185 protein-coding genes and 26 pseudogenes (2 of these 211 only partly in view) are annotated in these 230,686 nt (G+C 44.8%); 88 read left to right on the top strand and 123 right to left on the bottom strand.

Features of this window, described 5'->3' with window-relative positions:
* Both KW548_11160 and KW548_11155 read right to left on the bottom strand, forming a co-directional pair.
* Positions 1 to 744 carry the 5' portion of an L-cystine transporter gene (locus tag KW548_11160; protein QXX05749.1) on the bottom strand. 630 nt of this gene lie to the left of the window's left edge, so only the first 744 of its 1,374 coding nucleotides appear in the window; the start codon lies at positions 742 to 744; its stop codon lies off the left edge, out of view.
* A 191-nt stretch (positions 745 to 935) separates the two neighbouring features.
* Complete coding sequence (locus KW548_11155; protein QXX08042.1) at positions 936 to 1,595, bottom strand: NAD(P)H-binding protein; 660 nt, start codon at positions 1,593 to 1,595, stop codon at positions 936 to 938.
* 550 nt (positions 1,596 to 2,145) lie between these two features.
* Between KW548_11155 and KW548_11150 the strand changes: the two genes are divergently transcribed.
* From KW548_11150 to btuD, 5 genes and pseudogenes are all read left to right on the top strand, one after another.
* Complete coding sequence (locus KW548_11150; GenBank protein QXX05748.1) at positions 2,146 to 2,757, top strand: flavin reductase family protein; 612 nt, start codon at positions 2,146 to 2,148, stop codon at positions 2,755 to 2,757.
* Positions 2,758 to 3,013: 256 nt separating this feature from the next.
* Positions 3,014 to 4,804: a M3 family oligoendopeptidase gene (locus KW548_11145; GenBank protein QXX05747.1), complete on the top strand. Its 1,791-nt coding sequence runs from the start codon at positions 3,014 to 3,016 to the stop codon at positions 4,802 to 4,804.
* Between the two features lie 225 nt (positions 4,805 to 5,029).
* Entirely contained in the window at positions 5,030 to 6,058 is a 1,029-nt protein-coding gene (locus KW548_11140; GenBank protein QXX05746.1) for a succinylglutamate desuccinylase, read from the top strand.
* Between the two features lie 117 nt (positions 6,059 to 6,175).
* Positions 6,176 to 7,170: pseudogene (btuC, locus tag KW548_11135) on the top strand (vitamin B12 ABC transporter permease BtuC).
* Positions 7,157 to 7,912 (top strand): vitamin B12 ABC transporter ATP-binding protein BtuD, encoded by a 756-nt coding sequence (btuD, locus tag KW548_11130; protein ID QXX05745.1) that lies wholly within the window; start codon positions 7,157 to 7,159, stop codon positions 7,910 to 7,912. Before btuC ends, btuD begins: the two are co-directional and overlap by 14 nt.
* Positions 7,913 to 8,208: 296 nt before the next feature.
* Here btuD and KW548_11125 read toward each other — a convergent pair whose 3' ends face one another.
* Positions 8,209 to 8,784 (bottom strand): nucleoside triphosphate pyrophosphohydrolase family protein, encoded by a 576-nt coding sequence (locus tag KW548_11125; protein QXX05744.1) that lies wholly within the window; start codon positions 8,782 to 8,784, stop codon positions 8,209 to 8,211.
* A 184-nt stretch (positions 8,785 to 8,968) separates the two neighbouring features.
* On the opposite strand from KW548_11125, the gene KW548_11120 reads away from it, so the two are divergent.
* Complete coding sequence (locus tag KW548_11120) at positions 8,969 to 10,036, top strand: sensor domain-containing diguanylate cyclase (protein ID QXX05743.1); 1,068 nt, start codon at positions 8,969 to 8,971, stop codon at positions 10,034 to 10,036.
* 36 nt (positions 10,037 to 10,072) lie between these two features.
* Here the strand turns inward: KW548_11120 and KW548_11115 are convergent, their stop codons facing one another.
* A complete protein-coding gene (locus KW548_11115) occupies positions 10,073 to 10,636 on the bottom strand; it encodes a DUF1415 domain-containing protein (protein QXX05742.1) in 564 nt (187 codons plus the stop codon).
* A 71-nt stretch (positions 10,637 to 10,707) separates the two neighbouring features.
* Positions 10,708 to 11,955: an MFS transporter gene (locus KW548_11110; protein QXX05741.1), complete on the bottom strand. Its 1,248-nt coding sequence runs from the start codon at positions 11,953 to 11,955 to the stop codon at positions 10,708 to 10,710.
* Positions 11,956 to 12,071: 116 nt separating this feature from the next.
* On the opposite strand from KW548_11110, the gene KW548_11105 reads away from it, so the two are divergent.
* From KW548_11105 to KW548_11095, 3 genes are all read left to right on the top strand, one after another.
* Positions 12,072 to 12,941, top strand: coding sequence for a LysR family transcriptional regulator (locus KW548_11105; GenBank protein QXX05740.1), 870 nt, complete (start codon positions 12,072 to 12,074; stop codon positions 12,939 to 12,941).
* 186 nt (positions 12,942 to 13,127) lie between these two features.
* The gene (locus tag KW548_11100; protein QXX05739.1) at positions 13,128 to 14,342 is read left to right on the top strand and encodes an ABC transporter substrate-binding protein; all 1,215 of its coding nucleotides are present in this window, start codon (positions 13,128 to 13,130) and stop codon (positions 14,340 to 14,342) included.
* Between the two features lie 22 nt (positions 14,343 to 14,364).
* Positions 14,365 to 16,803 (top strand): PAS domain S-box protein, encoded by a 2,439-nt coding sequence (locus tag KW548_11095; GenBank protein QXX05738.1) that lies wholly within the window; start codon positions 14,365 to 14,367, stop codon positions 16,801 to 16,803.
* Here KW548_11095 and KW548_11090 read toward each other — a convergent pair whose 3' ends face one another.
* Entirely contained in the window at positions 16,804 to 17,034 is a 231-nt protein-coding gene (locus KW548_11090) for a glutaredoxin family protein (GenBank protein ID QXX05737.1), read from the bottom strand. It lies immediately after the preceding gene.
* A 113-nt stretch (positions 17,035 to 17,147) separates the two neighbouring features.
* Between KW548_11090 and KW548_11085 the strand changes: the two genes are divergently transcribed.
* The 3 genes from KW548_11085 (at position 17,148) to rlmF (ending at position 20,563) form a co-directional block, all read left to right on the top strand.
* Positions 17,148 to 17,645: a M48 family metallopeptidase gene (locus KW548_11085; GenBank protein QXX05736.1), complete on the top strand. Its 498-nt coding sequence runs from the start codon at positions 17,148 to 17,150 to the stop codon at positions 17,643 to 17,645.
* Between the two features lie 590 nt (positions 17,646 to 18,235).
* Positions 18,236 to 19,393, top strand: coding sequence for an MFS transporter (locus KW548_11080; protein ID QXX05735.1), 1,158 nt, complete (start codon positions 18,236 to 18,238; stop codon positions 19,391 to 19,393).
* 117 nt (positions 19,394 to 19,510) lie between these two features.
* Positions 19,511 to 20,563 (top strand): 23S rRNA (adenine(1618)-N(6))-methyltransferase RlmF, encoded by a 1,053-nt coding sequence (gene rlmF / locus KW548_11075; GenBank protein ID QXX05734.1) that lies wholly within the window; start codon positions 19,511 to 19,513, stop codon positions 20,561 to 20,563.
* A gap of 236 nt (positions 20,564 to 20,799) precedes the next feature.
* Here the strand turns inward: rlmF and pilW are convergent, their stop codons facing one another.
* Positions 20,800 to 21,477, bottom strand: coding sequence for a type IV pilus biogenesis/stability protein PilW (pilW, locus tag KW548_11070; GenBank protein QXX08041.1), 678 nt, complete (start codon positions 21,475 to 21,477; stop codon positions 20,800 to 20,802).
* 122 nt (positions 21,478 to 21,599) lie between these two features.
* Here pilW and KW548_11065 point away from each other — a divergent pair, with 122 nt between their 5' ends.
* Positions 21,600 to 22,412 carry an alpha/beta hydrolase gene (locus tag KW548_11065; protein ID QXX05733.1) on the top strand — a complete coding sequence of 271 codons (813 nt, stop codon included), beginning with the start codon at positions 21,600 to 21,602 and terminating at the stop codon, positions 22,410 to 22,412.
* Here KW548_11065 and metA read toward each other — a convergent pair.
* Positions 22,399 to 23,340, bottom strand: coding sequence for a homoserine O-succinyltransferase (gene metA, locus KW548_11060; GenBank protein ID QXX05732.1), 942 nt, complete (start codon positions 23,338 to 23,340; stop codon positions 22,399 to 22,401). The genes KW548_11065 and metA overlap by 14 nt on opposite strands.
* Positions 23,341 to 23,417: 77 nt before the next feature.
* Between metA and KW548_11055 the strand changes: the two genes are divergently transcribed.
* Positions 23,418 to 23,861 carry an ATP-binding protein gene (locus KW548_11055; protein QXX05731.1) on the top strand — a complete coding sequence of 148 codons (444 nt, stop codon included), beginning with the start codon at positions 23,418 to 23,420 and terminating at the stop codon, positions 23,859 to 23,861.
* Positions 23,840 to 24,276 (top strand): annotated as a pseudogene (locus KW548_11050) (DUF3859 domain-containing protein). Before KW548_11055 ends, KW548_11050 begins: the two are co-directional and overlap by 22 nt.
* Positions 24,277 to 24,381: 105 nt before the next feature.
* Here KW548_11050 and KW548_11045 read toward each other — a convergent pair.
* From KW548_11045 to KW548_10900, 30 genes and pseudogenes are all read right to left on the bottom strand, one after another.
* A complete protein-coding gene (locus tag KW548_11045; protein QXX05730.1) occupies positions 24,382 to 24,549 on the bottom strand; it encodes a hypothetical protein in 168 nt (55 codons plus the stop codon).
* 194 nt (positions 24,550 to 24,743) lie between these two features.
* Positions 24,744 to 25,847 (bottom strand): ABC transporter permease, encoded by a 1,104-nt coding sequence (locus tag KW548_11040; protein ID QXX05729.1) that lies wholly within the window; start codon positions 25,845 to 25,847, stop codon positions 24,744 to 24,746.
* A complete protein-coding gene (locus KW548_11035) occupies positions 25,844 to 27,004 on the bottom strand; it encodes an ABC transporter permease (protein ID QXX05728.1) in 1,161 nt (386 codons plus the stop codon). Before KW548_11035 ends, KW548_11040 begins: the two co-directional genes overlap by 4 nt.
* Position 27,005: 1 nt before the next feature.
* Positions 27,006 to 27,979, bottom strand: a pseudogene (locus KW548_11030) (efflux RND transporter periplasmic adaptor subunit).
* A gap of 9 nt (positions 27,980 to 27,988) precedes the next feature.
* Positions 27,989 to 29,415: pseudogene (locus KW548_11025) on the bottom strand (TolC family protein).
* 102 nt (positions 29,416 to 29,517) lie between these two features.
* Positions 29,518 to 31,044, bottom strand: a complete 1,527-nt coding sequence (locus tag KW548_11020; GenBank protein ID QXX05727.1) for a tripartite tricarboxylate transporter permease — start codon at positions 31,042 to 31,044, stop codon at positions 29,518 to 29,520.
* Positions 31,045 to 31,061: 17 nt separating this feature from the next.
* Complete coding sequence (locus tag KW548_11015; protein QXX05726.1) at positions 31,062 to 31,580, bottom strand: tripartite tricarboxylate transporter TctB family protein; 519 nt, start codon at positions 31,578 to 31,580, stop codon at positions 31,062 to 31,064.
* A 200-nt stretch (positions 31,581 to 31,780) separates the two neighbouring features.
* Positions 31,781 to 32,752 (bottom strand): tripartite tricarboxylate transporter substrate binding protein, encoded by a 972-nt coding sequence (locus KW548_11010; GenBank protein QXX05725.1) that lies wholly within the window; start codon positions 32,750 to 32,752, stop codon positions 31,781 to 31,783.
* A gap of 243 nt (positions 32,753 to 32,995) precedes the next feature.
* Positions 32,996 to 33,736, bottom strand: a complete 741-nt coding sequence (locus KW548_11005) for a hypothetical protein (GenBank protein ID QXX05724.1) — start codon at positions 33,734 to 33,736, stop codon at positions 32,996 to 32,998.
* Positions 33,737 to 33,744: 8 nt separating this feature from the next.
* Entirely contained in the window at positions 33,745 to 37,128 is a 3,384-nt protein-coding gene (tssM, locus tag KW548_11000) for a type VI secretion system membrane subunit TssM (protein ID QXX05723.1), read from the bottom strand.
* Positions 37,129 to 37,130: 2 nt separating this feature from the next.
* On the bottom strand, positions 37,131 to 38,336 hold the full coding sequence (gene icmH / locus KW548_10995; GenBank protein ID QXX05722.1) for a type IVB secretion system protein IcmH/DotU: 1,206 nt from the start codon (positions 38,334 to 38,336) through the stop codon (positions 37,131 to 37,133).
* 5 nt (positions 38,337 to 38,341) lie between these two features.
* Positions 38,342 to 39,637: a type VI secretion system baseplate subunit TssK gene (gene tssK, locus KW548_10990; protein ID QXX05721.1), complete on the bottom strand. Its 1,296-nt coding sequence runs from the start codon at positions 39,635 to 39,637 to the stop codon at positions 38,342 to 38,344.
* Positions 39,638 to 39,694: 57 nt separating this feature from the next.
* Positions 39,695 to 40,177 carry a type VI secretion system lipoprotein TssJ gene (gene tssJ, locus KW548_10985; GenBank protein ID QXX05720.1) on the bottom strand — a complete coding sequence of 161 codons (483 nt, stop codon included), beginning with the start codon at positions 40,175 to 40,177 and terminating at the stop codon, positions 39,695 to 39,697.
* A pseudogene (locus KW548_10980) lies at positions 40,177 to 41,116 on the bottom strand (FHA domain-containing protein). The gene tssJ and the pseudogene KW548_10980 overlap by 1 nt, the downstream one beginning before the upstream one ends.
* A 3-nt stretch (positions 41,117 to 41,119) precedes the next feature.
* Entirely contained in the window at positions 41,120 to 41,842 is a 723-nt protein-coding gene (locus KW548_10975) for a transporter substrate-binding domain-containing protein (GenBank protein QXX05719.1), read from the bottom strand.
* Positions 41,830 to 42,830: pseudogene (locus KW548_10970) on the bottom strand (ABC transporter substrate-binding protein). The gene KW548_10975 and the pseudogene KW548_10970 overlap by 13 nt, the downstream one beginning before the upstream one ends.
* A pseudogene (locus tag KW548_10965) lies at positions 42,827 to 45,375 on the bottom strand (MFS transporter). Before KW548_10965 ends, KW548_10970 begins: the two co-directional pseudogenes overlap by 4 nt.
* A 21-nt stretch (positions 45,376 to 45,396) precedes the next feature.
* A complete protein-coding gene (gene tssH, locus KW548_10960) occupies positions 45,397 to 48,006 on the bottom strand; it encodes a type VI secretion system ATPase TssH (protein QXX05718.1) in 2,610 nt (869 codons plus the stop codon).
* A 71-nt stretch (positions 48,007 to 48,077) separates the two neighbouring features.
* Entirely contained in the window at positions 48,078 to 49,007 is a 930-nt protein-coding gene (locus tag KW548_10955) for a type VI secretion system baseplate subunit TssG (protein ID QXX05717.1), read from the bottom strand.
* 20 nt (positions 49,008 to 49,027) lie between these two features.
* Positions 49,028 to 50,779, bottom strand: coding sequence for a type VI secretion system baseplate subunit TssF (gene tssF, locus KW548_10950; protein QXX05716.1), 1,752 nt, complete (start codon positions 50,777 to 50,779; stop codon positions 49,028 to 49,030).
* Positions 50,772 to 51,194, bottom strand: coding sequence for a type VI secretion system baseplate subunit TssE (gene tssE / locus KW548_10945; GenBank protein QXX05715.1), 423 nt, complete (start codon positions 51,192 to 51,194; stop codon positions 50,772 to 50,774). Before tssE ends, tssF begins: the two co-directional genes overlap by 8 nt.
* A pseudogene (locus tag KW548_10940) lies at positions 51,194 to 52,587 on the bottom strand (type VI secretion system contractile sheath large subunit). Before KW548_10940 ends, tssE begins: the two are co-directional and overlap by 1 nt.
* Before the next feature lie 61 nt (positions 52,588 to 52,648).
* Entirely contained in the window at positions 52,649 to 54,127 is a 1,479-nt protein-coding gene (tssC, locus tag KW548_10935; GenBank protein ID QXX05714.1) for a type VI secretion system contractile sheath large subunit, read from the bottom strand.
* Positions 54,127 to 54,633, bottom strand: coding sequence for a type VI secretion system contractile sheath small subunit (gene tssB / locus KW548_10930; GenBank protein QXX05713.1), 507 nt, complete (start codon positions 54,631 to 54,633; stop codon positions 54,127 to 54,129). The genes tssC and tssB overlap by 1 nt, the downstream gene beginning before the upstream one ends.
* A gap of 19 nt (positions 54,634 to 54,652) precedes the next feature.
* On the bottom strand, positions 54,653 to 55,174 hold the full coding sequence (locus tag KW548_10925) for a type VI secretion system tube protein Hcp (protein ID QXX05712.1): 522 nt from the start codon (positions 55,172 to 55,174) through the stop codon (positions 54,653 to 54,655).
* Between the two features lie 34 nt (positions 55,175 to 55,208).
* On the bottom strand, positions 55,209 to 56,585 hold the full coding sequence (locus KW548_10920; protein ID QXX05711.1) for a type VI secretion system ImpA family N-terminal domain-containing protein: 1,377 nt from the start codon (positions 56,583 to 56,585) through the stop codon (positions 55,209 to 55,211).
* A 397-nt stretch (positions 56,586 to 56,982) separates the two neighbouring features.
* Entirely contained in the window at positions 56,983 to 57,285 is a 303-nt protein-coding gene (locus KW548_10915) for a PAAR domain-containing protein (GenBank protein ID QXX05710.1), read from the bottom strand.
* Entirely contained in the window at positions 57,282 to 57,851 is a 570-nt protein-coding gene (locus KW548_10910; GenBank protein ID QXX05709.1) for a hypothetical protein, read from the bottom strand. Before KW548_10910 ends, KW548_10915 begins: the two co-directional genes overlap by 4 nt.
* 4 nt (positions 57,852 to 57,855) lie before the next feature.
* Complete coding sequence (vgrG, locus tag KW548_10905) at positions 57,856 to 59,838, bottom strand: type VI secretion system tip protein VgrG (protein QXX05708.1); 1,983 nt, start codon at positions 59,836 to 59,838, stop codon at positions 57,856 to 57,858.
* A gap of 193 nt (positions 59,839 to 60,031) precedes the next feature.
* Complete coding sequence (locus tag KW548_10900; protein ID QXX05707.1) at positions 60,032 to 60,829, bottom strand: hypothetical protein; 798 nt, start codon at positions 60,827 to 60,829, stop codon at positions 60,032 to 60,034.
* Between the two features lie 280 nt (positions 60,830 to 61,109).
* Between KW548_10900 and KW548_10895 the strand changes: the two genes are divergently transcribed.
* From KW548_10895 to KW548_10860, 8 genes and pseudogenes are all read left to right on the top strand, one after another.
* Positions 61,110 to 61,814, top strand: coding sequence for a GntR family transcriptional regulator (locus KW548_10895; protein QXX05706.1), 705 nt, complete (start codon positions 61,110 to 61,112; stop codon positions 61,812 to 61,814).
* 12 nt (positions 61,815 to 61,826) lie between these two features.
* A complete protein-coding gene (gene prpB, locus KW548_10890) occupies positions 61,827 to 62,723 on the top strand; it encodes a methylisocitrate lyase (protein ID QXX05705.1) in 897 nt (298 codons plus the stop codon).
* Positions 62,724 to 62,846: 123 nt separating this feature from the next.
* Positions 62,847 to 63,976, top strand: a pseudogene (gene prpC, locus KW548_10885) (2-methylcitrate synthase).
* Positions 63,977 to 64,056: 80 nt separating this feature from the next.
* Positions 64,057 to 66,648, top strand: a complete 2,592-nt coding sequence (gene acnD, locus KW548_10880; protein ID QXX05704.1) for a Fe/S-dependent 2-methylisocitrate dehydratase AcnD — start codon at positions 64,057 to 64,059, stop codon at positions 66,646 to 66,648.
* A 9-nt stretch (positions 66,649 to 66,657) separates the two neighbouring features.
* The gene (gene prpF / locus KW548_10875; protein ID QXX05703.1) at positions 66,658 to 67,848 is read left to right on the top strand and encodes a 2-methylaconitate cis-trans isomerase PrpF; all 1,191 of its coding nucleotides are present in this window, start codon (positions 66,658 to 66,660) and stop codon (positions 67,846 to 67,848) included.
* Between the two features lie 57 nt (positions 67,849 to 67,905).
* Positions 67,906 to 69,783, top strand: coding sequence for a propionyl-CoA synthetase (locus KW548_10870; protein QXX05702.1), 1,878 nt, complete (start codon positions 67,906 to 67,908; stop codon positions 69,781 to 69,783).
* A gap of 113 nt (positions 69,784 to 69,896) precedes the next feature.
* Positions 69,897 to 70,374 (top strand): annotated as a pseudogene (locus tag KW548_10865) (GNAT family N-acetyltransferase).
* A gap of 15 nt (positions 70,375 to 70,389) precedes the next feature.
* Positions 70,390 to 71,817, top strand: coding sequence for an NUDIX domain-containing protein (locus KW548_10860; protein ID QXX05701.1), 1,428 nt, complete (start codon positions 70,390 to 70,392; stop codon positions 71,815 to 71,817).
* A 29-nt stretch (positions 71,818 to 71,846) separates the two neighbouring features.
* Here KW548_10860 and KW548_10855 read toward each other — a convergent pair whose 3' ends face one another.
* The gene (locus tag KW548_10855) at positions 71,847 to 72,656 is read right to left on the bottom strand and encodes a Cof-type HAD-IIB family hydrolase (protein ID QXX05700.1); all 810 of its coding nucleotides are present in this window, start codon (positions 72,654 to 72,656) and stop codon (positions 71,847 to 71,849) included.
* A 176-nt stretch (positions 72,657 to 72,832) separates the two neighbouring features.
* Between KW548_10855 and queE the strand changes: the two genes are divergently transcribed.
* On the top strand, positions 72,833 to 73,483 hold the full coding sequence (queE, locus tag KW548_10850; protein ID QXX08040.1) for a 7-carboxy-7-deazaguanine synthase QueE: 651 nt from the start codon (positions 72,833 to 72,835) through the stop codon (positions 73,481 to 73,483).
* Between the two features lie 10 nt (positions 73,484 to 73,493).
* A pseudogene (gene queC, locus KW548_10845) lies at positions 73,494 to 74,188 on the top strand (7-cyano-7-deazaguanine synthase QueC).
* Positions 74,189 to 74,253: 65 nt separating this feature from the next.
* Here queC and KW548_10840 read toward each other — a convergent pair.
* The 3 genes from KW548_10840 to KW548_10830 all read right to left on the bottom strand — a co-directional run bounded on the left by KW548_10840 (position 74,254) and on the right by KW548_10830 (position 76,630).
* On the bottom strand, positions 74,254 to 74,607 hold the full coding sequence (locus KW548_10840) for a DUF2750 domain-containing protein (GenBank protein ID QXX05699.1): 354 nt from the start codon (positions 74,605 to 74,607) through the stop codon (positions 74,254 to 74,256).
* A 105-nt stretch (positions 74,608 to 74,712) separates the two neighbouring features.
* Positions 74,713 to 75,324, bottom strand: a complete 612-nt coding sequence (locus tag KW548_10835) for an OmpA family protein (protein ID QXX05698.1) — start codon at positions 75,322 to 75,324, stop codon at positions 74,713 to 74,715.
* Between the two features lies 1 nt (position 75,325).
* Entirely contained in the window at positions 75,326 to 76,630 is a 1,305-nt protein-coding gene (locus KW548_10830) for a TolC family outer membrane protein (protein QXX05697.1), read from the bottom strand.
* A 411-nt stretch (positions 76,631 to 77,041) separates the two neighbouring features.
* Between KW548_10830 and KW548_10825 the strand changes: the two genes are divergently transcribed.
* Together KW548_10825 and KW548_10820 are read left to right on the top strand one after the other, a co-directional pair.
* Positions 77,042 to 85,909: a cadherin-like domain-containing protein gene (locus KW548_10825; GenBank protein ID QXX05696.1), complete on the top strand. Its 8,868-nt coding sequence runs from the start codon at positions 77,042 to 77,044 to the stop codon at positions 85,907 to 85,909.
* Positions 85,910 to 85,976: 67 nt separating this feature from the next.
* On the top strand, positions 85,977 to 92,840 hold the full coding sequence (locus KW548_10820) for a VWA domain-containing protein (GenBank protein QXX05695.1): 6,864 nt from the start codon (positions 85,977 to 85,979) through the stop codon (positions 92,838 to 92,840).
* A gap of 42 nt (positions 92,841 to 92,882) precedes the next feature.
* Here KW548_10820 and KW548_10815 read toward each other — a convergent pair.
* The 7 genes and pseudogenes from KW548_10815 to KW548_10785 all read right to left on the bottom strand — a co-directional run bounded on the left by KW548_10815 (position 92,883) and on the right by KW548_10785 (position 99,793).
* Positions 92,883 to 94,075, bottom strand: a pseudogene (locus tag KW548_10815) (class I SAM-dependent methyltransferase).
* Between the two features lie 217 nt (positions 94,076 to 94,292).
* Positions 94,293 to 94,622 carry a TusE/DsrC/DsvC family sulfur relay protein gene (locus KW548_10810; protein ID QXX05694.1) on the bottom strand — a complete coding sequence of 110 codons (330 nt, stop codon included), beginning with the start codon at positions 94,620 to 94,622 and terminating at the stop codon, positions 94,293 to 94,295.
* A 131-nt stretch (positions 94,623 to 94,753) separates the two neighbouring features.
* Positions 94,754 to 95,422, bottom strand: coding sequence for a Bax inhibitor-1 family protein (locus tag KW548_10805; GenBank protein QXX05693.1), 669 nt, complete (start codon positions 95,420 to 95,422; stop codon positions 94,754 to 94,756).
* 196 nt (positions 95,423 to 95,618) lie between these two features.
* On the bottom strand, positions 95,619 to 96,368 hold the full coding sequence (locus tag KW548_10800) for an amino acid ABC transporter ATP-binding protein (GenBank protein QXX05692.1): 750 nt from the start codon (positions 96,366 to 96,368) through the stop codon (positions 95,619 to 95,621).
* A 22-nt stretch (positions 96,369 to 96,390) separates the two neighbouring features.
* Positions 96,391 to 97,487: pseudogene (locus KW548_10795) on the bottom strand (amino acid ABC transporter permease).
* A gap of 1 nt (position 97,488) precedes the next feature.
* Entirely contained in the window at positions 97,489 to 98,694 is a 1,206-nt protein-coding gene (locus KW548_10790; GenBank protein ID QXX05691.1) for an amino acid ABC transporter permease, read from the bottom strand.
* A 70-nt stretch (positions 98,695 to 98,764) separates the two neighbouring features.
* Positions 98,765 to 99,793 carry an amino acid ABC transporter substrate-binding protein gene (locus tag KW548_10785; protein QXX05690.1) on the bottom strand — a complete coding sequence of 343 codons (1,029 nt, stop codon included), beginning with the start codon at positions 99,791 to 99,793 and terminating at the stop codon, positions 98,765 to 98,767.
* A gap of 462 nt (positions 99,794 to 100,255) precedes the next feature.
* Between KW548_10785 and KW548_10780 the strand changes: the two genes are divergently transcribed.
* Positions 100,256 to 101,191 carry a siroheme synthase gene (locus KW548_10780; protein ID QXX05689.1) on the top strand — a complete coding sequence of 312 codons (936 nt, stop codon included), beginning with the start codon at positions 100,256 to 100,258 and terminating at the stop codon, positions 101,189 to 101,191.
* A 74-nt stretch (positions 101,192 to 101,265) separates the two neighbouring features.
* Here the strand turns inward: KW548_10780 and KW548_10775 are convergent, their stop codons facing one another.
* On the bottom strand, positions 101,266 to 101,751 hold the full coding sequence (locus KW548_10775; protein QXX05688.1) for a YajQ family cyclic di-GMP-binding protein: 486 nt from the start codon (positions 101,749 to 101,751) through the stop codon (positions 101,266 to 101,268).
* Positions 101,752 to 101,769: 18 nt separating this feature from the next.
* A complete protein-coding gene (locus KW548_10770) occupies positions 101,770 to 102,822 on the bottom strand; it encodes a 3-deoxy-7-phosphoheptulonate synthase (protein ID QXX05687.1) in 1,053 nt (350 codons plus the stop codon).
* Positions 102,823 to 103,031: 209 nt separating this feature from the next.
* On the opposite strand from KW548_10770, the gene KW548_10765 reads away from it, so the two are divergent.
* Together KW548_10765 and KW548_10760 are read left to right on the top strand one after the other, a co-directional pair.
* Positions 103,032 to 103,919, top strand: a complete 888-nt coding sequence (locus KW548_10765) for a phosphoenolpyruvate synthase (protein ID QXX05686.1) — start codon at positions 103,032 to 103,034, stop codon at positions 103,917 to 103,919.
* A 116-nt stretch (positions 103,920 to 104,035) separates the two neighbouring features.
* On the top strand, positions 104,036 to 104,515 hold the full coding sequence (locus KW548_10760; GenBank protein ID QXX05685.1) for a DUF4442 domain-containing protein: 480 nt from the start codon (positions 104,036 to 104,038) through the stop codon (positions 104,513 to 104,515).
* Here the strand turns inward: KW548_10760 and KW548_10755 are convergent.
* Positions 104,484 to 105,869, bottom strand: a complete 1,386-nt coding sequence (locus KW548_10755; protein QXX05684.1) for a hypothetical protein — start codon at positions 105,867 to 105,869, stop codon at positions 104,484 to 104,486. The genes KW548_10760 and KW548_10755 overlap by 32 nt on opposite strands.
* 89 nt (positions 105,870 to 105,958) lie before the next feature.
* Here KW548_10755 and KW548_10750 point away from each other — a divergent pair.
* A pseudogene (locus tag KW548_10750) lies at positions 105,959 to 106,794 on the top strand (GntR family transcriptional regulator).
* 170 nt (positions 106,795 to 106,964) lie between these two features.
* Here the strand turns inward: KW548_10750 and rsmF are convergent.
* From rsmF to KW548_10730, 4 genes are all read right to left on the bottom strand, one after another.
* Positions 106,965 to 108,389: a 16S rRNA (cytosine(1407)-C(5))-methyltransferase RsmF gene (gene rsmF, locus KW548_10745; protein ID QXX05683.1), complete on the bottom strand. Its 1,425-nt coding sequence runs from the start codon at positions 108,387 to 108,389 to the stop codon at positions 106,965 to 106,967.
* 91 nt (positions 108,390 to 108,480) lie between these two features.
* Positions 108,481 to 111,114, bottom strand: a complete 2,634-nt coding sequence (locus tag KW548_10740) for an MCE family protein (GenBank protein ID QXX05682.1) — start codon at positions 111,112 to 111,114, stop codon at positions 108,481 to 108,483.
* Positions 111,115 to 112,377 carry a paraquat-inducible protein A gene (locus KW548_10735; GenBank protein ID QXX05681.1) on the bottom strand — a complete coding sequence of 421 codons (1,263 nt, stop codon included), beginning with the start codon at positions 112,375 to 112,377 and terminating at the stop codon, positions 111,115 to 111,117.
* Positions 112,378 to 112,409: 32 nt separating this feature from the next.
* Positions 112,410 to 114,206: an ABC transporter ATP-binding protein/permease gene (locus KW548_10730; GenBank protein QXX05680.1), complete on the bottom strand. Its 1,797-nt coding sequence runs from the start codon at positions 114,204 to 114,206 to the stop codon at positions 112,410 to 112,412.
* Positions 114,207 to 114,294: 88 nt separating this feature from the next.
* Here KW548_10730 and KW548_10725 point away from each other — a divergent pair, with 88 nt between their 5' ends.
* From KW548_10725 to rmf, 14 genes and pseudogenes are all read left to right on the top strand, one after another.
* Positions 114,295 to 114,768: a GAF domain-containing protein gene (locus KW548_10725; GenBank protein ID QXX05679.1), complete on the top strand. Its 474-nt coding sequence runs from the start codon at positions 114,295 to 114,297 to the stop codon at positions 114,766 to 114,768.
* A 98-nt stretch (positions 114,769 to 114,866) separates the two neighbouring features.
* A complete protein-coding gene (proQ, locus tag KW548_10720; GenBank protein ID QXX05678.1) occupies positions 114,867 to 115,496 on the top strand; it encodes an RNA chaperone ProQ in 630 nt (209 codons plus the stop codon).
* A 17-nt stretch (positions 115,497 to 115,513) separates the two neighbouring features.
* Entirely contained in the window at positions 115,514 to 117,508 is a 1,995-nt protein-coding gene (gene prc, locus KW548_10715) for a carboxy terminal-processing peptidase (GenBank protein QXX05677.1), read from the top strand.
* Between the two features lie 137 nt (positions 117,509 to 117,645).
* Positions 117,646 to 118,308, top strand: coding sequence for a hypothetical protein (locus KW548_10710; GenBank protein ID QXX05676.1), 663 nt, complete (start codon positions 117,646 to 117,648; stop codon positions 118,306 to 118,308).
* A 226-nt stretch (positions 118,309 to 118,534) separates the two neighbouring features.
* Positions 118,535 to 121,141: an aminopeptidase N gene (gene pepN, locus KW548_10705; protein QXX05675.1), complete on the top strand. Its 2,607-nt coding sequence runs from the start codon at positions 118,535 to 118,537 to the stop codon at positions 121,139 to 121,141.
* A 95-nt stretch (positions 121,142 to 121,236) separates the two neighbouring features.
* Positions 121,237 to 121,455 (top strand): DUF2835 domain-containing protein, encoded by a 219-nt coding sequence (locus KW548_10700; protein ID QXX05674.1) that lies wholly within the window; start codon positions 121,237 to 121,239, stop codon positions 121,453 to 121,455.
* A 189-nt stretch (positions 121,456 to 121,644) separates the two neighbouring features.
* A complete protein-coding gene (locus KW548_10695; GenBank protein QXX05673.1) occupies positions 121,645 to 126,486 on the top strand; it encodes an NAD-glutamate dehydrogenase in 4,842 nt (1,613 codons plus the stop codon).
* Positions 126,487 to 126,569: 83 nt separating this feature from the next.
* Positions 126,570 to 127,580 carry a quinone-dependent dihydroorotate dehydrogenase gene (gene pyrD, locus KW548_10690; protein ID QXX05672.1) on the top strand — a complete coding sequence of 337 codons (1,011 nt, stop codon included), beginning with the start codon at positions 126,570 to 126,572 and terminating at the stop codon, positions 127,578 to 127,580.
* A 175-nt stretch (positions 127,581 to 127,755) separates the two neighbouring features.
* A complete protein-coding gene (locus tag KW548_10685; GenBank protein ID QXX08039.1) occupies positions 127,756 to 128,307 on the top strand; it encodes a cell division protein ZapC in 552 nt (183 codons plus the stop codon).
* 460 nt (positions 128,308 to 128,767) lie between these two features.
* A pseudogene (rlmKL, locus tag KW548_10680) lies at positions 128,768 to 130,892 on the top strand (bifunctional 23S rRNA (guanine(2069)-N(7))-methyltransferase RlmK/23S rRNA (guanine(2445)-N(2))-methyltransferase RlmL).
* A gap of 10 nt (positions 130,893 to 130,902) precedes the next feature.
* Positions 130,903 to 131,145 (top strand): glutaredoxin family protein, encoded by a 243-nt coding sequence (locus KW548_10675; GenBank protein QXX05671.1) that lies wholly within the window; start codon positions 130,903 to 130,905, stop codon positions 131,143 to 131,145.
* A complete protein-coding gene (locus tag KW548_10670; GenBank protein QXX05670.1) occupies positions 131,123 to 133,039 on the top strand; it encodes an ABC transporter ATP-binding protein in 1,917 nt (638 codons plus the stop codon). The genes KW548_10675 and KW548_10670 overlap by 23 nt, the downstream gene beginning before the upstream one ends.
* 6 nt (positions 133,040 to 133,045) lie before the next feature.
* A complete protein-coding gene (locus KW548_10665) occupies positions 133,046 to 134,626 on the top strand; it encodes a DUF3466 family protein (protein ID QXX05669.1) in 1,581 nt (526 codons plus the stop codon).
* A 164-nt stretch (positions 134,627 to 134,790) separates the two neighbouring features.
* Positions 134,791 to 134,964, top strand: a complete 174-nt coding sequence (gene rmf / locus KW548_10660) for a ribosome modulation factor (GenBank protein ID QXX05668.1) — start codon at positions 134,791 to 134,793, stop codon at positions 134,962 to 134,964.
* A 135-nt stretch (positions 134,965 to 135,099) separates the two neighbouring features.
* On the opposite strand, the gene fabA is transcribed toward rmf, so the two are convergent.
* Positions 135,100 to 135,618: a bifunctional 3-hydroxydecanoyl-ACP dehydratase/trans-2-decenoyl-ACP isomerase gene (gene fabA / locus KW548_10655; GenBank protein ID QXX05667.1), complete on the bottom strand. Its 519-nt coding sequence runs from the start codon at positions 135,616 to 135,618 to the stop codon at positions 135,100 to 135,102.
* 91 nt (positions 135,619 to 135,709) lie between these two features.
* Positions 135,710 to 137,353, bottom strand: a complete 1,644-nt coding sequence (locus KW548_10650) for a Lon protease family protein (GenBank protein ID QXX05666.1) — start codon at positions 137,351 to 137,353, stop codon at positions 135,710 to 135,712.
* Between the two features lie 168 nt (positions 137,354 to 137,521).
* Here KW548_10650 and matP point away from each other — a divergent pair, with 168 nt between their 5' ends.
* From matP to KW548_10635, 3 genes are all read left to right on the top strand, one after another.
* Complete coding sequence (gene matP / locus KW548_10645) at positions 137,522 to 137,968, top strand: macrodomain Ter protein MatP (protein QXX05665.1); 447 nt, start codon at positions 137,522 to 137,524, stop codon at positions 137,966 to 137,968.
* Positions 137,969 to 137,977: 9 nt separating this feature from the next.
* Positions 137,978 to 138,289 carry a DUF3634 family protein gene (locus KW548_10640; GenBank protein QXX05664.1) on the top strand — a complete coding sequence of 104 codons (312 nt, stop codon included), beginning with the start codon at positions 137,978 to 137,980 and terminating at the stop codon, positions 138,287 to 138,289.
* Between the two features lie 151 nt (positions 138,290 to 138,440).
* Positions 138,441 to 139,658: an HDOD domain-containing protein gene (locus KW548_10635; protein ID QXX05663.1), complete on the top strand. Its 1,218-nt coding sequence runs from the start codon at positions 138,441 to 138,443 to the stop codon at positions 139,656 to 139,658.
* Between the two features lie 244 nt (positions 139,659 to 139,902).
* Here KW548_10635 and KW548_10630 read toward each other — a convergent pair whose 3' ends face one another.
* Positions 139,903 to 140,085, bottom strand: coding sequence for a hypothetical protein (locus KW548_10630; GenBank protein ID QXX05662.1), 183 nt, complete (start codon positions 140,083 to 140,085; stop codon positions 139,903 to 139,905).
* Between the two features lie 1,353 nt (positions 140,086 to 141,438).
* Between KW548_10630 and KW548_10625 the strand changes: the two genes are divergently transcribed.
* Entirely contained in the window at positions 141,439 to 142,215 is a 777-nt protein-coding gene (locus KW548_10625) for a transporter substrate-binding domain-containing protein (protein QXX05661.1), read from the top strand.
* A 630-nt stretch (positions 142,216 to 142,845) separates the two neighbouring features.
* On the opposite strand, the pseudogene KW548_10620 reads toward KW548_10625, so the two are convergent.
* Positions 142,846 to 143,179, bottom strand: a pseudogene (locus KW548_10620) (hypothetical protein).
* A gap of 257 nt (positions 143,180 to 143,436) precedes the next feature.
* On the opposite strand from KW548_10620, the pseudogene KW548_10615 reads away from it, so the two are divergent.
* A pseudogene (locus KW548_10615) lies at positions 143,437 to 144,446 on the top strand (substrate-binding domain-containing protein).
* A 61-nt stretch (positions 144,447 to 144,507) separates the two neighbouring features.
* On the opposite strand, the gene KW548_10610 reads toward KW548_10615, so the two are convergent.
* Positions 144,508 to 145,620, bottom strand: a complete 1,113-nt coding sequence (locus KW548_10610; protein QXX05660.1) for a diguanylate cyclase — start codon at positions 145,618 to 145,620, stop codon at positions 144,508 to 144,510.
* An 811-nt stretch (positions 145,621 to 146,431) separates the two neighbouring features.
* Complete coding sequence (locus tag KW548_10605) at positions 146,432 to 146,770, bottom strand: hypothetical protein (GenBank protein ID QXX05659.1); 339 nt, start codon at positions 146,768 to 146,770, stop codon at positions 146,432 to 146,434.
* Positions 146,771 to 147,123: 353 nt separating this feature from the next.
* Between KW548_10605 and KW548_10600 the strand changes: the two genes are divergently transcribed.
* The 13 genes and pseudogenes from KW548_10600 to KW548_10540 all read left to right on the top strand — a co-directional run bounded on the left by KW548_10600 (position 147,124) and on the right by KW548_10540 (position 153,274).
* Positions 147,124 to 147,945 (top strand): hypothetical protein, encoded by an 822-nt coding sequence (locus tag KW548_10600; protein ID QXX05658.1) that lies wholly within the window; start codon positions 147,124 to 147,126, stop codon positions 147,943 to 147,945.
* Positions 147,946 to 147,954: 9 nt separating this feature from the next.
* Positions 147,955 to 148,231: pseudogene (locus KW548_10595) on the top strand (hypothetical protein).
* Positions 148,232 to 148,240: 9 nt separating this feature from the next.
* Positions 148,241 to 148,381 (top strand): hypothetical protein, encoded by a 141-nt coding sequence (locus tag KW548_10590; protein ID QXX05657.1) that lies wholly within the window; start codon positions 148,241 to 148,243, stop codon positions 148,379 to 148,381.
* A gap of 183 nt (positions 148,382 to 148,564) precedes the next feature.
* Positions 148,565 to 149,554 carry a hypothetical protein gene (locus KW548_10585; GenBank protein QXX05656.1) on the top strand — a complete coding sequence of 330 codons (990 nt, stop codon included), beginning with the start codon at positions 148,565 to 148,567 and terminating at the stop codon, positions 149,552 to 149,554.
* Positions 149,551 to 150,288 (top strand): hypothetical protein, encoded by a 738-nt coding sequence (locus KW548_10580; GenBank protein QXX05655.1) that lies wholly within the window; start codon positions 149,551 to 149,553, stop codon positions 150,286 to 150,288. The genes KW548_10585 and KW548_10580 overlap by 4 nt, the downstream gene beginning before the upstream one ends.
* Complete coding sequence (locus KW548_10575; protein QXX05654.1) at positions 150,288 to 150,701, top strand: hypothetical protein; 414 nt, start codon at positions 150,288 to 150,290, stop codon at positions 150,699 to 150,701. The genes KW548_10580 and KW548_10575 overlap by 1 nt, the downstream gene beginning before the upstream one ends.
* Positions 150,685 to 151,020: a hypothetical protein gene (locus KW548_10570; protein QXX05653.1), complete on the top strand. Its 336-nt coding sequence runs from the start codon at positions 150,685 to 150,687 to the stop codon at positions 151,018 to 151,020. Before KW548_10575 ends, KW548_10570 begins: the two co-directional genes overlap by 17 nt.
* A 56-nt stretch (positions 151,021 to 151,076) precedes the next feature.
* Positions 151,077 to 151,505, top strand: a complete 429-nt coding sequence (locus tag KW548_10565; GenBank protein QXX05652.1) for a M15 family metallopeptidase — start codon at positions 151,077 to 151,079, stop codon at positions 151,503 to 151,505.
* Positions 151,502 to 151,912: a hypothetical protein gene (locus KW548_10560; GenBank protein QXX05651.1), complete on the top strand. Its 411-nt coding sequence runs from the start codon at positions 151,502 to 151,504 to the stop codon at positions 151,910 to 151,912. Before KW548_10565 ends, KW548_10560 begins: the two co-directional genes overlap by 4 nt.
* Positions 151,909 to 152,067, top strand: a complete 159-nt coding sequence (locus tag KW548_10555; protein ID QXX08097.1) for a hypothetical protein — start codon at positions 151,909 to 151,911, stop codon at positions 152,065 to 152,067. The genes KW548_10560 and KW548_10555 overlap by 4 nt, the downstream gene beginning before the upstream one ends.
* Positions 152,060 to 152,236, top strand: a complete 177-nt coding sequence (locus KW548_10550) for a hypothetical protein (protein ID QXX05650.1) — start codon at positions 152,060 to 152,062, stop codon at positions 152,234 to 152,236. Before KW548_10555 ends, KW548_10550 begins: the two co-directional genes overlap by 8 nt.
* 88 nt (positions 152,237 to 152,324) lie before the next feature.
* Positions 152,325 to 152,882 carry a hypothetical protein gene (locus tag KW548_10545; GenBank protein ID QXX05649.1) on the top strand — a complete coding sequence of 186 codons (558 nt, stop codon included), beginning with the start codon at positions 152,325 to 152,327 and terminating at the stop codon, positions 152,880 to 152,882.
* Positions 152,883 to 153,124: 242 nt separating this feature from the next.
* A complete protein-coding gene (locus KW548_10540; GenBank protein ID QXX05648.1) occupies positions 153,125 to 153,274 on the top strand; it encodes a hypothetical protein in 150 nt (49 codons plus the stop codon).
* On the opposite strand, the gene KW548_10535 is transcribed toward KW548_10540, so the two are convergent.
* Positions 153,263 to 153,877 (bottom strand): Fic family protein, encoded by a 615-nt coding sequence (locus KW548_10535; protein ID QXX05647.1) that lies wholly within the window; start codon positions 153,875 to 153,877, stop codon positions 153,263 to 153,265. The genes KW548_10540 and KW548_10535 overlap by 12 nt on opposite strands.
* A 132-nt stretch (positions 153,878 to 154,009) precedes the next feature.
* On the opposite strand from KW548_10535, the gene KW548_10530 reads away from it, so the two are divergent.
* Positions 154,010 to 154,294: a helix-turn-helix domain-containing protein gene (locus tag KW548_10530; protein ID QXX05646.1), complete on the top strand. Its 285-nt coding sequence runs from the start codon at positions 154,010 to 154,012 to the stop codon at positions 154,292 to 154,294.
* A 364-nt stretch (positions 154,295 to 154,658) separates the two neighbouring features.
* On the opposite strand, the gene KW548_10525 is transcribed toward KW548_10530, so the two are convergent.
* A complete protein-coding gene (locus KW548_10525; protein QXX05645.1) occupies positions 154,659 to 155,096 on the bottom strand; it encodes a phage protein in 438 nt (145 codons plus the stop codon).
* Between the two features lie 497 nt (positions 155,097 to 155,593).
* Between KW548_10525 and KW548_10520 the strand changes: the two genes are divergently transcribed.
* The gene (locus KW548_10520) at positions 155,594 to 155,968 is read left to right on the top strand and encodes a phage protein (GenBank protein QXX05644.1); all 375 of its coding nucleotides are present in this window, start codon (positions 155,594 to 155,596) and stop codon (positions 155,966 to 155,968) included.
* An 830-nt stretch (positions 155,969 to 156,798) separates the two neighbouring features.
* Here KW548_10520 and KW548_10515 read toward each other — a convergent pair.
* The 14 genes from KW548_10515 to KW548_10450 all read right to left on the bottom strand — a co-directional run bounded on the left by KW548_10515 (position 156,799) and on the right by KW548_10450 (position 164,151).
* On the bottom strand, positions 156,799 to 157,218 hold the full coding sequence (locus tag KW548_10515) for a hypothetical protein (GenBank protein ID QXX05643.1): 420 nt from the start codon (positions 157,216 to 157,218) through the stop codon (positions 156,799 to 156,801).
* A 94-nt stretch (positions 157,219 to 157,312) separates the two neighbouring features.
* Complete coding sequence (locus KW548_10510) at positions 157,313 to 157,741, bottom strand: M15 family metallopeptidase (protein ID QXX08037.1); 429 nt, start codon at positions 157,739 to 157,741, stop codon at positions 157,313 to 157,315.
* 17 nt (positions 157,742 to 157,758) lie between these two features.
* Positions 157,759 to 157,995 (bottom strand): phage tail assembly chaperone, encoded by a 237-nt coding sequence (locus KW548_10505; GenBank protein QXX08038.1) that lies wholly within the window; start codon positions 157,993 to 157,995, stop codon positions 157,759 to 157,761.
* The gene (locus tag KW548_10500; protein QXX05642.1) at positions 157,995 to 158,741 is read right to left on the bottom strand and encodes a hypothetical protein; all 747 of its coding nucleotides are present in this window, start codon (positions 158,739 to 158,741) and stop codon (positions 157,995 to 157,997) included. The genes KW548_10505 and KW548_10500 overlap by 1 nt, the downstream gene beginning before the upstream one ends.
* Before the next feature lie 204 nt (positions 158,742 to 158,945).
* Positions 158,946 to 159,542, bottom strand: coding sequence for a hypothetical protein (locus KW548_10495; GenBank protein ID QXX05641.1), 597 nt, complete (start codon positions 159,540 to 159,542; stop codon positions 158,946 to 158,948).
* Positions 159,539 to 160,081, bottom strand: a complete 543-nt coding sequence (locus KW548_10490; GenBank protein ID QXX05640.1) for a hypothetical protein — start codon at positions 160,079 to 160,081, stop codon at positions 159,539 to 159,541. The genes KW548_10495 and KW548_10490 overlap by 4 nt, the downstream gene beginning before the upstream one ends.
* The gene (locus tag KW548_10485) at positions 160,074 to 160,502 is read right to left on the bottom strand and encodes a hypothetical protein (GenBank protein ID QXX05639.1); all 429 of its coding nucleotides are present in this window, start codon (positions 160,500 to 160,502) and stop codon (positions 160,074 to 160,076) included. The genes KW548_10490 and KW548_10485 overlap by 8 nt, the downstream gene beginning before the upstream one ends.
* Positions 160,503 to 160,698: 196 nt before the next feature.
* Positions 160,699 to 160,851 carry a hypothetical protein gene (locus tag KW548_10480; GenBank protein QXX05638.1) on the bottom strand — a complete coding sequence of 51 codons (153 nt, stop codon included), beginning with the start codon at positions 160,849 to 160,851 and terminating at the stop codon, positions 160,699 to 160,701.
* 9 nt (positions 160,852 to 160,860) lie between these two features.
* A complete protein-coding gene (locus KW548_10475; GenBank protein QXX05637.1) occupies positions 160,861 to 161,145 on the bottom strand; it encodes a hypothetical protein in 285 nt (94 codons plus the stop codon).
* Between the two features lie 11 nt (positions 161,146 to 161,156).
* Complete coding sequence (locus tag KW548_10470; protein QXX05636.1) at positions 161,157 to 161,966, bottom strand: hypothetical protein; 810 nt, start codon at positions 161,964 to 161,966, stop codon at positions 161,157 to 161,159.
* A gap of 255 nt (positions 161,967 to 162,221) precedes the next feature.
* A complete protein-coding gene (locus tag KW548_10465) occupies positions 162,222 to 162,878 on the bottom strand; it encodes a type IV secretory system conjugative DNA transfer family protein (GenBank protein QXX05635.1) in 657 nt (218 codons plus the stop codon).
* Positions 162,879 to 162,993: 115 nt separating this feature from the next.
* Complete coding sequence (locus tag KW548_10460; GenBank protein ID QXX05634.1) at positions 162,994 to 163,497, bottom strand: hypothetical protein; 504 nt, start codon at positions 163,495 to 163,497, stop codon at positions 162,994 to 162,996.
* A gap of 13 nt (positions 163,498 to 163,510) precedes the next feature.
* Entirely contained in the window at positions 163,511 to 163,909 is a 399-nt protein-coding gene (locus tag KW548_10455) for a hypothetical protein (protein QXX05633.1), read from the bottom strand.
* Positions 163,906 to 164,151: a hypothetical protein gene (locus KW548_10450; protein ID QXX05632.1), complete on the bottom strand. Its 246-nt coding sequence runs from the start codon at positions 164,149 to 164,151 to the stop codon at positions 163,906 to 163,908. Before KW548_10450 ends, KW548_10455 begins: the two co-directional genes overlap by 4 nt.
* A gap of 369 nt (positions 164,152 to 164,520) precedes the next feature.
* Between KW548_10450 and KW548_10445 the strand changes: the two genes are divergently transcribed.
* Positions 164,521 to 165,558 (top strand): hypothetical protein, encoded by a 1,038-nt coding sequence (locus KW548_10445; GenBank protein ID QXX05631.1) that lies wholly within the window; start codon positions 164,521 to 164,523, stop codon positions 165,556 to 165,558.
* A gap of 634 nt (positions 165,559 to 166,192) precedes the next feature.
* On the opposite strand, the gene KW548_10440 is transcribed toward KW548_10445, so the two are convergent.
* Positions 166,193 to 167,026, bottom strand: coding sequence for a hypothetical protein (locus KW548_10440; protein ID QXX05630.1), 834 nt, complete (start codon positions 167,024 to 167,026; stop codon positions 166,193 to 166,195).
* 3 nt (positions 167,027 to 167,029) lie between these two features.
* Positions 167,030 to 167,395 (bottom strand): hypothetical protein, encoded by a 366-nt coding sequence (locus KW548_10435; protein ID QXX05629.1) that lies wholly within the window; start codon positions 167,393 to 167,395, stop codon positions 167,030 to 167,032.
* Positions 167,396 to 167,660: 265 nt separating this feature from the next.
* Here KW548_10435 and KW548_10430 point away from each other — a divergent pair, with 265 nt between their 5' ends.
* Positions 167,661 to 167,933 carry a helix-turn-helix domain-containing protein gene (locus tag KW548_10430; protein QXX05628.1) on the top strand — a complete coding sequence of 91 codons (273 nt, stop codon included), beginning with the start codon at positions 167,661 to 167,663 and terminating at the stop codon, positions 167,931 to 167,933.
* Positions 167,934 to 168,249: 316 nt separating this feature from the next.
* Here the strand turns inward: KW548_10430 and alr are convergent, their stop codons facing one another.
* Both alr and KW548_10420 read right to left on the bottom strand, forming a co-directional pair.
* Entirely contained in the window at positions 168,250 to 169,467 is a 1,218-nt protein-coding gene (gene alr, locus KW548_10425; GenBank protein QXX05627.1) for an alanine racemase, read from the bottom strand.
* Between the two features lie 37 nt (positions 169,468 to 169,504).
* Positions 169,505 to 171,137, bottom strand: a pseudogene (locus KW548_10420) (methyl-accepting chemotaxis protein).
* Between the two features lie 390 nt (positions 171,138 to 171,527).
* Between KW548_10420 and KW548_10415 the strand changes: the two are divergent.
* From KW548_10415 to KW548_10395, 5 genes are all read left to right on the top strand, one after another.
* Positions 171,528 to 173,381: a carotenoid oxygenase family protein gene (locus tag KW548_10415; protein QXX08036.1), complete on the top strand. Its 1,854-nt coding sequence runs from the start codon at positions 171,528 to 171,530 to the stop codon at positions 173,379 to 173,381.
* Between the two features lie 65 nt (positions 173,382 to 173,446).
* On the top strand, positions 173,447 to 175,057 hold the full coding sequence (locus tag KW548_10410; GenBank protein QXX05626.1) for an FAD-binding protein: 1,611 nt from the start codon (positions 173,447 to 173,449) through the stop codon (positions 175,055 to 175,057).
* An 85-nt stretch (positions 175,058 to 175,142) separates the two neighbouring features.
* The gene (locus KW548_10405) at positions 175,143 to 176,195 is read left to right on the top strand and encodes a hypothetical protein (GenBank protein QXX08035.1); all 1,053 of its coding nucleotides are present in this window, start codon (positions 175,143 to 175,145) and stop codon (positions 176,193 to 176,195) included.
* 901 nt (positions 176,196 to 177,096) lie between these two features.
* The gene (locus KW548_10400) at positions 177,097 to 177,603 is read left to right on the top strand and encodes a cytolysin secretion protein (protein QXX05625.1); all 507 of its coding nucleotides are present in this window, start codon (positions 177,097 to 177,099) and stop codon (positions 177,601 to 177,603) included.
* A 1-nt stretch (position 177,604) separates the two neighbouring features.
* Entirely contained in the window at positions 177,605 to 179,020 is a 1,416-nt protein-coding gene (locus tag KW548_10395) for a leukocidin family pore-forming toxin (protein QXX05624.1), read from the top strand.
* Between the two features lie 171 nt (positions 179,021 to 179,191).
* Here the strand turns inward: KW548_10395 and KW548_10390 are convergent, their stop codons facing one another.
* The 18 genes and pseudogenes from KW548_10390 to KW548_10305 form a co-directional block, all read right to left on the bottom strand.
* Complete coding sequence (locus tag KW548_10390; protein ID QXX05623.1) at positions 179,192 to 180,025, bottom strand: hypothetical protein; 834 nt, start codon at positions 180,023 to 180,025, stop codon at positions 179,192 to 179,194.
* Entirely contained in the window at positions 180,018 to 180,464 is a 447-nt protein-coding gene (locus tag KW548_10385) for a hypothetical protein (GenBank protein ID QXX05622.1), read from the bottom strand. The genes KW548_10390 and KW548_10385 overlap by 8 nt, the downstream gene beginning before the upstream one ends.
* Positions 180,457 to 180,849, bottom strand: coding sequence for a hypothetical protein (locus tag KW548_10380; protein ID QXX05621.1), 393 nt, complete (start codon positions 180,847 to 180,849; stop codon positions 180,457 to 180,459). The genes KW548_10385 and KW548_10380 overlap by 8 nt, the downstream gene beginning before the upstream one ends.
* Positions 180,850 to 180,853: 4 nt before the next feature.
* Positions 180,854 to 182,173 carry an EscN/YscN/HrcN family type III secretion system ATPase gene (locus KW548_10375; GenBank protein QXX05620.1) on the bottom strand — a complete coding sequence of 440 codons (1,320 nt, stop codon included), beginning with the start codon at positions 182,171 to 182,173 and terminating at the stop codon, positions 180,854 to 180,856.
* Positions 182,157 to 184,203 (bottom strand): annotated as a pseudogene (locus tag KW548_10370) (EscV/YscV/HrcV family type III secretion system export apparatus protein). Before KW548_10370 ends, KW548_10375 begins: the two are co-directional and overlap by 17 nt.
* Positions 184,179 to 184,562 carry a hypothetical protein gene (locus KW548_10365; GenBank protein ID QXX05619.1) on the bottom strand — a complete coding sequence of 128 codons (384 nt, stop codon included), beginning with the start codon at positions 184,560 to 184,562 and terminating at the stop codon, positions 184,179 to 184,181. Before KW548_10365 ends, KW548_10370 begins: the two are co-directional and overlap by 25 nt.
* 108 nt (positions 184,563 to 184,670) lie before the next feature.
* Positions 184,671 to 185,933 carry a hypothetical protein gene (locus tag KW548_10360; GenBank protein QXX05618.1) on the bottom strand — a complete coding sequence of 421 codons (1,263 nt, stop codon included), beginning with the start codon at positions 185,931 to 185,933 and terminating at the stop codon, positions 184,671 to 184,673.
* Between the two features lie 25 nt (positions 185,934 to 185,958).
* On the bottom strand, positions 185,959 to 188,034 hold the full coding sequence (locus KW548_10355; GenBank protein QXX05617.1) for a hypothetical protein: 2,076 nt from the start codon (positions 188,032 to 188,034) through the stop codon (positions 185,959 to 185,961).
* Positions 188,018 to 188,404, bottom strand: coding sequence for a hypothetical protein (locus KW548_10350; protein ID QXX05616.1), 387 nt, complete (start codon positions 188,402 to 188,404; stop codon positions 188,018 to 188,020). Before KW548_10350 ends, KW548_10355 begins: the two co-directional genes overlap by 17 nt.
* Positions 188,394 to 188,825: a chaperone SicP gene (gene sicP, locus KW548_10345; GenBank protein ID QXX05615.1), complete on the bottom strand. Its 432-nt coding sequence runs from the start codon at positions 188,823 to 188,825 to the stop codon at positions 188,394 to 188,396. Before sicP ends, KW548_10350 begins: the two co-directional genes overlap by 11 nt.
* 26 nt (positions 188,826 to 188,851) lie before the next feature.
* Positions 188,852 to 189,865, bottom strand: coding sequence for a secretion protein (locus KW548_10340; protein QXX05614.1), 1,014 nt, complete (start codon positions 189,863 to 189,865; stop codon positions 188,852 to 188,854).
* A gap of 14 nt (positions 189,866 to 189,879) precedes the next feature.
* Positions 189,880 to 190,534, bottom strand: a pseudogene (locus tag KW548_10335) (type III secretion protein).
* Positions 190,531 to 191,109 (bottom strand): hypothetical protein, encoded by a 579-nt coding sequence (locus KW548_10330; protein ID QXX05613.1) that lies wholly within the window; start codon positions 191,107 to 191,109, stop codon positions 190,531 to 190,533. The pseudogene KW548_10335 and the gene KW548_10330 overlap by 4 nt, the downstream one beginning before the upstream one ends.
* Positions 191,110 to 191,111: 2 nt before the next feature.
* Positions 191,112 to 191,849, bottom strand: coding sequence for a type III secretion inner membrane ring lipoprotein SctJ (sctJ, locus tag KW548_10325; GenBank protein ID QXX05612.1), 738 nt, complete (start codon positions 191,847 to 191,849; stop codon positions 191,112 to 191,114).
* Positions 191,846 to 192,151 carry a type III secretion system inner rod subunit SctI gene (sctI, locus tag KW548_10320; protein ID QXX05611.1) on the bottom strand — a complete coding sequence of 102 codons (306 nt, stop codon included), beginning with the start codon at positions 192,149 to 192,151 and terminating at the stop codon, positions 191,846 to 191,848. Before sctI ends, sctJ begins: the two co-directional genes overlap by 4 nt.
* A complete protein-coding gene (locus KW548_10315) occupies positions 192,129 to 192,446 on the bottom strand; it encodes an EscG/YscG/SsaH family type III secretion system needle protein co-chaperone (protein QXX05610.1) in 318 nt (105 codons plus the stop codon). The genes sctI and KW548_10315 overlap by 23 nt, the downstream gene beginning before the upstream one ends.
* A complete protein-coding gene (ssaG, locus tag KW548_10310) occupies positions 192,443 to 192,658 on the bottom strand; it encodes a type III secretion system needle protein SsaG (GenBank protein QXX05609.1) in 216 nt (71 codons plus the stop codon). The genes KW548_10315 and ssaG overlap by 4 nt, the downstream gene beginning before the upstream one ends.
* A gap of 9 nt (positions 192,659 to 192,667) precedes the next feature.
* Positions 192,668 to 193,369 (bottom strand): AraC family transcriptional regulator, encoded by a 702-nt coding sequence (locus KW548_10305; GenBank protein ID QXX05608.1) that lies wholly within the window; start codon positions 193,367 to 193,369, stop codon positions 192,668 to 192,670.
* A 279-nt stretch (positions 193,370 to 193,648) separates the two neighbouring features.
* Here KW548_10305 and KW548_10300 point away from each other — a divergent pair, with 279 nt between their 5' ends.
* The 3 genes and pseudogenes from KW548_10300 (at position 193,649) to KW548_10290 (ending at position 197,356) form a co-directional block, all read left to right on the top strand.
* Complete coding sequence (locus KW548_10300) at positions 193,649 to 194,671, top strand: hypothetical protein (GenBank protein ID QXX05607.1); 1,023 nt, start codon at positions 193,649 to 193,651, stop codon at positions 194,669 to 194,671.
* Between the two features lie 254 nt (positions 194,672 to 194,925).
* Positions 194,926 to 196,879, top strand: a pseudogene (locus KW548_10295) (MBL fold metallo-hydrolase).
* Between the two features lie 9 nt (positions 196,880 to 196,888).
* Positions 196,889 to 197,356 carry a hypothetical protein gene (locus KW548_10290; protein QXX05606.1) on the top strand — a complete coding sequence of 156 codons (468 nt, stop codon included), beginning with the start codon at positions 196,889 to 196,891 and terminating at the stop codon, positions 197,354 to 197,356.
* A gap of 80 nt (positions 197,357 to 197,436) precedes the next feature.
* Here KW548_10290 and KW548_10285 read toward each other — a convergent pair whose 3' ends face one another.
* The 14 genes and pseudogenes from KW548_10285 to KW548_10220 all read right to left on the bottom strand — a co-directional run bounded on the left by KW548_10285 (position 197,437) and on the right by KW548_10220 (position 209,427).
* Positions 197,437 to 198,447 (bottom strand): metal-dependent hydrolase, encoded by a 1,011-nt coding sequence (locus tag KW548_10285; protein QXX05605.1) that lies wholly within the window; start codon positions 198,445 to 198,447, stop codon positions 197,437 to 197,439.
* A 67-nt stretch (positions 198,448 to 198,514) separates the two neighbouring features.
* Positions 198,515 to 199,367, bottom strand: a pseudogene (locus KW548_10280) (MBL fold metallo-hydrolase).
* Between the two features lie 427 nt (positions 199,368 to 199,794).
* A pseudogene (locus KW548_10275) lies at positions 199,795 to 200,914 on the bottom strand (hypothetical protein).
* Positions 200,915 to 200,934: 20 nt separating this feature from the next.
* Positions 200,935 to 201,414 carry a type III secretion protein gene (locus KW548_10270; protein QXX05604.1) on the bottom strand — a complete coding sequence of 160 codons (480 nt, stop codon included), beginning with the start codon at positions 201,412 to 201,414 and terminating at the stop codon, positions 200,935 to 200,937.
* 67 nt (positions 201,415 to 201,481) lie between these two features.
* On the bottom strand, positions 201,482 to 202,072 hold the full coding sequence (locus KW548_10265; GenBank protein ID QXX05603.1) for a pathogenicity island effector protein: 591 nt from the start codon (positions 202,070 to 202,072) through the stop codon (positions 201,482 to 201,484).
* A 13-nt stretch (positions 202,073 to 202,085) separates the two neighbouring features.
* Positions 202,086 to 203,525, bottom strand: a complete 1,440-nt coding sequence (locus tag KW548_10260; protein QXX05602.1) for a type III secretion system translocon protein — start codon at positions 203,523 to 203,525, stop codon at positions 202,086 to 202,088.
* Positions 203,518 to 203,991 carry a SycD/LcrH family type III secretion system chaperone gene (locus KW548_10255; protein QXX05601.1) on the bottom strand — a complete coding sequence of 158 codons (474 nt, stop codon included), beginning with the start codon at positions 203,989 to 203,991 and terminating at the stop codon, positions 203,518 to 203,520. Before KW548_10255 ends, KW548_10260 begins: the two co-directional genes overlap by 8 nt.
* Positions 203,992 to 204,000: 9 nt before the next feature.
* Positions 204,001 to 204,792 (bottom strand): secretion protein EspA, encoded by a 792-nt coding sequence (locus tag KW548_10250; GenBank protein QXX05600.1) that lies wholly within the window; start codon positions 204,790 to 204,792, stop codon positions 204,001 to 204,003.
* 48 nt (positions 204,793 to 204,840) lie between these two features.
* Complete coding sequence (locus tag KW548_10245) at positions 204,841 to 205,422, bottom strand: secretion protein EspA (protein ID QXX05599.1); 582 nt, start codon at positions 205,420 to 205,422, stop codon at positions 204,841 to 204,843.
* Positions 205,423 to 205,779: 357 nt separating this feature from the next.
* Complete coding sequence (locus KW548_10240; GenBank protein QXX05598.1) at positions 205,780 to 206,121, bottom strand: hypothetical protein; 342 nt, start codon at positions 206,119 to 206,121, stop codon at positions 205,780 to 205,782.
* 50 nt (positions 206,122 to 206,171) lie between these two features.
* The gene (locus KW548_10235) at positions 206,172 to 206,360 is read right to left on the bottom strand and encodes a hypothetical protein (GenBank protein QXX05597.1); all 189 of its coding nucleotides are present in this window, start codon (positions 206,358 to 206,360) and stop codon (positions 206,172 to 206,174) included.
* Positions 206,361 to 206,368: 8 nt separating this feature from the next.
* Positions 206,369 to 207,574: a type III secretion system inner membrane ring subunit SctD gene (gene sctD / locus KW548_10230; GenBank protein ID QXX05596.1), complete on the bottom strand. Its 1,206-nt coding sequence runs from the start codon at positions 207,572 to 207,574 to the stop codon at positions 206,369 to 206,371.
* A 12-nt stretch (positions 207,575 to 207,586) separates the two neighbouring features.
* Positions 207,587 to 209,041, bottom strand: coding sequence for an EscC/YscC/HrcC family type III secretion system outer membrane ring protein (locus KW548_10225; protein QXX05595.1), 1,455 nt, complete (start codon positions 209,039 to 209,041; stop codon positions 207,587 to 207,589).
* Complete coding sequence (locus KW548_10220) at positions 209,038 to 209,427, bottom strand: hypothetical protein (protein QXX05594.1); 390 nt, start codon at positions 209,425 to 209,427, stop codon at positions 209,038 to 209,040. Before KW548_10220 ends, KW548_10225 begins: the two co-directional genes overlap by 4 nt.
* Before the next feature lie 206 nt (positions 209,428 to 209,633).
* Between KW548_10220 and KW548_10215 the strand changes: the two are divergent.
* A pseudogene (locus KW548_10215) lies at positions 209,634 to 212,415 on the top strand (two component system sensor kinase).
* Positions 212,416 to 212,483: 68 nt separating this feature from the next.
* Here KW548_10215 and KW548_10210 read toward each other — a convergent pair.
* The 6 genes from KW548_10210 to KW548_10185 all read right to left on the bottom strand — a co-directional run bounded on the left by KW548_10210 (position 212,484) and on the right by KW548_10185 (position 216,596).
* Positions 212,484 to 213,128: a two component system response regulator gene (locus tag KW548_10210; protein QXX05593.1), complete on the bottom strand. Its 645-nt coding sequence runs from the start codon at positions 213,126 to 213,128 to the stop codon at positions 212,484 to 212,486.
* 160 nt (positions 213,129 to 213,288) lie between these two features.
* Positions 213,289 to 214,341: an EscU/YscU/HrcU family type III secretion system export apparatus switch protein gene (locus KW548_10205; GenBank protein QXX05592.1), complete on the bottom strand. Its 1,053-nt coding sequence runs from the start codon at positions 214,339 to 214,341 to the stop codon at positions 213,289 to 213,291.
* Positions 214,342 to 214,343: 2 nt separating this feature from the next.
* On the bottom strand, positions 214,344 to 215,114 hold the full coding sequence (gene sctT / locus KW548_10200) for a type III secretion system export apparatus subunit SctT (protein QXX08034.1): 771 nt from the start codon (positions 215,112 to 215,114) through the stop codon (positions 214,344 to 214,346).
* 12 nt (positions 215,115 to 215,126) lie between these two features.
* Positions 215,127 to 215,396, bottom strand: a complete 270-nt coding sequence (locus KW548_10195) for an EscS/YscS/HrcS family type III secretion system export apparatus protein (GenBank protein ID QXX05591.1) — start codon at positions 215,394 to 215,396, stop codon at positions 215,127 to 215,129.
* Positions 215,393 to 216,043: a type III secretion system export apparatus subunit SctR gene (gene sctR / locus KW548_10190; GenBank protein QXX05590.1), complete on the bottom strand. Its 651-nt coding sequence runs from the start codon at positions 216,041 to 216,043 to the stop codon at positions 215,393 to 215,395. Before sctR ends, KW548_10195 begins: the two co-directional genes overlap by 4 nt.
* 190 nt (positions 216,044 to 216,233) lie before the next feature.
* Positions 216,234 to 216,596, bottom strand: a complete 363-nt coding sequence (locus KW548_10185; GenBank protein QXX05589.1) for a hypothetical protein — start codon at positions 216,594 to 216,596, stop codon at positions 216,234 to 216,236.
* A gap of 258 nt (positions 216,597 to 216,854) precedes the next feature.
* Between KW548_10185 and ccoN the strand changes: the two are divergent.
* The 11 genes and pseudogenes from ccoN to ttcA all read left to right on the top strand — a co-directional run bounded on the left by ccoN (position 216,855) and on the right by ttcA (position 226,852).
* Positions 216,855 to 218,281, top strand: a pseudogene (ccoN, locus tag KW548_10180) (cytochrome-c oxidase, cbb3-type subunit I).
* Positions 218,282 to 218,294: 13 nt separating this feature from the next.
* Positions 218,295 to 218,915, top strand: a complete 621-nt coding sequence (gene ccoO, locus KW548_10175; protein QXX05588.1) for a cytochrome-c oxidase, cbb3-type subunit II — start codon at positions 218,295 to 218,297, stop codon at positions 218,913 to 218,915.
* Between the two features lie 15 nt (positions 218,916 to 218,930).
* Positions 218,931 to 219,107 carry a cbb3-type cytochrome oxidase subunit 3 gene (locus KW548_10170; protein QXX05587.1) on the top strand — a complete coding sequence of 59 codons (177 nt, stop codon included), beginning with the start codon at positions 218,931 to 218,933 and terminating at the stop codon, positions 219,105 to 219,107.
* Positions 219,104 to 220,084 carry a cytochrome-c oxidase, cbb3-type subunit III gene (gene ccoP, locus KW548_10165; protein QXX05586.1) on the top strand — a complete coding sequence of 327 codons (981 nt, stop codon included), beginning with the start codon at positions 219,104 to 219,106 and terminating at the stop codon, positions 220,082 to 220,084. Before KW548_10170 ends, ccoP begins: the two co-directional genes overlap by 4 nt.
* An 83-nt stretch (positions 220,085 to 220,167) precedes the next feature.
* Positions 220,168 to 220,647 carry a FixH family protein gene (locus tag KW548_10160; GenBank protein ID QXX05585.1) on the top strand — a complete coding sequence of 160 codons (480 nt, stop codon included), beginning with the start codon at positions 220,168 to 220,170 and terminating at the stop codon, positions 220,645 to 220,647.
* 9 nt (positions 220,648 to 220,656) lie between these two features.
* Positions 220,657 to 223,029: a cadmium-translocating P-type ATPase gene (cadA, locus tag KW548_10155; GenBank protein ID QXX05584.1), complete on the top strand. Its 2,373-nt coding sequence runs from the start codon at positions 220,657 to 220,659 to the stop codon at positions 223,027 to 223,029.
* A gap of 1 nt (position 223,030) precedes the next feature.
* On the top strand, positions 223,031 to 223,195 hold the full coding sequence (gene ccoS, locus KW548_10150; GenBank protein ID QXX05583.1) for a cbb3-type cytochrome oxidase assembly protein CcoS: 165 nt from the start codon (positions 223,031 to 223,033) through the stop codon (positions 223,193 to 223,195).
* Positions 223,192 to 223,863, top strand: coding sequence for a sulfite exporter TauE/SafE family protein (locus tag KW548_10145; GenBank protein ID QXX05582.1), 672 nt, complete (start codon positions 223,192 to 223,194; stop codon positions 223,861 to 223,863). The genes ccoS and KW548_10145 overlap by 4 nt, the downstream gene beginning before the upstream one ends.
* 91 nt (positions 223,864 to 223,954) lie before the next feature.
* Positions 223,955 to 224,704, top strand: a complete 750-nt coding sequence (locus KW548_10140) for an FNR family transcription factor (protein ID QXX05581.1) — start codon at positions 223,955 to 223,957, stop codon at positions 224,702 to 224,704.
* A 129-nt stretch (positions 224,705 to 224,833) separates the two neighbouring features.
* A complete protein-coding gene (uspE, locus tag KW548_10135) occupies positions 224,834 to 225,781 on the top strand; it encodes a universal stress protein UspE (GenBank protein QXX05580.1) in 948 nt (315 codons plus the stop codon).
* Positions 225,782 to 225,919: 138 nt separating this feature from the next.
* Entirely contained in the window at positions 225,920 to 226,852 is a 933-nt protein-coding gene (gene ttcA / locus KW548_10130) for a tRNA 2-thiocytidine(32) synthetase TtcA (GenBank protein ID QXX05579.1), read from the top strand.
* Between the two features lie 61 nt (positions 226,853 to 226,913).
* Here ttcA and KW548_10125 read toward each other — a convergent pair whose 3' ends face one another.
* The 3 genes from KW548_10125 to KW548_10115 are packed head-to-tail and all read right to left on the bottom strand — an operon-like array spanning position 226,914 to position 229,224.
* A complete protein-coding gene (locus KW548_10125; protein ID QXX05578.1) occupies positions 226,914 to 227,573 on the bottom strand; it encodes a DUF2987 domain-containing protein in 660 nt (219 codons plus the stop codon).
* A 12-nt stretch (positions 227,574 to 227,585) separates the two neighbouring features.
* Complete coding sequence (locus KW548_10120) at positions 227,586 to 228,428, bottom strand: glucosaminidase domain-containing protein (GenBank protein QXX08033.1); 843 nt, start codon at positions 228,426 to 228,428, stop codon at positions 227,586 to 227,588.
* Positions 228,421 to 229,224 (bottom strand): hypothetical protein, encoded by an 804-nt coding sequence (locus tag KW548_10115; protein QXX05577.1) that lies wholly within the window; start codon positions 229,222 to 229,224, stop codon positions 228,421 to 228,423. The genes KW548_10120 and KW548_10115 overlap by 8 nt, the downstream gene beginning before the upstream one ends.
* Positions 229,225 to 229,590: 366 nt before the next feature.
* On the opposite strand from KW548_10115, the gene potA reads away from it, so the two are divergent.
* Positions 229,591 to 230,686, top strand: the 5' portion of a protein-coding gene (potA, locus tag KW548_10110) for a spermidine/putrescine ABC transporter ATP-binding protein PotA (GenBank protein ID QXX08032.1). The gene runs 38 nt beyond the window's last position; the window shows 1,096 of its 1,134 coding nt (coding positions 1-1,096); the start codon lies at positions 229,591 to 229,593; the stop codon falls past the right edge of the window.

The raw sequence follows: 230,686 nt of genomic DNA, 5'->3' as shown, positions 1-230,686 counted from the left end.
GACAACTTTCGCCATCAACGCTGCGATACCATAGGGTGTGAGGGCCATAATCATCTTCACCAAGCGCATCACAACAGATTGAGTTGCTTCAACAAAAGTACGAATTGGTGCTTCTAACTGTTCTTTTTCAGCCATCACCTTACGTGCAGCAATACCGGTCAAAACACCAAAGATCACCACAGCAATAATCGAAGTAGAGCGAGAACCTGTGAGATCAGCGAATGGGTTAGTAGGGATAAAGCTGACCAGCATTTGTGGAATAGTGAGATCGGCAACAGTATCTACGCGATTTTCAAGCACGGCGATACGAGCAGTTTCACGTGCGCCCTCTGTGAGTCCTTCCGCAGATAGACCAAATGCTTGGGTGATGACAATACCAACAATGGCTGAGATTGCGGTCGTCGCAAGTAGCACTGAAATCGTCAGACCTGAGATCTTGCCCAGTGAACCACCTTTCTCTAATTTCACAACCGCTGCAATCATGGACACTAGGACTAGAGGCATGATGACCATTTTAAGTAGGCCAACATAGCCACGTCCAACCACGTTAACCCATTCTAGGGTTTGCGCGATGACAGGGTTGCCTTCTCCAAATACAAGCTGAAGCACCAGGCCAAATGAGCTACCTAGTACCAAACCGAGTAGTACAAGTCGTGATAGAGTCTTCTCTTTTTGCTGCTGGCCATAGAGGAAGAACATAATGCCGACAAATACCACCAATGAAGCGATAGCCGCTACTGACATAATTAATAGTCCTTGTTGAGAGTTTGTAAGTTATTTATTGATAAAATTGATTACAGGATTAAATTCTGTAACAAACGATAATGATTTGAAATGTAGGATAGAAATGAAAAAAAGATATTTAGTATTCGTTTTAGTTATTAAAAGATGTGAGCTGTGTTGAATTTGCTCAAGTAGCGGAGAAAATAGACGCATTATTTATATTTGTTAATCAAGCTTCGCATTTGAATGCTATCCAATGTTTGAAGTCTTTGTTTAGTATTCGCCATGAGTCCATATTGCATTGCTTTCGCGACTTCATTTGCTTGAATCGGTATCAGTTTTGCGAGTTTTCCAAACATGAGTGGACGCAAAGATTTAAGCACTACTTGTACCACAGCCTCGTCGGTACGCGGTTTGTCTCTTAAGCCCACTAAGGGACCTGGCCTAACTATGGTGATATGTTCAAAACCGAGACGTTCAATCGCCATTTCCATCTTCCCTTTACAGCGAAGATAGTGGGAAAGAGAACGTACGGAGGCACCGTAGCTCGACACAACCGCTAGATGGGTAACACCAAGTACTTTCATCGTCTGGGCGACATCACACACCAGTTCATAATCAATTCGCTCTAGCTCTTGCTTAGAACCGGCTTGCTTGATGGTTGTGCCTAGGCAGATAAATCCATACTTGGGTGTCAGTTTGTTGTCATCCCATTCCTGTACTTGAAGCTGTTTATTTTGAATGACCTCTAATTTAGGATGGAAAAAAGGCAGCTTGCGTCGGCTCAGTACATAGATATGCCTGATAGGGTCTTCTTCTAACATCTGTTTGATGAGCTCAGTGCCTATTAACCCTGTTGCTCCGGCGACCATAACGATCAGCTCTCTAGACTCAGACAAATTGGATCCCTTTCGTAATTCTTGACGAATAGAGCATCTAACAACCAATGCAGAAAGTCTGTGATCAACCTTTTAGGTTGCGAGTAAAATTGGATTACGTTTGGCCCCATTAATTGAGGCCAAATCTGATGGTGGAGTTGTCAAGTAAGAGAGAGAGGGACTCGTTTTTGAGTCTTTGGATTCGACTTGTGTTGCTTCTGTTTCTTTGACTTTTGATTGGCAAACATACAAACCTCCTTGCACTATCAAAGTTGGGTAAACATCATCACGGCTGAAACCATGCAGTCTTTGTGCCGTCTAAAATTCAGGTTGTGGTAATTCAATAAGTTAGCTTTCGATTAGGTTGTACCCACTTAATAAGATAGGTGATAAATGAAAAAAGTTTCATTTTTGGTATCAATTTGATTGCAAAAATGACAAGAGACTAGTGTTTTTCCGTTGATAGTTAAGGGTGTTAACTGACTGATTTCACGTTACACTCTGAGACTCACAGGGGACTCGCGATACCAAAAGGATCAACAAGATGAATATCGACGCTAGCACGCTCGCTCCTACTCAGATGTACCACCTAATGACGCAGGCTGTGATTCCTAGGCCAATCGCCTGGGTTTTGACGGAATCTGGTCAAGCTGATTACAACCTAGCTCCATTTTCCTACTTCACTCCTATCTCTAGCAGTCCGCCTTTGTTGATGTTCTCTGTAGGTAAGAAGCCAACTGGAGAAATAAAAGATACAACCCGCAATGTACTTGAAACAGGCAGAATGGTGGTTCATATCGCGAATGCTGATCTGGCTGAGCAAGTGACTCAGACCTCAGCAAGCTTGCCACACGGTGAATCTGAAGTTGGTTTAGCGGGACTAGAGCTGGTCGATTTTGAAGGGTTCGAATTACCCCGAATCAAAGATTGCCCAATTGCTTTTGGGTGCAAGCTGTTTGAAGTTAAAGAAATTGGCGAAACACCTCAAAGCCTAGTCTTTGCTCAAATTGAAGACATATACATTGCGCCGGAAGTGATCGGAGATAACCAAGAACGTTTAGTTATTGATGCACTAAAAGTGAACCCTCTTTCTCGTTTAGGTGGCAGTCAATACGCCAACCTAGACCAAACCTTTACCGTCGCCAGACCTAAATAAAGTCGTATGCTAGATCAATCTTATTCGGATATTATTTGGCACCGAATCAATAAAAACGAAACCACATAGTGAGCTTGGACTGCTTGAATCACCCACCCATCATTTCGTACTGATTCAGAATAATGTAAAGGTGACGCCGTCACAAGTGTCATCGTTCCCTGCGCTGTACGTAGTTTACAGATAGGCAAGTAGAGCGGACAGTCTGTATCTGCGAGTGTGCTCTATTGGCACGCCGCTTAAAATAAAGGATTAAAACATGACGACACCCAGTTGGAATTTGTCAATTGCTTACCATGGATTAGATGATAGTAAAATCGAGCAAGATGTCGCTTTGGTTCAACAATGCATTCAAATTTTAGGACTGAACGTAGAAAAACGCAGTTCGGTTGCGGTGATGCAAAACGCAATATTGACCAGCGAAGCGGCGGGCAAGCTGCTTGCGACGATCAACACCTTTGCCACTTGTCACGCGTCTGTCGATGCGATGGACAGTGAGGCGAAAGCCATGATTGGCCGAGTTGCGAAATTGAGCTCAGAGTTGTCGCAAGCATTTACTCCTTATGAAGACACTCTAACTAACGCGCCCCAAGCATTTATCTCTGAAGTTTTAAACCATGAGCATGGCGATGTGTCTGGCCAGGCGTTCCAGATCGAATGCACGCGAAAGCTGGCAGAGACGAAGCTCAGTGTCGCTGAAGAGCAGTTATTGTCAGCCATGCAGGTGGATGGCCGTGATGCTTGGGGGCGAATGTACGACAATATCACAGGCTCACTTGAGGTCGAGCTGGCAGAAGGGGAAGAGAACCGTATTGGTTTTTCTCAGGCTGCCAGTATTTTGTATGGCACTGATTTCGACAATCAGGAATCGGCGTGGCGTGGTATTCAAACAGCGATGAGAACTCATCAGCAAAGCTTTGCCGGAATATTAAACGCGTTAGCGGGGTGGCGTCACACAGAAAACCAAAAACGCGCTTACGCAAAAGACGTTCATTTCCTAGATAACAGTCTTCATGACAGCCGCATTCAACCAGAGACACTCACGGCTATGATGCAAGTCGCTAAAGATAATCGTCACATAGGCCAGAAAGCCGGTCTACTTATGGCTCGGGTTCACGGCTTGGATGAAATGAAACCTTGGAACCACTTAGCAGGAATGCCGAGCCTGACAGACAGCGAGCCGAAGGTCTACAGTTTTGATGAAGGCATTGACATCATTACTAAAGCCTTTGCCCAAGTGGATGAGGAGATGGCGGAATTTGTTGCCATGATGGTGGAAAATGGCTGGATTGATGCCGCGCCTTCTGCCAGCAGAAGACTTGGGGCTTATTGTACTAAATTTGCGGCAACGCGCTCTCCATTGGTGTTTATGACCTGGGGTGGGAGTCGTTCGGATCTGCTGACACTTGCTCATGAACTCGGCCACGCTTTCCATAACTGGGTGATGCGAGATATGCCGCTGTGTCAAACACGTTATCCCATGACGCTAGCAGAGACAGCATCGATCTTCGCAGAGAATATTGTGCGTGACTATCTCTTTGAGCAAGTGGAGAGTCGCGAAGATAAACTCGAGATGCTTTGGGAAGAACTTTCGAGTTGCTACGCGTTGATGATTAACATCCCGGTGCGTTTCGAATTTGAAAAAGCGTTCTATGAGAAGCGAATGGCAGGCGAGCTCAGCGCTGAGCAGCTGTGTGACTTAATGAGCCAAACTTGGAAAGAGTGGTACGGCGAATCAATGACGGAAGCGGATCCTTATTTCTGGGCGAGTAAACTGCATTTCTCTATCTCGGAAGTCAGTTTCTACAACTATCCGTATTTGTTTGGCTATCTGTTTAGCAAAGGTGTGTATGCGCAAAGGGAAGCAAAAGGTGAACGTTTCTACTCAGATTACATCAACCTCCTGCGCGATACTGGCTCGATGATGGCTGAAGATGTGGTCGATAAACATTTGGGTATGACATTGAGCAACGAGGTGTTTTGGCAACAAAGTGTCGACATGGTAAAACACAAGATTGATATGTTTGAATCTCTATTGGATTCCGAATAAATTCACCACAAATATGATATGATAGTCAACAAGCCGGGCAGGGAGTCTGCCCGGCTGTTTTATGTACAGCTAAAGCATTCTATCCCGAACGAAAAATGGTATCGGGCGTGGCAATTGAGTTTTTTACAATGAAGTGCCGGTTTTCTCTCGATAAGTGAGATCGTGGCTACATAAATTGCCTGAACAATTCACTAACATACCCGCTGTGCAATAAAGGAGTAGCGCATGACGAAAAACCTCTTTCGCCAATCTTTTCTTTTTGACAGCCTGAACTTAGAACAAGAGATGCCAGTAGGGGAAATCACCGTTGCCAATGGCACTGTGTTCAAGCTGCATCAACGTGGAGTTCTGGAAGTCATCCCATCAACGCTGGATGAGAACAGCAAACACATCATTCTTTCTTGTGGTGTGCATGGCAATGAAACCGCACCTATGGAACTGGTGGATAAAATCATTTCTGATATCCAATCTGGTTTCCAACCGGTAACAGAACGTTTGTTGTTCATCATTGCTCACCCTGAGTCAACCAATGCTCATACCCGTTTTCTTGAAATGAACCTTAACCGTTTGTTTGATGATAAAGAATATGAGCCGACGAAAGAGCTGGCGATAGCGCAGAATCTGAAACGTATTGTTGCTGATTTCTATCAGAACACACCGTCTGATCAACGCTGGCACCTCGATCTGCATTGTGCGATCCGTTTGTCCAAACACTACACCTTTGTCGTGAGCCCGAAAACACGCCACCCAGTGCGCAGTAAGGCGTTGATGGAGTTTGTCGCAAGCGGACATATTGATGCGGTGATGTTTTCTAACGCACCATCGAGCACGTTCAGTTGGTTCAGTGCCGAAAACTTCGCTGCGCAGGCATTGACAGTTGAGCTAGGGCGAGTTGCCCGCATCGGTGAAAATGACCTAGATAAGCTGGTTGCCTTTGATTTGGCGATGCGGGATTTGATCGCTTCCAGCGAGGCGGAGCACTTGCCACGTGCTCCTGTGATGTATCGTGTCAGCCGAACTATTGTGCGTCTGCATGATGACTTTGATTTCATGTTTGATGATGACGTTGAAAACTTTACCTCATTTAAGCACGGCGAAGTGTTTGGTCACGATGGTGACAAACCGCTGATGGCGAAAAATGAGGGAGAAGCGGTTGTATTCCCTAATCGTCATGTCGCAATTGGTCAGCGTGCAGCCCTCATGGTGTGCCCAGTGAAAACGCGTTATGAAGAAGGCCAACTTGTCTACGATTAAGGCGTTTACGGTCTAAACTCAGCACAGACGCTTTCTATTTTAATGGCTTAACGGTATCGTTAAGCCATTATTTTATTATACCGATAACTTTAGCCGTTTAAGGCCAATCTAAGCTGCATGGAACTGAGTCAATTACTAAGCCGTAGGCATCAACGCTGGAAGCGCTACTTTATTGTGATCCTATCTGCGCTAGTTCTGTTCTCCACGACGCATCTGATGGTTGGCGAAGTCTTCATTTCTCCTTTTTCTGAGCTGACAAATCTTCAACAGCAATTGATCACTCAACTTCGTTTACCAAGACTGCTTGCCGCGATTGCCATAGGCGCCTCGTTGGCGGTTTCTGGTGCTGTGCTGCAAGTTTTACTTGGTAATGTTCTGGCAGAACCCGGTGTACTTGGCATTTCTGGTGGCGCCAGTGTCATGATGGTCATTGTATTGTTTTTCCTTCCTGCGCTTGCAACACCCATCGGGTTTATGATCGCCGCTGTCATTGGCGCATTGGTGTTTACACTGTTGCTTGTTTCAATGGCGAAAGTCATGCGTTTAAGTACTACTCGACTCTTGTTGGTTGGGGTGGCGTTAGGCATTTTGACAGGCGCTATTGTCACCTGGGCATTCTATTTCAGTGACGATCTTAGCTTAAGACAGTTAATGTATTGGCTAATGGGTAGCATTGGGGGGCAAGTTGGTATCACCACGTATTGACGCTGACTCTTGTCCCTGTATTTGTTTGGCTATGCATGAAAGGTAAGACACTAGACAAGCTGATGATGGGTGAGTTACATGCTAAGCAGCTTGGTGTTGACGTGGAAGCTGTGCGCTGGAAGTTAATCTTAGCCGTTTCGATTCTGGTTGGCGGCGCAGTTGCACTTGGTGGTGTGATTGGATTTATTGGTTTGATCGTTCCTCATCTTCTCAGGCTTGCATTGGGTAGTGAGAATCGATATTTGCTGCCTATCTCCGCACTGTCTGGTGCGATGCTGTTGGTGTTTGCCGATATCATTGCTCGAGTCGCCCTAGAATCTGCTGAGCTACCCCTTGGAGTAGTCACGACAACCATCGGAGCTCCTGTCTTTATCTGGATGCTGGTGAAACATCATGATTCACGTTAATAGTTTATCGGTTGGCTCACGTTTGTTACCGCTTTCGTTTTCTGTAGACAAAGGTGAAGTGCTTCATGTTGTTGGTCCAAATGGCAGTGGTAAAAGCACCTTGCTGACGGCGGTTGCTGGCTTGTTAGACTTTGAGGGTGACGCTACGATGTTTGATTTAGACGTTAAAAGTAGCTCCATTGAGAGCCTTGCAAGCTATCGCGGATTTTTGAGCCAGAGTGATCGTCCTGCTTTCAACCTTGAGGTTTCACAATATCTTTCACTGTCACTCCCAAGCTCTGTGCTGAACTTGGATGATGCGGTGGAACAAGTCGTCAAAGAGCTGGTGGATGTACTTGAACTGGAGGATAAGCTTCATCGTTCGATTCACCAATTGTCTGGAGGCGAGTGGCAGCGAGTGAGGTTATGTGCGATATGCCTGCAAATCTGGCCGTCTCTAAATCCTTATGCGAAGCTTCTTATATTGGATGAGCCTGCGGCGCCACTGGATATAGGTCAGGAAGCGTTACTCTATAAACTGATTCGTAAAGTTGCTGATATGGGTATCACTGTGTTGATGTCTAATCATGACCTTAATCGAACGCTTAAGCATGCCGATAAGGCTTTATTATTGGATAAAGGCGTTATTCAGAAAGTAGGTTCTGTAGAGCAGGTATTCGAGCCAAGTGAGCTTTCTAAAGTATTCAAAACTCGAGTTCAAAAAACGGATTTTAACGGAGAACCGGTATTAATCTTTGATTAATCAGGCAATCGCCCCATTAGCCAATTCTCAAATATAGTGCGTTACGCACTATGTTTGAGCAAGTCTCAACTCCACATAAATTGCTGGAAATATCATTATTATAAAAATCAACAAGTTATGTTTTGTAAAAACTTGGCATAAGTTTAGCTTTAATAAAAACGATACATTCTCGTTCTTGTTAGGCTTAGTCAATTCGAAGGGAAACCGGACATTTGACAACAATAAGCCATTTTTATGACTATGGCAGCTTCCGCCACCTAAGGATTTCCGAAGGTGGCGGCTTTTTTTCTGGAGACTTATGCCGTTAGCGGCGCCAGATCAGCAGGTCGGTAGTAAACAGACTTCAATACCTTGCCTTGGCGGATAGTTTTCGCTTCAGAAACAAAATCTTCGGCACATTTTGCGATGATGTAATCACCTTTTTGCACCGCCATTAATTGAATGCCTTGTTCAGCGTAATGGGCTTCTGTTTCTGCGTATTCTTTTTCGTTGCGGCAAACCTTACTCATGTTGCTTGAGTGGACTTCGTCCCAACATGGTATAAAGTTGATGCCACGATTAACGGCAACATTAAGCAGTAGGTCAATCAGATAACTGATCGCAAGGTTCGATTCAACCTTGTCATCACCCAAATGAACTAGACGACCCATCAAAACGTAAACACTGTCTATGATAGCATCCGCTTGTTCTGTCTTATTATCAGCTTCTGCCAGTTCGGTAAGCTCTTCTACTGCTAAAGAGGTATGCAGTGTATCCGCTTTTTGGTCTAAGCTTTCTGGAGAGGCAACAGGCAAGTCGAAAGTAGTACGAAACTCAGTAATGTCGCGGTAAAGATGGTCAAAGATTTCTTGAGTAAGTTTGGATAGGTGCATTCACTTAACCTGCATTTGGTAATTATCACGTCATACTAACAAAGCCTCATGAAACGTGCCATTACAGCACGAAAATAAATGCTACGAGGGCCAATTGTTCAGCGTTTTCTGCGTCAGGTTATTGATATCATTATCGGATTAAGGCTATCTTAATTATAACAAATGCCAGCTATCAGGACAGGATATGGTTGTAGCGAGTGAAAGTGAAAAGATCATAAGACGTCTTTATCAGATCACTAATGACTATCAGAAAGGATTTGATATTCAGATCACCCAACTCATCATGATGGGCTTGGAACGTTTTAATCTGGATATTGGTATTTTATCCCGAATTGATGGCGATCTATACACTGTACTGTATTGTGTGACGTCGGAGGGGGTAGAGCTAAAACCCGGGGATACGTTTAGTTATGAATCTACTTATTGCCAAATCACCTGCGGTTCATTTGGTCCAGTATCAATTGAGCATATGGGAGAAAGCAATGAGTATGCAAAACACCCTGCCTACCAAGCGTTTGGATTAGAGTCATACATTGGTATTCCAATTTTTGTTGACGATGAGGTTTTTGGTACGCTGAATTTTTCATCTGCGTCTCCCTACCCAAGGAAGTTCAAAGATATCGACATTGATGCACTCAAGCTAATGGCGTCTTGGGTGGAAGTAGAGTTGATCCGCCGTAAGCAGGAAGAGCGGCTACGAAAGTTGAATAGCCAGCTAGAGTATCAAGCCTATCATGATGCGTTGACCAACATCGCCAACCGACGGTGTATGTTCAAAACCATCCACCTTGATATAGAACGCATGAAGGTCGCTTCTGGCAAAGGTTCACTGGCCGTGATTGATATTGATCACTTTAAGAAGGTCAATGATGTTCACGGTCATCAAATTGGTGATGATGTTTTAAAGAAAACCGCGCAACAACTTCAGTCCTGTTTGTCTGAAAGAGACTTCATTGCTCGGTTTGGGGGAGAAGAGTTTGTCGTTTGGCTGCCCGAGAGAACCGAACTGGAAAGGCGTCAACTGATCGAAAAACTGCATCAATCTGTCAATGAGATTATCCTAGATGGGGTCCCTATAACGGTATCCATTGGTGTGTGTGAATTTGATTTTGGGATCGAGTCAGGGGATGATACGAAGAAGGGAACACTCGATCAGATCATCTTAGTGGCTGACGAAGCGCTTTATCAGGCTAAAAATCGGGGGCGAAACCGAATTGTGGTTCGTGCTCTGGCAAACATACCCGCCTCATAAATGATGAGTGGAGATTGGACTCCACTCATGTCACGGTCACCGTTTAAACAAGTAAGGGAAAAGTTTTACCAACTCCGCCTGACTGAGGGATTCAACGCGAGCTATGTTGGTATCGGGGATAGATTCAGGGTCCGGATAATGTTTGAGCACCTTCTCCATACTTTCTTCTCGAATAAGATGGAACACAGGGTAAGGAGAACGGTTAGTCAGGTTCTCTGCATCATCTGGCTGTGCTCCACCAAAACAATAGTCTGGATGAAATGTCGCTAACTGGTAGGTTCCCTCCCAGCCTTGCTGCCGGATTAATGCTTCAACCCAGTCAATGAACAAATTATAGTCATAAAAATCGTTAAGCATGTTTGGTACAACGACCAATGTGGTTTCTAACTCCTCAGCGGTTTTAGATTCTAATTCCATGAGTTGGCTGAGGATGTCTTCCAGCAATGTCTCTTCTTGCTTAGCTTCACTGACAAATATTTTTATTTGTTTATTGCGTTGTGGCTTAGCAGCGAATGGGCACAAATTTAGACCAATTACCACATTGTTAAGCCATTGATTAACATGCTCTGCGATGGTTTGGGTTGAGCTTGGGGTTGTCATCTTACTTCCAATTTTCAATTTGGAAGCAAGAATACCAGATTCGGTTTGGGGCTGTAAGCGTCGAAATAATTCTAATGAGATGAATGCGTTGTCTTCAACTCAGATGTTGAACCAGTGGTCGCCTCATTCTCCAGCTCTGATGAACTGTGGTGAATCACATTCAGTTTGTAGCACAGCGTAAAAATCATTAGATACAACAGCATTCCGCCTGCGATAACGTACGCCCAACCACCATGTTGCCAGCAGTAAATTAAGAAAAAGCCTCCTAGGCTACCACCAACGTAGTAGTGGACGAGGTATAGAGCTGTTGCAGTGGCTTTCGCTTGGTTTACTTTTTGACTAACCCAGGCGTAGGCCAGCGTATGTGTAAAGAAGGCACCAAAGCTGATAAGTGCTAACCCGATAATCATAAATGGTATCCGATCGACATAGGCAACGACCATACCGATCAGGCTTAAGATTGTGCCGCAAACCATACCTGAAATGGGCTGATGATATCGGTTCCATACTGACGTGAGTTTTGAACTCAAGGTTCCGGGTAAGTAGCAGAGAAAAATCAATGAGGTTAGGCCAATAGGGAGCGAGTGTGGTGCTTCAACGAGGCGAAAGCCCATTACTGAGTATAAGTTAACGAACAAAGCAAAATTTACCCCCCCAATTAGCATGGCAAACCAAACGGTTTTATTTTTAAGGTGCTTAACCAATGCACGGTTGTGGTAGCGAAGCATCCCTTTTTGGGGAGAAAAGTGCTTCTGCTTTGGCAGTAAAGCACATACGCTGATTGCACCAATCAAGGTAAACACCGCCATAGCAATGACGGCTTGTTGCCAACCGAAGGCATCTGTGAGAGTACCGCCGACAATACGCCCTACAATGCCGCCGAGTGAGTTGGCCGCTATATAGCCACCAATTGCTTGGCCGAAAGCGTTAGGCGACAGCTCTTCCACCATGTAAGCGACTGCTACAGAAGCGAAAGCAGCTAAAGCGACGCCCATGAGTGCACGCATGACAACCAAGCTAAGAAGTGAAGGAGACAGGAGCATTCCGATACCAATGACAGGCATGGCGAGCAGGCCTGTAAGCATTATCCTCTTTCGACCCACAGCCTCAGATGCCACTGCCCATGGTACCAGACTTAAAGAAAGCGCCAACGTACTCGCAGCAAACAGCCAGTTAATCTTAGTCTCTGAGACGGCAAAGTGCTGAGCCATATAAGGCAGCATAGGTTGAAACAAATATAGGTTGCAAAACACGATGAATGAGCCGAGGGCAAGGCTCAGTGTTACCCGTCGGTAATCTTGGCTTCCGAGTTCGATCATTATTGTTGACTACTCTAGTGATTCAGTGAGTTATTGTGATCAAAATATCAGTGATAACTGGATTAATAAAATATATTAAAAATATAGAGTTGATATATTTTTGATATGGGTATCTGATGGACTCCCGACACTTAAAACACTTTGTTGCCGTCGCTGAGCATGGCCATTTCACTATGGCAGCAAAAGCGTTGCATATTGCGCAGCCTGCACTGAGTATTTCAATCAAGAAATTTGAACAACAATTAGGTGTAGAATTATTCCGACGAGAAGAACGGCGTGTCACGCTCACCGATGAAGGTAAGGTGCTCTATGAACACGCGAAGCGAGTCTTGCAACAAATCGATGATGCTAAGTTAGCAATAGATGAACTGAGAGGGCTTGAAAAAGGGGAAGTTCGGCTCGGAGCACCAAGCATGTTAGGTTCTTATTTCTTCCCGCAAGTCCTGATGGCATTTAAGTCGCATTATCCTAACCTGAAACTCACACTAATTGATGCAGGGACACGCTCTATTCGAAGGATGCTTTTGGATGGTGAACTGGATATCGGTGTGATTGACGATGAAAATGTGCCGGAAGATCTGGAAACCGATCATTTGCTGAATGTAGAAATGGTCACCGTTGTGGGGCCAGAACATGCTTTGGCAAAAAACAAAAGCATCAGCTTTGAAGAGTTTTTCAAACATGAACTGGTCATGTTTAAGCCCGGTTATTTTCACCGTGATTTTGTTGAGAGTCAGGCGCGTTTACACGACAAAGAAATGAAGTTTTCATTTGAAACGAATCTATTGCCAATGATACTCAGTATTGTGAAACATGAGTTTGCAATCACTGCACTTTTGAAGTTGGTGACAGAGCATGAAAAAGACGTAGTGGCTATTCCCTTTGATCAACCGGTTAATCTTGCCTTATCCCTAGCATGGCGAAAGAATGCTTACCTCTCAATTGCAGACCGAACCTTTATCGAGTTTGTGAAGCAATATGTGTAGTTCACGTTTCTTTTCAAGGTCATCGTAACAGTATTACCATTGATACAGTTAACGCGGGCTTGCATCTTGAAGAGTGAATAAAATCTGTTTTTTTGTTTATTAAAGTCAACAAATTACTGGAAAAAACGGCATGCTTTCCTAGGCTAACTAGAGAACTAAATGATAACGTCTAGGTTGGTGATATATATGGTTAGGACATTTTTAATTGTAGTCGTCGCGATGTTTGTCGGCGTGGCACAGGCTGCAAAACCCGATGTGCTTAAGATCTATCTTGATGCCGACAGGACAGGGCATCTGGAATCAGCACTCTCTATTGAGCATGGAGTCAAGGTCGCCTTCTCTCAGCAAGGCAACCAAATATCAGGGATTCCAGTAGAGTTTGTGACCACTGACCATAGAGGAAATGTCTTACGCAGCAAGAAAAACATGGAGCGTTTTCTCAAAGACAGCGACGGATTGGTTTACATCGGTGGCCTGCATTCTCCGCCATTGATCAAATACCGAGAGTACATCAATAAATCAAAGATGTTGACCTTGGTTCCTTGGGCTGCAGGGACGCCTATCACTCGATATCCTTCTACCGAGGAAAACTATGTATTCCGTCTTTCGGTAGACGATTCCAAAGTAGGGGAAATACTGGTTAACTACGCGTTAGAGCAGCAGTGTAAACAGCCTCACTTGATGCTAGAAAACACGGGGTGGGGCAAGTCAAACTACAAAGCGATGATGTCTGCTTTACCTGAAGAGTTGGTCGAGCGCGTAAAAACCAGTTGGTTTGATTGGGGAATCAAAGATGTCGATGCGCGAATCTTGATTCGTGAAGCACAATCGAGCGGAGGCGATTGTGTTCTGCTGGTGGCTAACAGCCGTGAAGGCAAGCTTATTGTTGAGAGTGTGGCCAGTGTTGACGTGGAAATGCCGATATATAGCCACTGGGGCATTACTGGCGGTAAGTTTGCACAGGATGTGCCTTTCACTATTCGCGAAAAAGCGAACCTTCATTTCATTCAATCGTGTTTCAATTTCTACAGCTCAGAGCCAAACCGTTTCAATCAGAATGTGTTCAAGGATGCGCAAACCCTATTTCCGGCTTACTTTGAAGATACCAATATTGAAGCGCCTGCCGGTTTTGTTCACGGTTACGATTTGGCCAAGGTATTTCTTCAAGCCGCTAGCACAGTGGAGCTAACTGATGATGCTGAATCAAACCGAATTGCACTAAAGCAAGCATTGGAGTCGATGGATGTGCCAGTTCAGGGGCTGATTAAAGAGTATCGTACTCCGTTCATTCCGTTCACTGAAGACAATTTTGACGCGCATGAGGCCTTGGGTGCAGACGATTTCTGTATGGCGACTTATGACGATAAAAACGCGGTAAAACTGATTCCTAAGTCTATCTAAAACGCAAAGGTAACGCAGGTCTATGTTGAAGTTTGATAAGAAAAATGGAATGCATCTGTTTTCTTTGTTTCTCATCGTTGGGGCCTGCGTTTTTATGCTTGCGAGCTTTGTTTTTGTTCAACATCAAGCCAGAGAAACCGCTCAGATCTTGATAAATGAAAGCTTGAAAGGAAAGTTCGTTGCCATTGAGAGGTATGTATTTGAGTTTCTAAAATTACATGAGCAGAGGCTTGAGCACGTGACCTCTCACCCCGTTACTAAAGGTGCAGTCTTAGAAGGAGTGAATGATCAGAGTGCGTTTAAAGATCAACTTGAGCTGCTCAAGTCTTCTGGTTCGACCGCTTACGTAAACATCTTTGATTTCTCGGGTGGTAACGTTTATCAGGAGATAACATTGCCTGACGTTGTGCATACCTTCATCACGACCGGTATCGAAAACGAGGCTCTAATGGAAAAGCCTTCGTACTCACTCTACCAACATGCTGGCAGGGATTATCTCCTTGTTAGCTCTCCGATTTTTTACAATGGTTATGCTGAAGGGCTAGGCACTTATGTTACGTCACTGAATGAAAGTGAGTTTTTTGAAAGCTTGGGCACTGACAGTATGCACTGGTTTGGCATTGCCCAAAACAGACTTAATTGGAACATGCAAGCTCCTAACCATTGGACGATGGACAGGTTTCCTATTGCTGGGACTGATTTGTCTTTGTTGTATTCTGTCTCGCCACAACTGGTCATTGATGCAGAATCGAATTTAACGGGCAGCCTGTTTGTAGGCATGGTGATCGCTACTAGTTTGACATTGGTCGTTATGTTCATTTTTGGGCGACGAATTTTAGTCTCACCATTTCGCAAGCTAGCGGAATCTGAACAGCAGCTTTATGAGCAATCTGAGTCGCTAAAAATACGTGAGGCGGAATCGGCCCGTTTAGCTCGAGTGGTGAAACATATGCGCGATGCTGTGGTGTTCACCGATCTCGATTCCAAGGTAACGTGGGTCAATGGGGCATTTGAGAAGCTTACAGGTTATTGTCTGTCAGAAATGATCGGTAAAAAGCCTGGTGATGTGCTTCAGGGCGATGATACCGATAAGCGAACCACACGAAAAATACGACAAATGATAGATCGCAGAGAACCTGGATTCTTCGAGCTACTGAACTACAACAAGGAAGGGCGCTCATACTGGATAGAAATTGCACTGACACCTTTATACTCTACGCACGGGCAGATAGAGGGTTTTATGGCGGTGGAGAGGGATATTACCCAGCGCGTAGAATTGGAAGAATCTTTGAAGATTAAGGCGATTGAAGCAGAAGCGGCAAACATCGCAAAATCCCAATTCTTGGCGGCAATGAGTCATGAGCTGCGAACACCGATGAATGGTATTCTTGGCGTTGGTGACCTCCTCAAAAATACGCCACTCAACCAGGAACAACAGGAGTATGTGGAGACATTTCTCGGCTCAGGAAAACACATGTTAAATGTGCTGAATGACATACTTGATTTCTCTAAAATTGAAGCGGGTAAGCTGGAGCTAGAAAAAGTTGAGTTTCTGCTGAAAGATGTGGTTGCAAGGCTGACTCGACTTTATGCCCCATTGTGTGCAGAGAAACAGCTGGAGTTTAAGTGTGAGTACTCTCAATCTTGCGACCGTGCACTAGTGGCAGATGAGACTCGCATACTACAGATCCTGCAGAACCTGCTAAGTAATGCGCTCAAATTTACATCTGAGGGTAGCATTGTGTTGTCTTTAAATGTGGTAGAACAGAGTCAGGGTATTGAACTTCATCTTGATGTTTCCGATACCGGGATAGGCATTAGCCCAGAGAAACAGTCAGTAATTTTTGACCCATTTTCACAGGCTGAGAGTGATACAACCAGAAGGTTCGGTGGCACTGGCTTAGGTCTATCGATAACGAGAGACTTGGTTCAGGCTATGAATGGCACGCTTAACCTCACCAGTGAGGTGGGTAAAGGGAGCAGGTTTACAATTGTGGTTCCTGTCGGTTTGAAAAAGGTGCTTCAGGGCAATAATAAACAAGAACGACTCTCTCCTTTTGCCGGTACTGGACTGAGGGTGTTAATTGCTGAAGATACTCGAGTGAATGCGCTGGTCCTAGGCAAATTTCTTAAAAATAAAGGCTTTGAGTATGAAGTGGTTGAGAATGGTGAACTTGCGGTTGAGAGAGTTCAACAACAACACTTTGATTGTGTCTTAATGGATAATCATATGCCGGTAATGGATGGCATGAAAGCAACAAAGGCCATTATGTCGCTCAATTTAGCCAATCCCCCCGTGATTATTGGCTGTACAGCGGATGCGTTCGAACAGACGAGAGAAAGGATGATTTCTGAGGGCTGCGCGGACGTCATCACCAAGCCTATCAGCTCTGACAAACTGGATGAAGTGTTTCACGCAACGTTAAAACCTATAGAAGCCAATACGATGCGTGAAGCATGATCACTTCGAGTGATACATCTTCTCGAAATTTCTGGGGTTCCAGCCAATCATATAGCGATCGCCAATTTTGAGCACGGGTAATGAACGTGCTCCAATAGCATCTAGCTCTTTTCTGCCCCGTTGCATTTTTGCATTGGTTAATCTGTACGCGTAACCCTTTTCGTCTAGGTACCGCTGTGCATCTTTGCAGTGAGGGCATTTATCCTTTACATACAGCACAAGTCTTTTCATTGTTAATGTCCTACCTCTTTCTTTGCAGCAGAGTGTAATGAAAAGACAGTGAATGGCAAGTGTGATTCAGGTAGACTTACTCGTCTCCAATTTAGCTGACTGAAACTTATCCTATGAACCCAGCGCTTCGTTACATCCAAGGGTATCCTGAACATATTGTGACGCCTGTGACTCAGATGGTAGAGTCCGGCCGCTTAAAAAATTGGTTTGAACAGCGTTATCCAGACAACCATACCATAAAGAGTGAGAAAGCGCTGTTCGACTATACAATGGCGCTGAAAAACCGCTATATGAAGAAGACGGCGCCTTTGAGCAAAGTCATCTACGATAACAAAATTCACCTTATCAACAATGCTCTGGGGCTGCATACCTATGTGGCTAAGGTTCATGGTGGAAAAATAAAATCAAAGAATGAGATTCGTATTGCTAGTGTGTTTAAGAATGCACCGGAGCCATTGCTTCGTATGCTAGTGGTTCACGAGCTTGCCCATCTTAAAGAAAAAGAACACAACAAGGCCTTCTATCAGCTCTGCTGCTATATGGAGCCTGACTATCATCAACTTGAGTTGGATGCTCGCTTATTTATGATTTATCTCACTACGACCAAGTAGCATACCAAATCAGAATTAATTTTACCTTTGTCGTTTAAAAGTTCGCTTTTCTTTATTTATTATTTAATATTAACAGAAGATTTTAATGAATTTATCTCCCCAATACTCACTAAGCTGAATATAATTAATTTAATTAATTTAATTATTTATTTGTTTTTAAATTGTTATAAATTTAAAATTTTTTGGCCGCTAGGATTTAGTGGTATTTTTATAACTAAATGAAAGGAATAGATGATGAATAGTGTAAAACTAAAACAGAGGCTCTCTAAGCTAACAAAACGGTTAGACCACTCAGTACCTGATCCTGACAAGCATTCCCCAGGCAAACCAAACGGATAAAAGATGTCGGTTTTTTATTTAACTGTTATGCCTATATATACCTATCGGCATATAAGTGATAGGTTTAAGTATGAGTTCATAAATTGAAGGTAACTTTTTATTTTTTAAGAGAACGAACAATAGAGAATATATTATCTAACAAATAGTGGCTTTGATTTTATCCAGTCAGCTCAAACCGATGTTATAACAAATATACTCTAGGTATTGCTGTGATATATTTATTTCTTATAATTGAATCTTGTTTGGTTTTGATGAATAATGTCGTAAGCTTCTATTTTAGTATCGCTATTTTTGAAGGCTCAAATAGTTCATCCGTGATGGCTATATCTATCTTCATTGCGATTGCACCAACGATTTATCTCAGTTTTATTGCTGGTCGAATCGTTGATAGAATAGGGCAGAGCCAAGTGATAAGCTCTTGTAGTTTATTGTTGTTATTTGTTTATTTAATTTTGGCAATGTTGTCTTATGAAGAAAGTTTGACTATCACATTAATATTTTTGTTTATATTTATTAGGGCAGTCATTTCCTCTTTTAATGACATTGCTATAATGGCTTGGATTCCGGAGAAATTAGAGGGTGAAAATTTAAGAATTGCTTATGGATTTCAAGGTTTTTTCAATAAAGGAGCGTTGATAATAGGTCCTGTCTTAGCAGGAATTATTTATAATGATATTGATCCTTCATCAGTTTTGGTTGTTTCCGCTATATTGTCTGCTGCTTCACTTTGGATAGCTTTGATATTAGCGGAATGGAATAAAGGCGATCTTGTTACTAAGAATAAAATAGATATTAGATCTTGCCTTAGCTTTCTAGCTGATAAACCGAAGTTGAAAGCATCACTTTTCTTTTTCTGTGCTTTCAACACTGCAAATGGTATTGCGTCGGCCTTTTTGGTTGCTTATGTTTTAATGGTTTTTGGTTCGTACGAGCAAACACTTTCACTCTATAATTTTTTACTCGCTGTAGGGACATTGGCTGGCACTTTATACTCGATAAAAAAGCTAAGTATTGAACCTTTGTTCTTGATAGGGCTAACGACATTGTTTTGTGCTTTATTAGGCAGGTTTGCGATTAGCTTTACGGCTAGTTTAGTAGCCTTCAGCATATTCGTCGCTGTTCGTTCTGCTTTAATTCCAATAGGTAATATGGCGAACCAGATTCTTTGGGTTGAGCAAACTGAAAAGGACTCAAGAGCAAGCTTATTTGGCTTTCGTCGCTTGATTGGGCAGGGAGTATACCCTGTGTCCATTCTTATGTGTGCAATTCTCATTGAGTATTATGAACTTAGCTCTAATGTGGATTTTTTAAAAGGGATGTTTATCGTTAGCGGGATATTTGAAATGTTGTTAGCAAGTATCTTGATAGTGTACTCACGTAAGATAAACACTCTGTGCAATAAGCACTAGTTGCTTACGTTGTGAAACAACTACAAATTTTGCTCACTTTTTGTATTATGTACCTCTGTTGTGTTAGAGCCATGTGGAATGGTAAGTAACACTCTTTTGTCAATAGAAGTACATTTTATGCCCCCTTCAAGTCACCCCCATAACGCAATTAAACCCTCAGGAAAAGGCACGCTGAACGCTAGCGAGATGAAAGTCGTTACGATCAAAGGGCAGAAAGGTCTGCATAAGCGCAATTTGCACCAAGGGCGATATGATTTCGCAAAACTCACAGCGGCACTGCCAGAGCTTAAAAAGCATATCGTGAAGAACCCCAAGGGCGAGTCGAGCATCAATTTCTCAGATCCAATAGCGGTTAAATTGCTTAATAGGGCGTTGCTTACTCACCATTACGGAGTCACCGAGTGGGACATACCACAAGGTTATTTGTGCCCACCTATTCCTGGGCGTGCAGACTACATTCATCGTCTCGCTGAGATATTAACCAAAGAAAGTAAAAGCCTGAAACATAATCAAGTTCGTGCACTAGACATCGGGCTTGGGGCTAACTGTATTTACCCTATTGTTGGTGTGACTCAGTATGGCTGGCACTATGTAGGCTCTGATGTTGATGTTGTTTCAGTTGATAATTCTAATCACATTGCCCAGTCGAATAAGGTACTGAGTGGGCGCGTTGAAGCTCGATTGCAAAAAGATAGCCGTCATTTCTTTAAAGGCATCATCAAACCAAACGAGTTCTATGACGTAACCACCTGTAATCCGCCTTTTCATAAGTCACTAGAAGAAGCACAGCAAGGCACAGAGAGAAAGATCAAAAACTTATCGGCCAGCAAAAGTAAGCGTGGTCAGCCTTCTGAGCAAATGAAAGTTAAGTCGTCACCTATACTTAACTTTGGTGGTCAAAAAGCAGAGCTCTGGTGCCCTGGTGGCGAAGCCGCGTTTGTAAAAAACATGGCGTTTGAAAGCCGTGATTTTGCGCAGCAAGTCCTGTGGTTCTCTACGTTGATCTCGAAGAAAGAGAATGTACGATGGATGCGAAAAAACCTCGAAAAAGCGGGTGCTAAAGAGGTGAAAGTGGTGGAAATGAGCCAAGGGCAAAAAGTGAGCCGATTTATCGCTTGGACATTTAAAACGGAAGCCGAACGCCAAAAGTGGCTGAAACTTAAGAGCTAATCTTGTCGAAGACTAAATGGAGGGTATATGGAGTTTGAAATTTATATGCCCTGTGAACCTGATTGGCTGTGCGACAGTCTACTTGTATTTTTTGCGCTTCTGTTTGCCTCTGGCCTACTCGGGTTTATTTATATTGTTTACAAAGAATATCTCAAAATTCAGCGCGCTTCACGAGTCCGCCATCGCCATAAGATTCCACTCTCCCAACGAAAAAAACGATAAACTTGTCGAGAAATTTATGGCTTGGGTAAAGCGGAACGTCGACGTTTTTTGAGCTCTAACTCGACCATGAGCCGATGTGATAGAGCCTGAACGCCAAACTGCTGATGAAACTGTGTTAGACGGTTTTGCGCGGATTCATATTTTCCTTGATTTATTTCCAATTTCACTAGATTTAAAATGGCCTGCGGCCGGCTCGGATCATGAGCGATCGCCCGTTCAAAGAAACGAGCGGCAGTCTTTGGTTGGCCTGCTTTCAATGCGCAAAATGCGGCATTCTCATAGCTGTCGGCAACATAATAATAATTGGGTTGCAGTACCGCTCTTTCGAACAGTACGCTCGCTTCCTGATAGCGAGATTGCTTGCACAGAAAACGACCATAATCGTTGAGCAACTGCCCATTATCAGGATGTTGAGAAATCGCTTGTTGAAACCAGTGTTCTGCGAGGGTGAACTCAGAAGCTTGTTCGAGATAATGTGCCATCGCCAATTGAGCACGATAATATTTTGGTGCGTGCTCCAATGCTTGCTGGAAGTTCTCTCTTGCTTTCACTCTATTGCCTCGTTGCAAATAACCAAAGCCTAATGTGACTCGCGCATCGGCCTTATGTTGTGCATCCGAGGTAACCAATGGAGTGTCAATTGTGACACAGGCGGGTAAAAGCATGGTAACGACGAGATAAAAGAAGCGCATAACATAGCTGAAGAAAGTTCCGAGTATCCTGAATGTATAATGAGGTCTATCCGGTCTGGTAAAAATGAACGCCATCATGCGAGTGACTTGGTAACTATGCTAGAAAATAAAGGAGAAGAAGTGTGAGAAAACAGGTCGTTGGTGCAACCGTTTTAAGCTTCCTTGCTGGGCTATCGATAAAGTCGTCCATTGCTTCAGATCTGGATACCACCACTCATTTTGCTCGTAGTGGTGTTGCTTATGTAGCAAAGGGCAACCAAGCCAGTCATTATCGGTTGATCTTCATACATGGTTCACCGGGCAACAAAGAGGGGTATGAAGCGTATCTTAAAGATGCATGGTTGCTGGAAAATGCCGAGCTTATCTCTGTGGATCGTGTCGGGTATGGCCAGTCTCCAAAAGCGCTCGCAGCGGATTTGGATTCGCAGTCAAAGTCGATAGAGTCCTTACTTGCTAAAGACAAAGTTAACATTCTCATTGGCCATTCCCTTGGTGGTCCAATTGCTCTGAACCTTGCACTAATGTTCCCCAATCTTGTACAGGGGATGGTGCTGGTGGCGCCTGCCTTTGATCCCAAACTAGAGGAACCAAAATGGTATAACGAGCTTGCAGATACTTGGTTGGTCAGTGTGTTTTTGTCTGACAACTGGAAAAAGTCGAATGGAGAAATGATGCCGCTGGCTGATGAGCTTTCCAAGTTGAGCAATAAAGACTGGGGCTCATTGGACTCAGTGCCTGTGACTTTGATTCATGGTGATGAAGACAATATTGCCGATCCAAAAAACTCAATATTTGCGATTCAGCGCTTAACAGGGACAGAGAAAACACTCATAGAAGTGCAAGGGGCGGGGCATTTTATTCTGTGGCAAAATACCCCGAAGGTGATTAACGAGATCAAACAACTCATCAGTATCGCTGATTTCAATCGTCCTTAGTAAAGTTTGCTTCACTGAAGTGATCCAGATCGTAAGGCGTTTGCTGGTAAACACAATAGTTGAGCCAGTTTGAGAAAAGTAGGTGGCCATGGCTACGCCAGCTCGCGATAGGTTTGTTATCCGGGTTATTGTTTGGGTAGTAGTTCACCGGAATGACGGGTTCCATACCTTCACCAAGATCCCGAATATACTCGTTATGAAGTGTAAACGCGTCATATTCGGGATGGCCTGTAACGAATACATTTCGCTTGTCTTTTGTTGCGGCCAAATACACACCTGCAACATCTGAGGTGGCGAGTAAATCCAAATCAGTATGCTCGGCTAGATACTCTGGAGAAAAGTCAGCATATCGTGAGTGGGGCGCAAGAAACGTATCATCGAAGCCACGTAGTATCGGGTGATATGGCTGATGAATTTGGTGGTGATAAACTCCGGAGAGTTTTTCTTTACGTGTGCGTTTTGGCAAATCATAAAGCAGTTTTAAACCGGCTTGCGCAGCCCAACAGACATACAGGGTTGAGGTAACATGCTGCTTCGCCCAACTCATGATTGCTTGTAGGTGCTCCCAGTAGATAACATCTTCGAACTGGACTAAGCCCAGCGGAGCACCAGTAATAATCAGTCCATCGAAGTTGCGCCCTTTCACCATCTCAAATTGACGATAGAAGTTATCAAGGTGTTCGGTCGGCGTATTATTGCTTGGTCTGTCATCAATACGCAGTAGCTCAATATCGACTTGAAGTGGACTGTTGGAAAGTAAACGAAGAAACTGAGTCTCGGTTTCTATCTTCTTCGGCATAAGGTTAAGAATCAATACCTTGAGTGGTCTAATTTCCTGAGTCGATGCCCGAGATTCAGGCATTACGAAGATGTTTTCCTGACGTAATACATCACTGGCAGGTAATTGGTCGGGGATCTTGATCGGCACAGCTTTCTCCCTAAGCTTTTTGGACGTCTATACTTCCAAAGTTAACTCAAACGAAATGAGATGTCGATAGCATTTTTATGCTTATTTACGCTAAGATCAGCGCTTCATTATTCGATATAACCATTTTTATGACCTTAAAACTGACCATTGTTCGCGGCTTGCCTGGCTCAGGGAAAAGTACTCTGGCTAAAACCCTAGGTGTGAATCATTACGAAGCGGACATGTATTTTGTTGATGACAACGGTGACTATGAATTCAGACCAGAACATATTGCCAAGGCTCATGATTGGTGTCAGTACATGGCGCGAGACAGTTTGCTCAATGGGCAAAGTGTGGTTGTGTCGAACACGTTTGTTATGAGATGGGAAATCGCGCCTTACTATCAGATGGCACAGCGATACGGTGCCGAGTTTGAAATCATTGAGTGTAAAGATAACTATGGCAATATTCACGGGGTAACATCGGTTACTATTCAACAAATGAAAAAACGGTGGCAAGAATGGCGAAAAGATCAGCCATAGTAGAATTGACGTCTTACGGCATCTATAGTCAGTGGGACTCTAAGGCAAAGCATCTACCGAAGATACAGGAATTTACAACAAAAGTGCCAGCCGATCCGGATATTGAATTTGGTTTGATTGTCAATATCAAAAAAGCCAAAGGGCAAGTTATCGAGTACTGTATTGAACACCCCGGAGTGTTAGGGAAAAGGGCCAAGTGTTGGATCCTTTTACAGGTGATTTGCACATTGGCAGTAACGACTGGGATTTTTATCTCGGTGATACCATCCAACTATTGGATCCGATTCACGGCTTTGACTCCAATATTGGCAAGTGGCGAATGACTATCGAAATGAGCGGCAAGCTCATCGCTGATAAAACGTTTGATATATACAGCCGTGATGAGGGTGAGTTTTGGAAACGGCGAGGGTTTTAAAAATAGCGCCCGTGTGTCGCACTGGCGCATTTTATAACCACGATTGTTTTAGCGTCTCTAATTCTAGAGGCTGAGAAAAATAGTAACCTTGCAGATAGGAAACGTTCATTTCGCCGAGATACTGAACTTAGCGATGTTTTTTAGACTGTCGTTAATTCCCTGATAGGCGAGATAAAGTGAGGCAGGGAATACAATGACAAGCGGTATCAATACATAAGCAAGCAGAGATTTGGTTTCAAAAGTTAAATTGAGCAAAGGTGCTGTTTTATTCATATTGGATATTGCTTGTGATGAGGCTTAATTGGATTCTAGGATATAGAACCGATCATAGATTCTAACCTGCCATTTGCATCAGTTGATCGATTCTATGGCTAACTAAGCAAAATCTGATGTCGGCCAGAGTTTACTATTGCATATGCAGTGAGCGCTGACATGACTTTAACCTTGGTTAACGCCATTTCCGATAGCTAACTAAGGCTAGCCCCCCATAAAACGCACTGGAGACAGAGTAAAATCCATTGGGAGGAAATCTGATCCCAAGTGGCCCCCATTTGATTCAATGCGAGAAACCCCTGAATAGCGGGAGTGCTAGGAAAAAGTTGTGATATCCAGATTATCGGTGTTGGGATACTTTCTAATGGCCAGATAAAGCCTGCACTGAAAATTAAAGGCATAGAGCTTATGAGTACCACCAAGGTGACGAGCTCTCGTCTTGGAACGATTGTACCGAGCCAGATGCCGATGGCGCAGGATGCAAAAAGAAATGGGAACAATAACGCCGCTAGCTGAGTGATATTGGCGAGTTGGTTGACGCCATGCATCGAGAAACTTTCCCCGAAGTAGAACATGCTCAGGAGATAGTAAATACCGATAAGCAGGCTGAATCTAACCAGAAGCAGTGTGATGGGTTGGGTTGCGCTCCAATAACCTGTCCCGTTTTTTTGGCTGCCTGTCACCAAGCCAGAAGCCATCGCCATTGTCTGCTGCAGAATGAGAACAAACACCGCGGGAACAACGTAATCGATATAACCGAGACGCGGATTAAATGTTGGTTTCAGATTGAGTGTGGTTACAGCATATTGCTCACTCGCCAACGCCATAGGGGTGCCGTCCAAGAGCAAACGAGAGACCTTAGTTTGCGCGGCCAGTGTTCCACCAGCCTGGGCCAATCCCTCAACGATGGTGCCGTAAACCAGAAAATAGGAAGCATCGCCGGCAAAGGATAGCGTTGGGCTTTTACCGAGCAATAAGTCTTTATAGAAATGCTCTGGAATGACTAGAAAGCCGCTCACCTCACCGTTGAGAAAGGCTTGGTGAGCTGATTCGATGGTGTAATCTCGTTGAACAACCTTCGCTTGTGGTGTCGCATCCACCATGCGTTCCAGTTTGAAGCTTATCTGGCTTTGATCAAGGTTGACAATGCTGATTTTTTGCTCTCTCGGGGTTTGTTGGCTATACGGGAGCGGGTAGAGGAAAGAATAAAACACAACACCTCCAAATACCGTGAGCATTACAACCGGGTTTGTTAGAAGCGCTTTGAGTTCAGCGTAGAACACTTCTTTGAATGTCATTTGGCCCCCTTTATATTGAGGCTGTGATGGTGGGATAGATGCTTGTTGATCAAAAATACCGATAGTAATGCAGGCAACAGGTACCCTAACATTGGTAACAGATGTAGCGCCGTGGTAACCCCAAGTTGCCCATAGCTGACTTGGCTTACTTGAGCCTCGATGTAATGGCTGATAGGGAGCAAACTTCGCCAGAACTGTGCGATTGGGTTCATGTCAGTGACTGGAAAAGTGATGCCCATAAAAGCAAAACTGGGCGCAGTAAATGCCCCTGCAAAACTCATTGCGCGCGCAGGGTCGAGTGTTAAAAAGAAGAAAAAACTGCCCATGATCATACAGGCTATCACTGTCAGCCCTTGAGCAAACATCAGCACCAGTAAACTGCCATTCATTGGCCAATCAAAACCCAGATAAAACCAGCAAAGAAAAGTGAAACCTTGCGCCATAAATACGGGGAAATAAGGCAGCAATGTGTAAAACCACTGTGTGGTTGGGGCTCTGTTTAACCAATGAGCCAAACCTCTGTCTCTGTGATTGGCGGTCAACACTAATATGGTTGAAACCACGATGATGATTTGCCACAAAGCTGGAACAATGGCAGAAACTAGGAATTGAGCGTAGTTGGTGTTTTTGTTAAACAGAGGTGTAATTTGCGTTTGCACTGGAAGTGCATTGCCTACTGCAGAGCCCAAGGTATGGTTTCCTTTGGCAAGTGCTTTTGATGCATCAATGTGCGCATTGAATGTCGTGTGGGCTTGCAATAACGCTGAGCTGATTAGCTTACCAATCAATATCGTTTGGCTGTTGTAGAATGCACTCACCTTTGGAGGCAGGCCGCGATAGATGTCTTTGTCAAAATTATTCGGAATAATCACGTATGCATACACTTGGCTTGAAACCAATGCATGCTTTGCTTGGGAAATATCAGTAAAGTGATGAGCGACAGACAACGTGGAGGTCGCATCATAGTTGCGACTAAGCTGTCTTGAAAGTTGACTGTGGGATAAATCGACAATGCCAATGGGGAGGTCTCTTGCGATACCTTGAGAGAATATCGCCCAGATTGATACGACCAAAACAAGCGGTATCCATGTCAGACACGAGAGCAGCCATCGGTCTCGTTGCAGTATGCGCCACTGCGTGGCGAATAAATTAGCCATGTTACAACTCAACAACTAAGCTCATACCCATGCGCAGGGTATCCTTGTGCGCCAATGGGCGAGCCTCGACCTCAAATGTGCGCAAGTCGAAGCCTTGTGAGGCATCGGTTGAACGCCAAGTGGCAAAGTCACCCATGACGGCGATATGTGTCACTTCAAATTCCAGTGAATGGCCAAGTGCGGGTAAATAAGCATTGAATCGCTGACCTTTAGTAAAATGACGAAGCTGATCCTCGCGGACATTCAGTACTGCCCAGGAGTCGTTCGTATCAATGACGGTCACGACAGGAAAACCTTGAGGAGCCAGCTCACCACTTTGCAATAGTACTTGTGAGACTTCCCCTTCAAACCAGCTTTCGATTTGTGTGTCTTGTGCATAAGCTTCGACTTCGGCAACGGCGCCTGCTGCCATGCGTGCTTTTCTGCAGCCGCAACCTTGGTTTCGTCGCGAGCGCCTTCATGAGCCATCTGGTACATTTGATAGGCGGCACTTTCGGTGTATTTTGCTGCATCCCATTGGGTTTTGGCTTCATCGCGCTTTTGTTCAGCGACAACGCCATCTTTGTAGAGATTATTAACCCGAAGGTAGGTCTTCTCCATTAATTGAGAGGCGGCTTTGGCTTTCTGCCATTGGTCTTTTGCCGCTTGAATTTGCTGTATTCTTGCGCCTTTTTCTGCTTCTTGAGCGAGTGCGCCTGCGGCCTTCTGACCAGCAATGGCTTGTTCCAGTTTAGCCTCTATTTCTGGGCTATGAAGAGTGAAAATCAACTCGCCTTTTTCTACTTTGTCACCTTTGCGAACCAGCACCTGATCGATACGTCCCGGTACCTTGGAAGAAATACTGTATTGTTGCGATTCAATTTGCCCCTGCAGACGCACTGGCTTTGGTTGATAAGCCTGATAGAAGCGATACCCGATCCAAGACGATATGGCTAAAGCGGCAACAGTCAGGACAATTGGTTTGGCTTTTTTCATCTTGATATCCTAAAGGTTTGAAGTGTTGATAGAGGTTTGCTGATATTGCTGAAATGTGTTCATTTCGCTCGATAAGGCAAGAAGCTTTGATAATGATATTAAGTAGTTAAAGCTTGCAGCTGATTTCTGTGTCTGGACACTGGCTAAGTAAAGCTGAGCATCAACGACGTCCGTCGAGGTAGAAAGGCCTTGAGAAAAAGCTTTCTCTCGTAGTTTGATGTTCTCTTCAGCCAGCTCAATGCTGGAGTTAAGTCCGAGCACTTCTTCCTGAGCTTGCTGCGCTTCTAGATAAGTCTTTTGTACTAGCACGGTTAAATCTTGTTTGGCTTGTGCTTTGAGGTACTGCACTTGAGATACAGCACTATGAGCCGCTTTAACTTGATCCGAGCGACCGGTTGACTCAATGAGTGGAATACTGACACCAACGCCAACCAGCCAATCTGGTTTCATCTGACTAGCGAGTGAGTCGTCTTCATGCAGGCTGTAATCACCATACAGGTAGACCTCAGGGTAATATTTGCCTTTTTCTGCTTTGATCAGACTCCGTGCCTGCTTCTCTTTTGCATCAAGCAACGACAAACCCGGGTAGGTGATGAGAGTTTGGTTAATGAATGCGTCCATTGGGGGAGTGTGTCGTTGATAAACAGATGATCGCGAGGCTCAACCGTTGAAGATTGGCTGAGTATTTGAGTCAGCGCTGTCTGTGCGATATCAAGATTCTTTTGTGCCTTCTTGCGCTCGATGGTCGCTTGATCGAGTGCGGATTCCGCTTGAAGGCGTTCAACTCGAGCAATTTGTCCCTGCTGCTCTAATTTAAGTGCGTTGTCCCTGTGTGTTTTTAAGCCGCTTTCTACCAACTTGCGTGTCTCGACCACTTCTTTCGCTAGCAAGACACTAAAATAGTATTTGCTTAAGTCTTCGTATCGCGCTTGAGTCTCCATCGCGAGTTGGCTTTGCGCTTCCTCTGATTTACCTTGTGCGGCTGATTGTGCTGCAGTAATTCGACCACCAGTAAAAATAGGCCAAATGGCTCTGATAGAAGACGTAAAAATGTCCCGTTGGGTAATCGTAGACGTTGTATTGCCTAGCTCGGTAAACAGTTGACCGAGCCCTGAGAGTAATGAAGGAGGGAGTGAGAGACTACCAACACTGGGTAAGGTGCCATTAGTACTTTCAATCAATTGGTTGCCCGATAGAGTGACATCGGTATCTAAGCGCGTGTAGTTTGCCCCAATCGTCACTGATGGTAGGTTCAGGTTAGCCGTCGCATTTTCTAAGTGTTGATATCGGTCAACATTCGCTCTTTGTGCAGCTAACGAATTATTTTCGTTTTGCAATAGCTGCCAAGCTTCACTAAAACTGATTGCCGCAGAATGGGCTGCAAACGGGAATGAGCTAAGGCAGCCAATTATCAAGGCAATAGGACGCAGCGACATACAATGAACTCTACTTGTAAAAATTAGAGTATAAACTCTAAATGATAGTGTTGGCAAATAGAGGTAACAAAGGAGGCTAAATTGCCTCCTTAGAATGGGTGTTTATTGCTCCGCTTTAACCGGACTAGGTTTTAGTCTTTGAAACAGCTTAACGAGAATAGGGCTAAACAATACCAATACGGCTAACACGGTAAAGGTCATTGAAATAGGTCTTTCCCATAGGAAGCTGAGTTCTCCGTCACTGATCATTAATGCCCGACGTAAGTTCTCTTCCATCAATCCGCCAAGGATAAAACCAAGCAACAGTGGAGCGAGAGGGAAATTAGCTAGCCTCAGTGCAATGGCACCCATCGCAATCAACAACATGATGAAGACATCCATAGTGTTGAATGACACTAGGTAAACACCAGTAATAGAGAAGAACAAAATCATTGGTAATAGCACGGTTCTAGGGACTGCCAACAACTTGGAAATATAAGGAATCAGTGGCAAGTTGAGAATCACTAAAACAATGTTACCAAAGTACATCGAGATGATAACTGACCAGAAGACGTCAGGATGCTCGACAAACAGACGTGGGCCCGGTTGGATACCATAAGCAATCAGTGCGCCTAACATGATCGCTGTTGTGCCTGAACCCGGAATACCCAAGGTTAAAAGCGGTACAAATGAGCCACTTGATGCTGCATTGTTCGCTGACTCTGGAGCAACCAACCCGCGGATGCTGCCTTTACCAAATTGTTCTTTTTTATCTTTAGGTGCTAGGTTACGTTCCATACCATAGCTCAGAAAGGCTGCGATAGTTGCACCAGCGCCTGGCAACACGCCGGTAAAGAAGCCCAATATAGAAGAACGAATCGAAACAGGCGCGACCTCTTTGATTTCCTCTTTGGTGACTTTCATGCTGCCAATGTCACTCATTTTGCTTTGTTCTTCGTTGCGAGTGTCTTTTTCTGGTTTAAGGATGCCCATTAAGGTCTCGCCTAATGCAAAAGTCGCCATAGCTAAAAGCAGGAAGCTGAATCCATCCATTAAGTCTGTCAGTCCAAACGTAAAGCGTTCTACTCCCACGCCTTTATCGATACCTACCGTGGAGAGCATTAAGCCTAGAATGGTCATCATCCAAGCTTTGATTACCTGACCTTTACCAGCAAAAGCGGCAACAGCTGACAAGCCTAATAGCATCAGTGCGAAGTAGTCAGAAGACTGGAAGCTAAGTGACACGCTTGCCAGAGCAGGAGCCGCGACAAGCAGCATAATCGCGGATAGGGTACCACCTGTAAATGACGAGTAGGCAGCCAGAGCAAGTGCTTTACCAGCCTGACCTTTCTGCGCCATTGGGTAGCCATCAAAAGCGGTCACAACGGTAGAAGAACAACCCGGAGCGTTGATCAGAATAGAAGAAGTCGAGCCACCAAATACCGCACCGTAATACACACCTGCCATTAAAATTAGACCTGATGAAGGATCTAAGCCGTACGTAATGGGTATCATCAAAGCGATGGCTGAAATTGGGCCAAGGCCAGGCAACATACCGATGAAAGTACCAACGAAACAACCGACGATCACCATCATGATGTTCATCGGCATCACTGCGGTCGAAAGACCTTGTAAGATTCCATCTAACATTTGCTATTCCTTACTGTTTACGACCACATGGTGAAAATGACGCCCGGTTCTAGATAAATATCCAGTCCTTGGGTGAGCAGCAGATAAAATGCGATGACAAAAGGGAAAGAGGCTCCGAACAGGACTTTTTTCCGCCGTTCACCCAGCAGGTAAAAACCTGCGAGTAGAAATAATCCCGTTGCGAGTACAAACCCAATGTAAGTCAGCCCTAAACCGTAAAACGCCATTAACGCAAGAAAAGCGATCAGCAGTTTCCAGTTAAAATCCACTACTGCGCCGCTTAATTTATCCGCTTGACCTGTCACCAGAAGAATCAGAGATAAACCAATACCGATAAAGGTCAGTAGTGTGGGCAAGGTGCGAGCCGTGAAGGGTTCATATTCGTCACCGGGAAAAAGAGGAATTTGTGATGTTTGGTAGCCATAACAAAGGCATACTAAAAGAAAGATCATAGCGCCGACGCGATCGCGACAAAGCAAATTCTCTTTTGAGAAAAATTGACCTTTGTTGAAAGAATTCGTTGGCAAGTCCGACATATCCAACTCCATTTGCATTCACATTGAAGGAAGAAAAAAAGCCGTACAAGAGGGATTAATGAGCATACATCACTAACCAATAAGCCATTTGCTGCTAGTCAAAGAGGCTTAGCTGTTTATTTCTAAACAGAGGAGATTGTGTCGTTGTCTCAGGTACGGCAAAAAGGTAAGAGGGCAAGTGCAGTTTGCCCTCGACAGGATTACTTAAGGAAACCTAGCTCGCGCATCAGGTCGCCCATTTGCTTTTCTTGGTCTTCAAGGAAAGCGTAAAAATCTTTGTCTGCCTTGTAGTTATCAATCCAGCCATTACGATCTCGAACCACTTGCCACTCGTCGGTGTTATACATTTTCTGAAGTGCGGTGTTCCACTCATCCAGTTTTTCTTGGCTTGTCCCTGGAGCGGCAAAGAATCCACGCCAGTTAGCAAAGACGGTTTCGTTTCCGTATTCAGTCAGAGTTGGAATATTTGGTGCTGCTTCTAGGCGCTTAGGCGCTGTGACCGCGAGGATCTTAACTTGCCCTGATTTTGACATTTCAAGTACTTCGCCGAGACCCGTTGAGAGCAGTTGCGTTTCGCCAGAGAGGAGAGCCGCCATAGCTTTGCCGCCTGCATCATAAGCGATATAGCGCACTTTTCGTGCATCGAAACCGTCGCCCTTGAAGGCTGCTGCTACCACTAGGTGGTCCATACTACCACGAGCGGATCCGCCGGCAATTTTGACCTTGCGAGGGTTAGATTCGAAATCTTTAACCACGTCCTCCCATGTGTTGTACTTGGAATCAACAGAGGTCACGATGGCACCATAATCTGCAATGGTGGCTGCAACAGGCGTTAAGTCACGGAATGACTGAGGGAAAATGCCTGTCAGTGAGCGTACTACGATCGGAGTTGAGTTCACCATTAGCGTATCTTCTTGACGCTTAGCGGTTTCAATTAGGTGAGCAATGGCTTTACCACCACCACCTCCGGATAAGTTTTGGAATGATACGTTATCGACAATATCTGACTTAACGAGGACATCTCCTGTACCACGTGCTGTCATATCCCAGCCACCACCAGCACCTCCGGGGATGAGGAAGTGTATTTTTTCAAGATCAGCTGCAAAAGTGTTGAAAGAAAAAGACGCAGCGATGATTGAAGCTGCCAGTGTTGGCTTGAGTACCTTAAACATGATTCACGTTCCTTATGTTCAGGTGCATCTTCATTGAGATTGCACTTATCGTTATCAGTTTTCCATTAACAAGGTAGGGAAACTCGTCAATAGATGCGATTAAGGTTAATGGAGTGTTAAATAGTTGTCGTTAATACGTAGATAAAAACAATATTGAGCATTGTGACGATTTTGTTCATAAAGTTCACAGTGCAATGTATGCCAACAAGTTTTTGCCTAAAAGCCAGAACGATAAAGTGGATATCAGTCAGTATTTGAGGCCGGAGCAAGTTGCTTAGCCCGTTTAACTTGTTGGGCAATGAGTATTTGATAACAACTCGAAAGGCTCCCCAATTTGGGGGGCTTTTCTGTTTTTATAAACTCTATTAAAGATTGCTCTGAAAAAGGGTGATGTTCCCACATTGTCTGCAGTGAAATGGCGAGTGAAAAGAAATCATTCTGAGGGGAGATTTTGCCAGTGCGTAGATTGGGGTTTAAAGCAGAAAACATAGGAGAGAGAGAAGAGTGTGTTTGGTGTTCGTAGTTGGACCCTATGGGGAGTATGCTCCCCATGTCGACCAATAGGGTTCGGTAGCATGGGGTGACTATCAGATTAGAAGGTTTGATATCACCATGAATGTATCCTGTGCCATGCAAGGCAATGAGAGCTTGTTCAGCGCTACTGGTAATTTCTTTTTTTAGACATAGGTCTAACTGTGAATAATCGATTGACAGAGACTCAAAAAATTCCAGCATCAGCCAGTCCATCCCCATGTCGGATCCATAGTCGAGAAACTTGGGCCAGTAGGGAGAAGAATGATGATGCAGGAATTCAGCTTCGGTTTTGAGCTGTTGTTTTGCCGCTACAGTTTGAGCGAACTTTACAATGGTTGAACCAAACTGAGGATGAGTAGCAAGATAGGTTGTATTACGAAGCAGTGAATACTGGGTGATGCCCAGTACTCTAAAACAAGATTCTATTTTGTGTCCTGCTTCGTTGTTCATGTTCACATTTAGATACTCGAAGGTAGTGAGAATGCTGAGAAGAAGTTCGGTACGAACGGGTTGTTTTGCCCCTGAGTTTTGATACTTAATTGAACCTGACTCTCTCCGTATTTAATGGCGACTTCAGTTTGTTGGGATGTCGTTGAGGCGACTCTTGGCTCAATAAGCTTAAACCAAGCCCAATTACCTTCAAATTTTTCGTTGGCGATGGCGTTCGCTTGGGCCATTATCTGAAACCCTAAGCTATCTTGTTCGATAGATGCTGAATTCCAACTTTGTTTACTCCATAGCCGTGGACCATGCTGGTAAGTAAATAAGGGTTTTTCACCGCGAATGATAAACTCTGTAACGTCAGAACTCATCTCTTTGGCTTTGACTTGGAACTGTAAAGACATGTTCTGCGGATCAGCTAAGAATAAAGCACTGCGGATATCACGTGCCTTCTCGATCATTTGCCATACAGTTGGGTCTAGTGCGAACCCCGTGTTTGGCAACAAACCGTAGAGATAAGGTGAGCGCTCTTCAGTGGAGAAACTCTTTAACTTAGTTTGATAAAACTGATCGATGGTACCGTTGACTTTAAAGAATGCCGCAACGTCTGCGGTACTTGCATCTAAGCTTGCTGTCTTGTTAAACGGATAATAAGCAGCAATGGTCGTTTCATAAGGTTGATAGACTTCTACTTTCCAAGTGCTGTTTAGGTAGGCGTGGGCTAGGCCCATGACCAAATCATTGGCTTGCTGCGTTACCTGAGACAATATTTGACGAGAAATACTAGGTTGTGAAGCCTCTTGCTGAGCAAGTAGAGAAACCGGATTGCTGGTTTTAATTTCAGCAGTCAGGGCTTGATAAGCGACTTTCTGAGGATCTTCTGCGTCGTAGAACTTGCCTAACCAAGTTTCAGCATCGGTAAACTGTCCTAGCAAAGAGTCGATGGGCTTTGTTCCTTGCTCATCAGCGGTTACCTGTTTGTGGTACTGGTTGAATGCAATGGAGATCTGTCGCGCAGACTCTTTCTTATCGATATCTTGCTCAGGAGGTTGTTCTCCCTCCTTAGTCGTCTCTGGCTGAACAAGTTCAACCGACGTGTATTTACTCATCGTATTATAAAGCTGAGCTAACGGGTTGTTTGATGCCGTTGTGAGTACTGATAGCGTTTGTTTAAGCTCATCGGCGTTGGTTAGGCTTTTAACCTCGATGTGTGATGCAAAATCACGCCAGTAGTTAATGTAATCACCTTGGTACATTTGTTTGAGGTCGCGACTGATACGATACATTTCTAATGCACTTGGAGAGGAACCTGCGACACCTTCATACGCTTTAAGTGCATCTTTCAGTACTGGTGAATCAACAGACAAGTCTATGTCGCTAAAGCCTGCTGGCGTGAACAAGTAAGGCACTAGATAGCCGACATAGTCGGGTGAAAAAGACAGCAGTTGACCAAAATTGCTACCGAGCTCTTGACGGACATCAATACGCTTCGAGTATTTTGGAGAATTGACAATATGTTCATAAAGCAGTGTTTCAATACCAGTTTGGTTAATCACTTTCTTCGCTAAACTTTCTAAGTCGAAGTTTGGTTTGATTGGCACTAAATCTTGAGCGAACACATCGTCTAGCAGCACTTTGAGCTGAGCCAATTTAACACTGTCAGCTTCGCCCTGTTCTTCTAAGGTCGTGACAAAGTAGTTCTTGAGCTCGCCAATATTGGTGCGATCTGCATTAAATAAGAGACGATAGTTGTTTAACAGTGACAAAGTCTTAGACTGATCTTCAAGGTTGACGTAGACAAACAAGTCCTTTTCTAGCGTGTTTTCCATCGAAGGAATGAGTACGCGTTGCAACTCACTAAAGTAAGCGTTTTGTACTTCGCTCATGATGCTAGAACTTGGCATGAAGGGTAGGGTGTACCAAGGTTTTGGCTCAAGGTAGAGAGAATAGATTCTATTCAGAGAGTACAGGTTCGGTATGTTATCCGACATGTTTTCTATGTCATAGGGTTGAGCTGCAATCGCTTCCTTGTAACGCTCAACCATGTTATCGGCCCGAGCTTCACGCTGACTTTGATAGTCAAAATCCAGTTTGATCACAAGTAAAACACTGACAAACAGACCTAGCCAAAACAGCGTATAGGCAGTTTGCATAGCGAGAAGTATGTTCTCCTTACGACGGTTTACTCCGACTAGGTCATGCTCATTGATTATGGTATGACTCACCAAGTGCTGCGCAAACAGAGTTTGCTGTACAGGTATCTGTTGGTGTTGTTGGAATTGCTCGTGGCCTAAGGATTGGTTGACAACATTTGCCAATACGTCAAATTGGCTTTGAACTGAACCGCTATGGGTAAAATAGAATCCGCGGAAATTTAGACCATCTTGGAGTTGGTCACCTCGATACAAGCGATTCAGGAACTGCCACAAGCTCTGTTTGAGCAGTCCAAACTGATATGGCGCCGCACAGATGGCATTACGGTAGTCTTGATTGAGCTGGGAAGCCAATGCCGTACTCATATTGGCGATCAACTGACTAATGAGGCTGTCGTACTCTTCATTAAACCAATCACCATCAATCCCACCATGTTTTTGAATTGGTGAGGTTGCCCCAAATACCTCGTTGCGTTTGGTTTCATCAAATGCGGAAAAAAACTGACAGAAGTCGTTTATCTGACCCATCTGAGTGATGATGTTATAAACGGGAAGGTTCAAACCGAATGTGCGATTAAAGCTTTGAATTTCCGACTTTATTTGATCTGCCTTTTGCGTCAACACTTCAGTTGTATTGAGTAGTTGGCGGACATCAGTGGTAAGGATCAGGCCGTTAAGTGCTTGGCGAGGGCGCCATTTATTCAAGCTATTACATAATGTTTTAATATAGGCGGGATTCTGGTCTTCACCAAGACTTACTGAAATCAGAATGGAATGTTCACTTAACCAGAAAAGAATGGGGAACTCTATGTCGTTGCCGAAATCGTCGACTTTGTATGCCTCGTAACCCATTTGAGTGATGATACTTTTATCCTTTCGTGGATCATCACTGAGGAGGAGGTAGATTGGGAGGTCATAACGGCTCATTAAGCGCTTTTTGCGTTTCTGAACATTGAGCATCAACTTAAAATGTTGTGCCAGCAGCTTACAACGTTTGTTTATTAGGGCCCTATCCTGACTTGGTGCTTGTGACTTACTTTTTCGCTTAGAGAGTAACCAGTAGCAAAACCCGCCTAAAATGATCGCGACGAGCAGCGTTGACAAAACACCGACTAAGGTATGCGCAGGGTAGGCGAACTTCCAAGTCAAAACGCCACCTATGACAAAAATAACAACCAAACACAGCAGAGTCCAAAGTATGCTGCTTCGTCTATGGTTCGCGGGTTTAGATGAAGTTGATTCTGCCATTGTTATGGAGCCTCTGATGTTTTCTTAGTGTCTTTTGTTGTTTTTCTGTTCTGCACAACGATGGCTTTGATAGCGTCTTTCTCCAAATACCAAGCCTTTATCTCACGAGCTTGCTGCGCCGACTCACTGTGTACAATGACACGGAAATAGGAGTGAAATTGTTCCACTGAAGGCGTGTATGCTGAAGGCGATAGTGTACTAATAAAAGCGTCAGCATTCTTCTGTGATGAAAATGTTGCTAGCTGTACTAACCACGTCGACTTGCTTGTGATCATCGAAGGAGGCGGTGTTGCGTCCACCATTTCGACTTTGCTTGCTCTTTGAGGTGGGCTGACCAAATCTTCATCATTACTGATAAAAACGATGTCATTGACTTCTCCAGATAAGATGTAACGTTCGCTGAAGTCGGGTAAAAAGCTGAAATCACGGGCCCTTTGGGGCATTGTTTTGTCGTACCAAAAGTCGGTTAAGAATATGCTTAAAGCAATCAAAGTACTAAAAAACAGTGTGGTCAATAAGTAGCGTTTTCTTCGTGTCGGCTTGCGTGCTTTAGGCTGCTTAACCCGTGTGCGACAATGAATGCTGTTGCTTTGACGGTATTGGCTGATAACTTGCTCGAGCTGGTGAATGAAGGCTTTCAATTGCTCGCTACCCGTTTCTCTGTACTGACCTTTGAAGCCAATATTTAGGAAAATGTAGATAACTTCAAGCAAATCAATAAGTTTGTGAGGTTGTCGTGTTGCTTTTTCTGCGACAGTAAAAAACAGCTCACCACCGTTACGCATACCAAACAATTCACTCAGCAAGGTTTTATTCTCCCAACCTCGCTTTTCTCCCCATTCGCTGTAGATAATGAGCTCGTCTAGAACAACCGCGTACAAAAAACAGAGTTTATCGATCACCGCAACGGGATAAGCTAACTCGGCACCTTTGGCCTTAATATTATTGATGTTACTAACAAGCTGATGGCGCAGCGTTGTGACATCTTCGGGTTCGGGCAACGTTGAGACTTTCAGGGTAGTCGCCAGTAATTCGCTACTGATGTTGATCAATTGATTCTCTGCTTTATCGAAATAATTCAGAAATTCATGATGATTTTTACTGGCGTTGACCGACGCCCAGCTCGTGGTACTTTCGTCGCTGTTTTTGTCGGTGAAGTCAGATTTATTTGTGTCCCAAACCAGTGTTTCTTCGTCTAAATAGTCCATTGGCATTATCTCAACGCGTACAACATGACTTCTAATTCACCAATGCGAGTATCAACGTGCAGTGCTATCGCATCACGATTTTCTAACATCTCTAGCCACATTCTGTCTGAAGTGTCGACTTCAAAGTAGGCAACGCCTTGCATTGGTTTCAGCTCGCTCGGGGCAACAGGTAGGGGAGACAATGCGATCCCCGATAAACTGTTTCTAACCAGCTCGACGATACGTGCATTGTTACCCAGTTTTGCAGCGACTGGGAAAAGTTCGTTCAATTCAGCACTACTGATATTAGATTTTACCGCCAGTACAAAACGACGATTAGAGACGCTTGCCGTATCTTTTATCAAGGTCCTTAGAAGGCGACGACGCTCAAACAGGGAAGAATCCCAGTTAAACTCGATTACGGAATCCTGTTGGACTAGCGTTAGCATGTTGCGCAGACTAGAGAACAATGGGTTAAAGCTATCATAGAGCTTTTGATACTGAAGCTGACTGCATGGTTCAGGTATCGCAGGCGTTAAAGCCATGACTTGAGCTTCGAATTTACGTAGTTCCAGATATAAATCATGTGTCTGACATTTGGGGTTGTTAATCGTGAGATCGAACCACGGAAGCCAAGTGTTCAATGTCTGTAACCAAAGGTAGTCTTGCATCATCGACTGCGGGCTTTTTTGCCCTTGGCCGGCATGAATACGTTTAAGCAAATTGGTTGCGCGGTTAGAAGATAGGGCGTGTATTTCTTTCATTCGTTCCATGAGGAGTGTCGACGCGCCGTAGTGAAGACAAGCTGGAATGAAGGCACGGTCAAGGACAACCTCACCAGACTCGTTACTTTCCAGAATCTTAGATATCGGGATAAGAGTAAAGCCCGACGTATCTTCACCGGCAAGCTTTATAGAAATGTTTAATTGTGCAACGTCTATTTCAACGCTGGCATTTTCTGATGTTGAGGTATCAAACACGCTAATCGATTGAGTGACATAACGGCTTTGCTCTGATTCGTCACTCCCATAGTCATTGTTGCCTTGCAGTGAAATGGGTAAAGCGAGAAAAGCGATAGTTTCGATTGTACCTTGAGGGATATCTCGAGCCACTTCTTCTTTTAGCTCAAAATGAGTCCCATCAGGAAAGACACCAGCTGAAGAAGTGATAGAGAGCTTACCTATTTTAAGCAAATCGTGATTGATGGTTAATTCAGTGACACCATAAAAGGGAGCAAATCCGGCTAACGTTTCAATATTTTGGCGAACGTAGTTCTGTACATATCGATCCTGTTGCTGAAAATGTTGTGGGGCAATGAACATACCTTCTTGCCATACTACTTTTTTTGAATGCGTCCACGTACTTTCCCTATCTTATGATTAAAACAATTTCCACCAGGGAGAATCTGGCGTAATAACTTCTAGTTTGGCCTTGTCACTTGAGAGACTAAGTTGTAAATACTCGTCAGAGTTTTTAGGCAACATTGAAACTGACTTTGGCTCACTTTGCTGGTAATCAATAAACTCGACTAATACCGCGAGATATTGTGTTTGATTATTGATATCTAGCGTGATTTTTTGCTCACTACCCGGAATGATAACTGGTAAAACTTGCTTTGATACAAGGTTGGCACTGAGCAACTGGGTATCATTGCTGTACAAATCAATGAAAGGCTGTTGCTTAAACATCTGTGCATCAGTCAGTTGGTATAATCTAACCACTACCGGATTGGACTCATTGGAATCCGAAGGGTTGGTCGATGTATCTGACTTAATTGCTAAAGAGTATTGAGTCACAACAGGCACAGGATCTGATGAACATCCGATCAGAAACAGAGCCAAAACTACACACCACTTAGCCATTAACTTTCCTCTCTTTGTTTTTGCATATTCTCCATAAAGAGAGCTTTGAACTGACGCCTGAAGTCACCGTTGTCTTGTCTGTGCTGGAAATGTTTACGGTATATCTTCCAGTACTTTTTCTCCTTGTTGGTAAACATACCACCAGAGATGTAATCACTAAATTGTCTTTCAAGCTGATTGGGGGCGAACTCATTCAAGAACTGATCTACCGTCTTCTCTAAAGCTTCAAAGAGAGCTTCATGGTGCAGAGACGGATTTCTCAAGTATTTATGGTTCTTTTCAGTCATTGATAGAAGTTTTTCAAGTGATGCTTCGATAGGAGCACCAACTTTCGAATCAACGGGCAGAAACTCAGAGGCTTCGGGACTTTGAGGGACCTTAACATGGATGTCATCAACCTCAACATGGGCTGCAATCACGTCTGCGTCTAAGTCTTCAAAAGGGTCCGCAGCAAAAAGGGTCATCGCTTAGTACGTTGTCTTCAGAAAACGGGCTGCTCTTTTGACTGTTCACTGGGGTTGGTTCCTCTTCTAAAAAGTCGATTTCGTCGTTATCTAGTTGAAGAGAAAATGGCTCTGAAAACAACGTATCGTCTTTCACTTCGTCTTGAGCTTGATTCGAGGTCACGAGTGTCGAGACAAGCATGGTGTAGTTTTCTACCTTTAGAATATCCCCATCGTTGAGCGGGTACTCTTTTCCTTGGACCATGTTTTTGTCATTGAGTACGGCGCTGTTTTGGCCTGTACTTTTCACACAGTATCCGTTGTCTGTGAGACGAATACTGCCATGCACTCTTGAGATGCGTTTGCTTTGGTCGGGTAAAGAGATGTCACAAGATGTTGCCCTTCCAAATTCACCACCTGTTTTTGGTAAGTACACCACGCGAGAGGTGACTACCTCATCAGAGGGTACAGAAATCAAATGAATGCTAATAGTCATTCGTTACCCCTCACACTTTAAAGTCGCTGCATTAAATGCAGATAGGAAACCAGAGTATTTTTTAAGGAATCGATTCGAGAAGTAAACACCCATAGGTTGAGTGTCCATCAATTGTGACTGGAAAAAATCGTCTGGTAGAGAGGCTTCTTTTAGCTCACTCTCAAAGACTTTTTCATCTTCCAGTGCGACATCAATATCCCTTTGTTTTAAAAGCTTTAGTAATACTTTAGCATCTCGAGGCTGTTTGACTACGTTGAATCCGTTGCGCTTTAACCAAAACCACTTGTTGGACCCAAATTTAGCAGAAAATTTAAGGTTAACTTTGGTAAGCTCATCCATTTTAGGCTCTACTCCAGGACCAAAGTACCAACGAAGTTTTTGCTGTGCGATCGGGGCTGATAACGTCGCATACTCATCACGCTCCGCTGTTTGAGTCGCGACAAAAAAGCCGTGTTGAGTACCACTTTGCACTCGCAACTGCGCGTCTGACCAGACTGTCATCGTGATCTGATAGGGTTGCCCCATATGACTGAGAGCGCATTTCACTTTATCCAACGCAATACCTTGCATCTGACCATGTTTATAGTCCTGGTAAGGAGGCCAGTCCTGCGTTGTTAAGTGCAAACGCGCAGGACCAAAAGTCGTTTGTGCTGAAGCATTGGCTATAGTAACTAGGCCAAGAAAAATCGCTAGGCAGAAAGTAAAATACGGCATCATTCTGACCATTCATTTCCTCCAATAAGTTCGGAAATTTTTAAAATTGATACGGGTGGATAATAATTAAGTGTACGAGCAGCACCGACATTAACTATATATGAGTATTGAGTAAGTGGCTCAATAGGGACGTCGCTGGGTATGTATTTTCCACTTAATATTTGTTCCGCTTTGTGACCAGCAAACTGGCCAACGTTGTAATAGCGACTGACAATACCAAACAGTGCGTCGTGCTTTCGTATAGGAGATTCGGTTGCAGAAAACGTTGCAATACCTTGTTGATGTAAATTGTCTACAATGCTTTTACCTTGACTAATGATGTACGAATCGGGGGAAGATAAGCCAGTTGAACACCGTCCTCAATCATGAGATCGACGACTTTTTCAACGGAGCTAGAATCGGGTTTATCGTTCCTCGTTCTTAGCGGATACAAGTATACATCTTTCTTAAATCTTGCCGAAAGCGTTTGTATATTTCTTGCAGTCACTACGGCATTGCTTTCTAAAGGATTAAAGATAATACCTATGGTTTGGATTCCACTCAACTGACTGATGGCGTTCAACTGTACGTCGTGAGGAACGATATGGCTGACGCCTGTAAAGTTTCGCCCATCTTCATCTAAAGCGTTAACAATCTTCGACCCCACAGGGTCTGTTACGATACTAAATACAACGGGGGTATCACTGTTCTCTCTGAATTGGCTAGGGTTATGCTCAGTACCTAAAAGATTGAGGGTGATAGTCGTGCCAAACGTATAGATTAAATCCGGCTTTAAATGCTCAATGTTTTCTAGGTGCTGCTTCAGGACGAATTTGTCACGATTAGCATCCAAGACGGTGTATCTTACGTTCATTTTTCCGGACAGGTAATCGATGAATCCACGCTCGGCATCCGTCACACCGCGCCACAATATCATGACGACATGTTTTTTATCTTCAGCATCTTCCGCTGATGTTACAAACGGGAAAAGAATAACCAAGCATAAAAACAACGCTTTCATTTCAGCACCTCCAGTTGGTTCTTATCTCTGCGAACAAATAAGCTATAACAGCCAAGCAGAACAATAGAACTGATTAGTAGTGCAATGCCAAACAGCACTATCGTGTTTTGAAATCCCAAAACACTTAAAGCCAGTCCTGCAACCAGAGGGCCAGCAATATTGCCAATGCGTTCCGTCAATCGGAAGATACCAATCGTTTTGCCTTTATCTAATCCGGAATCCGATAACAACTCTATGATAAGCGGTACCTGTGGAGAAACGCATATGCCATGCGCTATACCCACTAATATTACTATCATCAGTAATCCAGAAGTTCCCGGTAATAACATAATATTCATCAATGCTGCAGCAGACAAGATACCGCCGGCAAAGATAAAGGCGATCTTGTTATTCCACTTATCGATCAGCATCGCGGCGAGAGGCGAGATGATGATGATTGCCAGCCCATATGTCATCATTACTCGTCCTGAAACGGCGCTGCTCTCTCCCAAAGACTGCAAATATACCGGGCAGATGTAATACAAGAAACCGGTCAAGACTACTTTTGCAGGGATAGCACTAAAAAAAGTGATGAGAGCAAAGTACTTGTTGCTTAAGAGTATTTTAAAGTCACTAAGCTGTACGGGCTTACTTTCGCTATTCGATTCTCCACGGTCAAAGAAGCTTATGACCAGTATCACACCTATGACAGCCATAGTCGCTGCAAGTAGAAATGTCATCGAGTAGCCCAATTTGTCGGCTAAGACGCCACCAATTGCTGCCCCGCAAAGTGAACCGGAGAAAAAAGCAGATAAGAAGGTCGACATACCTTTGGTTCTATTCTGCGTGTTCGTCGTGTCAGTGACGTAGCCCTGAGCGGAGATAAATACGACACCATATCCAACAGCAGTAAGTGCTCTGGCAATGAGCAGCAACTCCAAATTAGGACTTAAGGCTGTCGCAACCAAACCAAATGCTGTAATAAGTCCACCACTGATCAGCGACTTTCTTCTACCGACTTTATCGGACCAGTAACCCGCAAAGGGAAGAGAAATTGCCCAACATAACATAAAGAGTGAAATAGGTAGGCTGGTCACTAAGTCTGCAGGGATCCAGTTTTGATTGCTTGGTAAACTGGCGACAAAGTTTGGGAAAAAGGCGAGGGAGGCCGCTTCAGAGAAAATCAAGATAAACAAAGGGAGCCTGATAAAGCGATAATCCTGAATGTTTCGTTCAGGTAAGTTTTCACGCGCAAAGGCCGCTTTTATCCGCAGGTTAAGCTTTCCAATTAGGGTACCAAATTCGTCATTAGATTGAACCTGTACTAGATAGGGTACTTGTTTGTTTTCGCCCATTGCGATTAGCTGCTTAATTTGTTTCCACGGTTTGATGATCATGAAATGACAGATAAACAGGATGATTTCGATAACGAACAAGCCTGACGCAACGAGGACAGTGATCATGTCCATGATACTGTCTTTGATCATCTGAGGGATGATGTTGGTATCAGCCATCATTTGGAGCTTGATGATTCCAGTGGTATCTATTGGAATAGATAATTCACTGGCCTCGACATAATCTGGGAAAAATTTTGGATATTGATAGATAGCAGCTTTGTTGTTCTCCAAACGAATTGAGAGTAATTCAGGATGATGCTCAATATACGCTGAAAATTCTTCCTCCAATCCGACCAATCGCTCAAGAGGAACCCCCTCGTCAATGATGCGCCCAATCATATGAGATAGCGTATCACCAATTAGGTTAGATTTTTGCTCAAGCTGCTTTTCGTAGACGATCGAGAATTTACTCAAAGACTGGTAGGAACTGGCTAAATTTGAGGCGACGGTTAAGATAATGGCGAGTAGAATGATAAGCAGAGGAAAGTATCGTGCTCGCATTTTATCCCACTTGGACCCAGAGCGCCCTGCAATAATGTAATTCCTTACTGAAAGCATCACTTGCCTATCAGTAAGGTCTTGGTCGTTGATTGCCTTGGTGGCGGCCTGAACTTTTTGAGCAGAAAATCAAGTAGCGAGTTCAGGAAAACGTAGCCTATTACCGCTGCGACTAATACCCATAAAAGGGTATCCATGATTTGTTGAGACAATAATGTCTGTTTGATTTTTTCTAGGTATAGCGGTGAGTAGTAAAGTCTCAACTCGCCTTCTTTTACATTGAATGTATTGACTATGTCCGTAGTCAGTAGTCTGTCGGTGTCAAATTTGGCTACACCAGTAGTAAACAATACTTGATTGGTACGATTGACGACCTGAATTTTGCTGATGCCATCGACAAGGTCTGAGCGCCTTTCAATCAAAGATTGAATGTTTGATATCGAGGAAAGGGGAAGACCTAAGCTCATCGCTTGACGAATATCATTATCCGTTTCGTCGAGCACAACTTGATAGGTGGAATCACTTGTCTGGGTGAGTCGTTTATCGAAATTGAGATAGTTTAATGTTGTATTCAGCCCATTAGAGAACAGCAAGGCGGAGACAATTGCCAAGATGAGTTTGGCTCTTAGTGAGATAAATCGTCTAGGCTTAATCATGTATCCAGTATCCATCTTGCTGTTCGTCTTTCTCACTTACTTAATCGTAAGATCGAATCCTTCCTCACAATTTGCGGTCGTAACGGAAACTTGAGTGATTGGCTGTTGCTGACTCAATCTACTGATACATTCTTCTGCGAGTTTAGGCATCAAAGAGCGGTTAATGATCTGCTCAACGGCGCGTCCACCTGTCGTAGGGTCAGTGTTCTTGCCAACGACGTACTCTACGAAGCCTTCATTCCATGTAAACGAAGCCTGATATTGCTCAGCGAGTTTTTTCTTAATTCGATTGAGAGATATTTCAGTAATTTTAGACAATTCTTCATCGTTTAATGGGTAGTACGGCACAATAGTCGTACGTCCGAGGAATGCAGGTTTAAAGTAGTGTTGAAGATCTGGCCTAATTGATTCGAGAAGCTCTTCATTGCTTAGGCGCTCACTATTGTCCGCACAAACATCACAGATGGCCTGATCTGCTGCGTTGGATGTCATGATGATGATGGTGTTCTTAAAGTCGACAGTTCGGCCTTCACTGTCTTTAATATGGCCTTTGTCGAAAATCTGGTAGAACAGATCATGGACGCCAGGGTGCGCTTTCTCCATTTCATCGAGTAACAAGACTGAATAAGGGTTTCGACGAATAGCTTCCGTCAAAACTCCGCCTTCACCAAAGCCAACATAGCCAGCAGGAGAACCAAGTAACATAGATATTTTATGTTCCTCTTTAAACTCGGTCATGTTGATTACTGTCAGATCGTTGCTACCACCGTATAGTTGCTCTGCAAGCGCCATGGCTGTTTCGGTTTTACCCACACCACTTGGGCCACACATGAGGAACACGCCAATCGGTTTTCGACTGTCGGTAAGGCCTGCACGAGAAATTCGGATCGCTTTGGCTAGTTCTTGTTTTGCTACATCTTGACCGATGACACGCTTATCTAGTTCTTCTTCTAGAGATAAAAGTCGAGCGATTTCATCACTCATCATGTTTCCGACCGGGATACCAGTCCAGTTAGCGATGACCTGAGCGATGGTATTGTCATCAACCATTGCGTTGACCAGCGGCTCTTCACCCTGCAATTCACCCAACTGATCGATAAGTTCATTCAGTTTGTCTTGCTTGGCTTTATCAACACTATTTTCGGTTTGTTCATCGCTGATTTCTTGCTGAAGCTCTTTGATTTGGTCAACGAAATCGACCTCTTTCTTCCAACGAGCTTGGTAATCTGCGAGTTTCTTTTCGTTATCTGCAATTTCGCCAGTGAGTTCGGCAATTTCATCTTCTGCAATGCCAAACAGAGCGTGCTCTTTTTCTAGCGCTGCTTTTTCATTTTGCTGATAACGGATCGTCTGCTCAAGTGCTTCAATAACTTCAGGTTTAGCGCCTTGAGTAAGGGCGATACGAGCACTTGCAGTGTCGAGTAAGCTAATCGCCTTATCAGGCAACTGGCGACTAGGTAGGTAGCGAATAGACAAATGAACTGCGGCATCGATAGCGGATTCAGCGATAAAGGCGCCGTGGTGTTTTTGCAGTGACGCCGCAATACCACGAAGCATTTGTTTCGCGTCTTCTGCATTCGGTTCTTCGATCGACACGACTTGGAAGCGTCGAGTTAATGCCGGATCTTTTTCAAAGTACTTTTTGTACTCTGCCCATGTGGTCGCTGCGATGGTTTTGAACTCACCGCGAGCAAGAGCGGGTTTCAATAAGTTTGCTGCGTCGTTCTGGCCTGCCGCGCCTCCTGCGCCAATTAGGGTATGAGCTTCATCAATGAAAACAATAATCGGCTTTTCGCTATTCTTTACTTCGTTGATCACATCTTTGAGTCGGTTCTCGAATTCACCTTTTACACTCGCACCTGCTTGCAGCAAACCAAGATCCAACGAATGAATTTGTACGCCTTGAAGTGCGCCTGGAACTTCATTGGCCGCAATGCGCAATGCCAAACCTTCTACAACTGCTGTTTTACCAACCCCTGGTTCCCCAACCATGATAGGGTTGTTTTGGCGCTTCCTACAAAGAATGTCTATGGCTTTACGTACTTCTGAATTGCGTCCCGAAATTGGGTCTATGTTTCCATCGAGAGCCTGCTGAGTCAGGTTTGTTGTATACTTGCTGAGTGCATCGTTACCGACAGGTGCTCCGCCTGAGCCATCTGCGGCGGCACTGGTTTTAGAACGTGCAACGGCTGTTTTGTTGATAAGACCTTGTAAAGACTCCAATGATACACTTTGTAAGCTTTCCAACTGCAGAGTGTTCATTCCAAGTACGTTTTGTTGCAGCATGGCTTGAACCAAATGAAGGCTTATAACTTCACCATGGCCATAGTTTACCGAAGCAATCATCCAAGCGTCTTTTACGATTTCGGTGAGTGCTTGGCTAAGCGTTGGCTGACCCTCATTCCCTTTTGGAAAACGAGCAATCTTCGAGGACAGCTCGTTGACCAAATTATCCTGAGATAGGTTTTGTGACTGAATGAGGCTATTTAAGTGTTTGTCTTGCTGTGAAAGCAACTGCAACAGCCAATGTTCTGTCTCAATAGAAGGGACATTTTGATTCATAGCGGCCCCAGCAGAAACTTCAAGTGCTTGTTTCAATTCTGGTGACAACTTGGCGACTAGATTTGTTAGCGTAACTTGCGTCATACCGTTTTCCTTGTATCTCAAAAGGCATCAATACGTCTTTAATACCCAACTCGTTTTGGCTCTGAAGTGCGTTACTTCAGGAGAATACTGACTATTTGTTGTGGTTTCCTTTCCGGCGCTAGGCAATCAACTTCACCCAGTTTCGCCGCGTTGTATTTGTTGCTGGATAGACGAGGTCTATTCAGATACTCCCGCTTTACGTTGAGGTAAACAGAAGTCGGAGTATTGTCTTGCAAATAATGCTGAATCAATTCCTTCATGTGGCTTGCCAGCAGTGGATCCGCTTGGATCGCGATCAACTCATTTTCCGTTTTTGGGGTTATATAAACCATCAAATGACTAAAATGCGTTAAGCAGGTTTTTCCGAGCAAAAAACCTTGTCCAACCCGACTATTGAATTGCTCTTTCCGACCCAATCGAGTCAGAGAGTCAGATGGAAGCTGACGGCGCTCATGAGTTTTAGTCGAGACTTTGATACCGAACGGAAAATAGTCATTAAGCATTTGACTCAGGGTACTAAGGTTTCTCTGACCTTGGTTAAGCAACATGGAGTACTGAAAATACTTTCCATGTTTGTTGTTAAGTGTAGCAATATGGTTGAGTAATGCCGTTTTTGCTGGTTGAAGTTCATTTTGAACAACAAGCCAAGAACCTGTTTCCAGTTGGCTAACAATTTCAAAATAACGCTGATTGAATACATCAAGAAAATCTTTCAGTGCATGATCGTCATTGTGAAGCGCGGATAAAAGTTCCTCGTAAATATAGTTTGGTATGACACCTTTGACACCAGACAATGCCTGCTTGGCTAACCTAAGTTTCAAGCGATTGTTTTTAAATGAAAAATACTGTATTTCGCTCGCGTCGCCGGTAGGCATTGCCTCCGCTTTAAGTTCAAGCTTTACCCGATTCGGGTTTTGATTTATCCAATGATTCAGTAATCGCATCGCCTGAGCGAAATCGTATTGTTGAGGATGTTGGGTTAAATCGCTAATTAATGTCATATGTATCTCTCAACCAACAATCACATTGCTAGTTGGCTCCCATGAATTTTAGGGTAGCGCTTGGCAACACCATCTCTTCCATAGATTCGGATAGACAGCTGGATATAACGGTCAAAGCTACAAAACTGTTGGAAGAAGCGATTGAGAACATCACTAAATACAAGGAACCCACTCTGAGTATCGAGTGTCAACTCTATTTCAGTGCCAGGAGAGAAGACGTTCTTACCCATTATACGTAAAGCTGAAACCTGAGATTTAATTGAGACGCTATGGATTGTCTGAATTTCTTCTGCTGATACTTGCTCACGACTGCATAGTTGAAGCATCTGCTTGAGCTTTTCTGTTGGGTTATCTGAGTGGAGAAGGGACGAAAAGTTACCATTCAGTAAGCCAACAAATTGCCAGTGCAAATTCAGATTCTGTTCTCGCTCAATGGGCGCAGTCGGTGGGTAAATAGCCTTAAAGGAACCTGGCAAATCGATGCTTTCAAGGCATTCCATGTCGCCGCTAATACCACATGCCTGTTTTCCATTGGTACACAGAAGATGTGTTCCATAGAGTTTATTGAACTCAAGGTCGTGATTAGGTCTTAAACTGATGGCAAGTTTAAACTGACCATTAATATCTCGAGAGCTTTGCCAATAATCTGCATTTGGGTTTGACTTATAGCTATCTCTAAACAAAGGAATTAACGGCTTCTCCCCTTGAGGGGTGATCTCGAATACTTCTTTGACTTCAACAACTTCAATATCACTTTCGCTGTGTGCATCTGCGTTGACAGGAATACTTAAGCATCTCTGGTCATAATTCGTCGGCTCGCCCGTTTGTTCAAACAGGTTGACTGCAGGAATGATGTCGAGTTTAAACACTTGATTGTCAAATAAACGCATGAACTCGGTTGGTATCGAATTCATAAATAAGTTGAGCTTGATGTCAGCGCAGTCGAATTGCTTAATGGCTTGCCCAAAATCTTTTAAGCGAAAAAACTGGCGCTTCTCTTTGAAAAAGAAAAACTCGCTGATTAGTTGAAAACCTGAAAACTGATTGCCCTTTTGTGGCAAAAACAAAAAATTGAGATCGCTGATGCGGCTCTTTAGCTTTTCTGCTGGTAAAACAACGTGTTTTTTGCATTCGCTATCAGAGATGGATACCGCCTTAGTTTGACCTAACAGTAATTCAACCAGTGAGTCTGCGTTGTTCTCAAAACCTTGCACAAAGAGATCTAAATCTTGATGACTCAGTTGTGAAAAATAGGTGTCGGGATCGCCTGTTGACAACGAAAGTTGAATAACAGCAGTAGACTGCTCAGTGCCAGCTGGACGATTAAACTTGAATGGTGCGCTGGCTGCTGCTGTATCCGTTAAGGAGAATGGCGCCGTCTTTAAATCATCAACGGTGGTAAACTGGCAAAGTTTTCCCTTAGCTTCTGAGGTAAAGTGCGAACCTTTCGGAATCAGAACAGACTCTGAAACATCTTCCTCATGAGACAACTGTAGGTAGGCGGCACTAGGAATAGTTTGAATGTAACTAGGGTAGAGCACACCGAGTAGACCTTGTACAACTTCAGGGAGTTGCTCGGAAAGCTGCTTTTCTACCGTGGCGTTGAGTAACGCAACGCCGTCGAGCAAACGAGCGAGGCTGGGGTCTTCGATCTGGCCTTGATGAATATTGAGGCGTTCTGCATGCTCTGAGTGTTGCTGACCAAATTGTCCTAGGGCACGCCTTACAAAAGTCAGCTCTTGTTCAAAGTAACGCATCAAAGGATCAGTCATAACTATCCTCCGTCATTACCGTGGTTAAATCGTTGAGTGAAATCTTAGAGTCGAATATCAGTTCTTGCTCTCCTTTGGAGGTTCTTGCTCTAGCGATTATATTGAAAACCAGTGCGTTCTCATTTTCCTTACGTTCAAGTAACTCAACCATTACCTGAGTAAGGCGGGGCTCAAAGTGCTTGATATAACTTTCTAGACGCAATGCTAGTTGGGTCTGATCTAAGCTGGCACTCAAGAGCTGAACATCTTCTATGCCAAAGCGCAAATTAGAACGCTGTAGCTCTGTGAATCGATCATCAATATCGACTAGGGATGATTCAGACTCGAGAAGTTTAGTTAGGTGATATTTGATATCATCAATCTCTTCGCTTTGGCTTGAGCTATTCGGCTCTATAAACGTTTTCCAAAATCCCATTAGGCCGCCTCATCCAGTTCTGTGGTTAAAATGACCTCGCCAGTGAAGTGATCATATTGATATTGGGGGACAATCCTCAATGTACATACAAAGCTACCAGGTTGATTTTCAGATTCTGAAACGCTGATTTTAGCGAAGCTTAATGGGTATTTAGCGAGCGTTTCTTCGTTCGCATAAGTCACATTACTAGCAAACTTTTCAATCCATTGGGTTAAAAACAACTCACATTCAGCCGCAGTGTTAAAACTGCCAAGCATCTCGCGGACCTGAACCTTTAAATAGTGGGCAATGCGACAAGACATCAGACTAGTCTGAATTTGAGTTAAGATTTTCTCGTTGTCAGAAGCGCCGCTTTGCCAGATGGAGTTGTTTCCATTGAAAAAGTATTTGTCGCTGAGTGGACTTTTGGTCAAGGGTATAAATCCATTTTGTGCATAAAACGTCGATATCTGCCCAAAAAGGACCACACTGGTCTGAGGTTCGCGCAAAAATAGGCAGTTATGTTTGTCGATGTTTACAATGGCACCTTGAGATTTGTCATTCCAACGCGATTTGAGAAAACCAAACCAATTTACGCGGTGATATTCGCGCATGATGGTAGCGGCGAACGCAAAGGTCGCGCTGCCCCAAAGCCCGGTGCCGACTTCGTTGTAGATGAAGCCTGCCTTGGTATTGCTATAGCATTGTCTCATTCGTATTGAAGGCATAATAAAACCGACAAACCTTGAGCTTGATTTAGTGCGTAAAGACTGCCAAGCGCCGTAGTCTGGGCCGGTGATGATTTTTTCGATTCTATTGATATCTGAAAGCCAATCAGCTCCGGGATCAACAAAGAATTTCTCATCGGGTGAGAAAAGCATCGGGCAAAGGGTTGATTCGCCGAGTTTACTCAATAGCTCGACGGTAAAAAGGTCGTCATAGTCCGCATCGAAGTCCATATCGATAGAGATTGGATGCGTGTACACAATACAACCAAATGGGCTACCCCCAGCGTATTTAACTCCTTGTTACCTATTTTGTTGAATAGGCTGGAAGCTTTTACATTGTATGCTTGGTTGATGTCGGTTGACACTTCATCCCAATCCATATCAAGAAGCTTGAGCTTGGTACGCTGCTTATTGATTGGCAAGGTTGCAAGGCCTTGTAATCCCAGCCAGCTACTGTGTAGATGTTCAAAATCAGGTTCATGGAGGATTTTGTCAAGTTGCTTTGACAAAGCTCCATCTAAGAAGGAAATAAGACGTGACACGAAGTTAACGAGTGACGGTTTATTAGCTAACGCGTCAGGGTTAATTTCAGACAGTAAAAAGAGCGCGTCTCTAAGAAAGTCGCTTTTTTTATTGTCTAAAGAGGCAAGCTTCTGCTGCCAATCTGCGCTGAAATTCAATGTCATAATGTCCTTAGATTGTAGACAGGAAGAAAGGAAGGCCGGATTGCTCCGGCCTTAAATTGGATTAACCTGGGATCTTAGCAACCATACGTACAGAGGTTGTTAATTCTTCAAGTTGTAGCCATGGACGTAGATGTGCCACAGCTGAGTAGGAGCCTGGACGACCTGGTTGCTCGACTACTTCAATTCGAGACTCACAAAGTGGTGTCTTAGCACGTTGCTCGTTACCAATGGCACCAGCGTTAGTGTATTGGTCGATCCACAACTGAAGTTCACGCTGGATGTCAGGTGCTTCAAGGTTCGAACCCAGTTTGTCACGTCCCATTACTTTCAAGTAGTGCGCGATGCGGCTACTTGCCATGATGTATGGAAGGCGAGCGGAGATAGCAGCGTTAGCGGTCGCATCTGGGTCAGTGAACGTTTTTGGTTTTTGAGTCGTTTGACCACCAATAAACACGCCGTAGTTCGAGTTTTTGTAATGAACTAAAGGCAAGAACCCTAGGTCACTAAGCTCTTTTTCTCGCTCATCTGTGAGGTTTACTTCTGTTGGACACTGTTGAACTAAGTCGCCAGCTTCCGTTTTGTACGTCAGATTAGGTAGGTTTTCAACCTTACCACCGTTATCAAGACCACGGATAGAAGTACACCAGCCAGAAGCAGTATATGCCTGAGTCATTTTGAGACCCAGATCATAGGCTGCATTAGACCACACAAGTTGGTCGTTGTTTTCTGGATTTGGGTTACCATCCATATCTGTCCCAAGCTCTTCATAATCGAATAGCTCAGTTCCAAGGCCTTTAGCACCATATGGTAGGCGAGCGAGCGTTCGTGGCAGAGTCAGCGTCACATAGCGCGCGTCATCACTTTCACGGAATGCATTCCAAGCGGCATAGGCTGGTGAATCAAAACCAGCTGCTACAGGTTTGCCCTCGTCGAACGTGGTGAAGTCATTAAACTCAAACATTTGTGCATTTGCAGCTGCAACAAATGGAGCGTGACATGCTGCTGCAACTTCACCCATATAGCGAAGTAGGGCAACATCTTCGTCTTTAGCGCTAAACTCGTAATCACCAATGAATGTTCCATAAGGCTCACCACCGGCCGTACCGAATTCACCCTGGTATACAGCGTTAAATAGTGGGCTACGGTCGATTGCTGGAGCATCCTCAAACTGGTCTAGAAGCTCTTCTTGGGAAAAGTCGACCATTTTGATCTTTAGATCACGTCCTAGTTCGCTCTCTTTAACCAATTTCTGCAGCCCACGCCAAGAGCCCTCGAGTTTTTGAAGCTCTTTTTGTTGCATGACTTCTGACAGCTGCTTAGAAAGCTTCTTGTCAATTTCAGAAATTGCATTTTCGATTGTTTTAGTAACGTTTTTATCCCACGTCACCGTTCCTGAAAGCGCTTGTTCCGCAAGAACAGAAAACAACTCTTTTGTTGTATCAGCAGGTGTTTGAGTAGTCGCTTCGATTGCTCGGTCTAGAAAACTCAGCGAACCTTCTGCTGCTTCGGTTTGCGTTTGATTTTCAGCTTCTGTACTCATTATTCGCCTCCTTCTTCCTTATTGACACCAAGCTCTTCTGACAGTGCGTTGATAGTATCTGCGCTCTGTAGAACTTCTTTCAGCAGTTTCTCAAGATCACGAGAACGGTCTGCTTTTGAAAGTAGGACTTTGAGTTGGTTACGCGTTTCAACAAGCTTTTTAAGAGGTTCAACTTGCTCGACGATGGCTTCAGGTTCAAAGTCTTTCATTGAATTGAACGTCAAATTTGCTTCAAACTGACTATCATCGTCTGCAAGTACGTTATCGACTTTCAAAGACAACTCTGGTCCGACGCGTTTCATCACGGAGTCAAAGTTGTCTTTGTCAACGTTGTAGAATGTACGATCTTCAACGTCTTCCTTGTCTTGCTTATGACCAGAGTAGTCACCAATCACCCCAACCACAAATGGGAGTTCTTTGGTTTCTACCGCGCCATTAGTTTCCACATCGTAAGTAATACTTACGCGGTTTTTACTTACACGTTTGTGTTGGGAGTTTAGTGCCACAATGGTTCTCCTTGGCTAATTATTTAGCTGTCGATGTCACTTTTGCAGTGGTTGCGTCGAACCCTACTTCTGGGCCTTTCTCGATCTTACCGCCTTCACCCTCGATGTAGTAAGCTTTCGAGATTTCAGTGTAAGTTAGAGAGAACGATTCGTTTGGAAGAGTACCGTCAGAACCAGCCATGTTGTAGCTAGACATACGAGCTGCTTTTAGAGTAACGATTAGGTAAGGATCTGCACCTGAACCTTCACGGTTTGGTTTAGTCATGACAATCTCAACCGTTTTACCTTCGCCGCCTGGAGCGTACAAGAAGGTCGTTAGGTAAGGGGTTGCACCATCACACCCACGAGTAACGTTGATTTCACCTAGCGCAACCATACCTTGGTCAGCGTTGTTTGCGTTACCTACATCAATACCTACACCACGAACTGCGTTCCAAGTTACGGTGTCAATAGCAAAGAAGCCATCTTTACCACCGATCTTTTCTACAGTTGCTGCACCTTTAGGTGTAGTGCCATCAATTCTCATGAAAATAGAAGCCATGTTGATCTCCTTCGCTAATTAGCATTTAGTGTTTTTACCACTCGAAGCTACTAATACCACTTTCAGGTTGAGTAGTGTTCGCTTGAGTTTGAGTAGTTTGTTCGCTCGTTGTGACTGGCTCTGAAGGAGCTGAAGTCTGCGGAGACGGAACATGAGCACCTGTCTGTGATAGCCCAGGTGCGGATGAAACTGTTTGTGTTGAAGTGGCTGGTTTGTTACTTAGATCTGCTTGCGCTAAGTTATCCATGCCAGAAACTTGATTAATATGAGTGATTACACCGGAGTTACCGCCTGTCATCTCATTCAGTAGTTCAGGCAAGCTCATATAGCCCCATCGAATTGCCCTCTCAAGCAAAAATGGAATAGGACTATGAGGTTCTGTTCTTTGAAAAAATTCAGAGATCTTACGCAGCTCGTGGAAAGCTTGATCTCGATGAGTGACTACCGAGCTCACAGACTGAGGTTGACTTGGACTTTGAGCCACAGGCTGCGGGGCAACCAGACCTGAATGTTCGACACCTGTTTGTGGTGTTTCGTTAACAGGAGCGGATTGTGATTCTTGACTAGCGGCTGGTGTCGGTTCATCGACGACAGGCTTGAACTCATCATCTAGCGGCCATCGGGCAAATTTGTCGCCGACCAAAAACTGTATCGCATTGATTAGGTCGGCAATGTTAGCTTTGACAAATTTGAAGCTTACTTGAGCAACCCCTAGCGTTTGACATTCTTTTGCAATCAGTTTTTCTGCAGCATCAAAATTTTGATAGCTCTCTGACAGGCCACTTAGTGTACTTAGCACATCATTAGAGAAAAGGGTTTGTGCTCTATCTTTTAGCTCTGCAATCTTTCCTGCTCTTTCTGCACGTAGGAAATCACCAAAAGAGAGTTCATCAATAAGACTGATCATTTGCAATGGCATGTAAAGTGCTGTCGAATCTTGGCTTTCACCAACAAGCTGAAGAAGCGGTTTTGTTCGAAACTCAACGAGTTCTTTAGCCTGACCTGATTCGTCACTACTTTTTAACTTCTCAATTGGAGGATGAGGGTTTAGTGTTGGCCAAAACGATTCAACAAACCCGACTAGTGCTTTCGTTGAGCTAGCGAGGTTGTCATAAGGTGCTGGAGTAAAAAGCTGGCTAGCAATATACCAACCTAAAAACTCAATATCTTTAGTTTGCGTAGTCAGAGCGTCAAACGTCGATGTACGCAACAAGTCCCAGTTGCTCTGATTCGCTTCGATAAGCGCTTCATCACTTGAAGCGTCTGGGGTTTCAATTAACTGGCGGAATGACGATTGTGCAGTGTTGTAGTGGTTTCTCAACGTACGGTAGGCACTACGATCTAGCTTCAGGTATGTTCCTGACGGTTGTTCTTCAGATATAGGTTTCAATAGTGCTTCAATATCAACCATACAGCGTCCGTTATTAGTAGTTCACAAGAAAGTTTATAAAATGTGTGCTTACTTATTATTAGTTAATAAAACCGTATTTCTCATAGTCTAGGCTTATTTTTGAAAAAGGCTCGTCCAATTTTATTATTTACCTTGAAAAGTGATCCCCTTCTAGAAAATTGGCCGGATGACGTATATTTTTTATCAATACCTTGTTTTTTATATGGTTTGCAAAAACCAAAAGGTGTCTATTTTTTGTACTCTTAAGGCGGTTTGTCGAAATTTATCACCTTTAAGAGGTGTTGTTCTGTAAATGCAATGTTGTGATTTTCTGGCAAAATTAGGTGTTTGCACTGGTCAATGATAGTCACAAAGTTCGAAAAGGCTGCTGTTTTGCAACAAGCAGCTAGAATCGATTCTATCCACCGATTAAAACGGTAGGCATACCTAATACGATACTTCCGCCGTGTGAGGTCGTATCTCCCATTCGTGCTGCAGGCTTGCTGTTTATCATAACGGTAGCACTTCCTTTGATAATGGAATCAGGAGGGCCAACACAAACACATATATCTCCCAGTGTGGCTGCAGGCAGGCTCCCGACCAAAACTGTTGGAGCTCCTGGCCCTGTGATAGGCCCACCAACATGGGGTATTGGTGGAACCGCTGGAGTTTGCATCGGGCAGACATGCATATCTGTCAATCTTGCTGCGGGTAGTGTCATTGAATACCTCCGTTGCCTCCTGAAGCAATGTCGAGAGCAGTTTGAACTGCCTTTTCGTAATATTGCTCGGATTTATCCCATTCTGGTAACGAAGCCGCGTGATTAATGGCACCGCTGACAGCTTTCGCGTAAAGAAAAGGGTCTGGTAATACAACTGGTAGATCTGGCGCAACTATGCTTCCAGAACCGTTCCAAAACACCGCTTGGGTTAGCCATGATGGCCCACAGTTAAGTTCAAGGCGATTCGCCAATAGCTCTGCTCGTCTGCGAAGTTCCTCCGACGGTGACTGAGCCCATTGTTTAACCGTGTCAAGAGACATCTTTTGTGTGTCATTCCAAATATCATTTCTTGATGATACACAGCACAATGCCCACCAGATGCTCTCGCGAACGGGTAGAGCATGAGCCAGAAATTGCACTAGGTCGTTGTACAACTTTGCTTGCTGAAGCTTGCTTATGACTTGGTCGATGGGTAACTCATCGCCAATAATTTGCGTGGCTTCGTCTGACGCTTGAAATCTTGGTAATATTTGAGCACTGCTCTGGTAAGGGATTTTTTTATACATAGATTTAATTAACCTTCACAATAGCGCCTTTGAGTTCACCTAATACACCACCGTCGAATGTGCCTTTAAGCCCAGACTTAAATTCGGCACTGAGAGAACCTTCAGCACTGAGAGTCGTGCTGGCTTTGATTTCAATGCTCAGTCCTTTAATACTGTTTGAACTTGTGGCTTCAAGTGCTGTTGTTGTTCCTGACACTTTATTCGCAGAGGTAGCCTTGCTGGTAACATTCGTTCCCTCTAGGTTTAGCGCACTGCTCGCCTTTACATCAATATTAGTGGCCTCGATAGATATTGAGGATGAGGAAATAGAAATCTTACTTGAGCCAACTTTGAGATCGATGGAGTCATCTGCTTCCAGCGTAATTGATTTCGCTGAGCCGCTCATCGCCTTAGTGACATTCAGCGTATAGTTGTCTTCGGTGGCAATAGTCATGGCTTTGGTTACTGATTGACTGAGTTCACCTTTGACCGTTTCAGTATGGTTGTTTTCGACTTCTTGTGTGATGTCTTTTGCGGCGTGGAGATAAACCAGCTCATTGTCTTTTTTATCGTCAAAGTAGAGCTCGTTTGTTTGGCCTGTCAGTTTCGTCTTAATCCCAGTTTTAGTGGTATTCGCTTCTTTATAGGGCGGTGCGTTTTTACTGTTATACACACTGCCCGTAATGATTGGCTGATCAGGATCGCCGTCAATAAAGGAAACCAGTACTTCCTGACCTACTCGCGGAATAAACTGCGTCCCATAGCCGCTACCTGCCATCATTTGCGCGACACGCACGTAACAACTAGTTTTATCGCCACTGGCTTCAGTATCCCAATGAAATTGAATACGGACTCTGCCTTGATCATCTTGGTTGATTTCACCTGCTGTTGAGCCTGCAACGGTAGCACTCTGCAATCCATTCACTACTTGTTTTGATCGTGGTGTTGGATATGTTGGTGTTGCTTTGGGTATGAGTTTGATTTCTGTAGCACAGCGAACATCATCGGAATAATGCGTTGATGTGCTGACTACGGAAAAATCACCAAGTTGTGATTTGTCGAGGTGGCTTGACAGAGAAAACCAAGTGGCGACCTCGAACATATCATGTTCGGCCTGAGCAATAACAGATTGATAATCCTGCTCTATTTGCTCAATCCGTCTTTTTGCCAAGTTGCTAGATAAGTCGGTCATATCTCCACTTATGCCTAAATCAGGATAGTGGACAGATGCCAGCTTCGTATTATTTGCGATGGTATTGCTGCTGGTTTTTGCTTTGCTGGTGACTAATTTAGACTGTGAGTAGTCGTATGCCGTTAGTTCTACACTAGCACCGTGAAAAGACATCACGGGTGACCAGGTTTTAATCAGAGGCAAGCTTCCTGAAGGAGTTTCTTGCATATCAAATTTTGCTACATCAGCCTTATCGAAAGGTGATTGTGCATCTTGGATGACCATAGTGTGATCACCGGATTCATGTGTGAAATAGTAATGTAGGCCTTCTTCTGCGAGCAAACGTGTTACAAAATCGAAATCCGACTCGTTGTATTGGAGGCAATATTCTCTTTTTGTTGAAGGTAAACTAGAGAGCTTGTATTTACCTTTAAAACCCGCGTTATCGAAGATATCGCTGATGATGTCTTTCGTCGTTTGAGTTTGATAAACACGGAAAGAATGTGTGTGCGTGAGAAGCCAGAACCATGGTCGAAGCGTGAGTCGGTACTGCATGAATTGCAGATTGGCGTCCAGCCCCATTTGTTCGATGCGAGCAATAACTCCATTAAAAGAGCGTTGCAACTTGTTGCTGCCAGACTCATTGGAATATCGGTTTATCGTCAACAGCTGACCAAGTTGGTCTTTAACAATGAAACTAGAGGAGACGAGTACGGCGGTAATCTCAAAAGGAGTGGACAAAGCCTGAGTTACAGTAAACTCGCTAACTGTATGCTCTTGATTCTTATAGTCCTTTGCCGAAATTAAGTTAGCCGACGCTGAATACTTATCAGCCATATAATATCCTTGAAATAATTAGTCTGGTCGAAAAAAGACCTTAAAAATTATACTGATACGCTAGGTATAATTTGTTGGATTTATAAAAAGTAGCAGTAAACTTATCGTAAATAAATCCTACCACTAATTATTCGCGCTGTTTAAGCCCTATAATAACTGAATGTGTGAGCCGCTCTCAGAATCCATCATTCTTTTAACGGCTATCGACAACGAGCAGTTTCGCGCTTCGATAGGAGAAATTCATACTCTCTACCTCATTTGGGCGGCTTACGATCAAATCCACAGATGGCAGTACCACAAAGAAGACTAAAGGCTCTGGGTGAAGGTACATCCAACGTAAGTTTGAGTCCGACTTTTTATACACCTTCATATTCACAGTCAGGACTAGGCTGTCTGGCGAGAGGGTGCTGTTGTTGAAACGCCCCAGTTCATGTACTGCTCCCCAAAGAGAATCGAGTGAGCGCTCGTGAGTACTTTTGAGAAACAGCTCGATCTGGAGCCTATCCTCATTGTCATACAGTGTTGTACTCAGTCTTTGAGTAAAGCGCAATCCATCCTCAAACGGTAGGTAATTCAAATTATTGTCGACAATCTTAGAAGATAGTGGACAAAGCTGAACTGAATCAACTGGCTGTTTGCTGGCATATAGCTCGCAAGTGAACTGTTTGATGATGGTCTCTAGACCTTGATGAAACTGTTCATTTTGAATGTCTTTTAGTGTTACCGCAGAACTATTTAATACTTCGGCAAACACTTTATCTGCAGTGCCGTTGACATTATCGTAGTTGGCAACGTTGACATATTGATTGGACTTAATGGCGGCTTTAAGAACATTGTTTGACTCGATAACCGTAATGTCTTCGTCAGAATAGACGGTATCTCTAAGTGGAGGGTAATAGGGTTCTCGCTTAGGTTCTGAGAACATTGAGCACGCTGTCAGGCTTAAGCCTATAGCAGCAGCGATTGATATCTTACCAATTAGAGTCTGCATTCTTATCATAGATATCCATGGTTACTTCTACAGTACCGATACTAATGACAAGTAAGAGTTAAGTCATTGTTCTTGTGTTGTTCTTGCCGATAGAGCTCACAAACAGCAATGAGAATCGCGTATTTTGTTTCCTTAAATGCAGATATCCATAACGGATTAGCTTATACCTTAGTCTAAATTGTCGACAATTCTCTTGATTGTCGACAATTTGATCGGCTATTTTATCGTTATAACCTAGTAACTGTTGACACATTGAGTTAGACAGATAAGCGAGCAAAGTATGAATGATGAACTCACGACTCGTATGAAAACTAAAACAACAGAGAAAGAAAACACCAAATCAGAAAGTCTGACTGAAATTCTGATTGAAGCCATTGTCGAAGGTGATTTGGAACCCGGAAGTAAGATCTCCGAGCCTGAGTTAGCGAAACGGTTTGAAGTGAGCCGAGGTCCACTGCGAGAAGCCATAATGCGACTTGAGGGGCTAGGGTTGATTGAGCGTATTCCCCATGTCGGGGCAAGAGTGATTACCTTCTCCCCCGAAAAGCTAGTTGAAATTTACGCTGTCAGGGAGGCTTTAGAGGGGATGGCGGCACGCTTGGCGGCACGTTATATCTCTCGAGAAGAGCTGCTGAGTTTGGAGTTATTGCTAGCCAAGCACTCAAAGCACATCGATGAAGTTGCAGGTGCTTCTTACTTTCATCAGGAAGGCGACTTTGACTTTCACTATCGCATTATTCAGGCGAGCCGTAATAGCAAACTTATCGCTCTCTTATGCGATGAGCTGTATCACCTGCTGCGTATGTATCGATACCAATCGCCGCGGGCTCAATCCAGACCCAAAGAAGCGCTGAACGAACATAAATTTATCCTTCAGGCGATTCGTAATCGTGATGAAGAGTTGGCCGAAATGTTGATGAGAAGACATATCTCAGGCAGCAGACGGTTGATAGAGCAACAAATTTTACTTGCTGAAAATGACTAGAAGGAAACTGTCATGAGTTTATCTCCAGGGGCGAAATTCAGATCCGCCGTAGAGCAAAATGATCCTTTGCAGATTGTCGGTACGATTAACCCATACTGCGCCATGATGGCAAAAAACATAGGTCACCAAGCGATTTATTTGTCAGGTGGCGGTATCGCCAATGCATCATACGGCCTCCCTGATTTAGGGATCACGACCCTTAATGACGTCTTGGTTGATGTTGACCGCATTACTAATGCGTGTGATCTGCCTTTACTGGTGGATATCGATACTGGCTTTGGTGGCGCATTTAATATCGGCCGTACGATCAAAGCAATGGAAAAAGCCGGTGCTGCCGCCATTCATATGGAAGATCAGGTGGCCCAAAAACGTTGTGGTCACAGACCAAACAAAGCCATTGTCAGTCAACAAGAAATGGTTGATCGAGTGAAAGCCGCAGTAGATGCGCGCAATGACGAAAGTTTCGTCATTATGGCTCGCACGGATGCGCTCGCAGTTGAAGGAATGGACAGCGCTATTGAACGAGCGATTGCCTGTGTCGAAGCTGGCGCGGACATGATTTTTCCAGAGGCAATGAATAAATTAGAGCAGTATTCACAGTTCTCTGAAGCGCTAAAGCAAGCGACTGGAAAACACGTGCCTATCTTGGCGAATATTACCGAATTTGGCCAAACACCATTGTACGGTGGTGAAGAGTTAGCCAAATCAAATGTGGATATGGTGTTGTATCCATTGAGTGCTTTTAGAGCGATGAATAAAGCCGCAGAAATGGTATACGCCCACCTGTTGAAAGAGGGAAATCAAGAAGCGCTGCTTGATTCGATGCAAACGCGTAAAGAGCTCTATGAGCACCTCAAGTACCACGATTACGAAGACAAATTAGATCAGTTGTTTTCAGAAGGAAAATAGTGAACAGAAACAAACGGAAGCCCAAGAAAAGTATCGGAAAACTTTTAATTCAATAACGTGAAACTTGTCCGAACAGAAAAATGCTCCATTCAGAGGGCTGAGCGGACAGAAAAGGAGTTCAATATGCCAACTAAAGAGATAGGTGGTGCAGGCCTACGAGGTCAAAGCGCCGGTAGCACTGCATTATGCACCGTCGGTAAAACAGGTACCGGTCTGACGTATCGAGGTTACGATATCACCGATCTAGCCAATAATGCGCAGTTTGAAGAAGTAGCTCATCTACTGTTGCGTGGTCACTTACCGACGCAGCAGGAGCTGGATGAATACAAAACGCGCCTGATTGGCTTACGCGGCTTACCTGCTGAGCTGAAGCAAGCTTTGGAACTGGTTCCAGCAAGCGCTCACCCAATGGATGTGATGCGAACAGGTTGCTCGGTTCTTGGCAACCTTGAACAGGAAATGGACTTTTCTGAGCAACATGATGCGACGGAACGAATGCTGGCGCTATTCCCTGCCATCATTTGTTACTGGTACCGATTCAGTCATGATGGCGTTCCGAATTGATACCGACGATCAGTCTCAAGATTGTATTGGTGGCTATTTTCTTAAAATGCTCACGGACAAAGATCCGGAGTGAACTGCATAAGCAGGTCATGCATTGCTCGCTGATTCTCTATGCGGAGCACGAGTTTAATGCCTCGACGTTTGCGGCACGTGTTTGTGCCTCGACGTTGTCGGATATCCATTCTTGTATTACGGCTGCAATTGGCACTCTGCGTGGTCCGCTGCATGGTGGGGCAAACGAAGCTGCGATGGAAATGATCGAAAACTGGCAGACGCCTGATGAGGCAGAAACCAACATCATGCAGATGCTAGCCAATAAAGATAAAATCATGGGCTTTGGTCATGCTATCTATCGTGAAAGTGACCCTCGAAATGCATTAATCAAACGTTGGTCGAAAGCGCTCTCAGATAAAGTGGGCGATACACACCTTTATGCAGTCTCTGAGCGAGTCGAATCGGTGATGAAACGTGAAAAGGGACTGTTCTGTAATGCAGATTTCTTCCACGCTTCGGCGTACCACTTTATGGACATTCCAACCAAGTTGTTTACACCTATCTTCGTCATGAGCCGATTGACTGGCTGGGCTGCACACGTTTATGAGCAGCGTGCCAACAACCGCATTATTCGCCCAAGTGCGGATTACACAGGTCCTGAACATCAGGATTGGGTTCCTATCGAAAAGAGGTAACACCCAGTTACCCATGAGTCTCCTTACCAGCGAGTAAGGAGGCTCGGATACCCGAATATTATCTGATTGGAAGCAATGATATGAGTAGTACAGTGAATTTAAAATATCGTAAGCCGCTTCCGGGATCTGATCTTGATTTTTTCGATGCCCGAGAAGCAGTCAATGATATTACGCCAGGAGCTTATGAGACTCTCCCTTACACATCGCGTGTTCTTGCCGAGCAATTAGTCCGAAGGTGTGAGCCGGAGTCTCTCACGGCCTCTCTTAAACAACTGATTGATCGCAAGCGTGATTTAGATTTTCCTTGGTATCCAGCACGCGTGGTGTGTCACGATATTTTGGGACAAACGGCTTTGGTTGATTTAGCTGGTTTACGTGATGCAATTGCCGATCAAGGAGGAGACCCTGCTAAAGTGAACCCTGTGGTGGAGACCCAACTGATCGTCGACCACTCTCTGGCGGTAGAGCACGCGGGTTTTGAATCCGATGCGTTCGAGAAAAACCGTGCGATCGAAGAGCGTCGCAACGAAGACCGTTTTCACTTTATCGAGTGGTGTAAAACGGCCTTCGAAAACGTCAGCGTTATTCCTGCAGGTAACGGCATTATGCACCAGATTAATCTGGAAAAAATGTCACCTGTAGTGCAAGCCAAACAAGGTATTGCTTATCCGGACACCTGTGTCGGAACTGACAGTCATACCCCGCATGTGGACGCGTTAGGTGTTATTGCTATTGGTGTGGGTGGGCTTGAAGCGGAAACAGTAATGTTAGGTCGACCATCAATGATGCGCCTACCAGATATTGTGGGTGTTAAGCTCACGGGTAAACGCCAACCTGGTATTACGGCAACGGATATCGTTCTGGCAATCACTGAGTTCTTACGCAATGAGCGTGTTGTCTCATCGTACCTTGAGTTCTTCGGCGAGGGTGCCAGTGACCTGACAATTGGTGATCGAGCAACCATCTCAAACATGACGCCTGAATACGGTGCAACAGCAGGCATGTTCTATATTGATGAACAAACGCTCACCTACCTAAAATTGACGGGGCGAGATGACCAACAAGTTGAACTGGTTGAGAACTACGCCAAACAAACGGGCCTTTGGGCTGATGACTTAGATTCAGCGCAATACGAACGAGTGCTTGAGTTTGATTTGTCTGCAGTAACACGCAATATGGCCGGCCCTTCGAATCCACATCGCCGTTTGCCGACGTCAGAGCTAGCTTCACAAGGTATTGCAGGCCAGTGGCAAGAGAGTGAAGGTCAATTGCCCGATGGTGCGGTAATTATTGCAGCGATCACCTCCTGTACTAACACCAGTAACCCAAGAAACGTTGTCGCCGCAGGTTTAGTTGCCAAGAAAGCCAACCAATTGGGCCTTGTACGTAAGCCATGGGTGAAGTCGTCTTTCGCTCCCGGTTCAAAAGTCGCGAAGTTGTATCTTGAAGAAGCAGGTTTGCTTGAAGAGATGGAAAAACTCGGCTTTGGTATCGTCGCGTATGCGTGCACGACATGTAACGGGATGAGTGGTGCGTTAGACCCTGAGATTCAGCAAGAAATCATTGACCGAGATTTGTATTCGACGGCGGTACTTTCTGGTAACCGCAACTTCGACGGGCGTATCCATCCTTATGCGAAACAAGCATTTTTGGCGTCACCGCCGTTGGTTGTTGCTTATGCGTTGGCAGGAACGATTCGCTTCGATATCGAGCGAGATGCGTTGGGTACAGACTTTGAGGGCAAGCCTATTTACCTTAATGACCTTTGGCCAACTGACGAAGAAATTGACGCGGTAGTGGGTAAGTACGTTAGACCTGAGCAGTTTAATCAAGTTTATATTCAAATGTTTAAGCTTGATGACGAACAAAACAACAGTGATCCTTTGTATGACTGGCGCCCGCAAAGTACATACATTCGCAGACCACCTTATTGGGAAGGCGCATTGGCGGGCGAAAGAACACTGTCTTCAATGAGACCGCTAGCCATACTGGGTGACAACATTACCACCGATCATTTGTCTCCCTCTAACGCCATTCTTGCGTCCAGCGCTGCAGGTGAGTATCTAGCGAAAATGGGAGTTCCTGAAGAAGACTTCAACTCCTACGCGACTCACCGTGGAGACCACCTTACCGCGCAGCGTGCGACCTTTGCAAATCCTAAGTTATTTAACGAAATGGTTAGAGACGAAGGCGAGGTTGTTCAAGGTTCTCTGGCTCGTATTGAGCCTGAAGGAAAGGTCACGCGTATGTGGGAAGCGATCGAAACCTATATGAACCGAAAACAACCCCTAATTGTTGTTGCAGGAGCCGATTATGGTCAGGGCTCATCTCGTGACTGGGCGGCAAAAGGCGTTCGCTTGGCAGGCGTTGAAGCTATCGTTGCCGAAGGTTTTGAGCGTATCCACCGAACCAATCTTGTCGGGATGGGCGTACTTCCTTTGCAATTTAAAGAAGGTGTCAACCGTCAGTCATTAATGCTTGATGGTACCGAGCTTTATGATGTGATTGGTGAGATTAAGCCGGGGACTGATCTTGCTTTAGTTGTCACACGCCAAAACGGTGAAAAGCTGGACGTGCCGGTCACGTGCCGACTCGATACCGCCGACGAAGTATTGGTTTACAACGCAGGCGGTGTATTACAACGTTTCGCCCAAGACTTTCTGACTCAGTAAGGAGTGATTATGAATGACATTAGACCGAGTCAGATAAAAGTCGCCGCGACCTATATGCGAGGCGGTACGAGTAAGGGTGTGTTCTTTAATCTTTCTGATTTACCCGAAGAGGCACAAAAACCGGGAAAGGCTCGAGATGCGTTGTTGCTAAGAGTCATTGGTAGCCCAGATCCCTATTCCAAACAAATCGATGGTATGGGAGGGGCAACTTCGAGTACAAGCAAAACCGTCATTGTTTCGCTGAGTAGTCAGCCTGATCACGATGTGGATTACCTATTTGGGCAAGTCTCCATTGATAAGCCTTTTGTTGACTGGAGTGGAAATTGTGGAAACCTATCGGCTGCGGTTGGCCCGTTTGCAATTCATGCTGGGTTAATTCCTGCAGAGCGTATACCGGAAAACGGTGTGGTTGCTGTGAGAGTGTGGCAGGCCAATATCGGAAAAACGATTGTCATCCACGTGCCTATCCGCAATGGACTTGTTCAGGAAACTGGAGACTTTGAGCTAGACGGAGTGACTTTTCCTGCGGCTGAAATTCAAGTCGACTTCATGCAACCTGCTGCGGGCGACGGAAGTATGTTCCCAACGGGCAATTTAGTCGATGATCTCGAGGTGCCTGAGGTTGGAATGTTTAACGCAACCCTAATTAATGCGGGTATTCCAACGATTTTTATTGATGCGGATGCCCTTGGTTACTCTGGTACTGAACTTCAACAAGATATCAATAGTGATGAGGTGGCATTAGCACGATTTGAAAAAATACGAGCTTACGGCGCACTAAAAATGGGGCTTATCGATAAGGTCGAAGAAGCTGAATCTCGCCAACACACCCCTAAGGTGGCTTTTATTAGCAAAGCGAAGAGTTATCAAGCCTCAAGCGGAAAACAGATTGATGAAAATGACGTAGATCTGCTGGTGAGAGCTTTGTCTATGGGCCAGTTACATCATGCAATGATGGGTACAGCTGCAGTCGCTATTGCTTCAGCTTCATGTGTGTCAGGGACACTGGTCAACTTGGCTGCTGGAGGCGGGGAGAAGCATTCAGTGACCTTCGGGCATCCGTCAGGAACGCTAAAAGTAGGCGCGCGGGCTGCTCATTCAAACCAAGGCTGGGTGGTAGAAAAAGCCGCAATGAGCCGAAGCGCTCGTATTTTGATGGAGGGCTTTGTGCGTGTTCCCTCCAATGTCTTTGAAGAATAAAACTCGTCGGTAACAAACCCGATGTAAGTAATGTCAGGACATACTGGAGGAAGCATTATGTCTGCATATCAGAAAGAATACCTTTGGGCACAGGAAAACCCACAGCAGTTTTGGAAAGCGCAAGCTGAGCAATTGGACTGGTTTGAGCAACCTAAGACCATTTTGCAAATGGATGAGAACAGTATTGAGCGTTGGTTCCCTGATGGTGTGCTAAACACATGTTGGCTTGCACTCGATTACCATTGTGAACAAGGAAGAGGGGAGACAACAGCTCTGATCTATGACTCTCCTGTCACCGGTAACAAGCAAAAGTACACATACCAAGAGCTTAGGGACCAGGTCGCTAAGATCGCTGGGATGCTAGCAGAACAAGGGGTTGAAAAAGGTGATCGGGTTGTTATTTACATGCCAATGATTCCAGAAGCTGCAATGGCGATGTTGGCATGTGCACGATTAGGGGCTATTCACTCTGTTGTATTCGGAGGCTTTGCTCCCAATGAGCTTGCAGTACGAATAGAAGACGCTGAGCCAAAAGTTATTATGACAGCGTCTTGTGGTATCGAGATTAATAAAGTGATTCCCTATAAACCTATGGTTGATAAAGCCGTAATGGATAGCCGTTGGAAACCAGAAAAGGTTTTGGTTTTACAACGCTCACAATGTAAAGCAGATTTAAATCAGGCGCGAGACGTAGATTGGATAAAGGCTTGCAACAACGCTTTACCTCATGCGTGCGTACCAGTTCTGGCTACTGACCCTCTCTACATTCTTTACACCTCAGGAACAACCGGAAAACCGAAAGGAGTCGTGCGTGACAACGGAGGCCACGCTGTCGCGATGAAGTACTCAATGAGTGCGATTTATAATGTTCCACAAAATGGTGTTTACTGGGCAGCTTCTGATGTGGGCTGGGTCGTAGGCCACTCTTACATTGTCTATGCGCCGCTGATTCATGGCTGTACAACAGTACTATTTGAAGGCAAGCCAGTACGGACTCCGGATCCGGGCGCATTCTGGCGAGTGTGTGAAGAGTATAAAGTTGATGTGCTTTTCTCTGCGCCAACGGCTTTTCGCGCAATAAAGAAAGAAGACCCCGATGGGAAGCTTATCAAGCAATTCGACCTTTCTAGTTTAAAAGCGCTCTTTATGGCGGGCGAGCGCTTGGATCCGCCAACGCTAGAGTGGGTCGAAACTAAAACACAAAAACCTGTGATTGATCATTGGTGGCAAACGGAGACTGGTTGGCCTATTGCAGGCAATCCGACAGGTCTTGAGCTATTGCCAGTGAAAGCCGGTTCGGCGACGAAACCCATTCCCGGTTATCAGGTAGAGATTCTTGATGAGTTGGGAGAGTCGGTTGCACCGAACAAGCAAGGCTTTGTTGCTCTGAAACGACCGCTGCCACCAGGTTGTTTACCTACAGTCTGGCGTAACCATGACCGCTTCGAATCGGGGTATTTAAGTCAGTTTTCTGGGTATTATGTGTCTGGTGATGGTGGTTATCTTGATGATGAAGGTTACCTATTTATCATGGGGCGTATCGATGATGTGATCAATGTCGCAGGTCATCGACTATCGACCGGCGAAATGGAAGAAATTGTTGGCGGTCACCCTGCTATCGCGGAATGTGCGGTTGTTGGTGTGCATGATGACTTAAAAGGGCAGCTACCATTAGGGTTTGTGGTGCTAAAGGACGGTGTCAAAGTCGATGACTTGCAGCTTGAAGGTGAACTTGTGGGTAAGGTACGAGATGAAATCGGTGCCGTCGCTTGCTTTAAACACGCACTGGTTGTTGAACGTTTACCAAAAACTCGTTCCGGTAAAATCCTACGTAAGACGATTCGACAAATCGCCGACGGCGAAAACTATACCATTCCTTCCACCATTGATGACCCCTCAAGCTTAGAAGAAATTCAGAAAGCGCTCGACTCATAGTTGAGATGGCGTTCCATAATTATTAAATCGCCCCTTTTGAAAGGGGCTTTTTAGTTGATAAATTTTTATGTTCGACTCACACTGTCGCTTTATTTGTGGCGCGAAAATAAAGTATGCAAGAAGTGAAAATTAGAGCAGCCCAACCACATGATTTGGAACAGCTCAATGATCTGATGTTCAGACTACACGATGAGCACCATAACCAATGTTCAGAGCACTTTAAACCTGCTGAGGAAATTGAGCAGGAAAAAAAGTATTGGTCGATATTTAGATGACCCTGAATGTATCGTACTCGTCGCTCATTATAAACAACGGATTGTCGGGTTCATATCAGGTCATTTTTGTGAGCTGACTTCTAGTGTGAGTAGACCTGTGCAAATGGGAAGTATCGATGAACTTTATGTATTGCCTGAGTGTCGTAAGTCAGGTATCGCAAAACAATTATGTGAGTTGATCGAGCAACGCTTTGACGACTGCGGCGTTAAGCAGATATTTGTTGAAGTGTGGCATTTTAACAGCATTGCCTTAGATTTTTATAAAGAATTCGGTTTCGAACATCATATCCATTGGCTCCGTAAGTCAGTGGATTAAATCAAGAAGTAATAAATGGCCATTTTTAAGCAGTTGGAACGAGTGTTTTTGTTTTTTTCACTCTCATTTTTTTCGTCTCTACTATTCGCAGAACAAAAACAACCTGAAATCGAAGGAGCAGCTTGTGTCATTCGTGCGGACGACAAATTAGTGCTCGTTAATGAAATCTTGACGGGTAAGTCATGGCTACCAGCAGGCAATGTCAAACAAGGTGAAAAGCCAGATTTGGCCGCGCAAAGAGAAACTTGGGAAGAAACTGGGCTGGTTGTTTCAATCAATAAAGTGTTAGGCCAGAGAAACAACACTATCTATTACGATTGTATTTCGGATTCGGAGATCCTTGCTTTCCATATTGATGACTCATTTGACGCACACCAGTTACCAATATGGTTTGCACCGCATTATGGCGTTGAAATTGCGTCAGCAATGTTAATCCCGCCTGAGATGATCAATGCGCACGAATATCGATTCCCAGAACAACTTAAACGGATTGCAGGATACTTTGAACAAGCAACCCCTCAATCTGTTCGATATGTCGATAACTTGGTCGAATCTGCACCGACATTACATCAAATGGAATTGGCTTGGTTAAATGAGTTCCGTTTGTTATTAGATAAGTTACCAATCCGTGCTGAAGCTATTGTTGAAGAGCTATTTAAGTTAAGCCTTCAACTCAATCATCCGCTCATGTTGCTGGTTCTCTTTCCTTATCTTTATTGGCGATTTGGGCGAGATTTTAGCTATAAAGTGTTTTTCGCTGTAACCATTACTTCACTGGTTGTTTTACTAGCGAAACAAGGGTTTCAGCTTCCACCGCCACAAGTTTATCTTGCGAGCAGTGCTTTGCCACAATTCTCAGGTTATAGTTTGCCGAGCTTACCATTTGCTGTTTGGATGTGTGTTATTACCCTGCTAATCAATAAAATGAGGGAAAACAGGCCAGATTATCTAGTAGGTGTGGGTGTGAGCTTGATTACTTGGCTGGCTATTTCCAGTTTTTACACGGGTACGCACTTTATTGTCGACATGGTGAGTGGGTTGCTGATTGGCGGTTTGTGTGCATGGCATCTGATTCGGTTAGATAATAAACCTGATGTAGAGGTGATGCCTTTGATACAATCCAAAGCAACGTGGTTGGGGTTGATTGCTGCTGGGCTAGTCATGGTCTTCGTATGGCCGATTCCCGTATTTGGTGTTTGGTTAGGTATTATGATTACGGCATTAGGAGTGATTTACACAACCGACGAACGTGAAAAGAAAATTACATCAGAGCTTCTTGTTCCAATCACCCTATCCATGGTCGCGGTATTTTGGTTGTTCGAATATAGTGAAATATTGGTTTCTAGAAGCAGTGTTTTGTCATTTGGTTTGGATGTAGTTCGTTATCCAGTACTCATGGCTCTGTTTGTGGTCAGCGTTAGGAAATTCGCAAAAGCTGCCTAATGGCAGCTTTTAGCATTAACGTTTCAATATCACTGATTGAGTATGTATTTTTCGATGACTAATGCGACACCGTCATCATCATTGCTGGTGGTAATATGATCAGCGATGGCTTTAGTTTGTTCCATCGCATTTTCCATTGCGACTCCGAGCCCCGCATAGCGAATCATGTGATGATCATTCTCCGCGTCTCCCATGCAAATAACTTGGCCAGCATGAATACCGAGGTAGTCTGCAATCGCTTTAACACCGACGCCTTTATTACTCTCAAGGTTGAGAAACTCTAGGAAGAACGGGGCACTTTGCACAATGGTGAATTCCTGATGGAGTAAATCTGGAATGGCTTTCGCAGCTTGCGTCAGTTTTGATGGTTCACCGACGATCATGGCTTTGATGATAGGGTGGTCATCCTCTAATAATTCGAACGCCATTTGCGTAATCGGTACTTGGTTAATGTCAGATTCCAAGGTAGTAAACTCGTTATTTTCAGGTGTAATTAAGCCGTGCTTAGTACTGAATGCATGACAGTACAATCCTAGCTCTTTAGCAAGCTTCGCCACTTGCTTCGCACGCCGACCATCGATGAAGGCTTGATGAATGACTTTTCCAGAGCCAATTTCTTTAACAGTACTTCCATTGTAAAAAACAACAAACTCATCGTTTCCTTCAATGCCGAGTTCTGTCAGTTTCTCTTGCATGCCTGCGAGTGGACGGCCTGAAGCAAGAACGACTTTTATTCCCTGAGCGCGCGCTTTTTCTATGGCGGTTTTTGTTCTTTCTGAAATGGATTTGTCGCTAGTTAGCAAGGTGCCATCCAAATCCAAAGCAATTAGCTTGTACATATACTTACCTAAAACTTTTTAAAGTTATCACTAAAGAAAGAAGCAGATTAAATGAGTGAATCGCAATGATCAATTTCTGATTTAGTTGACCTTCGAAGTGCAGTCATTTATGGTCTCGTTCCTGCAAAATATTGAAGATGAGTTAGGCTGAGACAAAGTTGTACAAAATAAACGAAATGTTCGAAACCATTCAGGGTGAAGGCGTATTTACCGGCGTTCCTTCAGTGTTTGTTCGCCTACAGATATGTCCGGTAGGATGTGCTTGGTGTGATACTAAACAAACCTGGGATGCGACACCTCAAGACGAACGCCCGTTAGCGGAAGTGCTCGCGAAAACGGAAGACTCACCAACATGGTGTAGTGTGTCTGGAGATGACATTATCGAGCAGTATCGTCAACAAGGCTATCAGGCTAAGCATATTGTGATTACTGGCGGTGAACCATGCATTTACGATTTACGTCCGCTCACAGAAGCATTTGAAGCGATTGGATGTTCTTGTCAAATTGAAACCAGTGGTACATCACCAGTTCTTGCGAGTGAAAATACTTGGGTGACAGTGTCACCAAAAGTGGCAATGAAAGGTAAACTGCCAGTTCTGGACTGTGCTTTACTCCGAGCCAATGAGATTAAACACCCAGTGGCGACCGATAAAGACATTGAACAACTCGATGCTTTGATTGAGCGAGCGGGCGTGCCTGAAAGTACGACCATTGCCCTACAGCCGATCAGCCAGAAACCACGCGCCACTCAGCTATGTATTGATACTTGTATTGCGCGTAACTGGAGACTCTCTATCCAAACACACAAGTATCTAAGTATTGCGTAAGGGAAACGAAATGAAAAAAGCAGTTGTAGTATTTAGTGGTGGTCAAGATTCCACTACATGTCTCGTGCAGGCACTTAAGAATTTTGATGAAGTCCACACGATCACTTTCGATTATGGTCAGCGCCATAAGCTAGAAATTGAAGTGGCTCAAGCCCTTGCAAAAGAGCTCGGTGTTAAAGCGCATAAAGTGATGGATGTGGGCTTGCTGAACGAGCTTGCTATTAGTTCATTGACTCGTGATGACATTCCGGTCTCACATGAGCTGCAGGAAAATGGCTTACCTAACTCTTTCGTCCCTGGCCGAAATATTCTTTTTCTGACCTTAGCGGGCATTTACGCCTATCAAATTGGTGCTCAGACTGTGATTACTGGCGTGTGTGAGACGGACTTCTCAGGTTACCCTGATTGCCGCAATGACTTCGTTAAAGCGATGAACAGTGCGTTGGTTCAAGGTATGGATCGTAATCTAGATATTGTTACGCCGCTGATGTGGCTAAATAAGGCGGAAACTTGGGCTCTGGCTGACCAATACGATGCACTGCAGTTGGTGAGAGAAAAACACTGACGTGTTACAACGGCATCATAGGTGATGGCTGTGGAGATTGCCCCGCGTGTGATTTAAGAAAAGCGGGTTTAAATGATTATATCGACAACCGAGACGCTGTTATGGCCTCGTTAGTCAGTAAGCAAAGTAGTGAAGTGTAGAACCTTTCTAAGATAGCTAGTACAAAAACGCCCTCAAATGAGGGCGTTGTTCTAATCAGGAGTGATTAATCCAGATACATTTTCGCAAGCTCAGATGGCTCAAGCTCTTTGCCTTCTAGCTGTGCATTCCAGTTTGTTCCAACTAGAACGCCATCTTCCGCTAGGGTTAGTAGCCAGTCTTCAACGAAGATATCTAGTGGAATTTCCAAAACCTCAAAATCTGACCACTCTTCCACGTTATGTGCTTGAGCGTCTTCCTTAGAAGACCAGAATGGCATGACTTCGCTGTTTTCAAATTCCGTAGAGTCGCAAGACAGCCAACCTTCTTCATTGCGAAGGCCCCAAACCAAGCTATTTGCTTTGGTTTCAGATACGAATAGCTCTAGGTTAGCTTGAATATCAGCAGTTAATTTGCTCATAGGATTTATCTCATAAGTAGAATCGCGCATAGGTTACCACTGTTGCTATGAAAGCTGAATAAAAATGGGCACATTGAATGCCCATTTAAATCAATAGGAGACCTGTTACTTCGCTTTTTTAGTAAAGATTGTCCACTCTTTCTTTACACTGCCTTGATGGCCGACGACGGTTGCCACGACTTTGCGGTTTTTCGCATGTGTGATTTCGTCATCTCCTATGTCAGAAAGATTAGTATCACCGAAGCCGACAATTCTTATCCTAGTATGGCTGACTCCATTATTGACTAGAGCTCTTTCAACTTCTTCCGCGCGACGTTGTGACAATGCCATGTTATGGTTGTGGCTACCTACTTTACTAGCATAGCCTTGCAGCTCGATCGACGTAGATGGGTAAATTTTTAGAAAATCGGCCATCTCGCGAATTTGAGTTAGGAATGCAGGTTGGATATTACTGGAGTCATTCTCGAACAAAATATGAAGGTTCATTTCTTCTTCTGATTTAACATATGTCCCACATCCATCGTTATCGATATCGGCGCCCAATGGAGTATCAGGGCACAAATCTCGTGCGTTGATAACACCGTCTTTGTCATCATCGAGTAAGTCAGCTACCTGATGTGGTACGGGAGTTTTTCGGTAGTCATAGATGTCATCAGCATGGGTTGCAGCAGACAATAGACAAGCAGCAGCGGTAAGGGTGAAAAGTGATTTTTTCATATTAATACTCAACCGCCTTATTCCAATTCTCAGGGGTGTCGACACGCAATGCTGCTAGCAAACCGCCGGTAGCATTCATGACTCGATACTTTGCATACTGCTCTGCGTACTTAGCATCTAGGTAATCTTTCCTTGCCTCGAAAAGCTCGTTCTCTGTGTTTAAAAGATCAAGCAAAGTTCGTTTGCCAAGTTTGTATTGCTTTTCATAGGCGACAACGGTTTCAGATGCTGAATCAACCTGATCGGCAAGAAACTCTTTTTGTTGCAACGTGAGATCCAGTGCACTCCATGATAGACGTAGTCCCTCTTCAAGGCTGCGGAATGTACGATCACGAAAATCTTTCGCTTTGTTGAGTTGGTAAGCTGCACTCTCAGTTCGATCAGAATCGGAACCACCGTTGTACAAGTTGTAACGCATCCGAAGCATGGCGGAAGACTCGTTGCTATTACCGCGTATTCCCCCAGCATCATCACGCCAAATTTGGTTAGCTTCGATGGACAAGGTTGGGTAGTTTACCCCCTTAGTCTGGTCATACTGAAAACGTGCTGAGTCGACGTCAGATTGAGCGACTTTAATCACCGGGTGATTTTTAAAAGCAAAGTCCAGAGCTTCATCGATAGAAAACGGAATCGCATATTCATCGGCTCTTGGAAAAATCAAAGCTTGAGGTGATTGACCAACAATACGCGTGAATTGGGTATGAATGTCATAAAGGTTGTTTTGAGCAGCGAGTAGGTTACTGTGAGCTTTCGCAAGACGTGCTTCAACTTGAGAGAGATCCGCAGTCGAACCAATACCCGAGTCGACGCGTTTCTTTATATCGCTATAAATTTCTTTATGTACAGCCAGATTACTCTCAGAAAGGGCCAGCACCTCATAGGCTTTGGTTGCGTTGAGATATATGTCGGTAACTTCGAGTGCAATATCTTGTGAGTCTGCGAGCAACTGAAGTCTGACAGATTCAGCGTCGGCTGCTGTTCTATCCATATCATTGAGCGTTGCTGAACCATCCCAGATTAACTGGGTTAGACTCAGCGTAGCTTCTTTTCTGGTCAGTTCATCTTCTGTCCCAGAAGCTAAATCGACCTTTTCATAACCAATACCAGCATCTAAGTCGATGGAAGGCAGGTACGCACCTGATGATGCTTTCGCATCATAAAGCTTACTCATATATTCGTTGTACGAAGCTTTAATGTCAGGGTTGTTTGTTATTGTATAAGCTACTGCTTGTTCTAGTGTTTGACTCTGCGCTGGAAAAGAGAGCATCGTAACAACACTCAACAACTTAATCCTATTCCAATTCACGATGGGGCTCCTTGGGTACCTCTGAACGAGAGATATTACTTAAAGTTAAGGTCTCATTTTTGAGAATTATCAATCTGCGACGTCAATAAAATAACACTGTCCGCTTATGAAGACTAACCTCTATTTAGAAACTGGGGGAATTGATCGTTAGCAAAACGCGGCTTAGAGAGTTTGAATGCCTGCGTCAAAATGCAACATAAAACTGCATTTAGAGGTTAACAGGACATGATGTTGATTCAAAAAATGGTTCCGAAATAGCAATCAATTTAGCTGATGTCGTTAACACAATAAGCAAAAATGGTTTGTTTTGAAAATCGTCGATGTTAATTTGTCCATAGTGTCAACGTGTGTCGTTACGTTACCGGCTATCACTTTGACAAGGGAGACGCTGTAAAGGATTAGGGGTTTATCATGGGATTTGGTGCATATGTGGCAATTGGTAACCTGACTGCCGGAAGGGCTATTGCAATAGATAAGGACGGCAAAGTTCGCGTGTTAGATAGCAACGAAGTCGTTGCACCCGGCGAGTTGGTGATGTCCGTGGGCGAGCCCAGTCAGAATGTCGCCGACGTCAACATTGGCATTATTGATGACAGCTCTGAACTCCAAGATCTAACAAACGAAATCGATGATATCATCGCGGCGCTGGAACAAGGCCAAGACCCAACCCAGTTGGGTGATGAGTTTGCAACTGCTGCAGGCGGTCAGATAGCTTCGAGTCTAACGACGATCGACTCCATCGTTAGAACAGGTGATGAAACTATCGCCCGTACAGAGTTTGTTACTCAAGGTCTCGAAAACCTTGGTATTTCCAGAACTCAGAGCCTCACTCTATTGGAACAGTACCAGTCCTTTCAGCAAGCCCCTACATTTACTGACCAGAACACAAACAGCAGCCCTTTTTCTAACGACATATCTGTAACAACTAATGAAGATACATCGGTAGGTGGGCAGGTGACTGCTAGTGATCCTAATCCCGATGACTCCCTCACTTTTTTGATTTCTTCACCCCCCGCAAATGGCTCTGTGTCAATCAACCCTATATCTGGGATATGGGAGTACACTCCCGAAGAAAATTACGACGGCTCTGACTCGTTTGAGGTGACGGTAGATGACGGTAATGGTGGGACGGATACTGTCGTCGTTAATGTCGATGTCATCCCAATTCCGGCGATATCTGTTTTAGGAGACGCTCAAGTCAACGAAGGTAGTCAAGCTGGCTACATCATAGAATTTGATAAATCGTCAAATCAAACCACAACGTTAAAATTGACTTTGTCCTTGGGCTCAGCTGAAGGAAAGGATTTGGCAGGGATGGGCGTCGAAGTGTTGAGCTCTTCTGACAATTCTAGTCCGTCACAGCGAATTGCTCTAATAGTAGGTGCTGATGGAACGGTAGAAGTGCCAGCGGGTGTCACTTCGCTTGGTGTTACTGTCAATACGAACCAAGACACAACATTTGAAGGTTCGGAAGATTACCAACTTAACGTTTTGCCTCTGTTTGGTCTGGTTGGAGATGGTGCTGGCAGCAGCAGTGTAAGTACCGCGATTTTGGACAATACCAGTAATGAATCAGATGTTCCGCAACTCACTGTCAGCAATGCATCTGTGTTTGAAGGCAACACTGCTGTCTTTGATATTGCGCTGTCAAACAATGTTGACGGTGATGTAACGTACAATTTCTCACTTAATCTCAATGGTGACACTGCTGAAGCCGCTGACTTTGCTGAAAACACAATCAATGTCAGTTTTCAGATAGCGGGTGTTACTCAAACTGCTATTACGAACCAAGATGGCAGTTATTCTATCCCGGGCAACGCGACTAATATACAAGTCTCTGTTGAAACCGCGAATGATGACATCTTCGAAGGATTCGAAAGCTTTACTTTGGATGCTAATGCGAGTGCCACAGTGGGTGGTGAGAGTTTTAATCTCAATGAATTCGGAGTAGGCACGATCAACGATGAATTCGATCGCCCAGACTTAACCGTGACAGGCGCAGGGACTGTCTCCGAAGGTGAGGTGGCAACCTTCAGTATCAATCTTTCTAACCCTGTAGACCATGCCGTCACTCTTGATCTGCGTGCCAAAACCAACGGTAAGGCCAATACCGCCGAAGCGGACGATATCGGTGAGATGCGGGCGTACTATCTTGACGGTGACGATAAAGTCTATCTGGACTTTACTGGTCGCGAGATTTCCGTGCCAGCGGGTGTGCAGGACATCTTTGTTGAAGTGGATACGGTGGATGACAACGGTGCGCCTGTACACGAAGGCAGCGAACGCTTCCAACTTGTGGTGCGCGATGTCGATGGCGTGACCACAGACAACAACGGCAAAGCCAAAGCGGCGGCGTTTATTGATGACAGTGGTAATGGTGCGGACGATGATCGCCCAGAGATCACCAGTATCTCCAGCCCAACGGTCGATGAAGGCGGTACCGCCGTCTTTGATGTGACGCTGAGCAACCCAAGTGAACTGGCCACGCCAGTCACCATGACGCTGGCCAATGGCACGGCTGACAGTGACGACTACACCAGCAATCAAATTACCGTCAACTTTGCTGATGGTACTAGCGCGGTGGTGAACGCGGTTAATGGTGAGTTCAGTTTTAATGTTCCAGCGGGCAACAGTGCTTACACTGTGTCAGTTGAAACCACGGATGACAACAATGCCCCAGTGTATGAAGGCGATGAAACCTTCACCTTAAGCGGCGCGAGCGCTAGTCAAACAGGTACGGTGAGCGGTGAGGCGACCATTCAAGATGGTGGTGAAGGCAGCGATAACGATCGCCCAGACTTAACCGTGACAGGCGCAGGGACTGTCTCCGAAGGTGAGGTGGCAACCTTCAGTATCAACCTTTCTAACCCTGTAGACCATGCCGTCACGCTTGACCTGCGTGCCAAAACCAACGGTAAGGCCAATACCGCCGAAGCGGACGATATCGGTGAGATGCGGGCGTACTATCTTGACGGTGACGATAAAGTCTATCTGGACTTTACTGGTCGCGAGATTTCCGTGCCAGCGGGTGTGCAGGACATCTTTGTTGAAGTGGATACGGTGGACGACAACGGTGCGCCTGTACACGAAGGCAGCGAACGCTTCCAACTTGTGGTGCGCGATGTCGATGGCGTGACCACAGACAACAACGGCAAAGCCAAAGCGGCGGCGTTTATTGATGACAGTGGCAATGGCGTGGACGATGACCGCCCAGAGATCACCAGTATCTCCAGCCCAACGGTCGACGAAGGCGGCACAGCGGTCTTTGATGTGACGCTGAGTAACCCAAGTGAGCTAGCCACGCCAGTCACCATGACGTTAGCCAATGGCACAGCGGAAAGTGACGACTACACCACTAATCAAATCACTGTTAACTTTACTGATGGTACCAGCACGGTGGTTAACGCGGTCAATGGTGAGTTCAGTTTTAATGTTCCAGCGGGCAACAGTTCTTACACTGTGTCGGTTGAGACCACGGATGACAACAACGCACCCGTGTATGAAGGCGATGAAACCTTCACCTTAAGCGGCGCTAGCAGCAGTCAAACAGGTACTGTGAGTGGCGAGGCGACCATTCAAGATGGTGGCGAGGGCAGCGATAACGATCGCCCAGACTTAACCGTGACAGGTGCAGGGACCGTCTCTGAAGGTGAGGTGGCAACCTTCAGTATCAACCTTTCTAACCCTGTAGACCATGCCGTCACGCTTGACCTGCGTGCCAAAACCAACGGCAAGGCCAATACCGCCGAAGCGGACGATATCGGTGAGATGCGCGCGTACTATCTCGACGGTGAGGATAAAGTCTATCTGGACTTTACTGGTCGCGAGATTTCCGTGCCAGCGGGTGTGCAGGACATCTTTGTTGAAGTGGATACGGTGGACGACAACGGTGCGCCTGTACACGAAGGCAGCGAACGCTTCCAACTTGTGGTGCGCGATGTCGATGGCGTGACCACAGACAACAACGGCAAAGCCAAAGCGGCGGCGTTTATTGATGACAGTGGCAATGGCGTGGACGATGACCGTCCCGAAATTACTAGCATCTCCAGCCCCACTGTTGATGAAGGCGGTACAGCCGTCTTTGATGTGACGCTGAGCAACCCAAGTGAGCTAGCCACGCCAGTCACCATGACGCTGGCCAATGGCACAGCGGAAAGTGACGACTACACCAGCAATCAAATCACCGTCAACTTTACTGATGGTACTAGCACGGTGGTGAACGCGGTCAATGGTGAGTTCAGTTTTGATGTTCCAGCGGGCAACAGTGCTTACACTGTGTCAGTTGAAACCACGGATGACAACAATGCCCCAGTGTATGAAGGCGATGAAACCTTCACCTTAAGCGGCGCGAGCGCTAGTCAAACAGGTACGGTGAGCGGTGAGGCGACCATTCAAGATGGTGGTGAAGGCAGCGATAACGATCGCCCAGACTTAACCGTGACAGGCGCAGGGACCGTCTCTGAAGGTGAGGTGGCAACCTTCAGTATCAACCTTTCTAACCCTGTAGACCATGCCGTCACGCTTGACCTGCGTGCCAAAACCAACGGCAAGGCCAATACCGCCGAAGCGGACGATATCGGTGAGATGCGCGCGTACTATCTCGACGGTGAGGATAAAGTCTATCTGGACTTTACTGGTCGCGAGATTTCCGTGCCAGCGGGTGTGCAGGACATCTTTGTTGAAGTGGATACGGTGGACGACAACGGTGCGCCTGTACACGAAGGCAGCGAACGCTTCCAACTTGTGGTGCGCGATGTCGATGGCGTGACCACAGACAACAACGGCAAAGCCAAAGCGGCGGCGTTTATTGATGACAGTGGCAATGGCGTGGACGATGACCGTCCCGAAATTACTAGCATCTCCAGCCCCACTGTTGATGAAGGCGGTACAGCCGTCTTTGATGTGACGCTGAGCAACCCAAGTGAGCTAGCCACGCCAGTCACCATGACGCTGGCCAATGGCACAGCGGAAAGTGACGACTACACCAGCAATCAAATCACCGTCAACTTTACTGATGGTACTAGCACGGTGGTGAACGCGGTCAATGGTGAGTTCAGTTTTGATGTTCCAGCGGGCAACAGTGCTTACACTGTGTCAGTTGAAACCACGGATGACAACAATGCCCCAGTGTATGAAGGCGATGAAACCTTCACCTTAAGCGGCGCGAGCGCTAGTCAAACAGGTACGGTGAGCGGTGAGGCGACCATTCAAGATGGTGGTGAAGGCAGCGATAACGATCGCCCAGACTTAACCGTGACAGGCGCAGGGACTGTCTCCGAAGGTGAGGTGGCAACCTTCAGTATCAACCTTTCTAACCCTGTAGACCATGCCGTCACGCTTGACCTGCGTGCCAAAACCAACGGTAAGGCCAATACCGCCGAAGCGGACGATATCGGTGAGATGCGGGCGTACTATCTTGACGGTGACGATAAAGTCTATCTGGACTTTACTGGTCGCGAGATTTCCGTGCCAGCGGGTGTGCAGGACATCTTTGTTGAAGTGGATACGGTGGACGACAACGGTGCGCCTGTACACGAAGGCAGCGAACGCTTCCAACTTGTGGTGCGCGATGTCGATGGCGTGACCACAGACAACAACGGCAAAGCGAAAGCGGCGGCGTTTATTGATGACAGTGGCAATGGCGTGGACGATGACCGTCCCGAAATTACTAGCATCTCCAGCCCCACTGTTGATGAAGGCGGTACGGCCGTCTTTGATGTGACGCTGAGCAACCCAAGTGAACTGGCCACGCCAGTCACCATGACGCTGGCCAATGGCACAGCGGAAAGTGACGACTACACCAGCAATCAAATCACCGTCAACTTTACTGATGGTACTAGCACGGTGGTGAACGCGGCTAATGGTGAATTCAGTTTTGATGTTCCAGCGGGCAACAGTGCTTACACTGTGTCAGTTGAAACCACGGATGACAACAATGCCCCAGTGTATGAAGGCGATGAAACCTTCACCTTAAGCGGCGCGAGCGCTAGTCAAACAGGTACGGTGAGCGGTGAGGCGACCATTCAAGATGGTGGTGAAGGCAGCGATAACGATCGCCCAGATTTGACTGTGACAGGCGCAGGGACTGTCTCCGAAGGTGAGGTGGCAACCTTCAGTATCAATCTTTCTAACCCTGTAGACCATGCAATCACTCTTGATCTGCGTGCCAAAACCAACGGCAAGGCCAATACCGCCGAAGCGGACGATATCGGTGAGATGCGGGCGTACTATCTTGACGGTGACGATAAAGTCTATCTGGACTTTACTGGTCGCGAGATTTCCGTGCCAGCGGGTGTGCAGGACATCTTTGTTGAAGTCGATACCGTGGATGACAACGCGGCGCCAGTACACGAAGGCAGCGAACGCTTCCAACTTGTGGTGCGCGATGTCGATGGCGTGACCACAGACAACAACGGCAAAGCCAAAGCGGCGGCGTTTATTGATGACAGTGGCAATGGCGTGGACGATGACCGTCCCGAAATTACTAGCATCTCCAGCCCCACTGTTGATGAAGGCGGTACGGCCGTCTTTGATGTGACGCTCAGTAACCCAAGTGAGCTAGCCACCCCTGTCACCATGACGCTGGCTAATGGCACAGCGGAAAGTGACGACTACACCAGCAATCAAATCACCGTCAACTTTACTGATGGTACTAGCACGGTGGTGAACGCGGCTAATGGTGAATTCAGTTTTGATGTTCCAGCGGGCAACAGTGCTTACACTGTGTCAGTTGAAACCACGGATGACAACAATGCCCCAGTGTATGAAGGCGATGAAACCTTCACCTTAAGCGGCGCGAGCGCTAGTCAAACAGGTACGGTGAGCGGTGAGGCGACCATTCAAGATGGTGGTCAAAGCGGCGATGATGATCGCCCCGAAATTACCAGTATCTCCAGCCCAACCGTCGATGAAGGCGGTACGGCTGTCTTTGATGTGACGCTGAGTAACCCAAGTGAACTGGCCACCCCTGTCACCATGACGCTGGCTAATGGCACAGCGGAAAGTGACGACTACACCAGCAATCAAATCACCGTCAACTTTACTGATGGTACTAGCACGGTGGTTAACGCGGTCAATGGTGAGTTCAGTTTTGATGTTCCAGCGGGCAACAGTGCTTACACTGTGTCGGTTGAGACCACGGATGACAACAACGCACCCGTGTATGAAGGCGATGAAACCTTCACCTTAAGCGGCGCAAGCGCTAGTCAAACAGGTACGGTGAGCGGTGAGGCGACCATTCAAGATGGTGGTGAGGGCAATGACGATGATCGCCCTCAAGTTTCCATCTCAGGAGGTGGGGACGTTAATGAAGGTAATACCGCTAACTTCACGGTTCATTTGTCAAACACTGCGACATCGACGGTTTCTTTCGTTCTCACATTAAATGCGGGAGATACTTCACCAGAAGATTTGGCTTCGTACCAATATCAAACTGCGAATGGTACTTGGTTGGATGTGCCTGCGTCGGGAGAAATTTCTGTTCCTGCAGGTTCGAGCGCCGTAAACGTCAAAGTTGTCACTCAACAAGATGATACCTATGAAGGGGATGAGAGCTTTAGCCTGTCCGTCAGTGCGGGAAGCGGAACAGTTAGCGCGTCAACAGACACCACCGCAAGCGCTACGATTTTAGATTTCGAAGATAATCCACCTGAAGCAGAAGATTTTGATGCAACACTCGACGTAAATGGAAATGCAACCATCTTGTTTAACAGTGAGGATGCTGAACAAGATCATATTTCTGATAACGAAGATGACGCAACAAACACACCTGTTGGCGTTGTTATTACAGAGATTCCTGAGTCGGGTCAACTGTATTACGGCGATCAGTTGATCGACGCCGATGATCTTACGACCTTTACTTCAGAAGGCGAAGTGCTGCAGCAAGGAACCATATTCAGTGATCCAAACCTGATTCGTTATGAAAATGATGCTGAATCGACAGGCTTCGTTCTGGGAGTAAAAGAAGCGCCCGATGGTATGGATGGTGGTGCTAGCCAATCTAATTTCTTAAATTGGGGTGAACCTGTTCAAGGCAATGTTGGTCAGAGGGTTCTGACTTTTGACAACGGCGATGCAATCACAATTACTTCTTCAGGTCAGGCATTAACACAGTACTTTGGTCAGCCAAGTGCAGGGCATATTGGATATGGGCTTGCAGTAGGAAATGATGGCGGTCTTCAGCAAGGTGAGACAATTACCTTTGATTTTACCCAGCGTCCATCAACGTCTGTAGAAATAGGGTTAGATGGACTCGGTGGCTGGTTTGAAGATGGCCACGAGTTTGAAACAACAGCGATAGTACAAGCGAAACTTGATGATGGCTCAATCATCGAAGTGCCAGTCTCAAAAGAGACCTCAGGCAATACAGATTTGTTCCATGTTGTGACTATCGATGCTCCAGAAGGTCGACAAATTGAAGAGCTGATAGTTACCACCGAAGGCCCGGGTAACTGGGAGCTGCGTTATCTAGAAACGTCATCAAATGACACCTTCGATTACCGAGCAGTAGATAGTGATGGAAATTACAGCGACGAGCACACGGTGACTCTAGTCGAAGGAAACCAAGCGCCGATTGCAACAGATGACCCTGTTGCGTTTGAGGTCGCACTTGGTACCTTTAACTCTAATTCTTGGACACATGATGGTGTGAGTATTAGCGGTAGCTATCAAGGTCAAGATCAGTCTATTACTCAAAGTGGTGTCAAACGAGGAGTTGCGGGTGACGAGAATGGAGGGCCGGGTGCTCAAATTCAATACAACCGAGAAGATGGTGAATCTGAGCAGTTCAGAGTTGACCTAGATAAGCCTGCGACAGAGTTTAGCTTTGAAGTATCAAATCTATTCAAAAATGAAGGTGGAAGTGGCAACCATGAGCAAGGTAAATGGGTGGCCTATCTCGGTGATAACCCAGTCGCGAGTGGCACTTTCGTCGCCAATGATGGTAGCAACCACGGTTCTTATCATTTTGACGAGCAAGACCTCGGCGGCGTCGCATTTGATAGCGTTGTTTTTGAAGCGACAGATTTTAGCAACATACCTGCCCGTGGCAGTGACTCTTCAGACTATTTCCTAACAGGCTTTAAAGCGTCTGGTGACGGAGCATACGCAGCCAATCAAGGAGAAGTGCTTGAAATTCCTTTGACTGAACTACTGGGTAACGATTTTGATCCGAATGGCGACAATATTCGAATTACCCATGTCTCTGAAGTCAATAACGCCAGCGCTAGGATTGAGAATGGCATAGTTTATATAGATTCTAGACGATGCGTTCGTTGGTGATACTACGTTTGATTACGTTATTACCGATGATAAAGGGGGCTTTGCCGAGGCGACGGTTTCAATTGTAGTGAATCCATTGCCTCAAGAAGTCGCCGTAGAATCTATCTCAATGCTTGAAAATTCAGTGGATGAAGGAGATAGCCTTGTCTACAAAGTGACACTGGAAGAAGGTGTACTGCAAGAAACACAATACAGTGTCACTTTTGGTAAGTCAGATAGCGATAGTGCAGACAATTTGGATGTGGACTTGTCTCAAGTGATATTCACCAACGGGGTAACTTATGACTCCACGACACAGCAAGTGGTTGTTCCTGTCGGTGTTAGCACTTTCTCCGTTCTCATCCCGACCGTAATAGATGGTGTTTATGAAAGCTCCGAAGATTACACACTGATTTTAGGTGAACAGCAGGCCACGGGCACAATTGAGAATGTAGATATACCATTGGTGTCTGTTTCTGAAAATGTGAGCGTCAGTGAAGGCTCAGCTGCAGAGTTCACCGTTTCATTGAGCAAAAACACGGCTGAAGCGGTGACTATCAACCTAGCTTTGACTCATTTAGAGACAGACGCGTCTGATATTTCAAGCATGGTAGTGGAGTATCACGATGGCAACAGCTGGCAAACGCTGGCGATTGCTCCAAATGGTGATGTCATATTCCCAGCAGGAGTGACGCAGACTCGTGTTACCGTTCAGACAACCGATGACGACTCTCAGCCTGTTTACGAGGGAGCTGAGCGATTCGAGCTTGCCGTTAGCGGCGTTGTCGGAGCTCAGGGCTCTGACTCTAGCGTGGCGACTATTGCCGATAATGGAAGCGTTGACCCTGACGGCGAAGGCCCTGAAATCGCCGATGATGATCGTCCGGTTGTTACCTCTGTCAGTGACCAAAATGTTGAAGAAGGCGGTGTTGTCAGTTTCGATGTCGCGTTGTCTGCAGAGAGCACTTCGGATACCCAAGTGGTTTTAGAGCTCAATGAAATGAATGCCACGTCACCAGAAGACTTTAATGGTAGTGTTGTGATGGTGAAATATGGCGACCCTGAGCAATTAGAGCAAGTCACCGTACAAAATGGCGTGTTTGAGTTTGATTTACCAGCCGGTGAAAGTCACTTTACGGTTTCTGTACAAACGAACGACGATCAGGCATCCGACAACAACGAGACGTTCACGTTAGCGGCTAAGACAGAGTATCAATCGAATCAGGTCAGCGGTACAGCCACGATTCAAGATAATGAAAAACCAACCATCGACTTAGATGGCAGCGAATATCAGATTGAATTTGTCAGCGAAAGTGCGGGTTATCACAATGTATTTGGCTACTACGTTTATGATGAATCGTCAGAAACACAGCAGCTTCAAATCTTGATGTCGGACTCGTACGACTCCCGTCAAAATGGGTTTGATCCTGTCCTTGCGAACTTAGGTAGCATGGACAACATCGAGTACTTCCTCATTCCAAATGGTGCCAATGCAATTGAAAATGCACCATCAGGCGCAACGTTTGAAGTGGGTTCAAGTGGTAAGTTGCTTATTAACGGAACTGAGCAATCCAATATTAATGTGTTCTTGAGCCATGACGAAAACTCTCACCTGAGAATATCTGAAAATAGCGATGGCAATACGGTTTTAAGCTTTGACGACCAGAAAAATCACGCCAATGATGACAATGACTACAACGACTTAGTCATCAAAATTTCGAAACAAGACACCAATGTTGATTTTGCTACTTCTTTCACTGAAGGTGATGATGCAATCTCAATTGCGGATGCAAATGTCGACATTTTTGACGACAAAGACGACATTCAGTCAATGCAAGTGACGTTGACGAACAAGCATGCAGGCGATCAACTTACTTGGCCTTCTACGCCCGGATTCACCGTCAGCCAGGCTGTGACATCTAACAGTGTTACCTTGTTGATTACAGCCGATAAAGTTGGTGGTGCATCTTCTTCTGAGTTTGAAACCTTCCTCAAAGGGATTCGATTCGAAAATACCAGTGAAAACCCCGATGAAACGGGTCGTGAGATAGACATCCATGTGACGGATGCTTCGGGTCAACAATCAGAAACGGCGACGACAACGGTAAGCGTTGTTGAAGTGGTTGATCTGACCGTACAACAGGATGCGAGCGGTGATGAAGATAGCCAAATTGCGCTGAACATCTCTATCCCTGCGAACAGCTCTGTGACTGAAATTGTATTGACTGATTTACCAGACGGTTCGATTGTTAAGTCTGGCGAAAATATGATTGCGATCAGCAATGGAGAAGCAACGCTGACTCCACAACAGCTAGCGCAGTTGACCCTAACGCCGCCAAACAACAGTGACGAGAACTTTACGGTTAATGTGGAAGGGTATACTTCTTCGAACGAGCTTATAGAACAACAGAGTATCAATGTTCAGGTTGATGCTGTCACTGACGTGCCTTTAATTACTATTGCTGAGCCAGAAGTGATTTCGTTCCATGATTTCGATTCTATCGACATGGGTAACCGTTCATGGCGCGGTAATGTGAGCGCGAGTGAGCTTACACAATCGGATGGTGCAGAAGGTATTTGGGGAACAGGTAACTCGGGTGAATACAGCGAAGTGGGCAAAGAAACTGTCTATCGAGGTGGTGTTTCAGACAGTTCGAATCAAATCTATGAGATCGAGGGGCGTCATGGCGATGACCAATTGTTCACTCAGTTTACTGCGCAAGCAGACCAGTTTTACACCCTTTCATTTGATGTCGTCGCGCGCAGACTAAATGATTCTCCGTTGACGGTATTCCTTGAAGATGAAAATGGTGATCGTAAAGTGCTGTTTGAGTACACCGATCAGCAAAGCCTCAATTGGCAGACTGAAAGTATCAATTTCCAAGCACCATCGGACGGCGAGTACAAAGTGGTATTTGAATCAGAAACGTCATCAAACAGCTATGGTGCGCTGCTCGATGACATAACGTTAGAGAAAGCAGACAACATTGGTTACGAAGACAGCTTCATCCCGCTTAGCGACATTGTTGTTGGCTTAGAAGATACTGACGGCTCAGAAACCTTGTCTTTGGTACTTAATGGATTACCAGAAGGGTCTGTTATTCGAGATGGCAATGGTCACTCGATCACTGTTTTTGCAACGCCAGATGGAAAGAATAGTGTAGATTTGTCTGCATGGAGCAATGACCTGACGGGACTTGAAGTGAATGTGCCTGAAGAGGGAAGCTACGCGCTCGAATTTGTTGTGACCGCACAAGATAATGCACCTGCGACAGCTGAGTCAGTCAGTAAGGTAATTAATCTAACGGTCCTGCCAGTGCTTGATGCTGAGAGCAAGGAAGTGACACTTGATGAAGATGAAAACTACATCTTAGGTGTCTCTGACTTCGGTATTACTGACCTAGATGCACAGATATCAATTTCTGAATTACCGAGTTCAGGTGTTTTAGAGGTGCAAACTTCTCCGGGAGTCTGGGCACCAGTTTCACAAGGTGATTTGATCTCCGTGAGTCATGTGTCTCAGGGCAATCTCCGCTTTACTCCTGAAAATAATGAGTCAGGATACAACCAGCATACTGGCACCGGAGAAGGTAACCTGAATCAGGATTATGCTCACATTGACTTTGTGGTTGAAAAAGGTGATGCCAAGTCTGAAGCAATGACGCTCACGCTTGATGTTATGCCCGTGGCAGATACTCCAGTTCTTAATATCACCACTCCAGATACTGTGCTTCCAGAACAGCACTTTAATGTGGCGACCTGGACGGGAGTGGTTGTAGGAAACGACAATGGGCAAGGTGTGAATGGCAGCACGTTGATTTCAGCTATTGATTCGCTCGACCCTCAACTTGCTTCTTCAAATACAGCCACTAATGCGCAAGATACTGGCCGTTGGGCGACAGCAGAAGACAATGCAGTACTCGTGACTGGTTTGGTGTACCTTGAAGCTGGAACGAGTTATGACTTTGTAGGGCGTGGTGATGACAGCCTAGCGATCACCATTGGTGGCGTTATGTCCGACCAAGCCTACTGGGGGAACTCAAGTGGGCAAATCCAGGGCAGTGCCTTTACGCCTCAGGTGTCGGGTTATTACCCACTTGCGATTTACCACCACAACCAAAGTGGCCCAGGCAACTTTAATGTCGATGTGTCTATAAATGGCGCAGCTGCGGTTGATCTTACCAACTCTGCTCTATCTGTAGTGACCGACGAAACACAGCTGGATCAATCTGATGTCAGGGCTTCAGAGCTTAAGTCGGTAAATGGTGTAGAAGTCTATGAAGTCTATGGTTACAACGAAGGGCTTCAAGATACTGAAATCCCACTTTCTCAGATTACGAGTGCTGTTACCGATAACGATGGCTCTGAAACGCTGCAGGTCACATTGAGTGGTTTACCACAAGGTGCGACATTGAGTGATGGTGGGGCCCATAGTGTGGTTGTAGATGCATCGGGTGAGGTGGTTGTAACGAATTGGAATTTATCTTCATTATCCGTTTTACCACCAGCAGGCTCTCACGACGATTTTACCATTACAGTTGTGGCCACAGCTTCAGAGGTGAACTCAACCAGCGAGGCATATTCTCAAGCAACGATAGATGTTGTCGTTCATGAAAACAAACCTACAGTGACGCAATCTGATGTTAATGTCGTCGATGAAGACCACAGTGCCATGGGTAATGTGCTGACGGATATAGACGGTAGAGACAGCGACGAAGATAACCTCCTTTCTGTTGAACACTTCTCTATCAATAGTGTCTCTTACTCTGCAGGCAGTAGCGTGACTTTATCGGAAGGCACGTTTGTTATGCATGCCGACGGGGCTTATGAATTTGCGCCAAACGCAAATTGGTCTGGTCAGCTTCCCGTTATCACTTACACGACGAATACGGGTGCCTCAGATACGCTATCCATTCAAGTCGTGCCAGTAGCCGATGCACCTCAGGTCTCAATGACTATAGGTGAAATGGAAGTGGTGAATGTGGCGACAGAGCAAACCGATGACGGCCGCTATGAGACATCGCAAGATAAAACAATCCCAGTCAGTGTTTCTGTTGAACTCACTGATCTTGATAATAGTGAGTCTTTAGGTCCGCAAATTGTGGTCACAGGGATTCCATCAGGAGTCGAAGTGTATGTGAACGATGGCTTAATCGTCTCACAATCTAATGGCTCTTATCTAATCACACTAGATAGCAATGGTGACGCGTCCTTCGATATCAAAGTACCTCACGATTACAGTGGTAGCTTAGAGTTCCCGATTCAGGTTCAAGGGTCTTCCGTCGAAACCGCCAACCAAGAGACAGCGCATAGTACAGCGGAAGAGACACTTTCTTTCCGTAGCTATGTGCTTGAATCAGGCTCACATGGTGATGACACTATTGTTGGCAACGGGGATCATGAGCTCATTGTTGGTGATGTACAGGGTATTCAGATCATTGCGGGTCGGGACTATAACATCGCATTTGTTCTCGATACCTCAGGTAGTATGGGTGGAAGAGTTGGTACGGCGAAAACAGAAATCATCGAGGTTTTCGATCAGTTACTTAGTACTGCTCACTCAGGCGCTAATGCCGGGACAGTCAATATCCTTTTGACTGAGTTTGCTACTAACTCAGGTGTAACGATATCGGTGGACCTAAGCTCCCCAACCGCTCGTGCTGATTTTGTGTCCCAGATCAGTAATATCGAAAACAATGGTAGTGGTCTTACAAACTACGAAACCAGCTTCGACGCAGCTGTTGAATGGTTTGACGACAATACTAACGACCAAGCCGAAAATATTACTTACTTTATTACCGACGGTTATCCTAACACCAGCAATCATCTCAATGTGACTTCTGAGGATTTTGACCAGCTTGTGTTGGATTATGATACATCAACCAAGGATGTTGTGACCTTAGAGAACATTCTGCCTGACAATTATTCTGTGGGAACTGCAGTCTCTTATAAAGGTGAAGAAATTGTCTCCAGTTCAGGTGCTGTTAAATCCCCACTGACAGGCTCTACGCTTGGTAACTTAAGCTACTCAGGTGGATTGAGATACACCGATGGTAGCAATGCATCAGTGCAGGCTCGTCATATGTATCAGGTGTTGGCGTTAATCTCAGCTGTCGAAGCGGTGGGTATTGGCAGTGGAATTAATCAAGCCACATTATCGCAATATGATTCTGATGGTGCCGTTGTCCCTAACATCAACGTAGATAAGCTGGCTGAAACCATCCTTGGTCAGGAAGTGACCTTAGAACAGGGTGAAGACAACATCGAAGGTGGGCACGGCGACGATATTCTATTTGGCGACCTCATTGATTTCGATAACATTGATGGCCAAGGTATTGCCGCACTACAGAAATACGTCGCGTCAGAGACCAGCAGCCCATTAGCTGATGTGTCCGCAGAAGATGTTCACAGCTATGTTCGCCAGAATTACAGTGACTTTGATGTATCCCGTGATGGTGATCAGGACGACACTCTTACTGGTGGAGCAGGAGATGACATCCTGTTCGGGCAAGGGGGCGATGATACTTTGGATGGCGGCGCAGGTAATGACATCCTGTTGGGAGGAGCGGGTGATGATACGCTCATCGGTGGCTTAGGTAGTGATATTCTATCTGGCGGCGATGGCGAAGATGAATTTGTTTGGCATGATGGCGACCTAGATGGTGGTACCGACGTAATTACGGACTTCCATGTGTCAGAAGATAAGATCGATATTTCTGACCTGTTAGGACAAGATGAAACCATGGAAGAGTTACTATCTGATGTCTCTGCCAATGTTGTCGATAGTAATGGCATTGAACTCAGCATTCAGAGGGATAACGGACAAACCACTCAGTCGATTAAGCTGGATAATGTCGTCGACCAACTCAATGGTATTGATACTAGCCATGGCAGTATCACGGGCAACGATTTGACCAGCTTACTGAATGAAATCATCAAATCGCATGATTGAAAAAGGGCCGTAAGGCCCTTTTCTATAAATGAGTTTGTCTGCTTAAATAACTTTACAAGCAAACCCTTTAAGGTAAAAACCTTCCGGGTAAGCGGTATCAGTAGGGTGATCTGCAGCTTGTTCAAAGCGCTCGACAAACTTGACTTGTCTGCCTGCATCGACTGCAGCATCGGCGATGATTTTTTGAAAAGGACTTGGTCCATAAGACCTGAACATGAATATGTTAACAACGTTCCTCCAGGTTTTAGAATCTGCATTGCCAGCATGTTGATGTCTTTGTAGCCGCGACATGCGCCATTGATCTGAGCTTTGCTCTCTGCAAACTTTGGTGGGTCCATGATGACAACATCGAACTTGGTACCCTGATCGCGATATTCACGTAGTAACTTAAACACGTCAGCATTGAGGAACACCGCGCGCTTTTTAGATATATCGAATTCATTAATCTCGGCATTGAATTTCGCTGTGTCCAGTGCTGGCTGAGAGACATCTGCGTTAATCACACGCTTCGCATCACCTTTAAGCGCGTATAAACCGAACCCGCCAGTATAGGAGAAGCAGTTAAGCACTTCTTTGCCTTTGACGTACTTCATCGCTTGTTGGCGGCTGTCGCGTTGATCTAAGTAGAAACCTGTTTTATGTCCGCCAACGATGTCAACGCTGATTTTGACGCCATTCTCTTCAATAACAACAGACTTTGGTGGCTCATCACCGTGTAAAACACCTGTGCGTTCTTCTAAGCCTTCCTTCTTGCGTACCGCTACATCCGAACGTTCGTAAATATTACATTGCGGGAATACTTTTAGGAGAGCATTTATCAGCGATTGCTTCTGGAATTCTGCGCCTGCACTTAGAAGCTGACAAACTAGATAATCTTGATATTTATCGATGGTAATACCGGGCAGACCGTCTGACTCAGCTGCAATCAATCGATAGCCAGTGAGGCCATCACGCTCGATGACATCTTGACGGAGCAATAGTGCGTCTTGGATACGCTTAACAAAGAAGTCTTCGTTTATCTCGGTTTTGTCAAAGCTCCAAACGCGGGCACGAATTTGAGAGTGAGGAGAGTAAGCGCCTTTCGCCAGCCATTTACCGTCATGAGTAAAAATGTCTACTGTTTCACCTAATGAAGGTTCCCCCTCAATTTTGCGAATACCGCGAGAGAAAATCCAAGGATGTCGACGTCTTAAGGATTTATCACGGCCTTTTTCAAGATAAATAGCTGGAGTCATATGTTTAGCCAATTGATTGGTTTTGAAAGGTTGAGTATTCTCAGGGAAGTGGGAATGAAAAGCAAATAAAAGAGCCGCCGATTGGCAGCTCAGTACTTTATGTTATAGGGCTTATGGGTCCACGTTGCCGAGTCATTGGCTGATGGATATTACGCATAGATTCCTCGTACTCACTGACTATGGCTTGACCTGTAAACCCTCAAATAGCCCTAAGGATTTATAAACACTTAGCGGGTTTGGGCAACCCAGCAAGTTTAGTTGCTTGCTTTGCGGGCCCTTGTTTAAATAGCTTAAACAGGTATTTACTGTTGCCTTTTTCTGGACCGTGTGCTTTTTCCATCGCTTTGACCAACATTCTTACCGCCGGAGATGTATTAAATTCTTCGTAGAAATTACGAACGAAATGAACCACTTCCAAATGAGCGTCAGTCAGTTCGATACCTTCTTGTACAGCAAGTATTGGAATCATACCTTCTTCCCACTGAGTATGATCGAGTAGGTAGCCCTGTGCATCGGTCTCGATTGATTTGCCGTTGTATTCAAACATTGTTTTAGGTCTCAAAAACTCAGATAGGGAATAGGGTAGCGCAGCTTAGGTTAGAACAACAATATGTAGGAAAAGAAAAAGCCCGGAAGTTTCACATTCCGGGCTCTATTTAACCAACTTGAGTCTACGAATTAATCGTCATTCATGATGCCTAGAATGCTAAGTAGGCTAGTAAACAGATTCAGAATATTTAGATACATTGAGATGGTCGCACTGACGTAGTTAGTTTCTTCGCCACGTACGATACGGCTTGTATCATATAAAATAAAACCTGAGAAAACCAAAGCTGACATACTGCTGATCGCTAGTTGCCCGATTGTTGAGCCGACAAAGATGTTGATTATTGCCGCCACGATAACAATGATAAGTCCCGCTATCAGGAAGTTGCGCATGAAAGAGAAGTCTTTCTTACTGCTGATTGTGTATGCCGATAGGCCAAGGAACACCATACCAGTTAGGCCGAGTGCTTGTGCAATGATCGAAGGGCCATTAGCAATAGAGGCGTAATAGGTTAGCATTGGACCCAGTGCGCCACCCATCAACGTTGTAAAGACAAACGTCCATACAATACCCATTGAAGAATTAATGCTTCTTGGGATTGCAAAGAAAAGAATACCAATGGCTGCGATTTGCATAACAAGCGCCATCATTGGTGAAATACCAATAGCCATTGTTGCCATTGCAGCGATAGCACTGGTCACTAGTGTCATCGATAGCAAAAAATACGTATTTTTAAGGGTCTTGTTGATTTCAAGTGTACTAGTGCCACTTGAAGAGTGCGTAAACATAGGGCTTTTCATAATCTTCCTCGTGAGGTTTTATGTTTATAACTACATTTATGAGGGTGAACCGTAAAAAAATCAAGCCCTATCAATGTATGCAGTTGGATAAATGATAATAGAAATACAAAGTTGTGTATTATGAAATATGTAACACAATATAACAAATAAAAAGAGGCGAACTGAATCGCCTCTTGGATTATTAACTCATGATTTGTTAATGACTTAAGATTTGTGCTAGGAAGTTTTGTGTTCTATCCGACTGAGGGTTTTCGAAGAAGTCGACAGGGTTGTTCTCTTCGATGATTTCACCGGCATCCATAAAAATCACACGGTCTGCGACTTCTTTCGCGAAGCCCATTTCGTGAGTCACGCAGAGCATAGTCATGCCTTCTTCGGCTAACTCAACCATAACATCGAGCACTTCGCGTACCATTTCTGGGTCAAGTGCTGATGTTGGCTCGTCAAACAGCATCACTTGAGGGCTCATGCATAACGACCGAGCGATAGCCACACGCTGTTGTTGACCACCAGAAAGCTGGCCCGGGTATTTCTCTGCTTGATCAGGGATCTTAACCCGCTCTAAATACTTCATCGCAATGGCTTTGGCTTCTTCTTTGGGCATTTTCTTCACCCAAATCAGTGCCAGTGTGCAGTTTTCCAATACGGTCAGGTGGGGAAATAGGTTGAAGTGTTGGAAACACATACCGACTTCACGACGAACCGCCTCGATATTTTTTAAGTCTTCGGTCAACTCATTACCAGAGACGATAATCTGCCCTTTTTGGTGCTCCTCAAGGCGGTTGATACAGCGAATCATGGTTGATTTTCCTGAGCCTGAAGGACCACAGATAACGATCTTTTCGCCTTTTTTGACATCAAGGTTGATGTTTTTCAGTACGTGAAACTCTCCGTACCACTTGTTCATATCCTTAATTTGGATCATGTAATCTTGTTGTTGCGTCATAATACGTCCTTGAGCTTTCTGGTTATCGTTTGTGACCGGTATGAAGTTTGTTCTCTAGCCAAATCGAATATCTCGACATGCCGAAACAAAATACCCAGAACACTAACGCGACAAATACATAACTTTCAGTGGCAAACCCTAACCATTCAGGGTCAGTGTTAGCCGCTTGGCCAATGCCCAGTACATCAAACATACCAATGATAAGTACTAGACTGGTGTCTTTAAACAGGCCAATGAAGGTGTTCACAATAGATGGAATAGTGATCTTTAACGCCTGAGGAAGAACAATTAAGCCCATCTTTTCCAATAGCTTAACCCTAATGCATCCGCCGCTTCATACTGACCTTTCGGTATCGCCTGAAGACCACCACGGACCACTTCTGCCATGTAAGCTGCACTAAACATAACTACACCGATTAGAGCACGGATAAGTTTATCGGTTTCAGAGCCTTCTGCAAGGAACAATGGCAGCATCACTGATGCCATAAACAAAACAGTGATAAGCGGTACGCCACGCCAAATCTCAATGTATACGGTACAAATACTTCGAATTATTGGCATTTCAGAACGTCTACCCAGCGCCAGTGCGACACCAATAGGTAGCGACACCACGATACCGACCAACGCAATGATTAAAGTAACCAGCAATCCGCCCCACTTGTGCGTTTCTACAACTTCTAGTCCAAACACACCACCGTAAAGTAATGCCGCAATGATGAATGGGTAGATGTTGACGAAAAACAGCCAGATCCAAAGACGTTTTGGTGTCTTCTCATACGCAAGCAATATGGTAAAAATGGCAAGCGTAAAGTAAAACAGTCGAGGGCGCCACAGTTCTTCTTGGGGGTAAAAACCATACATAAACTGTTCCCATCGTACGCTGATAAATACCCAGCAAGCGCCCTCACGAGAACATGCGTCACGAGTCGTACCCACCCAATCGGCTTTGAGTATTGACCAATCAAACACTGTCCACAGAAGCGATATCGCTAAATAAGCCAAGACAATTGTCAGGATGGAGTTTATCGGTCCATTGAATAGGTTTTTGCGTAGCCATCCGACCATACCGACTGTGTTCGCTGGTGGTGGCAGGTCCGGCTGAAATTGATGTACTTTCATGCTATCTCTCCACCAAAGCAACTTTACGGTTATAGATATTCATCAGAGCTGAGGTAATCAAACTCAATGATAGATAAACGGCCATTGTCATCGCAATGATTTCAATTGCCTGACCTGTTTGGTTGAGTGTTGTACCAGCAAATACAGAGACCAAATCCGGGTATCCAATGGCCATCGCAAGCGATGAGTTCTTGGTCAGGTTTAAATATTGACTTGTCAGAGGTGGAATGATGATTCGCAGTGCTTGCGGAACAATAACGAGTTTCAATGTTCTAGATCGGGGTAGGCCAAGTGACATTGCTGCTTCTGTTTGCCCATGGCTAACGGCATTGATACCTGAACGTACAATTTCAGCGATGAACGATGCGGTATAGATACTCAAAGCCAGTAGCAGTGCTGCCAACTCTGGGATGATGCTAACTCCACCTTGAAAGTTGAAACCTTTGAGCTCAGGGTATTCTGCTGAAATAGGTGACCCCATAAGGAAGTAGACCACTGTTGGGAAAACAACAATCAACCCCAACGCAATTCGACCCATTGGCGTTTGTTGGCCTGTCAGACGTTGTTTGTTACGTGCCCAAATACGGATAAAGACAGTGGCAACGAGCCCGATCACGAATGAAGCAACAACAATTGCTGAACCAGCTTCAAAAATTGGTGATGGGAAATACAACCCACGCACATTTAAGAAAATGGCCTCGCCAAGGCTGAGACTTTGCCTTGCTGAAGGTAGCGCTTGTAAGACGGCGAAATACCAAAAGAATATCTGTAGAAGAAGAGGGATATTGCGGAATGTCTCAATGTAAACAGCGGCAAGTCGGCTGACTAACCAGTTTGATGACAGGCGAGCAATACCCATAACAAAGCCAATCACTGTAGCAAGGATAATACCGAGCACAGAAACTAAGGCAGTGTTGAGGAGGCCGATAATAAATGTGTGGCCATAAGAATAAGTTTCATCGTATTCAATCAGCGTTAGGCCAATCCCAAAGCCTGCTTCTTGCGTCAAAAACCCAAAACCCGTGGCGATACCACGTGCTTCCAAGTTAGTCAGTGCATTATTGACTATTGTGTAGAAGAAAAAGACCAGAGCTAGTATCGCAATGATTTGAAATACGACTGATCGAAAGGTGGGATTGTATAAAAGGCTCGCGTTAGAAGTCGTTCCGTTATCCGTCTTCGACGCAACAGTATTAGTCGGTTTCATACAGCTATAACCTCAAATCCATTTTATAAAAAGGGCGGCTTATACCGCCCATTTTGTTGTTATGTTTTGCTTAACGGATTGGTGGAGCGTACATAAAGCCGCCCGCATTCCATAGTGCATTTACACCACGTGAGATTTGTAGTGGAGAACCTTTACCTACAGTGCGCTCGAAACTTTCGCCGTAGTTACCCACTTGTTTAACAACTTGGTAGCCCCAATCGTCGCGGATGCCAAGGCCTTTGCCTTTAGGGCCCTCGACACCCAAAATACGTTTAACGTTTGGATCTTTAGATTTGAGCATCTCGTCAGCATTTGTCGACGAGATGCCATACTCTTCGGCATTCACCATGGCTGAAAGCGTCCATTTAGCGATGTTGAACCACTGATCGTCACCTTGACGCACTACAGGGCCAAGAGGCTCTTTAGAAATGATTTCCGGTAGTACCTCAGCTGAACTTGGATCCTGAAGGTTTAAGCGAAGTGCGTACAGACCTGACTGGTCAGTCGTTAGTACGTCACAACGACCCGCATCGAAACCTTTGGAAGTTTGAGCTGCTGTATCGAATACTACAGGCTTGTATGACATACCATTATTGCGGAAGTAGTCAGCTAGGTTTAGCTCTGTTGTTGTACCAGACTGAACACAAACTGATGCACCATTGAGTTCTTTTGCACTCTTAAGGCCAAGATCCTTCTTAACCATAAAGCCTTGACCATCGTAGTAGTTAACGCCTACGAAGTTCAGACCCAGAGCGGTATCACGGTGTAAAGTCCATGTTGTGTTACGAGATAAAACGTCGATTTCACCAGATTGCAGTGCGGTGAAGCGTTCTTTAGCGGTTAGCGGGACATATTTAACTTTTGATTTATCACCAAGCACGGCCGCAGCAAGTGCCTGACAGTACTCTACGTCAATACCTTCCCATTCGCCTTTTGAGTTGGGGTTAGAGAATCCTGGTAGACCTGTACTTACACCACAAGTTAGGAAACCCTGCTTAGTCACTTTATCCAGAGTGCTATCTGCTGCAAAAGCACTTGTAGACATCAGCGCAGTTGAAGCAGCTACTACTGAAGCAAGAAGTGTGAGTTTGTTCGCCATTTGTATCCTTCCTGTATGATCCATGTTAAACCAGGTAACACCTGATACAACGAATGAAAAAATTGTTGTGTTTCAATAGTTATCGGCTGATTACTCAAATTTGAGTTGTATATAAATCAACCATTTATAAGCGTAGGAAAGGATCAGTAAATTCTCAACTATATAATTTAAAAAGATTAATTAAAGTAATTTACCAATCTGACCTTTAATTAGGATGACCAAATGTTAATCGAATGTAAATAGTGCAAGACATCACAATAATGGTGCAAACGTAGATACTCACCATAATTTACTGTTTACATAATATTTACATTTCGTTCATTTCAGTAGGTTTAAAAGATAATTCTGTAAATAATATTAATTTTGGTTTTAAATTATGCGATTGTCATTGTTGGGTTTATCGATGTGCCCCATCTTTGGTAGTATCTTTCATACAGTTCGTATCATTGCCCAAGGATAGAAATGCAGTATTTTCCTCTGTTTATGAACCTTACCGACAAGCCCGTTCTGGTGGTTGGTGGAGGAGAGGTCGCGTGCCGAAAAGTCGACAGCCTGATTCGCGCAGGTGCAAACGTCACCATAGTGTCACCTCAAATAGAACCTTATTTGCAAAAAATCGTGGAAAGTAACGAGTGTTTGTGGATACAGAATTTTTATTCGGAAGAATTGTTAGAGCGCACATACACTCAAGTGTGGGCTACAACGGACAATCCAGAGCTTAATCATCGCGTTTATCATGATGCTAAAGCGTTGGGTTTACTTGTCAACGTGGTGGATGATCAGCCCTATTGTGACTTTATTACCCCATCAATGATAAATCGGGGGAGAATTCAAATCGCCATTTCCAGTGGTGGGGCATCGCCCGTGCTGGTACGTAACATTCGAGAACAGTTTGAGGCCATTTTGCCACAAAACCTGTCACTACTCGCGGATTTCGGGGCGTCAAAGCGGAGCGATATCAAGCGTCGTTTACCTTCTGTTGACCTCAGACGTAAGTTTTGGGAGTCATTCTTCGATCACCCAGACACTGAACTGGCGACTCAACGTTCACAGCTAGAAGATATTTATTTGAGCATGTTTGGAAATCAGATTGACGATAAAGGCATGGTGACGTGGATAGATTATGGAAATGATGTCGAGCTTCTTCCTCTCAAAGCGTTGCGGATGATGCAGCAAGCAGAGCTCGTGTTATTTGACAAAGGTTGCCCGTTTGAGTTCGTGGATCTCATTAGAAGAGATGCTGAAAGGGAAGAATATCATCGTGACGTGGATTTATCTGAGAGACTGGTTAACGCAAGAAGTGAAAAGTTACGAGTGGTCATATTGGTCGAACCGGATTCATCTCAATATAATTTGCTCAAGAACAATGATACACATATTAGATTAGGTTCTGTTTAGTTATTTTGTTTATATTAAAACAAGCCCGCAAAGTGCGGGCTTGTTGTTAGATAAATCCCAATGGAACACATTAGCTAGTCACGGAAGTTATCATACTGGAATGGCTGGCCTAGGTCAGCTTCGCGAATCATAGCAATAGTTGCTTGTAGATCATCACGTTTTTTACCTGTGACTCTTACCTTTTCACCTTGAATTGACGCTTGCACTTTTAGCTTCGCATCTTTAATTGCCTTCACGACTTTCTTGGCTGTTGGTGTATCAATACCTTGCTTGAAAACTACAATTTGATGCCAGTTCTTACCGGAAGCCTCTTCAGCTTTTGCTTCCATTGCATTGGCGTCGACTCCTCGCTTTGTCAGGTGTGAGCGAAGAATATCGCGCATTTGTTTTAGCTGGAAATCACCTTCAGCATTTAGGCGCACAGATTCATCTTTTTGCATTTCAAATGATGCATCCACGCCGCGGAAGTCGAAGCGAGTAGACAATTCTCGTGACGCATTATCTACGGCATTACGTAGTTCAACCGTATCAATTTCAGATATAATATCAAAAGATGGCATTATTCTTATTCCTCTCGTTTAACCGCGTGATTTAACGGCGGTTGCCAGCATGTCTAGCATGGTTGATGTATCTTCCCAGCTCAAACATGGATCGGTGATTGACTGACCGTATGTAAGATTGCTTATGTCTTTCATTGGCTGATTGCCTTCGATAATGAAGCTTTCTGCCATGATTCCCGCAATCTGATTTTTGCCAGATGTGATCTGCTCGCAAATGTCTTTCGCAACATCAAGTTGTTTGCGATGTTGCTTTTGGCAGTTGGCATGGCTGAAATCGACGACTAGGCGCTGAGGCAAACCAAACTCTTCAAGTTGTTGACAGGCCGCTTCTACAGATCCTGCATCAAAATTGGGACCTTTTTCGCCTCCCCGAAGAATCACGTGCCCGAACGGGTTACCGCTGGTGCGATACACAGTCATACGACCGTTTTTATCTGGTGAGTAGAAGTAATGTGAGGCGTGAGATGCGCGAATTGCATCGATCGCTATCTTAATGTTGCCATTCGTACCGTTCTTAAACCCGACAGGGCATGATAAAGCTGAAGCCATTTCACGGTGAATTTGTGACTCGGTTGTACGTGCCCCAATTGCGCCCCAAGTGATTAAGTCAGCGATATACTGGCCAGTGATCATATCTAGGAACTCGGTCGCCGTAGCTAATCCGAGTTTGTTGATATCTAGAAGAAGTTTACGAGCTTTATTTAGGCCCGTTTCTAATGCATAAGAACCATCTAGGTTAGGGTCAGTGATCAAGCCTTTCCAACCAACAACAGTGCGCGGCTTCTCAAAATAGGTTCTCATGACGACAAACAATTCGTCTTTGTAGTGCTCCTGAACCTCCGCTAGGCGTTTAGCGTAATCAAGTGCGGCTTCAGTGTCATGAACTGAGCAAGGCCCGACAATGACTAACAGGCGATTATCTTGACCTACAAGAATTTTTTCAATTTGGCGGCGAGATTCAGCGATGCGTTTTGCTACGTCTTCCGTAATTGGATGGGCGTGTCCAAGTTCTGCCGGAGTTGGCATTGGACCCAATGGCTGGGTTCTTAATTCATCGGTTTTGAGTGGCATACGAAAGCCTGTTGTTTTTATTGCGAAGCGGTAAAGATAACGGAAACATCATTAGGAATAAACCTCTTATCTTCATTCTTGGCGTGCCCACCTTTAGTGGGTGAGGGATTATGCATTCAAAGTTTATAAAAATGCATTTTAACTTGTTTTACTTTGGTTCTGTCGGTATGTTCAGGAAAGAATCAAACAATAAAATGCACGGAGCAGTAATGAGCATTAATACTTCAGATGAATGGCAATCACGACTCAATTTAGGTGATGCAATACCGGGTGAAGAATCGTCTTCAGAAAGCACACACCTCTTTGTTTCTCTCTCCGATTTAGTCTCAGAAATTATTTTCTACCACCCATGCTATAGAAATGTTGAGTCCATTTTGAGTGACGTTGAACTCAGCTCTATTGACGCGATACTTGGCGAAGTTTCGATGGAAGACCATTTTGTCGCCACGTTAACTGAACGAATTATGCAGTCGGTGAAGCCCAACCATCAATCTGTGCGTGTTGCGTTAAGTGATGCGGATAGTTACGAATTGAGCTCACTTCTCGGTGGGAAAGCTGAAGCACAAGAAGTCAACCCAGCATTAGGTTTGCGCGGTGTATCTCGTTACGCTCAAACTAAGTTTAGTCATGCATTTGCTCTGGAGTGTCAAGTCCTCAAGGCGTTGCAGCAGCAAGGCGTACAAGTTGAGATTGTGGTTCCATTTGTCAGAGCATTGTCTGATGCAGCCAAGATTATTGATTTACTGGCAGAGCAGGGGCTGCCAAGAGGTTTAAACGGGTTGAAGGTTTTGTATACCGTTGATGTCCCGTCTGCTGCGCTGCTCTCAGAGCGATTGTTACATTACTTCGATGGCTTAGTTATTAATCTAGAGAACCTCTCTCAGTTTACGCTTGGTGTCGACAGGCTCAGTGAAGATTTGCAACACCTGTTCGACCCTCAGAGCGAAGCCGTTATCGCTCTAGTGGATATGGCAGTCAAAGCGGCAAATCACAATTCTAAGCCTGTATTGGTCGTCACTAGTGGACTTGCTCGCTACAGTAAAATACGGGAATACATTATTGAGCATGCTTACATCCAAGTTGCTGTGACGTCGTAACCTGAAAATAGGTGACTTCGATATAACTTCAAAAGGTTGATGTTAACAAAATGTTGACATCAACCTTTGTTCGTTATGAACTAGGGATACACAGAGTGACATGTCGGACCAGTTAAATGCTTTCTCCACTTACTAAAGCCAATTTGTACCTTAAACTTTTCGGATTCTTTAAAGTCCCCTTGATTTGGTTGTGTCGGCCAAAAATACTCAAACTCGATTCTGACTCAGTTGAAGTAAAAATACCCCTCAAAAGAAAAACTAAGAACCATCTTGATAGTATGTATTTCGGTGTGCTGGCGGTCGGAGCAGATGTAGCTGGTGGGTTTATGGCGATGAGCAAAGCTCAAGACAGAGGGCATAAAGTATCTCTGGCCTTTAAAGCGGTTGACGGGCAATTCCTCAAACGGCCAGAGGGTGACGTTCACTTTGTTTGCAACGATGGGGCAGTCATTGACAAAATGTTGGATCAAACAATGGAGACCGGAGAGCGAATTAATCAGCCAGTGAGGATTACCGCGGTTTGTCCAAGCTTACATGGTGACGAGCCGATGGCAGAGTTTCAACTTACTCTGTCATTGAAGAAAATGGGTGACTAACGTCATCTATCTCAATTTGCTCAATGGCCACAATTTTGTTTCGATTGAGAACAATTTTCCAACGATAATAATGAGGTGTTCCATCATGGCTATCTTCTTTGGCGATGAGGTTAATCAGATGCCGCTTTTCAACGGATTCTTTGCTGACCTGACCGTTGTTTAGTGTGTAAACTTTATTCGAACCCTTATCCATCAAACGCATAAATGGTCTCATACTGAGCATCATGGACTCTCGAGTTTCTTCGTAACCGCTCATAAATTTGGACGTTGACATCTCGGTTTCAGAACGGTAGTGGAGGATTTGCTCTTCGCGTTGCACAACACGTTTCTTGCGGATGTTCTGGATGCGGTCAGGCAGCTTAAGGATGTTTTTATAGTCTAACCACTCTAACTTTTGGCCCACGGCTTTGTTCGTCGTTGGGTCCAAATAGTATTGGCGCCATTTTGGTCGACCTTTACGAATCCATCGCCACATGACATCGCGAAGATCATCTTTGAATATTTCGCGCAGCGCATACACAAATGACATCAAAATGATGAAAGAGACGGTGATTTCTCCCCAATAGTCCCGTGCGAGAATCGCTGTAATGGTGACAAACACCATGACAAAGCCGGTTGCCGAGCCTTTGACCACTCGTTTCATGTTCTTTCCAAGTGATTGAGTGTTTGCTTTTAACACAACGGGGTGTTCAATCAAGCGGCGCAGCAAGCGCATTTTATTACTGAGACGGGTTACGTCGTCACGAACGCTTTTCGAGTTGTAATTGTTAAGCTTACGGTGTGCCGCTTCTTTCTCAACAATAGCCAAGAGTCGATCTTTGATAGTCTTATAGTCATTGTCTCGTGGCATGTGGGCGATGAGAGATAGAAAACGCTGGCCTGTATACCAAGAAAGATAGTTGTCTATGTTAGCGTAGTAGCGCTTGATGCTTTCCTCGTAAGGAATGCTTCGTCTTAACTTTTTCAAGATATCTAATGCCAACTCGATAACTTCATCCACTTCATCGGTGGTTACAACGTCTGAATTATGTTTATTGAGTTCATTGACGGCTTTATCCAATGCAATCACATACTGATAGGCAAACAAACTCAAACTAACACGATATTGAGTCGAAGACAGGCGTCCACGTTTTGCCAAACGGCTGTGTACGAGTGGCAATAGTGTTTTGTCACTAAAGTAGGCACGTTTCTGTACGATGGACTCGTAATAAATCTCGTTCTCTTTGAGTACATCTGGTGTTAGGCCGAGCTCGCCAGGAATGAAAAAGTAGAGGTCAAGATCTGACTTCTTGGATGAAGCCATAGCGTGGGAAATCTTAAGAGTGATGCCGTCCTGCTTATCAACGGTGAGCAAAGAATACTCCTGAAAAAAATATAATTATCTGGCGAAAGCATAACAGAGTTTCGGTATAATCACCGCAAATTTAGCAAGAGACAGTTGAAATGATTAAAGTTGGTCAAATAAACCACTTAGAAGTAGTAAAAAAGCAGATTTTGGCGTATTTCTCGATGCAGGCGATTACGGCACTAGCCTACTACCCAATAGGCTTGTTCCAGAAGGCACCGAAGTAGGTCAATTTATTGATGCTTTCTTATATTTCGACTCTGATAATCAGCTGGTTGCGACAACTGAAACCCCAATTGCTCAAGTGGGCGAGTGGGGGTTGATGAAGATTCAAGGAATCAACAGTACTGGTGCCTTTGCTGATTGGGGAATAAAAGGCAAAGATCTGTTAATCCCATTTAGTGAGCAGCGTTCGCGCTACTCGGAAGGCCAAACCATTCTAGTGTACGTATACACAGATAAAGCCTCTGGTCGAATTGTTGGTACGACTAAATTTAACAAACTGCTAGACAAGACACCTGCGAATTACCAGCGTAATCAGCAAGTCGATTTAATTATTGCTGAGCGCAGTGACTTAGGCTTTAAGGCGATCGTGGAAGGCCAACACTGGGGTATGATCTTCAAATCCGATGTCTTTGGTAAATTGTTTGTAGGTAAACGACTCAAAGGGTATATCAAGGGTATTCGCGAAGATGGCAAAGTAGACCTTTCTTTGCAGAAAATCGGTGTTGCTAAGATGGATGACTTGAGTCAAAAAGTATTGGATCTTCTTGAAAAGAAGGGAGGCTTCCTACCTTTGAATGACAAATCATCACCGGAAAGTATTTTTGCTGCGTTTCGTACCAGCAAAGGGACATTCAAGAAAACAATCGGTGGCTTATATAAGCAAGGAAAAATTACGATAGAGGAAGATGGTATTCGCATCGTTTCGTAATTGAGGCCAAAAAAAGGCCCGAAGCAGATATTGCTTTGGGCCTAGGGGAATGGCTCTTATAGAGCCTGCGCTAACTGGTTGATATTCTATGCTTTATCATTCACTAAAGTGTAGTACATCGTCATTGTTTCGCTAGGCGGTTCTGGCATTTTCTACTCATATTTTGCGATTTAAAATAGATTTTTATCTCGCACTAGCTCTCTAGGCAGACCATTCTTCACTCGATTTCCGACCCATTTTCCTAATCCAATCACATCGTTACCAAGCTTTACAATCACTTCACCTTTGCCCGATAGATTCTCCGGTCGAACGTCTCTACCCATAAACCATTCGCGGGCATCGTCTGTAGAAAGTGTGACACAGTTCGACTCTTGGCCAGTAGCTAACGCTGTCGCGACCTGATGCTGCCATCGGTAGCCTTTTTTATGAGCTTCAGCAATTTTAATCCCCATTCTTGAGAAACGGAATTCACCAAGCATAGTTTCTAATGCGTTAGGGAAGAGCCAGACATCGTTGTCACGCATCCAAACCTGCGAATTTTCTGGAAGCTCGATATCTAAACTATCACGCAGCTGTTTGCTGATTTCTTGATGAACTTTATTGGATGCCTTTTCAAATGGGAATTTACCTAAGCGCTTTTTCACTTGTGGTGCTTCAGTGGAACCAAGCTTTCTTATTCTGGCTACAAAGAAGCCTTCACAATCATACATTTGAGGGAAAACATGAAGGAAACCTTCTTCAGTTAGCGCTTTCTCTGACTCAGGGAAGAGAGAATCTAGAGGCTCAAACTCTACGAGGTTGCCAAACTGCTCTTTCAAGTGCGCACAAACTTGCTGGTTCTCTTCGATGCTTAATGTACACGTTGAGTAAACCATAACACCGCCTGGCCTTAGTGCGTAAAACGCACTCTCTATCAACTCTTTTTGGGTATCAGCGATGGATAGAACAGATTCTTTGCTCCAGTTCTTCATCGCATCGGCGTCTTTACGCACTGTACCTTCACCTGAACAAGGTGCATCAATTAAAACAGCATCAAACTGTTCAGGCAGCCAGCCTCCAAAAACTCGGCCATCATAGTTGCTCAGCGCAGTGTTGCGCAACCCGCAGCGTTCAATGTTAGCGTGTAAGACCTTGACTCGACTGGATGAGAATTCATTGGCTACTAAGACCCCTAAATTATCCATTTTTGCTGCAATTTGAGTGGTTTTTGAACCTGGTGCGGCTGCCATGTCGAGCACACTAATGAAGTGGTCACTCTGATCGTTAAACAAGGCAGATACCGGCATCATTGAGCTTGCTTCCTGAATGTAGAACAAGCCGGACATATGCTCTGCAGTGTTGCCAAGTGGGGTTTGTGATTCGTCAGCGTCGATCCAGAAACCTTCTTCACACCATGGTATAGGTGACAGTTGCCAGCCTTTTTCTTGAGCTCGCTGAATAAACTCTGAGATAGAAATCTTCAACGTGTTTACGCGAATGCTTTTACGGAGAGGGCGTTGACACGCGGCGACAAAGTCTTCCATATTGAGGCTGTCAGGAAGAATGGCTTCCATTTCTTTCAAAAATTCTGCGGGTAAATAGACGTTCTGATGCAAAGTTCTATCTCAGTTTTTTCAGGGGTCGGAATTATAGCGGATTGAAAAACAAAACGCAGCGAAATCGCTGCGTTTGAAAGCCTAATGTTGTTTATGGTTTCGGAATAGCGGTACGCCAAGTCTTCCAATTCTCCTCTGGTGTTGGATAGAGGAAGAAAGACTGACCAGGCTGCGCTATGGGCTGAAGTTGATTGTTTTCAGGAGTGGCAAAGGTGATTCCGCCTCTCACAATACTGTCGATGGTCCCCGCTTTAATGTTTGCGCCACCTAGACCGATGGAGACATCGACGCCTGAAATGTTCCAGAAAATACTATTTTGCCTTACAAGATAAGCGTATTCGGGCTGGATAGAGATGGTCGAGACAACGCGATCAGCAAACTCTCCGAGTTCCACATTAGTGACGTTACCCACCTCAATTTCTCTATAGAGTACAGGTGTACCTTTAGCGACTGAGCCACGAGATTCGCTTTGCAGGGTGAAGGATACCCCCTGTTTATCTCTCTCTTGTTTATTGAGATGGAAAGTATGCTGAGCTTTGCCTGCACCTGGGACTACGTTAATAGTTTGAGTGAGAAGGTTCTGAAGATTCTTCACGCCATTCAAGCCAACAGTCGCTTGAGCAACCCAGAAGTAGCTGCCCTCGGTGGCTAGCTTGTCTGCATACTCAGGTAGTACTCGAAGTTTAATTTCAACACGCTCGCGCTTAAAATCAGGTATGACAAGGGTGACTTCAGCCACTTGCACGCCGTTATATTTTACCGCGGTTCCTTTAGTAATGTTGTTTTCACCTTCAGCGTTGAGCGTAATGACATGGCCAAACTTTCGCGCTGTTTTGAAATCTTGATAGAGCAGCCACTTGTCATTCTGTTTGTTTTCGACACCCGGTAAAGAATCAAACGCAATACCGCCTTGAATGAGTGACTTTAATGGGGCAGCCTTAACACTGATACCGGCTAGGCTAGCATCCACTTCAACGCCAGAACGGTTCCAAAAGACGGTTTGTTCGGTGACAAGGTGTTTGTATTGATTTTCAATACTTGCGGTAATGACCACGCCACCATCAACAAGACGGAAATCAGAAATGCTACCTACTTGTAAATTACGGTAAAGCAATGGGCTGCCTTTGCTGATAGGGGGAAGCTCGTTCGCAAATAGCGTAATATTTTCTGAGCCAGACATATTGTATTTCGCTAATTCAGCCAATGATTTACTTGGATAGAGTGTGTATTGCTCTCTCGGGTTCTCAACCCCTTCGCTAACAAAACTGACTGAACCTGTCAGTAATTGCTTCGCAGGAGGTACATTGATATTGAGGCCTGATTCGGTTAGCTCCGCAGTGGCGCTCCCCGTCACGAAGAAACGGTTTTGGGATTTAATGGTATTGGCATAGGCTTTGTCCACCAACACATCTAGATGCACTTTTTCACTAACTAGCGAGACTTTGGTGACTTCACCGACTGTAATTCCACGATAAAGAACATTTGCACCAGCACCAAGACCAAATGAATTGTCGGCAACCAGTGTTATGGCCACAGATTTTGCTTGTTGTTTATTGAACTGATCCTTGCGAATTGCGTTAAAGTAACGAGAGCGTTCGCCCTTTCCTGGCACCAGAGTAAGAAAATTTCCCTTCACTAAGTTTGTGAGATTTTCTACACCAGAAAGCGAAACTTTCGCTTCTTCGAGGATAAAATTACTGCCGCTGGTCAGCATGTCTGAGAACGCTGGTTGGATAGCCGCTGAGGCAACAATCTCTTTTCTTCCATTACTAAGCTGCAAGTCGGTGACCTGACCAATTTCAATGCCGCGGTACATGATAGGAGCACCAGTCGGACTGATTTGGTTATCATCTGGCAAGGTGATCTTAATTGGTATACCACGTCCTGCTGTTTTCAGATCTGGGTACAGCTTAAACCTGGTGTTGTCTGCTACCGGCTCACCGCCATCGGGAGAATCGACCGCAATCGAACCTCCAATTAAAGCACTTAAGCTTTCAAGTCTCACATCAACGCCATCGAATCCGATATTGGCTCCTAAACCGCTGACGTTCCAGAAACGGCTCTCATCGGTAATGATTTTGCGGTATTCGTCGTGAATGGAAGCCTGAATTAACACATTTCTACCAGGTTCATCAAGTTGATAGCTGTAGACTTCACCGATGGGAATCTTGCGATAAACGATTTGAGAGCCAACCGATATGCCGCCGAGGTCTTCCGCTCTTAGAGTGATGTTAAGCCCCTCACGCGCCAAAATATCTGAAGGTGAGCGCTCAAGTGCCGTAAATTGAGTTTCGGGTTTGGAGGGATTGTCGCTCGGCTGGATTGCAATATAGTTGCCAGATACTAAAGCGTCTAATCCAGAAATGCCAGACAGGCTGGCGGTAGGTTTGACCATCCAAAAGCGCGTTTCTTTCGACAAAAGTTTAGTGGCTTCAGGGTAAATATCAGCGTCTACGTAGATACTTTCTAAGTCTTGTGAGAGGTTAATATCACGCACGATACCAACCTCTAGGCCTTGATATCGAATCGTAGTACGGCCTGCGACTAAGCCCTGAGCATCAGAGAAGTAGATCTGAATTCGCTGACCAGCGTCGTTAATCGCCTTAACAACTAACCAACCAGCAAGGACCATGGTCAGCAAAGGTAATAGCCACAAAGGAGACACACCTTTATTACGCTTTACGTCCGGCGAGTAAGAGGGCTGATTAGAAGATGAATGAGTCATTTAATGGTTCTTCTCTTTTCTCTGATTATTCTTTGCTGTATCTGGATAATTATCCCACAACAGTCTCGGGTCAACACTCTCTGCTGCCAGCATAGTCAATACAACAACGATTCCAAACGCAACCGCCCCATACCCTGGAGTAAAATCGAGGATCTGGCCGCGATCGACCAAGGTCATCATGATAGAAATAACAAACAAATCCATCATGGACCAACGTCCTATCCATTTAATAACAAAATAGATGATCATTCTCTGGCGATGAAACACTTTGCGCTTAAATTGGATCGCGAGCAATAAGTACGCCAAACCGATGATTTTGGCGACGGGAACGACAATGCTCGCTACAAATATAATGACCGCGATTCCTGGCATACCGTTTTTTACCAGTGAAGCCACGCCGGAAAAAATAGTGTCTTCAAGCCGCTGGCCATTAGTAATCAAAATCGATATCGGGATCAGATTTGCCGGAAAAATGGCAATCGTAGCGGCAACAAGATAAGCCCAAGTCATTTGTACGGAGCGAGGTTTACGGTGATAAATGGGTTTATGACAGCGGACACACTGCGTTCCTTCTGGTTGAGAAAGGTGGCAGTGGTGACAGTGAAGTTGTTTCTCTTTGAACTGATAAGACTGTTCAGTCTCGTAGGCTTCCCAATAACGGCGTACACTCACTCGTGTAACAAGCATGACTGTCGCGATCTGTAACAGGACCAAACCATATAAACCTACGCCCACGTAGATGTCGGAATAGTCCTGTAACTTAAAGCAGGAAATAGCGACGCTGACGAGAAATACATCAATCATCACCCAGTTTTTGAGGTGTTGAATCGTATAGAGAGAATATTTAAGTAATGAAAATTTACGTTGCTTAAGGGCAACGTGAGCAGTTAGGACCGAACCGCTGACTAATAATGGTGCGATAGAGCTACAAAATATGATTAGTATAGATAGGAAAACAAAACCCTCTTCAAATAGTGTGAAAACACCAGAAGGTAAGGTCGCTGGAATCATGACGCCGAATAGACGAATACTAATAAAGTCAAAGAAATGAGAAGGAATGAAAAGTAAAAGGCAAGTAATGGCAATGGCTAGGTTGCCAGATAGAGAAGGTGTGCCTCCACGATACAACTTACTTCCACAACGTGGGCAATAAGCGCTTTTTCCACGTTCAATATGGACGTTATCTATGGGCAATTCACACCCGTGGCATAGTCTAACGTGGGAAGTTTCAGAAAGGTGTGGTGATAATTTTGGAGGGCTCATATTACCCTCCAAATCTTGAGTAATTAGTATGGTTAGGCGTGCGACTGAACGCTTCCATAAAGCGTTTGGTATAAGCCTTCTTGTTTGACCAACTCACCATGAGTGCCTGCCTGTGTTACTTGTCCATCTTCTAAAACGTAGATCAAATCAGCTTGTTTGACGGCAGAGAGGCGATGCGCGACGATTAACGTTGTTCGCCCATTCAAAAACTCTGTCAGCGCTTTATGAAGTGCTGCTTCGGTCGCCGTATCTAACGCAGAAGTTGCTTCATCCAGAATGACAAACTTAGGATCGCTAAGAATCATTCTTGCTATCGCAAGTCGCTGCCTTTGGCCACCTGATAATCGAATGCCGTTTCGACCAATTTGTGTATTTAAACCGTCACTTAATTGGCTTATTACATCTTGCATTTGAGCAATCTCAAGAGCCCGCCACAGTTGCAAATCGTCATAGTCAGAGCCGAGCGTGAGATTATGCCTTAAACTGTCGTTGAATAGTATAGGTTGTTGTAATACAACGGCAATTTTATCTCTGATTATGTCATAACTGATATCATCTGTTGTCTCACCATTGAAACGGATGATACCTGAGTCTGGACGATATACACCTATAAGCAATTGTATGAGTGTCGATTTCCCACCTCCACTTGCACCAACCAATGCAACTTTCTTTCCAGCTGGAATATTCAAGTTTAGATTATTGAGCACTTTACTTTCGTCATTATAAGAAAAATCAATATGTTCGATCTTAACGTCGACTTCTTTATCTGTTGTAAACGGGTTGATTTTACTCTCTGGGCGGTACTCTTCTTCCAAGTTGAGTAGGGCGTTTATGCGGCCCATTGCCGCTTTTGCGCTGTACCAAGAAAATTGAATGCCAAGTAATTCTTGTACCGGCCCCAGCATAAACCATAGGTAGCCAAAGACCGCAAATATTTGACCGATAGTTAAGTCACTAAACAGGACCATTAACATGGCGACGGCACGGAACAGTTCAAACCCAAGCAGAAACAGAAGAAAAGAAACTCGACCTGCGGCTTCGGATTGCCACGCGTATTTATCAGCGTCTACTCGGATCTGATTGGCTTGCTGTTTTAGTTCGCCAAGAAACTCTCGTTCTCGATTGGCTGCACGCAATTGGTAGATACCGTCTAATGTCTCAACAAGACGATTTTGGAATCGTTCAAAAGATTGGTTTTCGTGTTTCTTAAGGTGTTTTACTTTACTGCCGAGTTTTCGAGAGAAATAAATCACAATTGGATTGACCAAAAGGATGAATAAGCCGAGACGCCACTCTAGCCACAGTAGTACACCAGCCGTACCAATTACCGTGAGCAAGCTAATTAGAAATTTACTTAAAGTGGTGCCTATGAACTGGTCAATGGTTTCGACATCGGTAATTAAGTGAGCATTGATTCCACCACTTCCGCGAGTTTCATATTGTCTGATACTGATCCGACCTAATTTGTCTATCATCTTGCTGCGCATCTGATAGGTGATCGTTTTGGATACGAGAGTAAACTGACGCCCTTGAAGGATGTTTAAACCTTGGCTAACGGTTCTCATCAGAATCACAAGTAATAGAGTAAGGAATATGTAGCCGGTTGGTGTTTGCATGGAAACCGGTAACACTTTGTCCATCAGCTCAAGGCCTGTTGCGGGTTTATCAAGTAGCACTTCATCGACCATTAACGGCATTAAAAGAGGGATGGGGACACTGACGAGAGTAGCAACAAACGCGATGATATTGGCGAGGACAAGTTTCGACTTGTGCTTTTTTACTTGAGTTATGAGCCAAGAACGGCTAATAGTGTTGGGATTATCAGACATTATAATGAGAATGCTTACTATTTATGGTTTACGGACGATTGTACGTTGATTCATGATGGAAGTCTCTAATTTTCAAATGGAAGTCAATATGAAAATAGAACATTATCACCGCTTAACCAAGCAAGCTGTTGCACTTTTAGAGTCGGAAAAAGACCTTATTGCCAATTTGTCTAATCTAAGTGCGCTTTTGAATATGGAGCTTGAGGAACTAAATTGGGTGGGTTTCTATCTAATCAAAGAAGAGACGTTGGTATTAGGGCCGTTTCAAGGTAAACCAGCGTGTGTCAGGATTCCTGTTGGTCGTGGTGTGTGTGGTACGGCTGTAGCAACGAACAGTGTCCAGAGGGTTGCTGATGTTCATGAGTTTGAAGGGCACATTGCTTGTGACGCAGCGAGTAACTCTGAGATTGTTATTCCATTTAGTATTAATGGAACCATAGTGGGTGTGCTAGATATTGACAGTCCGAAAGTGGGTCGCTTTAGCGAAATAGATGAAGAAGGTTTGACATTTTTGATGAATGAAGTGGAAAAGCTGCTTAATTCACACGCTATCAGTGCATAATTTCTAGATTGAGTGTGGTTTTTCGCTTGCAGGTCACTATAATACCTGAAATATTTATCTTAATGCTCGCGGACAGACCGCACTAACCAGGACTCCTCATGGAAAACACTGAAAAGTTAAAAAACAGCAAAGAAGTGATTGCATATATTGCTGAATGTTTCCCTAAGTGCTTTACTTTAGAAGGTGAAGCAAAGCCACTTAAAATTGGTATTTTTCAAGATCTTGCGGAACGTCTAAGCGACGATCCAAAGGTGAGTAAAACTCAGCTTCGTGCAGCGTTAAGACAATACACTTCATCATGGCGTTACCTACACGGTGTAAAGCTGGGTGCGACTCGTGTTGACCTAGATGGCAATTCAGCAGGTGAGTTAGAAGAAGAGCACGTTGAACACGCAAAAACAGTGCTGGCTGAAAGCAAGGCTAAAGTTCAAGCTCGTCGTAAAGAGCAAGCTCAAAAAGCTCGTGAAGAAGGTAAAGTGAAAGCAAAACCGGCTAACAAAAAGCCACAAAACCGTCGCCCACAACAAAATAAAGCACAGAAAGCCAGCAAGCCAGTAGAAACGAGAGCTTTGAATGCTGATGAAATGACTATCGGTAATCAAGTAAACGTCAATATGGGTAAAGGAAACATGGCTGCGACTATCGTTGAAATCAATAAGGAAGATGTGCGTGTTCAACTGTCTAATGGCCTACAAATGGTTGTTAAAGCGGAGCACTTACGCGCCTAAAGGAGACACTCCTACGCATGAAATGCCGTTCAAAATTGTCGCTGATTGCTGCTAGCCTCTGGCTAGCAGCTTCGTCAGCAAGCGCTCTTGAAGCGAAAGTTACTCTCGAAGACTTACCTGTCTTAGTTCCCGAATCTCAACATGCAACAGCAAGTAAGCGCGTGACTTCTCGTTTCACTCGCTCTCACTACAAACACTTCACTCTCAACGATCAATTTTCTCAAGCGATATTTCAGCGCTATATCGAGTCGCTTGATTTCAATCGAAACGTATTCACTCAAGCTGATATCGACGCTTTTAATCAGTTGGCAAAGGGGATTGACGATCAATTAAAGTCAGGTGACAACAAAATTGCTTTTGATATCTATAACCTGTCGATGAAGCGTCGTTACGAGAGATTTGTTTATGCCTTATCCTTGCTCGACTCCGAAATGAAGTTTGATGTTGACGAAAGCATTGAACTTGACCGTAGTAAAGTGGCTTGGCCTAAGGATACCGCAGAACTCGATGAGTTATGGAGAAAACGAGTCAAATATGATGCGTTGAACCTTAAGCTAACGGGTAAAGATTGGAATGAAATCAAAGATGTCTTAGGCAAGCGCTATAACAATGCACTCAAGCGTCTGAGTCAAACCCATAACGAAGATGCATTCCAACTTTACATGAATGCGTTTGCCCGTGAAGTTGACCCTCACACTAGCTATCTTTCACCTCGTAATGCAGAACAGTTCCAAACAGAGATGAATCTATCTCTAGAAGGAATTGGTGCCGTATTGCAAATGACCGATGACTATACTGTCATTCGCTCTTTAGTGGCTGGTGGCCCTGCTTCTAAGAGCAAGCAATTGGCTGAAGGCGATCGCATCATTGGTGTTGGTCAGGATGGTGAAGAGATTGTCGATGTTATCGGTTGGAGATTGGATGATGTCGTACAGCTCATCAAAGGGCCTAAAGGGACTAAAGTTAACTTGCAAGTCCTACCAGAAGGTAAGGATGCGAAAGCCGAAGTCATTTCTATTGTTAGAGATAAGATCCGTCTTGAAGACCGAGCTGTTAAATCTGAAGTGATCGAAAAAGATGGCAAGAAGATTGGTGTAATTGAAGTCCCTAGCTTCTATGTCGGCCTGGCAAAAGATACGGATAAGCTTATCACTGAACTGAAAGCTAAAGGTATTGATGGCATTATTGTCGATCTCCGAAATAATGGTGGTGGGGCGCTCACTGAAGCGACCGCGTTATCTGGTCTCTTTATTACCAGTGGGCCAGTCGTTCAAGTTCGTGATAGCTATGGCCGGGTCAATGTAAATAGTGATACTGACGGCAAGAGCAGCTACGACGGTCCGATGACAGTGCTTATTAACCGATACAGTGCGTCTGCTTCAGAAATTTTTGCTGCTGCAATGCAAGACTATGGTCGAGCGGTTATCCTTGGTGAGAATTCATTTGGTAAAGGTACGGTTCAGCAACATCGCTCGTTAAATCACATCTATGATTTATTCGACAAAGAGTTAGGTTACGTTCAGTACACAATTCAAAAGTTTTATCGCATTGATGGTGGAAGTACGCAAAACAAAGGTGTTACGCCTGATATTGCTTTTCCAACACCAATCGAGCCAAGTGAAACTGGTGAGAGTGTAGAAGACAACGCACTGCCTTGGGATAGCATTGATAAGGCAAAATATGAAGTGTTACAGCGTAATGATGAGTTGATAAAGAAACTGGACGCAGAACATCAAGTCAGAATTGCCAAAGACTTAGAATTTCAATTCATTGCCGAAGATATCGCTAGGTACAAAGCTGAAAAAGATGATAACACTTTGTCTCTTAACGAAAAAATCCGCAAAGAGGAAAGTGACAAATCAGATGATGATCGGCTAGCTCGTATTAACCTTAGACAAAAATATCATGGAGAGACTTTGTTTAAATCTCTTGATGACGTGCCGAAAGACTATCAAGCTCCGGATGCTTATTTGGATGAATCGGTCGCTATTATGGTTGATATGATTAAGTAACTGCAAAATAGAAATAAAAAGCGAGCTGGTCAAAGCTCGCTTTTTTTATATCAATAATTAGCGTGATATAGATCAAAAAAATTTCGCTTATTCAGAATTACCCACCTAAGCTTAAAGAAAAGAGTGAGAGGTGCGCTATGAGATGGATTGGATTTCTACTTGCTTGTCTTAGTCTTTCTGTGGTCGCAAGCGAAACCAGAGACAACAGTGATTTAACTCAATTTGATCAGCCCTTCTTGCTAGGAGATTGGTACCTCGTCAACCCTAACCCAGAAAAATCACAAGAAAATTTCTTAGCGATTAAACTGACTTTAGATTCAAATTACAGTTTCAAGATTGATATTCAAAAACGTGACTATTCAGTGGACCACTGGGAAGGGCTTTACGACGCTAATGAAGATACGCTTATCCTCGGTTTGAATACATCTGAGCCGCAAATATACAGCTACAACACCAACCACAATATGCTCAACCTCAATGGTGTCGTTTTCACAAAAGCGTTATCGAATTCACTTGCTGGTATGTGGTCTAGTGCGCAATTGAGTGGCCATGAAATGTTAGCCAGTGAAGTACAGCGTTTGGACCTTATTCTGCAACCAGACTTCGTGTTTATGTTTAGGGTGAGTAACGGAGAGGGTGATGAAGCGGTGCACAAAGGTGTCTACTACACCGAAGGAGAGCATTTGGTGTTGCTTTATGAAAACGGCGAGCACGAAACCAAATACAGTTTAGACAGTGATATTCTCACTTTAGAAATGGAAGAAGGTGCGCTTTACGCCGTGCTAAACCGGGTTCGATGACATGATACAAAGCAAATAGAGATGACTATTTAGACGAACAGTTAAAATGTATTCGTCAACTTGGGTAGAAACGAGGTATTTAAACATAATGCCTCGTTTTTTTAATTGTCTACGGTTAAGCTAGCTCAAAATAAAATGATCAGCGTTTGCAAACAACAACGTATCCAAGAAGTGTCTCGAATAGACACAAGACCAATGTATTATATCTAGTCAGAAGGATTCCGACATGGCTCAAACACCTCAAGCCAAATACCGTAAAGATTATAGCTCACCATCTCATACTATTTCCGACATCGATTTAACTTTCGATCTCCACGATACCGCGACAATCGTAACGGCGGTTTCTCAAGTCAAGCAGTTAAAAGAAGACACAAGGCTTCAACTAGAAGGTGAAAGTCTTAAACTGGTTAGTGTCTCTGTTAACGGTGAGGCTTGGACAAGGTTTGAAGAAAAGGAAGGTGCGCTGGAGATTTCCGCGCTACCTGAAGCGTTCGAACTGAAAATTGTCACTGAAATTAATCCCGAAGAAAACACGGCTTTGGAAGGTTTGTATAAATCGGGTGGCGCTTTTTGTACTCAATGTGAGGCTGAAGGTTTCCGTCGAATTACTTATTACATGGATCGTCCAGATGTATTAGCGAAGTACACAACGAAAGTAATCGCAGACAAAGCGGCTTATCCATTCCTATTGAGCAACGGCAATCGTATTGCAGAAGGAGATTTGGAAGGTGGCCGTCATTGGGTTCAGTGGCAAGACCCACACCCAAAACCGGCTTATCTATTTGCACTTGTTGCTGGCGATTTTGATGTCCTTCGTGATAAGTATGTGACCAAATCCGGGCGTGATGTGACTTTAGAAATCTTTGTCGATAAAGGTAACCTTAATCGTGCTCCTCATGCAATGACGTCTCTTATCAATTCAATGAAGTGGGATGAAGAACGATTTGGTCTAGAGTATGACCTCGATATCTACATGATTGTTGCAGTTGATTTCTTCAATATGGGCGCAATGGAAAACAAAGGTCTTAACATTTTTAACTCAAAATTTGTTTTGGCCAATGAGCAAACGGCAACGGATACTGACTACTTAGGCATAGAAGCGGTAATTGGTCACGAGTACTTTCACAACTGGACAGGCAATCGCGTTACTTGCCGAGACTGGTTTCAGTTGAGTTTGAAAGAGGGACTTACTGTATTCCGCGATCAGGAATTTTCGTCGGATTTAGGTTCACGAGCGGTGAATCGTATTAACAACGTAAGAATTATTCGTGGTCCACAATTCGCAGAAGATGCGAGCCCTATGTCACATCCAATTCGTCCTGAAAAAGTGATAGAAATGAACAACTTCTATACTTTAACGGTATACGAAAAGGGCAGTGAAGTTATCCGAATGATGCATACACTGCTGGGAGAAGAAGGTTTCCAGAAGGGCATGAAGCTCTACTTTGAGCGCCATGACGGTACGGCTGCAACCTGTGAAGACTTTGTTGCGGCTATGGAGGATGCATCAGGTGTTGATCTGAAACAATTCCGCCTATGGTACAGCCAGTCAGGTACACCAACGGTATCCGTCACAAGTAAGTATGATCCAGCGGCACAAACGTATTCGCTGACGGTTTCTCAACGCACTGAACCGACTCATGAGCAACAAGAAAAACAGCCGCTGCATATTCCATTTGATGTCGAGTTTTACGCGGAAAATGGTGATGTCATTGAGTTACAATGTAACGGTGAAAAAGTTGAAAATGTTCTTAACATTACCGAAGCGAAGCAAACCTTCGTATTTGAAAACGTATCTGAACAACCAGTGCCGTCTTTACTTCGTGAGTTCTCTGCTCCAGTCGTTCTCAAGTACGATTATAGCGATGAAGAACTGATTTTCCTGATGGTGCATGCGCGCAACGAATTTGCGCGTTGGGATGCTGGTCAAATGCTGTTAGCAAAATACATTCGTAGCAACGTCGAAGCGGTACAAAACGGCCAAGGTGTTGAACTGTCTCCAGCGCTGATTGATGCCTTCCGAGGTGTATTATTGTCAGACAAGCTTGAACCAGCATTTATTGCTGAGATGATGGCATTGCCAAGCCACAATGAAGTATCCGGTTGGTACAAACAAGTGGATGTGGATGCCGTTGCTAAAGTGCTTAAATCGATCAAAGTGAAGTTGGCTGCCGAGTTGGAAGACGAGTTTGGCGCGCTCTATCATAGCTTGAAGCAGGTTGAATACACGATCGATCACGCAGCGATCGGTAAGCGCTCTTTGCGTAACACTGCATTAGCTTATCTCGCGTATACGGAGCAAGGCAATGAGTTAGCAGAGAAGCAGTATTTCGCTGCGAATAACATGACAGACACCATTGCCGCAATGAGTGCCGCGAATAGTGCGCAACTAGCATGCCGCGAAACACTGATGTCTAATTACAGTGATAAGTGGAAGCATGATGGCCTGGTTATGGACAAGTGGTTTACGTTGCAGGGTACTAACCCAGCAGATAACGTACTCGATGTGATCAAGGACACGATGAGTCATGAAGCATTCAGTTTGAAAAACCCAAATCGAACTCGCAGCCTTGTTGGCTCTTTCTTGAACATGAACCCAGTGCGTTTCCATGCTAAGTCAGGTGAGGGTTACAAGTTCGCAGGTGAGATTCTGCAAGAGCTGAATAGCAGTAACCCGCAAGTTGCTTCGCGTCTGATTGATCCATTGCTTAAGTTCCGCAAATATGATGAAGAGCGCCAAGCGCTAATTAAAGCAGAGCTTGAAGTACTCAAATCGATGGATAACTTAGCTAAAGACCTATTTGAAAAGGTTAACAAAGCTCTGGAAGCGTAATCACTGCACGAAACAGTAGCACTTTACAGTGCTACTGTTTATTTATACAGTTATTTTCTGATCGTGATAAAATCGTTACTTTTTAACCAAACAAAATGAATCATTACTACTTTTCACTCAACATTTCTTATCAAACTTTTCTCGCTCATTACAATGGTGCGGCGAGCAACGTTTTAGTGGTGACAGACAATGGCTTACGTCTACAATTGCCGGCATCAAGGTTTAGACCTTTTCTTAGTCAAATTGGCCTTAAGGGGCGTTTTCGTTTAACAACTGACCAAAATAACAAGTTTCTTAAGTTAGAAGTTCTGTGAGCAACTGATTTTATAGGAGTTTAAATAGTGCCTTAGTCACATTATCGAACATTTCACCTCCTACCACTCCTAAAAGAATTAACTATTTATCAATAAAGCTTTTACAATAAAGCGGCATTACCCGTGTTAAGCACTATGCTTACAACAACCCTCAAAAAATATATACAATTCTAATTGTGGAGTGTGATTATGACCGCGCGTGAAACTCTGATGCCGGTTCTGCTTGAAAAAGTCTATAAACTGATTCAAGACAAACTCGAGCTTGCTCATCAACCTTTAGTCACTCAACTTGCTCAGCATTTATTCAATAACATATCTCAAGACGATCTAGTCGAACGAAACGAATCTGATTTGTATGGTGCTGTCGTCAGCCTTTGGCACCATATCAATGAGAAAAAAGCAGATGATGTGTCGGTCCGAGTTTTTAACCCGACCGTTAGTCGCCAAGGGTGGCAATCCACGCACACTATTGTCGAAATCGTGGTTCCTGATAGTCCTTTCCTCGTTGACTCGGTAAAAATGGCACTGAGCCGTCTAGATTTAGCGTCTCACTTAATGCTTCATGGCCCTACCCAGATTGAACGCAACAAAAAAGGTGAGATTACCAGCATCAATGAAGGTGCAGGTGTACTTCAGTCGCTGTTCCATGTTGAAGTGGACCGCTTGAGCGCAAAAGAGACGATGAGTTCTCTAAAAGAAGAGCTGCTTAAAATACTCACAGATACTGCTTTGGTCGTTCAAGATTGGCTGCTGATGGTTGAAAAACTGGAAGAAGTGACGAATCAAGTTGAAGCACAACAAGGTAAGGTAGCGGTGGAGCGTGATCGTTACGAAGAGACGCTTAAATTTCTTCGTTGGTTAGGTGACCACAATTTCACGTTCATGGGTTACAAAGAATACGATCTCGTCAATGTTGACGGTGATACCGAACTTCGCCCAACAGCGGATAAAGGCCTTGGGCTTTTCGGCAACCGCAATCGTGTCCGCAGCGTGAAGCTTTCTGATTTTCCTGACTCTGCACGTCTGGAAGCGAAAAAACCATTCTTGCTGATCATGACTAAAGGCAATACGCCTTCACGAATTCACCGCCCGGCTTATACCGATTACATCGGTATCAAGAAATTTGATAAAGACGGCAAAGTTGTCGGTGAGCATCGTTTCACTGGCCTTTATACCTCTGCTGTGTATAACCAGAGTGTCGAAAGCATTCCGTTAATTCGTGAAAAAGTAGAACGTATTCTGGCCGCAAGTGGCTATCGTGAAGGTTCGTACTCTTACAAAGCACTGCATAATATTCTTGAAAATTACCCTCGCGATGAACTACTTCAAGCGAAAGAAGAAGAACTCCTTGAAGTGGGCATGGGTGTGGTGCAGATGCAAGACCGCGATATGCTTCGCCTGTTTGTTCGCAAAGATCCGTTTGGTCGTTTCTTCAGCTGTATGGTGTACGTAACGAAAGATCGTTATAACACAGAGCTTCGTCGTCAGACTCAGCGAATCCTAAAACAATACTTCGGTTGTGACAAAGAAGTCGAGTTTACCACTTATTTCTCAGAGAGCCCACTAGCCCGAACTCATTACATTGTTCGTGTTGATAACAACAACATGGACGTAGACGTTAAAACGATTGAGCAAAACTTAATGGAAGCATCTTCAACTTGGGATGATCGCCTGTCTGACGCGATTGTTGCGAACTTCGGTGAAAGTAAAGGTCTGCCTTTATCGAAAGAGTATCTACGTGCATTCCCTCGTTCGTACAAAGAAGATGTCATGCCTGGTTCTGCAGTAGCAGACATTGAACGTCTTGAAGCGCTTAGCGATGACAACAAGCTAGGTATGTTGTTTTATCGTCCACAAGAGCTGGGTTCAGATTCAAAATCAGTTCGTCTCAAACTTTACCATCGAGATGAACCTATTCACCTTTCAGACGTGATGCCAATGTTGGAAAACTTGGGTCTACGAGTTATTGGTGAGTCACCTTATGAAGTTCGTAAAGCGAACGGTCAGGTGTATTGGATCCTCGATTTCTCAATGCTTCATAAGAGCGAAAAGACAGTTGATCTTCGTGAAGCTCGTGATCGTTTCCAACAAGCATTTGCTGCAATTTGGGCTGGTGAACTGGAGAGCGATGGTTTCAACCGCCTAGTACTTGGTGCTTCATTGACGGGTCGTGAAATTTCGATTCTTCGTGCTTACGCGCGTTACATGCGTCAGGTCGGTTTCCCGTTCAGTCAACAATACATTGAAGAAACGCTAAGTCATTATCCTGAACTAGCGAAAGGCTTGGTTGAATTATTTGCTAAGCGTTTTGATCCTAAATTTAAGGGCAGTCAGAAAGGTCAGACTGAACTGACTAATAAGATCACAGAGCAACTTGATCATGTAGAAAGCTTGGATGATGATCGTATCATCCGTCGCTATGTAGAAATGATCAGTGCAACGCTTCGTACTAACTACTATCAGCTAGACGCGAATAAGCAGAATAAGCCTTGGCTATCGTTGAAGATGAAGCCGAGTGACATTCCAGAAATTCCTCAGCCAGTCCCTGCATTTGAGATCTTTGTATATGCACCGGATATCGAAGGTGTTCACCTACGTGGTGGCAAGGTAGCTCGTGGTGGTTTACGTTGGTCAGATCGTCAAGAAGACTTCCGTACCGAAATCTTAGGTCTGGTAAAAGCGCAGCAGGTTAAGAACACGGTTATTGTTCCGGTTGGGGCAAAAGGCGGTTTTGTTTGTAAACGTCAGCACACTCTAAGTGGTCGTGATGAGATCTTTGCTGAAGGTCAACGTTGTTACAAACGCTTTATTCGCGCACTTCTAGACGTATCAGACAACATTATCGAAGGGGAAGTGATTCCGCCGAAGGGCGTTGTTCGTCATGATGAAGATGACCCGTATTTGGTTGTTGCGGCAGATAAAGGTACAGCGACATTCTCTGATTTAGCGAACTCCGTATCTGATGAGTACAACTTCTGGCTAGGTGATGCTTTTGCTTCTGGTGGTTCTAACGGTTACGACCACAAAGCTATGGGTATTACAGCGAAAGGTGGTTGGGAATCAGTAAAACGTCATTTCCGCGAAATGGGTATTAACTGTCAGACTACAGACTTCACTGCTATCGGTGTTGGTGATATGGCTGGTGACGTATTTGGTAACGGTATGTTGCTGTCTAAGCATATTCGTTTGCAGGCTGCGTTTAACCACATGCATATCTTCATTGATCCAAACCCAGATTCAGCGAAGAGCTGGAAAGAGCGTGATCGTTTATTTAAGTTACCTCGTTCAAGCTGGGAAGATTATAACACTAAGCTCATCTCTAAAGGTGGCGGCATCTTCTCTCGTCGAGCGAAGTCGATTGCTTTGACACCAGAAATCCAGAAGATGATCGGCACTAAGAAAGCGTCATTAGCGCCTAACGACCTCATCAAGATGCTGCTTAAGATGGAAGTTGATCTTCTATGGAATGGTGGTATTGGTACCTACGTTAAAGCGTCAAACGAAACGCACACTGATGTTGGTGACCGTGCTAACGATGTTCTGCGTATCGATGGGCGAGACTTGCGTGCAAAAGTTGTCGGTGAAGGTGGGAACTTAGGTATGACTCAGCTGGGTCGTATCGAGTATGCTCTGACTGGCGGTCGCGTAAACACGGACTTTGTTGATAATGTCGGTGGCGTGGATTGTTCGGATAACGAAGTTAACATTAAGATCTTCCTTAATGGCTTGGTGGCCAATGGCGATCTAACCGTTAAGCAGCGTAATAAGATCCTTGAATCCATGGAAGATGAAGTGGGTGAGATTGTTCTTGATGACGCTTACTGCCAATCTGAATCTATCTCTGTGACTGAACAGCAGGGTACGTCGCTCGTCAAAGAGCAGATTCGCTTTATTCACGATTTAGAGAAAGCGGGTCACCTAGACCGTGCACTTGAATACATCCCAGATGATGAAACGCTACTTGAGCGTGAAAAGCTAGGTAAAGCATTGACTCGCCCTGAGCTGTCAGTACTGGTTGCTTACGGCAAAATGGTTCTGAAAGAAGAGCTGGTTCACGATGACATTGCCAACGATGATTACCATGCACAGCAACTAGTCAATTATTTCCCAACTGAGTTACGCCGTAACTATTCGCAGCAAATGGATAACCATCCGCTGCGTGCTGAGATTATTGCAACAGCACTTGCAAATCAGATGGTGAACGAAATGGGTTGTAACTATGTGACTCGTCTACAAGAAGAGACAGGTGCACATGTTGTTGATATAGCAAATGCTTACGCTGCGTCACGTGAAATCTTCGGTTTAGGTGATGTGCTTAAGTCACTGCGCGAACTCGACAATGAAGCGTCAACGGAAGCGCAATACGACATGATGTTCTATGTTCGTCGAACGTTGCGCCGTCTCTCTCGCTGGTTGTTACGCAACCGCACTGGCCGTCAATGTGTGAAAGCACTGATCGAACTTTATCAAGGTGATGTTGAAACGATCAAAGCCAAACTAGACGATATGCTGGTGCCTGCTGAAGTCGAAGAGCACAATGAAATGGCTCAGGCGTGGGTTGAACAGGGTATTAGTCCTGAGGTTGCTAATTATGTTGCGCGTTTGTCTAGCCTATATTCAATACTGGATATATCAACAGTGGCTCGAGAGAAAGGCAAGTCGATAGAACAGAGCGCTAAGCTGTATTTCAACTTAGGCGATCGTCTGTCTCTTCATTGGTTCTTGAAGCAGATCAATGGTCAGGCTGTTGATAACCATTGGCAGGCACTGGCAAGAGCAGCGTTCCGTGAAGATCTTGATTGGCAGCAACGACAGCTAACAGGTCAGGTATTAAGTTGCAGTTGTGCACCGGAAGATCTCGATGTGATGAAAGCTTTGGATGATTGGATCGAAAATAATGAAATTTCGCTCCATCGCTGGGAAAACATCCTTAATGAGTTCAAAGTTGGATCAGTGCATGAATTTGCTAAGTTCTCAGTCGCGTTACGTGAGTTGATGTTACTTAACTTAAACTGTTCAGCTAACGAGTAATTGACACATTTCGTTGAATTATTCGGTAAAACAGTAAATAATACAGCCCCGTTTATACGGGGCTTTTTTCTATCGGAGGCACAATGCTTTACCGTCTAGCCAGAACTGGCTTTTTCCAACTTGATGCCGAAAAGGCACATGATCTCGCAATTCAAAACTTCAAACGTTTTACCGGTACACCTCTCGATCTTCTTTATCGTCAACAACTTCCTAATCGTCCAGTCGAATGTATGGGCCTGACTTTCCGTAACCCTGTTGGTTTAGCAGCGGGTTTGGACAAAAACGGTGAATGTATTGAAGCTTTCGACGCAATGGGCTTTGGCTTTGTTGAAGTCGGGACAGTAACGCCAAGGCCTCAAGCCGGTAACGATAAGCCGCGTCTTTTCCGTTTAGTGGAAGCTGAAGGTATTATCAACCGAATGGGCTTTAACAACTTAGGTGTCGATAATCTGGTTGACAACGTCAAGAAAGCTAACTTCGATTGTGTGCTGGGTATTAATATCGGTAAGAACAAAGATACACCGATTGAAAAGGGTGCCGAAGACTATCTGATCTGTATGGAAAAAGTCTATGAGCACGCAGGTTATATCGCCGTGAACATCTCATCGCCAAATACTCCAGGATTACGCTCACTTCAGTACGGTGAAGCTTTGGATGAACTGCTGTCTGAATTAAAAGTGAAGCAGGCCGAGCTAACTGAGAAGCATAATAAGTATGTACCACTTGCACTTAAGATCGCTCCGGATCTTAGTGATGATGAGATCAGCCAGATCTGCGAGTCTTTACTGAAGAACAACATTGATGGTGTTATCGCGACAAATACAACATTGGATCGCAGTGTTGTTGAAGGAATGAAGCATGCCAATGAAGCAGGTGGGTTGAGTGGCCGTCCGGTTCAATCTCGAAGTACTGAAGTTGTTCGTCGTCTACATGAAGAGTTGGGAGAGCAAATTCCGGTTATCGGGGTAGGTGGCATTGACTCATACGTTGCAGCGAAAGAGAAAATGATGGCAGGCGCGCAACTTGTCCAAGTTTACTCTGGTTTTATCTATCATGGTCCAACTCTTGTAAGAGATATTGTTAAAAACCTATGATGGTGTTAGTGACACTGTCACACCGACATAAAGCTTGAATTTACTCAGTTTTTGAAGAGGGGATGATTTATCATTTCCTCTTTTTTTTTGTTCATTAGCGAATAGAATTTCGGTAAATGTATGGGAAGGTAATTTAGTGTTTTACCTGAATTGACTTTTACACGAGATTGGAATGATGCTTAAACCGAGTGACAAATGGACTTGGTACTATGATGACACAGAGCAGCACCTGATGCTGGATCTGGGTGATGATATGGTATTCAAGACAAATCTTTCCAAAAAGTTGATTGTAGATTGCGCAATCGGTGTTAACGAATTCTCCGTTGATGATGCTTCTGCCTACCAAACATACAAAGAGCAAATTGCTCATCTAGACCTTTCAGAGCCTCGTCAGGCTGAATTAGCCCTCTATTGTGTTGCAGCAAAGCGTTTCCATAAGCCAGTTCAACCCAAGAGCTGGTTCTTTGATTGCCTCTCAGATGGTCTAAATGTGCCTGTAGAAGGTGATTTTGTCCAATTGTCGAACAATTATAGCAATGGTTACTTCTTGGTACTGGAAGTAGGAGATAGTGCCAGCTTATGTGCATCGATTAACTTGGAAGCATTTGTTCTTAATGGCGTCAAATCCCTTCAATTTGGCCAGGCGATTAAAGTCATGCATGATCGCATGTATACCGCCAATCATATTCTCTCTGGTCAGACACAACCTATGGCTCTGGTCAGCTAACAATTCGTTCCTTTGTTTCATTTCCCCGTCGGCCTTCGAGCCGACTTTTTTTGCTTAAAACAACTTTCATTTGAGACTGAAGGTAGGGGATAACGTGAGTTATCCATAATTTTTCGATTTATCTATCAATAAAATATTCCCACTTCTGATACTGCTACGCTCCCGATTTAACCTTTTTATTCCCCAATTAGCCATTTTCTGTAATTTAATTACGCGAAATAGTTTTCTTGGTATAGTCCAGTTTTGGTGTAAATAAGTATTCACTACCAATAAAAGCCTGACTGACTGTACAACGTTGTCTTAGCTTTAAACTTCAGTTTGAAAGTAAATGATCCGCATTAATATGCTGATGTTTTGTTCAATTGAGTGTATTGAGGGAGAGATAAAGGTGGATTGAGCTAACGTAATTGATGTGAGGCAGGTATAATGAAGGGTCATTTATCAAGAATTTAAGAACACTATGCATCAATATCTTGCGGTTACGTCCAACGGTTTGGAAAACTTGTTGGTTGAAGAGTTAACTAAGCTAGGGATCGCTAATGCCAAACCTGTTCAAGCAGGGGTACGCTTTAAAGCATCAAATGAGCAAATTTATCGTTGTTGCTTATGGAGCCGCTTAGCGTCGCGTTTCGTCCGTGTACTATCTGAGTTCACTTGTAACGATGATATGGATCTCTATCTAGCAACGTCTTCAGTGAACTGGGTCAATCAATTCCATAGTTCGAAGATGTTTGTGGTTGATTTCAATGGTACTAACCGTGAAATCCGCAATAGCCAGTACGGCGCAATGAAAGTGAAAGATGCCGTAGTGGATAGTTTCGAGAAAAAGAACCTTCCAAGACCTTCGATCAGTAAAGATCGTGCTGATCTTCGTATCCATGTTCGTTTGCATCGTGATAAAGCGATTCTTGGAGTGGATATGGTGGGAGGCGGCCTACACCAACGCGGTTATCGCCCTGAATCTGGTCGTGCGCCACTTCGCGAAACACTAGCGGCTGCTATTATCCAGCGTAGTGGCTGGAGTGCTGATAAGCCGCTGTTAGACCCTATGTGTGGTTCAGGCACGCTCTTGATTGAAGCGGCCATGATGGCGGCGAACATGGCACCTGGCGTGAACCGTGAGAAGTGGGGTTTTGAGTCATTAGAAGACTTTGAACCTGAGCTTTGGGCTGAGATTAAATCAGAAGCAGCAGTACAGGCGAGGAAGGGCGTCAAAAAAAATTGACACTAAGTTTTTCGGCTTTGATAACGATGCGCGAGTGCTTAAAACCGCAAAAGACAACGCGCGCCGAGCAGGTGTTGACTCTCTGATTGAATTCAACCTTGGTGATGCTGCGCAAGTTAAGCGTCCTCAAGAGTTTGAAGCGGGCGTTATTGTTTCAAACCCTCCATACGGTGAGCGTTTAGGTACTCATCCTGGCTTGATTGCTTTATACACGGCATTTGGTGCTCAGCTGAAATCTGAGTTCGGTGGCTGCCAAGCGTCTATTTTCTCCAGTTCTGATGAGCTTCTAAGCTGTTTGCGCATGCGTGCAGACAAGCAGTTCAAGCTGAATAATGGTGCGTTACCGTGTCACCAAAAGAATTACTCAATTAGTGACCGTCCGGTTGAGAGTAAAGGTGACAATGTCACTGATTCGTTAATTGCCCCTGATTTTTCTAATCGCTTGAAGAAGAACATTGCCAAAATTGGTAAGTGGGCGCGTAAAGAGAAGCTCGATTGCTACCGAATCTATGACGCAGACTTACCAGAATACAATGTCGCGATCGATGTTTACCTCGATCACCTTGTAATCCAAGAATACGCGGCACCAAAGAACATCCCCGAAGAAAAGGCGAAGCGTCGTCTGACAGATATCATTCGCGCGGCCATTCAAGTGACGGGCACAGAAGCGAATAAAGTTGTGCTTAAAGTCCGTGAGAAGCAGAAAGGGCGTTCACAGTACCAAAAGCTGTCTCAAGAGTCAGAAACACTCAATGTGCATGAGTATGGTGTGCAGCTTAAAGTAAACCTGCATGACTACCTAGATACAGGCTTGTTCTTAGACCATAAGATTACTCGTCGTAGACTCGGTGAAATGGCACAAGGTAAAGACTTTTTAAATCTGTTTGCTTACACCGGATCTGGCACAGTGCATGCCGCTTGTGGTGGTGCTAAATCAACCACAACCGTTGATATGTCGAATACCTATCTAGAGTGGGCAAAAGAAAACATGAAGCTGAATGGCCAAGTTGGTCGTCAGCATAGATTCGAGCAAGCGGATTGCCTGCAGTGGCTTGAGCGCTCAACGGCACAATTTGACCTAATCTTTATCGATCCGCCAACGTTCTCCAACTCTAAGCGTATGGAACAAAGCTTTGATGTACAGCGAGATCATATTCAGTTAATGAAGAGCCTTAAGCGTTTGCTTCGCAATGGCGGTACGATTGTATTCTCAAACAATAAGCGTCACTTTAAGATGGATATGGAGGGTTTGGATGAACTTGGCTTAGTTGCAAAGAATATTTCACACCAAACTTTACCAATGGATTTTTCTCGCAATAAACACATTCATAACTGCTGGGTTTTGACTCACAAGGAATAGTAGGTCACACGTGATCACTTTATACAGTACAGAAGGGTGCCATCTATGTGAGATGGCATTTGACCTTACAAAACAGCTCAATATTTCTCATCAGGTCGAGATTGTCGATATTGCTTTCGACGATGAATTGTTTTCTCGTTACGGCGTCACCATTCCGGTGCTCAATTATCAAGGTAACGAGCTTAATTGGCCGTTTGATTTACAACAATTACAGCTTTGGTTAGACGAAAATGGCATTACTTACAATAAATAATGGATTACTGGCCTATGGTGATCATCCTCTTCTAGATAATGCAGATTTCGCATTGCAAGAGAATGAACGCGTTTGTTTGGTTGGTAGAAACGGTGCGGGTAAATCCACGTTAATGAAAGTGCTTGCCGGTGAGGTGGTGCTCGATGATGGAAAGCTAACAGTTACCCAAGATGTTGTCGTTTCACGCCTAGAGCAAGATCCACCAAGAAACCAAGAAGGCACTGTGTTCGATTATGTTGCTGGTGGACTAGCAGAAGTCGGCGAGCAGATTAAGATCTATCAAGATCAGCTCGATCTGATTGCGGTTGACCCATCAGAGCAGAACATCAATAAGCTTGCACGTATTCAAGAGAACCTAGAACACTCTGGTGCGTGGCGATTTGAAGACCGCATCAAGAACGTGCTCGCTGCGCTTAAGCTTGATGGCCACACCAAACTGACGGACCTTTCTGGTGGTTGGCAGCGCAAAGCAGCGCTTGCGAGAGCATTGGTTCGCGATCCAGACGTTTTATTACTTGACGAGCCAACTAACCACCTTGATGTCACAACGATTGAATGGTTAGAGAGCTTCCTCAAAGACTTCCGTGGCTCGATTATCTTTATCTCTCACGACCGTGCGTTCATTAAATCGATGGCGACACGTATTGTCGACCTTGATCGCGGCAAACTGGCTTCTTTCCCAGGTAACTATGACAACTACCTAGTCGATAAAGAAGAGATGCTCAGGGTCGAAGAGATGCAAAATGCAGAATTCGACAAAAAGCTCGCTCAAGAAGAGGTGTGGATTCGTCAAGGTATCAAGGCTCGACGTACACGTAACGAAGGCCGCGTACGTGCGCTTAAAAAGCTACGTGAAGAGCGAAGTGATCGCCGTGAAGTGCAGGGTAAAGCGAATATCCAGATTGATGATGGGTCACGCTCAGGCAAGATCGTGTTTGAAGCAAAGCACATCAACTACGACATTGATGGCAAGTCGATCGTTAAGGATTTCTCTTTCAATATCATGCGTGGTGACCGCATCGCCCTGATTGGACCAAACGGCTGTGGTAAGAGTACGTTGCTTAAGCTGTTACTGGATGAGCTTCAGCCTGAGTCCGGTAAGTTACACTGTGGCACTAAGCTAGAGGTGGCTTATTTTGACCAGTACCGTGAAGTACTAGATCCTGAAAAGTCGGTGATTGATAACCTAGCTGATGGTAAACAAGAAGTCATGGTTGGTGGTCGTCAGCGCCATGCGTTGAGCTATTTACAAGATTTCTTGTTCGCGCCTAAACGTGCTCGTACTCCGGTTAAAGCACTCTCTGGCGGCGAGAAAAACCGTCTTCTGCTTGCAAGAATCTTCCTAAGGCCAAACAACTTGTTGGTGCTAGATGAACCAACCAACGATTTAGATATAGAAACTTTGGAACTTTTAGAAGATTTGCTTGCCAATTATCAGGGTACGCTTTTACTTGTCAGTCATGATCGTCAGTTTGTCGATAACACAGTAACGACAAGCTGGATCTTTGAAGGTGAAGGCGTTATTGAGGAATTTGTTGGTGGTTATCACGATGCGCAGCAACAGCGCATTCAAACTCGGAAGGCTCGCGCGTCTGAAAAACCAACAAAAAGCATTAAACAGGTTGAGGAAACTCCCAAAACAGCGGCAGTAAAGAACAAGCCTAAGAAATTATCTTATAAACTGCAGCGAGAGTTAGAAGCATTGCCAGCCAAACTTGAAGAGTTAGAAGCAGACATTGAAAGCTTACAAGAGCAGGTCAACAGCGCCGATTTCTTTTCAAAATCCGTCGAGCAAACGCAACCCGTATTAGATAAGCTAACTGCTGCAGAGCAGGAGCTTGAAATTGCCTTCGTACGCTGGGAAGAGCTCGAAGCAATGCAACAGGAAAGTTAACAAATAATGAGTAGTAATATGTTTAAACTGTCGTCCATAACATTTGCCGTTGTGGCTTCTTTTGGAGCAAATGCTGCAATATACAATGTTTATGATTACCAACCAGTGGTTGACAGTAACGCTAAAACCTATGGTGTAGCGGTGGAACCTGAAACAACCAATTGTTGGGGAAACGCCTGTGACCAGTCGACATCGAAAATTGCGTATGAAGAAAAGTTGTATTACGAAGGTTTTAACTATCGTGATGAAGCTCCGTTTCGCTACGAGTTTGGTTATGATTTGTTGGAAGAGGGGTATGACGGTTTTACGAGCTACTGTAGTAGTTTTTTAGGTTACAACAGCACATTATGTAATGAATGGGCTACTGATCAGTATACCAATGGCTATGCTCGAGAAAGTTCCGCTGTAAACAACTCCTATGCATATATTGAGAACGCTTCCTCTCGAGTTCAAAGCACCCAAAACAATGTCATTGTTAACAGTTTTGCGACTGGCAATGGAGATGCGGTTGGTACTTATTATGGCGGAAGCTTGAAAAACCGTACCTTCGCTTATTCAGACACATCATTAGATTCGACTGGTTATGATCAGAGCAAAGTATGGGCTAAGTCTGGCGCTCTCTATGTTGGTAGTGTGACTAAGCAGTCCACCAATAATACAAACGACTATTATTCTTATGGAGCGGTTTGGAACGGTAGTACTTTAAATCTTATAAATTGGGTTTCAGATGTAGGCGAAGATGGGCGCAGTATGCCGCAAGGTAGTGCACGTGATCTGGCTGATGTATCGGGTACCACATATGCAGTAGGCTATAACTCTGATTCCGATGAAAAGCCCGTTGCCGCTGTTTTTAATTTGACTAACTTAAGCAGTATACCAACCAGCTTTGTTAGCCGGTTCCAGAATCAAAGCAACTACCTTAGCTCTATTTTGACCTCAGTAAACACCAATGGTATCGCAATAGGCGAAGTGAAGTATGCCACACCTTTAAATGGTGCTTATGCTAACAGTCTGTTTTACATCACAGATCCTGCTAATCCCAATGGCAGTTACAACGAGTTCTCAGGTGACATATTCTTTTCTGGAGCTAGTGGTAAAGCGGGTGCTATCAATAACAATGATGAGGTCGTTGGGGCTGTAGACAATCAAACACACCATGAAAGTGGCGGCGGTAAACCAAGATCTCAAAGGGCATTTATTGCACCGCTAACCTCTAATGCCAAAGCACCTCTTAATAATAGAGCTTGGTATCTCGATGACCTGACAAATGATGGCAGTACGTCATCGACTAACAATCAGTTCCGCATTATCGATGCCACAGATATAAATGATGCTGGTGTTATATCAGGCACTGCTTTGTTTTGTTCTGGTGGGTATGACACTACTGCGATTGATTCAAAATGTAACGGTGGTGTAACTGGTTCAGAAAAGATCGTCGCAGTGAAACTTGTTCCTATTAATGGTGCAACGACGTCTGATATCCAAGCTCGTCCTGTAACTCAAGAAGACAAAGTTGATCGTCAAGGTGGTTCATTGGGCTTCTTTGCTCTGGCTCTGCTTGGCTTGTTAGGGTTCCGCAGAAAATAGGTTAAATTTTAATCTAGGGCACAGGTTCACACTTTTGGATCTGTGCCTTTTTTATACCTTGAGAAAGGGCGTTTTTTGATCGATTCTTAACAGTGGAGTCATAAAAACTCCACACAAAGTTAATAGTAGTACGTTAGAAAAACTTTATGTATGAGGACGACACTATGAAGAGACAAAAGCGTGACCGCTTAGAAAGAGCCCAGTCTCAAGGCTACAAAGCAGGCTTAAATGGCCGCTCAACGGACTCATGTCCTTACCAGCAGATGGATGCTCGATCTTATTGGCTCGGTGGTTGGCGCGATGCCAGGGAAGACAAACACTCTGGTCTCTACAAATAAAAGACTCAATATGACATAAGGAACATACAAGCCCCAACAAATGGGGCTTTTGTTTAATTATTTAACGCACTATAACTAAATATTTTGTTACTAAAAAAAGCGACTCTAGGGAGTCGCTTTCAAAAAGTCTTCAAATTAAAAAGCAGACGTGTCTTGGAACAAGCCAACTTTAAGATCTTTCGCTACGTAGATCTCTTTGCCATCAACAAGTACACGACCGTCAGCTAGGCCCATAACAAGTTTTCGATTTACAACACGCTTCATATGAATCTCATATGTCACTTTCTTAGCTGTAGGTAGAATTTGACCTGTGAACTTCACTTCGCCAACACCAAGAGCACGCCCTTTACCTTTGCCGCCAACCCAGCCAAGGAAGAAGCCAACTAGCTGCCACATTGCATCAAGGCCTAGACAACCTGGCATTACTGGATCTCCAGGGAAGTGGCAATCAAAGAACCATAGATCTGGAGTAATATCGAGTTCTGCTAGAATCAGACCTTTACCGAAATCACCTTCAGTTTCAGACATCTTAGTCACGCGGTCCATCATCAGCATATTTGGCGCTGGTAGCTGAGGATAGCCTGGGCCAAATAGCTCGCCTTGACTTGAGGCAAGTAGGTCTTCGCGGTTATAAGAATCACGTTTGTTTTGCATTATCAATTACTCCAAATTTTGATAGCAGCATGTTAGTGAACACGTGTACGCTAAACAACTCCGATCAGTCTAAATGTGACCAATCTTTGTCCTAAGAGAACCAGTTTTTGATACGTTCCACAAATCCTTGAGGAAGTTCATGTTTTTCAAAGTTTTCAATTCGTTCTGCAATCTTCTGGATCACACTTGTTTCATCATCGCCACGGAAAGGTTTGCCCATGATGATAGGAATTGCTTCATCAACCGTTTCCACTGACCAGATATGAAATTCATCATTTTTGATACTTTCTACTACATCTTTATGAAGAGCCAGGTGTTTTAAATTCGTTTTAGGGAGGATAACGCCTTGTTTGCCCGTTAAGCCTTGATGTTTACAAACACGATAGAAGCCTTCAATTTTTTCATTAAGACCTCCAACTGCTTGAACTCGACCAAATTGATCAACGGCACCAGTCACTGCGATTTGTTGGTTAATTGGATACTCAGATAGAGCACTCACAAAAGAACATAACTCAGCGAGTGTCGCACTGTCACCATCAACTTCACAATAAGACTGTTCGAATACGACTGAGGCCGAATATGGCAGTGGTTCATCCAGTTGCAGAGCGCTTGAAACAAATGCTTGCATGATCATCATACCTTTAGCATGCAAATTACCGCCCAGTTCAGCTTTTCGTTCCACATCGGAAATATCGCCATCACCAAAATGAATGACACATGAAATACGGGCGGGTTCACCATAGGAAAGTGGGTGTCCAGACACATCAATGACGGTTAAACCGTTGACTTGCCCGACACATTCACCTTGTGTTTCAATGATTACCTGCCCATCTAAGATATCTGATAATGCGCGCTCGGGCAGATAAGATTCGCGTTGATACTTTGCGTCTAATGCTTTGTCTAATGCGCCTTCATCAATGATGCGTTCATCAGCATAGAGACAAGCTTCCTGAAAAATAGCTAAGTGCCAGAGCGGTTCAATCGGCATATAGCGCTGATCTTCAGTGTATCTAGCTCCTGCTACCATTAGTCTGTGGATCGCTCCACGAGAGAGAGTCGGTAAGCTGTGTTCTTTCAGAAGAGATGATAAGTAGCCTAAATATAGTTCTAACGATTGTTCACTTAAAGTGATGTCGTGTTCAATCTCAGTGTAAGACGCTAAACCTGTATAGAGTTCACTATCCATATATTCGAGGTCAGCGATTTGGTCTCTGTCGCCAACAACAACGAGTTTAACGTCATAGGTTAGGCTAGGAACACTGCAAGCAATATTACGTGGCGTTGTATTGACTGGAGTAATCTCTTGGCCTAAAAAAACCGATTTGAATACTGGCCAGCTGCTTGGATTAGCGAGTAGCATATTGGCAGAAACAATCAGAAAACCACCATCTGCTTTCGCCAACAATCCAGCTTTTTGAGCGGTAATGTCACCTGATTCGTTGCAAGAATAGCTACCAATCAGTTCGTTTACGCTAATACTTTCTGTAGCAATTACGTGACTGTCAGAAAAGAAAGATAAACTATGCTTAATTTGGGAACGATAGAAAGCGTTATCTGGCGAGTTTATGACGAGAATTCTGGCAAAACCTCTAATAGCTGCGAAAGTTGATAAGGCTTGCTTGAGTCGAGGCTGAACGTCGAGAAACCCCACATTAGGTAGGCGTTCAAATCTCGATATTATATCGTCATAGTTTGTGTATTGTGGAGTGACTGCACGCCAGCTTTCTTGGATCATTTACAGTATTCATGTACTTGAAAAAGGTCAGAAATTATATAGAAAAACGGTTAAGTATGACATAGCGAATTTAATGTGATGATCTCGGTCGATTTTTCTACAATAAAGATTGTAACTATAGTATCACTGAGTTACGCTGTCACCCAAACAAAACGAGAACTGTTTAAAATGAAATATCAACAACTTGAAAATTTAGAATGTGGTTGGAAGTGGACGTATCTCATCAGTAAATGGAGGAATGGAGAGGCGATCACCCGACATGTTGATACGAGTGAAGCAGAGGTCGCGGTTAATGAGTTACGCCATTTAGAGCACGAACCGACAAAAGTACTAGAGTGGATAGAGCATCATATGTCACCTGAGCTGGACAACAAGCTCAAACAAGCTATCCGTGCAAAGCGTAAACGCCATTTCAATGCGGAACAAATTCATACCAAGAAAAAATCAATCGATTTGGATTATCGAGTTTGGGAAAAGCTGTCTACTCGTGCTAACGAATTGGGCTGTACATTGTCTGATGCCATTGAATATTTGCTATCTGAAGCGTCGCGCAGTGAAAAGGCGAGCAAAGCGGTCAATAGTCTTAAAGAAGATTTGAGTAAGTTACTCGACTAAGGAGCCGATATGCTTTATGTGATTTTAGTCGCTATCATTGTTGTATTCTGGCTAGTGTTGGTTGATAGGCCAGCGTTGCATGTTCAGTTTAAGTCAGGACATATCATCAAAGAGAAGGGGCATTTCCCACCTACTTTTCGACATAATGTGCTCGATATTGCAGAGCGTGCCCCCTTTGATGGCGAGCTAAAAGTCTATCAACAACGTGCTGGTTCCAAGTTAGTTTTTTCGAAGAATGTTCCCAAGAAAGTACAACAACGAATAAGAAACATTTTCCCACATCAAGGTTTTCGCTCAAAAGGCAAAAAGAAAGCACGTTGACGTCAACAAGGCTAACAAAGCCCTAGTTTGCGACAAGGCACTTTTTCAAAAATACAGTGGCCTATGTATTATTTCTATTTATTGTTCAATAACAAATAGATCGTCACGTTGTGCTACTATTGTTTTCAGGATCCAGTACCGAGCTTGTCCCTTGTTACTCACTAATAAGAAATACAATCAAGAGGCTAACCAGCTTGCGAGCGACATTGCGGTATCTACGAGAGAACGTTATGCCAAATGGTTGGTAAGCTTAAAGTATGTTCTTGACCAGTCTGATGTAGATTCTGTACTTAGCCGTCAGAGCGAGTTTTGCGACACGGTAATCTTTAACGAAAAAGAACGTGTCATGAAGAATCAGCGTTTGTTACTCAAGTGCGAGAAACTCAAAGTTAAGGAGAGGCGTCAAGCGGCTGAAAAAAGACAAAAGGTACATGAAAGCGTCATTGAAGATATTTCGAGATTAGCTATGAAGAGTATGATAGAACGACTCTCTGAATTGGAAGTTTTGAAACTCTTTGGACGTTTTCCCGATTTTTCCTATTTTTTAAGCACTGCATATTCGCCTTCGGTTAGCTACAGCAAACTTGATGTGTTAGCTGTGAACGATCATCAATTGAAGAATAATCTTTTCGAGCTTTGTAAAAACCCCAAATTTTGTGCTCGTCTTGGCAAAACTATCAGAAGTTTCACTGATACTAAGATGGCAATAGGTCTGTTGGGTATCGACAACAGCCGTATTCTGTTTCCTATTCTCATGGTTAAACCTTTACTTCGTTGGGATGAGCCCTCTACTAAATTGATTGCTCCCAAACTTTGGCAGCATATGATTTTGACTGCCAACGTGACTCGATTACGCTTGGAGGCCGCCGAAGTCAAATCGCCAGAGCAGGGGGTAGCCATCGGGATTTTACGCACAATTAGTCAGTTTGCCATCGTTAACAATTTTCCAATGATGTTCGAGGATGCATTGATTGAGCGAATGCAGTTTTATCGAGATAAAAACCGCCGCGAGGAATATTACGCGTGCACAGAAATTAAGCCAACAATGAGTATTCTTCCTGAAGTCATTATTAGTCTGGAAAAGTCACTCACTCGTAAAGTGGTCGAATTCATAGATTGGTCACCAACCAACGTACATTTAAAGAATGCTCTGTTAGAAGATTTGGAAGAGACACCAATGTTGGATAGAAGCCCTTATGGTGTTGCACTGGCGCAGGCTCAGGCTTACTCAATATATGATGCTCTTGAACGCAGTCACGTATTTGTTGACAAGCATAAGCCTTTTTGGTTTGCAAACGTACAAATGCCACCGGATGCATTAAAAGCAATTCGCAACAGCCATCCTGGGCGCATAGAATTAAGTTCCTGAGCTTTAAGTACGCGTTTTAATGCACTATAACTAAAAATTTTACTGTATATGCACTATATGTAACCCAAAATGAATAGGTGTAGATGATTAACCGGGCAGATTCGTGCAATGGCGCTGGTACGTTACCTCCCGGATGTGGTTTAAGTGATGGGGACCATCTTTGATTTGGGTGCATGAGTAAAGGAAAGGTATGTGTTTGTGTAGGTCTGAAGCTCTCTGCACTAACGCTGAGAGCTTCTTTTTATCAAGACTCGATAACAATATCAGCGTCGTCCGTAGTAAATAAGTTGGCTTTGTTTTGTTTTATTAGTTGTGCAGCGTAGGAAGGAGTAACAGCATGTACATCGCCTTTAGCTTTCAATGTATATGCTTCCCATGCTTGATCACGGTATTTGCCAGTTTGAGTGTATTGAATTAGTACTTTCATCTTGACCTCACTATGTAACGGTTGGTGAACCTAGTATTAACAGTAATGCGATCATTCCAGATATGCACCTGATAAAAATGCAACATAAGATTAACCTCTTCAGTAACGTAATGTGGCACGGGATTCGCAACGGTACATTGTTCGGGTAGGGTATTAGTACTATTTGTCCAACCGATAAAAAACTTTAGCGATTGGCTTCCAAATTATGATGTGTTTCGACAATAACTGGTCATACAAGTGCTAAATTTTAATTTTTGCCGAGTTATTGATGGTATTTAATTTAAGTGATTGAATTTAATGGATGTATAGATTTATTTTAAAAATTTTAATTATGATTAATAACAAATACATAATGATTATTTCTATATAAATAATCACTCTTGCTCATATATGTAGTCAAATATCTATAAAACAATCTTTTTGCTGGACGAGCTTCACAGAGATGTATTGTGATGGCTTTCATAAAAAAATGAATTTGTTACTGTAAGCGGGCCTTGGGAGATAATCCAAGTGCCTTACGTTTGCTGTTTCGGGTAAGCAGGCCGGCTCCTCGTGAGCCGGTTCTTTTTATTTTAGCGGTGGATAATTTGTATCACATCGTAGTACGGCCTTCCTTTCCTATATATTTGTTGGCCAGCGCGTCATGCTGCAAGTGATTCCGGATAGAAACGGGCGCAGGCTTCCAATTGTGCGACAAGTTGATTTTGATTTGTTAGCCGACGATACCATCGTTTGCAAACAGATTTTGTAGCGAAATTTCAAAGTTTAGGTTAGTTCTCATCTTTTTTGGGAACAATGTTCATAAAGCAGTTTTACTTTGGGTGAGCTCACATTGGCAATGAACAGTGCTTTCATTGACTACATCGATATAGCTATGGTGAATGAGTCCGACGGGTATATCCAGAAGACGCCTTACGATCTCTTTCTATGAAAGTTTATTGGCTCAGCGTTGAGCCTTTTTTTTTGTCTAAACGTTACATTGCAATTCTGAATGAATCACGTCGCCAACTCACTTTGGTAGTAAGGTGGACGTTCTGCGGTATACAGCCAACCAGCTCCCAGTTGCTGATAAGAACCATCGTCAGTAAGCGACATATTTTAAATAAGTAACGGGTGATAGTGGTATTGCTTTCTATTTGTTCATACTTGAAGCAGCCCCTGCGCACGGTGAAAGCGGGGTAACACAAGCCGAAGCAGACAGGTAACGCTTCATTACGAATACTCTCGTAGCAAAATAACATGTCTTCACAATTTTAGCCGCGCTCCTAAAGTCTGCGATTGTCGTAAATGATCAGACAATCATGCGATTAGACTCTATGCTTTGTTTAGTCTTGCTTGAAAGGTAAAGTGTCTATGAATCATCTTGTTTGCAAACTGACAGCCTTACTCGTGATGGGTTTATTGTCACTTCAGGTAATGGCGACAACCACTCTCAAATTGGCTTATTCAGATGTTGAATCTTATCCGTTTCAGATGGGAAATGGCACAGATGTCGCTGATCCTCCCGGGATAGCATTGGATGTTATCAATCGTGTCGCAGAACAGTTAGAGCTGGATGTAAAATATGTTCGCCTACCAGGGAAACGGGTTCTACAAGACATAAGCAATGGAGACGTCGATGGTGGGTTTATTTTTTCCTACAATACCCAGCGTGCACAATATGCTCACTATCCTATGAACGGAGACAAGCCCGACGGCAGCAAACGTATTGCTACTATCGGATACTACTTCTATACACTCCAAGATCATATGTTTAATTGGGACGGAGAAAGTTTAGCGGATCTAGACCAAAAGGTTGGTGCGCATTTGGGTTTTTCGATCGTTAGAGAATTAAAGAAAAAGCAACTAAAAGTATTTGAAGTAAAAACAACAGCGCAGTTGTTTAATATGTTGCAGTTAAAGCGCTTGTCGGCAATTGCAGTCCAAGATACGATGGCAAAACAGTTTTTGAGCAAACAGAAGATCAGCGATGTAAAGCAAGTTCAGCCAGCCATCACAACAAAAGATTACTACTTGGTCTTAAGCCATAAATTTGTTGAAACTAATCCGGAACTGGCAAAAAACATATGGCAAGCCATTGAAGAGTTGAGAGAGGATGTCTTTACACAACATCAAGATAAATATCATTGATCAAAGAGTGTGTTTTACTTGTGACATCGCTGGCCAACGTTTTTTTAAAGTCTGTTGAAAGATGGAAAACGAAAATCAGAGAATTTTAACTAGGACCCTAAATGAAGAAACCGTATCTTGGCATCTTGCTAGTAGCCGCAGTATTTCCAACATGGGCTGCGAACAATCCAAACATTGAATTTATCACCCATATCACATGCAAAATGGGAGGTTGCACAATGGTTTGCACTTCCGCGGAAGGAAAAAAAAGACGTCAAAGCCAAAGGGATCAATAGTGCAGACATCCTCACCTACAAGAGCGGTACAGTTCAGTATAATTTAGTTGTCGGTTTTCAGAAAATAGTCGTAACTTCACCAGCGGGTACTGAGTCATGTTCGTTAAACAATATTGATAAGGTTGAGAGTCAGTAAACAGAACGGAGCGTAAACCGCTTAGTTGTTGTTCACTGCAATCATTTAAATACCGTTGCTTCGACCTCGGTTTGGTGGTGTTTGAATAAGTCAGCCACCTTTGCTGAGTATCATTTTGGCCGAAAAACTGACCATGCCAATAACTCAAAAAGATTGGTGCAGTGATTAAACGAGAAAGTCAGGACAAGTAGGGTGGGCATCACCACGGCGATTGTTGGTTTAAACGTACTCAAAGAACAACTGATTTTTGTAGTGAGTGTCGATAAGCTGTTGTATTTCAGAAACAAAGTACTCGTGCTTTTTATAGAATTTATCTCCCATTAACAACGTATGCTGCATGATGTCCTTGACTAACTCTAGCCGTGAACTTGGCAGTAAAAAATGAGGTTTTTGTTGTCTAAGTTTCACTAATAAATCACCGAGCTTTTTAAGCTCAGCCATGATTTTTTTATGCTCTATGCCTTTTTTTTTGCATATTGATCTCCCAAAACCAGATGATTAAATGATCTTCACAAGCTATTGCTTTACTGTCTGGCAAGTTCATAGTGTTCATTTGAGATAAATCCGTTTTTTTAGATGTTGCCAAAATGTTTGCATTTGCTCTGCTCACATTGTGATGGGTCATGCATACTCGAATGTTATAATAGTGAACTTTATCAAAATAATTGAATATCAAAAAGTCATGCTTACATAGATTTACATTGCTGATACTGAGATGGATGACACGGAACAAAGCTCCCAAATTTTACTTTTTGAGCTAAGTTTTAAGTGACAGGTAAAATTTTTAGTCATTCAAAGGAACGGGCCAACATGATTGGGTTTATAAGGAATGTGACTATTCTCAGCTTGCTATTCAGTACTCTCAGCGTATCTGAGTCAAAACAGCTTCGATTTGCAGTGGTTCCCAAAGAAGAGAACAACCCTTTTTTTGAGGCAAGCAAAGAAGGGTGCATGGCCGCAGCGAAAGGTTTGGACCAGGTGGAGTGTGTTTATCGAGGCCCCAAAAATGTTGATGTGCGTAAGCAGGACAAAATCATTTCTGCTCTTTTGGATGAGGGGATAGATGGTATCGCTATTGCCGTTCCTCAATCAGAATATATGCTCCAGCGTAGTATAAAAAAGCACAACAGATGGGGGTTCCCATCATTACGTATGATGCGGATTTTTCACAAGAAGTATTGGAACGTAATCCCACGTTAAGAGCGGCTTATATTGGCACTAACGATTTTGATTTAGGCAAAGCACTGGGTGAGCAGCTTAAATCAATGCTTCCCAATGGGGGGACTCTGATCATTCAAAGTGGCAGACCAGACTCTCCAAATTTAAATCTGAGGATAATGGGGATTCGTTCAGCGTTGTCTGGTCAAGAGTATTTAACACCGCCCGGCGAGCGCTTGAAGGGAGCAAACGGTTGGACTGAATTTAGTGAGCCTCTGTACAATTTCGGCCAATTTGAACGAGCCTTAGCCGATCTCAACAATGTCCTTAACTCATACCAAGAACGTGAAATTAACGCCATCGTGGCAGTAGGGGGATGGAGCCAATACCTGGATAGATACAAAGACGTCGTCACTCCTCACAAGCAGGCCATGATGAACCGAGAAATCATCATCATTACCGCCGATACAGCGCAGGAACAATTGGTCTATCTAAAGGACAATCTCGCCCACGGAAACGTGGGCCAAAACCCTTATGAGATGGGTAAACAAGCTATCTTAACCCTCTATAAACTGGTCAATAATCAATCCGTAGACGCAGTAATGTATACACCGATGACGCATTGTACTTCTGAGAATTATCGCACTTGCACCAATAACTAACAGTGGAATGGGGGCTAACGAACAACAACCAGAGTAACACGAGCTTGTCGGCTGGCTCATGCTATTTTCCTGTCGACTTATTCGCTTTTACGGCCACCAGTCTTTTATTCTCTTTGTTTTTATCCTGTCGTTTATCTAGATACATATCTTTGTCGGCCTTAGACAAGGCAGAGTTAATGGAGATGTAGTCATTTGGACCAGTTTGACACATACCTATACTTAGAGAGATGTCGTTTCTAATGGAGTGTAATTGCTTCCAGAGTCGAGGTACATAAGTGAAATTGGCATCTTTCTCCCCACATCTTGGCATTATGATCGCGAACTCATCACCGCCCATGCGAAAACAAAGATCAACGCTACGAGATATTCCACGAATACTATCGGCTACTGCAATCAGAACACTATCACCGTCTTCATGACCATAGGTATCATTGAATTTTTTGAAATCATCGACATCAATATAAACAACGGTCAGTGGCTCATTTCTCGTTTTGGCTTCTCGAAATACTGGCTCAACCAATTCTTCAAACGCTCGCTTGTTGTAAAGGTTGGTTAGAGGATCAAGGCGTACCATATCCTCTAAGCTTTGAGTACGCCGTGCGACTAAGCTTTCTAGGTCACCAACGTAATCAAAGTACTTATTCTTTTCGAATTCAATCTCATGCATCATGCTTCGGATATAAGTATCAAACACATAGGATACATCAAAGTCCATTAGACGATTGATTATTGTACACAACCTATCGGCATTTTGCTTGTCGTCGATATTTTTGCAAATAGTAAAAAAGACAGTTTCTTTTAGATAGTTCACTGCAGAAAGGTAGAGTTGAGGGTCGACACCGATTCGTTTGTGGACTAAGCCTATCCGTAATCTGTGTTCGACGTAGTCAAGATTTATCTCCTTAGAGAATAGATCCATCACGTATTTTCTTTGGGCCATCATTAATCGTTGCAATGTTCCCGCATCACCAATCAACGACTCAACTTCGGGTATCTGAGTTTGGTGGTAGTAAAAAGTATCAACTAAACCATCTATCTCACGGTTAATCATTGTCTTGAGACTCCTTATTTCTTGAAGGTCAGAGTCCGTCAGTCGAAAAAGAGAAAGGCGTTGTTTCAATGAGGTTTCAGATATTTTTTGTTGCTCAACAAGAGACTTGTCGGTGATTTTCATACTCGATTTCCTAGCCAAATATTACTTTCGTTATCTTTATTCCAAAATTGTAGTAGAAAAGTTTTATAAAAAAGTATGTGGAGGGTTAAAAAAGATTGCTGTTCAAAAGTATGACAGTGGCAATTGGTATGTCACCTAGTACATAGCTAGTATAATAATGACGAGCGCTATAGCTTGAACAACGGACTTAGATGCCCCTGCGCAAGATTACTAGCTACTAGGAACATCGATGTCGGCAGGTGATAAATAGTCTAATCGCGGTTACTAAAGATGCCGCGATTTTATGTTCGAATGTCGTTCAGGCCTTTTTGTCGTTGTTGATCGCGGACTGCTTCAACTAGGCTAGTTTTAGGTTGAGACTTGAGGAGTGCGCTTGATATGCACCATCAAGCGCAAGAATTGAGAATAAATCCAAACAGTGCGTGAGCTTTTATCTCATAATGATTCGATAAGCGTAGCAACCGGGCCCGTTATCGTACTCAACCTGTACCTGTTTACCAGCAGTTTGGGCTGTCAAAGCGATTGAGGTAAAAGATTTGTAACCATCTTCGTTTGCACCATCTGGTACAATTTTGTAGGACTGAATTATATTACCAGTACACTCATCTGCAACTCCCGTAGGAGCAATGATGAATACTGGCCCGTTGTGATCTGCACCAACTTGAGTGTACGCCGACTACATTCTCAAGTCGCCCGGCATCGGCAATCATCGACAGGGAAAAATCTACCCCGCCCGTTAGGTGAGGCTAAGCAAAGAGGCGCAGTACCTCATAGACCAGAGAGGAAATGCGCACTCGCTTAGTCGTGCGGGTTAGTTGAGCGGCGATAATTCACCAAGCGGGCTGCACCCTGAATCGGTCCGAGTGATGGTCATGACGGGTGTGTCATCTGGGCTTATGGAGTAGGTCGCGCCATAGTTACAATTCGTGCCAAATTCGGCTTTGAATCGATACGTTTTGCCCTCAATTTTTAGATCCTGATAATTTCTGCTGTGCCAATCGGGTGTGTAAGGCAAATACACATGCCCGAGGTTAATTTTGCTTGGTGCGCTGCCAATCTTCACTTGTATCGTGTAATCCAGTGAAACGCCATCGGCATACGCAGGGAGCGCTAACACAGACAGTGAAGCCATCAACATAAGTTTTTTCATAATAACCTCGATAAATAGACGTTGGATGCGTTGTGCATCACATCGGATACTAGTTGGCCTGAGCACGATAAAAGGTAATTAAAGGATAATTTATCGAACACGGTTAGGAATAACCTATTAGGTACAACGCCTTGCCTAATAGATTTGACTGGCTGACGTTGTGGCGAAAATCGTCCTAAGGTCAGGGCATCCATTCCACAGAGGGTGTCAGCATGAGACTCAATGCACGCAACATGGCCATCATTGCCGGTGTCTCGGCAGTGACAGCAGGTGCGATTATCTTTGCCGTCAACAACAAAGTGGCCGGCTTAGATAAGTACCTCGGCAAATCCGGTTGGTTCTAAGGGGGCGTTATGTCAGTGAAACCAATCAAACTCAATTCCATGGTCGGAGCCGCTTGGGGGCAGAAAGGCACCTTGCCTATCCCCAACGGCCCGACGTATCACGAACTGGTGCTCGAAACCAACGCCGAAGCGCAGGACATGACGCGGATTTCCATCACGCTCAATGCGGAAGAAATCTACGTGTTAACCGGCGAAGAGCTGGTGATGCTGGAGCGCTATAAACGCCGTGACGCCACCGCGGGCCATTACGTCATTCCCTTCAGTGATGTGGTTGCCCGAACCAAAAACGGGGTGCGTTACACCGGCTTAGTCACCGAGCTCGGCGACAACATCCACCTCGATATCCAGTTCCGCAATAAACGCGCAGACGCCGATAAGCTGACCATTCAGGTGCATGCCTGGGTGAGCAATGCCCAGGCGATGCGGGTGGTCGTGCCGCTGATGAAACGCGAAACCATGCCGGCCAACGCTCAGGGCGTGAACGAGTTCACCAACCTGATTGCCAGCCCGCTGATCAGCATTCGTCGTATGCACTTTATGCACGAGGGCATCACCAAGCTTGAGATTGAGCGCGACTTCGTCAAAGAGTTCGAAGCCAACCGGTTTATCTCGGAAGCGAACGCCAAGCGCAATGAACGCACCCCTCAATCGGGGTACTTCCACTTTGATCCGATTGTGCGTGGCTTCTCGATTGACGAACTGTTCCCGACTCAGCACAGCTCCAACCTCAAGTTCTCGGTGACGACAGAAGACGTCCCAGGCTCCATTCCGATTTTGGTGGAGTCGGTGCGACTCGAGCGACCAGAGAAGCTGAACGGTGGCGCGGCCTAAGGAGCGCCTATGAAAAGCTTTTTTGATGATTTACTGGAATTTGGCGCCGGTGCGCTCGATTCCGTCGGAGAACACGCGGATTGGTTGTTTAATAACACCAACCAATCCTCAAACCCCAATACCACTCAGCAGCCGAATCATCCCAGAATCGATGATGCGGGCAACGTGGTCACTCGGCCAATGGCGAGCCCCCCAAGGTAAGGTCAACCCAATGTTGTGGTATGTCGGCGGTGGGCTTGGCCTGTTGGCGTTGGCTCTTATCGTCGTATTGGCGTTGAAGAAATAGGAGACGCGTATGCCACTGGTATTTTGGGCGCTGGGCGGTTTTGGGGTTGGCAGTGTGTTTGGCTTAAGTGCCGGCAAAGGCCTCAACAAATTGATGCTCCTCGTCGGCATGATCGCCGTGTTGCTGTACCTGTTTAAAGGAGGCCGGTGATGCTGGGTTCGTTAACCTCACTCACGGGCGGTGGAAGCCTGCAAGGCGGGGCGTCAGGCCCGGCGATGTCGGGCACCTCCGGAAACAGCACCCACAACATGGGGTTCACCGGCGGTGGCATCCAGCTCGGAGGCAACCAATCACCCTGGTGGTTGTTGGTGGTGCTAGGGCTGTTCGTCCTGTATGTGGTCCTTAACAAGTCGTCTTGAGCCTGAACAATGGACACGGGTTAAACAACAACTTAAACCCGCCCTGAAAGACTACTTCAACGACGCCGAACGGGCCGTGCAACAGGGCAGTGAACAGGTCTTTCGCCTAGAAGACACCGTGATGCTGCTGCGAGGTGAATCGCTGCCCGATGGCCGCCATGAACTGGTCGTGGTCGCCTTAGTGGGCAAGATGGCCGCCGGCACCTTGGGCGCCATCAACCACGCCAGGGCCAACGGATTTGACTCAATCCGTGCGCATTTCTTTCGACCAGGCGCGGAGCGCTACCTACGAGAAAAGCTCAAGCTGCCGGTACAAGAGATTGAGCGTCGAGGGGATGAACGGGTTTTACGGATAAGGTTTGCAGATATGGGTGGAAGAAGCTCTTCACAAAGCCGTCAAAGCAACGTCACGACCACCACCAATACGAGTGGGAGTGCCGCCGCGGGCCGCGACAACTACGGCGTGATGCTCGCTGGAGTCAATGACTCCGACATCAACCTCACCATGACCGACCACGGTGCAATGAGTATCGCCGGCAATTTAGCCGAAGAAGCGCTCGACTTTGGCCAACAAACCCTCAAGTCGAACGAAACGGTCGTCACCGGCGCGCTGGATAGCGTCAACCACACCGTGGATGAAGCCTTCACGTTTGGCACCTCGGCGATGGATGAGGCCTTCACGTTTGGCAGCTCCACCGTGGATGAGGCCTTCAGCTTTGGCTCGACCGCGCTCGAAGAAAACGCCGAAGTCAGCCAATACGCGATAGATTCGATTAAATCCATGGCCGGCCAACAAACCGAAACCACCAAAGCCGCTCTGGCCATGGCCAGCGACGCCAAATCGCGCGAGCAAACCGGGGGCTTGGAGTCAGATAACGCCTTATTGAAAAACGTCTCACTGATCGTCGGGATTGCCGGCACCATCATCACCGTGGCGTTTTTGGTCACAAGGAAAACCGCATGAAACAACGTCATACCCTTGAACCCAATCAGACCCTGAGCTTCAACGCCGGACAGGCGGGGAAGTTTCTTATTCTGCGCGAATCAACCCACGACTTACTGCTGTGGGGGGATGCGCTGCGTCCGACCGAAATCCAGCGCGGCGATACCATCGACGTTACCGCCTTCAATGAGCTGACGCTCGAAAACCACCACCGCGACGCCGCCACCTTTGAGTACCAAATCAGTGACGTGCCGATCCTCACGCAAGCACAGAAAATCGATGTGTCGAATTCAGTCTTGGTGCACGAGGTGCAACGGCCAGTGAATGTGGTCGAAATCCAACGCCCGGTCAAAACCGACATTCAGAACCCGTTGCTCAACGTCCAGGTCGACAATGACCGCTTAGACGTGAATGTGGTCGACATCCAACGCCCGGTCAAAACCGACATTCAAAACCCGTTGCTCAATGTTCATGTCGATAACGACAGCCTCAACGTCACGTCGAACGACAACTTATACACTTATGCGCCCATCAAAGATGGCGTGCTTGAGCTTAAAGGTAGGAAGCAAATCATCGAAGGCAGCGAAGCACGCAAAGCGCTGATCCTGCAGTTGCCAGATATAAACGTCCACTCAGTGTTGGTGCAAGGCTTTATCATCCTCTACCCCGGAGGCCATCTGACGCTGAACACCAACCAAGACGTCACCGTCCAAAGCCAAGCTTGGGAATACCTTAAGATTGGGGAGATGCGCTGATGAAACTCAACAACCCCGTAGTAACGGGTTTTCAATCGCTAAGCATGGAGATGGAAGAAGCCACCATCACCGATGCCACCGACCGAAAAGTGAAGTTCGTCTTGTCAAAAAACAACGAACTGCTTGAGGTTCAAATCCGTTGGGGCGATAAGGATAACCAAAGACCAAAAGATATAAACCAAGTCGTTTTATGGCATCGATGCTATCAAGCGAACGGGCTCATGGTTCCCGATACTTACCGGGCAATGGTCGTTCCGTTTTCTTCTAATATGAGCAATCGGTGCTACAGCATCGCCATAATGACCCCCGAAAAGGCACGTTTTATCGAATTCAATTGCTCGTACGTCAATATCACGGTGGCCATCATGGGACGTATTCGATTTAAGGGATATCCTAATGATACAAGTCGATAAGCAAGGTCGAATCATCAGTATTAACGCGCCTCAACCGTCGACAGAGCTCATCCGTGTCGACGCGCCGCCTGCGCCTGAGGTGCTGGCACATCCAGAACACTACCGTTGGAGTGGTGAGGCCTTTGTCCTGCTGCCTGATGTCGAGCAACAGCAACGATTAGCCCAGCAGCGTGAACAGGCGAAACGCTATCTGGACGCGACCGATTTTTATCTGACGCGCCAGTTTGAAACCGGGGCCGACGTGCCGCCAGAAGTGCGGACCAAACGGGCTAAGGCCCGAACCTTACTCGTCACCCAATTGCCGGATTTTGACCTATGAGCGTCACCAAGTTGGGCACCCTCGCTGGGTTCCTGACGTTAATCGGAGTGTACCTGATGAACAAAAAAACCATCGATAAAGCCGTCAGCGGCTTTGTGCTGTCGGTCAAAAGCGAAACCAAACTGACGGGCGTCCATCACGACCTCAAAAACGTCGTGCGCCGCGCGCTCGAACTCAGCCCGTTTGATTTTGGCATCACCTCAGGCAAACGCACGGCAGAACAGCAACACGCCTTGTTTAACGACGGCGCCAGCCAGCTCGACGGCTACTCACGCATCAGCCGCCACCAAACCGGCCACGCCATCGACTACGTCGTGTATGACGAACACGGCAAAGTGACCTGGGGCTTCAGTTACTACGAACAAGTCAGCTGGGCCTTCAAACAAGCGGCGAGGGAGCTCGGCGTACCGATTGTCTGGGGCGGCGACTGGACCTCGTTCAAAGACGGCCCGCACATCGAACTCGACCGCCAGGTGTACCCATGATTGGCGCCTTACTCAATCTCGTCACCGGAGGCATCGATGCCTACAAACAACACGGCATCAACAAAGCCAACGCCCTCAAACGCAAAGATGAAATCGACCAGGAACGCCACAACGCCAAAGTCAAACGCCTTCAATCCGGCGATGAAAAGGCGGCCAACCTGGACGAAGTCTCGATCCGAGAGCGCGGCCTGAAAGACGAGTTCATCCTGTTGGTCGTCTTTATTCCGCTCATATTGTCTTTCATTCCAGACTACGCCGGTTACGTCCAAGACGGATTCAAAGCGCTCGAGTTCGTACCGGAATACTACTGGTACATCGTCGGCGCCGTCGTGATTGATACCTTTGGCTTCCGCTCCATGGTGCGCTACTTACTGGAATTCTTTTCATTCAAACTCAGGGGGCAATGATGGGATTAGTCGAAGCCTTGGTCATTTCCCTGGTCACCGGCCTGGTCTCGAGCGCCGCGACCATCGCCGCCCTCAAAACCGACATCAATTGGATTAAGAAAGTCCAACAAGATCAGGAACAACGAATTCGCAAACTGGAGGATAGTCATGGTTAAAAGCAGAAAAGGGCGCAAGGCCAACGGCCAGCTCAAGAAGGGCTACACCATCAAAGGGGGCGAGTCGTCAAAGCCAGCAAAACCAAACGACGCAAAACCCGCCGCCGACGCTAACCAAAACCGCTCAACAGGGCGGTTTTTTTGTGCCCGAAGTGCGTCACCACATTAAAGTGACTCGCCACGCTCGGCATTAAATTATTGGGTGCATCACACAGAAAGTACGTACAGCTTAGCCATCGCTTCATACGGTTTGTAATATGTACATCAAAATAGATAAACAGGGCTCGACTTTGACTAGCTGGATCCTTCAAGACTTCAATATTGGTGATATTTCATGTCAAATCATCGAGTTCACCGTTGAGCATCATGACTATGTCATGGTGTTCAACCTAGTGAATGCTACTCGAACCAAAGACATGATTAATGAAAAAGCCGATGAGCTTGGTATTGAGTACCGAGAACACAGTTATGAGGTCAAATTTGACCTCAAAGTGAACTTTGAGTCGGATAATTTCTTTGACAAGCCTGATATCGCGCTCTCAGTTACCGCGATGCGTGAGCTGGGTTACATCATCAAAGAGCTGCTCGATTTCCACTATCGAAATAGCCATGCCGAAGCTTATCTCTATGTTGCTGAAAGTGACAAACTCAAGCGCTTTTATGATCGGCTTGCCAAGCTCTATAGCGAAGAGTTACACTTTGTAGTAACAAACAACTTAGGTGAGGAGGCTTTAGGTTATGAAATCACAACCCCAAGCTACAAAAGCGAAAGAGGCGAAAGTCGAAGCGATGAAGAAAATCAAAGCGGCCTATAGCCAAGCCAAAAAAGAAGGTAAGGTAAAATCCTACCAAATCTCTCCTAACCCATAAACGTCGTGTAAGCGGCGTTTTTTATGCTGATTCAGTCCTCCACTGGCTTTTTCCATTCAATCGTTGGTAATTTGTATCCTATCTCATAAATATGCCTGCCGTCGCTCTTTACGTTGATAATCCGAGGTTGTTGTTATACGATCTAAACATGCACTTAGTGATACGAATCGGTAATTTCTTATGAAAGATGAAAAGAAGAAAAAAAGTGACTCAAGCGATGATCTTTCGCTCCGTTGCCAGCTCTACAGCAATTGAAACCGGTGAATCAGTCAAGACGATTGAACGTAAGTTAAAAGCCGATAAACGTAAGTACGATTCGCTGTCATTAGCGGTTTAAAATATCACCCACCAGTCGCTCCATGTGCTGATAGTCGCCACAAACTCCGGCCTGAATGGCACGAATATAGAAATCCTTGTGTTGATCCCACAACGAGTAATCTAACAGCCCATAACCTGCCTCTTGACTCAGATAGTCCATCAATAGACGACTGATTCTGCCATTTCCCTCTCTAAATGGGTGGATCAGAATAAATTCAACATGGCTTTGAGCCAGGAATGAAACAAGCTCCTTCTGACTAAACGTCGATATGGCCGAGAATTTTGAACAGTAGTCGTTTTCAAACACTCGGATGGCTCGTTCAATCTGCAGCGGCGCAGCAAACTCAAAATCGCTTTTCCACATTCTGACATTGCGCATCTTACCAGCCCAAGGGTAAACGTTACCGAACCATTGGCGATGCCAGTCCATCACAGTCTGAAAACTGAAAGGAAACGCTGGCTCATCATCTGAGAATACCTTTTCATACAGTTTCACGAGAAGAAAGGCCTCGACGTCGTCCATTTCTGAGACGCTGGTGATTGCCAACTTGTTAAGGAGCACCTGTTCGTTAGAGCCTGGTTGAAATTGAGTTTCAACTGTATCGACGTCATACCTAGACATTAAAAGATCCTAAACCAAAAGCTTTCGAGTTAGTGTAAGGTGGTATTAGATAGCGTTCAAGAAGGGCGTCTCATCGCGTACAATGACAAGGTTTACCATAACCCCAACTCACAGAAGTTACCGGAGGCAATCATGACGAATGCATTTGACAGTATCCAGCAAGGTCTTATGGAAGCCATTGAGTTTGCTGAGGGTGAGACCAAAGGGGCAACCGTCCATAAGTTTTCCTCTGTTGACGTTAAAGCAGTCCGTCATAGCGTGGCCATGACGCAAGCAGAGTTTGCCTCAACGTTTGGGATCAGCTTAGGCACATTACGTCATTGGGAACGTGGTGACAGAGCGCCGAGAGGTCCAGCCTTAGTGTTGCTCAATGTGCTGGCTAAAGATCCTCAAGCCGTGATCCAAGCCCTGGCATAAGCCAATAAGAGGCAACATAGGACAGTCCCCATGCAGCCTTGTTTCTAGCCATATTATGTTGATATCGGTTAGGTGGAACTAGCTAAATGGCTTTGGTTGACAGAGCGACAGCATATAGTTATGTTGATTAAGAGAAATTAGTTTCTATCGCCGAACCGGAAACGGGCGGCAGTCCCTAAAGCCACTTCTTAGTGGCTTTAGTTGTTTCTGGAGGAAAGAAATTGCACCTTTGTTATGTCGATGAAGAATGCGGCGCGACGAGCCATTAAAATTCGAACGCTTTCTTTCTATAAACGTGACCACCAAGCCAGCCATCGAGGGCTGGCTTTTTTATGAGCGAGAGTCGGGGAGTGATGATTGGCTTTCAACGCAGTTTAGACTTCGACTTAGTCGGCACCCAGGGCGCGGGTTTGCGACGGTGGCCGCCACCTGAAAACGGCATCAGATTTTCCTTGGGCGGATAATACTTCGGATATTCGATGTGACCGTGTAACTCAACCAGTTGGCGATGTTCATCACGCCAGTGAGCAAAGGATAACAGCTCTTTGGGACTGAACTCACGACGTTCGGGCGTAATGAGTGTCGCACGTTGTTCTTGGACGCGAAATCCGTCCCAACGTTCATCGAGTGGCAAATAGCCACGTGCTTTAATATTGAGCAGCTTCTCAGCCAGTGGATTCACCGGTGTGTGACCACTGATCCAGCGCTTGACGGTGATGGTTTGAACATGGAAAAAAGCCGCAGCCTGGTGCAGATCCATAAACTGCTGATGCAATAAGTGATGAAAACTGGGTGTGAGCATGTGATCTTCCTTATAAAAATAAAATAATTTTCAGTCCATTTTGATAGGTAATGACGTTTGATAAACGCAGACTGATTGTTTTTGACGATTAAAAATGCGTCATCAACGGACCATATCCGCGTTTAAGCAAACTGAGTAAGGAAGGACACCGAGCGTGCGACAAGACGTAAACGGTTATTTATCGACTAATAAAGCGTGTTTTTGGAACGAATACAGAATGTTATCAAACCCAGAAATGTCTGTTTTCACCAAAAACCAAGCCGTTGATAAACCGAGTAAAACCTCATATTTTAGTGCGCATTATTATGCTTTATGTTCAATTAGTTACATTACTGAATATTAAAACACTATGCGACTGGTAGAGAAGTTTTACAACCATCACAAAAAAGCAAAAATGTACAAATGCTCTACTCAACGCCAATTGTTACACCAATACACCATAAATATGATTCTTGGCCCATTTTGGGATTCAATTACAATAATGAGACAAGAATCACATGAAAAGAAAGGTAAAAGAAGAGTTATTCGCCCACAACTTATATATCAACCAAGTTAGCGACCTGTTGCTATGGCACTTTGACGACCACAAACAAGCCGCTGAGTTTTTCGGTGTGACAGCTCCGACGGTTAAGAACTGGATAAAGAAAGGTAACTGGCCCATGTCTGTTGTCCGGCTTTTACTCATCATGCACAGGGGTTATCTACCTGTATCTAAACCATGGCGCGGATTTAAGGTTAGGGGTGAAAAACTCATTACACCAGGTGGGAGAGAACTGACAGCGTATGATTTGATGGAGCTAGACATTCGAGTGAGCTTGAAGACTACATCAAACGTGATTCAGTTCAGACGAAAAAAAAAAGAAGAGGTATAGGATTAAAAAACCTCCAGGTGTTAGACGTTCGAAACAAAAAAGGCCAAGTCATGTGACTTGGCCTTTTCACTTTTTTTTTATTCGTTTGCCTAACCTCATAAATAGACAGTTCAGTCATGACATAAACATACAGTAAAAACACAACTGGTCCCGCGACTAGGTGCCACCATTCGTCACCTATAAAAATCGAATCTATGTTGGATAGTGAAATGAACTTGAACACTTTTAGCCAACTAATGATCAACTCAATCACTAATAGGACAAAACTAAGCCTCAGCGTATAATTAGCAAATCGAACAGGTATGAATTCGTTAAATACTGCAAAGACAATAAGGATGGGTACCACTATTAGAAATATTTCGAGGAACATAGCCATAGACGTTTCTCTTAAGTTGTATTTTATTTTACTTAAGTCTAGCAGTACTCATTACTTATGGCGCAATTAAATCAAACAATTACATTATTATCACTGCAAGCTATTAATTGCTATCGACCTATGTTGAAAGGTGTTTGATAGCGACAAACGCTTAGTAATGATCAAGCAGATTATCTAAATTGGGCAGTGGATTGGTACGAGGCGCTGGCACATTTGACAGTTTATCTCTTCCTTTAGTCCTGGCATACGCATACCAGGACGTCAGTAGAAGAGCAGGGACCACGACCAGATACAGCCGTTTGTTTTTTTTCACAGTCTGTCTTCCAGGCGGGAAATCCGCTTTTCCATTTTCTCCATCGTCAGGCGTAGCCATTTAATGTCTGTGCGTATCATCGCGCCCAGTCCTATGCCTGAACTTATCGAGCTAACCGCAAACACCAAAAGGGTTTGATATTCACCCACTGACACCTCCAAAACGCTGCTCTAGCCAGTGTTCAAACGCAACACGTACCATGCGGCGAAAGCCAAACGTATCGATGTAGATCATGCCAAGCGCATACCAATAATATTCGGGTATGTTCTCGAGCGCATCAAAGCCGAGTTCCACAATAGGAGCCCAGCCAGGGACAAATGACACGCCCAGCGGTAGAGTAGTGAGAAGCAACAAATATTCATCCTTCCAACCTCGTTGCTTGATGCTGAGTTCGTCCAGCCTAGCCGCGGAATCATCGCCTTTCTCCAGACGTTTGATTTTGGCATTTACTTGGGCTTGCTCAAGCTGGTCCGCGCGGTCCTGAGCTTTGAGTTTGGCTTCGTGCTTGCGCTCAAAATAACTTAAACCTTTGCTGACCAATGATGTGATCAATCCAATCATAACCATCCTTTCTTTTTCAGACACTTAATGGTGTAGGCAGCCAGAACGCTGCCTACAATGGTTAACGCGACGGTTTTCGCCTCCTTTGGGCTAATCATCCGTAGACGGCCCGGTTAAGTTCGACGTGTGGGCCGTCTTTAAAGGACGTCCAGTCACCGCCCCAGACAATGCTGACACCCAGCTCACGCGCGGCTTGTTTGAAAGCCCAGCTCACTTGCTCGTAATAGCTAAAGCCCCAGGTCACTTTGCCGTTTTCGTCGTAGACCACAAAGTCGACGGCGTGTCCTGTTTGGTGACGACTGATCTTTGAATACCCGTCTAACTGACTCGCTCCTTTTTTAAAGAGCGCGTTTTGCTGCTCCGCGGTGCGAAGGCCACAGGTGATCCCAAAATCAAAGGGGGAGAGCTCAATTGCGCGTTTAACTACGGCTTTCAAGTCACGGTGAATGCCCACCATACGCGCTTGGCTGCGCGTCGATAGGCTCCATTTTGAGACCGCTTCGGTCACGGTTTTTGTGTTCATAATGATCAAGGCTCCGATTACGCAGACGCTTGCGGCAATGACGGTTTTTGCGGCCATACCACATCATCCAGGTTGTTGTAAGTTTGGGTAATATCGCGCAGTGCCTGACGATATTGACGATAAGGGGTAATATCGACATTGTTGTCCAATGCCACGTTGACTAAGTAATCCGCTTCAATCAGCAAAGGCACTCTCACATCGCGAAGCTGATTTAAAGCGCACTCGGGGTGTAGATCTTGTGACTCGATTTGCATCATTTAACCTCACACAAAGAAAACAGTTGGTTTGGGTGGGCAATATCACCGGTGCTAACGACAGGTAATGCTAGGAGCAAAGAACCTGTTACTGAGGCCGCCACCACAACAGGGTGGACATAACTTCCGAACCCATTGAATTGTTGTAACTGCTTGGTCAATACCCATTGATTCGCAATGACACCTTTACCCAAGCGAGTTTGCTGAAGCTCGCCAGATTCCAGTTTGATCAGGGCGCAAGAGGATTGGATACCTTGTCCTGGGACTATGTAGCCGTTGCAAGATGCCGGAAAGAACAGCCACTTATCTGCGACGTTCCCGATGTCCCATCGAACACGAAAGATATTAAAGGATTTGACGTAGTGGCCCTGACTCGCAATTGAAAAGTCGCTAAATATCTTTTTAAGGTCTGTTTCTATATCAGTGATTAGTGCCATGGCCAAAGCCCCACGCCTAGAAGGATCTCGGTCTATGGTCGCGAGGTGTTCAAAGCTGACACCATTGCGTACAGTAAACTTATCAGGCAATGTTCCGCTAGAAACCTTCATTTCCTGATTCAATGTCAATGGTATTCGGGGGATTTTGCCTTGAATATCATTCACGGCATTCGCCACAGCGCTGGCTTGACTGGCAAGTGCAGCCTTTGCGTCCTGGTCAAACTTCGCCAGCGCGCCGCCTTTAATCAGATCGAGTAACTGACGGCTTTGCGTGACAATGTCACCTAAAGCGGCGTAATGGTCCGTCATAACAACTCCTTATTCAGTAGTGGTTTAAGAGCATCATCAGACTTAAGCTGTTGTGTCTGACACGAAACCAGCGCCGCACTTATCGCGGCCTGGTTGCTGTACACACCTCGCATCATTAAGAGGGCATCGACTTGCTCCGGTTGCAGGTTCTTAAGGTGCTCGGTAAGTGGATCGAGAGATTGCGACCGCCTTGGAATAAATCCGCTAATTGTGCACCTCCAAAACGGCCAGCTTTAACGGACCGCTGCCATTGTTAAACGCCCATAACTCACCACCGCCAGATAAGGTCATCCCGCCCGGGGACTGTCTGTCTCCCAGGATAGAGAGGCCATTCACCGCCGACACTGCTTGCGCGCCTAGCATGGCTTCACATTCGTTCATACTGATGTTTTGAATGATGATTTCCTTGCGACTCGCGGAAGCCTGGCAGAGACGCTTTCGCTCCCCAGGCGTGATATCGATGTGGGTTGGAGTGGTAAAGCTTTGTGCGCTCACTTCGCGGGTATCGACAACAGAGCGCACCTCTGTGACGGCCATAGCGTCCGCCACTTTGAGGTTTACAGGGGGCGTGGTCTCGATATCACGGTCGGTGAGCTGATATTCAACATTGATCGGCGTAGTTCGCGGGTTGCTGATATCGAGTTCATGAACGCCGTTGATATCGAGTTTATCTCCCGCATCCAGGCGCGTGCGTTCGCTGTTGTCGCTTTGAACAAAGAAATAATCCTGTGCTTCTCGAACAATCAACCAGCGGTAGCGCGTCACGCTAATACGTTTCACTTCTCCAGATTGTAAAATCATCGGCTACTCCTATACGCCATAACACATAGACCAACGGCCGTGACAGCCAACGCACCATAGACAATTTTCGTCATCTCCGGGGCGTTCCCAGTCTGTTCGTGTGCTTTGGCTCGGTCGGCCATCGACATGGCCGTGCGGGCGTTTTCATTCGACTGCGCCGCCATGCTTTTCACGGCATCAATCGCACCTTTCGATGTGGTCTCCATCTTATCGAGCGATTCTTTTGTGATACCCAGTGCCCCCTTGAGCGACTCTTCGCCAAAGTTGAGCGCCTTGGTGACGCTGTCACCGCCCATCTTCAACGCTTTGTCTACCGCATTCTCATTAGACTTGAGCGCATCCCGCCCAAAATCTAACGAGGCTTTCGCCGTCTCACTGGCCGCTTTTACCGCGCCGTGGTCAGTGGCGGTGACGTTAATTGTGGAACCATTCACACCACTGACTAACACGCCCAAGTTGTCACCGCTGACCGCGTTTGTGCCGTTAACGTTGGTGTTTTGAGTCGTGTTACTGCTGCTGCTACTGCCGCCTTTACCCATGAGACCCTCCCAAATCCAATAGGTAGCGGCGCTCGGTCTGGCTGAGTTGCTTGTCTAGCTCAAAGCCAAAACCCGAGAGAATGCGCCCCATACCTAAGCGGTATGTGTGATAGGTAATCGACGGATAACCCATCGCCACACATCGCTCAATGATTAACGGGGCGGCTTGGTGTAGCCCTTTACCCGTCATCGCGTTGATGTGGTAAGCCCCATCAACCACACGGCCAACAAAGCGCAGCAACACGCCTTTCGCCTTGATGAGGTAGAGACCTGCATCCCCTGATTTCACACGCTCCACCATTGCCAGCCATTCCGCCTTGGCACAGTCTGAGCCATTGAATGCGGGTTTAAGCTGATCCAAGTGGTAGCCAATATCTGGACGAGTAGGTCTTAGAAAACTTATGGTCAGTTGCTTTTCCATACCAAGAGACCTCCTACGACCGTCAGGGCTACCCAAGGGAGCCAGGACGACGCACCGCCGCCCCCAAAGTGAATAGAACCATTGCGAATGCCGCCGAACGAATTGCGCGCGGTCGCACTGGATGGGCCAGCATGACCACCACTGGCATTGATTGGCATCGAGCCGCTGTTAGTCAGTCCGCCAGTAATTCCCGGTATCATTTCGCCTCCTTAACCACGTGGTAGACCAGATAAGTCCCTCCGGCCAACGCGCTGAGTTTTAAGAGTTTGGTCGCCGCTGAGCCCGACCAAAAACCAGCACCGAAACCGACGCCGCCCGCGAGTAGAGGAAATAAGACAGCTAATGGCATGAATCCCCCTTAGTTCGCTTTCGCCAACACAATCAGGCCCGTGACCAAGACCGCCACACCAAGACCGCCCGCCGTGTATATCGCCCAGGTCGGGATACCACTGGATGCGGTCGCCATCGATGCGCTGGTTTTGATGTTGCCGTGGTTATCGGCTTCCTGAGCACCTTGCTTTTGCGTGGTTGCATTGACGGTTTGGGTTGGGGTCGTCGCGTGAGTGATCAGGTTATCAAACCCTTCACCCACAGAATCGAGCATCCCGCTACCAAAGTTCGTCAGATCATCTAAAAATGACATAGCGCCTCCTGTTACTCGCCGCCAATCAGATCAGGACGCACCACTTTGACAGACTCGACAATGATCGGAATCGATCCACACGGCGCGGTTGTTTTCACCGTGAATTTGAGCTCATTGTCGTGCGCGGTCGACATCAATTCATCTAGGTAATAACCGCGCATGATTGGATCGAAATGAAAATAGCCCGACTGCCAGAAACGGCGATTGCGTAGGGCGCGCATTTTGTCGACAACGGCCGTCGAGTCGTATTCACGGATGTAGTCACGGAACATTTCCAATGAAGTGATCTTGTCGCTGACAAAGTGCATACGACGCACGAACAGCAGCTCACTAGATACCAGGTCTAAGAACTCGTTTTCCGTCGACGTGGCTTGCATGGTTTGCTTTTTGATTTGCGGTACGACAATGCGAGCCGCTTGCGCTGGCGACACGGACGCAAAGCCTTTCAGTTGCACATCCGGTGAGCCGTCAGGGGCAGGGGCAATTTCCACCTCAAGCAAAATGTTATCCGTCTTTTCTGTCACCAGTGCCGTGTAACGCATGCCATTTTTGGTCTTGGCCGTAATGTCCGCCAGTGGAATGCTGTAAAAGCCTTGTGTCGAATTCAGACCTTTGTACGCTTCGAGCATCTTCATCAGTTGACCGTCCAGAACGACAATTTCATCGCCGTTTAAGGTGATGGTCACACGAGTGATTTGCTCCGGGAGTAGGTTAGTTTCAAGAAAGATTTCTTCGTACACCGGACCTGTCGGAATGACCAAAGAGGCTTTTTCGCCATAGCCAGCACCCGTGAACGAATTCAGTTTCATTACAGAAATCATGCGCTTCTCCCTTAGTCGCCAATCACATCTTCAACGGAATCGACGTTGTTTGACGCCCAAACGACGACCGCGGCACTGGCTATGGACACGCCGACTAGGATAAGAAGATTTTTTGCGTTCAATTTAATCATGTTGAGTTGTACTCCAAATAAAAACCGCCCTTAGTGGACGGCTTTATTGGTAACGCGATATGTGCCTTCAATACCTAATGTGGATATGCCTTAGATATGCCTTAAGCGTGATGGATTTCACAAACTACCAGCGTATTTTGCCCCGTTGGACCTCGATCCCGACCTGGCAGAAGTATTCAAAACGCTGCAACTTTCCCTGTTCTAAGGCACATATTCCGGTTAGGTCTTCTAGATAGCGGCGGCTTTTGGGGGTCTTAGTCAACATCACGTAACCATATTCACAGTTATCTATGATGGTTTTAGGCACTTCCTGGCCGCGTTGGAACAAATTAATAGTGTGGATGTTGTAAGAGCGCCCCAGGCGCAGCAGTTTACCGTGATAACCTGTCGCTTTGCCTGAGCCTGTGGAATTCTCCGCCACCTCCTCACAGATGACTTTTAGCGGCTTTTTATGTTTGCCGTCACCGCAGCCCCAGACCACGCGGCAGAACAAATCAAAGTCTTTCGCGCAAGACTCATTCGGACGGTAGGCAATCTTAAAGCCCTGACGAGTCTCACGACCAGCGAGCAGGGCACTGGCAAAGGCTTTTAAGTGGGTATAAACACGGATTTTACGGCCCTTGAGCATTCCGTCGTATTCGCGTTTGGGATCGTAAATTGCCACCTGGTCTGTGGCCGCAATCAATAGTTTTTTCGCCAGGGAAGATTTACCAGAGCCCGACATGCCGACCACATAGGCGTGATGGTTATCGAGCTTGTTATTATTGTTGATGGGTTCCAAAGATGCCTCCAATAAAAAACCGTCCAACGTTGGACGGTCTTATTGGTACTGGCTTATATGCCTTAGATACCTAATATTAAGTGTCTCAGATATACCTTAACTGTGACTAGGGTCACTACGCCGCGTTTTGTTCCGCTTCACGCTGTCTCTCGAGCGCGGCTTGTCGGTCGGCCTTTTTCAGCGAACGGTGCTGCATGAACAAGGAAAAGCTCACGGTCGCCAGCGCTAAACCTAGACCAATTTCTTCTTTGTATTTTACTGCCCAGGGTGGGGGCGTTACGTTGTACTTATGAATGACAGGCACCGCGGACGTTGCAAGCACGTTAGCGTTTTCCTCACCAATCTCTAGGCGTTCGTCGACCGTCTCCTTTAAAACCGCCTCAATCCCACCTAGCGCCATGAGTACGCCTTCTTTGGTGGCTTCATCGGCCAAGGCTTGAAGTTCGGCTTGCTTTTGCTTCTCGTCTTCTTCCTGGCTTTGCTTTGCCAGGGCCGCGTCTGGATCAAAATCGCTCTCTAGCTCATTCAGAAATTGGTTTTTATCTTCTGCAGAACGCGTTTCGATTTCTAGTTGTTCTTCAATAACTTGTTCTTGTTTGGTTGGATTTTTCTGGCTCATTAGTGATTTTTCCTTATGCGAATCTGACGTTTGAAATGAATTTACCTAGGCCGTAGCCCAGGAACGCGCCAATACTGGCAAACACCCAGCCGCCACCGGAATCCTTATCTGAGGCGTTTTTTTTGTCTTCCTGAGGCGTATCGGATGCGTTTGGCGTCGGTACATTTGAGGGTTCGGGTTGCACTTCTGCCGCGGTTTGTTGCTCGGATGTACCTTCCGGTTGCAATTCATGTACCTGATTAAGCGCTTCCAAAGGCATATATTGGCTGAGGTAGTGTTGAGTGTTGGTATTGGCGCGCTGCTCGGTGCATTCACACGCATTGCAGCGGCCTTTAAGGTACTTGCTACGCTGCGACACTTCCATCGGTTCATTGCAGCCTGGAGCCGTGCAGGTGACGTATCCTAAAATCATTGTTTCTCTCCCTTGAGTTCCTGTCTGAGTTCGTCGATTTGCGCCTGTAGATTCTCCAGGGCTGAGACTTTGCGATCGAAGATGAGCCGAGCGGCGTTAAAGTTTTGAATGACGTATTCCTTCACAACGCCAACCAACTTGAACGCAGACACGCTGGCCCAATCGGGGGACTCGTCCTCGAGCTTTTGACTGGTTTGCTTGATGTCGTTAATGATGCGGGTGAATCGCTCTCTTAGGCTCATAGCGGTACCTTTGACACATACATGATCGAAAGCTCAGGAAGACTATTAGGTATGAAAAAGCCGAGACAGATTAAGCCTGACAGGGAAAGGGTGACGATTTGCGATTTAGTATCTTGATGTGGCATAGAGCTCGTTACCTTAACTGACGTTAACTGGAACAAGCCGGGAGAGTTTACGAATCCGCTAAGGATTATACATATCTTATACCCATAAGGCACTTGTTTTATATAAAAAGGGGCCACAATGCGGCCAGTTCCTTCAAAACAAGTATCCACTTTAGTTACATATTTTTCATTGGCAATGGTTAGATGTAAGATAAAAGCAACTAATTGCATTACCAATGCATAAATCAATAACGGAAAATAGCAGATGAGCAATAAGAGAATGGACTTTTCTAGCGAAGAGAATTTCAAGTCGTTTATGACTCAGTATGAGGCGGTTGAGGACCTAGATGAGATGGAAGAGAAGTTTCCTGACGGTACTAGGATCGCTGACTACTCCATAAGGGATGTTACTGTCATTGAACTAAAAACTCTCAAAGAAGACCCTACACAGAGGATGGCAAACTTTTTCCATGAGGTTATGAAACGTCCCGATTTTCCGGCCATCTATGGAAAGCTGAATTTTCGCCGCGTAGTCAGTCTACTGCCTGATGGTGATATTGTTATTCAAAAATTTGAACAAAAAGCATTTCGTCAAATTGAAACCATCTTGCGAAGTGCTAACAAGCAGATCATATCAACGATTGATACTTTGAAAATGGATAGTAGAACTACTGGAACGCTAATCATCATTAATGAATTTGCTGAATTTTTTGAACCTAATGTTTTAGTAGGTTACATAGCAGATATGTTATGTGCCCAAAATCCACAAAACGAACTAAGGTTTGCAAATATTCACAACGTTATCTTGATCCAAGATACCCATAAATTGAAAGACTCGAACCAAGCTGGCATAGCTATACCAATTTATCACGTCGTTAATGATAAGGTTGCAGCAACAGAAATCACTGATATTGCAGATCAAGCTCTTGGCAACCTTATTGAAAGTTATTCTTACTTTAATAAGTGTAAATACAAGGTATGCAACAACACCGATGAGTCGCTTTATATTGAGAAATTTAAACAGCCTAAAACCACAGAGCCGTTAAGAGGTCAAGAATGGATTGAAGAAGAGTATCGTAAGAATCGATACATGAAAGACTTTACAGATGAGGAGTTAATAGAGTTCGGTTCAATGGTGATGTCAGTATGTTTAGCTATCGTGTTGAAAGAGAGACCATTAGTTACGGACAAACACCATAAAATGATGGTTTTTCGAACCAAGATAGAACTTTTTGAAGAGAGCAGGTTGAGACCTTTTGATTTGGGTAGACTTGATGTGGATCCTAGAAGGTATACGCCGTAATTGTGTTTAAAGCAAACAATCTTGTATTCGCAACTACAACGCTTTTCTGCAAGCTACACGTTCAACCTTTCTAAAACAAGCAGATATCATAAAGGTATGGCTTTGGTCTTTACGAGTCGCTCTAAACCATGACGACGTATTATTTACCTCAAGTAAACCCACCCCTAAAATCTCCACCGTCGCCTTGCCAGAATCGTCGCGCAGCGACATAAACGGCCCATACACTAAACGCCTTTGAGAAAGTCAGTCGATTGTATTGGCGTGGTTCAGCGCTGAAAGGCTCCAGGTCGCTTGCGACCAAGTAGAGCCGCTTCACTCTCAACTGCCTTTAGGCAGTATCCTTTAAGATCTTTACTATCTCTAACCGAAGGCGTTCTAGTCGAAGACTAGGGAATGTACATAAATGGAGGGAATATATAGAGTAAAGCCATAGAGTAAAGTATGGAGTACTTCACGGGTTAAAAACTGCACACTTCTGATTTTAATGATAAAAATGAGGGCAAAAGGATCGTAATCTGGACAAGCTGATGTGTTACCGCGGCAAAAATAGCCGTGATAACCACGCTCTATGGCTCAGCCTGAGCCCAAAGAAACGCAGAAAGCCCCAACTAAGGGGCATACAGACAAAACGGCACTATATAGGGATAGGAGGCGGGTTAGAATCCAAGCCTGTTGCAATGATTGGCTTTGTATTAGTCGAGGCTTTACGTTCCAATGCCTCTTTGCGTCGACGACGTAGGAGTGTAATCGGGGTTAGGATGTACTTAATTGGCATCTTCCAGTCAGTCGATTGTTTTTTAAGTCGGCTTTTCGCCTTTTGCTGGGCGTCTTGAAACTTGTTCAAAATGCCTAAATCTTCAAAGTATTTCAGCTCGACACGCTTAACCGACGCGAGCCCGCGCCATTTCTGGAGATTGTCCTTGCCTGTGTAGCTTTCGCGCGGCTGTTTTGAGGATAGCCAGCCGCGTTTTTGCACCCATTTGAAACACTGCTTAATGCGCCAATCTGGTAGGCCTGTGAGCTGTTCGAAATGTTTCCAAGTATGCAGTAAAAACCCTTGCTGAGTACGTATACCCACTTTACGCGAAACTAAGCACATTTCATTGACGACCGCGGCCATAAACAGACACGCGTCTTTGACCATACTTTCTTGTGTTGCTCGCCCGTTTTCTGTCAGGAACGCCACGTTAGAACCCGGGTACACCGCGGTGCGGTACATGATTTTACGGTGGTACTGACAGAAGCCACGGTGAGCACGAGTCTTACGGCTTTGGGCTTGTTCCGGGGTCTCTTGTGGGTCAGAGTGACCGAGTAGGGGATCGAGTAGTTTGGTTAACGGGCAGTTAACCACCTCTTGATAAGAGGTTTCGCAGCTGTGGCAAATACCGCCCGGGATATCTGCCATTTCGTCACAACCGGACGTAGCACAAATGTAGTCCAGTTTGCTTGGGTGCTGCTCGTATGACATGGATTAAGCAGCCTTAGTTTCAGCTTCTAGTATATCAAGGCCCATATTAGCCTCAAGGAAGTACTGATTGATATTTTCCACGGGTTCCCACGAATAGACAGCTATGATCAAGTTATCACTAAATGAAGGCCTTTCAAGCTTCATTTGATTGGTGCCGATAGTGCTAGTGTCATACCAGTACAAAGTCGCAGAATCGCCGTGAACATCAAATGATATCTTGTGTGGTAACGTCGCGTTTAATTGAATAACACGTAACAGCATTTGTTGGCATTGCTGAGTAAATACATCCCATTTCTCTTGGGTGTGCTCAGTAGAAGAGTGTACGTATTCGGATGTTCCAGGTGTGAGAGATTGACGTGTAACTGACATAAATTTGATCCTTTTTTGTTTTATCTGGTCAATACTTAGTGGCTTTTACGAATCCTTTATCAGATAGCCCCCGTAGCGCTTCGAATCACTTAGGGGGCTTTAAAAGGATCGTAAAGTCTCCCGACTTGACATGTTCATAGCATCGTCGGCCTTCACAAAAACCACTTCAACTTGAACGAAACAGATTAAAGATCATTTACATATTGCTGTAAACGGTCCGCTTACACCGTTCTTTGTCATATACTCCAGTTTGGAGGTGAGAAACATGATAACTACCTTAGACTTATTGGAACGCTTATGTATTGAAAAACAAGTACATAGCACACGAGAAGTCGCAAAATATCTTGGTATTAGCCATATGACCGTACAAAGCTGGAGAAATGGACGCTCTATGAGTGATGATCTGGCGTGTGAAGTGGCAGTAATTTTGGGATTAGACCCGGATCTAACATTGTTAGCTATCATTGCTGAACGCTCCAAAAATGAGCGTGTTGTAGAGGCAATTGAACGGGTTACGAATCAGAAAAAATCCGCATAGTTTTTATGAGGCAAAAGTAAAGGTAACTGGTTGAATTAGTTAAATAAGTTGCCTTTATTTTTTCCTTACCTCAGTGCGCATTATGTATATTATGTTAAATTGACAGTTACAAATAGAAAGCACTCTTGCTCAAGTGCTTTCTTCGACTCTCTATTGGCTTAGTCATTAAACATAATGCTATTTACCATAAAATACCTAATAAACATTTCGTTTAATCAGAGATTAACCTAACTTTTATTAGGTTTTGACCTTGGTTAAGCTTTGTCCAAAGGCCCATACTTATGTCAAAAGAGCCAAGCAATTGCTACTGACCGCACTAAGGTATATAAAGTCTTGGATTGGTTGCGCCCCAAACGGTGTAGAGTTCTGGGAAAATCAACTCAGCATGTGTCTCCATTTCCGCTACCGTTATGTTCGCATTAGATTGATGACCAAACAGTGTGACCTCTTGTCCGGTAAGTACGCCTTTGATATCAGTCACATCAATCATAGTGGTGTTCATGGATGTTTTTCCAACCACTGGAGCACGTTGCCCATTGACGATGACATGCGCTCTATTCCCCATTTTTCTGGGGTAACCATCTGAGTATCCAACCGGTAGATTGGCCAATACACTGTCACGTTTTGTGACGTAACTGCTGTCGTAGCCTACGGTAGAGTTTGCCGGCACCTTGTGTAAGGAAGCTACACGAGTCTTAAAACTCACGATTGAAGGATATTCGGGATTGGTCGGAAGATCGCCATACAAAACGCCGCCGGGCCTGACCATATCTAGCTGTGCCTCAGGCACGTTCAACGCTGTGTAAGAGTTGGACACATGAAGCAGAACATCGTCTCTTTTTAAGTTGGCATTTTCAATTAACCACGCAGAGCTTTGGTTGAAGTTCGCGAGTTTCCTTCTAACCTCATCAGCATCATAGTTTGGAAAATGCGTCATGATCCCGACAATATCGACACCTTGGTCATTCGCAATAGCCAATGCCTCTTGCTTGCCCTTTGCGGTGTTCATGTCAATCCCGTTTCGAGACATGCCTCCATCGTTCAGGGCTAAATGAACTTTGACCGTTTTGTCTGCATTTAACGCTTTGATCTGCTTAACTTGTTCTATGCTTCCGATCAATTCTTCAACATCAAGATCCATTGCTTGCTTTATTTCTTCAATATCTGCTGAACGAACACGAATCAACTGGCCTTCAAAACCACTATCACGAACCGTCCTCGCTTCAGCGTTGCTCGCGATGGCAATACAAGGCACATTGAACTCAAGCATCGTCGGCATTAAACCGCGTATACCATTCCCGTAAGCATCCGCCTTCATTACGACACACAGCTTGGTTTCGCGACTGAGGTTTGAACGGAACTGCGTCATATTTTGTTTTAACTGGCCCAAACTTATTTCCAGCCAAGCGTTTGATTGCTGCACTTGATTGATTGCTGGCGGCACATCAGGCAGTGCTAAAGGAGCAGCGATGGAAATCGCTGGACTTAATACTGATGCGACGGCCATTGAAATCAGTGTTGTGCGAAAAACCATAAAACCTCCCTCTTCCACACGGCATTGGTCTAGGTCACTAGTCCAGTTTAAATTTACCCATTGCTTGCTGGAGCGAAGCAGACAAACGGCTGAGTTCCTGACACCCCTGAGCGGTACTCTCGGAACCCGCTGATACGGATTGCGCCGACATGTTAATACTCTCGATATTCGAGCTGAGCTCCTCCGCTACACTGTCCTGTTGGTTACAGGCACTGGCGATTTGGGTGCCCATATCGGCAATTTCTGTGATGAAGCTAAGAATCGTCGTCATGAGCGCTTGAGACTGATTTCCTTGCTCAACACACGTTTCGATTTGCTTGCGAGAACGGTCTGTCGTTTCTTTCGCTTGGCTCGCGATAGCCTGAAGTTTTTCTATAATGGCAGTGATTTCACTTGTGGAGTCCTGTGTCCGCCCAGCAAGCGTACGCACTTCATCCGCAACAACAGCAAACCCTCTTCCGGACTCCCCTGCTCGAGCGGCCTCAATAGCCGCGTTAAGTGCGAGTAAATTGGTTTGGTCCGCAATATCGCGAATCACATCAACGATCGTATTGACTTGATTCGACTGCTGTTCAAGTTCTGCGACGTTTTCTCCGGCTTCGCTCATGATTTTAGCGACATTTTCAATAGAGCCCACCATGACTTGGGTGTTGCGAGCCCCTTCTTGTACTTTGCCATTGGCATCGTTGGCCTTTTCAGCAGAGACTTCCGTGGTGTGTGCAACATCGGCGACGGATGACTTCATCTCACTCATTGCTGTGGCAACATGGGTAACCTGCGATTGTTGGTCCTGCATTTCTTGCGCGGATTTGTTGGAGGTGTGTGTCATTTCGTCGACAGCACGCCCGAGTTCACGAACAACAGTGACGCTCTGATTGATTAAATCTTTGAGATTATGTTGCATTCTGGTTGAGGCGTCAGCTAATTCACCTAACTCGTCGTTACCAATGGCTGAACGATCGAGTGTTCTGGACAAGTCCCCTTCCGCAATGGCATTGGCTTGTTTGACAACCACCACCAAAGGCCCGCATATCAGTCGCGTCAAAAAGACAGTCATGAGAATCATCACAGCGATGATCAACGCATTGATGATCATAGCGGAACGGCTTAACCCATCAACTGACGATAGAATAGCTTCACGGTTGTTGTTCATTGCGCCTTTGAGGATGTCGACCAAACTGTTTATATCTGCTTCGATGCCTTCAAACTCACCGAGTGAGTTGGCCAAAACGGGATATGCCGTGTCCTTGTCCATATCCAACATAGCCTCATTGAACGAGTCCATTGTTGCTAAATATCCTTGCCATTTTTTGTCGAGGCGATCAAACGTTTGTTGTTCTTCGCCAGGCCAGACGGTCTTGCCGTAAGCGTTTAGCCCTTCATTAATCTTCTGACGAATGTTCTCATTCTTGGATATCGTCGATTGAATTTTTGCCGCATCATTCATTGCGAAAGCGGCGAACTGCGCTCGTCGCCATAGAGACATTTGATCTCGAATTGAGTCGACTTTCTCGACCGCAGGCATCGTATCATCGGTGTAGTTAAGGAGCTCGGCTTTGATGTTTCTCAGCTCACTTAACATCAAAAAGCCAAACCCTAAATTCATGACGGCAATCACGACAAACGCCAAAGCGATTTTTTTTGCCGATAGAAAGGTTCTTCACATGCATACCTTGGGTACCTTAAATTGCGTTAAGAGTGCCTAGTGTTTTACATCCCACTGTCGTCTGGGAAGCGAGGCTCGCCCCCTCTGAACAGCATCAGTATTTCAGGAACGCTAATATTCTAATACTCAATAAAGATAGGCTAGGATGATATGAATGGCGAGAGTCATGATGAAAATCTTGCGGCAATAGATAATTACGCAACTCTTAAGTGACAGTGTCACAAATGTAGAAGTGGGAGTAAAGCTACATTATTTCAGCACCTTTTTGATGCTTCACTGTGTAAATTACACAACCAGTTACATCTCTTTTTTTTGCCACAATTCATAGTTTTCGAGATTCCTAAATACATTTTATAAATCCATTCTACTTTTCAATGTATGCAATAAATTACCTATCAATGGATACTATGGAAAGACGTACTTTTTAAAGGGTTTAGCAGGAGTCACTCTTGTATCAGGAGAGCTATTTGCTTCACCAGAGGTAAACCATTCACTCTTCCCAGAATCGATAATGCGAGCTGATTTCAAGGCGTCTTCGGGCAATCTCAACCTGCTCTACGGCCAGTTGCCCGATGACATTATGGGCCATGTGTTCTTTGCAGAGGGCATTCCACTTGAACAAGATCATCTTAGCCCGAGTGGTCGTGGTGCGCTGACCCGCTTGGACTTTTCCTCAGGCCAAGTCTCATTTATGCGCAAAATGATCGATACCCCTTCAGCTATCATGCAACAGCATATTCGCTACTGGCCTGATAGATTTAAGTTACTTGGTGGTATGGCGTATTACAGCCCTTCTATGGGGTTTGTTAATTATTGTAATACGGCACCCAATTATCTCGGTGATAACCGTTTTGCATTAAGTTACGAGGGCGGCGTTCCTTATGAGTTTGATGCGATGACATTAGATCTTATTACACCCATAGGTCATTACCATGAATGGCGAAGCAGTTTGCCACCATGGATGGACGCCCTGACCCCAGACAAATGGCTTTTTCCTCAGGTACGTACCACTGGCCATCCATACTTTGATCTCGAATCCGATGAGTGTTTTACCATTAACTATGGCGGCAATATTTCAAATACTGGGACTAAGAACGGGTTCATCCGACTTCTGAAGTGGGATAAGAAAAGCACTCTTCAGGGGTGGGAGATCATTGGACGAGACGGGCGGCCTGCGTTTATCGCTGCGACAGCACATTCACTTGGTGTCACTCGCCATCACATCCTAATCTTTGAAACAGCAGCACAAGTAGAACCGTTGCGAATGATTGGTATTCGTTCTGTCTACGCTCAACAACACCGAACACCAGTGTGGGTGATCCGCAAGAAAGACCTAGTTTCAAATCGTGACATTGTTATAGCAGATTACATTGAGCTGAACTTCGATACCTCGGATGTGATGTGTAATTACGATGATAATGAAAACGAAATTACACTGTATGGTCAGTACCTTGGAGCAATGGATAAATCTGAGCCGCAATATAGCAGAGATAGATTGCTTTTTGGAGGAAGAGTCCGTGATTCGCTCGCAGGTTATCCTGCCGCACCAGTGGATGTCGGTGGTCTAGTCAGAGCTCGAATTCAGGTACAATCCGATTCAGTGCGAGAAATTACGGGAGATTTCCGCTTAATACGAGATGACCAGCTTTTCTGGGATATGAATGACCCTGCCTATCGAGGGCATTTCCAATTTCCAGAGCAATTTGACCATATTTACTGGGCGGCTGTGGGTTACCGCAAAGACCATGTTGTTGAGCGTGTTTCTAACGCGTATGCGCAATACCCTAACCGCCTATTTACCAATGACTCTCTGCCTCAGGAAGACCAACCTTCCGCACTCGTCCATATGGATTGCCAACAGATGGCAGTCACGGATGCCTATCAGTTTCCAACTGACTGTGTAATGCGCACTCCTCAGTTTATGTCTAGACCCGGTAGTCACGCTCAAGATGATGGCTACCTCTTTACCGCAGTCGTTCGTAAGGAACCAACCAACACAATGGGTAATGGTAAAGAAATCTGGATTTTTGATGCGAAAAACCTCACTCAAGGTCCTCTGGCGATTTTAGGTCATCCGCAACTCAATTTTGCAACAACCAATCATGCGCTTTGGGTTCCAGATATAGGCCCAAGACCTCTGGATGGATACAAAGCTAACGTTGGCGACTTCTTCCGCAGTCGAGTTTCTCAGCATAGGCGTGCCGTTCGAGACGTTATCGAACAACAAATATTGCCACGATTTGGCTGATAGAAAATTTCCATTTCGAGCTGATAAAGCTCAATGTCACGATGCTTTTAAATAAGGAATATTTAATGAGAATAACAACTCTCGCGCTCGGCGCTACCTTGATATCGGCTGCATTAGGAACAGCCTTTGCGCTTCAAACAAGCGAACCCGAACGCGAAATCTCGAATTATCAGGGAACGTATACTTGCCACCCTGAAGCGGTTTACGATCCACAATCCATTGAAGGTGTCCAAGCTGTCATCAAAGATGCCTTGATACGCGACAAGAAGGTAATGACGGGCAATCGCAAGTTTGCCAGCCAAATTGATGCAGCTTGCGCGGGTGATGACCAAGTTCAGCTAACGCTAAAAAACATGAATAAGATCGTTCATTTTGACGCAGCGAATAAACGCGTCACGGTTGAAGCAGGAATGAGATTTAACGACTTAAACGACTTCCTCCGAGAACAAGGTTACGCGATTAACATGGTGACTGAGCTGGCCATATTTACGGTCGGCGGTATGCTTGGCAGCGGTACTCATGGCTCAACACTGGACAAGCCCAGCAACATGCTAGCCGACTATGTGACTGAGCTAAAAGTCGTCGATGGTCAGGGAGACGTTCGAGTATTGAACGGTGATTTGCTCAATGCTGCTCGCGTAAATCTGGGTGTACTAGGTGTCGTCGTAGAGGTCACTTTAGCGATTGAAGAAGCCTTTAAAGTCAAAGCAGAAGTGACAGGGTATCGTGACGATTCTGGTCTAGAAGATGTGATCCTAGACATTGCACGTAACAACTACTCAGCCAATATTGCTTGGTTCCCGGGCCTAGGCCGTTACACTACAACGCTTTACAACCCTGTTCCATTGGAAACGCAAGGAGAAGCGTACAACGCTCAGGCGGATGTGTCTGATGCCGAAGAGTTCTTTTTCGGCTTGTTGTTTAATGCTGCTCACGAATTCCCAGGGACTGGGCTACAGTGCTTAGCCGCTGTAGCACGCTACAATGCAAGAGCAAAATCCTACTTTCGTGACAGTAATACCGGCAAGAAAGTAAGTGAACCTATTGGTTATTCAGATCAAATGCAGTACTTCAAATGTAAAGACCCCAACAAATGTATTTGGGACAGGCTGCCTATCGCACTTCAGGAAGTAGCGATTGATATTGAACGTTTGCCTGATTGGATTCGTGATGTACGCGACATTGTCGCGGCTCATCCAAGAACTTGCTTCCCTCTTAACGGCATTTACTTCCGCTTTGGTAAAGCGTCAGACAGCTATATTGGCATGAGTGCTGGTCGTGAAACCGCATTTGTTGGGATCGAGTACACATTACGCCAAGAAGGTAAAAAGGAGCCGAAGAATTACTTCGTGAATTTGGAGATAGAGCAGCTGTCACTGCGTAAGTACGACGCACGGCCACACTGGGGTAAAAACTCGGTTGCCATTTTTGAGGACATGCCTTCTCGATTCCCGATGTGGTCAGAATTCTTGCAAGCAAAAGCAGAGTTGGATCCTTACAACGTGTTTACCAATCCTTTCTGGGAACGCGTGAGCGGCGACATTCCTATGGAAGACTATTTAACACCGGGGTGTAATGTTCGTGGCGAGTGTTACTGCCAAACCGATGAACACTGCCAGTCTGGAACCCAGTGTCAGGACGGACTTCACTTCACCGACGCCCGCATATGTCGCTAATGCAGCCTGTCGGCCATAGGGTTAGCGCCCTATGGCTGATGGAGCTTCACTGTTTCATCAGCATTTATTGAAAGGAAGCCAGACGATGAATCTCAGATCGATTTTACTTATCTTTGTATCGATGTTTACTCTTTCTACAACTATTTCTGCCACTACCTTAGATGATATTCGACCACACCTGCCAAGCTCAGATAAAACCTGGGCAGAACAGTGGTTCTATAACGTCGCGGTACCGGATGTCGGTTATTTCAAGATCAGTCTCCAGAGCTATATCGCACCAGATTTTAATCAACCAACGCCCAAAGCCTATGTGCATCTTGCTTTTACCCCACTCAACGGCCAAACCGTAAAATACGATATTTTTCGCGACGAACTCATCCTGACAGGTTTTGATGACGCAGCGCTTTTTCACTATGAAATTCCAGGGATAGTTGTCGCCAATCAAGACTCGCTTGAAGTCACCTACGATGACTTTCATTTTTCAATGCGTTGGGATGGAGAGCATGCTCATTATTGGCGAGGATTAAACCCCGGACAGACCCCCTTTGGGATAATTCCTGAATTGCCCGGTGTCGGAGGCAAATGGTTTCTCTACACGGTAGGAACGCCGGTTCAGTATAGCTTCTCAGATGGCAATGTCTCTTTATTCGGCACTGGTTATACTCAGGTTGATAAAGGCTGGTATGACAAAGAATCGAGTGCAGGCATGGTCTACAGCATGGGGTTGTCCGACGATCTCTACTACATGTTCACAGGAGCAAAGATCGGTAATTCCAATATAGAGCTTTGGGCTGGACGCTACATTTCAGACAACTATGATCTGATTTTCTACCCAGCACTTGGGAATCTGTCAGTCAAGCGTGAATATGATTCTTGTGCCGGCTACCTAAAAGTTGAAATGAACAAAATTAAATACAAAATGGTCATGGAAGCCAAATCTGATTTGGCAGATTTCTATCCTCTTGAGTTCCCATCCGTTATTATTTTTGGAGGGGAACAAAAATATATGAAGTCTATGAAAGCCGATGTAACTTTCTCTCTATATGAGTTTGGACAGCTGGAGGAATCTATACATATGCCCCAAGCACTGTTAGAGTTTAGTGGTCCTTTCTACTGCGATGATGTGACAGACAAATAACCATCGTTTCGTCACTTGGCTGGACTTCGCTCAGCCAAGTTTCGCGCGTCTTGATAAGCTACCTTCTCGTTTCCCCACGTGTCCAGTTCAGGTTCAGGACATAATCTGATGCGAACTGAGTGCCTTCAAAACCCATATTGACATTAAATGAACATGACTAAATTAGACTCTATTAAATTAGCTCAATTGAATATTAAACTTTAACTGAATAGCATATAAAATTTATTAGTTCTAAAAACACACTATTGAATCAGATAAAGAAGGTAAAAGTAGTCTAAATATTTAAAGTTTCCTATAAGAAACCTATGTGATCTATGTTTTGATTTTTGATAAAAATTTAAAACTAATCATGAATTTTAATTAGAGTAATTACTTTAATGTTGCTATTGGTAATATCATTTTCGAGACGGGTTGGTGATAAAATTAAGCTTAAGATTCACTGTACAGTCAATCTTTACTTTAAATTAGTAAGGCTCCTCATTTATGTGATTTAAAAGTAATTAAAATCATGTAGTTATACTGTTGTTTTTGAATTTTATGTTGTTAATTTTCTGTTTATATCGAACTAAATATAATGACAAAAAGAACATTTAGATCACTAATGAGACAATGTTTGTATTATTTTTGATCAGCGATAGGGTGAGTATGTACTGGGTTTGGATTGGATCAATATCACACTTTGTGTTGGTGTGTTCATATAAGAATTCAAACAAATCGTCTAAAAAATCTCTTCTCAGAAATATATTTATCATGGTAATACATAGAGCACGGGGATTGATTTGGGATATAGCTTGATTCCAAGTGGTATTTATTCTCGCTCAAGGATGACATCAAAATATCATGGAAAGTTAACTGACGTTTGAATTGTTATTAAGTAATAACTCTTTACGAGGATCTTTGTATGCACAATAACAAAACGCAAGTGTTAGGGACACTTGCCCTACTCTCTTCTTTGTTTACCGCACATGCATTGGCTGATATTCAGATACTTGGAAGTGAAAGTGAAATTTCGCAGTCAATCACTCAGCACTATCAACAGTCAACTGAGTTGTACAACGGAAATTTAGCCAATAATGATGCACTTTATATTAATGTAGCAACCGCTTCAGATGATGATATCGCGCTGGCTAAATCCCATGTTGTTAAAGGAGATACGGTTGTTATCGATCTCAGACAAGTCTCAGGGCATGACGCTAAGATTGACCTTAGCCAATCGCTGACAGGGCTTGGTAGTGATGCGCCTGTTGTCGTTACGGGTATATATCAAGGCGATAACATCATCAACTCCATCGTTGCAGATGTTCGCGATGAGAATGGTGATCCTGTGAATAATCCAACGGCTGAGTTGGATAGTATTACCCAGTCTTTAGTTCATGCACTTGATCGTCTTGGCTTCGGAGGTGAATAATATGCAAACTTCTAAGATTTTCACTCTTTCTTTGCTTGCTGCTTCTGTCAATGCGTTTGCTGACGACTATGTCCCTGTTGTTGAAAAAGTCTACTACATCACTAGTTCAAAGCTAACGTGTAACCTTTATACAAGTAAAGACTTCGACACAAAACGAGATTGGTGTAATGCTGGTGCCTCTGTTGATATTCGAGTCAACGTGTCACAGATGCGTTCTGTTCAGTCTTCAACTTCACAGGGTTTTACACCTGACGCTAAGATCGTACGTTTTACAGTGGAGGCGGACAAGGCGGGGACGGGTTTCCATCTCGTCGATGATCTTCAGCAAGATCATAGCTGGTTCCAAAGTTGGGCGAATCGCCGTACCTACATTGGGCCATTTGCGAGCAGCTATGAGCTGTGGGTAAAGCCAGTGTCAGGTTACGTTCCTAAGAAAGTCAGCGACTTTCCTCATAACGAAAATAAAAACTACCAGCATCGTGATACACATGGCTACTCGATCGGTATTAATGGTTCAGCTGGCGCAGAAGTAGGCAAAGATGGCCCTAAAGTCAGTGCAGAAGTGAGTGGTTCATTCAGTTATAAGAATGAAAAAACACTGGTGTTTGATACCAAGGACTACCGTGTCAACAACCGTTCTTCATTAAGTGATTTTGAAATCGCCTTTGAGCGTGAGTTTGATGAATGCCAAGAACTCCGCCGTGAAGAGCTTGGCTGCTACTTTACGTCAGCACACTGGGGAAGCGGCTGGGTTTTCGATAAATCGAAATTCAACCCAATTTCTTATGCTAACTTCAAGCCCAACTATGACGTTATTTATGAAGCGCCTGTTTCTCAGAACGGAACAACGGATTTTGAAATTGGCGCAAAGTTTGTTGCTAAAGCACGTTATGGTGATGTTATCCCATCAGCACTGTTCTCCGTCTATGGTCCAGGGGGTTGGTCGACAACTGGATGGTCAATTCCACGAACGGTTCGTATAGATTGGAGCCACCCACTATTCGAAGCCGAAGCACATGTGACCTTGCAGTCGTTAAGCAACAATGACCTATGTCTGGACGTCTATGGCACCAATGGTGATAAGAAAGCAGAGGGCGGTCAAGTGGATGGCTGGAGCTGTCATGGAAGTTGGAATCAGACTTGGGGTCTAGATAGCAATGAGCGCTACCGCAGCCGTGTTGCACCAGATCGCTGTTTGACGGTTTCCGAAGATAAGAATCTGACCGTTGAGTCATGCAGCTCTAATCTTGCTCAAAAATGGTTCTGGGAAAATGACAAGTTGATCAGTCGCTACGTCGATGGCACCAACAAGCGTTATGTGCTTAACATTCTGGATGGTCGTAACGTTGGCGTGACGCTTGAAGATCAAGCGACACACGCTAGATGGAAACCGACTCTCCAGCAAATCAAACTTTAAGTTTGTAATGAACCAAAAATGGAAGGCTTTGCCTTCCATTTGTTAGTCTCTTTAGTTCGCTTGGTAAAGAAGTTATCTCCGTCTACAACGCATCACTATTCATTGGTTGACGCATTCCAGCATCATGATTAACTTATCTATAAATCGGCTGAACTTCCCATATCCTTAGCATCAAGCCGCTCGAGTGATCGTATCACTCGTGTAGAAAAGCACGCCATCCTGGCTGACTAACAGTTCACCCGCGGCAATGGATTGATTGTTGAATACAAGCTTACTCGTGGTTTCGCAGGACAGTGGCGCTTCGATGGTTTGCCCCTCCATTAATTGCAACAAATCGGGCAAATTTACTTCGAGTGAAGCAATCCGGACATAACTGACCGCTTCAGAGAATGAGTACGGAGCGAAGACATGCTCTACAGACCAGGTTTGTCCTCCCTCAAACTGGACTATTGCCAGTGGTTTGTCCCACCACAAAATCGCTTTACCCTCATCCGGATTCAGGCCTTCTCTTAGCCACACTCCATTACCTTGAGTGATTGACTCAATATCGGTTGTGTAGCCCGCTACTAAAGGCACATCCACCTTGATACTTTGTCCTGAAAAACGTGTCCAATTGGTCGTCAGGCGCTTTAGCCATGTGGCGTTAAAACCCACCAATACAAACTCATAACCCTGACATTGAACCACGGGATAAATGCCATCGAGTAAGCAACATTCTGCACTTTGAGTGTTAATATCTTTGATAAAAGGAATACTCACGGCTGAAAACATGGCAGCAACCAATGTGGGTAGCAAATCGTCAGCAATCATGCTTAAAGATTCAATCGCGGTTATCTCAGTCACACCATGGTTCCAGTCCGAATGGCTGCACCAAATGCCGCTCTTTGAATCACTTCGATATGACCAAAACAGACCTTCTCCACCCACTTTCTGTAGTGACATACGACAATATTGATTCTCTAAGCCAGCGCCAATCACCTTGCTCATTTCAATTAGATCAGTCATAACGATTTACCTCTATGGTCATTTGGATCGTGGATTCACTCAGACGATGTTTTATTTTCGGCATGATACGAGTCAGGGCGTCTCGTTGTTTTTGATTCTTCGGTTTCAAGTTGATCAAAACGTCTTGTGCCATCCATTGGGCGGTGATCACCAATCCCGACATTGGGCCGTTGAGCAATTTGAATATGAGGCTATTTTGACCTCTGTATATTTCAGCGTTTCCCCATGTTGCCACATGATTCACTGACGATAGTTCATTTAAGATTGAAGACGGAATTCGCCCACAAACCTCCGGCTTATCGTTAGGTAAATCAACGTTCTGCCGTTTGTGGAATAAGGTCATAAATCGCTGCTTAAGTTCAGGATCTGCCTCATGACGACCTGCAACACTTTCGACACGCCATGTAGGACGTTCAATCTGCGCAATTCTGTTACTCATCCAGTACCTCTTTGAGCTTTTCCTGGCCTCGTATCAACCGTGTTTTCTGATTCCATAGTTCCAATTTTTCCCGTTCCAGTTGCTCTATTCGTTTATGCCAGTCATCGACGGATTCCGCTTTAGAACGCTCGTCCATATACTGATTCTGCTTCTCTCCCAAGAGTTGCTTCAGTTGGCGACGATCCATGACATCTTCAGTTTGTAGCGGATTGGCTAATGCTTCCCTTGAAACAAGCCACTCCTGATACGATTTTTGTTTTTCACACTGGCATTCATCTTGCTGCGCTTTGAGTTGGTTCCACTGAGCTTGCAACCGTTCTTCTTTTCGCTTGCGTATATGAAGCAGTTGTTCAATAAGGTCAATGTCCTGACTGGATAATTTCACTCACCTATCCTCCGTTTAGCTGATGTAACTGCTGAAGTGTATCTCTGAGTGATGAAGGCTCGTTCGCACCCTGACAAAGGAAGTGCTCGATTGAGTCAAATTTAGCAACGGCTTCGTCAGTGGCCGGATCCTGACCCTGCTGATACTCGCCGACCCGGATCAGTAATTGCACTTCCTGATAGAGAGCGAGTAAATGTCTTAAGTGCTTGGCGTCATTCTTGTGCTGGCAGGTAACAATCTGCTCCATAACACGGCTTACACTAGCATTGACATCAATGGCTGGATAATGTCCTGCACCAGCCAGCTTACGTGATAACACAATGTGACCATCCAGAATTGAACGAACTTCGTCGGCAATGGGCTCATTCATATTGTCTCCTTCGACCAGCACAGTGTAGATAGCGGTAATATTCCCGACAGGTGCAGGTCCTGCTCGTTCAAGTAGAGCAGCAAGCTGGACAAACACACTAGGCGGAAAACCGTTAGCCACGGGTGGTTCACCCGCGGCAAGACCGATTTCTCGGCCCGCCCGCGCAAAACGAGTTAACGAGTCAACCATAAGCAGGACATTCTTACCTTGGTCGCGAAAATACTCTGCGACTGTCGTTGCTGTTACTGCTGCCTTCATTCGTTCCAAAGGCGGCTTATCTGACGTCGCGACGATCAGCACTGTTTTTCTTTTTGCGGCAGGTGGAAGACAATACTCGATAAACTCTCGAACTTCTCTCCCTCGCTCCCCGACCAAAGCCAGCACGATGACATCCGCTTCACAGTGACCTGCCAACATACCAAGCAAGGTACTTTTTCCTCCACCCGCAGCGGCAAAAATGCCAACCCGTTGGCCTATACCCAACGTAAGTGTTGCATCAATCGCACGGACACCTGTCGGCATCACCTTGCTGATCAACTTGCGCTTTAATGGATCAGGGGCTTCGCCGTGATTGTCTCGCCATTTTCCAACCCAAGCACTGTCATCCAAGGGATGACCCAATCCATCCAAGACACGTCCAAGTAATTCATCACCGACCATTACTCTGTGTCCATGTCCCATGGGCTCGACCTGCATGTCAGTGCCAATACCGGTTGTTGAGCGAAATGGCGATAACCACGCCTCTTCTCCATTGATTGCCACCACTTCTGCCTTAAGGTCGTGACCAATCATACAAAGCTCGCCTTGCCTAGCCCCGGGTAAGGTGGCACGAATTAATGTCGACGTGACTTCCAAAATTTTTCCGAATCGGCGATATGTTGGCGCCAAAGGCAGTTCGGGGAACAGTTGTTGATTCAGCGCTTCGATTAAATCTGTTTTATCCGGCAATCGCATTTGGCACCTCCGCTAATGTATCAACTTGTGCGATGACTTTAATGCTTGCGTCATCGCCTATCTCCTGAAAAAGACAAGACGGGTGTCATCGGCATAGTTGGCTCAACAATTTTTCTCAGATAACGCCTTACGTCTAATGAGGTCAACAACACACATGGCATGCGGCTAGGCAATTTGTCTTTGATCATTGTAATGATGTGTTGTTCTTCTTCTGGATCTAACGCGCTGTATGCGCCAACCGCCGACTGGCGAATGGATTCGCGGATTTGATTTTCGATACTGTCACCAATGATCAACATTGGGATCCAGCCTTCTGCTGCCGTGAATTTCCGGCGGATGTGTCTGCGTAAAGCCACACGAACATACTCTGTCAGCATAATCGTGTCCTTTTCTTTTGAAGCCCATTCTACGAGCGTTTCGAAGATGGTTCTCAAGTCCCGAATAGAGATATTTTCTTCCACTAAACGCTGGAGAATTTCAGTGACTTTGCTGACAGGAAGCAAGCGTTGCAGCTCTTTTACTAGCTCCGCATAGCGCATTTCCATGGAGTCCATAAGATAACGTGTTTCCTGAACCCCCAAAAATTCCTTGGCGTAATGTTGGGCAACCATTTCGACTAAATGAATGGATATATCATTGCCCTGATAATAGTCATGTCCACTGAGTTGAATTGTGTCCAATGCTTCAAGTGGGTACCAATACAAAATTTGCTGATTAAACGCTAGTTTGGTTTGTTTGCTTTCTAAACCCTCAATATCTGTCAGGGTCAATATCTGTTGCTGTGTGATGTTGAGTTTTATCACGGGCTCTTGGTACAACAGTAATTCGAACTCATCGCGACGCTCATTGCGCAATACCTGCACCTGAATTTCTGGAAGAGGTAGGCCAAGTTTTTCGAACAGTTTCCATCTGAGCGTTTGTAAAGATTTGCTTAGGTTCTCTTCCATCAGCTCTTGGCCAATCGCCAACATAAGCGGTACTGCTCCAGGTGTCATTTCCTGATCTCCATTGGCTTCGACATTTTCACTGGCAACAAAACCCTGATGATCGTCTGAATGTTTCTCTTTTCGAGTTATCCAGAAAGACGCCCCCAATACGGCTAAACCAAGCGGTCCAAATACGAACCAAGGAAAGCCGGGAATGACCGCAAACACAAACATTACCGCCGCTGCCATCTGAAGCGATGAAGGCTGACGTGAAACTTGTTGAACCAACTCATTGGCGAGGTTGTTTTTAGTCTCTCCTGGAACACGAGTCACGATCAAACCGGCGGTAATAGAAATAAGTAACGAAGGTATTTGAGCAATAAGTCCATCACCGACGGATAAAATAGCGTATGTGTTCAATGCTTCTGAAGCCGACATATTGTGCTGAAGTACACCGACAGCAATACCCCCGAAGATATTGGTTAAGATCACGATAACGCTTGCGATCGCGTCACCTTTTACGAATTTCATCGCGCCATCCATTGCGCCGTATAGCTGGCTCTCTTTTTGAACTACTGAACGCTGGCGCTTAGCTTCTTTAGCATCAATGATTCCAGCACGCATATCACCGTCAATACTCATCTGCTTGCCAGGCATACCATCAAGCGAGAAACGGGCGCTAACCTCTGCAACGCGCTCCGAACCTTTAGTAATGACGATAAACTGAACAATAGTGATAATAGCGAAAACAATGATACCAACAGCTAAATTGCCGCCGACGACGAAGTCGCCAAAGGTATAGACGATTTCCCCAGCGTCATGCTGAAGTAAAATCAGACGACTGGTACTTATGGTGAGTGCGAGACGATATAAGGTGGTGATTAATAGCATCGAGGGAAATGCGGAAAACTCCAATGGATCACGAATATAGATAGCGATCATAAGTAGGATAATCGACATGCCGAGATTCACAGCGATCAGCACGTCCACCAAGGTGGTCGGTAAAGGCAGAATCATCATAAATACGGCGATTACCAGCATAGCGCTGAGTATGATGTCTTGTCTTCCGGCTACTTTGGCTAACCAACGTGTTGCGATTGACATAACGACTCTCCTCCACCTAACTGTGTTAGAAACTGACGTTGCTTCTGACACAAACGAAACCACTGATGTGCGTCAAACTGTTTAGGGCATAACGCGCTAATAAACAGTTGCTGACCAATAGGAAAAATACGTTGAGGTAATCCGCTGAAACGTTCAGGTTGATTTCGCTTGAGTGCATTGTCCAGATTGTGGCTCGAACATGCTAATAACCATGAAGTCAGCATAAGTCGATTACCCTGTACTTCGAGTCTTAACCCAAAAGGCTGTTGGTGTATTTCTATGATGTCCGAAACCCGAATTGCTGGCAGCCTGAGCAATGCAATCAGTTGTTCAATGTTTCTCGTGATTTGCAGATCCATAACCATCCCATCTATTACCTATGGCTCTATCATGCGGGGATTATGCTGCGTGGGGTATCAGGTCTACACCTGAAATAAGCCCCGGATTCAACCGGGGCGTTATGTGTGTTAAGCGGCCTGTTTGACTAACGCTTGTTCTACTTGTTGGTAACAGTTTTCCCAGTCAATACTGCCGTTCTCATCCTTTAATAATGACTCAGGGACATAAGACTTAGCCGTTTCGATCAGTTTTGCTTTGCTCAGTGTATTCTGTTCGATCACCTGCTGTTCGCGTTCAGAAGCGATACTCGCGATTTGATAGCGAAATGACGTTTCTTGCTGATCCTCTGGTAGATGATTCAGTTGAATCAATTGTCCCGCATCGTTGAGCGAGTCACCAAGTAAATCCCCCAAACGCTGATCGTCTTTGGTTTTATTTGCAAGCCGTTGCAACGCTTCATCGATACGTTGTTGAGTCATGTTTTCTTTTGCTCTGTTATGCGCGTCATTCATGCCAAGAAAATTCGTTGAAGCAATCAAGTTTAGCGCGGTTCTGGCAAGAAGAGCCCCCAGCGGTGTCACGCCGGCGCCAGCAATCGCCGCAATAGCGATGGCAATCCCTCCTGTTCCTACGATGGCAATCATACTAAGTGCTGCTATTGCCGCGGCACCAATAGAAACGGCGGCCGTTGTTGCAACGGTAAAGCTCTTCGCTTTCCAGTTCATTTCTTGCCATGTATTTTTTGCATCTTGCCACATTCGGCTCATCGCTCCCGCTTTGTTGGTTTCGAAGCAATCTCTGGACAAGGTGCCGATGTCTTGAAGCGCCTGACGTTGCATTGCATAAGACGCGATAGCTTTTGCGCGATCATTAAAACTGCCTTGTTTATGGATACCCGCCATCAAAGCGTTGACCATTATTTCCGTTGACCGATTTCGGTTTACAACGTTGGCCATTTTGCGTTCCGACCAAGTTTGGACCAGGCCACCTATCATGCTTGCCATCGGCTTCATGAGTGGGGCCCCTGGAACGAGCGCCGCGACAAGTTGACTGGCTCCAGTTGCGACAACGCCACTTCCGGAGGCCCCCTTCACGGCACCTGCAATGTATGGCGCACATTGCGCCAAATGAATTAACGCGATCATTTCTGCTGTCATAGACATAGATTCGTGACTAGGTAAGAACTCGCGTCTTCCTTGCAGAATATCTTTCACTTGATTTTCGACACTGCCTGTTTTCCACACTGTGGAGGCCATAGCCGCGAGATCGTTGCCGAACCAACCACTGTTCGAACTGATTATTTGATAGGCGTGTGTCAGGTTACCCGCTAGCGCTTGTGATTCCACAGGATGTGCCATGGCCCAGTTATGCAATTGCCCGAGTGTGTTCATCACACCCTGATAGTTCGAGCTAACTTCACCAGAAGACAAGGTAGCATAAAGCTTTTTGGTAAGCCTCGGTATAGCTTTGTATACCGACTTTCGCCATTTGACGTTCCAGAATTAGAGTACTTAAATCTGGACGATAATCGCCAGACCAATGGCCAGCTAGATTCTGTTTTACCCAGGCCGACCAGGATTCTAAACTGTTGCCGCTGACACCAGGGTAACCTTTTTCCTTTGTCACTTCGCGATCAAAGCGAGTCAGTTCCAACATGGACTTTTCGTATTCGTCATCAAGCAGTTCGATGTCTTGCACTAAAGACGCCATACTCAACTCAAGGCGCTTCAACGTTTCCACTTCTTTTTCTGACGATATATGAGGTTGATTTCTCCAGTTTTTACCATGTAGATCAACCACATACTTTTCTTGCTTATTCAACTCAAGTTGTAGTTCTTCACGCTCCAGTATGAGTGCTCGTACCTGGTCATTGTTGGCTCTCAAAGGCGATAAGAAAGACAAAAATCCCTGCAGGTTAAGCCGTTTGGTGTTGGCATCGACAGTTCGATCTAACATGGTATCTAGGCGTGCTAGCTTATTGCCCAGCAACACTTTCGTATCTTGCGCCATTTGTACAGTCCCACACTGTTCTGCGAGGTTAGTCAGTCTTGTGAGTTGTCGCTCGGCCTCTGATCGCATAATGATTAATTGTTTGGTTACACCGTCACTAATTGTTTCCTGTGCTAAAGCATCTAACGAGGCTACATAGGCTTTTGCCGCACTGACTTTTTCATCGAGATAATCGGCGTATAACGTTAAGTTCTGCGTTATATTGTCAGCCAGTTGCTTGCTTTCAATATCCGCGTAAATATTAACGCCAGCTCGATTATTTCGTTCATGAGTGACACTGTTCTCTCTGTCTAGCCAAGAGAGACGATGTTGCGCTTGAATAACGTCTTCAGCTAACTTGCGTGTTTTGTCGCTGATATGGATTTGGTCGAGCTCATTTCTGATCTGGTCTGTAAGATCTAGGTCATCGTAATCGGTCAGTTCATCGGGCAGTAGGTTGTCACCTTTTACAACCAACCAAACGTTGCCTGTCAACGCAGCTAGAGTGGCAGAGAACTGATCTTCTACCGTTGAATCCGACTCAAAAAACTGCTGCATTTCTTTTGCAAACACAGCAGCACTGTGGCGAAGCTGATTGATTTTACTTGGGATGTCCAGGCGGGCTTCGATACCTTTTTGTTCTTCCATCAATTCAGTACGGCTTTGCTTAAGTGCTTGTTTAATTAGATTGATGGCGCCAAGTTGCGCCTTTTGTTCCTTTTTAGGAAATGGCATAAACACATCATCTGCCAATGAGGGCACTTTTTCGGCCAACACTTCCGACAATACTCTTAAGTTAACTGTCGACATATCGGAAGCATATTGAACAAGTTTGTCTGATAGACGATTAGCTAAGGTTTCACTATCTAAACTTGGCGAGTTGTTAATGAGTTCAAAGCTTAACCTTGCTAACTCTGGAGTAAGCGTCGATTTAAGTGCAGGTGAACAAGTCTCATAAAAGGTCGAAAATGCTTTGTAATCTTCTGACTCTGACTGCCAAGCTTGGCGGTAAAGATTTGCCAATGATTTTATTGCATCAAGCCTATCATTTTCTTTAAACATTACTCGCTTTAACTGCTTAACATCGTTCTGTTGATCATTAGCGAGCTGATCAATAGCCGATTCAACGTTTGCTAAATTCTCCTTTAATTTGTCGACTTTTGCTGAGAAAGTCTCAATACTCACGGTCACGGTTTCAGACGGAAGTGGTTTCTGGAAAATCTGAGCGAGCTTATGCGCTTCATCATCAAGCGTACTTGTCTTGATGGCCTGATTATAGGCAGAGACTTCTTTTTGAAGGCGTTGCATAGTGGCCGTTTCGCTGTAAAAGAAACTACTCATGTAAGAGAGAGAGCTTGGCGAAGGCAATGGCGCTGGGCACAAATAACCAGTGATAGACTTTGCCGCTTGTTCCAATTTCGACATCGGTGTGCTTGTCGGTAACCTTGAGTCTTCCACTGCTTTGCTGTCTGCTTGAATCTGTCTATTATCTCTCTGAACCAATTGGGGTTCTTTTTTTCTCAACACTCACCGAACCCTGCGTCAACTGTTTGACCAAGCGCGATGTTAGAGGTGTTTGGCCACTAAAATCCATCTTGTTTGCTACCTTTCCAGCAAACTCATCACCGTATTCGTGCGCAAGCGCACTCAGGAACACGCCCAGTGTTTTGAGATTTCCCTCGGTTTGCTTTTGGACAAACTCCTGAACTGCACTCAGATCACTGAGTAAAGGAATCTGGGTTAGCCATTGCATCACCTTTTCAGCAAAGCTGAACTGAGATTTGACGATAACCGGATCGCCAGAAGCATTATCACTCAATACTAGCTGGCTATTGTCGACATTGGCTGTAAATTGGTTTAATTCAATCGGCATAGCAAACGCCTCCTAAGGATGTGACATGTTTATTGAGTGGATGGCCTTGATGAAATTCGCTATGCAATTGGTCATATTGATTAACCACTTCTGTCAGTTGTTCGAAGATCTCATCACCGCTTTGAGGAGATTGAATAACAACCTGATACAGTAGCGCACGACTGCTCTCCTCATAGAAGATATGGCCACCATCAAGCTTGTTTAACTCATGGTTAAGCTTTAATGCTTGTTTAAAGGTCTCCCCTTCATTTTCTGGTTCAACTTTGGTCAACATGCATCTCAGCACCCAATCGTCATTTTTCGGTGCAATCGACACCATAAGCTGCTCATCCCAAAGCAAAAGACATTGATTTGACTGGTCAAAGACCAGCGGTAGTCCTAATTTTTCGCCAAGACGAGCTAGCAATAGTTCATGACTCATCGTTGTTCTCCCCTTTAACGGATTGATCATTCATTCCACTGATCTAAAAGTTCAAGCATGGCTTCCTGAACATGCTCTTTTTGTTCGGGATCTCGGTAACAAGTTTCCGACATGACTGCCATCAGCTCTTTCCACCGCCGTAAAAAAATTACTCGACGCTCATCCACCAGCGCTAATCGGCCGATGATCAATGACAAGGCGTCGGGATAAATCCAAGATTGCTCTAGCAGCTCTATCGTGGCAGACATCACCGATTGCGGCTCCAACGCCATGGCCTTAGCCAGCGACACGCAGTGGTCTTCAAACGTGAGAAAAAGTAGTAATCGTTTAAGATCATTAATGGTTGCCACCACTTTGGTCATATCATCCGTTCTCTGTCCTTCATCAAGGGGCTCTGCCATCGAGCGAATTAGAATTCGAATATATTGTCGGCGATTTTCATGGCGCTCCAAGAGTTCAAACCAATGAGCTAAGCCCTTCTCACCACGTTTAGCATGCTGATACAGTTGGCGCACCGCACGTAAGCCGTTCTTATCAACATTCATTCCTTGTGCCGCAGCGATAATTTCTAGCTCTATTTCTTCCTCAGAGAGCAAGGTCATAAGACGTTTCTTAATCTGCTTTTTTATTTCGGGATCTAGACCTTTGAAACCAAGCAGTGAGGTCAAAACCAGTGCCATTTTCCCTTTGTCTAAACCCGATTTTTCCAGCGCAGTGAAAATCTGAGAAGCGTCTTTCATTTGTGATAGTTGCTCTGAGATCCGATTTATGGATTGGCGTGCTAGCTTATCCATTTGTTGAAGCAGCTTCTCGATTCCATTCATCATTGGATCTTGTGCTTTTGATGCGAGGTTCATACGCTTCATCATGCTACTAAGTCCAAGGCTTAACCCCTCCATGGTTTCCTCCATAGCTTCCGCCCTAACTTCGGCTAGTGCCGCGCTTGCCAAAGTCGCAGTAGACTCATTGGCTGGTGCCGCCGAGGCCGTATTTTGCGGAAATGCATGAAATTCAGTATTGGTGTTTCCTTCAACTCTCATTGCAAAACCCTCTCTCAAGCGGTTGACTGTTGATCTGAAGCCTTTGAAAACGAATCAAGCAGTATCTGTAATTGCTGATCCAGATCGATTCGAATTACCAGACAGTCAGACGTGAGCTCAGCTTGTGCTTGGTTAAGTTCGGCTTTAATCTGCACATTCAACTGCTCACCAAATTCTTTTTTTAATCTCGAATAGTGTGCTTGTGGTACAAACAGGGGTCAGGTTCTCTTTATCTACCTGATAAGCAATCTGGTCGCTTATCCTCTTAACCAAGAACTGACAAATGTCTTGCTCTGTGGACCACTGCTCAAGCACTTTGCGAACTTGCTGACGGATCCGTCCTGTAAGGTTTTCTATTAAACTCCGTTCAAGTTCGCCTTGGTCTACAAGCCACCTAACGGACTCACTCACCGCTTTTTGCTGCGCTTGCTCTCGCCATGCGGATTCCAATTGTTCCGATTTTTCACGAGCTGTCTGAAGTATGTGCTCTGCTTGTTGACGAGCTTCATCTCTTTTCGAACGTGCATGGCGAACGATGGCGGCAATGCGCTGACGCGCTTTCAATTCACAATCTTTTCTGCGAATGGCATTATCTACTTGCTGCTTTGACACCGTATTGCCACACTTATCTAGCTCACAATGTGTTACTGATATAGTGAATGGCTTCATAGAAAACGCTCCAATCTAAATATCCAGCTTTCGATCTTCTCAGTATCTTCCTGAGTCAGTGTTATCGGGGTATCGAGCACTGGTAAGCTCAGGCGAAGTAGCAACCAAAAAGGTTGATCCTTCCAAATGGAGTAAATAGCGCTGGTGCTAAAACGCTCTGCCTGTTCCAGTACATTGCTCGCAGACCATGCTGGTGGCTCAGAGCCTGCTGGCCATAGTGCGATTAACTGTTCAATTTGAGGTTGAGTAAATGTCTGCAATAGGACTCGTCGATAAGTGCTATCCCACAAGTAATCTGGGCAGTTTTGCGACAATAGCCCGGCAGCTGTCGCCAATAGAGAAATTCTTGGTAATACAGGCAGCCACTTTTTCATTTCCTCTGAGCACTCTTCTAACCAAATTGATTGGCACTCAAGGCGGCTTAGGATGGCACTATCCAGACGCTGGCGCACCAAGGAGTTGCGCTCTGGAATGGATTGCCAAGACTCTAAATTCAGCTTTGACCACCATTGCGCATGCAATCTTGAGCTGACTTGCCTCAGTGTTTTGTTTAGTGCTAGCGTCTCATTAGACATGATCAGCCCTCTTTCCTTCGGCTAAGCCCCAACCCAGCAACCCCAGCAACCCCAGCAATCAGTACACTGCCTAACCCAACGGTCACTGGGGTTTTGTTTGCTACCACCCAGTTCTGAACATCATCCCAGTCTGAGCTCGATTCTACGACTGGCTGATAACGAAAATCTGCGGGCTGTAAGAATAGGCTGATGTTTTCGTATTGCAGATCAGGGACTGCATTTTTGATCAGATTTCGGATCTGAGACTCTGAATTACCCAAGTTCGCCTCCGGAGAATACTTGATGTACACCGCCGCCGATTTGTCGCTCATTACCGTGCGCCCTGTAGAGGCATTTTTGTCGCTTTGAGCAATTGAGACCCGTGCACTAATGACACCATCCATACTGGACAACGTTCTCTCCAATTGCTGCTCTTTTAAATAGCTCATTTTGGCCTCTTCCTGAGCGGGAGAAGAGACAAGTTGACCTGAAGGAAATAGCTGCTCAATACCGACATATTCGGCCTTCGGGTAACCATTTTGTCTTAACAATTCGACCGCATTAATAAATTGATCTTTCTCTATCTTAAGCGTTACCTTGCCCGTTTTTACGTCAGTTTCTGAACTTGCATCAATATGATTGAGCATGAGCAAGGCCACCATTTGGTTGGCTTCAGACTGCGGCAGGTTCTGGTAGAGTTCGACTTTACAACCTGTCAACAGCAAAGCCATCACTAAGGCTAGCCATTTGAACTTTTTCATTGCATTGTCACCAGTTTATTAATCGATTGAGATAGGCTCCCGGCTGTTTTCGCTGCCAGATCGACTTCCACTAGCGCTCTTGTCACCATGGTTTGGCTCTGAATGGCCTGATCGGGTGAAATTCCCATTGGCGCATTGGAGTTAGGCATTGGGCCGACAATATCATTGAGCTTGGATGTATCCTGCGTACTCTGTTGCATCAATTGACTGAACTTATCAACCATGGCTTTATCCGGATTGATCGTCTCTGTCTGTGTCTCCAGAGCAGAGTATGTTGCCTTAGCTATTGCACTCAGTTCCATGTGAACCTCCGGTTATCAATGAACAAATTTTGTGCGTGTCTGCACTTTCAGCCGTTGAGGAGTACAAAAAGCGCAGTCCCTCAGCTTGGGGGGTATCTAACCCATTTAGAGAACGAATCGCCTGAGCTCGTTTGTCCAGAGCAAAGTAGATCAAGCTGGCACAAATACATCTATCTTCTTCATCTTCAATCAGCGAAGAGAATGCATTGAGTATGCTAAGCGCATGCTTTTCGAGTCCGTGGTTTGCGGCCGCCAACGCAGCTTCAACAAGCAGCTGTTTGTCTGAACTTTTCATATCTTCGCTATGATCCCCTGCACCATATCTTTCACGGCTTTGATCAAAGCACTCTCATACCCTAGAAAATTAGAGTATTGCTGAACCGAAAATTGAGCTTGTAGCATTTGATCAGGGTTATTCGGGTCCGCTTGTGCCATTTTTGTTTTAATGTCTTGAGCAGATTGCGCTGACATTTGGGACAATTGATTGATAATTGCATTAAGATCCATGATGACCTCCTATCTTTTACCGGCGCGTAAATCTGATGGGCTGCATTGATAACGCTTTTTGAATGCACCGATAAAATGAGAATGACTGCTAAAACCCGCATCAAAAGCGACGTCAGCTATTTTTCGATTTGTTTCTAGAATCACCTGTTTCGCATAGCTCAAGCGTTGTTCGGTCAGCCACGCTTTGGTTGATTGACCATAATATTTGTAGAAAGCCGTGTTGAGCTTTGTCACTTCCATACCAAGTTGCTCAGCGTAGCGAGATACTGACCATTGCTCATAAAGATGCTTGTTTACGAAATCAAATACTTTGTCATTTGGGTCGGCGTATTGGTTAAGCAACTCTGAGAAATATGGCTTGTTCATCTCAAGGCAGTAGGTAAAAACAAAGCGCAGCATGACTTCTTTGTTGACTTTATGAAGTTGCTGAATAACGTTAACAAGCTCATCAAAGACTGGGACAGTTTCTATTTCACCGTTGATTGTTCGTAGTCCAGTATGATTATGTGTTATCAGCTCAGTCAGTAATGGATAAACCTGACAAATCTCACCAGGATAGAAAAACACACTCATCCAATCACTGCGACTTGCCGCGTGTATTTCAGCTTCTTCTCCGATCATAACGAGCTGATTTCCCGCCACCTCTGTTCGTTTTCCTTGATAATCGATATGACCTGGCTTAAAGAACAAGACCACCTGTAATGCTTTCATATCAACGACCTTCTTTTCTTGTTGTTGGGTTTAGTTTGCTTGGTTCAAGCTCAGGTAGGTATCAGGTGAACACCTGAACTCATGGTTGTCAGGACATAGGGGTTTACCCTAGCTATCGCTTTGGGCAGCGCGTTCCTTACATTGACTAAACTGGTCAACGGATAAGGAATATTGATCACTGCCTAAAAATCACCCTTACAAATAGATTTGTTAGTTACAAGGTTCTACAATTTGTTAATACCCTATTTTTCATAGATATAACTGCACAGGTGCCGTCGCATGTTTAATAAAAAAGTCATCAGTACACAACATCAATACGATCACCTGAAAGAAGTTACGCTACAACCAGGTGATGTGATTATTGCTAAAATGTTTCCTGGACACGCTTCAAAACCAACAGAAGTTTTGATTCCTATGATGCAAGATTCTTTCATTCATAAGAAATCTTTAGACGAGAAAGCAGGGATGCAGTTACAAGGCTCAGGAACGTCTGAACACGCTGCTTTAGCGATATCGAAAGATGAAATTGCTGAAGCGAGCGGAGAAGGCGTCGTAAGGTCTATGGCCCTAACCAGTAAACGAAAGAATGGCTGGGTGGTATTTAGATGTTCCGACAAGGTGTTAGCCAACGGCGCGAGCAAGATAGCCGCCGCTTTGTGTAAACACAATGTGAATACTAGAGACAAAGACTTCTTGTATAAAAACAATATCACCGGCGGGAAATATGACAAAATTGGCTCTATCTCATCACTTTTAAAGAAAAGAAACTTTAACTCTGGGACCAATCAGTACATCCAAGACATTCTAGATTTCGTTTATGGGATAAGTAAACGGGCTCCCAACATGTTCTGTTCAGAATTAAGTGCATCGGTGTATGAGTGCGCATCCGTCGCCCAATACGGCAAAACCTGTTTTGGCTCCGATCCAAGAGCCGTTACCCCTAAATACTTAGAGCACCTAGTTAATACAAGTAGCCTGTTTAATTTGGTTGGTAAAGTTCCGCCAAGTCCGCTGTTTTCTCACACTCATATGGCGGCAATGAAATATCAATCCGCGCTCAAATTTAGACAGAGCAAGGCGTCAAAAACACTATTGGTTTGTATGTTGGATCTGATCAAGATCGGAACGTTTGGTGAATTACTGTATTTCTATGAGGAGTGTTTTGGATTCAGAGTTAATCCCGCTTACAGAGACAGCATTGAGCCATTTATTATCTCAGGCAACTTACGAGCAAAAAGAAGCGGTAGACTCTACCATATTGTTTTCAAAGAGATAGGCACTATGAGTTACTTTCGTCGGTGACACAAAAACGTGCCTCAATTCAATTGAGCTCTATTCTACCATGCCAGCTTTCACCTAAGATCTTACCTGCGGCCAAGCTGGTCATTTTTAGCTTATTTCTTCTGATAGCAAAATCGATAATACCAATAAAAACAATAACAATTAATAACTCAAAGCTCACTAATATCTATGTAAGCCTTTGATTTTTAAAGCAATATTTGCACTCTGTCATTTCTTTCCTAACCTTAGAGCATACAACATGCAGGAGATCCTTTATGAAGGAAATAGCAAGGTTAGGAATGGTTTTATTGGTGATAAGTAGTGCGAATGCATCTGAACCCAAAGACGCCTCCGATGTCACCAAAGAAGTGAATAATCAAGTTAAACAAGAGCTGCCTTTTAACGACAAGCGTGATTTCAAAGATGCTCAAAGGGGCTTTGTTGCGAAGCAAGAAGTCGTCACAATCACGAATGAAAATGGTGATATTGTTTGGGATCTGGAGGCCTATAAAGATTACATTAGTTTAGATAAACCCTCGCCCGATACCGTCAATCCAAGTTTATGGCGTAATGCTCAGCTAAATATGATCAACGGCTTGTTTGAAGTGACGGAAGGCATTTATCAAGTTCGTGGTTATGATTTGTCAAACATCACCTTCATTAAAGGTGAGACAGGCTGGATAGTCTTTGATCCACTCATCTCACAAGAGACAGCCAAGGCAGCACTCAATTTTATTAACCAAGAACTGGGAGAAAGACCCGTCACAGGTGTCTTCTACAGCCATAGTCATATCGATCACTTCGGAGGCGTACGAGGCGTGGTGGATGAAAAAGACGTCATTTCAGGTAAGGTGCCTATTGTCGCTTCATACGGTTTTACTGAACATGCCGTCTCAGAAAATGTGATCGCTGGTAACGCTATGGGTAGGCGTGCAGTCTATATGTATGGTGCACTTCTACCAAGAAATGAAAAAGGTGGCGTCAATGGTGGTTTGGGCCAGACGACCTCAACGGGTATTGCGACAATGATTAAACCAACGGACATCATAAAAGAAACGGGAGAGAAACGGACGATTGATGGTGTTCAAATGGTTTTTCAGTACACGCCCGGCTCAGAAGCTCCTACTGAAATGAATATCTGGTTCCCGGATAAAAAAGCGCTTTGGATGGCAGAAAACACGACCAACACGATGCACAACATTCTTACTCTGCGAGGTGCTCAAGTACGGGACGCCCTCAAGTGGTCGAGCTACCTGCAGGAAACGATTGATTTGTGGGGAGATGAAGTGGAAGTTAAATTCCAAAGTCATCACTGGCCCATGTGGGGGCAAAAAGATATTGTCGAGTACTTTAAAACACAAAGAGACATGTATAAGTACACACACGATCAAACAGTACGCCTGATGAATCAAGGTTATATTGGTTCAGAAATTTCTGAGATGATCGAATTTCCGGATGAAATTGGTAATACTTGGAGTTCAAGAGGCTATTACGGCACCTTACGTCACAATAGCAGAGCTGTGTATCAGCGCTATATGGGCTGGTACAACGGCAATCCATCCGATCTAAATAACCTGCCCCCTGCTGATGCTGCAGAGAAATATGTTGAATACATGGGGGCGAACAACAAGCGATCAAAAAGCACAAGCAGACTTTGACAAAGGCCATTATCGCTGGGTTGCCGAGGTACTTAAACATGTTGTATTCGCCAATCCAGAAAGTAAAAAGGGTAAAGAGCTGCTCGCAGATACCTATGAACAGATGGGTTATCAGGCAGAATCAGGTCCTTGGCGCTCAGTTTATCTACAAGGTGCGTACGAGTTAAGGAATGGCACTCCAAGTACTGGCGGGACGAATGTTGCTTCTCCAGATATCATCAAAAACATGCCGCCAGAGATGTTGTTTGACTATTTAGCCGTGCGTATTTTGCCTGAAAAAGCGGCAGGTAAAACGTTATCGATGAATATCAATTTCACCGATCTCGACGAGCAATACGCACTCTATGTCGAAAACTCCGTGTTAAATCACACCAAGAAACTCGCTAAAAACCCTGGGGTCTCTCTGGCGCTAGCCAAGACGACACTCGATGATGTTCAACTAGGAAAACTGACGTTAGAACAAGCGATTGCCGATGGTTCAATCCAAATTGAGGGCGACCCACAGCAGCTTAAGGACTTTGTTACCATGCTGGATAGCTTTAATTTTTGGTTTAATATAGTAACCCCATAGGAATCTCTTATGAAGAAGCGTATTGTCTCTTTTATTGCTTCTGGGGCTATCGGATTAGCAAGCTCACTCAGTTGGGCTTGCTCTTATGATGGATTGTTTACTAACCCATTTAGCGAGAGCTACCCAGGGGCACTGGATGTCTCGATTGCCACTCAGCTAGCCATCCGGTCTCAAAACATGCCATCGCTTGAGAAAATAGAGGGCTCTGCTGGCCTGCAAAGAACCCGATGGTGGCTAAACGTATTGATCAAAGTGAATGATGATTGGCCCCAGAATACCTATGTTTACGTTGTCGATCGTCGATTGTGGTCGCGTATCAGCCAGGCCGGAACTTCCATTGATATACACGTCCCTCCTCCACCCCATGAAGCCGATGTCTGGCAGCTGTCAGAGGCGGCTCTGCATAGTTTGGTCTCAAAGGCACTGACCCTAGATCAAGCAATAAACCTTGGCGTGTTAAGTAGGAGTGAGACATAAGACGACAACAAAGAGTGGCGTGACGACTGAGCGTTAAATCGCCACGAACATCTGCATTAGTCAATGCTTTGTCTCGACCCTCAGTACCCTTTAAAGTCGAACAACATACTCCAAAAGCGTTGCCTTGCTTCTGATGAAGTATTTCTGTATGTCACGTATTGAGCATGAACGTTTTTCGCCGCCGATGGGGAAAGTTTAATCCCCCAAAGTGGGTCAAACTGATTGGGCACGATGGAATAGCGGACGTCAACCACACTCAGTTTGTCATTGGGATCTATGGCTAGATAACCGTCTGAAAAGCGGCGAAAGCGTTCAAGGTCTTTAGCCTGTTGTGAATGCGTATCAAGCCAGGGAAGATCTCTCTCGAGATCTATTCTGGCAATCGATTCACCGGCATAAACTTGGGTTGTTCGACCTAACCTTACTGCATCTACATGGTAGTGATTATCCGTTTCATAAAGCACTTTCCACACCAGTAAATTGGCAAAACTCGGCTTAACCATTAATCGGCTTGGGACGTGGTTTCGTACTTGAGCCAATTGCCACCCCTCATGATAAGCTCTTTCCTTTTGTATTATTCCTAGGGATAAGTAGGATAGCCCCCAAAGCAAAGCAACTCTTGCTCCCCATGGTGTCCTCTTTCGTAGCGTAACGGCAATACCTATCAAAAGCGGTAAAGTAAAAACCGGGTCCACGACAGACACTATGTTCCATGCATATCGCTCATGACTGGCAGGCCAAAGCAATTGCGTGCCATAAGAGGTACAGGCATCCAGCAAGGCATGGGTCGCGAAGCCCAGTGAACAATACAACCAAGTTTTACCAAAGTTGAGCCCAAACCGTCGAGAAAACAACCAATGCAAGACCAAACTGCAAACCAAGCTACCTAGTGGTATGAATAGAAGAGAATGGGTAAATTGTCGGTGGTACTCCAGAAACAACAATGGGTCGTGAGAAGAGCGAATGAACACGTCTAGATCTGGTGACATGCCAGCGAACATACCTAAGCCTCCGGCAACAAGACTGTGTTTTTTATCGCTGACTGATTGGGGTAAAGCCGCCCCTATTAGCCCTTGCGTTAACGGGTCCATCCTTTTTCTCTCCCACACGTTGCATCATAAAACCTTCGAGCCTGTTTGACTTCACATTGATTCACGCTTAATCAACACTTGGTTCACTCGGCTTATACTGTTCCTTGGTGGCTAACTTCACTTGTTGATCAATGAAGTTAAAAAAGTTGTCTTGGTTAATAAACGGGTTACTGGCGCTTCCTTCCCTCATTCTATCTCGGTTAGAGAACAGGTTGTTTTTATGAGGATGATTAGACAAGTTTACCGTTACCATAGGGCTACTCTTTGCTATTTGTTTCACTCTTTTCATGCTCGTGAAATATTGCCTTACGAGCTCAGGGTTTTGGGAAATTAATGCCATGCCCACCGACAACAAAAGCCCGATACGCTTTTCCGTCATCTTCCACTAAAAAGTCAATCGATAAGTCGCCTTCCGTGTGCCCCGGTGTGATGTAAAACTTAAACTTTGTATTGCCTAGTAAAACTTCGGATTCATCTTCAGCAAATTTGAACACTCTCGGTGGAAGGAACTTATTCTCACCTTGACTTTTTTGTGACTGTTTTTTTGTGAGTTCTAACCCTTTTTTTGTCATGATCACCTTAGCATTGTAGGTGGACTGAAGAAATTCTGCCCCACCGACGTGATCAGAATGCCCATGCGTAACAATAATGTGACTCACCGTTTTGTCGCCTAATCCCAATTTCCGTAGGTTCTCTGGAATCCATTTGCTATATGGAAAGTCTAGAGTGTCGATAATCACCAGACCAGATGATGTTTCTATCGCATAAGAAGACACCCATTTATCTCCGATGTAATAGACGTTGTCGAACATCTTAAATGGCTCAACATAGCCATTTTCAACACTCATCTTAGGACTATCCGTGTGTGAAAATGTTGATGCCGACAAAAACAAAGTGATAAGACATAGAGTTAAACGCATTCCTTTCTCCATCATGCAAATAAGTACCAAACGTTCCCTCGCCTCAACCTTTTGAAAAATATCAATAAGACTTAGGGCGCATAAGACTATCACATTTTATGAAATCATATGTCTATTTACACATATCAGGTGGTCTGCGATTTGGTGGGCGAAGAAAGAGAATGCGTCGGTGCTTGGTGAATTAAGAAAAGCGCTTTTTGAGGTGACTCACCGCTTACTCTATTTGAAAATGGGCCTGTTAGTGTCGACAGGCCCCGAGCCAATTTATTATTAATTTGTGTTCGAAGGCGACATGTTTAAACAGGCACCAATCGGCCGTATCTTAGAATATGATGCTAGTTAACCGTACGAAATCTAGTCTTTTAAACAATGACAGGCGATAGCTTTTTACATCCTCACCCGCACCACCTGAGTTCATAAACGCTTCTAATTTCAGCTTGAGATCGTTCAGTATTTGATCTTTCTTGGCAAGCTCTTCCCTCAACATCGCTTCCCGGAGTTTAGCGGCGTTTTGGGCAGCGAGAAGAATCGCTTGAGATTGTTCCTGCTGTTTCGCTTTCTCGCTCGCTAGATGAAGCTGTTCATCTTTGCCTTGGATTTCATGGGTAAGTTCGTTTCGTTCTTGCTTAGCTGAACTGAGTTCATCAGACAAACCGGACACTTTTTAGACAACCCTGACAATTTGGTCGACATGTCTGCTGTTCTCATCGACATAGCGCCGGACATGACTTCGTCTGTAAGTTGAGATTTTAGTTTCTGTTTATGCGCTCTGAGCTCATTGTCTGCTTTCTCTTGTGCTTTTTGTTGTTGTCCAAGCTAAATCCGAGAGCTTTGTCTCCGGCTGCACCAACCCCCAGTTTTGCAAGTTTGGTTGTGGATATCACACTGCTAGCGGCTCCAAGGGCTGATGGTACTGAGACAGTCCCTGCATATAGAGTCCCTATCGTAAGCCCTAATCTAAGTAGCGCAGAGCTTGCTTTCGCCCAATACTGCGCTCGATCATCACTCATCCCCATCTTTTCAAGCAATTTATAAGTAAGATTTGAAATGGTATCCGCCCCCATTTTAAGCCCTTCACCTCCATGCGCTTTACTGTACCAATTGGCGGCAGCACAACCAGCATCAGAAACCGCCAATGCGAACGCGACACCGGCTGCTGCAACAAGTGGAACCCCTAGACCGCCACTAAAAACCGTCGCCGCGATAGCAAGCCCTAAACCAATTCCCGCTATTGCAACATTGAACAGCTCTTTAAAAAAGGTGCTTTTTGCGACGTCCACCCCTGCTTTTTGCGCCTGATCATAAAGACGGGTTGAGTTTTCGATTAACTGTTTTGATTCTGTTGTTGAGGTTTTGTGCGTACTTAAATAGTGACTCTGCTCTGGTGTAACTGCAAGATCCAAATGGTTGACCGTATTCATCTGGTCTTTGAGTGGCACCTGTGAAATATCGAACGTTCTTGCTTCGAGTTTCGATGTCGATTTCGGCATCGCCAAATCTAAATAGCTGAGGTTTGCCAGCCCTTGGGAAGAAATTTCTGTTGGCATGTGAGCTCTCCTACTGCGAGTTAATGAGTGATGTCATCAAGTAACGATTGTGCGATTGCACGAATCTCTGGTTGTTCAGGGGGAATGTAACTTTGTTCAATACTGGTTTGTAATGCATCAATAGCTTCAGGTTGTTTTTTCAGTGACAAATAACACTGGCCTATTCTGAAGGTAACGCCAGCGTCACAGGCATTCATCAAAGTGGCATACCCATAAAACGTCAATGCATGTTCAAATTGATCTAGGGCGTGAAGAGTGGAGGCCATACCGAACATGTATTCACGACGCCAAGGATTATTCATTACCAGATAGGTAAAATGTGTCAGAGCTCCGGACATATCTTGTTCTTGATATCGCTCCAGAGCATTCTGATAGACCTGTTCTAATTCTGATTGTTTTACACCATTGAGCTGCGCCAGAGTTTTATGACCGCTGACGACATCCTGAATGGATTCTGCGACTTGATTAATGTCGACTGGCAGGAAATTTGTGTTTGTCATAAGATATTCCATCATCTGCAGAGCACCGAAGAACGGTGCTCTGCACTAGGTTTATGTAAAGAAGAGATCAGTTATGGACAGCGGACGCAATGCGACCGTGGAGTTCGACTAACTCTTTGACCAGTGAACGCATCTGCTCTGATATTTGACGTGCTTTATCACTGAGTTCGTTGACATTCTTGGCATAGTTCTGAGCGTTCAACGCTTTGAATTCACCATCCATTTTTTCCATTTCAGCGTCCTTGGTGATAGACGCTGATACCATGGATCCTGCGCCATCGACGCCTTTGCCCAATGCTTGACCGAGATGAGTGGCTCCTTCACCAAACTTACTCGTTGCACCAACGCCCACCATACCAATTGCACCTGACAGAATTTGTAACCCACCAGACCATGCAGCAGATTCAAACGCACTTTTGATTGCATCACGTTTAGTGTCCATCGACGCTTTTTGCACATCCCAGCCTAACAGTTGTTGTTTTTGGTTGTATTCCTGGAGCACATTGCGCAGCTTCTTGAAAATCTCAGCCAGTTTTATAATCAGCTCATTGAGCTGTGAGATAGCATCCATCGCTTCACTACCAGATACATCTTGATCGTAGCCAGTGTGACTCGACGCGTTTACCGGAGCATTATTTGATACTTGTACTTCACTCATAATTTCCCCTTAGCTACACTGCTGATGTCGCAATGCGTGCTTGTAACATACCCGTTTCATTGATGACTTTGCTTGCACCGTCTAAGGTGTCGCCTTGTTTGTCCACCAAATTTTTGATGGTTTTGGATTGCTGCTCTTTGGCCTTGTCGTACCAGTCGTAGCAGAATTCCATTAGATTTTGTTTCAGAATCAACTCTTCAATTTGTTTTTGAAGTTTCGCTTTCTCTTCGGTCACGATACCGCTGGTTATGGCTTTGCCAGAGCCTGCTGAAGCGCGAAGTAGATCAAGTGAGGTGTAGGTACATGCTTTGATAACGGTTTTGATCACTTCATTACGCACCATAGTCGTGACTTGTTTGGTGATCTCCTGAGCAGTGATCTGAGCCCCTTTCTCGATGGCAGCAGTCGCTGCTTTCTCTACCGATTTAGTCACGATTTGCTGGATCGCTTCTTCACTGAACGCTTTGCCCAAAGACTTAGCAATTTGACCGCCGCGCTCTGCAACTTGCTCTACGCCCTTACTTACGCCGCTCATTAATTGTTTGCTGACCTGTTCAGCCACTTGCTCAGAGACTTGTTTACCGACTTGCTGCGCGATGTTGGTTACTTCTTGTGTAGAGCCTTTACTTATGCTTTCGACTAGTTTCGGTGCCGCCTCTTTCATTGCCGTTTCAGTACCTTTTGCAATCGAGCGTGTGGCTGAAATGGCTCGACCTGCCTGGAAGATATCTAAGGCCATGCCGACAATTTCTGCACCTAGCTGAACTTTTCCCGCCACATCGATAACCTGTTGGCACTTCTCTTTATCCGCCCCGCAAAGAATCGCCGTTTCTGCAGCGGCTTTGACCATGCCAGCAATGCCTGCTGTGAGGTAAGCGGCACCACTGGCCATATCTAATGCCCCGCCAGCCACATCTCCAACGGCTATCCGCGCAGCGCCTTCAATCAACTTGAATACGCCGACAACAGCTTCCACCGCACCAACAATCCAGTCGAAGATCGCACCGAAAATGCCGCCTTTATGGGCTTTCTCAGATTGTTCTATTCGCTTAGCGAGTTGCTCCTGAAACTCTTTGACTTGCTGATCACGCAGTACGGCTTGCGTATCCGTCATCAGTCTACTGGCTTTAGCAGCGGCATTTGCTGTGTCGCCAAAGGTTTTAAGTCCTAGGTTAGCAGCCATGAGAACCATATCGTTCATGGAAGCTTTTTCTAGTTGACTAACTGTGACGTTGTCACCCTTGTGAAAAGCCGATAGTACACGTTGTAATGCCTGACTCGCTACGTCTGAGCTAACCACTCGCGTTTTTGTTTCATGGTCGATGACATCAACAAGGCCACCCGGCGTTCCAGATGAAGGTAAACGCGCCTTGGTTTCCTTACTTTTATCAAGATGCTCAGTTTCCGATGTGCCTGTTACTGGCATTTGGGTATTGAAGCTAACACTAGTCATGGTGAACCTCCTGAGTAAATTGAGCTAAAGCTTTGTTGGCTTTCTCTGCGATCTCATCCCACACTCCGTCAGGATGACAGTCGCATACACGCAACGACGCTTGGTAAGATTTAATCGCGTATTCATTATTGCCTAAGGCTAGGTAGTTGTTACCTGCAAAGTAAGGAGCACGGGGGTCTTCTACTTTGACAATACCTGCACGACCAAAACAGAAAATCGCCTCTTCATATTGTTTGAGTTGCTGACAACATGTTCCTAGCGCAAAAAAGTAATCAAAGTTCCACTGGTCAATTTTCATCAACAAGTAAAAGATCCGTTTCGCACCTTGGTAATCGCCATAGTTCATAAGCTGAGTGCCATATTGGTACAGAAGGTCGAGATCTTTCTGTTCTACGTCTGCCAGCATTTTGAGTGAGCCACCCTGCTGCAAGAATGCCTGCAAGGTTTCAAAATCTTTTTCTACCATAACGACCTCCTATCTAATGTTTTGTGCAATGGACTTGTTCATTTCTGCTAGCATGGTTTGCATGCTGTTCAGCAGACTCACGGTCACGTTGTAGGTTTGCATGATTTTTTGCAGCTGAAGCTGTGACTGAGAAACAAAGTCAGATGCCCGGTTAGATACGGTATCAAGTGCAGCTTTGACCGCTTTTAGTTTGCCCTGATCAAGACCACCTGAGGCTTGTAGGGTATCGGCGATGTGCTGCATGTGGTCCTTGTTAATACGCTGGCCAGACATGTAGCCCACTTCAGGCAGACTCCAGATATAATCACATGCACGCTTTCCATCAACCTTAATACCGTGTTGATCCATGTAAGACACAACATCCTGCCAACTGTATGACTGCATACCCTCTGGGCCACTAGCGTCAATTTTTGCTTTGAGCTTGTCGAGATACTTAGCTGATGGATCATTGGTTTTGAGATACTCGCTAATAGACATGCCATCAACCGAGAAACCATTGTCCTGCATATACTTGACGACTTCAGGTGGTAGTTGACCCGTTGCCTTGTCACCCTCTTTGGCCACTCTGGCAATCACTTCGTCAACACGGTTGGCCATGTCTTGAGCGGTGCGAGATACATCCGCTTTGGCTTGCATCTGCCCGTACTTAGCATCGGCTAATTCAGACAAAAGATTCATGAATAAATACAATACCGCTACGCCACCCGACAATACGCTATCGCCTTTAATCGCATTTTCTATTTCAACTTTGTCATTTTCTTTAGACAAAGGAGCGCTCACGCCGTTATCAATTTGAAGCATAACAACTCCTTTTTAATAATTTATTGAACAGGTTTACATTAAAAATAATTAACGGATATTCTGGGCAATCGATTTATTCATTTCAGCCAACATGGTTTGCATGCTATTTAAAAGACTGACGGTCACGTTATAGGTCTGCATTAATTTTTGTAATTGAAGTTGGGATTGTGAAACAAAATCCGACGCTCGATTCGATACGGTTTCTAGCGACGCTTTGACCGCTTTTAGTTTGCCCTGATCGAGATTATTACCATTTTCTTGGAGGTATTTATCGATCGATTTTCCATCGACAGTAAAACCGTTGTCTCTCATGTAGGTGACGACGTCTGAAGGCAGTTGGCGGGTTGCTTTGTCTCCATCTTTATCTTTAGCGGCTTCCGCTACCTTTTCGTCGACACGGTTTGCCATATCCTGAGCAGTGCGTGACACTTCAGATTTTTTCTGCATCTGAGAATATTTTGCATCGGCCATTTCAGACAGTAAGTTCATGAACATATAAAGAACCGCAATACCACCAGAAAGTACGGAGTCACCTCGTGATGCTATGGTATTTTTAATATCTTCACTTTGTTGAGAATTGATGATGCTAGTACCTTGAGTACCTGATGTATCATTAAGATTAACAGCCATAATATTTTCCTCGTATGAATAGGTTTACTACTACAAGCTGGGTTCTAAATTGGAAAGTCACCATTTAGCATCTCAGTTTGTAATTCCATATTACCGCTGGTATTTTCTTTTTATTTCAAATATCCAAAATTCATTCCTAACGGTGGTTGGACCAGTTTTTTAAATGTTAAAGCAAGAATAGAAAAAATATGTCACTTTATAAAGGTGCGACATTCACGAAACCGATTGTCGTCCACCACATAAAAACATCCATCAGTGTTTATAACGTATCTGAGTATAAAAAACCGGTATAACAATTTCGCTATACCGGTAAAGGACCATAATGGTCATTGACGAATAAAATAAGACTTTTGAGATCTACATGTATTTTTTGAGCACTCGTTTCTTTGGTTTAGGTGCCTCAGACTTTTGATCATCAGTGTCCCCAAGGGTTTTGAATCCATCTTCTAACCGTTTGAAGTTGTCTTCTAACTGAGTCACTTTCGACATAATAGCTTGCTGGGAGTGGTTAAACCCTTCGGGGAATGCCTGATTTAGCTTTTCTAGCTTCCTACGTGCTTCGGGATCATGCGCCGATTTTTCTACCAAAACCTGAATTTCGCTCTGCAATTGTTCAAATTCTTTCATCTGTTCTGCAAGCATACTACGACGGCTGTTTAGATCATCCATTACGGATTTAATGTCGTTGAATGTATCCATAGTTTTCTCCGGTTTTCAAAATAATACGTAAAGTAGGTGATTGTATTTGTTTACTGGTAACGCTTTGCCAAAATACTGATCACATCCTGAGCGGCGTCAATCGCCTGATAAAGACTCTCTGTGGCAGGGCTGTTTCCCTTGCTCAATTCATGGCGTGCATTTTTCAACTGCACAATGAAGTCGTCCTTTGTCTTTGGTTCTCGCCTTAGTGTCGATTCAAGTTGAGTAATTCGCGCCATAACGCCTCCTATAAAATGAAAGGTATATGAATAAGTTCACCATCTCGGCTAAGATCCAACCCTTTCAGGTCGATATGGCTTACCACATAACCACTATCAAGTTTGCTGTTTAATATCAGCCGAGTGCCATTGCTTAACTCGACAAAAGGGTGGCTACTGTTTCCACCAAAACTGACAATTTGCCCTGAAAGATAACGAGATAAATTGTCTCTCACCGGAATATTCTCAAATCGAATGTCGATGTTCTGGCCGGTGTGCGCCATTAACTGGGTACCTACCTGACGTATCTGAGAACGCACTTTGTTTTGAAAGTGCCCTGTTACCATGATGCTGTCCTGACGACGTTCAACCATCAGACCGTCAAGCAAACCTTTTTCACGTAGAGCCTCAATGAATTTTTGAACATAGCCACCAATATCATTGGCCACTTGCCAGTGTTTAAGACCCTGAACTTGTTCCAATTCACGAGTTACTTTGTCCCACTTCTCACCTGATTGGATTGCACCAGAAATTCTAACGACCCCCATTCTTCTTGATGGCATAACGTTGATGTTCTGATATCCATTTGCACTCAGCACCGATTCCACGTTGCCAATCAGAGTGTCAGTGCAAACGGCCTTATTTGTAAAGCGAATGGAGTGCTGTTTTAATCCCTCTTTTAACTTAGCCATCGCTGTTGAGTTGCCGCAATAGCCGGTCATTGTCACGACACCATCCACTCCCCAATTGGCATTGACCTGATGCAATGCAGGTACACTGAGCTGATTTTGCAACCATAGCTGCGGATCGAAGACAGGTGTTGCTTTTTCGGGCAACATCAAAGTCAGAGCCATCAGAGCGGCAGTGAATAATGTCAGTGCCAGTAGTACGACTTTTGTTGTCCGGCTATGTTTGGTTTGGGCATGTCTAGGGAGCTTTTGCCATTCCAATGCTTGATCAGCTTGACCAAGTACCAGACCCACACCACAGATTTCGATTGGCACCCCCATTGGTAACGCCTCTTGGGTATTTATAAGGCTCCCGTTTGCCCACACTTGGACTGTGTCTGTTACAAACACACTCTTGTCTTCAACCCTAATGTTTAATCGTTCACGTTCAGCGAGTGGCACCATAATGTCGCCGCTAGGCCCCATTGAGAGCTCACCCTGAGGTAGTTTTAACTCTCTACCTTGCATTGGGCCTGTCAGCCATAAAAGCTTGGTACTGTTTTCCATAGCTACTCCCATTTATTGATTGACAGGTTCTGCCTTAATCAAGAACAGACGCATAACACTTTGCTTACTATGGTCTGTACTACGGAAAAGTCCCCCTAATAGCGGGATATCACCCAACAACGGAATTTTATTTTCTACGGTATGGTTTTTCTCCTGAACGAAGCCACCAAGCAACAGACTCTCACCCGTTTTCAGTGTCGCTTGGGTAGCAATCTCTGAGTTCTCCACTTGAGGTAATGGATCTTTACTGCTGACGGGCTTGGATTGTTGGCCATCTTGAATATTGAGTGACAGCATCACTTTCTTATAGTTGTTCTCAGTGACCAGTCTTGGTGTCACTCTCAAAAGAGAACCTGTTGTTACAGACTCCAATTTCGCGACTTTTTCCCCTTCAATCTTGGTGTAAAAGGTGACGTTTTTATCTAACACAGCCTGGACATTGTTGAGCGTCACGACCGAAGGTCTCGAAAGAACTTTTGCTTTCGAATTCTGCTCTAGTGCATTGAGCCGAACCATAAAGTTTCCAGTATTACCAATCACAGTCGAGAAATTGTCACTACTTAAGCTGCCCTGATTAAAAGTAATGCTACCACCACCGATTTTAGCCGCTGCTGACCAGTCGATACCTAATTGGTTAAAATCTGATGTATCGACATCGATAATGGTTACCGAGACTTCAATCATGGTCGGGGTAATATCGAGTTGCTTGATCAGAGAGGCGTACATTGCCATGTCCATTTTATTGGTACGAATGATCACAGCGTTCTGACGGGAATCGGCAGAAAAGCTGGTTGTGGTCTGGTTGCTTTCATCAGGCCCTTGATCTTGCTCTATTTGTTTAAGTACAGAGACAACGCCTGGTACGGTGACATCTTGGCTTCGATAGCTATAAACCGTATCTGTAGCTGATGCATATTTAAGCGGAAAGATCTTGACGGACTTCTGGGATTGAGCGTGCTGTTTCGAATCGTTGTCCAACTGCTGGACAAACTTACTTACCGTACTTACGCACGCTGGTACGCCGTTTACCTGTACTGCATGAAGCCCTGAAATTGGAGTCACTTCACATGCAACTTTATCCAGGAATCCAGCTTTGGCGATGTAACGCGTCGCCTCCTGATTGGACAAAGAGGACAGTGAAATTACTTCGTTGGTCACTTCTCTTGCTTTGTTTACATGCAACAAATCGCCGTCATAGTACCAGACTAAGCCGTATTGTTGAGCTAGCATCTTCAGTATCTGCTTTGGTGTCTGACCCTCAATTTGACCACTGAAAGTGTCTTTTACCTGATCGCTCACTTCCATAGGAATACCATAGTTTTTACCCACATCTTCAATGACAGATTTTAACGGTGTCCCTCGGCTATATAATACAAACGGCTCACCATGCCACTGGACAGCAGATATTGGTGCAGCATGGGCAAAGTTGATCGTAAATAGAAGTAACCAGCACAGTAATTTCTTCATAGTTTTCTCCTCCAAATACGAGGCTTGCTAAGAGGCGTGGGTTTTAACATTTCTTGCTCAAGATACCTGCCTAGAGCCAGTTGCATCTTGAAAGAAGACACCAACTCTTGGTCGTCGAGGTCACTAGGGTAGTAACGCCACAGTACCCACTCCTGGTTGTTGTGATCTAAACTACATTCCCAACCCTCTTCACAAGCGGCGAGTACCAGAGAAGCTTGTATCGACCAAACACGATTGTTTGGCGGCTCTATCTGTATTCCTATCGTCACGTAATGCTCTGATTTCAACCAGCGGATTCGTCTACTCGCACATTGACCCTGCCATTGGCTATCATCTTGTAGGTTATCCGTCACTAGATAGCCCATTGCAATTAAACGTTCGATCATTGGAAACCTCTTTCTCCGATTTCGCATTCAGTATGTATCGTGAGGTGATGGTGCGGTATCAGGTGAACACCTTAGTCTCTGCTAGGCGGAAAAGTTTTATTATCTATATCAGGGAAAGATGGATCTTACGTGATGCTTCACGCTAAGGTAGAAAGAACGAATCTCAGAAGTGATTGCGTTAAAAATCAATGACTACAGGAGTAGACATGAAAACTCGTTGGAATTCTTCATTGGTCACCAAGCTCACCATAGCCTTTATTTCGGTGTTTATGGGCTTGTGGGTACTCATTCAGATCAATGCATTCGACAACACCTACAACAGTACATTAAATCAAACACTAAAGAGCTATAACCAGATTAGTGAGATTCGAGCGCAGATGAATCGCAGCCTTTTTGCTCAAGCCATGGACGATACTCAACAATTCGAGCAACGCCTTCAACGGTTTCAGGCCATGAAAGTGGACCCAAATGTGGAGTTAGTTGCTCATCAGTTCAATATTGGCTACACCTCACCGCACATAGAGCGGAAACAACTTTGGGCGCTTCAAACGTTTGGCATCGCAGGCCAACAACGCTACGTTGATAGCTTTATTATTGAACCAGGACGACAAGTGTCCATTTATGCCGCGTCTGAGGTCGAACGCTCCCATCTCGATCAGCGAGTCGATGAAATTGTCGAATTATCGCAACTTCCAACTGAAGATGGTTTTCGCTGGAGCGAGCCCAAATATGATGCCGCTAGAGATAGCATCTACCTGCTGCTTAGCTACACATTAAACCCAGAGGATGATAGAGCACGTCAAGTCGGATTTGCTATTGATATCAAGGACGTCGTTACTGTATCCAACGTTTATTCCAAAGGCGATCAGAATTTATTTCTCACACCTAAAGGGGTGATTCCATTTCATGGACAGGACAAACCCAATTCACAAACTCAAGCCCAACTCAATAGCCAAATCATTCACTCAGGAGGGATTGAAAATGTAGAAGAGTTGTTTGAAGTGGCTGATTATTACGTCGTAAGCAAATTCATAGATGGACCTGATTGGCTCCAGATTTCAATGGTCCCTAAGTTGAGAATTGAACGAATAGCTTACACCCCATTTTATAGCGAGCTAAAGTGGTCGTTAATCTCTTTTGCTGTGATGATCTTGGTGATGCTTTGGATCCTATGGAAATCACTGGCAGAGACGATTCGCAACTTTGTAGGCATCATTAAAAGTGACCGTCAGCCGACTTTCGCTCGTCGTTTGCCCGAATCACGAAAAAGATGAACTGGGTGATATTGCTCGCGCCTATAACATGTTGCTCGACACCATTAAGTCAAGCTATGACGAACTAGAATCGAAAGTAGAGCAACGTACGGTTGAGCTCGCTCATGCCAAACAACTTGCTGAAAAAGCGACGGCGCGTAAAAGCGAACACCTCACCAATATTAGCCACGAGTTGCGTACACCTCTCAATGGCATTACAGGCTCACTTGAGTTGTTGCGCAATACTCAGATGAATGAACAACAAGCCGATTTAAGAAACACTGCGTATACCTGTGCTAAGTCTTTGCTTAGCATCATTAACAACCTACTCGATTTTTCAAGAATTGAAGCCGATCAGATAGAGTTAAATCTAGCCAACAATCCACTACTTAAGGTGGTTGATGAAGCCATGCTGACCATTCAATCAAACGTCGTCAACAAGCCTATTGAATTAAAAACTCTGGTCGCAGACAATGTGCCAGAAAGCTGCACATTTGATCCTATTCGTGTCAGACAGGTACTGGTCAACTTACTGGGCAACGCAGCTAAGTTCACTGAGCGAGGTCACATCTTTCTCTATATCGAAGTCAGAGACGACACTCTTTGTTTCACGGTCGAAGATACAGGGCCAGGTATTGCCGCCCACAAACTGGATGAAGTGTTTGAACCCTTCAGACAATCTTCTTCACATCAGGTTGGGACTGGCCTCGGATTACCAATTTCCCGGAAGCTCGCGACCATTATGGGGGGGAATCTAACCTTAAAAAGTGAACATGGTACAGGTTCAACCTTTATTTTCTCTTTGCCTATGACGGAGCCCGGAATGCGATTACGCCTTAAACAAGGCGTCATTGATGCACCAGAAAATTTACACACACAAATTTCACTTTGGGGTGGTGAGTGTGTCGACAACCACTCTGATTCACTTCAAAACGAAGAACTGAATTACTTGCCTTGGCGACTTTGGAAGCGTTTGTACGAAATTCAGCATGGGATTTCAACCGAGAAAACCCTAGTTCCCGCGAAGGAAATGTTACCGTGGAAATTGAAGATACTCCTAGTGGATGACGTGGAAACCAATCGCGATATCATCACCAAGATGTTGACTGAGCTTGGTCAAGAAGTGATTTGCGTAGAGAGCGGTGAGTTCGCCTTACAATCTGGCGAACGCCATATCTTCGATTTAGTATTGATGGATATACGAATGCCTGGTTTAGATGGTTATCAAGCAACGCAACTTTGGCGTGAAAGCGAGTCTATCCTTGATACAGAATGTCCTATTATGGCGTTAACGGCCAACGCCAACCATTCTGAGCACGATAAGTCTATGCACCTGATGAACGGTTATCTCACCAAACCGGTTTCATTAAAGGAGCTTGCAAAAGCGCTTGATATTGCGGCAGAAATTCAGATAGATCGCGACATGCAGCCCGATATCAATATCGATTCAAATGCCCCTATTATGGATTTCACTGAAGAGGAATTTACTCAACGTCTCGCCAATCATTTCCAAGATATGGCGCAGGCAGCCAAAGAAAGTTTAGCCGACCACAATTGGCAGGAACTGAGAGATATATTACACAATGTTAAGGGAAGTGCAGGTCTCGCTGGTATAAATCTTGTGTCTGAAGCGGCAGCAGAGTTAGAGAAGCAATTAGAGCTAACCAACCATATTGACGCCAAAGAACTCGAGCCTCTGCTCCAAGCCTTGAGAAACTATCAAACGCAGTCTTAATTAACCGAGTCACGGAGAACGGCGAACCTGTTGGACACAGCATTCGCCGTTTGAATACAGCGGTTAAATTAAATGCCCATTCTATGAGCCCATTTCATCAAATCGGCCACATTGTGAGCATCGAGCTTGCGCATGATGTTCATTCGGTGTGTTTCTACTGTTTTCAGACCAATCAGTAGTACTTCAGCAATGTCACGATTACGTTTGCCTTCGAAGATCAATTTAAGCACCTGTTTCTCACGTGGTGTTAAAACAGGAATATCCCCTTCTTCGACACCGCTCAATGCTTCAATATGTTTAGCATCGAGAGCAGGATCAAGAAAACTCTTGCCTCGAGTAACACTCTTGATCGCCGCAAGTAAGGTGCTTTTCGACCCATTTTTCAACACATAGCCATTTGAGCCTGCATCTAACGCCTCTCTTGCCTTTCGCTCTTCTTCCGAAGCTGTAAGAACAATAATCATCATGTCTGGCCAGCGCTTGCGTAACTGCCTAATCGCCTCAACACCGGACATGCCCGGAAGATTTAGGTCCATGAAGACCATATCTGGCTTCAGCTTGAGACATTCCTCATATACCCCTAACCCATCTGTAACAAAGCCGACCAGCTCTAGATTTGGGTACGGAGAAAGGCAGCTTTTTAAACCATCGAATATTAGGTCGTGATCATCCACAACCAAGATTTTTAAATGTGAATACTCGCCAAATGTCATCGTCATTCTCCACGTCAGAAACCGATGCGTATAAGGTTCAATATAACCAAACTGCTACGAATTTATTGTTGTTATTGTTATTCAATCTATCATTCGACGTGAAGTTATCAAGGTTGTTTGTCATTTAAGTGACATAGGTTCTCATAACTCGGGGGCTTTTTTAGTCCTCGCCATCATCATAAGACACATTCATTACAACTCGCAGCAACTCTGCTACGGGTTCGAATAGTGATTCAGGAATCACTTGTCCCGACTCAACTTGATGGTACAAAGCACGAGCAAGGGGAATATTTTCAATCAGAGGAATACTATTTTTTTCTGCCATTTCAACTACATGAAGCGCCATATGCTCTTGAGCCTTGTCTAATACCAAAGGCAATGGTGTTTCATCAGGCTGATAATACAAGCATACTGCGATGTGGGTGGGATTGCGGACAATTACTGTCGATTTCTTCACGTTGGACGCCAAGGAGCCATTTGCAGTCTCTCTTTGCAATTCGCGACGTTTCTGTTTGACCTCGGGGTTACCTTCGGTTTCTTTGTATTCCTGTTTGGTATCTTCTTTCGACATTTTTAGCTGTTTCATAGTCTGGAAATGAACAAATGCGTAGTCACCCGCAGAAAAAACAAGGTAGCAGACAAGAAACGCTCCCCATAGCCATTTAATCAAGGTAAAGATTATCTCGACACCACAATCCACGCCACATGTCGGTAGATATTGAAACATGTTAACGTGCTGATGCAGGAGATAATAGAAAACCAAGCTGAGAACTAGTATCTTGAGCATGTTTTTGCCCAGTTCAAACAAGCTTTTCATTGAAAAGATATTCTTGGCATTATTGATGACATTGACTTTGTTGAAACTCGGCTTGAGGCTTTCTGATGCCCAAACGGGACCTGTTTGAACCATACAGCTAAAAGCGACAGTAATAATCAGAATAAAGACTAATCCAGCAATAAAACGAATTAAAATGTAAACAAACGCGGCAATGACGGTTTCTGCCGCCACTTTAAGCGGTAAATTGATGGAAGTAATGGCGATATCTATCATTTTCCATATCGCTTCCATCATGTTGTGCCCTTCAACAATAAAATAACCAAGAATCACGGCCATCTGAAAACCAGTGACAATCTCGTTGCTTTTAACAACCTGACCTTTTTTACGAGCATCACGGAGTCGTTTGGGAGTGGGCTTTTCCGTTTTCTCTGCCATGGCTACCCCTTGAGTAGTTGAAACAGTGTTGAAATATTGCTTTCAAATTGATTGATTTGATTGAGGTAATGAGTCAGCGCAAAATGCATACTCACCAAAAGCAAAAAAACCACCAAGATGCTTTTTATTGGCATGGAAAGAAAAAACACATTGAGTTGCTCAACAGAGCGGTTGACCAAACCAAGCGCCACATCAACCATGATCATGACCACCATCGCAGGCAGTGCGAAACTCAAGCACATATCTGACATCATTTGCCACTGTTGGCTGATAAAGGCCAATAAATCGTGATTAAATGACAAAGCGGAGTCAGGTGGTAAAAGGGTATAAGATTGGTATAGCGCTGTGAGTAAAGCATTGAACCCACCCGAAACCAGAAACAGTACGCTCAGAATTTGGGTGAAGAACATGCCGAACACTGAAGACTGAAGCCCCATTAGAGGATTGAGTACCGTTGACATCGATGCCCCACGCATTGTGTCAATAACAAAACCGGCCATATCAATCGCCCAGAATGGAATAGCGGCACAGAAGCCAACAATCAACCCGATGAGAAGTTCTTCCCCATATATTAATGTAAGTTCTGTCAGAGGCTTGGCCGCAAAATCGACAGGATGCGCTTGCATCATTGGAATAATGGGTAACGCAAACATCAGTACAAGCGTATTGCGAATCAAGCCACTTCCCATCGCCCCACCTTTGAAAAGTGGTAGCATTATCATCATCCCCAGTGGTCTCATCATACAGAGTGCTAACATCGGAATGTATTGCATCAGGGTCGCCATTTAGCCCCCTACATGTCCGATTTGATCGAAAGCCAATCCAGCGTAGTTGAGTAAAGTGCTCCCCATCCAGTGATAGCTCACAGCAAGTGTGATGCACACCGCAACCAACTTAATTAGAAATTGCAAAGACTGGTCTTGTATCTGAGTCAACGCTTGAAACAGACTGACCAAAATACCTACCGCAGAAGCAACGACAACCACAGGCAAAGAAAGGATCAGCACCAACCAAAGCAATTCTGAAGTAAAATGTATGATGACCGCTTCATTCATGAGAAAGACCCCATCAACTGACCAATCAGTTTGTCCCAACCGCCCATTAGGATAAAAATTAGTAGTTTGAATGGCAGGGCTATCGTCATTGGTGACACCATCATCATACCCATTGCCAATAGAATGTTGGACACGATCAAGTCGATGGCAACAAATGGAAGATAAAGCAAGAAGCCGATTTTGAACGCTTCGATCAATTGACTCATGGCAAAAGCAGGTACCATAACAAGCAGTGAATCTTTGGATAATTCGCTCTGGTATTGCTCAGGCCATATTTTATGCCCAATCTCAGAGAAAAACTGAATCTGGGTATCACTGGTATTGTGGCTGAGAAATTGATGATAAGGCGCAATAATTTGATCACTGATCTGGACAAAAACATCGGGAGATGCCCAATCAACGGGATGTGCGGCTAAGTTATCTTTAATAGCTAAACCGACAGGGGCCATCGTAAACATGGTGAGGATGAGAGCCAAACCATAAATGGCCATATTGGGCGGAATCTGCTGAATACCCAGAGCATTTCGTAACATTGACAACACAATGGAAAGCTTTAAAAAAGACGTCCCCATAACAGCAAACAACGGCAGTAAAGACATAAAAAATAATACTGCGATCAGTTGAATTGGATTGTCCAGTAAGGCCATAAGCGACTCCCAAGTTTGGTGACATGTAGAGTTTGCGCTAAATCGCCACTGGGTCATATCAGGTCAGGACCTGATATGACGAAAACAAACATTATTCACGGTTGAAAAAGCAAGAAAGGCGCTCCAAAACGGTAACGGTTGATATGTTTAGTCGAATGCTTCATCTAAGGTTATACGCCTGTTTTCTGCCTTATAGACGAAACTTAACACCAATAATATTAGACTCTTTCAGATCTTGAAGTGTCAGTTCGAAGTCGTCATTAGAAGAAAGCTCAACTTGCCAATTTTCCCCTTTAGATTCGATTTTTAACTGTGGATTTTCGCTAATTAACTGCCAATTTCCCGACGGTCTCTCGACCACAAGTTTTGAGCCTTGCAAAGACGCACTGATAGAACTATTTTTAACATTAAAAGTACAACTTGGTTTCAACTCACATTCGACATTTCCATGCTCATTATGTGTCATTGTTCGCCAAATAAACGCTGCAATTAAAAGGGTTAACATGATGATTATTTGAGCAAAACGGGCGCGTGTGAGTTTTTCGGCTGCCATTCTGTAGGGTTCTCCGTGTAACAAACTTCAAAGTTTTAAAATAAAAGGTCAAAACCTGACCGACTGTAAGGTTACTACCCTGTCATTGAATTGTTAAATGCAGTATAGTTGGCGGCTGAAAATGCCACTTTTTTACTAAAATCGGCAAGAAAGTTTAACCGACTGTTTCGGCATCATTTTCTTTATGGTTTGGGTGGCATTACGACATGTGTCGTGTTGGAAGTAAAGTGTAGTTAATTAGAAATTGGAAGCATGCAAATGAGCCAAGAAAAGCAGCTTGAACAAAACTACAACTATACGGTCGTCCGTCAGTTCACCCTAGTAACCATTCTATGGGGTATTGTCGGTATGGGCGTTGGTGTTTTGATTGCCGCTCAATTAGTTTGGCCACAGCTAAACTTTGATACGCCGTGGTTGACGTACAGTCGTTTACGTCCCCTGCATACTAATGCGGTTATTTTTGCGTTTGGTACAAGTGCTCTGTTCGCAACGTCTTACTACGTTGTGCAGCGTACCTGTCAAACTCGTTTATTTGGTGGCCCTCTTGTTGCCTTCACCTTTTGGGGATGGCAAGCAGTCATTTTAGCCGCAGCAATTACTCTGCCTCTGGGGATGACCTCAGGTAAAGAATACGCTGAACTGGAATGGCCGATCGATATTGCTATCGCAGTGGTTTGGGTATCTTATGCCGTCGTGTTCTTTGGGACTTTGGTCAAGCGTAATACCTCTCACATCTATGTGGCAAACTGGTTCTTCGGAGCCTTCATCATCACAGTGGCAGTTCTTCATATTGTCAACAGCATGGCCATCCCTGTATCAATGAGCAAATCCTACTCGATTTACTCTGGTGCCGTGGACGCTATGGTTCAATGGTGGTACGGACATAACGCAGTAGGTTTCCTACTCACTGCGGGGTTCCTAGGTATGATGTACTACTTTGTTCCTAAGCAAGCTGAACGCCCTGTTTATTCTTACCGTCTATCTATTGTTCACTTCTGGGCGCTGATCTCACTATACATTTGGGCAGGCCCCCACCACCTCCACTATACTGCGCTTCCTGATTGGACACAGTCTGTTGGTATGGTGATGTCTTTGGTTCTGTTTGCACCTTCTTGGGGGGTATGATTAACGGTATCATGACGCTATCTGGTGCTTGGCATAAGCTTCGTTATGACCCTATTCTACGCTTCCTAATCGTATCTCTATCTTTCTATGGTATGTCTACGTTTGAAGGTCCAATGATGTCGATTAAGACAGTAAATGCACTGTCTCATTACACTGACTGGACTATCGGCCACGTACACTCTGGTGCACTTGGTTGGGTTGCGATGGTTTCTATCGGTTCTGTCTACCACCTAGTCCCTCGTCTGTTTGGTCAAGAGCGTATGTACTCTGTGAGCATGATCAACGCGCACTTCTGGTTGGCGACAATCGGTACAGTTCTCTACATCGTTGCAATGTGGATCTCTGGTGTAATGCAAGGTCTGATGTGGCGCGCAGTCAACTCCGACGGTACGCTAACTTACAGCTTCGTTGAGTCGGTACAGGCTTCTTACCCATTCTACTTCGTGCGTTTCCTAGGTGGAGCAATCTTCCTAACGGGTATGTTCTTAATGGCATACAACACGTACAAGACTGTATCAGCGCCTAAAGATAGCTTAAAAGCTATCCCACAGCCGGCATAAGGAGCTTAAAAGAATGAGTTCTAATTCTAACAATCGCCACGAAATTGTTGAGCGCAATGTCGGTTTGCTTGCGATTCTTATTGTTTTTGCAATTAGCTTGGGGGCTCTTGTAGAGATCACTCCACTTATTTTCCAAAAACAAACCACAGAGCCTGTTGACAATCTGCGTCCGTACACTGCTCTTGAGTTGGAAGGTCGTGACATTTACACCCGTGAAGGTTGTAACGTTTGTCACAGCCAAACGGTTCGCCCTTTCCGCTCTGAAACTGAGCGTTACGGTCACTACTCTGTCGCTGGTGAAAGTGTTTGGGAGCACCCATTCCTATGGGGTTCTAAGCGTACAGGTCCTGACCTAGCACGCGTCGGCGGTCGTTACTCTGACGAGTGGCATCGCGTTCACCTAATGGACCCGCGTGAGCTTGTTCCTGAGTCAAACATGCCCGGCTTCCCATGGCTGGCGGATAATGTTCTTGATGGTAAGAACACTCAGAAGAAGTTAACCATCTTCCGCGATCAGTTTGGCGTTCCATACACTGATGAGCAAATCGCAAACGCGTCTAAAGATGTAGAAGGTAAAACTGAGATGGATGCCATCATCGCTTACCTTCAGTCTCTTGGTCACGCAATGAAGTAATAAAGGGGTGAAATTATGGATATCGGTACTATTCATGGTATTTGGACCATAGTGCTTTTCGTGTGCTTTATAGGTGTAGTTTGGTGGGCTTACGGTAAGAACCGTAAAGCTCGCTTCGATGAAGCTGCGAACCTTGTTTTTGCCGATGAAGAGCAAACGCCCTCAAAAGAACAAGGAGTGACTAAGCAATGACTACATTTTGGAGTCTTTGGATAATCATCATTACGGTCGGTACACTGGTCGGCTGTGCTGCGCTACTTTTTTGGTGCCTTAAAGATAAAATGGGCGTTGAAGAAGGTGCAGATATGGGTCACGAATACGATGGTATTCGCGAGCTAAACAATCCATTGCCTAAATGGTGGACGTATCTGTTTGTAAGTACATTCGTATTTGCGGCCATTTACTTCACACTTTATCCGGGCTTGGGCAGTTTCAAAGGCATACTAGGTTGGCAGAGTTCAGATCAACTGGTAACAACGCTTGAGGAATCAAAAGCTTCCATCGCGAGAGCTCAAGAAAACAAACAGCTTGTGCAATACGCAAAAGAGCTAGCTGATGCAGACACTTACTTCGGTGAGGCCTTCAATCGTCTGGCTTATGTGGAAGGTTCTTCTCAACTGCGCCCTATCCCAGAGATTGCTGCTGATCAAGAGGCAATTAAAGTAGGACAACGTTTGTTTCTACAAAACTGCTCGCAGTGTCACGGTTCAGATGCTCGTGGCCAGAAAGGTTTCCCTAATCTGACTGATGATGCATGGTTGTATGGCGGAGAACCTGAAGCCATTGTTACGACCCTAATGCATGGCCGTGTTGGTCAGATGCCAGCATGGAAAGACGCACTAGGCGAACAAGGTGTTAAAGAAGTAGTCAGCTATACGCTGAGCCTTTCTGGACGTTCTGTGAATGCACGAGAAGCCGAAGCTGGTAAAGCTCGCTTCGTTGTGTGTGCTGCGTGTCATGGTACTGATGGTAAGGGTAACCCTGCTGTTGGTGCACCAGATCTAACCGATAAAGACTGGTTGTTTGGCGGTTCACGCGCTGATGTAACAGAAACAGTAATGAATGGCCGTTCTGGTGTTATGCCAGCATGGAAAGACATTCTGGGCGAAGAGAAAGTCCAACTGGTTGCATCTTATGTGTGGAGCCTAAGCAACTCGGATAATAAGTAACATTTCAATACCAGCCCCTTTTGAAGGGGCTGTCTTTCCTTTACAGTTAAAGCCCTAATTTATTTTTTATTGAGAACTTTTGTATGGAAAAGCCTTGGTATAAGCAGTTTTGGCCGTGGTTTATACTCTCCTTGACGGTCGGAGTGTCTATATTAACTCTGGTTCGAGTCGCAATACTTACCAACCACTCAATTCACTTAGTGACTGAGGACTATTACAAAAAAGGTAAAGGTATTAACGTCGACATCTCTAGAGTCAAAGTAACAAGAGAGTTAGGCCTTGAGGCCACAGTTCGTTCAGAAGGCGACACTGTGCTGATTGAGTTTGATAAAGGCCAGCTAAAGCATTACCCTGCGATCACCGCTATGTTTGCTCACCGTACCCTACCTGACCATGATTTCACGAAGCTCGTTACATCAGACGCTAGTGGTCAATACCGAATTAAGCTTGATAGTGAACTTCAAGGTCCATGGTTTCTTGAGCTAACCCCACACGACGAAAAATGGCTAATCCAAGGCCGTGTAGAATTCCCAACATCGTCAGCAGTCCAACTAACCAATTAAGAAGCGTCTATGTGCAAATCGTGTTATCACTGTGGTGAAGATGTACCAGCCAACACGGATTTCACAGTCGAGATTTTGGGCAAACCACGTGATATGTGCTGCCCAGGCTGTGAGACAGTAGCTCAGACTATCGTCGATAGCGGACTGGTTTCCTACTACCAATATCGAACAGCCCCTGCAGAAAAAGCCGATTTAGTGCCTGAACAACTTCAGGCACTGATTCATTATGACAACGAAGAAGTTCAATCTGAGTTTGTAAGAAACGCCGAAAACAAAGCCGAAGTTACTTTGTCACTAGAGGGTGTATCATGTGCCGCGTGTGCATGGTTGATAGAGAAACAAGTTTCCACTCGCACTGGTGTTCTTTCTATCCGAGTCAACACCACGACCAATCGAGCAATCCTAGCATGGGACAAGACTCAAACTAAACTCAGCGAACTGCTCTCTAGCATTCATCAGCTCGGTTACAAAGCGGCACCTTTTGAAGCAGACAAACAAGAAGCCGCTTATCATGAGTCCATGAAGCAATACCTTTATCGACTGGGTATTGCTGGCTTGGCAACCATGCAAGTGATGATGCTGGCTGTCGCACTTTATCTTGAAGTATTTGGTGACTTGGAGCCTGAATTTAAAAGCTACTTTCGTTGGGTGAGTTTAATCTTCGCAACGCCAGTGATGCTTTACTCTGCCCTTCCATTCTACCTCAACGCATGGCGAAGTATTCGCAGTCGAACACTAGGCATGGATGTGCCCGTCTCGTTAGCGATGATCTTCGCGTACTTTGCCAGTTTGGTAGCAACCGTCACCGAGCAAGGTGAAGTCTTCTTTGAATCCATCTCTATGTTTGCGTTCTTCCTCCTCGTAGGTCGATTTCTTGAAATGCGTGCTCGACGCAAAGCGGCAGCGGCAAGCGGTAACTTACTCAAACTTATCCCTGCCATTGCAACTAAGCTAGATGGCGATCAGGTTCCTGTTAAAACGCTTAAACTCGGTGACCAAATACGCGTCCTTCCTGGTGAGCATGTTCCTGCAGACGGGAAGATCATCAAAGGGCGAGTCCATATTGATGAGTCCATGTTAACTGGCGAGTCAGTGCCAGTGGTCAAGAATGTCGATGACTACGTCTATGCGGGGACATTAAATGGTGAAGAGTCATTCGAGCTTGAGGTGACCTCAACCAAAGCAGATTCGATGATTTCCAACATCGTCCGCTTACAGGATGAAGCGCAATTGTCGAAGCCGAAGATCGCTCAAATAGCCGATATTGTCGCCCGTTACTTTGTGGCGATTATTTTAGTAATTGCAGCAGGTACGTGGTTGTTCTGGCATCAGACCAAGCCGGATGACGCATTTTGGATCATGCTTTCAGTCTTGGTGGCTACCTGCCCTTGTGCGTTATCTCTCGCGACGCCAACAGCGCTGACTTGTGCTACCTCTCGAATGGGTAATCTAGGTATTCTTTTACGTAAAGGACACGTATTTGAAACACTCTGTAAGATTAACCACCTTATCGTCGACAAAACAGGCACGCTGACGCACGGCGACATAGTGATAAGCGAAGTAAACACCTTCTCTGATACATCAAAAGAAGAAGCTCTAGCGATCGCAGCCTCACTTGAATGGCACGCAAACCACCCAATCGCTAGGGCTTTTAAGTCATATCACAGCTTGGAAGTTCAAGTGAATGATGTGGAAAACATTATCGGTTCTGGCATTCAAGGCGTTTACCAAGACAAACATGTAAAAATTGGCAGTGCAAGCTTCATTCTCGGTGATCAGGCACAAGCGGAACCTAACTCTGTGTATCTGTCCTTAGATGGCCAACATGTGGCTACCTTCACTTATCAAGATCCAATTCGAGCGGAATCGAAAACATTTATTGAGCGCTTTAAAAAGGCGGGCATCAAAGTCACGTTGCTCACTGGAGACTCCCAGTCTAACGCTGACTTCGTAGCCAAAGAAATCGGAATCGAGACAGTGGTTGCAGGCGCAAAACCTCAAGACAAACTGGAGTATCTGCAAAACGTCGATGACAGCGATGTGACCATGATGATTGGAGATGGTATCAATGATGCCCCTACCCTTGCGGGAGCCCACCTTTCTGTCGCGATGGGAGGTGGTGCTGATGTGGCTAAAGCGTCCGCAGATATGGTTCTGCTCGGCGATCAATTGGACCGTATTCTTGAAGCTCGTAAACTCGCTCTGCAAACACGTAAGATTATCCGCGAAAACCTCGCTTGGTCACTTGGCTACAACATTTTGATCTTGCCATTGGCAGTAGCAGGGTTTGTCGCTCCTTATTTTGCAGTTGTTGGTATGTCTGCGAGCTCAATTATTGTAGTATCTAACTCTCTACGCTTGCTCAAAGAACAAGGTAAATAAGATGGAAAGCCTTTATATCCTTATCCCAATTGCTATCGTTTTGGTTTGTGTCGCCATTGCAATCTTCCTCTGGGCGGTAAAAAGTGATCAGTTTGAGGATTTGGAGCGACAGGGTCACAATATTTTGTTCGACGAAGACGAGAAAAACGAGAGCAAGAACAAATGACGCCAGACTGGTTAGGTGCCTTGCTGATTGGTGTCATCGGCGCAGGGCACTGTATGGGAATGTGTGGAGGCATTGCCTCCATGCTTACCATGGGGCAAGCCAACAGCTCGAAGTTAGTCCCTGTCTTCTACAACCTGGGTAGACTAATAAGCTATTCCATCATAGGCGCTATTGTTGGTGGCGCCATCTCTTCCATCGCTGAAGTCAGCACAATGAATAATGCCTTAACTTGGTTAAGGTTAGCTGCCGCAGTGTTTATGATTCTATTGGCTTTTTATATTGGTCGATGGTGGCAAGGGCTACTTTATGTTGAGAAGATAGGCCAGAAACTGTGGAAGTTCATCTCGCCAGCAGGTAAATCCTTACTGCCATTAAAGTCCCCGCTCCATGCTCTTCCTTTTGGCTTTATCTGGGGTTGGTTACCATGTGGGTTAGTCTATTCCACATTGACTTGGTCTGCGGTGTCGGGGAGCGCGTTAAATGGCGCTCTAATCATGTTAGCATTTGGCGCTGGTACTCTACCTGCTATGCTGCTCATGGGCTTTGGCGCTACCTATTTACACAAGCTGCAACAATCGTCAATATTTCGTAACTGCGGGGCGTTATTGATCTTATCTTACGGGATCTACACGGCTTACGGTGCGGTAACTATATTATCACTAACATGATATACCCCTGTTTATCTGCGGCTTTTTTAGCTACCCTTTCGTATTAATGAGTGCTAAAATATTGATGTATATCAAATCGTGAAAGGTTGTTATGATTTCTGAAAAGCCTGCAACAAAACGCGTCCAATCCGGCGGATGCGCTATTCACTGTCAAGACTGTAGTATCAGCCAACTGTGTATTCCGTTTACACTGAATGAGTCTGAACTTGACCAATTAGATCAGATTATTGAACGCAAAAAGCCAATCCAAAAAGGACAAGAGCTTTTTAAAGCGGGCGATGATCTTAAGTCTTTATACGCGATTCGTTCTGGCACAATCAAAAGCTACACCATCACAGAACAAGGTGACGAGCAAATTACCGCTTTCCACTTAGCTGGTGATTTGGTTGGTTTTGACGCCATTACAGGCGACCTGCATCCAAGTTTTGCACAAGCACTTGAAACATCAATGGTTTGTGAAATCCCCTACGAAACCTTAGATGACCTTTCAGGTAAAATGCCCAAACTTCGCCAGCAAATCATGCGTTTGATGAGTAACGAAATTAAAGGCGACCAAGAAATGATCCTTTTGCTATCTAAGAAGAATGCAGAAGAACGCTTGGCAGCATTTCTATACAACTTGTCGACGCGATTCTCTCAACGTGGTTTCAGCCCTCGTGAGTTCCGTTTGACTATGACGCGTGGCGATATCGGTAACTATTTGGGTCTAACGGTTGAGACAATTTCCCGTTTGCTAGGTCGTTTCCAGAAATCAGAAATTCTCAGTGTTAAGGGCAAGTACATCACGATTCTTGATCATGATACCCTTATGGAGTTGGCTGGCGTTTCAACAGAATCTTAATAACTTCAATGACGTAGCTTAAAACTGAGCTGCGTCATACTTTTCTCACCTTCATTACTGTTTTTCTAAAAATCTTCATCTAGCTAGGCTACATTAATCATATAACTCACCCACTCCTAAGGAGTTACTATGAGTATCTACAACAAAATACTAGTTGTTGCTGACATTAATAAAGATGAACAACCCGCTTTAGCCCGTGCCATGCAGCTTGCTGCGAAAAGCCGTTCTCGTAGCCATGTGACGTTCTTCTTATCCATCTACGACTTTTCTTATGACATGACCTCAATGCTGTCTATCGATGAGCGTGACGCAATGCGACGTGGCGTTATTGGTCAACGTGAGCAATGGATGCAAAACGTGGCTAAACCCTACACTAATGCAGACATTGATTTTGAAGTAAAAGTCGTGTGGCACAATCGCCCCTATGAAGCTATCGTCGCTGAGACATTCGCAGGTAGCCATGACATCGTAATCAAAGGTACGCGTAAGCACGATGTTCTAGAATCCGTGATTTTCACGCCAACGGATTGGCATTTACTGCGTAAATGCCCTTGCCCTGTGTTACTGGTGAAAAATGCAGATTGGCCTGAAGATGCCAGTATTCTCGCCTCTGTCCACGTAGGCTCTGAAAATGACACTCACTTAGGCTTAAATGACAGCATGGTCGAACAGCTTAAGAGCCTCACCGAGCGCTTAGGCGCCAAGCCGTATCTAGTTAACGCCTACCCTGTGACGCCTGCTAACATCACAATCGAACTGCCAGAGTTCGATCCAACAACCTACAGCGATGCGGTACGTGGCCACCACCTAACTGCAATGAAAGCGCTGCGCCAAAAGCATGGTTACGACGAGCAGCAAACCATTGTTGAACAAGGTTTGCCTGAAGATGTCATTCCTGAATCTGCTGAAAAGCTTAATGCCGCAATGGTTATCGTCGGAACAACCGGCCGAACAGGTTTATCTGCCGTGTTTATCGGTAATACTGCAGAGCATGTCATTGATAAGATCAACTGTGACGTTCTGGCGCTGAAACCTAAAGGCTATATTAGCCCGCTAGACCCTAAAACAGCAGTTTAAAATTAAAATGTCAAATCCCCTCAAGACTACTTGAGGGGATTTTTTATAGCGTTCTATTATTAGAACTGGCATCTAATTCATTTATCCGTATCATACCCACTTCATTTTGGTTTCATGATTGATTAAGACTGCAAGCGAATGACTGAGCAAACTCAAGAGCTAACAAAAGCTCAACAATACAATTTCAACAAGTTACAAAAGCGTATTCGTCGGAATACAGGCCAAGCGATTCAAGACTTCAATATGATTGAAGAAGGTGATCGCATTATGGTGTGTTTATCAGGCGGTAAAGACAGCTTTACTATGCTTGATATTCTGATGAGTTTGCAAAAAAGCGCGCCGATTAACTTCTCGCTAATTGCAGTAAATCTAGATCAAAAACAGCCGGGCTTTCCGGGACACATTCTCCCTGAATATTTAGAGTCTTTGGGTGTTGAGTACAAAATTGTAGAGGAAGACACTTACTCGATTGTTCAGGACAAGATTCCTGAAGGTAAGACAACTTGTTCTCTATGTTCTCGCCTACGTCGCGGCATTCTATACCGTACCGCGAACGAACTAGGTGCAACTAAGATTGCTCTAGGTCACCACCGTGATGATATTTTAGAAACTCTGTTCCTAAACATGTTCCACGGCGGAAAGATGAAAGGCATGCCACCTAAGCTAGTATCAGATAACGGTGAACATGTGGTTATTCGCCCACTGGCTTACTGTCGTGAGAAGGACATCATTAAATTCTCTGACATGCGTGGTTACCCTATCATTCCATGTAACCTTTGTGGCTCTCAGCCAAACTTGCAACGTCAAAATATCAAACATATGCTGAACGACTGGGACAAGCGCTTCCCTGGCCGTATTGAAAGCATGTTCCGAGCAATGCAAAATGTTGTGCCTAGTCATTTAGCGGACCATGAGCTTTTCGATTTTAAATCGATCGACAAAGACTCAGGTGTTATTAACGGTGGCGACATCGGTTTCGACAAAGAAGAAATGCCAAAGCAGCCTATTGTTGATGAAGATAGGTTTCAGGAATTTGATCCTAGCTTACAACTTGATGTCACCAACATCTAAATGCATTTAGAATTAAAAAAGGGTCGCAGCAGCGACCCTTTTTGTATAAACACCCAGCGGATCAGTTAGCTTTGGATAGATAAGGCAAAACACGCGCTGTTTCTTGAGGTAATGTCATAGTACCGCCTTCACCAATTTCCGATAAAGCGATCTGTACTTTACCATTCACGATCGGCTTACTAGAGCCATTAGAGAACTCCACTCTTGAATTCAGTTTGTTAGCGAACTCAAGCGTCACTCCATCTACATCTGGGGTAAACCAGCTGGAAAACATCCCACCTAAGTCTTCAAGCATAGCCTGCATCTGCGGCATCAACTTTTCTACGTCTGCGTAGGCAATCTCACCGTTAAATGGTTCTTTCGTCATCACAACCATTGAGAAGTCACATCGTTGATCCATTGGCGTTTGCACAAAAACAAGTGGGTTAGCTGATTTAAGATTGTTGTCCAGTGGAACGAGCAATTCATGGTATGGCGAAGATTTCAGCTCTTCATAGTGTTCTTCTTTTTCCATCCATGCCTTTTCAATAACACAGTTTTGTTTTGTATCGGCATTAAGGAAGAAGAAACCGACTTTGACATCTTCATGCCCTTCTTTCACATTCTGCTTCATATGAGTGAAGAGCTTTGAATAGGTAAACATGTATTCTTGAGCAGAGACAGGTAACGCCGCAGCAGAAGTCACTGCGGCAGTTAAAAGAGCTAACGATAATTTTTTCATTGAGTGTAATACTTATTTTTTAGTAAGGGTGTCTTCCCAGAACGCCTGATTGTGCCTGATCATCGTTTGTAAGTCCTTGACGTATGCCTCACCTCGCTCAGAGTATTTCAACAACCCATTGGTCAAGGCAATCGCTGCATTGATGTCTGTCAGGCTCTCTCCCCTCAGGTGGCGTTGATAGCGAATTTCTCGCAATTCTTCGTAAGCTCGATTTCGGTTCACGTTCATAAAGTAGCCCTTTATCGATTGCTGTACCGAACTGAATTTTTCCACCTCATGTGTCATGCCCTCTCCGCGTTGTAGCGGAACGAGGCCACAACCGGAGCTATAGCACCATTGGCCGAAATAATTGTTCGCTTGAGTGGCAAATCGCGATGTTCCCCAAGCGGACTCATTGGCACCCTGCACTAGGACTAACGCTTCTGGAATGACATCGATACGATGAAACATTTGATCAAGCCACTGCTGGCTAATCCCATTAGAATCCAACTCGACGTTGTAAAGCTTTCCTAATCGCTTCGCATAACTTTCGTCATCATTGGAAAGCCGATCTGCTTGGAAGTTAACTTGTATCTTGTCCAATCGACTTCGTTCGTTAAGAATACGTTGATTTTCAAATGCGATACCTGGGCGCAGATAGTCGAAAAAGGCTTGTTTTTTTGCTGATACATTGGTGATGGCTGAAAAGTCAGGGGCTTGACCTACAGAATGACCATCAAACGATATAGATTGTTCTGTCGTCTGGGCCTGCTTTCTGCGTTCACGTTCCTGAGCTTCATTTTTCTCATAGCTATAAAAGCTGCAGCTGGCGATTAAGCCAGCTGCAGCGATAGCAAGGAATTCACTTTTACGCATTGAACACTTGTGAATCGTCGTCATTGTCATCCTCATCTTTCGGCCTGCCCGTTGCGACAACCTTGAGTTTGATACCGAACATATTGCGATAGATAATACCCTTCACATGGAAGAAGAACGGTAAAACAAAGATTAAACCTAGACCATAGAACATGGCTCCTGCCACAAACATTAACATAACCAATGAATAGATCCCTGCCAAAACAAAAATCTTTTTATTCACCGCACGTAAAGACAGTAATAAAGATTGCATTGGTGGGATCTGCTTCTCACATATGAGAAGGATAGAATTGCTAAATGCAAGAGACAAATACATAGACAGAAATGGCAGGATCATGCCTGCAATTCCTTGAAGCAATAAGCTAAACAAGGTCGCTAAAATAACAGGCACCGTATATTGGAGCCCTTTACCAATATGACGAGGCTTTGTTGATAAGCCAGCAACATGACTCATTGCCATTAAGCTGATACCCGCATAAATAGGTGCACTCACTACTTCATAACTGAAGTTTGCAATAAATATCGCCTGGATGATTCTTGGATCAATACCTTCAGGGTTTGTCACTGCATCAAGAATGATTGAAGGGTCACCCAGTTGAAGTTTTACCGCAACATAGAAAATCGCGAGTTGAACAAAAATCAAAATGATAATAGCGGGAGAAAACGACAAGAAATTTTTGATCGTATGACCCCACGCCTCTCTGAAAACTTCCCCAGCTTTTAATTCGTAGTTACCAGAAAGCGCACGTTCGACACTTCCACCTAAATTGAAATCTTTTTCAATATCATTATTCATTATTGAATCCGGTGCTTAATGAATCTTTCACTAAGCTAACTTGTTGATTAAGAGTTATGTTTCGATATTCCGCCATTATACTGAATCCTTTCCAAGTCCAAAATCGATTCACGCTCATCGGCTTGCTTTATTGCCTACATGGTTGATAATTGACCATTCAACGCGCAAGTAAGGCCAAAATCTGACTTCGATTTTCTATGTTTGATGCATTAAATTTGTCTAAAAACAGTATGGTAAGGAATGTTTACTTTTACCTGCAAAATTTTTTGTGTTTCAAGGTAAGAAAATGCTTTGATTTCACACTTTTGGTGATTATGATGCGCGCCTCTAAATTGTGTAATTACAGGTCATTTTCTGTTGGCCGGAGTGGGAGAAAAACAGACGTTGAACGCTAAACAAAAAGCAGGACAACCAGTTATCCGTTTAACTGGCATCAGCAAAAGTTTCGATGGTAAAGAAATTATCGGAAATCTTAACCTCGATGTGAACCACGGAGAATTCCTAACGATTTTAGGTCCGTCTGGTTGTGGTAAAACCACGGTATTAAGAATGATTGCTGGTTTTGAGGCCGCTGACAATGGCGACATCATTCTTGATAACCAGAATGTTACTCAAGTCCCTGCTGAACAGAGGCACGTCAACACTGTATTTCAAAGTTACGCATTGTTTCCCCACATGACCGTTTTTGACAACGTTGCATTTGGCTTGCGTATGCAAAAAGTGCCCGCGGATGACATCGAACCACGTGTTTTGGAAGCATTGAAAATGGTGCGTCTTGAGAAAATGGCTCAGCGTAAACCACACCAGCTTTCAGGAGGCCAGCAACAGCGTATCGCTATTGCGCGTGCTGTCGTCAATAAACCTAAGGTGTTACTGCTTGACGAATCTCTGTCTGCGCTAGATTACAAGCTTCGTAAACAGATGCAAATTGAGCTTAAACAGCTTCAGCGCCAGCTTGGTATTACCTTTATCTTCGTCACACACGACCAGGAAGAAGCATTGTCCATGTCAGATCGTATTATTGTTATGCGTGATGGCGTTATTGAGCAAGATGGCTCTCCACGTGAGATTTATGAAGAGCCTAAGAACTTGTTCGTTGCCCGCTTCATTGGTGAAATTAACGTATTCGATGCCACCATGATTGAACGCATGGATGACAAACGCATTCGCGCCGAGATCGAAGGTGTGGAGTCGATTGTTTACTACGATAAAGAAGCGCTAACCGGTGACAAGCTACAAGTTCTGCTGCGCCCAGAAGATCTTCGCCTAGAAGAAATCAAAGAATCCGAGCAAAAAGGGATTGTTGGCCACGTCACAGAACGTACTTATAAAGGTATGACTCTCGATTCTGTGATTGAATTGGAATCAGGCATGCGAGTCATGGTCAGCGAGTTCTTTAACGAAGATGATCCTGATGTGGACCATTCATTGGGCCAGAAAGTGGCGATTACTTGGGTTGAAA

It is taken from the genome of Vibrio neptunius, assembly GCA_019339365.1.
In the GTDB taxonomy this organism is placed as follows: domain Bacteria; phylum Pseudomonadota; class Gammaproteobacteria; order Enterobacterales; family Vibrionaceae; genus Vibrio; species Vibrio neptunius.
Note: the sequence above shows the minus strand (reverse complement) of the source record. Positions and strands in the feature narration are given on the sequence as shown.

Excerpts from the sequence above, each read along its gene's own strand:
- KW548_11155 (QXX08042.1), bottom strand. The coding sequence starts at position 1,595 with ATGGTCGCCGGAGCAACAGGGTTAATAGGCACTGAGCTCATCAAACAG.
- KW548_11150 (QXX05748.1), top strand. The coding sequence starts at position 2,146 with ATGAATATCGACGCTAGCACGCTCGCTCCTACTCAGATGTACCACCTA.
- KW548_11145 (QXX05747.1), top strand. The coding sequence starts at position 3,014 with ATGACGACACCCAGTTGGAATTTGTCAATTGCTTACCATGGATTAGAT.
- KW548_11140 (QXX05746.1), top strand. The coding sequence starts at position 5,030 with ATGACGAAAAACCTCTTTCGCCAATCTTTTCTTTTTGACAGCCTGAAC.
- btuD (QXX05745.1), top strand. The coding sequence starts at position 7,157 with ATGATTCACGTTAATAGTTTATCGGTTGGCTCACGTTTGTTACCGCTT.
- KW548_11125 (QXX05744.1), bottom strand. The coding sequence starts at position 8,784 with ATGCACCTATCCAAACTTACTCAAGAAATCTTTGACCATCTTTACCGC.
- KW548_11120 (QXX05743.1), top strand. The coding sequence starts at position 8,969 with ATGGTTGTAGCGAGTGAAAGTGAAAAGATCATAAGACGTCTTTATCAG.
- KW548_11115 (QXX05742.1), bottom strand. The coding sequence starts at position 10,636 with ATGACAACCCCAAGCTCAACCCAAACCATCGCAGAGCATGTTAATCAA.
- KW548_11110 (QXX05741.1), bottom strand. The coding sequence starts at position 11,955 with ATGATCGAACTCGGAAGCCAAGATTACCGACGGGTAACACTGAGCCTT.
- KW548_11105 (QXX05740.1), top strand. The coding sequence starts at position 12,072 with ATGGACTCCCGACACTTAAAACACTTTGTTGCCGTCGCTGAGCATGGC.
- KW548_11100 (QXX05739.1), top strand. The coding sequence starts at position 13,128 with ATGGTTAGGACATTTTTAATTGTAGTCGTCGCGATGTTTGTCGGCGTG.
- KW548_11095 (QXX05738.1), top strand. The coding sequence starts at position 14,365 with ATGTTGAAGTTTGATAAGAAAAATGGAATGCATCTGTTTTCTTTGTTT.
- KW548_11090 (QXX05737.1), bottom strand. The coding sequence starts at position 17,034 with ATGAAAAGACTTGTGCTGTATGTAAAGGATAAATGCCCTCACTGCAAA.
- KW548_11085 (QXX05736.1), top strand. The coding sequence starts at position 17,148 with ATGAACCCAGCGCTTCGTTACATCCAAGGGTATCCTGAACATATTGTG.
- KW548_11080 (QXX05735.1), top strand. The coding sequence starts at position 18,236 with ATGAATAATGTCGTAAGCTTCTATTTTAGTATCGCTATTTTTGAAGGC.
- rlmF (QXX05734.1), top strand. The coding sequence starts at position 19,511 with ATGCCCCCTTCAAGTCACCCCCATAACGCAATTAAACCCTCAGGAAAA.
- pilW (QXX08041.1), bottom strand. The coding sequence starts at position 21,477 with ATGCGCTTCTTTTATCTCGTCGTTACCATGCTTTTACCCGCCTGTGTC.
- KW548_11055 (QXX05731.1), top strand. The coding sequence starts at position 23,418 with ATGCTTATTTACGCTAAGATCAGCGCTTCATTATTCGATATAACCATT.
- KW548_11045 (QXX05730.1), bottom strand. The coding sequence starts at position 24,549 with ATGAATAAAACAGCACCTTTGCTCAATTTAACTTTTGAAACCAAATCT.
- KW548_11040 (QXX05729.1), bottom strand. The coding sequence starts at position 25,847 with ATGACATTCAAAGAAGTGTTCTACGCTGAACTCAAAGCGCTTCTAACA.
- KW548_11035 (QXX05728.1), bottom strand. The coding sequence starts at position 27,004 with ATGGCTAATTTATTCGCCACGCAGTGGCGCATACTGCAACGAGACCGA.
- KW548_11020 (QXX05727.1), bottom strand. The coding sequence starts at position 31,044 with ATGTTAGATGGAATCTTACAAGGTCTTTCGACCGCAGTGATGCCGATG.
- KW548_11015 (QXX05726.1), bottom strand. The coding sequence starts at position 31,580 with ATGTCGGACTTGCCAACGAATTCTTTCAACAAAGGTCAATTTTTCTCA.
- KW548_11010 (QXX05725.1), bottom strand. The coding sequence starts at position 32,752 with ATGTTTAAGGTACTCAAGCCAACACTGGCAGCTTCAATCATCGCTGCG.
- KW548_11005 (QXX05724.1), bottom strand. The coding sequence starts at position 33,736 with ATGAACAACGAAGCAGGACACAAAATAGAATCTTGTTTTAGAGTACTG.
- tssM (QXX05723.1), bottom strand. The coding sequence starts at position 37,128 with ATGGCAGAATCAACTTCATCTAAACCCGCGAACCATAGACGAAGCAGC.
- icmH (QXX05722.1), bottom strand. The coding sequence starts at position 38,336 with ATGGACTATTTAGACGAAGAAACACTGGTTTGGGACACAAATAAATCT.
- tssK (QXX05721.1), bottom strand. The coding sequence starts at position 39,637 with ATGTTCATTGCCCCACAACATTTTCAGCAACAGGATCGATATGTACAG.
- tssJ (QXX05720.1), bottom strand. The coding sequence starts at position 40,177 with ATGGCTAAGTGGTGTGTAGTTTTGGCTCTGTTTCTGATCGGATGTTCA.
- KW548_10975 (QXX05719.1), bottom strand. The coding sequence starts at position 41,842 with ATGGTCAGAATGATGCCGTATTTTACTTTCTGCCTAGCGATTTTTCTT.
- tssH (QXX05718.1), bottom strand. The coding sequence starts at position 48,006 with ATGACGCAAGTTACGCTAACAAATCTAGTCGCCAAGTTGTCACCAGAA.
- KW548_10955 (QXX05717.1), bottom strand. The coding sequence starts at position 49,007 with ATGACATTAATTAGCGATTTAACCCAACATCCTCAACAATACGATTTC.
- tssF (QXX05716.1), bottom strand. The coding sequence starts at position 50,779 with ATGACTGATCCTTTGATGCGTTACTTTGAACAAGAGCTGACTTTTGTA.
- tssE (QXX05715.1), bottom strand. The coding sequence starts at position 51,194 with ATGGGATTTTGGAAAACGTTTATAGAGCCGAATAGCTCAAGCCAAAGC.
- tssC (QXX05714.1), bottom strand. The coding sequence starts at position 54,127 with ATGAGTACAGAAGCTGAAAATCAAACGCAAACCGAAGCAGCAGAAGGT.
- KW548_10925 (QXX05712.1), bottom strand. The coding sequence starts at position 55,174 with ATGGCTTCTATTTTCATGAGAATTGATGGCACTACACCTAAAGGTGCA.
- KW548_10920 (QXX05711.1), bottom strand. The coding sequence starts at position 56,585 with ATGGTTGATATTGAAGCACTATTGAAACCTATATCTGAAGAACAACCG.
- KW548_10915 (QXX05710.1), bottom strand. The coding sequence starts at position 57,285 with ATGACACTACCCGCAGCAAGATTGACAGATATGCATGTCTGCCCGATG.
- KW548_10910 (QXX05709.1), bottom strand. The coding sequence starts at position 57,851 with ATGTATAAAAAAATCCCTTACCAGAGCAGTGCTCAAATATTACCAAGA.
- vgrG (QXX05708.1), bottom strand. The coding sequence starts at position 59,838 with ATGGCTGATAAGTATTCAGCGTCGGCTAACTTAATTTCGGCAAAGGAC.
- KW548_10900 (QXX05707.1), bottom strand. The coding sequence starts at position 60,829 with ATGCAGACTCTAATTGGTAAGATATCAATCGCTGCTGCTATAGGCTTA.
- KW548_10895 (QXX05706.1), top strand. The coding sequence starts at position 61,110 with ATGAATGATGAACTCACGACTCGTATGAAAACTAAAACAACAGAGAAA.
- prpB (QXX05705.1), top strand. The coding sequence starts at position 61,827 with ATGAGTTTATCTCCAGGGGCGAAATTCAGATCCGCCGTAGAGCAAAAT.
- acnD (QXX05704.1), top strand. The coding sequence starts at position 64,057 with ATGAGTAGTACAGTGAATTTAAAATATCGTAAGCCGCTTCCGGGATCT.
- prpF (QXX05703.1), top strand. The coding sequence starts at position 66,658 with ATGAATGACATTAGACCGAGTCAGATAAAAGTCGCCGCGACCTATATG.
- KW548_10870 (QXX05702.1), top strand. The coding sequence starts at position 67,906 with ATGTCTGCATATCAGAAAGAATACCTTTGGGCACAGGAAAACCCACAG.
- KW548_10860 (QXX05701.1), top strand. The coding sequence starts at position 70,390 with ATGGCCATTTTTAAGCAGTTGGAACGAGTGTTTTTGTTTTTTTCACTC.
- KW548_10855 (QXX05700.1), bottom strand. The coding sequence starts at position 72,656 with ATGTACAAGCTAATTGCTTTGGATTTGGATGGCACCTTGCTAACTAGC.
- queE (QXX08040.1), top strand. The coding sequence starts at position 72,833 with ATGTTCGAAACCATTCAGGGTGAAGGCGTATTTACCGGCGTTCCTTCA.
- KW548_10840 (QXX05699.1), bottom strand. The coding sequence starts at position 74,607 with ATGAGCAAATTAACTGCTGATATTCAAGCTAACCTAGAGCTATTCGTA.
- KW548_10835 (QXX05698.1), bottom strand. The coding sequence starts at position 75,324 with ATGAAAAAATCACTTTTCACCCTTACCGCTGCTGCTTGTCTATTGTCT.
- KW548_10825 (QXX05696.1), top strand. The coding sequence starts at position 77,042 with ATGGGATTTGGTGCATATGTGGCAATTGGTAACCTGACTGCCGGAAGG.
- KW548_10810 (QXX05694.1), bottom strand. The coding sequence starts at position 94,622 with ATGTTTGAATACAACGGCAAATCAATCGAGACCGATGCACAGGGCTAC.
- KW548_10805 (QXX05693.1), bottom strand. The coding sequence starts at position 95,422 with ATGAAAAGCCCTATGTTTACGCACTCTTCAAGTGGCACTAGTACACTT.
- KW548_10800 (QXX05692.1), bottom strand. The coding sequence starts at position 96,368 with ATGACGCAACAACAAGATTACATGATCCAAATTAAGGATATGAACAAG.
- KW548_10790 (QXX05691.1), bottom strand. The coding sequence starts at position 98,694 with ATGAAACCGACTAATACTGTTGCGTCGAAGACGGATAACGGAACGACT.
- KW548_10785 (QXX05690.1), bottom strand. The coding sequence starts at position 99,793 with ATGGCGAACAAACTCACACTTCTTGCTTCAGTAGTAGCTGCTTCAACT.
- KW548_10780 (QXX05689.1), top strand. The coding sequence starts at position 100,256 with ATGCAGTATTTTCCTCTGTTTATGAACCTTACCGACAAGCCCGTTCTG.
- KW548_10775 (QXX05688.1), bottom strand. The coding sequence starts at position 101,751 with ATGCCATCTTTTGATATTATATCTGAAATTGATACGGTTGAACTACGT.
- KW548_10770 (QXX05687.1), bottom strand. The coding sequence starts at position 102,822 with ATGCCACTCAAAACCGATGAATTAAGAACCCAGCCATTGGGTCCAATG.
- KW548_10765 (QXX05686.1), top strand. The coding sequence starts at position 103,032 with ATGAGCATTAATACTTCAGATGAATGGCAATCACGACTCAATTTAGGT.
- KW548_10760 (QXX05685.1), top strand. The coding sequence starts at position 104,036 with ATGCTTTCTCCACTTACTAAAGCCAATTTGTACCTTAAACTTTTCGGA.
- KW548_10740 (QXX05682.1), bottom strand. The coding sequence starts at position 111,114 with ATGACTCATTCATCTTCTAATCAGCCCTCTTACTCGCCGGACGTAAAG.
- KW548_10735 (QXX05681.1), bottom strand. The coding sequence starts at position 112,377 with ATGAGCCCTCCAAAATTATCACCACACCTTTCTGAAACTTCCCACGTT.
- KW548_10730 (QXX05680.1), bottom strand. The coding sequence starts at position 114,206 with ATGTCTGATAATCCCAACACTATTAGCCGTTCTTGGCTCATAACTCAA.
- KW548_10725 (QXX05679.1), top strand. The coding sequence starts at position 114,295 with ATGAAAATAGAACATTATCACCGCTTAACCAAGCAAGCTGTTGCACTT.
- proQ (QXX05678.1), top strand. The coding sequence starts at position 114,867 with ATGGAAAACACTGAAAAGTTAAAAAACAGCAAAGAAGTGATTGCATAT.
- prc (QXX05677.1), top strand. The coding sequence starts at position 115,514 with ATGAAATGCCGTTCAAAATTGTCGCTGATTGCTGCTAGCCTCTGGCTA.
- KW548_10710 (QXX05676.1), top strand. The coding sequence starts at position 117,646 with ATGAGATGGATTGGATTTCTACTTGCTTGTCTTAGTCTTTCTGTGGTC.
- pepN (QXX05675.1), top strand. The coding sequence starts at position 118,535 with ATGGCTCAAACACCTCAAGCCAAATACCGTAAAGATTATAGCTCACCA.
- KW548_10700 (QXX05674.1), top strand. The coding sequence starts at position 121,237 with ATGAATCATTACTACTTTTCACTCAACATTTCTTATCAAACTTTTCTC.
- KW548_10695 (QXX05673.1), top strand. The coding sequence starts at position 121,645 with ATGACCGCGCGTGAAACTCTGATGCCGGTTCTGCTTGAAAAAGTCTAT.
- pyrD (QXX05672.1), top strand. The coding sequence starts at position 126,570 with ATGCTTTACCGTCTAGCCAGAACTGGCTTTTTCCAACTTGATGCCGAA.
- KW548_10685 (QXX08039.1), top strand. The coding sequence starts at position 127,756 with ATGCTTAAACCGAGTGACAAATGGACTTGGTACTATGATGACACAGAG.
- KW548_10670 (QXX05670.1), top strand. The coding sequence starts at position 131,123 with ATGGCATTACTTACAATAAATAATGGATTACTGGCCTATGGTGATCAT.
- KW548_10665 (QXX05669.1), top strand. The coding sequence starts at position 133,046 with ATGAGTAGTAATATGTTTAAACTGTCGTCCATAACATTTGCCGTTGTG.
- rmf (QXX05668.1), top strand. The coding sequence starts at position 134,791 with ATGAAGAGACAAAAGCGTGACCGCTTAGAAAGAGCCCAGTCTCAAGGC.
- fabA (QXX05667.1), bottom strand. The coding sequence starts at position 135,618 with ATGCAAAACAAACGTGATTCTTATAACCGCGAAGACCTACTTGCCTCA.
- KW548_10650 (QXX05666.1), bottom strand. The coding sequence starts at position 137,353 with ATGATCCAAGAAAGCTGGCGTGCAGTCACTCCACAATACACAAACTAT.
- matP (QXX05665.1), top strand. The coding sequence starts at position 137,522 with ATGAAATATCAACAACTTGAAAATTTAGAATGTGGTTGGAAGTGGACG.
- KW548_10640 (QXX05664.1), top strand. The coding sequence starts at position 137,978 with ATGCTTTATGTGATTTTAGTCGCTATCATTGTTGTATTCTGGCTAGTG.
- KW548_10630 (QXX05662.1), bottom strand. The coding sequence starts at position 140,085 with ATGAAAGTACTAATTCAATACACTCAAACTGGCAAATACCGTGATCAA.
- KW548_10625 (QXX05661.1), top strand. The coding sequence starts at position 141,439 with ATGAATCATCTTGTTTGCAAACTGACAGCCTTACTCGTGATGGGTTTA.
- KW548_10610 (QXX05660.1), bottom strand. The coding sequence starts at position 145,620 with ATGAAAATCACCGACAAGTCTCTTGTTGAGCAACAAAAAATATCTGAA.
- KW548_10605 (QXX05659.1), bottom strand. The coding sequence starts at position 146,770 with ATGAAAAAACTTATGTTGATGGCTTCACTGTCTGTGTTAGCGCTCCCT.
- KW548_10600 (QXX05658.1), top strand. The coding sequence starts at position 147,124 with ATGTCAGTGAAACCAATCAAACTCAATTCCATGGTCGGAGCCGCTTGG.
- KW548_10590 (QXX05657.1), top strand. The coding sequence starts at position 148,241 with ATGCCACTGGTATTTTGGGCGCTGGGCGGTTTTGGGGTTGGCAGTGTG.
- KW548_10585 (QXX05656.1), top strand. The coding sequence starts at position 148,565 with ATGTGGTCCTTAACAAGTCGTCTTGAGCCTGAACAATGGACACGGGTT.
- KW548_10580 (QXX05655.1), top strand. The coding sequence starts at position 149,551 with ATGAAACAACGTCATACCCTTGAACCCAATCAGACCCTGAGCTTCAAC.
- KW548_10575 (QXX05654.1), top strand. The coding sequence starts at position 150,288 with ATGAAACTCAACAACCCCGTAGTAACGGGTTTTCAATCGCTAAGCATG.
- KW548_10570 (QXX05653.1), top strand. The coding sequence starts at position 150,685 with ATGATACAAGTCGATAAGCAAGGTCGAATCATCAGTATTAACGCGCCT.
- KW548_10565 (QXX05652.1), top strand. The coding sequence starts at position 151,077 with ATGAACAAAAAAACCATCGATAAAGCCGTCAGCGGCTTTGTGCTGTCG.
- KW548_10560 (QXX05651.1), top strand. The coding sequence starts at position 151,502 with ATGATTGGCGCCTTACTCAATCTCGTCACCGGAGGCATCGATGCCTAC.
- KW548_10555 (QXX08097.1), top strand. The coding sequence starts at position 151,909 with ATGATGGGATTAGTCGAAGCCTTGGTCATTTCCCTGGTCACCGGCCTG.
- KW548_10550 (QXX05650.1), top strand. The coding sequence starts at position 152,060 with ATGGTTAAAAGCAGAAAAGGGCGCAAGGCCAACGGCCAGCTCAAGAAG.
- KW548_10545 (QXX05649.1), top strand. The coding sequence starts at position 152,325 with ATGTACATCAAAATAGATAAACAGGGCTCGACTTTGACTAGCTGGATC.
- KW548_10540 (QXX05648.1), top strand. The coding sequence starts at position 153,125 with ATGAAAAGAAGAAAAAAAGTGACTCAAGCGATGATCTTTCGCTCCGTT.
- KW548_10535 (QXX05647.1), bottom strand. The coding sequence starts at position 153,877 with ATGTCTAGGTATGACGTCGATACAGTTGAAACTCAATTTCAACCAGGC.
- KW548_10530 (QXX05646.1), top strand. The coding sequence starts at position 154,010 with ATGACGAATGCATTTGACAGTATCCAGCAAGGTCTTATGGAAGCCATT.
- KW548_10525 (QXX05645.1), bottom strand. The coding sequence starts at position 155,096 with ATGCTCACACCCAGTTTTCATCACTTATTGCATCAGCAGTTTATGGAT.
- KW548_10520 (QXX05644.1), top strand. The coding sequence starts at position 155,594 with ATGAAAAGAAAGGTAAAAGAAGAGTTATTCGCCCACAACTTATATATC.
- KW548_10515 (QXX05643.1), bottom strand. The coding sequence starts at position 157,218 with ATGATTGGATTGATCACATCATTGGTCAGCAAAGGTTTAAGTTATTTT.
- KW548_10510 (QXX08037.1), bottom strand. The coding sequence starts at position 157,741 with ATGAACACAAAAACCGTGACCGAAGCGGTCTCAAAATGGAGCCTATCG.
- KW548_10505 (QXX08038.1), bottom strand. The coding sequence starts at position 157,995 with ATGCAAATCGAGTCACAAGATCTACACCCCGAGTGCGCTTTAAATCAG.
- KW548_10500 (QXX05642.1), bottom strand. The coding sequence starts at position 158,741 with ATGACGGACCATTACGCCGCTTTAGGTGACATTGTCACGCAAAGCCGT.
- KW548_10495 (QXX05641.1), bottom strand. The coding sequence starts at position 159,542 with ATGATTTTACAATCTGGAGAAGTGAAACGTATTAGCGTGACGCGCTAC.
- KW548_10490 (QXX05640.1), bottom strand. The coding sequence starts at position 160,081 with ATGGGTAAAGGCGGCAGTAGCAGCAGCAGTAACACGACTCAAAACACC.
- KW548_10485 (QXX05639.1), bottom strand. The coding sequence starts at position 160,502 with ATGGAAAAGCAACTGACCATAAGTTTTCTAAGACCTACTCGTCCAGAT.
- KW548_10480 (QXX05638.1), bottom strand. The coding sequence starts at position 160,851 with ATGCCATTAGCTGTCTTATTTCCTCTACTCGCGGGCGGCGTCGGTTTC.
- KW548_10475 (QXX05637.1), bottom strand. The coding sequence starts at position 161,145 with ATGTCATTTTTAGATGATCTGACGAACTTTGGTAGCGGGATGCTCGAT.
- KW548_10470 (QXX05636.1), bottom strand. The coding sequence starts at position 161,966 with ATGATTTCTGTAATGAAACTGAATTCGTTCACGGGTGCTGGCTATGGC.
- KW548_10460 (QXX05634.1), bottom strand. The coding sequence starts at position 163,497 with ATGAGCCAGAAAAATCCAACCAAACAAGAACAAGTTATTGAAGAACAA.
- KW548_10455 (QXX05633.1), bottom strand. The coding sequence starts at position 163,909 with ATGATTTTAGGATACGTCACCTGCACGGCTCCAGGCTGCAATGAACCG.
- KW548_10450 (QXX05632.1), bottom strand. The coding sequence starts at position 164,151 with ATGAGCCTAAGAGAGCGATTCACCCGCATCATTAACGACATCAAGCAA.
- KW548_10445 (QXX05631.1), top strand. The coding sequence starts at position 164,521 with ATGAGCAATAAGAGAATGGACTTTTCTAGCGAAGAGAATTTCAAGTCG.
- KW548_10440 (QXX05630.1), bottom strand. The coding sequence starts at position 167,026 with ATGTCATACGAGCAGCACCCAAGCAAACTGGACTACATTTGTGCTACG.
- KW548_10435 (QXX05629.1), bottom strand. The coding sequence starts at position 167,395 with ATGTCAGTTACACGTCAATCTCTCACACCTGGAACATCCGAATACGTA.
- KW548_10430 (QXX05628.1), top strand. The coding sequence starts at position 167,661 with ATGATAACTACCTTAGACTTATTGGAACGCTTATGTATTGAAAAACAA.
- alr (QXX05627.1), bottom strand. The coding sequence starts at position 169,467 with ATGGTTTTTCGCACAACACTGATTTCAATGGCCGTCGCATCAGTATTA.
- KW548_10410 (QXX05626.1), top strand. The coding sequence starts at position 173,447 with ATGAGAATAACAACTCTCGCGCTCGGCGCTACCTTGATATCGGCTGCA.
- KW548_10405 (QXX08035.1), top strand. The coding sequence starts at position 175,143 with ATGAATCTCAGATCGATTTTACTTATCTTTGTATCGATGTTTACTCTT.
- KW548_10400 (QXX05625.1), top strand. The coding sequence starts at position 177,097 with ATGCACAATAACAAAACGCAAGTGTTAGGGACACTTGCCCTACTCTCT.
- KW548_10395 (QXX05624.1), top strand. The coding sequence starts at position 177,605 with ATGCAAACTTCTAAGATTTTCACTCTTTCTTTGCTTGCTGCTTCTGTC.
- KW548_10390 (QXX05623.1), bottom strand. The coding sequence starts at position 180,025 with ATGACTGATCTAATTGAAATGAGCAAGGTGATTGGCGCTGGCTTAGAG.
- KW548_10385 (QXX05622.1), bottom strand. The coding sequence starts at position 180,464 with ATGAGTAACAGAATTGCGCAGATTGAACGTCCTACATGGCGTGTCGAA.
- KW548_10375 (QXX05620.1), bottom strand. The coding sequence starts at position 182,173 with ATGCGATTGCCGGATAAAACAGATTTAATCGAAGCGCTGAATCAACAA.
- KW548_10365 (QXX05619.1), bottom strand. The coding sequence starts at position 184,562 with ATGGATCTGCAAATCACGAGAAACATTGAACAACTGATTGCATTGCTC.
- KW548_10360 (QXX05618.1), bottom strand. The coding sequence starts at position 185,933 with ATGAACACACTCGGGCAATTGCATAACTGGGCCATGGCACATCCTGTG.
- KW548_10350 (QXX05616.1), bottom strand. The coding sequence starts at position 188,404 with ATGCCGATTGAATTAAACCAATTTACAGCCAATGTCGACAATAGCCAG.
- sicP (QXX05615.1), bottom strand. The coding sequence starts at position 188,825 with ATGAGTCATGAACTATTGCTAGCTCGTCTTGGCGAAAAATTAGGACTA.
- KW548_10340 (QXX05614.1), bottom strand. The coding sequence starts at position 189,865 with ATGAGAGTTGAAGGAAACACCAATACTGAATTTCATGCATTTCCGCAA.
- KW548_10330 (QXX05613.1), bottom strand. The coding sequence starts at position 191,109 with ATGTCTAATGAGACGCTAGCACTAAACAAAACACTGAGGCAAGTCAGC.
- sctJ (QXX05612.1), bottom strand. The coding sequence starts at position 191,849 with ATGAAAAAGTTCAAATGGCTAGCCTTAGTGATGGCTTTGCTGTTGACA.
- sctI (QXX05611.1), bottom strand. The coding sequence starts at position 192,151 with ATGGAACTGAGTGCAATAGCTAAGGCAACATACTCTGCTCTGGAGACA.
- KW548_10315 (QXX05610.1), bottom strand. The coding sequence starts at position 192,446 with ATGAAAAGTTCAGACAAACAGCTGCTTGTTGAAGCTGCGTTGGCGGCC.
- ssaG (QXX05609.1), bottom strand. The coding sequence starts at position 192,658 with ATGGATCTTAATGCAATTATCAATCAATTGTCCCAAATGTCAGCGCAA.
- KW548_10305 (QXX05608.1), bottom strand. The coding sequence starts at position 193,369 with ATGAAAGCATTACAGGTGGTCTTGTTCTTTAAGCCAGGTCATATCGAT.
- KW548_10300 (QXX05607.1), top strand. The coding sequence starts at position 193,649 with ATGTTTAATAAAAAAGTCATCAGTACACAACATCAATACGATCACCTG.
- KW548_10290 (QXX05606.1), top strand. The coding sequence starts at position 196,889 with ATGAAGAAGCGTATTGTCTCTTTTATTGCTTCTGGGGCTATCGGATTA.
- KW548_10285 (QXX05605.1), bottom strand. The coding sequence starts at position 198,447 with ATGGACCCGTTAACGCAAGGGCTAATAGGGGCGGCTTTACCCCAATCA.
- KW548_10270 (QXX05604.1), bottom strand. The coding sequence starts at position 201,414 with ATGACAAACACAAATTTCCTGCCAGTCGACATTAATCAAGTCGCAGAA.
- KW548_10265 (QXX05603.1), bottom strand. The coding sequence starts at position 202,072 with ATGAGTGAAGTACAAGTATCAAATAATGCTCCGGTAAACGCGTCGAGT.
- KW548_10260 (QXX05602.1), bottom strand. The coding sequence starts at position 203,525 with ATGACTAGTGTTAGCTTCAATACCCAAATGCCAGTAACAGGCACATCG.
- KW548_10255 (QXX05601.1), bottom strand. The coding sequence starts at position 203,991 with ATGGTAGAAAAAGATTTTGAAACCTTGCAGGCATTCTTGCAGCAGGGT.
- KW548_10250 (QXX05600.1), bottom strand. The coding sequence starts at position 204,792 with ATGCTTCAAATTGATAACGGCGTGAGCGCTCCTTTGTCTAAAGAAAAT.
- KW548_10245 (QXX05599.1), bottom strand. The coding sequence starts at position 205,422 with ATGGCTGTTAATCTTAATGATACATCAGGTACTCAAGGTACTAGCATC.
- KW548_10240 (QXX05598.1), bottom strand. The coding sequence starts at position 206,121 with ATGGATACATTCAACGACATTAAATCCGTAATGGATGATCTAAACAGC.
- KW548_10235 (QXX05597.1), bottom strand. The coding sequence starts at position 206,360 with ATGGCGCGAATTACTCAACTTGAATCGACACTAAGGCGAGAACCAAAG.
- sctD (QXX05596.1), bottom strand. The coding sequence starts at position 207,574 with ATGGAAAACAGTACCAAGCTTTTATGGCTGACAGGCCCAATGCAAGGT.
- KW548_10225 (QXX05595.1), bottom strand. The coding sequence starts at position 209,041 with ATGAAGAAATTACTGTGCTGGTTACTTCTATTTACGATCAACTTTGCC.
- KW548_10220 (QXX05594.1), bottom strand. The coding sequence starts at position 209,427 with ATGATCGAACGTTTAATTGCAATGGGCTATCTAGTGACGGATAACCTA.
- KW548_10210 (QXX05593.1), bottom strand. The coding sequence starts at position 213,128 with ATGACATTTGGCGAGTATTCACATTTAAAAATCTTGGTTGTGGATGAT.
- KW548_10205 (QXX05592.1), bottom strand. The coding sequence starts at position 214,341 with ATGGCAGAGAAAACGGAAAAGCCCACTCCCAAACGACTCCGTGATGCT.
- sctT (QXX08034.1), bottom strand. The coding sequence starts at position 215,114 with ATGCAATACATTCCGATGTTAGCACTCTGTATGATGAGACCACTGGGG.
- KW548_10195 (QXX05591.1), bottom strand. The coding sequence starts at position 215,396 with ATGAATGAAGCGGTCATCATACATTTTACTTCAGAATTGCTTTGGTTG.
- sctR (QXX05590.1), bottom strand. The coding sequence starts at position 216,043 with ATGGCCTTACTGGACAATCCAATTCAACTGATCGCAGTATTATTTTTT.
- KW548_10185 (QXX05589.1), bottom strand. The coding sequence starts at position 216,596 with ATGGCAGCCGAAAAACTCACACGCGCCCGTTTTGCTCAAATAATCATC.
- ccoO (QXX05588.1), top strand. The coding sequence starts at position 218,295 with ATGAGTTCTAATTCTAACAATCGCCACGAAATTGTTGAGCGCAATGTC.
- KW548_10170 (QXX05587.1), top strand. The coding sequence starts at position 218,931 with ATGGATATCGGTACTATTCATGGTATTTGGACCATAGTGCTTTTCGTG.
- ccoP (QXX05586.1), top strand. The coding sequence starts at position 219,104 with ATGACTACATTTTGGAGTCTTTGGATAATCATCATTACGGTCGGTACA.
- KW548_10160 (QXX05585.1), top strand. The coding sequence starts at position 220,168 with ATGGAAAAGCCTTGGTATAAGCAGTTTTGGCCGTGGTTTATACTCTCC.
- cadA (QXX05584.1), top strand. The coding sequence starts at position 220,657 with ATGTGCAAATCGTGTTATCACTGTGGTGAAGATGTACCAGCCAACACG.
- ccoS (QXX05583.1), top strand. The coding sequence starts at position 223,031 with ATGGAAAGCCTTTATATCCTTATCCCAATTGCTATCGTTTTGGTTTGT.
- KW548_10145 (QXX05582.1), top strand. The coding sequence starts at position 223,192 with ATGACGCCAGACTGGTTAGGTGCCTTGCTGATTGGTGTCATCGGCGCA.
- KW548_10140 (QXX05581.1), top strand. The coding sequence starts at position 223,955 with ATGATTTCTGAAAAGCCTGCAACAAAACGCGTCCAATCCGGCGGATGC.
- uspE (QXX05580.1), top strand. The coding sequence starts at position 224,834 with ATGAGTATCTACAACAAAATACTAGTTGTTGCTGACATTAATAAAGAT.
- ttcA (QXX05579.1), top strand. The coding sequence starts at position 225,920 with ATGACTGAGCAAACTCAAGAGCTAACAAAAGCTCAACAATACAATTTC.
- KW548_10125 (QXX05578.1), bottom strand. The coding sequence starts at position 227,573 with ATGAAAAAATTATCGTTAGCTCTTTTAACTGCCGCAGTGACTTCTGCT.
- KW548_10120 (QXX08033.1), bottom strand. The coding sequence starts at position 228,428 with ATGCGTAAAAGTGAATTCCTTGCTATCGCTGCAGCTGGCTTAATCGCC.
- KW548_10115 (QXX05577.1), bottom strand. The coding sequence starts at position 229,224 with ATGAATAATGATATTGAAAAAGATTTCAATTTAGGTGGAAGTGTCGAA.